General features: G+C 71.7%; 185 protein-coding genes, 5 tRNA genes and 2 pseudogenes (1 of these 192 running past the window's edge). 114 read left to right on the top strand and 78 right to left on the bottom strand.

Features of this window, described 5'->3' with window-relative positions:
• The first annotated feature begins 511 nt into the window (after positions 1–511).
• Both JNO44_RS17065 and JNO44_RS17060 read left to right on the top strand, forming a co-directional pair.
• Positions 512–958, top strand: a complete 447-nt coding sequence (locus JNO44_RS17065; RefSeq protein ID WP_205365051.1) for a GntR family transcriptional regulator — start codon at positions 512–514, stop codon at positions 956–958.
• 11 nt (positions 959–969) lie between these two features.
• Positions 970–1,539: an HD domain-containing protein gene (locus tag JNO44_RS17060; protein ID WP_205365049.1), complete on the top strand. Its 570-nt coding sequence runs from the start codon at positions 970–972 to the stop codon at positions 1,537–1,539.
• On the opposite strand, the pseudogene JNO44_RS17055 reads toward JNO44_RS17060, so the two are convergent.
• Positions 1,527–1,778 (bottom strand): annotated as a pseudogene (locus JNO44_RS17055) (NUDIX hydrolase); the annotation flags it as partial. The gene JNO44_RS17060 and the pseudogene JNO44_RS17055 overlap by 13 nt on opposite strands.
• Positions 1,779–2,494: 716 nt before the next feature.
• On the opposite strand from JNO44_RS17055, the gene JNO44_RS17050 reads away from it, so the two are divergent.
• Together JNO44_RS17050 and JNO44_RS17045 are read left to right on the top strand one after the other, a co-directional pair.
• Positions 2,495–3,946 (top strand): hypothetical protein, encoded by a 1,452-nt coding sequence (locus JNO44_RS17050; protein WP_205365048.1) that lies wholly within the window; start codon positions 2,495–2,497, stop codon positions 3,944–3,946.
• Between the two features lie 286 nt (positions 3,947–4,232).
• Positions 4,233–5,612: a tyrosine-type recombinase/integrase gene (locus JNO44_RS17045; RefSeq protein ID WP_205365047.1), complete on the top strand. Its 1,380-nt coding sequence runs from the start codon at positions 4,233–4,235 to the stop codon at positions 5,610–5,612.
• Between the two features lie 31 nt (positions 5,613–5,643).
• Here JNO44_RS17045 and JNO44_RS17040 read toward each other — a convergent pair whose 3' ends face one another.
• The 4 genes from JNO44_RS17040 to JNO44_RS17025 form a co-directional block, all read right to left on the bottom strand.
• Entirely contained in the window at positions 5,644–6,786 is a 1,143-nt protein-coding gene (locus tag JNO44_RS17040; protein ID WP_240167566.1) for a Fic family protein, read from the bottom strand.
• Between the two features lie 50 nt (positions 6,787–6,836).
• On the bottom strand, positions 6,837–7,523 hold the full coding sequence (locus JNO44_RS17035) for a hypothetical protein (RefSeq protein ID WP_205365046.1): 687 nt from the start codon (positions 7,521–7,523) through the stop codon (positions 6,837–6,839).
• Positions 7,520–8,023, bottom strand: a complete 504-nt coding sequence (locus JNO44_RS17030; protein WP_205365045.1) for a hypothetical protein — start codon at positions 8,021–8,023, stop codon at positions 7,520–7,522. The genes JNO44_RS17035 and JNO44_RS17030 overlap by 4 nt, the downstream gene beginning before the upstream one ends.
• 158 nt (positions 8,024–8,181) lie before the next feature.
• Positions 8,182–9,408, bottom strand: coding sequence for a DNA sulfur modification protein DndB (locus JNO44_RS17025; RefSeq protein WP_205365044.1), 1,227 nt, complete (start codon positions 9,406–9,408; stop codon positions 8,182–8,184).
• Between the two features lie 399 nt (positions 9,409–9,807).
• Here JNO44_RS17025 and JNO44_RS17020 point away from each other — a divergent pair, with 399 nt between their 5' ends.
• The 5 genes from JNO44_RS17020 (at position 9,808) to JNO44_RS17000 (ending at position 20,175) form a co-directional block, all read left to right on the top strand.
• The gene (locus JNO44_RS17020; RefSeq protein WP_338058570.1) at positions 9,808–11,784 is read left to right on the top strand and encodes an N-6 DNA methylase; all 1,977 of its coding nucleotides are present in this window, start codon (positions 9,808–9,810) and stop codon (positions 11,782–11,784) included.
• A gap of 93 nt (positions 11,785–11,877) precedes the next feature.
• Entirely contained in the window at positions 11,878–13,887 is a 2,010-nt protein-coding gene (locus tag JNO44_RS17015) for a type I restriction-modification system subunit M (RefSeq protein WP_205365042.1), read from the top strand.
• Positions 13,884–15,209: a restriction endonuclease subunit S gene (locus JNO44_RS17010; RefSeq protein ID WP_205365040.1), complete on the top strand. Its 1,326-nt coding sequence runs from the start codon at positions 13,884–13,886 to the stop codon at positions 15,207–15,209. Before JNO44_RS17015 ends, JNO44_RS17010 begins: the two co-directional genes overlap by 4 nt.
• Before the next feature lie 2 nt (positions 15,210–15,211).
• Positions 15,212–18,415 (top strand): type I restriction endonuclease subunit R, encoded by a 3,204-nt coding sequence (locus JNO44_RS17005; protein ID WP_205365038.1) that lies wholly within the window; start codon positions 15,212–15,214, stop codon positions 18,413–18,415.
• A gap of 176 nt (positions 18,416–18,591) precedes the next feature.
• Positions 18,592–20,175 carry a serine/threonine-protein kinase gene (locus JNO44_RS17000; RefSeq protein ID WP_205365035.1) on the top strand — a complete coding sequence of 528 codons (1,584 nt, stop codon included), beginning with the start codon at positions 18,592–18,594 and terminating at the stop codon, positions 20,173–20,175.
• Between the two features lie 32 nt (positions 20,176–20,207).
• Here JNO44_RS17000 and JNO44_RS16995 read toward each other — a convergent pair whose 3' ends face one another.
• Both JNO44_RS16995 and JNO44_RS16990 read right to left on the bottom strand, forming a co-directional pair.
• A complete protein-coding gene (locus tag JNO44_RS16995; RefSeq protein ID WP_205365033.1) occupies positions 20,208–21,740 on the bottom strand; it encodes a CBS domain-containing protein in 1,533 nt (510 codons plus the stop codon).
• 376 nt (positions 21,741–22,116) lie between these two features.
• Positions 22,117–22,189, bottom strand: a tRNA-Arg gene (locus tag JNO44_RS16990).
• 311 nt (positions 22,190–22,500) lie between these two features.
• Between JNO44_RS16990 and JNO44_RS16985 the strand changes: the two genes are divergently transcribed.
• The 7 genes from JNO44_RS16985 (at position 22,501) to JNO44_RS16955 (ending at position 32,525) form a co-directional block, all read left to right on the top strand.
• Positions 22,501–24,282, top strand: coding sequence for a GTPase domain-containing protein (locus tag JNO44_RS16985; protein ID WP_240167969.1), 1,782 nt, complete (start codon positions 22,501–22,503; stop codon positions 24,280–24,282).
• 485 nt (positions 24,283–24,767) lie between these two features.
• Positions 24,768–26,540, top strand: a complete 1,773-nt coding sequence (locus tag JNO44_RS16980; RefSeq protein ID WP_205365029.1) for a YfjP family GTPase — start codon at positions 24,768–24,770, stop codon at positions 26,538–26,540.
• 554 nt (positions 26,541–27,094) lie between these two features.
• Complete coding sequence (locus JNO44_RS16975) at positions 27,095–27,640, top strand: single-stranded DNA-binding protein (RefSeq protein WP_205365027.1); 546 nt, start codon at positions 27,095–27,097, stop codon at positions 27,638–27,640.
• Positions 27,641–27,872: 232 nt separating this feature from the next.
• The gene (locus tag JNO44_RS16970) at positions 27,873–29,276 is read left to right on the top strand and encodes a Cys-Gln thioester bond-forming surface protein (RefSeq protein WP_052286892.1); all 1,404 of its coding nucleotides are present in this window, start codon (positions 27,873–27,875) and stop codon (positions 29,274–29,276) included.
• Between the two features lie 287 nt (positions 29,277–29,563).
• Entirely contained in the window at positions 29,564–31,228 is a 1,665-nt protein-coding gene (gene ettA, locus JNO44_RS16965) for an energy-dependent translational throttle protein EttA (protein WP_205365025.1), read from the top strand.
• A 5-nt stretch (positions 31,229–31,233) separates the two neighbouring features.
• Positions 31,234–31,668: an acyl-CoA thioesterase gene (locus JNO44_RS16960; protein WP_073442299.1), complete on the top strand. Its 435-nt coding sequence runs from the start codon at positions 31,234–31,236 to the stop codon at positions 31,666–31,668.
• On the top strand, positions 31,665–32,525 hold the full coding sequence (locus tag JNO44_RS16955; RefSeq protein ID WP_205365023.1) for a DUF8010 domain-containing protein: 861 nt from the start codon (positions 31,665–31,667) through the stop codon (positions 32,523–32,525). Before JNO44_RS16960 ends, JNO44_RS16955 begins: the two co-directional genes overlap by 4 nt.
• A 40-nt stretch (positions 32,526–32,565) precedes the next feature.
• Here the strand turns inward: JNO44_RS16955 and JNO44_RS16950 are convergent, their stop codons facing one another.
• The 11 genes from JNO44_RS16950 to JNO44_RS16900 all read right to left on the bottom strand — a co-directional run bounded on the left by JNO44_RS16950 (position 32,566) and on the right by JNO44_RS16900 (position 51,175).
• Positions 32,566–33,627: an ABC transporter ATP-binding protein gene (locus JNO44_RS16950; RefSeq protein WP_205365021.1), complete on the bottom strand. Its 1,062-nt coding sequence runs from the start codon at positions 33,625–33,627 to the stop codon at positions 32,566–32,568.
• A 109-nt stretch (positions 33,628–33,736) separates the two neighbouring features.
• On the bottom strand, positions 33,737–36,502 hold the full coding sequence (locus JNO44_RS16945; RefSeq protein WP_240167565.1) for an FtsX-like permease family protein: 2,766 nt from the start codon (positions 36,500–36,502) through the stop codon (positions 33,737–33,739).
• Positions 36,503–36,526: 24 nt separating this feature from the next.
• On the bottom strand, positions 36,527–39,997 hold the full coding sequence (locus tag JNO44_RS16940) for an ABC transporter permease (protein ID WP_205365019.1): 3,471 nt from the start codon (positions 39,995–39,997) through the stop codon (positions 36,527–36,529).
• 197 nt (positions 39,998–40,194) lie between these two features.
• Positions 40,195–40,599: a globin gene (locus tag JNO44_RS16935; protein ID WP_205365017.1), complete on the bottom strand. Its 405-nt coding sequence runs from the start codon at positions 40,597–40,599 to the stop codon at positions 40,195–40,197.
• A gap of 121 nt (positions 40,600–40,720) precedes the next feature.
• Positions 40,721–42,289: an FHA domain-containing protein gene (locus tag JNO44_RS16930; protein WP_205365015.1), complete on the bottom strand. Its 1,569-nt coding sequence runs from the start codon at positions 42,287–42,289 to the stop codon at positions 40,721–40,723.
• Positions 42,290–42,333: 44 nt separating this feature from the next.
• On the bottom strand, positions 42,334–43,188 hold the full coding sequence (locus JNO44_RS16925; protein ID WP_205365013.1) for a hypothetical protein: 855 nt from the start codon (positions 43,186–43,188) through the stop codon (positions 42,334–42,336).
• An 85-nt stretch (positions 43,189–43,273) separates the two neighbouring features.
• Positions 43,274–44,650: a PP2C family protein-serine/threonine phosphatase gene (locus JNO44_RS16920; RefSeq protein WP_205365011.1), complete on the bottom strand. Its 1,377-nt coding sequence runs from the start codon at positions 44,648–44,650 to the stop codon at positions 43,274–43,276.
• Between the two features lies 1 nt (position 44,651).
• Positions 44,652–47,246, bottom strand: a complete 2,595-nt coding sequence (locus tag JNO44_RS16915) for a serine/threonine-protein kinase (protein WP_205365010.1) — start codon at positions 47,244–47,246, stop codon at positions 44,652–44,654.
• Positions 47,243–48,547, bottom strand: coding sequence for a coiled-coil domain-containing protein (locus JNO44_RS16910; protein ID WP_205365009.1), 1,305 nt, complete (start codon positions 48,545–48,547; stop codon positions 47,243–47,245). The genes JNO44_RS16915 and JNO44_RS16910 overlap by 4 nt, the downstream gene beginning before the upstream one ends.
• Positions 48,548–48,695: 148 nt before the next feature.
• Positions 48,696–49,703 (bottom strand): glutamate ABC transporter substrate-binding protein, encoded by a 1,008-nt coding sequence (locus JNO44_RS16905; protein WP_205365008.1) that lies wholly within the window; start codon positions 49,701–49,703, stop codon positions 48,696–48,698.
• A gap of 14 nt (positions 49,704–49,717) precedes the next feature.
• Positions 49,718–51,175: a hypothetical protein gene (locus tag JNO44_RS16900; RefSeq protein ID WP_420882652.1), complete on the bottom strand. Its 1,458-nt coding sequence runs from the start codon at positions 51,173–51,175 to the stop codon at positions 49,718–49,720.
• Positions 51,176–51,633: 458 nt separating this feature from the next.
• On the opposite strand from JNO44_RS16900, the gene JNO44_RS16895 reads away from it, so the two are divergent.
• Together JNO44_RS16895 and JNO44_RS16890 are read left to right on the top strand one after the other, a co-directional pair.
• Positions 51,634–52,326 carry a FadR/GntR family transcriptional regulator gene (locus tag JNO44_RS16895; protein ID WP_205365007.1) on the top strand — a complete coding sequence of 231 codons (693 nt, stop codon included), beginning with the start codon at positions 51,634–51,636 and terminating at the stop codon, positions 52,324–52,326.
• A gap of 259 nt (positions 52,327–52,585) precedes the next feature.
• On the top strand, positions 52,586–52,891 hold the full coding sequence (locus JNO44_RS16890) for a hypothetical protein (protein ID WP_205365006.1): 306 nt from the start codon (positions 52,586–52,588) through the stop codon (positions 52,889–52,891).
• Positions 52,892–52,897: 6 nt separating this feature from the next.
• Here JNO44_RS16890 and JNO44_RS16885 read toward each other — a convergent pair whose 3' ends face one another.
• The 8 genes from JNO44_RS16885 to JNO44_RS16850 all read right to left on the bottom strand — a co-directional run bounded on the left by JNO44_RS16885 (position 52,898) and on the right by JNO44_RS16850 (position 61,607).
• On the bottom strand, positions 52,898–53,890 hold the full coding sequence (locus JNO44_RS16885; RefSeq protein ID WP_205365005.1) for an N-acetylglucosamine kinase: 993 nt from the start codon (positions 53,888–53,890) through the stop codon (positions 52,898–52,900).
• Positions 53,881–55,140 carry a 6-phospho-beta-glucosidase gene (locus JNO44_RS16880; protein ID WP_478219202.1) on the bottom strand — a complete coding sequence of 420 codons (1,260 nt, stop codon included), beginning with the start codon at positions 55,138–55,140 and terminating at the stop codon, positions 53,881–53,883. The genes JNO44_RS16885 and JNO44_RS16880 overlap by 10 nt, the downstream gene beginning before the upstream one ends.
• Positions 55,141–55,186: 46 nt before the next feature.
• A complete protein-coding gene (locus JNO44_RS16875) occupies positions 55,187–56,083 on the bottom strand; it encodes a carbohydrate ABC transporter permease (protein ID WP_205365002.1) in 897 nt (298 codons plus the stop codon).
• A gap of 26 nt (positions 56,084–56,109) precedes the next feature.
• On the bottom strand, positions 56,110–57,066 hold the full coding sequence (locus JNO44_RS16870; protein WP_205365000.1) for a carbohydrate ABC transporter permease: 957 nt from the start codon (positions 57,064–57,066) through the stop codon (positions 56,110–56,112).
• A gap of 11 nt (positions 57,067–57,077) precedes the next feature.
• Positions 57,078–58,454 carry an ABC transporter substrate-binding protein gene (locus JNO44_RS16865; RefSeq protein ID WP_205364999.1) on the bottom strand — a complete coding sequence of 459 codons (1,377 nt, stop codon included), beginning with the start codon at positions 58,452–58,454 and terminating at the stop codon, positions 57,078–57,080.
• A 69-nt stretch (positions 58,455–58,523) separates the two neighbouring features.
• Positions 58,524–59,660 (bottom strand): ROK family transcriptional regulator, encoded by a 1,137-nt coding sequence (locus tag JNO44_RS16860; RefSeq protein ID WP_205364998.1) that lies wholly within the window; start codon positions 59,658–59,660, stop codon positions 58,524–58,526.
• Between the two features lie 375 nt (positions 59,661–60,035).
• Positions 60,036–60,374: a hypothetical protein gene (locus JNO44_RS16855; protein WP_205364997.1), complete on the bottom strand. Its 339-nt coding sequence runs from the start codon at positions 60,372–60,374 to the stop codon at positions 60,036–60,038.
• A 144-nt stretch (positions 60,375–60,518) separates the two neighbouring features.
• Positions 60,519–61,607 carry a mechanosensitive ion channel family protein gene (locus JNO44_RS16850; RefSeq protein ID WP_205364996.1) on the bottom strand — a complete coding sequence of 363 codons (1,089 nt, stop codon included), beginning with the start codon at positions 61,605–61,607 and terminating at the stop codon, positions 60,519–60,521.
• 290 nt (positions 61,608–61,897) lie between these two features.
• Here JNO44_RS16850 and JNO44_RS16845 point away from each other — a divergent pair, with 290 nt between their 5' ends.
• Positions 61,898–62,434: an HNH endonuclease gene (locus tag JNO44_RS16845; protein ID WP_016575977.1), complete on the top strand. Its 537-nt coding sequence runs from the start codon at positions 61,898–61,900 to the stop codon at positions 62,432–62,434.
• Between the two features lie 88 nt (positions 62,435–62,522).
• Here JNO44_RS16845 and JNO44_RS16840 read toward each other — a convergent pair whose 3' ends face one another.
• Positions 62,523–65,483: a glycoside hydrolase family 84 protein gene (locus JNO44_RS16840; protein ID WP_205369934.1), complete on the bottom strand. Its 2,961-nt coding sequence runs from the start codon at positions 65,481–65,483 to the stop codon at positions 62,523–62,525.
• 579 nt (positions 65,484–66,062) lie between these two features.
• Between JNO44_RS16840 and JNO44_RS16835 the strand changes: the two genes are divergently transcribed.
• The 7 genes from JNO44_RS16835 to alc all read left to right on the top strand — a co-directional run bounded on the left by JNO44_RS16835 (position 66,063) and on the right by alc (position 73,713).
• Entirely contained in the window at positions 66,063–66,323 is a 261-nt protein-coding gene (locus JNO44_RS16835; RefSeq protein WP_073442280.1) for a hypothetical protein, read from the top strand.
• A 6-nt stretch (positions 66,324–66,329) separates the two neighbouring features.
• Positions 66,330–68,528, top strand: a complete 2,199-nt coding sequence (gene malQ / locus JNO44_RS16830; RefSeq protein ID WP_205364995.1) for a 4-alpha-glucanotransferase — start codon at positions 66,330–66,332, stop codon at positions 68,526–68,528.
• A gap of 265 nt (positions 68,529–68,793) precedes the next feature.
• The gene (locus JNO44_RS16825; RefSeq protein WP_039636362.1) at positions 68,794–69,042 is read left to right on the top strand and encodes a hypothetical protein; all 249 of its coding nucleotides are present in this window, start codon (positions 68,794–68,796) and stop codon (positions 69,040–69,042) included.
• A gap of 314 nt (positions 69,043–69,356) precedes the next feature.
• Positions 69,357–70,331, top strand: coding sequence for an acyl-ACP desaturase (locus JNO44_RS16820; RefSeq protein WP_039636364.1), 975 nt, complete (start codon positions 69,357–69,359; stop codon positions 70,329–70,331).
• Between the two features lie 191 nt (positions 70,332–70,522).
• A complete protein-coding gene (locus JNO44_RS16815; RefSeq protein ID WP_205364994.1) occupies positions 70,523–71,461 on the top strand; it encodes a DMT family transporter in 939 nt (312 codons plus the stop codon).
• A 35-nt stretch (positions 71,462–71,496) separates the two neighbouring features.
• Complete coding sequence (locus tag JNO44_RS16810) at positions 71,497–72,471, top strand: LysR family transcriptional regulator (RefSeq protein ID WP_205364993.1); 975 nt, start codon at positions 71,497–71,499, stop codon at positions 72,469–72,471.
• 96 nt (positions 72,472–72,567) lie between these two features.
• Positions 72,568–73,713, top strand: coding sequence for an allantoicase (gene alc / locus JNO44_RS16805; RefSeq protein ID WP_205364991.1), 1,146 nt, complete (start codon positions 72,568–72,570; stop codon positions 73,711–73,713).
• A 247-nt stretch (positions 73,714–73,960) separates the two neighbouring features.
• Here the strand turns inward: alc and pepN (JNO44_RS16800) are convergent, their stop codons facing one another.
• Positions 73,961–76,534 carry an aminopeptidase N gene (gene pepN, locus JNO44_RS16800; RefSeq protein ID WP_205364990.1) on the bottom strand — a complete coding sequence of 858 codons (2,574 nt, stop codon included), beginning with the start codon at positions 76,532–76,534 and terminating at the stop codon, positions 73,961–73,963.
• Positions 76,535–76,656: 122 nt separating this feature from the next.
• On the opposite strand from pepN (JNO44_RS16800), the gene JNO44_RS16795 reads away from it, so the two are divergent.
• On the top strand, positions 76,657–77,172 hold the full coding sequence (locus JNO44_RS16795; RefSeq protein WP_205364989.1) for a DUF1203 domain-containing protein: 516 nt from the start codon (positions 76,657–76,659) through the stop codon (positions 77,170–77,172).
• 87 nt (positions 77,173–77,259) lie between these two features.
• Here the strand turns inward: JNO44_RS16795 and JNO44_RS16790 are convergent, their stop codons facing one another.
• The 3 genes from JNO44_RS16790 to pepN (JNO44_RS16780) all read right to left on the bottom strand — a co-directional run bounded on the left by JNO44_RS16790 (position 77,260) and on the right by pepN (JNO44_RS16780) (position 82,230).
• On the bottom strand, positions 77,260–78,291 hold the full coding sequence (locus JNO44_RS16790) for an aspartate-semialdehyde dehydrogenase (protein WP_205364988.1): 1,032 nt from the start codon (positions 78,289–78,291) through the stop codon (positions 77,260–77,262).
• Positions 78,292–78,491: 200 nt separating this feature from the next.
• On the bottom strand, positions 78,492–79,517 hold the full coding sequence (locus JNO44_RS16785) for a hypothetical protein (protein ID WP_205364987.1): 1,026 nt from the start codon (positions 79,515–79,517) through the stop codon (positions 78,492–78,494).
• 124 nt (positions 79,518–79,641) lie between these two features.
• A complete protein-coding gene (pepN, locus tag JNO44_RS16780; RefSeq protein WP_205364986.1) occupies positions 79,642–82,230 on the bottom strand; it encodes an aminopeptidase N in 2,589 nt (862 codons plus the stop codon).
• Positions 82,231–82,344: 114 nt separating this feature from the next.
• Between pepN (JNO44_RS16780) and JNO44_RS16775 the strand changes: the two genes are divergently transcribed.
• Positions 82,345–82,989 (top strand): DsbA family protein, encoded by a 645-nt coding sequence (locus JNO44_RS16775; RefSeq protein ID WP_205364985.1) that lies wholly within the window; start codon positions 82,345–82,347, stop codon positions 82,987–82,989.
• Between the two features lie 137 nt (positions 82,990–83,126).
• On the opposite strand, the gene JNO44_RS16770 is transcribed toward JNO44_RS16775, so the two are convergent.
• The 3 genes from JNO44_RS16770 to JNO44_RS16760 all read right to left on the bottom strand — a co-directional run bounded on the left by JNO44_RS16770 (position 83,127) and on the right by JNO44_RS16760 (position 87,064).
• Positions 83,127–83,768 carry a superoxide dismutase gene (locus JNO44_RS16770; protein ID WP_073442268.1) on the bottom strand — a complete coding sequence of 214 codons (642 nt, stop codon included), beginning with the start codon at positions 83,766–83,768 and terminating at the stop codon, positions 83,127–83,129.
• Between the two features lie 176 nt (positions 83,769–83,944).
• Positions 83,945–85,357 (bottom strand): amino acid permease, encoded by a 1,413-nt coding sequence (locus JNO44_RS16765; protein WP_205364984.1) that lies wholly within the window; start codon positions 85,355–85,357, stop codon positions 83,945–83,947.
• A 288-nt stretch (positions 85,358–85,645) separates the two neighbouring features.
• The gene (locus JNO44_RS16760) at positions 85,646–87,064 is read right to left on the bottom strand and encodes an amino acid permease (RefSeq protein WP_205364983.1); all 1,419 of its coding nucleotides are present in this window, start codon (positions 87,062–87,064) and stop codon (positions 85,646–85,648) included.
• 340 nt (positions 87,065–87,404) lie between these two features.
• Here JNO44_RS16760 and JNO44_RS16755 point away from each other — a divergent pair, with 340 nt between their 5' ends.
• Positions 87,405–88,004, top strand: a complete 600-nt coding sequence (locus tag JNO44_RS16755) for a biotin transporter BioY (RefSeq protein WP_205364981.1) — start codon at positions 87,405–87,407, stop codon at positions 88,002–88,004.
• A gap of 78 nt (positions 88,005–88,082) precedes the next feature.
• Here JNO44_RS16755 and JNO44_RS16750 read toward each other — a convergent pair whose 3' ends face one another.
• On the bottom strand, positions 88,083–89,579 hold the full coding sequence (locus JNO44_RS16750; RefSeq protein WP_205364980.1) for an amino acid permease: 1,497 nt from the start codon (positions 89,577–89,579) through the stop codon (positions 88,083–88,085).
• 187 nt (positions 89,580–89,766) lie between these two features.
• Here JNO44_RS16750 and JNO44_RS16745 point away from each other — a divergent pair, with 187 nt between their 5' ends.
• Together JNO44_RS16745 and JNO44_RS16740 are read left to right on the top strand one after the other, a co-directional pair.
• On the top strand, positions 89,767–90,255 hold the full coding sequence (locus JNO44_RS16745; RefSeq protein ID WP_205364979.1) for a ribose-5-phosphate isomerase: 489 nt from the start codon (positions 89,767–89,769) through the stop codon (positions 90,253–90,255).
• Positions 90,256–90,409: 154 nt separating this feature from the next.
• Entirely contained in the window at positions 90,410–91,231 is an 822-nt protein-coding gene (locus tag JNO44_RS16740; protein ID WP_205364978.1) for an Fpg/Nei family DNA glycosylase, read from the top strand.
• Positions 91,232–91,259: 28 nt separating this feature from the next.
• Here JNO44_RS16740 and JNO44_RS16735 read toward each other — a convergent pair whose 3' ends face one another.
• Positions 91,260–92,489 (bottom strand): GNAT family N-acetyltransferase, encoded by a 1,230-nt coding sequence (locus JNO44_RS16735; RefSeq protein ID WP_205364977.1) that lies wholly within the window; start codon positions 92,487–92,489, stop codon positions 91,260–91,262.
• Positions 92,490–92,616: 127 nt separating this feature from the next.
• Here JNO44_RS16735 and JNO44_RS16730 point away from each other — a divergent pair, with 127 nt between their 5' ends.
• Positions 92,617–93,762 carry a PP2C family protein-serine/threonine phosphatase gene (locus JNO44_RS16730; protein ID WP_067351581.1) on the top strand — a complete coding sequence of 382 codons (1,146 nt, stop codon included), beginning with the start codon at positions 92,617–92,619 and terminating at the stop codon, positions 93,760–93,762.
• Here the strand turns inward: JNO44_RS16730 and JNO44_RS16725 are convergent.
• The gene (locus tag JNO44_RS16725) at positions 93,746–94,948 is read right to left on the bottom strand and encodes a cation:proton antiporter (RefSeq protein WP_205364976.1); all 1,203 of its coding nucleotides are present in this window, start codon (positions 94,946–94,948) and stop codon (positions 93,746–93,748) included. The two genes, JNO44_RS16730 and JNO44_RS16725, sit on opposite strands and share 17 nt — an antisense overlap.
• Positions 94,949–95,331: 383 nt before the next feature.
• Between JNO44_RS16725 and JNO44_RS16720 the strand changes: the two genes are divergently transcribed.
• Positions 95,332–95,526 (top strand): hypothetical protein, encoded by a 195-nt coding sequence (locus JNO44_RS16720; RefSeq protein ID WP_039636401.1) that lies wholly within the window; start codon positions 95,332–95,334, stop codon positions 95,524–95,526.
• A 40-nt stretch (positions 95,527–95,566) separates the two neighbouring features.
• Here JNO44_RS16720 and JNO44_RS16715 read toward each other — a convergent pair whose 3' ends face one another.
• Positions 95,567–95,947 (bottom strand): arsenate reductase family protein, encoded by a 381-nt coding sequence (locus tag JNO44_RS16715; RefSeq protein WP_073442259.1) that lies wholly within the window; start codon positions 95,945–95,947, stop codon positions 95,567–95,569.
• A gap of 619 nt (positions 95,948–96,566) precedes the next feature.
• Positions 96,567–96,637: transfer RNA gene (locus tag JNO44_RS16710), tRNA-Gly, on the bottom strand.
• Positions 96,638–96,772: 135 nt separating this feature from the next.
• Here JNO44_RS16710 and JNO44_RS16705 point away from each other — a divergent pair.
• The 5 genes from JNO44_RS16705 to clpX all read left to right on the top strand — a co-directional run bounded on the left by JNO44_RS16705 (position 96,773) and on the right by clpX (position 101,534).
• Positions 96,773–96,849: transfer RNA gene (locus tag JNO44_RS16705), tRNA-Pro, on the top strand.
• 200 nt (positions 96,850–97,049) lie between these two features.
• A complete protein-coding gene (gene tig / locus JNO44_RS16700) occupies positions 97,050–98,447 on the top strand; it encodes a trigger factor (RefSeq protein WP_205364974.1) in 1,398 nt (465 codons plus the stop codon).
• A gap of 299 nt (positions 98,448–98,746) precedes the next feature.
• Positions 98,747–99,349, top strand: a complete 603-nt coding sequence (locus JNO44_RS16695) for an ATP-dependent Clp protease proteolytic subunit (protein ID WP_205369925.1) — start codon at positions 98,747–98,749, stop codon at positions 99,347–99,349.
• A gap of 65 nt (positions 99,350–99,414) precedes the next feature.
• Complete coding sequence (locus JNO44_RS16690; protein WP_073442521.1) at positions 99,415–100,089, top strand: ATP-dependent Clp protease proteolytic subunit; 675 nt, start codon at positions 99,415–99,417, stop codon at positions 100,087–100,089.
• A 161-nt stretch (positions 100,090–100,250) separates the two neighbouring features.
• A complete protein-coding gene (clpX, locus tag JNO44_RS16685) occupies positions 100,251–101,534 on the top strand; it encodes an ATP-dependent Clp protease ATP-binding subunit ClpX (RefSeq protein ID WP_016574019.1) in 1,284 nt (427 codons plus the stop codon).
• Positions 101,535–101,671: 137 nt separating this feature from the next.
• Here clpX and JNO44_RS16680 read toward each other — a convergent pair whose 3' ends face one another.
• Positions 101,672–102,637, bottom strand: a complete 966-nt coding sequence (locus tag JNO44_RS16680; RefSeq protein WP_205364971.1) for a hypothetical protein — start codon at positions 102,635–102,637, stop codon at positions 101,672–101,674.
• A 170-nt stretch (positions 102,638–102,807) separates the two neighbouring features.
• On the opposite strand from JNO44_RS16680, the gene JNO44_RS16675 reads away from it, so the two are divergent.
• Positions 102,808–105,426: a valine--tRNA ligase gene (locus JNO44_RS16675; RefSeq protein ID WP_205364969.1), complete on the top strand. Its 2,619-nt coding sequence runs from the start codon at positions 102,808–102,810 to the stop codon at positions 105,424–105,426.
• On the opposite strand, the gene JNO44_RS16670 is transcribed toward JNO44_RS16675, so the two are convergent.
• The gene (locus JNO44_RS16670; RefSeq protein ID WP_205369923.1) at positions 105,392–106,603 is read right to left on the bottom strand and encodes a hypothetical protein; all 1,212 of its coding nucleotides are present in this window, start codon (positions 106,601–106,603) and stop codon (positions 105,392–105,394) included. The two genes, JNO44_RS16675 and JNO44_RS16670, sit on opposite strands and share 35 nt — an antisense overlap.
• A gap of 279 nt (positions 106,604–106,882) precedes the next feature.
• Here JNO44_RS16670 and JNO44_RS16665 point away from each other — a divergent pair, with 279 nt between their 5' ends.
• The 9 genes from JNO44_RS16665 (at position 106,883) to JNO44_RS16625 (ending at position 117,499) form a co-directional block, all read left to right on the top strand.
• Positions 106,883–108,331: a peptidoglycan D,D-transpeptidase FtsI family protein gene (locus JNO44_RS16665; RefSeq protein WP_205364967.1), complete on the top strand. Its 1,449-nt coding sequence runs from the start codon at positions 106,883–106,885 to the stop codon at positions 108,329–108,331.
• A gap of 90 nt (positions 108,332–108,421) precedes the next feature.
• Positions 108,422–109,948, top strand: coding sequence for a bifunctional tetrahydrofolate synthase/dihydrofolate synthase (folC, locus tag JNO44_RS16660; RefSeq protein WP_205364965.1), 1,527 nt, complete (start codon positions 108,422–108,424; stop codon positions 109,946–109,948).
• 2 nt (positions 109,949–109,950) lie between these two features.
• Positions 109,951–110,295 (top strand): DUF4233 domain-containing protein, encoded by a 345-nt coding sequence (locus tag JNO44_RS16655; protein ID WP_205364963.1) that lies wholly within the window; start codon positions 109,951–109,953, stop codon positions 110,293–110,295.
• A gap of 211 nt (positions 110,296–110,506) precedes the next feature.
• Complete coding sequence (gene ndk, locus JNO44_RS16650; RefSeq protein WP_039636422.1) at positions 110,507–110,920, top strand: nucleoside-diphosphate kinase; 414 nt, start codon at positions 110,507–110,509, stop codon at positions 110,918–110,920.
• Positions 110,921–111,218: 298 nt separating this feature from the next.
• On the top strand, positions 111,219–112,238 hold the full coding sequence (locus tag JNO44_RS16645; protein WP_003985182.1) for a rod shape-determining protein: 1,020 nt from the start codon (positions 111,219–111,221) through the stop codon (positions 112,236–112,238).
• Between the two features lie 238 nt (positions 112,239–112,476).
• Positions 112,477–113,406 carry a rod shape-determining protein MreC gene (gene mreC / locus JNO44_RS16640; RefSeq protein WP_073442249.1) on the top strand — a complete coding sequence of 310 codons (930 nt, stop codon included), beginning with the start codon at positions 112,477–112,479 and terminating at the stop codon, positions 113,404–113,406.
• A 3-nt stretch (positions 113,407–113,409) separates the two neighbouring features.
• Entirely contained in the window at positions 113,410–114,150 is a 741-nt protein-coding gene (gene mreD, locus JNO44_RS16635; RefSeq protein WP_205364961.1) for a rod shape-determining protein MreD, read from the top strand.
• Positions 114,147–116,288, top strand: a complete 2,142-nt coding sequence (gene mrdA, locus JNO44_RS16630; RefSeq protein WP_205364960.1) for a penicillin-binding protein 2 — start codon at positions 114,147–114,149, stop codon at positions 116,286–116,288. The genes mreD and mrdA overlap by 4 nt, the downstream gene beginning before the upstream one ends.
• The gene (locus JNO44_RS16625; RefSeq protein WP_205364959.1) at positions 116,285–117,499 is read left to right on the top strand and encodes an FtsW/RodA/SpoVE family cell cycle protein; all 1,215 of its coding nucleotides are present in this window, start codon (positions 116,285–116,287) and stop codon (positions 117,497–117,499) included. Before mrdA ends, JNO44_RS16625 begins: the two co-directional genes overlap by 4 nt.
• 21 nt (positions 117,500–117,520) lie before the next feature.
• On the opposite strand, the gene JNO44_RS16620 is transcribed toward JNO44_RS16625, so the two are convergent.
• The gene (locus JNO44_RS16620) at positions 117,521–118,045 is read right to left on the bottom strand and encodes an ATP-binding protein (protein WP_205364958.1); all 525 of its coding nucleotides are present in this window, start codon (positions 118,043–118,045) and stop codon (positions 117,521–117,523) included.
• A 154-nt stretch (positions 118,046–118,199) separates the two neighbouring features.
• Here JNO44_RS16620 and JNO44_RS16615 point away from each other — a divergent pair, with 154 nt between their 5' ends.
• A complete protein-coding gene (locus tag JNO44_RS16615; RefSeq protein WP_205364957.1) occupies positions 118,200–119,834 on the top strand; it encodes a CYTH and CHAD domain-containing protein in 1,635 nt (544 codons plus the stop codon).
• Positions 119,835–119,961: 127 nt separating this feature from the next.
• Positions 119,962–121,908: a TIGR03960 family B12-binding radical SAM protein gene (locus tag JNO44_RS16610; RefSeq protein ID WP_205364956.1), complete on the top strand. Its 1,947-nt coding sequence runs from the start codon at positions 119,962–119,964 to the stop codon at positions 121,906–121,908.
• Between the two features lie 260 nt (positions 121,909–122,168).
• Here the strand turns inward: JNO44_RS16610 and JNO44_RS16605 are convergent, their stop codons facing one another.
• Positions 122,169–122,645, bottom strand: coding sequence for an NUDIX domain-containing protein (locus JNO44_RS16605; protein ID WP_205364955.1), 477 nt, complete (start codon positions 122,643–122,645; stop codon positions 122,169–122,171).
• A 110-nt stretch (positions 122,646–122,755) separates the two neighbouring features.
• On the opposite strand from JNO44_RS16605, the gene JNO44_RS16600 reads away from it, so the two are divergent.
• From JNO44_RS16600 to JNO44_RS16585, 5 genes are all read left to right on the top strand, one after another.
• On the top strand, positions 122,756–123,967 hold the full coding sequence (locus JNO44_RS16600) for a helix-turn-helix domain-containing protein (protein ID WP_240167564.1): 1,212 nt from the start codon (positions 122,756–122,758) through the stop codon (positions 123,965–123,967).
• A gap of 118 nt (positions 123,968–124,085) precedes the next feature.
• On the top strand, positions 124,086–124,532 hold the full coding sequence (locus JNO44_RS16595; RefSeq protein ID WP_338058569.1) for an ATP-binding protein: 447 nt from the start codon (positions 124,086–124,088) through the stop codon (positions 124,530–124,532).
• 202 nt (positions 124,533–124,734) lie between these two features.
• Positions 124,735–124,971, top strand: a complete 237-nt coding sequence (locus tag JNO44_RS45470) for a DUF7848 domain-containing protein (protein WP_478219198.1) — start codon at positions 124,735–124,737, stop codon at positions 124,969–124,971.
• Complete coding sequence (locus JNO44_RS16590; protein ID WP_205364952.1) at positions 124,971–125,276, top strand: hypothetical protein; 306 nt, start codon at positions 124,971–124,973, stop codon at positions 125,274–125,276. Before JNO44_RS45470 ends, JNO44_RS16590 begins: the two co-directional genes overlap by 1 nt.
• A 223-nt stretch (positions 125,277–125,499) precedes the next feature.
• Positions 125,500–125,772, top strand: coding sequence for a hypothetical protein (locus tag JNO44_RS16585; RefSeq protein WP_205364950.1), 273 nt, complete (start codon positions 125,500–125,502; stop codon positions 125,770–125,772).
• A 434-nt stretch (positions 125,773–126,206) separates the two neighbouring features.
• On the opposite strand, the gene JNO44_RS16580 is transcribed toward JNO44_RS16585, so the two are convergent.
• Entirely contained in the window at positions 126,207–126,977 is a 771-nt protein-coding gene (locus tag JNO44_RS16580; protein WP_205364948.1) for a GntR family transcriptional regulator, read from the bottom strand.
• A 171-nt stretch (positions 126,978–127,148) separates the two neighbouring features.
• Here JNO44_RS16580 and JNO44_RS16575 point away from each other — a divergent pair, with 171 nt between their 5' ends.
• From JNO44_RS16575 to JNO44_RS16560, 4 genes are all read left to right on the top strand, one after another.
• The gene (locus JNO44_RS16575) at positions 127,149–127,511 is read left to right on the top strand and encodes an SCO3933 family regulatory protein (protein ID WP_205364946.1); all 363 of its coding nucleotides are present in this window, start codon (positions 127,149–127,151) and stop codon (positions 127,509–127,511) included.
• Positions 127,511–128,809, top strand: coding sequence for an FtsK/SpoIIIE domain-containing protein (locus JNO44_RS16570; RefSeq protein WP_420882651.1), 1,299 nt, complete (start codon positions 127,511–127,513; stop codon positions 128,807–128,809). The genes JNO44_RS16575 and JNO44_RS16570 overlap by 1 nt, the downstream gene beginning before the upstream one ends.
• On the top strand, positions 128,806–129,000 hold the full coding sequence (locus JNO44_RS16565; protein WP_073442233.1) for a hypothetical protein: 195 nt from the start codon (positions 128,806–128,808) through the stop codon (positions 128,998–129,000). The genes JNO44_RS16570 and JNO44_RS16565 overlap by 4 nt, the downstream gene beginning before the upstream one ends.
• A 177-nt stretch (positions 129,001–129,177) precedes the next feature.
• Positions 129,178–130,686, top strand: coding sequence for a replication initiator (locus JNO44_RS16560; RefSeq protein ID WP_338058613.1), 1,509 nt, complete (start codon positions 129,178–129,180; stop codon positions 130,684–130,686).
• Positions 130,687–130,934: 248 nt separating this feature from the next.
• Here the strand turns inward: JNO44_RS16560 and JNO44_RS16555 are convergent, their stop codons facing one another.
• The 3 genes and pseudogenes from JNO44_RS16555 to JNO44_RS16550 form a co-directional block, all read right to left on the bottom strand.
• A complete protein-coding gene (locus JNO44_RS16555) occupies positions 130,935–131,969 on the bottom strand; it encodes a hypothetical protein (RefSeq protein WP_240167562.1) in 1,035 nt (344 codons plus the stop codon).
• 136 nt (positions 131,970–132,105) lie between these two features.
• A pseudogene (locus JNO44_RS43485) lies at positions 132,106–132,220 on the bottom strand (transposase); the annotation flags it as partial.
• 3 nt (positions 132,221–132,223) lie between these two features.
• Positions 132,224–133,843 carry a recombinase family protein gene (locus tag JNO44_RS16550; protein ID WP_205364944.1) on the bottom strand — a complete coding sequence of 540 codons (1,620 nt, stop codon included), beginning with the start codon at positions 133,841–133,843 and terminating at the stop codon, positions 132,224–132,226.
• A gap of 524 nt (positions 133,844–134,367) precedes the next feature.
• Here JNO44_RS16550 and JNO44_RS16545 point away from each other — a divergent pair.
• From JNO44_RS16545 to obgE, 5 genes are all read left to right on the top strand, one after another.
• A complete protein-coding gene (locus tag JNO44_RS16545) occupies positions 134,368–135,171 on the top strand; it encodes a TIGR03936 family radical SAM-associated protein (RefSeq protein WP_205364943.1) in 804 nt (267 codons plus the stop codon).
• A 215-nt stretch (positions 135,172–135,386) separates the two neighbouring features.
• Positions 135,387–139,145 carry an Rne/Rng family ribonuclease gene (locus JNO44_RS16540; protein WP_205364942.1) on the top strand — a complete coding sequence of 1,253 codons (3,759 nt, stop codon included), beginning with the start codon at positions 135,387–135,389 and terminating at the stop codon, positions 139,143–139,145.
• Positions 139,146–139,480: 335 nt separating this feature from the next.
• Positions 139,481–139,801, top strand: coding sequence for a 50S ribosomal protein L21 (gene rplU, locus JNO44_RS16535; protein WP_039636442.1), 321 nt, complete (start codon positions 139,481–139,483; stop codon positions 139,799–139,801).
• Between the two features lie 14 nt (positions 139,802–139,815).
• Positions 139,816–140,073: a 50S ribosomal protein L27 gene (gene rpmA / locus JNO44_RS16530; RefSeq protein WP_039636444.1), complete on the top strand. Its 258-nt coding sequence runs from the start codon at positions 139,816–139,818 to the stop codon at positions 140,071–140,073.
• 181 nt (positions 140,074–140,254) lie between these two features.
• Positions 140,255–141,691: a GTPase ObgE gene (obgE, locus tag JNO44_RS16525; protein WP_205364941.1), complete on the top strand. Its 1,437-nt coding sequence runs from the start codon at positions 140,255–140,257 to the stop codon at positions 141,689–141,691.
• A gap of 123 nt (positions 141,692–141,814) precedes the next feature.
• On the opposite strand, the gene JNO44_RS16520 is transcribed toward obgE, so the two are convergent.
• On the bottom strand, positions 141,815–143,902 hold the full coding sequence (locus JNO44_RS16520) for a hypothetical protein (RefSeq protein ID WP_205364940.1): 2,088 nt from the start codon (positions 143,900–143,902) through the stop codon (positions 141,815–141,817).
• A 386-nt stretch (positions 143,903–144,288) separates the two neighbouring features.
• On the opposite strand from JNO44_RS16520, the gene proB reads away from it, so the two are divergent.
• The 5 genes from proB (at position 144,289) to JNO44_RS16495 (ending at position 149,452) form a co-directional block, all read left to right on the top strand.
• Positions 144,289–145,413, top strand: a complete 1,125-nt coding sequence (proB, locus tag JNO44_RS16515; RefSeq protein WP_443032938.1) for a glutamate 5-kinase — start codon at positions 144,289–144,291, stop codon at positions 145,411–145,413.
• 234 nt (positions 145,414–145,647) lie between these two features.
• Complete coding sequence (locus JNO44_RS16510; RefSeq protein ID WP_039636449.1) at positions 145,648–146,136, top strand: hypothetical protein; 489 nt, start codon at positions 145,648–145,650, stop codon at positions 146,134–146,136.
• A 138-nt stretch (positions 146,137–146,274) separates the two neighbouring features.
• On the top strand, positions 146,275–147,543 hold the full coding sequence (locus JNO44_RS16505; protein ID WP_039636451.1) for a glutamate-5-semialdehyde dehydrogenase: 1,269 nt from the start codon (positions 146,275–146,277) through the stop codon (positions 147,541–147,543).
• Positions 147,544–147,629: 86 nt separating this feature from the next.
• Positions 147,630–148,268: an SCO2584 family spore wall biosynthesis protein gene (locus JNO44_RS16500; protein WP_205364939.1), complete on the top strand. Its 639-nt coding sequence runs from the start codon at positions 147,630–147,632 to the stop codon at positions 148,266–148,268.
• 59 nt (positions 148,269–148,327) lie between these two features.
• Positions 148,328–149,452 carry an SCO2583 family membrane protein gene (locus tag JNO44_RS16495; protein WP_205364938.1) on the top strand — a complete coding sequence of 375 codons (1,125 nt, stop codon included), beginning with the start codon at positions 148,328–148,330 and terminating at the stop codon, positions 149,450–149,452.
• Here JNO44_RS16495 and JNO44_RS16490 read toward each other — a convergent pair.
• Positions 149,415–150,509, bottom strand: a complete 1,095-nt coding sequence (locus tag JNO44_RS16490) for a M48 family metallopeptidase (RefSeq protein ID WP_205364936.1) — start codon at positions 150,507–150,509, stop codon at positions 149,415–149,417. The genes JNO44_RS16495 and JNO44_RS16490 overlap by 38 nt on opposite strands.
• Positions 150,510–150,639: 130 nt before the next feature.
• Between JNO44_RS16490 and JNO44_RS16485 the strand changes: the two genes are divergently transcribed.
• From JNO44_RS16485 to JNO44_RS16450, 8 genes are all read left to right on the top strand, one after another.
• Positions 150,640–150,789 carry a hypothetical protein gene (locus JNO44_RS16485; protein WP_167390701.1) on the top strand — a complete coding sequence of 50 codons (150 nt, stop codon included), beginning with the start codon at positions 150,640–150,642 and terminating at the stop codon, positions 150,787–150,789.
• Positions 150,790–150,920: 131 nt separating this feature from the next.
• Entirely contained in the window at positions 150,921–151,082 is a 162-nt protein-coding gene (locus JNO44_RS16480) for a hypothetical protein (protein ID WP_039636459.1), read from the top strand.
• 52 nt (positions 151,083–151,134) lie between these two features.
• Positions 151,135–151,746, top strand: a complete 612-nt coding sequence (gene nadD / locus JNO44_RS16475) for a nicotinate-nucleotide adenylyltransferase (protein ID WP_073442223.1) — start codon at positions 151,135–151,137, stop codon at positions 151,744–151,746.
• A 24-nt stretch (positions 151,747–151,770) separates the two neighbouring features.
• A complete protein-coding gene (locus tag JNO44_RS16470; RefSeq protein WP_205364935.1) occupies positions 151,771–153,600 on the top strand; it encodes an LCP family protein in 1,830 nt (609 codons plus the stop codon).
• Positions 153,601–153,807: 207 nt separating this feature from the next.
• On the top strand, positions 153,808–154,242 hold the full coding sequence (gene rsfS / locus JNO44_RS16465; protein WP_039636466.1) for a ribosome silencing factor: 435 nt from the start codon (positions 153,808–153,810) through the stop codon (positions 154,240–154,242).
• The gene (locus JNO44_RS16460) at positions 154,239–154,892 is read left to right on the top strand and encodes a histidine phosphatase family protein (protein WP_205369915.1); all 654 of its coding nucleotides are present in this window, start codon (positions 154,239–154,241) and stop codon (positions 154,890–154,892) included. Before rsfS ends, JNO44_RS16460 begins: the two co-directional genes overlap by 4 nt.
• A 116-nt stretch (positions 154,893–155,008) precedes the next feature.
• Positions 155,009–155,081 (top strand) — tRNA-Ala (locus JNO44_RS16455).
• Positions 155,082–156,055: 974 nt separating this feature from the next.
• Positions 156,056–156,289 (top strand): hypothetical protein, encoded by a 234-nt coding sequence (locus JNO44_RS16450; RefSeq protein WP_018538025.1) that lies wholly within the window; start codon positions 156,056–156,058, stop codon positions 156,287–156,289.
• Between the two features lie 335 nt (positions 156,290–156,624).
• Here the strand turns inward: JNO44_RS16450 and JNO44_RS16445 are convergent, their stop codons facing one another.
• Positions 156,625–157,962 (bottom strand): glycosyltransferase 87 family protein, encoded by a 1,338-nt coding sequence (locus JNO44_RS16445; protein WP_205364934.1) that lies wholly within the window; start codon positions 157,960–157,962, stop codon positions 156,625–156,627.
• 216 nt (positions 157,963–158,178) lie between these two features.
• On the opposite strand from JNO44_RS16445, the gene JNO44_RS16440 reads away from it, so the two are divergent.
• The 8 genes from JNO44_RS16440 to JNO44_RS16405 all read left to right on the top strand — a co-directional run bounded on the left by JNO44_RS16440 (position 158,179) and on the right by JNO44_RS16405 (position 171,030).
• A tRNA-Ala gene (locus JNO44_RS16440) sits at positions 158,179–158,251 on the top strand.
• 346 nt (positions 158,252–158,597) lie between these two features.
• Entirely contained in the window at positions 158,598–160,556 is a 1,959-nt protein-coding gene (locus JNO44_RS16435) for a S53 family peptidase (protein WP_205364933.1), read from the top strand.
• A gap of 324 nt (positions 160,557–160,880) precedes the next feature.
• The gene (locus JNO44_RS16430) at positions 160,881–163,778 is read left to right on the top strand and encodes a leucine--tRNA ligase (RefSeq protein WP_205364932.1); all 2,898 of its coding nucleotides are present in this window, start codon (positions 160,881–160,883) and stop codon (positions 163,776–163,778) included.
• 273 nt (positions 163,779–164,051) lie between these two features.
• Positions 164,052–164,840, top strand: a complete 789-nt coding sequence (locus tag JNO44_RS16425) for a hypothetical protein (protein WP_205364931.1) — start codon at positions 164,052–164,054, stop codon at positions 164,838–164,840.
• A gap of 357 nt (positions 164,841–165,197) precedes the next feature.
• Positions 165,198–166,043, top strand: coding sequence for a DegV family protein (locus JNO44_RS16420; RefSeq protein ID WP_205364930.1), 846 nt, complete (start codon positions 165,198–165,200; stop codon positions 166,041–166,043).
• Between the two features lie 670 nt (positions 166,044–166,713).
• A complete protein-coding gene (locus JNO44_RS43480; protein ID WP_240167561.1) occupies positions 166,714–167,460 on the top strand; it encodes a ComEA family DNA-binding protein in 747 nt (248 codons plus the stop codon).
• Complete coding sequence (locus JNO44_RS16410) at positions 167,457–170,231, top strand: ComEC/Rec2 family competence protein (protein ID WP_205364926.1); 2,775 nt, start codon at positions 167,457–167,459, stop codon at positions 170,229–170,231. Before JNO44_RS43480 ends, JNO44_RS16410 begins: the two co-directional genes overlap by 4 nt.
• 28 nt (positions 170,232–170,259) lie before the next feature.
• Positions 170,260–171,030, top strand: a complete 771-nt coding sequence (locus tag JNO44_RS16405) for an arylamine N-acetyltransferase family protein (protein WP_073442216.1) — start codon at positions 170,260–170,262, stop codon at positions 171,028–171,030.
• A gap of 60 nt (positions 171,031–171,090) precedes the next feature.
• On the opposite strand, the gene JNO44_RS16400 is transcribed toward JNO44_RS16405, so the two are convergent.
• Entirely contained in the window at positions 171,091–171,345 is a 255-nt protein-coding gene (locus JNO44_RS16400) for a hypothetical protein (protein WP_205364916.1), read from the bottom strand.
• 230 nt (positions 171,346–171,575) lie between these two features.
• On the opposite strand from JNO44_RS16400, the gene holA reads away from it, so the two are divergent.
• The gene (holA, locus tag JNO44_RS16395) at positions 171,576–172,559 is read left to right on the top strand and encodes a DNA polymerase III subunit delta (RefSeq protein WP_205364913.1); all 984 of its coding nucleotides are present in this window, start codon (positions 171,576–171,578) and stop codon (positions 172,557–172,559) included.
• A 104-nt stretch (positions 172,560–172,663) separates the two neighbouring features.
• On the opposite strand, the gene JNO44_RS16390 is transcribed toward holA, so the two are convergent.
• Positions 172,664–173,677: a hypothetical protein gene (locus tag JNO44_RS16390; RefSeq protein WP_240167560.1), complete on the bottom strand. Its 1,014-nt coding sequence runs from the start codon at positions 173,675–173,677 to the stop codon at positions 172,664–172,666.
• Positions 173,678–174,058: 381 nt separating this feature from the next.
• Entirely contained in the window at positions 174,059–174,325 is a 267-nt protein-coding gene (gene rpsT / locus JNO44_RS16385; RefSeq protein WP_039636481.1) for a 30S ribosomal protein S20, read from the bottom strand.
• A gap of 339 nt (positions 174,326–174,664) precedes the next feature.
• Here rpsT and lepA point away from each other — a divergent pair, with 339 nt between their 5' ends.
• The 4 genes from lepA (at position 174,665) to hemW (ending at position 182,654) form a co-directional block, all read left to right on the top strand.
• Positions 174,665–176,539, top strand: a complete 1,875-nt coding sequence (gene lepA / locus JNO44_RS16380) for a translation elongation factor 4 (protein WP_205364911.1) — start codon at positions 174,665–174,667, stop codon at positions 176,537–176,539.
• Between the two features lie 304 nt (positions 176,540–176,843).
• Entirely contained in the window at positions 176,844–178,733 is a 1,890-nt protein-coding gene (locus tag JNO44_RS16375; protein ID WP_205364908.1) for an AMP-dependent synthetase/ligase, read from the top strand.
• Positions 178,734–179,009: 276 nt separating this feature from the next.
• The gene (locus tag JNO44_RS16370; protein WP_205369910.1) at positions 179,010–181,136 is read left to right on the top strand and encodes a SpoIIE family protein phosphatase; all 2,127 of its coding nucleotides are present in this window, start codon (positions 179,010–179,012) and stop codon (positions 181,134–181,136) included.
• A gap of 285 nt (positions 181,137–181,421) precedes the next feature.
• On the top strand, positions 181,422–182,654 hold the full coding sequence (gene hemW / locus JNO44_RS16365; RefSeq protein WP_205364905.1) for a radical SAM family heme chaperone HemW: 1,233 nt from the start codon (positions 181,422–181,424) through the stop codon (positions 182,652–182,654).
• Between the two features lie 90 nt (positions 182,655–182,744).
• Here hemW and JNO44_RS16360 read toward each other — a convergent pair whose 3' ends face one another.
• From JNO44_RS16360 to JNO44_RS16350, 3 genes are all read right to left on the bottom strand, one after another.
• On the bottom strand, positions 182,745–183,020 hold the full coding sequence (locus JNO44_RS16360) for a DUF1876 domain-containing protein (RefSeq protein WP_067351688.1): 276 nt from the start codon (positions 183,018–183,020) through the stop codon (positions 182,745–182,747).
• A gap of 95 nt (positions 183,021–183,115) precedes the next feature.
• Positions 183,116–183,958, bottom strand: coding sequence for a DUF3097 domain-containing protein (locus JNO44_RS16355; protein ID WP_205364903.1), 843 nt, complete (start codon positions 183,956–183,958; stop codon positions 183,116–183,118).
• Between the two features lie 82 nt (positions 183,959–184,040).
• Positions 184,041–184,775 (bottom strand): MBL fold metallo-hydrolase, encoded by a 735-nt coding sequence (locus JNO44_RS16350; RefSeq protein ID WP_205364902.1) that lies wholly within the window; start codon positions 184,773–184,775, stop codon positions 184,041–184,043.
• Positions 184,776–185,187: 412 nt separating this feature from the next.
• On the opposite strand from JNO44_RS16350, the gene hrcA reads away from it, so the two are divergent.
• From hrcA to JNO44_RS16330, 4 genes are all read left to right on the top strand, one after another.
• Positions 185,188–186,204: a heat-inducible transcriptional repressor HrcA gene (hrcA, locus tag JNO44_RS16345; protein ID WP_073442209.1), complete on the top strand. Its 1,017-nt coding sequence runs from the start codon at positions 185,188–185,190 to the stop codon at positions 186,202–186,204.
• The gene (gene dnaJ / locus JNO44_RS16340; protein WP_205364901.1) at positions 186,205–187,341 is read left to right on the top strand and encodes a molecular chaperone DnaJ; all 1,137 of its coding nucleotides are present in this window, start codon (positions 186,205–186,207) and stop codon (positions 187,339–187,341) included. It begins immediately after the preceding gene.
• A 245-nt stretch (positions 187,342–187,586) separates the two neighbouring features.
• On the top strand, positions 187,587–188,687 hold the full coding sequence (locus JNO44_RS16335) for a nitronate monooxygenase (protein ID WP_205364900.1): 1,101 nt from the start codon (positions 187,587–187,589) through the stop codon (positions 188,685–188,687).
• The gene (locus JNO44_RS16330; RefSeq protein ID WP_205364899.1) at positions 188,684–189,427 is read left to right on the top strand and encodes a 16S rRNA (uracil(1498)-N(3))-methyltransferase; all 744 of its coding nucleotides are present in this window, start codon (positions 188,684–188,686) and stop codon (positions 189,425–189,427) included. The genes JNO44_RS16335 and JNO44_RS16330 overlap by 4 nt, the downstream gene beginning before the upstream one ends.
• A 98-nt stretch (positions 189,428–189,525) precedes the next feature.
• Here JNO44_RS16330 and JNO44_RS16325 read toward each other — a convergent pair whose 3' ends face one another.
• Positions 189,526–189,957 carry an OsmC family protein gene (locus tag JNO44_RS16325; protein WP_205364897.1) on the bottom strand — a complete coding sequence of 144 codons (432 nt, stop codon included), beginning with the start codon at positions 189,955–189,957 and terminating at the stop codon, positions 189,526–189,528.
• 235 nt (positions 189,958–190,192) lie between these two features.
• On the opposite strand from JNO44_RS16325, the gene JNO44_RS16320 reads away from it, so the two are divergent.
• Together JNO44_RS16320 and JNO44_RS16315 are read left to right on the top strand one after the other, a co-directional pair.
• Positions 190,193–190,552 carry a histidine triad nucleotide-binding protein gene (locus JNO44_RS16320; protein WP_039636506.1) on the top strand — a complete coding sequence of 120 codons (360 nt, stop codon included), beginning with the start codon at positions 190,193–190,195 and terminating at the stop codon, positions 190,550–190,552.
• A 6-nt stretch (positions 190,553–190,558) separates the two neighbouring features.
• Positions 190,559–191,464, top strand: a complete 906-nt coding sequence (locus JNO44_RS16315) for a ribonuclease Z (RefSeq protein WP_205364895.1) — start codon at positions 190,559–190,561, stop codon at positions 191,462–191,464.
• A gap of 41 nt (positions 191,465–191,505) precedes the next feature.
• Here the strand turns inward: JNO44_RS16315 and JNO44_RS16310 are convergent, their stop codons facing one another.
• Positions 191,506–192,300 carry an HAD family acid phosphatase gene (locus JNO44_RS16310; RefSeq protein WP_073442205.1) on the bottom strand — a complete coding sequence of 265 codons (795 nt, stop codon included), beginning with the start codon at positions 192,298–192,300 and terminating at the stop codon, positions 191,506–191,508.
• A gap of 215 nt (positions 192,301–192,515) precedes the next feature.
• On the opposite strand from JNO44_RS16310, the gene JNO44_RS16305 reads away from it, so the two are divergent.
• The 3 genes from JNO44_RS16305 (at position 192,516) to JNO44_RS16295 (ending at position 195,658) form a co-directional block, all read left to right on the top strand.
• The gene (locus JNO44_RS16305; protein WP_205364892.1) at positions 192,516–193,823 is read left to right on the top strand and encodes an enolase C-terminal domain-like protein; all 1,308 of its coding nucleotides are present in this window, start codon (positions 192,516–192,518) and stop codon (positions 193,821–193,823) included.
• A gap of 120 nt (positions 193,824–193,943) precedes the next feature.
• Positions 193,944–195,029 (top strand): S-(hydroxymethyl)mycothiol dehydrogenase, encoded by a 1,086-nt coding sequence (locus tag JNO44_RS16300; protein WP_205364890.1) that lies wholly within the window; start codon positions 193,944–193,946, stop codon positions 195,027–195,029.
• On the top strand, positions 195,029–195,658 hold the full coding sequence (locus JNO44_RS16295) for an MBL fold metallo-hydrolase (protein ID WP_205364888.1): 630 nt from the start codon (positions 195,029–195,031) through the stop codon (positions 195,656–195,658). Before JNO44_RS16300 ends, JNO44_RS16295 begins: the two co-directional genes overlap by 1 nt.
• Positions 195,659–195,825: 167 nt before the next feature.
• On the opposite strand, the gene JNO44_RS16290 is transcribed toward JNO44_RS16295, so the two are convergent.
• Complete coding sequence (locus JNO44_RS16290) at positions 195,826–197,175, bottom strand: family 4 glycosyl hydrolase (protein WP_205364886.1); 1,350 nt, start codon at positions 197,173–197,175, stop codon at positions 195,826–195,828.
• 67 nt (positions 197,176–197,242) lie between these two features.
• Here JNO44_RS16290 and JNO44_RS16285 point away from each other — a divergent pair, with 67 nt between their 5' ends.
• The 6 genes from JNO44_RS16285 to era all read left to right on the top strand — a co-directional run bounded on the left by JNO44_RS16285 (position 197,243) and on the right by era (position 203,659).
• The gene (locus tag JNO44_RS16285) at positions 197,243–198,436 is read left to right on the top strand and encodes a carbohydrate kinase family protein (protein ID WP_039636521.1); all 1,194 of its coding nucleotides are present in this window, start codon (positions 197,243–197,245) and stop codon (positions 198,434–198,436) included.
• A gap of 196 nt (positions 198,437–198,632) precedes the next feature.
• On the top strand, positions 198,633–199,634 hold the full coding sequence (locus tag JNO44_RS16280) for a PhoH family protein (protein WP_039636523.1): 1,002 nt from the start codon (positions 198,633–198,635) through the stop codon (positions 199,632–199,634).
• 39 nt (positions 199,635–199,673) lie between these two features.
• Positions 199,674–200,171 carry an rRNA maturation RNase YbeY gene (gene ybeY / locus JNO44_RS16275; RefSeq protein WP_067351728.1) on the top strand — a complete coding sequence of 166 codons (498 nt, stop codon included), beginning with the start codon at positions 199,674–199,676 and terminating at the stop codon, positions 200,169–200,171.
• 11 nt (positions 200,172–200,182) lie between these two features.
• A complete protein-coding gene (locus tag JNO44_RS16270) occupies positions 200,183–201,502 on the top strand; it encodes a hemolysin family protein (RefSeq protein WP_205364885.1) in 1,320 nt (439 codons plus the stop codon).
• A 749-nt stretch (positions 201,503–202,251) separates the two neighbouring features.
• Positions 202,252–202,614: a cytidine deaminase gene (locus JNO44_RS16265; protein WP_067358805.1), complete on the top strand. Its 363-nt coding sequence runs from the start codon at positions 202,252–202,254 to the stop codon at positions 202,612–202,614.
• A gap of 106 nt (positions 202,615–202,720) precedes the next feature.
• Entirely contained in the window at positions 202,721–203,659 is a 939-nt protein-coding gene (era, locus tag JNO44_RS16260; RefSeq protein WP_073442512.1) for a GTPase Era, read from the top strand.
• Between the two features lie 35 nt (positions 203,660–203,694).
• Here era and JNO44_RS16255 read toward each other — a convergent pair whose 3' ends face one another.
• The 3 genes from JNO44_RS16255 to JNO44_RS16245 all read right to left on the bottom strand — a co-directional run bounded on the left by JNO44_RS16255 (position 203,695) and on the right by JNO44_RS16245 (position 206,647).
• A complete protein-coding gene (locus tag JNO44_RS16255) occupies positions 203,695–205,110 on the bottom strand; it encodes a GH1 family beta-glucosidase (RefSeq protein WP_205364884.1) in 1,416 nt (471 codons plus the stop codon).
• Positions 205,111–205,221: 111 nt separating this feature from the next.
• Entirely contained in the window at positions 205,222–205,488 is a 267-nt protein-coding gene (locus tag JNO44_RS16250) for a protealysin inhibitor emfourin (RefSeq protein WP_205364883.1), read from the bottom strand.
• A 67-nt stretch (positions 205,489–205,555) separates the two neighbouring features.
• On the bottom strand, positions 205,556–206,647 hold the full coding sequence (locus tag JNO44_RS16245; protein ID WP_205364882.1) for a M4 family metallopeptidase: 1,092 nt from the start codon (positions 206,645–206,647) through the stop codon (positions 205,556–205,558).
• 292 nt (positions 206,648–206,939) lie between these two features.
• On the opposite strand from JNO44_RS16245, the gene leuA reads away from it, so the two are divergent.
• Together leuA and JNO44_RS16235 are read left to right on the top strand one after the other, a co-directional pair.
• Entirely contained in the window at positions 206,940–208,697 is a 1,758-nt protein-coding gene (leuA, locus tag JNO44_RS16240) for a 2-isopropylmalate synthase (protein WP_205364881.1), read from the top strand.
• A 273-nt stretch (positions 208,698–208,970) separates the two neighbouring features.
• Complete coding sequence (locus JNO44_RS16235) at positions 208,971–209,690, top strand: TerB family tellurite resistance protein (RefSeq protein ID WP_205369900.1); 720 nt, start codon at positions 208,971–208,973, stop codon at positions 209,688–209,690.
• Between the two features lie 122 nt (positions 209,691–209,812).
• Here the strand turns inward: JNO44_RS16235 and JNO44_RS16230 are convergent, their stop codons facing one another.
• The 8 genes from JNO44_RS16230 to JNO44_RS16195 all read right to left on the bottom strand — a co-directional run bounded on the left by JNO44_RS16230 (position 209,813) and on the right by JNO44_RS16195 (position 216,593).
• Positions 209,813–211,039, bottom strand: coding sequence for a cytochrome P450 family protein (locus tag JNO44_RS16230; protein WP_205364879.1), 1,227 nt, complete (start codon positions 211,037–211,039; stop codon positions 209,813–209,815).
• On the bottom strand, positions 210,961–212,379 hold the full coding sequence (locus JNO44_RS16225) for a cytochrome P450 (RefSeq protein WP_205364878.1): 1,419 nt from the start codon (positions 212,377–212,379) through the stop codon (positions 210,961–210,963). The genes JNO44_RS16230 and JNO44_RS16225 overlap by 79 nt, the downstream gene beginning before the upstream one ends.
• Positions 212,376–212,954, bottom strand: coding sequence for a GTP-binding protein (locus JNO44_RS16220; protein ID WP_205369891.1), 579 nt, complete (start codon positions 212,952–212,954; stop codon positions 212,376–212,378). The genes JNO44_RS16225 and JNO44_RS16220 overlap by 4 nt, the downstream gene beginning before the upstream one ends.
• A 22-nt stretch (positions 212,955–212,976) precedes the next feature.
• Positions 212,977–213,339: a DUF742 domain-containing protein gene (locus tag JNO44_RS16215; protein ID WP_073442189.1), complete on the bottom strand. Its 363-nt coding sequence runs from the start codon at positions 213,337–213,339 to the stop codon at positions 212,977–212,979.
• Positions 213,336–213,764 (bottom strand): roadblock/LC7 domain-containing protein, encoded by a 429-nt coding sequence (locus tag JNO44_RS16210; RefSeq protein WP_039636544.1) that lies wholly within the window; start codon positions 213,762–213,764, stop codon positions 213,336–213,338. Before JNO44_RS16210 ends, JNO44_RS16215 begins: the two co-directional genes overlap by 4 nt.
• Entirely contained in the window at positions 213,761–215,254 is a 1,494-nt protein-coding gene (locus JNO44_RS16205) for a sensor histidine kinase (protein WP_205364876.1), read from the bottom strand. The genes JNO44_RS16210 and JNO44_RS16205 overlap by 4 nt, the downstream gene beginning before the upstream one ends.
• Before the next feature lie 254 nt (positions 215,255–215,508).
• Complete coding sequence (locus JNO44_RS16200) at positions 215,509–215,778, bottom strand: DUF397 domain-containing protein (protein ID WP_205364874.1); 270 nt, start codon at positions 215,776–215,778, stop codon at positions 215,509–215,511.
• A complete protein-coding gene (locus tag JNO44_RS16195) occupies positions 215,760–216,593 on the bottom strand; it encodes a helix-turn-helix domain-containing protein (protein WP_205364872.1) in 834 nt (277 codons plus the stop codon). Before JNO44_RS16195 ends, JNO44_RS16200 begins: the two co-directional genes overlap by 19 nt.
• Positions 216,594–216,710: 117 nt before the next feature.
• Between JNO44_RS16195 and JNO44_RS16190 the strand changes: the two genes are divergently transcribed.
• From JNO44_RS16190 to JNO44_RS16175, 4 genes are all read left to right on the top strand, one after another.
• Positions 216,711–216,908 carry a hypothetical protein gene (locus tag JNO44_RS16190; RefSeq protein WP_205364870.1) on the top strand — a complete coding sequence of 66 codons (198 nt, stop codon included), beginning with the start codon at positions 216,711–216,713 and terminating at the stop codon, positions 216,906–216,908.
• Positions 216,905–217,141 carry a hypothetical protein gene (locus tag JNO44_RS16185; RefSeq protein ID WP_420882650.1) on the top strand — a complete coding sequence of 79 codons (237 nt, stop codon included), beginning with the start codon at positions 216,905–216,907 and terminating at the stop codon, positions 217,139–217,141. Before JNO44_RS16190 ends, JNO44_RS16185 begins: the two co-directional genes overlap by 4 nt.
• 54 nt (positions 217,142–217,195) lie before the next feature.
• Positions 217,196–217,942 carry a DNA repair protein RecO gene (gene recO / locus JNO44_RS16180; RefSeq protein ID WP_039636555.1) on the top strand — a complete coding sequence of 249 codons (747 nt, stop codon included), beginning with the start codon at positions 217,196–217,198 and terminating at the stop codon, positions 217,940–217,942.
• Between the two features lie 76 nt (positions 217,943–218,018).
• A complete protein-coding gene (locus tag JNO44_RS16175; RefSeq protein ID WP_205364868.1) occupies positions 218,019–218,837 on the top strand; it encodes an isoprenyl transferase in 819 nt (272 codons plus the stop codon).
• A 168-nt stretch (positions 218,838–219,005) separates the two neighbouring features.
• Here the strand turns inward: JNO44_RS16175 and JNO44_RS16170 are convergent, their stop codons facing one another.
• From JNO44_RS16170 to JNO44_RS16155, 4 genes are all read right to left on the bottom strand, one after another.
• The gene (locus JNO44_RS16170) at positions 219,006–219,449 is read right to left on the bottom strand and encodes a Fur family transcriptional regulator (RefSeq protein ID WP_205364866.1); all 444 of its coding nucleotides are present in this window, start codon (positions 219,447–219,449) and stop codon (positions 219,006–219,008) included.
• Positions 219,450–219,650: 201 nt separating this feature from the next.
• On the bottom strand, positions 219,651–220,535 hold the full coding sequence (locus JNO44_RS16165; protein WP_102924073.1) for a metal ABC transporter permease: 885 nt from the start codon (positions 220,533–220,535) through the stop codon (positions 219,651–219,653).
• A 12-nt stretch (positions 220,536–220,547) separates the two neighbouring features.
• Positions 220,548–221,372: a metal ABC transporter ATP-binding protein gene (locus tag JNO44_RS16160; protein WP_240167559.1), complete on the bottom strand. Its 825-nt coding sequence runs from the start codon at positions 221,370–221,372 to the stop codon at positions 220,548–220,550.
• Positions 221,373–221,475: 103 nt separating this feature from the next.
• Positions 221,476–222,438 carry a metal ABC transporter substrate-binding protein gene (locus tag JNO44_RS16155; protein WP_205364864.1) on the bottom strand — a complete coding sequence of 321 codons (963 nt, stop codon included), beginning with the start codon at positions 222,436–222,438 and terminating at the stop codon, positions 221,476–221,478.
• Between the two features lie 221 nt (positions 222,439–222,659).
• On the opposite strand from JNO44_RS16155, the gene JNO44_RS16150 reads away from it, so the two are divergent.
• Positions 222,660–224,042, top strand: coding sequence for a glycine--tRNA ligase (locus tag JNO44_RS16150; RefSeq protein WP_039636567.1), 1,383 nt, complete (start codon positions 222,660–222,662; stop codon positions 224,040–224,042).
• 261 nt (positions 224,043–224,303) lie between these two features.
• Here JNO44_RS16150 and JNO44_RS16145 read toward each other — a convergent pair whose 3' ends face one another.
• The 3 genes from JNO44_RS16145 to JNO44_RS16135 form a co-directional block, all read right to left on the bottom strand.
• Positions 224,304–224,885: a TetR/AcrR family transcriptional regulator gene (locus tag JNO44_RS16145; RefSeq protein ID WP_205364862.1), complete on the bottom strand. Its 582-nt coding sequence runs from the start codon at positions 224,883–224,885 to the stop codon at positions 224,304–224,306.
• 545 nt (positions 224,886–225,430) lie between these two features.
• On the bottom strand, positions 225,431–226,435 hold the full coding sequence (locus JNO44_RS16140) for an aldo/keto reductase (RefSeq protein WP_039636570.1): 1,005 nt from the start codon (positions 226,433–226,435) through the stop codon (positions 225,431–225,433).
• Positions 226,436–226,599: 164 nt separating this feature from the next.
• Positions 226,600–228,063 (bottom strand): MFS transporter, encoded by a 1,464-nt coding sequence (locus JNO44_RS16135; protein WP_205364861.1) that lies wholly within the window; start codon positions 228,061–228,063, stop codon positions 226,600–226,602.
• A gap of 101 nt (positions 228,064–228,164) precedes the next feature.
• Between JNO44_RS16135 and JNO44_RS16130 the strand changes: the two genes are divergently transcribed.
• Positions 228,165–229,094, top strand: coding sequence for a helix-turn-helix transcriptional regulator (locus tag JNO44_RS16130; protein ID WP_205364860.1), 930 nt, complete (start codon positions 228,165–228,167; stop codon positions 229,092–229,094).
• Between the two features lie 10 nt (positions 229,095–229,104).
• Here the strand turns inward: JNO44_RS16130 and JNO44_RS16125 are convergent, their stop codons facing one another.
• Positions 229,105–230,562, bottom strand: a complete 1,458-nt coding sequence (locus JNO44_RS16125; protein ID WP_205364859.1) for an MFS transporter — start codon at positions 230,560–230,562, stop codon at positions 229,105–229,107.
• Between the two features lie 65 nt (positions 230,563–230,627).
• Between JNO44_RS16125 and dusB the strand changes: the two genes are divergently transcribed.
• Positions 230,628–230,686, top strand: partial view of a tRNA dihydrouridine synthase DusB gene (gene dusB, locus JNO44_RS16120; protein ID WP_102924067.1) — the start only. Its footprint extends 1,078 nt past the window's final position; only the first 59 of its 1,137 coding nucleotides appear in the window; its start codon is at positions 230,628–230,630; its stop codon lies beyond the right edge, outside the window.

Here is a 230,686-nt window from a genome sequence, read left to right as displayed (position 1 = left end):
CTCGCTCAGGTCGGCGGAGCAGCTTTGGGTTGGAGCTGCTTTGGGGCGAGAGATCGCGGCCCCGTAAGCTTGCGGCGCGTCGGGCAGTCTGTGGACCTGCCCGCAGTGCCCGATCTGAGGCCATGACCTTAGGGGCTCGTGCCAAAGTGGCTGTCTAAGAGCGTGCGCGGATAGGGCGCTGTGTGAGGGCCTGCGCGCCAGTGCCCCCACCGCATCTGCCCCACCATGTACCGCCTATCCGCGCACCCTCTAAAGCCGTGGAGCCGACCGCCCCAGCCACGACGTACCCCTTCCCTGGCCCCAGGCGGCTGATCGTTGAGCGCGCCAGCCGGGCTGGAGCGGGGGCGGAGACAGGAGCGCAGGCCCGGACGGGAGCCGGGCCGCGCGGCGAGCGCGAGCGAGCCTTGAATTCGTGGGAAAGGTTGTTACTCAGCGGAGTTCTATGACGTGCGAAGCTGGACTTGGCGCGTGGCCGTGAAGGCGGTGCCAAGTCGAATGAAGGGGAGGCCCAGTGCCACAGGCCAGTCCACGCGGTACGTACTTGCAGATCTCTGAGTCTCTCCGGCAGAAGATTGAGAAGGGCAAGATCAGCGAGGTGCTGCCATCTGAGGCCGAGCTGATGCGCACGTATGGCGTGGGCCGTAGCACTATCGGCCGGGCACTCAAGGCGCTCAAGGCCGAGGGCATCATCGAATCCGTCCAGGGCGCTGGCTGGTACGTGACTGGGACCGGCGATCGCCGACCACTCGTCGAGAAGGTCACGGATCTGCTCCGGGCCGAGGAGGCCAAGGTGGGCGACGTCTTCCCCTCTGAGAGCGAACTGTGTGAGCGGTTCGGGGTGTCCCGCACGGCAGTGCGTTCCGCCATCGCGCAACTGGAGGGGCAGGGGCTTATCGAGATGGGCGAGAGCCGACGGCGGCGGATTCGCGCTCTCCCGGCCGGTCAGGGGGCCTCGTAGTCTTGGCCATCATGAACCTCACAGATCGAGCCTACGGCCTTGCCGAATCGTTGCTGTCCGAGCCGCTGCCACGTCGCTGGTCGCACTCCCTCGGGGTGGCCGAGCGTGCCCGATCCCTCCGATCGATCCTCGGCGAGGACGCCGCGCTCATGGAGGCTGCGGCGGTGCTGCACGACATCGGATACTCACCTCGGATCGCATCCACAGGCTTTCACCCGCTGGATGGCGCCCGCTTCCTGCGGGACCAGGAGGCCATCGACGAGCGAGTAGTCCGGCTCGTCGCGCATCACTCCTGTGCACTGCTGGAGGCCGAAGAGCGGGGATTTCGTGAGGAGTTGGAGACGGAGTTCGAGTTGGAGCGGCCGGAGCTGGTCGATGCGCTCCTGTTCTGCGACATGACGACGACCCCCGATGGTGGGTGCACGTCCTCCGCGGCTCGGGTAGCAGAGATCGTTGACCGGTACGGGCCTGACACGATCGTGGGTCGCTTCATCCAGCGAGCCGCCCCCGAGATCCACGCGGCGGTGCAGCGCGTTGAAGGGCGGCTCCACGAAGCGGGGACAGTCGGTCAGCCGATGTAGGGCGCCGTGCGAGAGCCGTCAAGGCCGTGCTTGATCCGGAGCCGCATCGACGGATGAATGTCCAGCTGTTCGAGGTCTGTTGGGGAAACCCAACGGACCTCTTTCGATTCGGAGCTGGTGCGCAGTGTGCCGCCAACCGGCCGTGCGTGGAAGCAGATTGAGAACTGCTGGCGAACGTCGCCGTCGTCGTACGCCATGACGTGCTGCGGATCGGTGTAGAGCCCGACGATGTCTTCCACGGCGGACCTCAAGCGGCGGATGGAGGCTCGGGGAGACCTCCCTGAGGTGTCCGAGATCGACTGAGCGCCGCGGAGAACTTCGACACGTATTCGACACAGTCACCCGCCGAACCCCGGCGACAGCCGGACAGCGCCGGACTCTCCCCTGAGCGCCAGGGGAGAGTCCGGCGCTTTCTTTTTGCTGGTCAGGTGCCTGCTGACCAGCAAAAAGACCCTCCCGAAGGAGGGTCTGGCCTGGCGCCCCCGGCAGGACTCGAACCTGCGGCCAAGTGCTTAGAAGGCACCTGCCCTTTCGGCTCCTCGTGGGTCCTGACCTGCATCTATTCACGGAAGTGATGGGCCATCAGGTGTTTTGTGGGACGCATGTGGGATGGAGTGGGGTGCTTGAGGCGTCTCGTTCCTGACGATGGGTCGACCCGGTCGAAGGTGCTCAGCTTGCGGGCAGACGGATCCCATCGCCCTGCGAGCGCGGCCGGCACTGTGCACTCGGCAAACTTGATCAGACACCTGTGGTTCGAGACGGTGGCGTCCTGTTATCGTCAGTGGGGCATTTGCGCGAAGAGTATTGATTGCGTAGAAAGTGCCGATCCGTTCGCTCGCCTACGGTTTCCCGGAGGGCCTTGCAGAGCAGCCGCTCTTCCCAGGCGAGCCAGTGGTATGCCTGTCCTCCGAGGCATTGAGCGACGGCCTGGTGTTGCTCCACGTACGCTCCGTGCATGGTTTACGTCATAGCTCTTAGCGCCAAGGAACTAGACCGTATCGATGAGGAGTTGCTGGTCAAGCAATCCTTCACGAAGACGGTTGCTACGGCCTCTCTTCCTGATGATCGAACGCCACGTATCGCCTTGCTCGTCACGCGGTCTTCCAGCGAGGACGACCAGTGTCCGCTGCGCTGGCTGGGAGTCGTGAGGCAGCCTCGTGGGGACAAGGTGGCGGCCGTTGATTCCAGGATCACCGTCGAGTTGGTACGGGAGAGCCCCGTACCCGTCCTCATGCGATCACTTCTTGACGAGATGCCGCTTCGTCTACGGCGCACTCTGATGAGTGCCTTGGCGGGTGAAGTCACTGTCCTCGGAGACGAGGAATCCGAGGGCCTACTGGACGTTCTCGCGCGGCAGGACGACGTGTTGCGTAGGATGCTCGACTTCTTGGGCGAGGCGGCCGAGCCCGACCCGTTCGACCCTCGGCGCGTTGCGGATCGTGCTTGGCAGGAGCAGTACGACATGACCCGGCTGGGTCTGGCCATCGGTAACATCCCTCCAGCGCGGCTCGCGGCTTGGCGACGTCCGAGTGACCCTGATGCCCCTCACTTGGCCGGGCTCATCCCGGAACCGTTTGAACAGGGTCTGATCGAAAACGATGCGCGGCACATCGATTTCGATACGGACGTGTTCACTGAGGCGGGATGGCCTTCCGGAGGCCGCGCCACCGGGGCATCGTTCCGCTGCGACATCCATGTGTTCGAACATCTCGGCAGTCGTATCGAGGTGGCGAACATCAACGCGACGCCGGTGGAAGCTCGACTCGGGGCAGACCTGATCTACTACCACGAGGCCACCCAGAGTTTCATTCTTGTACAGGCCAAGCGGCTCTCTTCAGAGGCAGGCGCCCGGTGGATGTATGCGGATAAGCAACTCCTCGGGCAGCTCGATCGTTTGGATCGGGTAGCCGCGATGAGTAGAGCGCCATGGGCGCCTCACGAATGGCGGCTGGGTTCGGACCCTTGCTTCGTCAAACTCGCCTACTGGCCGCTGAAGGAAACTGTCGACCCAGGGCCGGCGCCGGGCATGTATCTACCGGTGCCGTATGTGCGGCTGTTGCTAGACGACGATGCGACGAGTGGCCCGAACGAGGGCACCCGCCTTGGGTACGGATACGTCGAACGGTATTTGGGGAACACGGAGTTCACTCAGCTCGTGAAGAACGGGCTCGTAGGCACAGTGGGCACCACACTCGACGATCTGAGGACGCTCGGCAGGGAGCGGGCAGAGGAAGGAATGTCCGTATCCATCGTTGTGGACCGGGCCACCGCCCCGACGCGTGAGGTGGTCAAGGAACGACACAAGCGAAACCACACACGGGGATACGACAAGACCCTTGCTAAGAAAGTGCGCCGCAATCAGTCTCGCAACCCCGGCCCCGGACAGCAGTCGCTGTTTGACTCTTGAATCAAGTGGCGGTCGATCGTCGGCGCATCGACTTCTCCGTGGTAACTGGGGCTCCTACATGTCCCGGAGTGGTGGGTCTGAGGATGTTTCTTCCATCCACTGCTTGTGTGGCGAGGGCCGCGAAAGCAGCGACCGGGAAGATCGCAGTCACGCTCCTGCAAGATCCGCCCGTATGGCTCTCAGGAGGTCAGTGAGGTTATAGATATTGAGAGGCGGAAGGTCATATTACTGCAGTGCACTGCACTGCACTGCGATTCGGGAATGCTGAATCGAGGTGTGGCGTGCGATGGAAGGCACCTATGACGTCAGGGTTTGGCAGATCGAGGTCCATGAGAGGCGGCGCGGGAATTCTTATGGAGTGCGCTGGGTCGTCGAGGGGGAGAAGCACCGAAAGACGTTCCAGACGTTTGCCCTGGCCGACGGATTTCGTGCGGAGTTGGTGACCGCGACGCACCATGGCGTCCCGTTCAACGTGTCGACCGGCCTGCCAGACCAGCACTCGCCAGTGGCCTCGTCGATGAGCTGGTACGACTTTGCCGTCCAGTTCGTCGACACTCAGTGGCCCAGAGTTTCCGCGAACCACCGCAAGAACACCGCCCGAACACTCATGATCACAACGATGGCTCTGTTGGGTGGAACCCCTCCGGGCGTCGGCGCACGACCCTTCCGTACCGCGTTGCGCGAGTGGGCGTTCAACACCAACCGTCGGGACAAGGCGTCGGCTGACGTCATAGCACTCCTCGACTGGGCGCGGCGCCGTAGCCCCACCATGGATATCTGGGGCGACCCCGCAGCGGTAGCCGACGTACTCCTGGCACTCGGCACGCTGCTGGACGGGTCAGCCGCTGCGGTCTCGTCAGTCCGGCGGCATCGTCGCATCCTGAACGTGGCAATGGGATACGCGGTGCAGCGGAAGATCCTCCCGAACAACCCTCTGCCCAAGGGGCGTAGAAGCGTCCCGCAAGAGTGTGTTGCAGTGGACCGACGCTGCCTGCTTAGTCCTGGCGTGACCGCAGGTCTTCTGACCTGGATTGGCCACCGTCCGCGCATGGGGCGCTGCTACCGCGCCTACTTCGCCAGCCTCTACTACGCCGGACTGCGCCCTGAGGAAGCCGTCGCTCTGCTCGTCCGTGACGCCGCCCTCCCCGAACATGGCTGGGGCGAGTTGCTCGTGCACGCCACACGACCCGAAGCAGGGCGGCACTGGACGGACACCGGCCAGGTTCATGACGAGCGGAACCTCAAGGGCCGCGGGGAGGGCGACACCCGCGTCGTACCGGCCCATCCTGAACTCGTCGCGATCCTGTGTGACCTGATCGAGGAATACGGCCTTTCTAGCGACGACATCCTGTTTCAAGGGGAAAGGGGAGGGCTGCTCGCAGGCTCCGTATACCGCAGGGTCTGGGCCAAGGCCCGCAGAGAGATCCTCCCCGAGGCGGAGTACGACTCCCCGACCGGCAAGCGCGTCTACGACCTGCGGCACACCTGCCTGACCAGCTGGCTGAACAACGGTGTCCCTCCGGCACAGGTAGCAGAGTGGGCCGGCACCAGCGTGGCCATGCTCTATGCCACCTACGCCCGCTGCGTCGTCGGCCAGACCAAGGAACTGGAGGCCCGCATCGAGCCAGCGCAAAGCCTTTCGGCGCTGGAGGCTGCGGCGGCGTAGTACGGCTCAGTGGCGCCAGGAGCACGCACAGTCATTGAGCACGTCGGTAGGGGTCCGCGTACGGCTCCATGGACTGACGGACCTCTTCCCGGACTGGGTCCATGAGGGGACCGGGGGCGTAGTAACGGGCTCGGGCCTTGCCGTGGGGGACGAGCCAGCCGCGGGCCACGAGCTCACGGATGTCACGGATCGCTTGCTGGTCGCTGAGGTCGGCGTCCTGCTGGTACACGGTGCGGCGGACCTTCGCGTCCGAGAAGGCGGGCAGGAGCGCGTAGACGACCCGCTCGTCCAGGCCGGTCGCTTCAACGCCTTCGACCAGGCGGGTCCAGGCCCGCGACATCACGTCGAAGCGCCGCTGGGCCTGCTGGGCCTGGCGGTGGTGGGCGGTCAGGCAGAACCGGATCCATGGGCGGGCGTCTCGCTCGGGGCTCCAGCGCGGGCCTCCTACGTCCTCCAGGACCTGGTAGTACGCGTAAGTGTTCTGTCCCCGGCCGAGCCACTCCTCGATGGAGGAGAATTCGGGCGGCATCAGGGCCTCACGGGAGAACACGAGGGTGGACAGAGCGCGGGACATGCGCCCGTTGCCGTCCTTCCACGGGTGGATCTTGACGAGGTTGAGGTGGGCCATGGAAGCGCGGACATGGACGGGGGCGTCGAGGTCGCCCTCGTTGAGCCAGTCGATGAACTCCGACATCAGAGCGGGAACGTCCGCTTCGTCCGGTGCGGTGTAGGCCGGGACCAGGGGGTCGTCGGGGCTGGTGACGTAGACGGGCCCGTCGCGCCAGCGGCCGGGGCGCTTGTCGAGGTGGTGTCCTTGCAGCATGAAGTGCAGGCCGTTGAGCAGGCCGGCGTCGTAGCGGAAGTCTTCACCGGCGTCGGCGAGGGCCTGGATGTAGGTCATGCCGCGCTGGTAGCCCTCCAGCTCGGCACGCGTTTTCTCGCCGGTCTCCAGGGGTTCCTCGCCGGACATGAGGGCTTCCACGTCGTCGACCGTCGCGGCGTATCCCTCGATGGTGTTCGAGCCGGCGATCGCGCGGGCGGTGAGGTTGCGGCGTAGCTGGCGGGTCCAGTGCGGGGTGGCCCGGAGCATGTGGCGCAGGTCGCGTCGCATGCTCTCGATCTCGTCGAGGGCCCGCCGGTCATCGGCGTTCAGGGAGGGAGCCGTGTACAGCATGCCTTCATGACACGATGATTGTGTCATGAAGTCAAGCATGGGTGGTCGAATCAGATCACCGTGGACGGAGCGTTCTTGCCGAGATGGATCTTGAACGCCTCACGGATCTGGCCGCGCGTATAACCGACGGTGTTGACGTTGGTCGGCACGACCTCCCTCTCGTAACCGCGCTTGCGGGCGGAAAGGTACTTCACCACGCTCGGCGCTCCCGTGTTGGAGACGAACAAATTCCGGGCGGTCCTCAGGTCGCTGTGCAGTCCTTCGAAGTTGCGCGCGTGGCCGATGGCGACCGGGCCGGCGGTGTAGTACTTGCACTCGATGGCCAGCAGGCACTTGTTGCCCCGCGGAGCCACACGGATCTGCCGCGAGAGCGCCGCCTCGTCGGCGGGAAGAATCAGGACATCGCACTCGTGCAGCACGCCGGAATTCCCCTGGACCTGGACGCCGAGGTGCACCTCCAGGGCCGGGGCGCGATTGAACTCAACGACGGCGTGGGTGTACGGGTGTGTGGTGCTGTAGAGCTGGCCGGGGCTGGTGCGGAACACCAGATTGTTGACGGCGTTCCCGTCGACGTCCCTGTAGTGGACGGAAGCTCCCAGGCTGCTCGCGGTGGAGGCTGCGAGGGAGAAGAGGTACCCCTCGTAGACGTCCCAGGGCTGGGATGCGGAGGTGTAGGAGATCCCGGGGTCGGCGAGCAGGTTCTGAATCTCGTGGAGCAGGGCATTGACGGCGCTCATCGGCTGATCTCCTCGCGTGCTTCGCGGAACAGGTTCTGAAGGCGTGCTCGGGTGTCCTCGGGAAGGCGGGCGGCGACTTCATGGGTCTGGTCCCGGTGCCCAGTGAGTTCCTCGTCGGGGACGAACCGCACGCTGCGCACGGGTGCGCGGTGCCGATCACCCTCGGCGCTCACGATCTTGAGGGTTTCCACTTCGATCTCGGGCACCTCCAGGATCAGTCGGCGCAGTGCGTTGAGGTGCAACTCCGTACGCTCCCGAGCGTTCATGGGGCGGGTGGTGACCACCACGGACGCCCCGCGCTTGAGGGATCTGTGGAAGGTGTCCGTGCCCACCTCCGCGACGGCGAGTGCTTCGTACTCCTCGGTGGACGTGCCGCGACGGCGCTGAAGGAGCTTTTCCTCCGCAACGCCCGTAGCGATGGCCGAGTCCAGCTCGTCGAGCAGCCAGTCGAGCCCGGCGGACCTGATGAGGTTCCTGAGCAGGTCTTCCACTTCACGCATTTCGATTGCGTTCACTGTGTCCTCCGGTCTCATGTGAGGTGGGCGTGGCGGGGGCGGCCATGCGTCGGCGAAGCCGCCCCGCCGTGGTGGTGGATGTCAGCCAGGGGCCTGGCCCAGTGGCTTTGAGTCGCGTAGGGCCTCGTGCGTGTGTTGCTCTGTCACCAGCCGCGGATCCGGCGGCCGTGGTCCGTGTCCGGGCCGAGGATCGCGTCGGCCACCCGGCCGCCGGAGTCCTTGGCGCCGCCGCCGAAGTTGAGGGTGCCGGAGGCGTTGGCGCTGGCGGCGACCCCATCCCAGTAGCGGGCCTCGCGCTCGAAGCGCACTGGCTCCAGAAGGCGTGCCAGCTCGTCCGGGCTCAGTCGCGTGCCGGTCGAGGCCCAGCTCGTTGCCTGGTGGGCGGCGATGCCGATGCCGGCGAGGACGGCAGGAGCGCTGACCGCGTTACGCGCCGTGAAGTGGGGGAAGAGCCCGGCGATCAGCTGCGACAGCAACGGCACGAGTTCCCGCTCGGCCTGCTCGGCGTCGACGCCGTCCGGCAGGTCGGCGTCGTGCATCGTGGACGAGGACAGGTTCAGCCCCGCGCGCCCGTGCAGCGCGGTGACGACCAGGACGCGCAGCGCGGAGAGCGTGACGACCTCGGGGTCGGTCTTGGTGAGTTGACGCTTGCGGTTCTGCACGAGCTTGGTGAGCGGTACGACCTTGCCGTCGTGCTCGATCTTGACGGTCTCAGCGATGCGGTGTGCGATCTGGGTGCCGATGTCGCGCTGGTCCATGGACATGGCGAGGTTCTTGGCGACGGGTACGCCCTCGACGTTGCGGTCGTAGAAGATCTGCCGGGCGTCCCGGACGCTGAGCCCGAAGTAGAGCTCGAACGGCACCCGGACCTGGCTCAGCTGCTCGAACGTCACGCCGAACCGCTCCGGGGCGTCGTACAGCTCATGCCAGGCCGTGACCTGCGTCTCCCCGTCGATGGCCACCACGGGCGAGCCGGGCAGCACCGTGATCCGGCAGATCCCGCTTCCCGGCACGAGTTCGTCGCCGACCGCACCCGGGCGGCCGTCCAGCCAGAGCGTGATGGGCGGCGTGGACCACGCGGCGCCATGCCCGCCGCTGACGCCGCTCGCGATGTAGGAGACGTACGCGGCCACATTCCGCCCCTTCTGCGTCGACTTGAGCATGCGCTGTACCAGGGTGCGCACCTCGGCGTGGCGGCGCAGCGATCCGGAGGCGTACTTCAGGGCGCGCTTGTCCTCCTCTGCCTTCGGCGACGGGACGAGCTGGAGCAGCGTCGGCAGGCCCATGGTCCCGATGACGGCGTCGGGGCGGAAGGCGGTGACGGTGAGCTGGATGCCTTCGACGGTGGCGGTGGGCATGGTGATGGTCATGAGTTTCCCCCTCAGGATTGGAGCCGGATGATTCCGGTTGGCGACAATCCGAGTTGAGCATGAACGTGAAAGCACTGTCAAACAATCTCCGCGGATCCATGGGAGTGTAATCTGTGTCCTGTCGCTCATGTCGAACAGCGAGGAACCCTTGTCATGCCGAAGCAGCCCGAGCCTTCCGCCACGCCAGGGGCGTCCGCTCAGGTCACCGCGGCGGAGATCTCCCGCCTCGCCGGGGTCACGCGGGCCACGGTGAGCAACTGGCGTCGGCGCCATGCGGACTTCCCGTCCCCCGCGGGGGGTACGGACAGCAGCCCGCTCTACGACCTCGCAGCGGTCCGCACCTGGCTGGCCGGTCGCGGGCACGGGGAGAAGGTCCCGCCTCTCGAGGAGCTGCGCACCGTGCTGCGGCTGAGCGCGCATGGTCGTTCGGCGGCAGCTCGCCTGCTTCCTTTCGTACTCGCTCGGCATCGACGCCCTGAACTCTTCGAAGCGGCCGATGCACTCTCTGACGATGACGTGGCGGTTCGTGCACAGGCGAGCGTCCATGAACTCTCCGCGCCGCCGGGGGCCCGTTTCGACGACGTGACCTACACGGCCACGGACGTGTCTCTGCTCCGCGCAGTGCTTCGTTGTATCGACGCCGGTCAGACTCAGGGTGCCGTGGACGTGCTGGCGGAGCGCGAGCTGGAGGATGAGGCGGCCAGCGGCGCGTACGCCACACCGGGCCCGCTGGCCGACCTCATGGCCCGGCTGCTGGGTGCCGCCACGCCCCAGTCACCTTATCCGGGACGCGTCTTCGACCCGGCCTGCGGCAGCGGCGCCCTGCTCGTCGCCGCAGCCCGGCAGGGCGCGCAGCATCTGTACGGTCAGGACCTCGTGCCTGTACAGGCACGGCGGAGCCTGATCCATCTGGGCCTCGAAGCCTCCGATTCCTTGGCCGACATCCGCGCGGAAGACTCCCTGCGTGCCGACGCTTTCGCCGACCTCACAGCGGACGGTGTGCTGTGCAACCCGCCTTACGGCGACCGCGACTGGGGCCACGACGAGCTTGCCTACGACCCCCGCTGGGCCTACGGAGTCCCGCCGCGCGGAGACTCGGAACTGGCGTGGGTCCAGCACGCGCTGGCCCACGTCACGCCCGGGGCATTCGTTGTCATCCTGCTCCCGCCAGCCGCTGCCTCCCGCTCCCTGAGCCGCCGCATCCGCGCCGAGCTGATCCGGACCGGCGCGCTCCGTGCCGTCATCTCGCTACCGGCCGGAGCCGCCCCGCCACTCCACATCGGGCTGCACGTGTGGATCCTCCAGCGCCCCGAACTGGCCGCCCCGGAACACCAGTCGGTCCTGTGCGTGGAGGGCCCCGCCCTGACCGACTCTGAGAGCAAGTCCGTGCCCCGTTTCGCACGAACGTCCGTGGGTGGCGGGACAGCCCGCGATGGTGTGGTCGCTGCCGCGTGGGACGCCCTGAGCGAGGGCGTGCTGCGCTACTGGACCTCGTACGTCACCGACCCGTCCGGCTTCGCGGACGTACCGGGCCAGGTGCGCGCGGTCCCGATCGTGGACCTCCTCGACGACCTGGTCGACGTCACTCCGGCCCGCAATATCCGTACGACGGCGGCTGCGGCGGACCCGGTCGCCGTCGCCGAGCAAGCCGGGCGGCTCCGAAACGAACTGGCTTCGGCTGCCGAGACTTTGGCCTTGGCTGCGAGGCAGGGGGAGTGGCCCGCGGCGGGCGCTCAGGCCCGGCAGTGGCGTACGGCGACCCTCGCCGACCTCACGCGCGGTGGCGCCCTCACCCTGCACCGCGCCGGTCCGCCCTCTCCCCGGGAGCGGGACACTCCGCCTCCCGCCGAGTTCGCGAACCGGCCCGTGCTCAGCGGGCGTGACCTGGCAACCGGACGATGGGCCACCGCCGATGCGGAGACGTCCGTCCCGCACACCACGACGATCATCGCCGAAGGTGACGTCCTGCTGGCCGAGATCCGCAGCGACAGCGGTACGAAGGCCCGCGTCGCCGACGCCCAGGACGGCGGCGCGGTCATCGGCCGCGGAGTCCGCCTGATCCGACCGGATCCGACGCGTCTCGACCCCTGGTTCCTGGCCGGTTTTCTCGCTGCCGAGGACAACCTCAACAGTGCCTCGGTCGGGACAAGTTCACTGCACATCGATCCATCGCGACTCCGTGTTCCGCTCCTGCCTTTGGAGGAACAACGCCGCTACGGCGAAGCCTTCCGCCACCTGTACGCCTTGCGGCAGGCGGCGCGTCGGGCGACCGAACTTGCCACGTTGATGCCAAAGGCACTCGCGGACGGCCTGACCAGCGGGACACTGTTGCCACCGCCGAACGACAGCGATGGCGATGGCATCACACCCGCCTGAACCACCTCGTGGAGGTATTGAGCCACTCCACCGCATCGGATCACATCCGCCCCGCCCGTCCCGCCTTGGGGACCGGGCCCAGAAGGGAAACCGTTGAACAGCAGCAAGCACACGGAACTGGCGAACCACGCCTGGTCCGTCGCCGACCTCCTGCGCGGCGACTACAAGCAGTCCGACTACGGCAAGGTGATCCTGCCGTTCACGGTGCTGCGCCGCCTCGAATGCGTCCTTGACCCGACGCGCGAGAAGTTCGCCGAGGAGTACGCCAAGTACGCGGACGAGGACGTGAAGCCGGAACGGCTGCTGCGCCGCGCCTCCGGCCAAGCCTTCTACAACACCAGCACCCTCACCCTGAAGAAGATCGCGAACGACGCGAACACGGCGGCGGCCAACCTCCAGCTCTACGTCAACGCCTTCTCCGACAACGCGCGGGAGGTCCTGGAGAAGTACGAGTTCGGCCGCCAGATCAAGAAGCTCGACGAGGCGGGACTGCTCTACCAGGTCATCGGCAAGTTCACGGGCCTGGACCTGCACCCGGAGAACGTGCCCAACCACAACATGGGCTACATCTTCGAGGAATTGATCCGTCGCTTCGCGGAGCAGTCCAACGAGACCGCCGGTGAGCACTTCACCCCGCGCGAGGTCATCAAACTGATGGTCAACCTCCTCGTGGCCCCGGACGCCGACGCGCTCAGCATCCCCGGCGTCGCACGCAGCGTCATGGACCCGGCCTGCGGTACGGGCGGCATGCTCAGCGCGGCCGAGGACCACATCACCGACCTCAACCCGGATGCGACGGTCGAGGTGTACGGGCAGGAACTCAACCCCGAGTCCTGGGCGATCTGCCGTTCCGACATGCTCATCAAGGGCCAGGACCCGGAGAACATCGCCGCGGGCAACTCCTTCTCGGACGACGGCCACGCTCGCAGGAAGTTCGACTACCTCCTGGCCAACCCGCCGTTCGGCGTGGAGTGGAAGAAGGTCAAGGACGAGGTCGAGTACGAGTACAAGTCGATGGGCGACGCGGGCCGCTTCGGCGCGGGCCTGCCCCGCATCAACGATGGCTCACTCCTCTTCCTCCAGCACATGCTCTCCAAGATGAAGCCGGTCGACGTCGACGGGAGTGGCGGCTCCCGCATCGCGATCGTCTTCAACGGCTCCCCGCTCTTCACGGGCGCGGCGGGCTCGGGCGAGTCGGAGATCCGCCGCTGGATCCTGGAGAACGACTGGCTGGAGGCGATCGTCGCCCTGCCGGACCAGCTCTTCTACAACACGGGCATCTCCACGTACTTCTGGATCCTGACCAACCGGAAGGCTCCGGACCACAAGGGCAAGGTCGTGCTGCTCGACGCCCGCGACCAGTGGGTCAAGATGCGCAAGTCGCTGGGCGACAAGCGCAAGGAGCTGGGTGACGGAAAGAACGGCAAGCCCAACCACATCGCCGACATCACGCGCCTGTACGCGGAGGCGGTCCAGGTCGCGGCCGACCCGGAACACGAGCTGCACGGCAAGGTGAAGGTCTTCGAGAACTCGGCCTTCGGCTACCAGCGCATCACGGTAGAGCGGCCGTTGAAGCTCCGCTTCGAGGTAACGGAGGAGACGCTGGCGGGGCTGGCGACTGCGAAGCCGGTGTTGAAGCTCCCGCAGCCGGAGAAGTTCGTGGAGGCGTTCCGCCCGCTGCTCGGCTCGGAGTGGGCGACGAAGGCGGAGGCTTTTGTCGAGTTGAAGGACGCGGTGGTGGCGGCCGGTCTGCTGTGGCCCGGGGGCGCGCCCTTCATGAAGGCGATGCGCGAGGCGGTCGGGGTACGGGATCCTGAGGGCGAGGTCCAGTTGGTCAAGGGCGAGCCGGAGCCGGACTCGGAGCTGCGCGACTACGAGAACGTTCCGTTGGGCGAGGACGTGGAGGAGTACCTCAAGCGCGAGGTGCACCCGCATGTGCCGGACGCGTGGATCGACCACACGAAGACGAAGATCGGGTACGAGATCCCGTTCACGCGGCACTTCTACGTGTATGAGCCGCCGCGGCCGCTGGCGGAGATTGACGCGGAGTTGAAGGCACTGGAGACTGAGATTCAGGGGCTGTTGGGGGAGGTGACGGAATGAGCGCGGTGTTGGGTGTTGGTCTGCCGGGCAGATGGTCGACGGCGCGTCTCAAGCATGTGACAGCGCTGCTAAATCGTGGTTCTGCACCTACCTACGTGGATCAGGGGCCGGTGCGTGCCGTTAGCCAGGCGGCGAATCAGGCTGCTGGGCTTCACTGGACGCGCACTCGATTCCACGAGTTCAGTGGGGATCCGCGCAAGCTCAAGGGATACCTTCGCCCGGATGATGTGCTCATCAATTCCACCGGGACTGGCACACTCGGGCGGGTTGGCTACTTTACGGAGTCGCCAGATGGGCTACCGTGCATGGCGGACAGCCATGTAACAGTTGTCCGGGGGAAGCCGGACGAGCTCGACTCTCGTTTCGCCTACTACTGGCTTGGTTGCCGCCCGTTCCAGGAGTATGTGTACGCGGCGCTGGTTGTCGGAGCGACCAACCAGATTGAGCTGAATCGAGATCGTTTGGGGGACGCGCCGATTCCCTTGCCTCCACTGGAGGAGCAGCGCCGCATTGCCGACTTCCTCGACGCCGAGACTGCACGGATCGATGAGCTGGCCGAAGCAACCGAGGGACAGCGGATCCTCGTTTCTGAGCGGAGGGGAGCAGCTTTCCAGGAGAGCGTCAGAGAAGAGGGTGGCCCAAGTCTTGACTCTCTTGACCCGGGATGCCGGGATGACGATTGGTCGATGGAGCCCCTCAACCGAGTACTTCGGCAGCTGACCAATGGGTACGTCGGCCCGACTCGGGACCTTTTCGTGGCCAACGGTGTTCCGTATCTTCAATCGCTGCACATCAAAAATGGGCGCGTCGACTTTTCGCGGCGTCCCTACTACGTCCAATCTCAGTGGGCAGCTGAGCGTCCTCGTATTCGCTTGGGGTTCGAGGATCTGCTGATTGTCCAGACTGGGGCAATTGGCGAAGTTGGAATCGTCGATCAAGACTTCGTTGGCGCAAGCTGCCATGCTCTCCTGATTGCACGAACTCACCGCAACTTGCTGCTGCCGAGATATATGTGGCATGCATTTCGCAGTCACTGGGGGCGTCATGCACTGTTGCGCGAGCAGACCGGAGCACTCCACCCCCACCTAGAGGCGGGCAATGTTCGTTTCATGAAGATCCCGGTTCCGTCCGTGGCCAGTCAACTACGGGTCATGGAGCGGACAGAGGAGATCACACGTGATGCCGAACGTGTTGGCGCGGCATTGGAGAGGAGGACGAAGCTGCAGGCCGAGCGCCGCCAAGCCCTAATCACCGCCGCCGTAACCGGCCAATTCGACGTCTCCACCGCCAGCGGGCGCAACGTAACGGACGGAGTCCAGTAGCAATGAGCCCCGTGCACAACGAGAAAGCCTTCGGCTCCGCCGTAGTCGCCGCCCTCCTCGACCGCGGCTGGCGCGAAGCCAGCGCCGAGGACTACCGACCCGACCTCGGCCTCGACACTAGCGAGCTCTTCACTTTCATCGGCCGCACCCAGCCCGACGAGTGGTACGAGCTCGCGAACGTCTACGGCGGCCAGGCTGAAGCCCAGCGCGGTTTCGCCCGCCGCCTCGACCAGGCCATCGCCGAGCACGGCGTGCTGCACGTCCTGCGCGAGGGGGTCAAGGACCGCGGCGTGAAGCTCCGCGTCGCTTACTTCAAACCGAACCTCGTCGCGGACCCCGCCATCCTCGCCCCTTACCGGGCCAACCGCCTCACCGTAGTCCGCGAACTCCCGTACGCCACCAAGCAGGCCGACTGGGGGCACCGTCTCGACCTGACCCTGTTCCTCAACGGAATCCCTCTCGCCACCGCCGAGTTGAAGAACCCGCTCACCGGGCAGGGCGTCGAGCACGCCAAGGAGCAGTACCGCAGCGACCGCGACTTCACCGAGCTGATCTTCGCGAAGCGTGCCGTCGCGAACTTCGCCGTCGATCCAGACCTCGTCTTCGTCGCCACCCAGCTCAAGGGCAAGAACACCCGCTTCCTGCCTTTCAACACCGGCTCTGAGGGCCCCGGTCAGCCCGGCGGCGCCGGAAACCCTGCCTCCTCCGCCTTCGGCACGTACGCCACCTCCTACCTGTGGGAGCAGGTGTGGGAGCGGGAGAACTGGCTCGACCTCCTCGAACGCTTCGTGCACCAGCAGAAGCCGAAGAAGGGGAAAAGGCAGGGGCAGGGCGGCGCCGGCTGGACCACGATCTTTCCCCGCTTCCACCAGTGGGATGTGGTGAAGAAGCTGACCGCCCACGCTGCTCATCACGGCTCCGGGCAGAACTACCTGATCATGGCGTCCGCCGGGTCCGGCAAGTCCAACACCATCGGCTGGCTCGCCCACCGGCTGTCCGACCTGCACGCCGGTACCGACCCGCGTGTACTCGACCAGGGCGCCCTGACCGCAGGGCGCATCGCGCCCGGTGAGCCGGTCTTCGACAAGGTCATCGTCATCACCGACCGGCGCAACCTGGATGCCCAACTCCGTGAGACCGTCGGCAGTTTCTCGCGTACCGCCGGGCTCGTCGTGAAGATCGACGAGAAGGACGGGGCCAAGGGGGAGCAGCTCGCCCGGGCGCTGTCCCGGGACACCGGGAAGATCGTCACCGTCACCCTGCACTCGTTCCCGGCGCTGCTCGACTACATCAAGCGCAACCCGACCGAGATCGCGGGCAGCCGGTTCGCGCTCGTCGTCGATGAGGCGCACTCCTCGCAGTCCGGTGACGCCGCCACCGCCGTCAAGGCGGCCCTGCGTGACCTCGGTCTGGACTCCGACTCCGAGGACGCCGGCGCCACCACGGCGCCCGCAACGCTCACCGACCAGCTCAAGGAGAAGGCCGAGGAACGGTCGCAGGCCGCGAACCTCTCCTACTTCGCCTTCACCGCTACCCCCAAGGCCAAAACCCTCGAACTCTTCGGCACGCTCGACACCGTGGCAGGTGAGGCCAAGTACCGGCCCTTCCACACCTACTCGATGCGGCAGGCCATCGAGGAGGGCTTCATCCTCGACCCGCTGCGCAACTACGTCACGTACAACACGTACTGGAAGCTGGTGAACCAGAACCCGGATGAGAAGGAGGTCGACCCCTCCAAGGCCAACGGCCTGCTCGCCCGGTTCGCGCTCACCCACGACTCGACCGTCGCGCAGCATGCCCAGGTGATCGTGGAGCACTTCGTCACGCACACCCGCGGCCGGCTCGGCGGGCGCGCCAAGTCGATGGTGGTCACCGCGTCGCGGCAGTCCGCCGTGCAGATGGCGCGCGCCATCAAGAGCTACATCAAGGACCGGGACTACGACACCAAGCACCCGGACCTGGGGGTTCTGGTCGCCTTCTCCGGATCGCTCACCGTCGACGGTGAGGAGACCACCGAGAGCAAGGAGAACGGGGGGCTCGCCGAGAGCGCGCTGCCCGAGGCGTTCGCGTACACGCGCGCCGACGACAAGGCCGTGAAGGCGGGCGGCAGGGGCAAGCCCGAGTACAAGATTCTGGTGGTGGCGGAGAAGTACCAGACCGGGTTCGACCAGCCGCTGCTCACGACGATGTACGTCAACAAGACACTGACTGGTATCGCCGCTGTGCAGACGCTGTCCCGGCTGAACCGCACCGTCGAGCGCAAGGCTCAGTCCGATCTCGCTGTCCTGGACTTCGTGAACGAGGCAGAGGATATCCGGGACGCCTTCCGTCCGTACTTCGAGGAGGCGATGACCCTCCCCTCCGACCCGAACCTGCTCTACACCGCGCAGGGGCGCGTCATGTCCGCACCGGTGCTCGCCGAGCGGGAGATGGACGAGTTCGCCGCCGCGTACTTCGAGGCCAAGCAGAAGGCGGGCGGCTCGCAGGCCAAGTGGGAGAAGCTGCACGCCGAGCTGTACCGGCTGCTGTCCCCGGCCGTCGAGCGATTCACCGCCTTGATGGAGAGCGAGGACGACGAGGAGGTTGAGACCGCCGAGGACTTCCGGGCCAACCTCAATGACTACGTACGCAAGTACGGGTTCCTCGCGCAGATCGTGCCGTACCAGGACGCCGAGTTGGAGCGGCTGCACCTGTACGGCCGCCATCTGCTCAACCGGCTGCCGCGGCGCGCCGACGGAGGCGTGGACATAGGCGAGGTCGACCTCAGCCACATGCGCGTGGAGAAGACCGGCGAGTACGACGTGTCGCTCAGCCCTGAGGGGGCGGCCGATCTGAAGGGGTTCGGCGACGAGGCCGGTGGCGCCAAGGAGGTTGAGAAGTCGCTGCTGTCCGAGCTGATCGAGAAGTTCAACGAGAAGTTCGGCACCGAGTTCACCGAGCAGGACGTCCTGCGTCCCTTCGAGGAGGCCAAGGCCGACCCGAAGGTGCGGGCCGCCGCCGTGGCCAACAACGACGTGGACAACTTCGGCCTGGTCTTCGACGACGTCTTCGAGGACAAGATGGCCGACCACATCGACACCATCGCCGGTCTCGGCCGCCAGTACTTCGGCGCGGACAGGGGCTTCAAGTCGACCCTGGATCGCAGCGCGCGTAGGGCGGCCTGGCGGATGATCCGGCGGGAGGAAGGGATCGACGACGGGTTCTGACGCACGGGGCTGTCGTCGATCGTGGGTGGCGGTGCCGGGGGATTTCCTACGGTGCCGCCCTCCTGATCCTGGCCGGACCTGGCCTGGACGAATGATCACCGCAGTCGTCACACTGAACGCACGTCGTCACACCCGAACACCACAGCTCGCCCATCACCGTAGGAAGCGAGAGCACAGTGCCGTCCGAACCCATCTCCGACCGCTATGAACTCCTGGAGGAGCTTGACCACGGCGGAATGGGTGACGTATGGCGCGGCTACGACACCGTGCTGGACCGCCCGGTGGCCGTGAAGCTGCTCCGGCAGGCGTCCCTGGCCGCTGCCCCGCACCTCGCCGAGGAGTTCGCCAAGCGGTTCCAACGCGAGGCCAGGATCACCGCACGCATCCAGCACCCCGGCGTACCCCAGGTGTACGACGCGGTGCTCGACGCCTCGCTGGAGCGGTTGTTCCTGGTGATGGAACTCGTCGACGGCGTCTCGCTGACCCGGTACGTCAACCCGGCGCGCCCGCTTCCGATTGGCTGGGCGGCGGCGGTGGCCGCGCAGGTGGCGACTGTTCTGTCGCATGCCCACCAAGTCCCTGTAATCCACCGTGACTTGAAGCCGTCCAACATCCTTGTGGCGCGCGACGGCACGGTGAAGGTCCTGGATTTCGGTATCGCCGCCATTCTTCGGACGGACGTCACGAAGCTGACCGCCACCGGGACACCGATCGGTACGTATCAGTACATGGCTCCCGAGCAGGTGCGTGGCGGCACGATCACACCGGGGACGGACCTCTATGCGCTGGGATGCGTTCTGCACGAACTGCTCAGCGGGCGGCTGTTGTTCACCGCCGGCGATGAGTTCGGCCTCATGTATCAGCACGTGAGCGAAGCCCCCGCGCCGCTGCGGCAGTTGCGTCCCGAGGTGCCGGAGGCACTGGAGGAACTGGTCCTGCGACTGCTGAACAAAACCCCCGAGGAACGGCCGGCTGACACGCAGGAGGTGTACGAAGGGCTGCTTCCGTTCCTCCCCCTGCCTGGCGAGGAGACGTCGGTCAGCGGAGTGGGTCCGACGGGAGTGCCCGATCCGACGGCGCTCTACCGCAAACCGTACGCGCCCAGAGGTCGTGAACAGGCCCCCGCCGCCGAGAGGCCGGCCCCTGCCGTACCGCGGCCCATGCCGGTCCCGGCCCAGCTTCGGGAGGACATCAAGGCTGCCTACGACCAAGCGGACCACCTCATCCAGGAAGAGCGGTTCGCGCAGGCCGTCGATGTCCTTGGCGAGGTCATCGAACCGGCGGCCCGCGCCCTCGGCCCCGAGAACAAGGCCGTTCTGGGCCTGCGCAGACAGCGCGCCGCCGTACGCCTCCTCGGTGGTGATTACCGCGCCGCGCGGCCCGAGTTCGACACCCTCGCCGACGCGTACGCACGCATCGCCGGGCCGACCAGCAAACAGGCCCGCGCGTGCCGGGCTCAGGCCGCACGGTGCCGCGCCGAACTCGGCCTGGTCACCGACGCGTTGGCGCAGCTTAGGGAAGTGCTGGACGTCGTACGCGCCGTTGACAGCGACGCGAGCGAAGAAGCTGTGGAACTCCGCCACAACATCGGCATGTTGTTGCTTGCGCAAGGACGGACAGCAGAGGCCAAGGAGGTGCTAGAACCGCTGTACCAGGATGTCGTCCTGGTCAGTGGGCCGGAGGACGAGTTGGCGGTCGAGATCGCCGAAGCGCTCGCGGTGATTCAGCTCGGCCTCGACAACCCCGGGCCGGGTGCCTGACAGGACGGCCCGGCCCGGGGTGATCTAGCCGGTCACGGCCGTGGATCGTGGTCGATCAGCTTCAGGAGACTCAGCAACTGCTTGGTCTCCGTCAGAGCCTCGGTTTTCGTCTCTGGGGCGTCCATGTCCCAGTGAGCAAGTTCGTTCCGGTAGTCCTTGACGGCGGTGACGCGGCGGACGAGATCGTCCTGCTCATACGGCCATGCCAACTTTGCCCAGCAGACGTTGTCCTTGAGTAGTTCCGGGTACTGGCCGAGGGTGAGGTACTTGCCCGCGGCGCGCGTCTTGCGAACGCCTGAGCCGACGGGCAGCTCGTCCACGGGCAGTCGGTCGGTGAGGCGACGCAGCCGCCGTTCGGCCTCGCCGAGAAGGATGAACGGTTCCACCCGGAGCTTGAGCTGGTCGGCCAGGTCGGATGCAGTGAGGATGCCGAGGACGAGATTGTCGCCGTCGGTGACGATCAGGAAGCCGTGGCGCTGGATGTCGTCGATGCGGACGAATAGCTCTTCCTGTTCCTGTGCGGTGTGCGGATGGGGGTCCAGAGCCGCGGCTATGGTGTCGCCCCGACGGCCCAGCTGGGCGCGGGCGATGCTCTCCCAGGTGACGACTCCACGCAGCACGTTGTTCCGATTCACCACCGGAAGCTGGGAGAAGTCGCCCTGGACCATGCGTGTGATGGCGCGGCTGAGCGGCTCGTCGAAGCCGACTGTGACCACGTCGCGGGCGAAGGGGAGGCTGCCGATGCGCCAGTGGCGGCTCAGATCCTCGCCTGCGGCTTTTGTGGGCGTGTGGCCAAGGTCTGTTCCTGGGAGATCCTCAGCAGCCTCTCCCGTCAGGGCGGTTTCCTGGGCGGAGACGGTGATCAGGCCGTCTAGCTGGACCTCCGTGAAGTGTGGGGTTACCTGCAGACCTCGAGCTGCCAGTTCCCGGTCGACCAGGTCGATGACATCGCCGGTGCGCCTCTGCCAGCCCCACAGGCCGATCAGGTCCCGGGCGGTCAGCTGCCGGGTGCCCTCGTCGCGCACATCCTGCTCCAGGGACTCGGGATCCGCAGGTGGCTCCACGGCCCCCTTGTAGCCCGGGTCGACACCAGTCTGTGCCAGCGTCTCGACGCGGTGTGCCGCGTCACGGCGTCGCAGCTCGCTCACGGTCAGGAATGCGCCGATGCTGTCGCGGAGGTCACCACCGATCACGGCACGCTCCACCTGGGGGCGCACCCACTCCACCTTGCGCGTGTGCCGGAAGCCAGGGGTGGCGTCGGCTCGGTACTCGTACCCGCCGGTCAGCCGCCCGATGGCGACGACGGCCAGGAACTTGCGGGGCATCACGACCAGGTCTCCGGTCTCCATCGTGATGAAACGCCACAGCTGGTGCTTCCAGTTGTCCACAGTGCCAGGCGCCTCATCCGGATAGGCCCGTGCGAGAAGATCGCCCACATCGGCGATCGATGCGCAGCCGCTGAGGTCGCCGACCTCCTCCCAGCCGGCGATCACCACCCCCTCGTCAAGCGCCTGCTCTTCGCGCTCTCCGTACTGACCCCCGCGGACCGTCCAAGCTCTGACCATGGTTCCCCGCCCCCGTGTAGCCCTCCAGCCGCATCCACATCGGGCGGCTCGCGTTCGGGGCTGAATCTACCTGCGTGTGGTGGCTCAAGGGCCGGCGTGGGGCAGTTCGAGCCAGCGGCCAAGAACAGGGCAGGTGCCGCTTTGACGCCTGCCCTGTTCCTGTCTGATAGCCCACCAGCAAGGCTCTGACCAGCGACGACTCTCTGGCTAGTGCCGGTTGGGCGTAGGTTGCTGCCCTAACTGGGGGATGCATGTGGGACGTAGCGTCCCAGTCGAGGGTGCATAACCTGACAAAATTCCCTCGCGGGCAACGAAAAAGCCCTCCACGAGCGACCTCGTGAAGGGCTCAAAACAGGCTCTGACCTGCATAAATACGCGCCCCCGGCAGGACTCGAACCTGCGGCCAAGTGCTTAGAAGGCACCTGCTCTATCCACTGAGCTACGGGGGCCGGGTGGTCGGCGTGGATCACGACCGCGGACCAGGATAGAGGCCCGGGTGCCTCGTCCCGGTTGCTTCACCTCCGTGGCACGTTGTGGAGGTTCGGTGAAGCGATCCCGATAATCGCAGGCAGGTACGAATCCTGCACGGCTTTTGACGTCTCGTGCGGCGGGTGTTGTGCACTCGTTATGCCTGCGTCTTGGATGTTACGAAAATCCCATTTGGCACCTATCTCGTTCCTCGGGAACCCTTGCGGCGCACGCAAGGGTCTATACGCTTCAAAAAGCTAACGAAATTGGGCATTCTTCACATGTGGCGACCTTGGACGTAGGACCCCGGCTGATCGACGCACTGTCCGTTCTGCGTGACCGTGTCGACGCCGCACGATTCCCCCTGCCGCTCGGGGGCGCCGCTCGCGCCCGGCGCGACCGGGCGGAGCTGCTCTCCCAGCTGGATGACTATGTGATGCCCCGCCTGTGCGCCCCTAAGGCCCCTCTTCTCGCGGTCGTCGGAGGCTCCACGGGGGCGGGCAAGTCCACCCTGGTCAATTCGCTGGTGGGGCGACGGGTTTCGGAGGCCGGGGTGCTGCGGCCCACGACGCGTACGCCGGTGCTGGTCTGCCACCCCGACGACCACGGCTGGTTCGCCGGACAGCGGGTGCTGCCGGGGCTCACCCGGGTGTGGGTGCCCGGGCAGGACGGTGGCGAGGGCGGCGAGCGGGACGACGGAGGGGGACGAGGGGAGGGGGGCGAGAAGGGCCTCGGCGGGGGGCGTGGACGGGCGGCGGGGGAGCCGGGGACGCCGACCGTGCGGATCGAGACGGACCCCGCGCTGCCCAGCGGCCTGGCGCTGCTGGACGCCCCGGACATCGACTCGCTGGTGGCCGGCAACCGCGAACTGGCCGCCGAGTTGATCTGCGCGGCCGACGTCTGGGTGCTGGTCACCACGGCCGCCCGGTACGCCGATGCGGTGCCCTGGCACCTGCTGCGCACCGCGAAGGAATACGACGTCACGCTGGTCACCGTCCTGGACCGGGTGCCGCACCAGATCGCCGCCGAGATCTCCGCGCGGTACGCGGAGCTCCTGCAGCGCGCCGGGCTCGGCCACGTACCCCGCTTCACCATTCCCGAGCTGCCCGAGTCCGCGGGCGGGGGCCGCGGACTGCTACCCGCCACGGCGGTCGCCGGCCTGCGCGACTGGCTCGAACGCCACGCCCTGGACCCCACCGCCCGTAGTGCCGCCGCGGACCGGACCGCCACCGGCGCGATCGCCTCGCTGCGCAGCCGGATGCCCGCGCTGGCCGGGGCCGCCGCCGCGCAGCACGCCGCGGCACTGCGGCTGGCCGGCCGCGTCGAGGAGGCGTACGAGGAGGCCGCCGAGCGGGTGCGGCGCGAGGTCGCGGCCGGTGAGGTCCTGGCCGGCGACGCCCGCGCCCACTGGCAGGCGCACGGGCCCGGCGGGCGCGCCGACGAACTGCTGGACGCGCTGACCCGAGGGCTCACCGCGTTGCTGGTCTGCGCCGTCGAGGAGGCCGACGAGCGGGCCGCGGGCGCCTGGCGGCGGGATCCCGCGGCGGCCGAGATGGCGCCGGCCGCGGCGGACGGTGCCGCGGGCGCCGCCGGCCGGATCGGCGTGATCGTCCGGCGCTGGCGGCGCTGCCTGGAGGAACTCGCGGAGGAGGAGACCCGGGAGACGCGTGGTGGCTCGGCCGGTGAACGGAACGCCCCGGTGGACGGGGAGCAGCCGACGGCATTGCTGGCCACCGCACTGCTGGGCGGGCGCCGGGCCCGTACGGCGGGCGAGAACCTCGCAGACCTCTTGGGGGCGCAGAGCGCGCTGCGGTTGTGCGACCAGGGCGCCAGGCTGCTGACCAGGTATCTGGAGCACGCCCTCGACGGTGAACGGGAGCGCCGGCTGGCCCCGTTGGACCGGCTGACGGTGCCGCCGGACCAACAGGCCGAACTGATCGCCGCGCTGTCGGTGGTGCAGCGCGAGCAGCGTCGGAGGCGGCCGGTGGAGGCGTGGGAGACGGAGCGGCGGACCGAACGGGAGCACGGGCGCGGGACGGCGGACCGGTGCGGGAGAGAGGCGGTGACGGGGTGACGGAGTCCGGGGAGCGACGGGCCGGGACGGGGATCGACGAGGGCGGGGAGGGAGTGGTGCGGGACGACGATGCCGGGATCGAGGGTGCGGGGATCGAGGGCGCCTGGGATGACGGGGTGATCGCGCGGAGGGTGCGGGGTGGGGAGCAGCGCAGTGGCGCGCGGGCGGCGGGCGCCGCCACTGGTCCGGACGGCCTGCCGTTGTGCGCGGTGGATGTGGATGTGGATGCGCGGGCGGGTGCGGGTGCGCTTGCGGAGGTGGTCATTGGCGGTGGGGGCGGTGTGTCTGTTGGGGCTGCTGGGGTGCGTGGAGCGCGGGGCATGGGTGGGGCGTCGGCACGTGGGCGTGCGGCCCAGGGGAGGGGAGAACGGGCGGCGGTGGTCGGCGGGGAAAGGGTGGACGGCGGGGTCGGACACGGCACCGGGGGCGGTGGCGACGGGAGCCTTGAAGACGGGCTCGCGGACTGCGGGCCCGGGTACAAGTGGGTGCCCGGTGGAGCGCGGCGGGCCGCCGAGGAGGGGCTGCGGCCCCGGTTGGAGGCACTGCGGGAGCTGATCGCGCTGTCCCGCAGCCGGCTGGACGAGATGGCGCTGGACGAGGCGGGACGGGTACTGGAGTCCGCCGACGAGCGGTACCGGCTGTCCGGTGAGCACACCGTCGTCGCCCTCGCGGGCGCGACCGGGAGCGGGAAGTCCTCGCTGTTCAACGCCCTGGCGGGGGCGTCGCGTTCGGAGGTCGGGGCGCGCCGACCGACGACCGGTGAGCCGGTGGCCTGCATCTGGTCGGGCGGCCGACCGGGCGCGGAGGGGCTGCTGCGGCGCCTCGGGGTGCCGGTGCACCGTCGGCACACCCCCACGCAGGGCAGCCCCGAACTGGCCGGGCTGGTCCTGCTCGACCTCCCCGACCATGACTCCGCGGCCACCAGGAACCGCGAACAGGTCGACCGGCTCCTGGGGTTGGTGGACGCGGTCATCTGGGTGGTGGACCCGGAGAAATACGCGGACGCGGTGCTCCACGAGCGGTATCTGAGGCCGTTGGCGGGCTACGCCGAGGTCACGTTCGTGGTGCTCAACCAGGTGGACCGGCTGCCCGGCGACGCCGCCGACCAGGTGGTGGACGACCTGCGTCGGCTGTTGGACGAGGACGGGCTGGCGCTGGGCGAGCACGGGGAACCGGGCGCGGCGGTCCTGGCGCTCTCCGCGGCGACCGGCGAGGGCGTGGCGGAACTACGGGAGGCGCTGGGGCAGTTCGTCGCAGAACGGGGCGCGGCGGACCGCAGGTTGACGGCGGACGTGGACACCGCGGCGGACCGCCTGCGCTCGGCGTACGTCGCGGACAGCCGGGTGGGGCTGACCGAACGGGCCCGGGAGGAGTTCGACGACCGGCTCGCCGAGGCGGTGGGGGCGGTGGCCACCGGACGGGCGGCGGAGCGCGATTGGCTGCGGCATGCGGAGCGGGCGTGCGGTTCCCCGTGGTCGCGGCTGCGGTGCCGGCGGAAGGACCGAAGGGCGCGGCGGCGCGGCGCGGTGCGGACGGCGGACGGGAGCGGCCACGGCACGGGCGCGGTCCGGATCGGCACGCCCCGCACGGGAACCGGGCGTGCTGCTTCCGGTGGTGCCGGTTCCGGTGGTACCGGTTCCGGGGGTCCGTCCGCCGGCCCGGTGCCCGCGCCCCTGTCCGCGCGCTCCGTGTCCGTGGGCTCCGTGCGGGGCGAGGACGGGCGGGCGGCGGCGCGGCCGGTGGTGGAGCAGGCGGTCCGGACCGTGGCGGGCGAGGCCGCACAGGGGTTGCCGACGCCGTGGGCGCAGGCGGTGCGGGAGGCGGCGGGGCGGGGCGCCGAGGGGCTGCCGGAGGCGCTGGACGCGGTGGCAGCCGAGGCCGAGGAGACGCTGCGGCTCGGGCCGGACACCAAGCCGCGGTGGTGGACGGTGGCGGCCGCGTTGCAGGGATTGCTGTTCGTGTTGCAGGTGGTCGGCGTGCTGTGGCTGGTGGGCGCCGTGACGGGCGTGGTGGACCCGACGGAGTGGCTGTCCGGGCTGCTGCCCGCGGTCGTGGGTTCGGTGGGCGGCCCGGCGCTGACCTGGCTGAGCGGGATGGTGGCCCGCGGCCCGGCCCGGCGGTACGGGCAGGAGGCCGAGCGCCGGCTGCGCGGGGCCGCGGCCGGGTGCGGGCGGGCGCGGGTGCTGGAGCCGGTCGCCGCCGAACTGCTGCGGTACCGCGAGGTGCGTGAGCGCTACGCGGTGGCTTCGGGCGTCTGACGGCCCGGCGGGCGAGGTGGGGGGCGGGGCCGGGCGGCGGACGGGGCGCCATCCGGTCCCTCGCGGGTGACGGAGTTGTCCACAGGCGGCCGGCCGTCCACAGCCTTCGGCGGCCGGCGCCGCGTCCGTGCAGCATGGGTTCAGCGAAGCACGGCGGCGCGGAACGGCCCGCGGCGCAATGCCGAGCAAAGCGTTACGGGCCGACGGCAATACGTAAGGAGCACAAGGAAGGAGAGGAAGGAGAGGAAAGCACGGAAGGCACGGAAGGCACGGAAGGCACGGAAGGCACGGAAGGTATGGCGAGGAGCACCTGCCGCGGAACACGTGCCGAGGAGTACCTGCTGACGAGTGCGCACTGAACAAGAAGCGGCAAACAAGACACGGCAAACAAGATGCGGCAAACAGGACGGGCCGAAGTCACGTACTGAAGCGACGCGTCGAAGCGGCGTTCCGGAGTTACGTATTGAAGCGACGCGCTAACGCGTCGTACTGAGGCGACGTACTGAAGCGGCGTACTGAAGTGACGTCATAAAGAGGGGACGGGGGAGGCATTCATGAGCGACACGATGGTGACGCTGGTGGGGAACGTGGCCACGGCGGTGGAGCACCGGGAGACCGCGGCGGGGGTGTCGGTGGCGCGGTTCCGGATGGCGGCGACCTCGCGGCGGTGGGACAAGGCCCGGGAGTGTTGGACCGACGGGGAGACGAGTTTCTACACCGTTCGGTCCTGGCGGGCGCTGGCGGACAATGTCGCCGCCTCGGTGGCGGTCGGCGAACCCCTCGTCGTCCAGGGGAGATTGCGGCTGCGGGAAGGGGAACAGTCGCCGGAGAAGGGTGGCCAGCGATGGTTCGCGGCGGAGGTCGACGCCCTTGCCATCGGGCACGATCTCGCCCGCGGGACGTCCGCATTCCGTCGGACGGCAAGGGTGGCGAGGAAGGCGGGAGAGGGAACTCAACCGGACGTGGAAGGGGGGACGTTGGGGGAAGTTGAATCGGGTACGACTGTGGTAATGGGAGCGGCGGCGGAACGGCGGACGGTCGTTCCGGCGGGGCGGACGAGTCCGGACGGCAATTCGCCCCAGAAGGCATCTGTGCCCTGAAAACGGCCAGCGATTTGTCGATAATGTTAGCTCGGGGTGAGCGTATTCGGTAACGATTACGATTCGGATCGCTTGTGGAACGCCATTACCGGGGACCCTGATGCGTCCGCTCCATAGGATCCGACGAGTACTCACGGGGGCTGACCAGGCTGACCAGTTCGGCCGTTGAGTTCTTGGGATCTTTCCGGCGAGGCGACCTCTCCAGCCGACCGCTTCGCCCAGAGGGGAAATCATGCTTTCGATGAAGGGGCGGGGCGCAGCCCGCCTTGCCGCCGCGGTCGTGGCCTCGGGCCTGATCGCGGCGGGCACGATAGCCACCGCGGGGACCGCCGTGGCGGATGACCCGGCCGCGTCGCACGGGGGCGCCACCGCCACTCTCGGCGGTCTGAAGACCTTCGACCAGGCCGTGGTGCACGGCAACGGAGGGGACCAGCGCGTCGGCGCCGGCCTCTTCGAGATGTCGGTGGACAACGGTGGCACGCTGCAGACGTACTGCATCGACATCCACAACCCGACGCAGCAGCAGGCCCGCTACCAGGAAGTGCCCTGGAGCGCCTCGTCGCTGCACGACAACCCGGACGCCGGCAAGATCCGCTGGATCCTGCAGAACTCCTACCCGCAGGTGAACGACCTGGCCGCGCTCTCCGCCAAGGCCGGCGCCGGGCAGCTGTCCGAGAAGACCGCCGCGGCCGGCACCCAGGTCGCGATCTGGCGCTTCTCCGACCACGCCAAGGTGGACGCGGTCGACCCGGCCGCCGAGAAGCTCGCCGACTACCTGGAGAAGAGCGCGCAGAGCGTCGCGGAGCCCAAGGCGTCGCTGACCCTGGACCCGCCCGCGGTCTCCGGCAAGTCCGGCAGCAAGATCGGCCCGGTCACCGTGCACACCAACGCCGACAGCGTCACCATCTCCCCGGCGGCGGACGTGCCGGCCGGCGTGAAGATCGTGGGCAAGGACGGCAAGCCGGTCACCAGCGCCGCCGACGGCACCCAGCTGTTCTTCGACGTCCCCAAGGGGGCCGCGGACGGCAACACCTCGCTGACCGCGCAGGCCGCGACCAAGGTCCCGGTCGGTCGGGCCTTCACTGGCATCGGCGAGCACGCCAAGAGCCAGACCCAGATCCTGGCCGGCTCCAGCGAGTCCACGGTCTCCGCGGCCGCCACCGTCTCCTGGAAGAAGCAGGGCGCGATCCCGGCGATCACCGCGGAGAAGAACTGCTCCAAGGGCGGCGTGGACGTCACCGCGAGCAACAAGGGCGATGAGGCGTTCCGCTTCCAGCTGTCCGGCAAGGACTACGAGGTCGCGCCGGGCGCGTCCAAGACCGTGACCGTGCCGGTCGCCGAGGACCACCCGTACCAGATCACGATCACCGGTGCGGGCGGCTTCAAGAAGACCTTCTCCGGCGTACTGGACTGCAAGACCGCGGGCAACGGCGGCCAGCCCTCGCCGCACCCCAGCTCGCCCTCGACCGGTGGCACCACCGGCGGCAGCACCACCGGCGGGCACGGCACCGACCTCGCCGAGACCGGTTCCAGCAGCGCCACCCCGGTGATCGCGGGCGTCGCGCTCGGCCTCGTCGTGATCGGCGGCGCCGCGGTGTTCTTCCTGCGCAAGAAGAAGACCGGACAGGCCGCGTAAGCGGGACGGCCAGCCGTCACACTCGCAGCACAGTCCACATGACCACCGGTGAGCGGGCCGTCGGCGCACCGTGAGCGGATGGTCACCGGACGCGCAAGCCGAAGGCCCCGGAGCGGACACCTCGCTCCGGGGCCTTTGCCGTCCGTCCTTTGGCACCCGTTTCCGTCCGGGGATGGACGTACGGCAAGATGGGGTGTATCTGCCCTCCAGCGGCCACGCCGCACCATGGCCCAGGCGGCGGAGCCACCCAGACCACCTGATAGATCCAAACTGCCGGACGGTTTCTCTTGGCTGAGTACATCTACACGATGCGCAAGGCGCGTAAGGCGCACGGCGACAAGGTCATCCTCGATGACGTGACGCTGAGCTTCCTGCCGGGCGCGAAGATCGGTGTCGTGGGTCCCAACGGCGCCGGTAAGTCCACGGTGCTGAAGATCATGGCCGGTCTTGAGCAGCCGTCGAACGGTGACGCGTTCCTCTCGCCGGGCTACACGGTCGGCATGCTCCTTCAGGAGCCGCCGCTGGACGAGTCCAAGACGGTCCTGGAGAACGTCCAGGACGGCGCCCGCGAGGTCATGGACAAGCTCAAGCGCTTCAACGAGGTCGCCGAGCTGATGGCGACCGACTACTCCGACGCGCTGATGGAGGAGATGGGCAAGCTCCAGGAGGACCTGGACCACGCGAACGCCTGGGACCTCGACACCCAGCTGGAGCAGGCCATGGACGCCCTGGGCTGCCCGCCCGGCGACTGGCCGGTCACCAACCTCTCCGGTGGTGAGCGCCGCCGCGTCGCGCTGTGCAAGCTGCTGCTGGAGGCCCCCGACCTGCTGCTCCTCGACGAGCCCACCAACCACCTCGACGCCGAGTCGGTGCAGTGGCTGGAGCAGCACCTGGCGAAGTACCCCGGCACCGTCGTCGCCGTCACCCACGACCGGTACTTCCTCGACAACGTCGCCGGCTGGATCTGCGAGGTCGACCGCGGCCGCCTCCACGGCTACGAGGGCAACTACTCCAAGTACCTGGAGACCAAGCAGACCCGTCTGAAGGTCGAGGGCCAGAAGGACGCCAAGCGCGCCAAGCGCCTGAAGGAAGAGCTGGAGTGGGTCCGCTCCAACGCCAAGGGGCGGCAGGCCAAGTCCAAGGCCCGTCTGGCGCGTTACGAGGAGATGGCCGCCGAGGCCGACCGGATGCGGAAGCTGGACTTCGAGGAGATCCAGATCCCGCCGGGCCCGCGTCTGGGCAACGTCGTCGTCGAGGTCAACAACCTCAACAAGGCGTTCGGCGAGAAGGTCCTCATCGATGACCTCAGCTTCACCCTGCCGCGCAACGGCATCGTCGGCATCATCGGCCCGAACGGCGCCGGCAAGACCACGCTGTTCAAGATGATCCAGGGCCTGGAGACCCCGGACACCGGCGACATCAAGGTCGGCGAGACGGTCAAGATCTCCTACGTCGACCAGAGCCGCGAGAACATCGACCCCAAGAAGACCCTGTGGGCCGTGGTCTCCGACGAGCTCGACTACATCAACGTCGGTCACGTCGAGATGCCCTCGCGGGCCTACGTCTCCGCGTTCGGCTTCAAGGGTCCGGACCAGCAGAAGCCGGCCGGGGTGCTCTCCGGTGGTGAGCGCAACCGCCTCAACCTGGCGCTCACCCTCAAGCAGGGCGGCAACCTGCTGCTCCTCGACGAGCCGACCAACGACCTCGACGTCGAGACGCTGTCCTCGCTGGAGAACGCGCTGCTGGAGTTCCCCGGCTGCGCCGTGGTCGTCTCCCACGACCGCTGGTTCCTGGACCGCGTCGCCACGCACATCCTGGCGTACGAGGGCAACTCCAAGTGGTTCTGGTTCGAGGGCAACTTCGAGTCGTACGAGAAGAACAAGATCGAGCGGCTCGGGGCCGACGCGGCCCGTCCGCACCGTGCGACGTACAAGAAGCTGACCCGGGGCTGACCGTCGTGCGACACCTCTACTCCTGCCCCCTGCGCTGGTCGGACATGGACGCGTTCGGCCACGTCAACAACGCGGTGTTCGTCCGCTACCTCGAAGAGGCGCGGATCGACTTCATGCGCCGGCTGGCGCCGGGGGACGGCAGTCCGTCGTTCAAGGGCGGCTCGGTCGTCGCCCGGCACGAGATCGACTACCTGCGGCAGCTGGTGCACCGGCCCGAGCCGGTGACCGTCGAGCTGTGGGTGCGGAAGATCAGTGCCGCGTCGATGACGGTGGGGTACGAGGTCAAGGACGAGGACACGGTCTACCTGCGGGCCTCGACCGTGGTCGTGCCGTTCGACTTCGCCGCGGGGCGGCCGCGCCGTCTCACGGCGGAGGAGAAGGCGATCCTCAAGGAGTACCTGGACGACGCCGCGCATCAGGAAGGGGCCGTCGGCGCATGACGGTGCTGCGGCTGGCCGACGCCGGGGAGGCAGCGGATCTCGCCGCCTTCCTCGCCCGGCTGATCCACTACGACCGCGGGGCCGCGGTGCGGCTCCAGACGGGCGGCGGGGTGCTGGCCGTCTTCGGCCGCCCGCCGTCCTTCGAGGTGCTGGCGATCCGGACGGCGCGGTTGGCGGCCGACACCGGGGCCGCCGACGCCGGCGACGAGCCCGGTGCCGGGGCGTCCGGGCCGGGCCGCACGGGCGGTTCCGGCCTGGATGTGACCGTCTCCGCAGGGGAGCTCCTCGAAGGCGTTCAGGAGGCGGCGGGCAGCGTCACCGTGCCCGCCGCGGTCACCGGCCCGCCATGGGCCGGGGTGCTGCCGCCGCGGGGCGGCTGGACGCGGGTCCCCGGGCTGCCCTCCCCGGAGGCGTTGATGCGCGCGGTGTCCGCCGCGGTCGCCGAATTCCGTGCCCGGGACGAGGAGTTGCCGCCGCAGCGGCGCACCCGGCCCGAGCGGGACCGGATCGGTCGGGAGATCTGGTCGCGGACGCTGGGCGACACGGAGCTGCCGCTGCGGGCGGTGCATGCCGCGCAGGCGCTCGGGTTCCTGCGCGGGGCGCGGGCCGGGGCGATGGCGGCCTCCGCGAGTGCGGGGGCGGCTTCCGGCGCGGGTGCCGGGACGGCTTCTGGGACGGCCGGGACGGCTTCAGGGACGGCCGGGGTGGCCGGTGCGGAGGCGACGGGGCCGGCCCTGGCGCTGTTGGCCGCCGGTGGCTGGCTGCGGCTGAGCACGCCGTACGGGTCGATCGCCGTACGGGTGGCCGGGCCGGCGGGGGCGACCGGGCTGTCGGGGCTGACGGTCACGCCGGTCTGATCGCGACCGGGCCGGCGCGGGCCGCTGCGCCCCGTGCCCGCTATGGCTCGGCGGGGTCCTCGTCGGGGTCCTCGCCGGGGGGTTCGGCCGGGGTGTCGGCGGGGGCGTCGGGCCAGACGGCGATGTGGTCGGGTTCCCGTTGGAGGAGGACGCGGTCCCGCATGCCCAACGGGGCGGTGTAGTCGGCGGGGAGCTGGAGGCGGCCGGCGCGGTCGAGGGTGGCGTATTCGCGCGCCACGACGGATTCCCGGCCGGTCGCGGCATCGATTTCCGTGCGGCGCAGGACCTCGGTGGAGGTGCGCCCGTCGCGGATGGCCACCGTGCGGCGGACCTCGTCGGCCACCTTCTGGTCGTGGGTGACGATCACGATCGTGGTGCCCAGTTCCTCGTTGGCGGTGCGGAACGCGGCGAAGACCTGCTCCGCGGTGTGCGAGTCCAGTTCGCCGGTCGGCTCGTCGGCGAGCAGGACGGCCGGGGTGTTGGCCAACGCGACGGCGATCGCGGTGCGTTGGGCCTCGCCGCCGGAGAGCTGGTGCGGGCGCCGGTCGCGGCAGTGGGTGAGGGAGAGGAGCGACAGCAACTCCTCGGCCGCCCGGGTGCGTTCGGACCGGCGGCGGCCGCCGCGCAGCTGCATCGGCAGGGCGATGTTCTGCAGGGCCGTGAGATAGGGGAGCAGATTGCGGGCGGTCTGCTGCCAGACGAAGCCGACCACGTTGCGGCGGTAGTCCAGGCGGGTGCGGGCGTCCATCGCGAGCAGGTCGCGGCCGGCGACGCGGGCCGCGCCGGCGGTCGGGACGTCGAGCCCGGCCAGGATGTTCATCAGAGTGGACTTGCCGCTTCCGGAAGCGCCCACCAACGCCATCAACTCGCCCTCGGCGACCAGGAGATCGAGCCCCTGGAGGGCCTGGACCTCCACGCCGTCGGCGGTGAAGACCCGGACCAGGCGGTCGCAGGCGATCAGCGCGTCGTGCCCGTAGACCGGACGGGCGTGGCGGGTGGCGGCGCGGCGCTCCAGGTCGGTGAGGGAGGGCGGAGCGGCCGGGGGCGGCGGCGAGGGGCGTGCGGGCGTCGGCGGTGGTGTCGCGTCGGGGCGGGGGGTCATGGGGTGGGATCTCCGGGGCGTGGGTGCGAGCGCGGGCGTGGGTGTGGGCCTGCGGGGGCGTGTCCTCGTGGCGGCCGGTCCGTCTCGCGCCGTCCCGCCCGGTGCCGCCTCACCCCGCCTCTCCCGTCCTCGACTCGGCCGTCGTGGTGCGGCGTCGGCCGGCGTGGGCCTGGAGGAGCGACGCGGCGAGGGCCAGGACGAGGAGGGCGGCCGAGGGCAGCAGCAGGGAGGTCGGGTCGGGCCGGAGGTGGACGGGGGTGCCGGGGGTGGGACCGGAGGCGAGGGGGAGGGCGAGCGGGGTGAGGTCGGTGCCGGGGCCGAGCAGACGGAGGGTGGCGGCACCGGTGAGGGTGCCGCCGAGGGCGGCGAGCAGGGCCTGGGGGAGGGCTTCGAGGACGAGCAGCCGGCGGCCCTGGGACGGGGGGAGGCCGAGGGCGCGGAGGCCGGTGAGCAGGCGGGCGCGTTCCGGGGCGGTCTGGAGGAGGGACAGGAACAGGACCAGCAGCGCGAAGCCGGCGCCGGCGGCGACGGTCGCGGTGTAGAGGCGTTCCGCGCCCTGCTGGAGGGGGGAGTCGGCGAGCAGCGCACGGGTGGTGGTGCGCAGGGTGAGGCGGGTGGGGAGGGAGGCGGGGGTGTGGGCCCGGACGGTGGCGCGGAGGGCGGTGACATCGAGGGAGGGGCCGGCGAGGAGGACGAGGGAGGGGGCCGTGGCGGGGTCGGCGTAGGTGTCGGGGTGGAGCCGGGCCACGCTGCGGGCGTCGACCACGACGAAGTCGCCGCCGGGCTGGGCGGGCGTGTCCCGGCGCACCACGGCCGGGCGGACGACGAGTTGGCCGAACTCCGGTTGCAGCACCATCGGGGCGTTGCCGAAACGGGTGCGGACACCGGGGGAGACAAGGGCCGGGAGGGGCTCGTCGCCGCCGGGGTCGGCCAGCGCGGTGGCGTCGAAGGCGCCCAGGCCGGTGGCGCGGGCGAGCCGGGCGTAGGCGTCGGCGTCGGCGATGACGAGGTAGAGGGACGGGCCGTTGTCGTCGGCGGGTTGGGTGCTCAGGCGCAGCGGGACGGCGTCCCGGACGCCCGGGACGGTGGCCAGGGACGACAACAGGCGCGCGGGGAGCGGCGCGGTGGCGGTGAGACGGGCGTCCGCGCCGACCGCGGTCAGCGCCGCGCGGTCGCGGGCGTCGGCGACCCCGGCGAGCACCGAGCCGCCGAACGACGCGGTGGTCAGCGCCACGAGGAGGGCGAGCAGCGGCAGTCCGGCGGCGGGGGCGCGGCCGGCCCGGGCCAGGGCCAGGAAGCCGGACAGCCCCCGGGCGCGGGCGGCGGGCCGGGCCGCCAGCCGCAGCGGCAGCGGGTACAGCCGCATCAGCAGCAGCGCCGCGATCACCGCGACCAGCACGGGGGCCGCGCTGACCAGGGCGTCCACGCCGCCGGAGCCGGTGCCGCGGCGGCGCAGGGCCAGCACCGCGGCCACCGACAGGGCCAGCACGGTGAGTTCGGCGATCGTGCGGCGTCGGGAGGGCCGGCCGCCGACCAGGTCCACGCGGACCGCGGGGCGGGTCGTGCGGTGTGCGGCGGCGGCCCGCAGGGGCAGCGCGAGGGTGCCGAGCAGCCCGACGCCGGCCGCGGCGAGCAGGGACGGCAGGAGGCGTTCGCCGGGGATGAGGAGGACGGCGAGGGCGCAGCCGACGGCGGCGCCGGGCAGCGCCACCGCGGCGGTCTCCGCCGTCAGCCGGCCGACCAGTCCGGGCAGCGAGGCGCCCCGGGCCCGCAGCAGCGCCAGTTCGCGGTGGCGGCGGGCGGCCGCCAGGGCGCCGGTCATGAGGACGACGACGCCCGCGACGGTGCCGATGCCGCAGGCGGCCACCGCGACGACTGGCGCGACCGCGTCCCGGGACCGCCCGAAACCGTCCAACAGGCCGTCCAGCGCGCTGTCCGCCAGCCCGCCGGAGCCCACCACCGCGCGCAGGCGGACCAGCCCGGGGCCGTGTTGGAGGGACCGCACCCGGTCTTGGAGCAGGGGGGCCTGACCGGCGGTCAGCGTGCTGGTGTCCACGGGGTAGCGCCAGAACCGTTCCGGCTCCCCCGGGGTGGACAGCAGCGCCGGCCCGTCCTCCGGGGCGAGCAGCAGCGCGGCGCGCCACCGCTTCGTCGGCGGGGTGCCGCCGGTGCTCAGGGCGGCGTTCACCAGGAGCGGGTCGAGCGCCCAGTACGGCCCGTCGGGTGCGCGCGGGGCGAGGAGCCCGGAGATCCGCAACGTCAGCCCGCCGAGGCGGAGTCGGCTCCCCGGGTGCAGGTGGAGGACGCGGGCGGTGGCGACGGTGACCGCCGCTTCCCGGGCGGACGAGCCGACCGGTGCGGGGCGCGGGAGGCGGCCCCGGGTGACGGTGGCGTGCCGGGCCAGGTCGGCGACCGCGTACAGGGAGAAGGCGGGGACGACGCCGTCGGGGCGGGGCAGGCCGGGGTCGGCGGAGGTCAGCGGGGTGGTGGTGCGGACGCCGCGGACCGCGTCGGCGGGGGAGAGCCGCAAGGGGGCGGCGGCGGTCAACTGGCCCCGGATCGCCGCGTCCTGATGTGTCAGCGTGTCCGGGGCGTAGTGGGCGGCGGCGGTGTCGTGGCGGCTCGCGGTGATCTCCACCATCCGCTGGTCGGGGCGGACGTCGCCCAGCGCTGCCCGGACGCCCCGGGTCTCGTAGGCGTCCACGCCGCGCGGGAAGGCCGCCGCGAGGAACGCGGTGACCAGTATCAGCGCGCCCAGCGCCAACACGGCCGTCGGCGACTGCCCCGCCCGCAGCAGACGGGGAGCCGGGGGGAGGGCGGCGCGCAGCCGGGCCGGCAGCCCGCCGGGCGTCGCGTGTGCCTTCGGCGTCGTCATCGCACCCCCGTCTGCTCGGGCATCTCAGCGCTCCCCCTGGCCGCGCAGGGCCCGTACCGGGTCGCCGCGGCGCAGCCCGACGGCCGCGACGACCAGCAGTGGGACCGCCGCCACCGCCGCGAGCAGGCCGACGACCTGGCCGGCCGGCAGCTCCACCAGCACCGGCGGCACCGGGCGGCCCGCCTGCTGGGTCAGCACCACCAGCGGGACCACCGCCCGCGTCAGCACCGCCCCCAGGGCCGTGCCGACGGCCAGCGCCAGCACGATCAGGACGCCCTGCTCGGCGGCGATCATCCGGGCCAGTTGCGGACGGGGCGCGCCCAGGGCCCGCAGGACGGCGAACTCCCGGGCCCGTTCGCGGACCGAGCCGGCCGCGCCGACCGCGAAACCGGTCGCCGCCAGCGCCACCGCGACCGCCGCCGCGGCGGCCAGCGCGGTCTGCGGGCCGCGGCCCAGCGGGTCGTCGTGCAGCTCCCGGGCGATCTCGTCGCGGACCAGCACCTGGCCGGGTTCGAGGTCGGGGCGGGCCCGCAGCGCCGCGACCACCGTCGCGGTGGCGCCGGGCCGGGGGCGCAGCCACCACTCGGCGGCGTCCAGCGGGCCGGCGCCCAGATCGGACAGCGCCTCGTTGACCGCGCCGAAGTCGACCAGCAGCCCGCCGGAGCCGACCGGTTCGTCCGCCGGGCCCGGCAGCGCGCGCACCGCCCGGACGATCCTGGCCTTCAGCGCCTGCCCGTTGACGGTGATGTCGACGACCGCGCCGACCCGGGAGCCGCTGGCGCGCAGGAACGCGTCGGTGGCGACGGCCGCCAGCGGCGGGCGCGCGGGGTGCGCGGCGGTGATCCGCACCGTGGTGACCGCGGCGCTCCACTCGTCCTGGCGGGCGCCGCTGTCGTAGGTCTGCGCCAGCAGCCCGCCGTCGGGCACCTCGGCGCGGCCGGCCCGGGGGCCGCCGGGGGTGCCGGCGGAGGCGCTCCGGTCGGTGATCCGGCCCGTCCAGGCCAGGCCCCGCGGGGCGGTGAGGCGGTGCGCGGCGCCGTCGGCGGTGACCGCCCGCGCGGCGTCCACGGTGAGCCGTTGGCGGTGCGGGACCGGCGGCTGGTCCACGACGAGGAGGAGGCCGGTCAGCCGCAGCGGTCCGGTCGGCCGGCCCGGCGGGGCGCCGCCCGCCGCGGCGAGGTGGGCGGTGCCGGTGTGCGGGTGGCCGTCGGCCGGGACGGCGCCGAGCGGGAGGGCGTGCGGGCTGCCGTGCGCGTCGGTGACGAGGACGGAGACGGTGGCGGGGACGGGGCCGGTGTCCGGTGAGGCGGGGCGGGGGCCGCTGCCGTCGGACGGGAGGTGCCGGGGCGCGGGCAGGGTCCGCAGCGAGGTCAGGGTGAGGGTGAGGTGCAACTGTGCGGTGTCCGCGGGGATTTCGATGCCCGGCGGGATGCCGGCCGGGGGTGCCGCCGCCCGCAGCAGGTCCGCCGTGGCGCGGCGGGCGGCCGGCCCGTCGGCGGGGCCGCCCAGCAGGTCGCCGCGGAGCCGCAGCGCTCCCACCGCCCGGCGGGTGTCCAGGGCCAGCAGCGAGCCGGCATGGCCGTCCGGCAGGTCCAGGGTGGAGTACCCGACGGGCAGCGCCGCGGCCACCCCGGGAACGGCCGCATAGCCGTCGCCCTGCCCCGACTGCGGTGTCCGACCGTCCAGTACGCGCACCGGGCCGGCCGCCCGGAAGTCCGCCTGGTCGTCCTGCGAGCGGTCCCACGAGGCACGCTGCCCGATCGCCAGCATGCCCAGCGCGGTGGCCAGCACCAGCAGCAGCACCGGCCCGGTGCCGCGCAGCTGGCGGCGGCTGATCTGCCAGCCGGCCAGTGCCGCGGCCAGTCCCCGGCCGCGGGCCGCGGCCCGTTCGGCGAGCCCGGCGGCCGGCGGCAGCAGGCGCAGCGTCAGCACCGTGCCGGCGAGCAGGGCCAGTGCCGGCGCGGCCACCAGCACCGGGTCGATGCCCAGCGTGCCGTCGCCGTCCTCGGTCAGCACCCCGCCGCCGTCGCCGGTCCGCCGCCACAACTGCCAGTACGCCACCCCGGCGACCACCAGGAGCCCCAGGTCGGCGCCGGCCCGGAGCGCGCGGGGCCGGGTCCGCCCCTGTACGGCAGGGTCGTCCGCGCCGGACCGCAGCACGGCCGGCGCGGCCACCGCGACGGCGCAGCCCCACGCCACCAGCGCCCCGGTCAGCCAGGTGGCGCCGGTGCGGGCGGCTTCCAGGGGCAGCTCGCACCGGACCGTCCCCAGGCTCCCGAGACCGTGGTGGCAGGGGAGACCCCAACCGCCGTCCGCCAGCAGCCGCAGCAGCGGGCCGGCCAGCAGCGGGGCGGCGACCGCGGCCGGCAGCGCCAGCAACAGCGCCTCGGCCAGGGCCAGTCCGGCGAGCCGCCGCCGGGAGGCGCCGCGGGCGCGCAACACGATCCGCTCGTCGGTCCGCTCGGCGCTCAGCAGTTGCCCCACCAGCAGCAGCGCGTACCCGGCCAGCAGCAGGAGCTGGAGCGCGACGATCAGCACGGTGGACCGGTTCACCAGCAGCGACCGCCGTAACTTCCCCAGTGTGTCCGGGAGTTCGGTGCCGGCGGTGGCCCGGCCGTGGAACGCCGGGTCGGCCGTCAGCGCCCGGGTGGCGGGGCGCGCGGCGGCGGCCAGTGCGGGCAGCCGGTCCGCGGTCAGGGTGCGGAAGTCGGCGGTGGCCAGCCAGGCCACCGAGTCCTGGGTCAGCGGCCCGCCGGCCCCGAACGCCCCCGGCCCGGTGAGCAGCGGCCCGTACGTGGTGAAGCCGAGGGTGCGCACCCCGCGGCCGCCGAGCTCGTCGAGCTTCCAGTACGGGTCGGTGCGGTCCTTGGGCCGGTAGACGCCGGTGACCTCGATGGTGAGGTGGGCGGGGCCGGACAACCGGTTGTCGAGGGTGAGGCGGCGGCCGGGACGGAGACCGAGCCCGGTGGCGGCGGCCTCCGGCAGCGCCACCGGGACCCGGCCGTGCACCGCCGCACCGGGCCAGCGGCCGGCGGTGAGCTCGATCCGGTCGCGGTCGAGGAGCGCGAGGTGGGTGAGGTCGGGCTCGTCGCCGCCCGTCGCGTCCGCCGTCCGCTCGGCGGCGCCCGTCGGTCGGTGGGTGCGGGGCAGCGCGTACGGGCCGGAGCGGGTCAGGGTGCGGACGGTGAACGGCAGTCCGGCGAAGGCCCGCCGGGCGCCCCGTTCGACGGCCCGGTCGGCGGACTGCCGCCCGGAGGCCGGGAGTTGGGCCTTGACCTGGAGGGCGGTGGCGGGTGCGATGGAGGTCTCCGCTGCTCGAACGGAGTCGAGAGCTTGGGGAACTCCCCTCAGGGCTTGTCGCAGCCCGGCGTCGCCGACCGCGTCGGAGAAGGCGGAGAGGGTGGCCAGCACGGTGGCGGTCAGCAGCACCGAGAGCAGGGCAGCGGCCAGCAGCGCGCGGTGTGCGCGTACCCGCAGCACGATGAAGCCGGACACGGATCCCCCCGGAGCGGCACGGGCCCCCGGCCGGGGTGCACCGGCGGCTCTCGACGCCCGAAAACGCGACGTATCCGAATGGGTGATCGGATGTCGTGGATGTTTTCAGAGAGCGGTGTGCCGGGTGGGCGGTTCACGGGTGGTCTTGACCGGATCGTGACAGGGACGCGGGGATTCCGGTCGGTGTGACCGTTCTCTCAGCCGGCGGTGTTGACCATCGACGCTGCCGCGTACGTGAGGTAGTTCCACAACTGCGTCCGGTGGTCCTCGGCCAGCCCGAGGGAGTCCACGGCGTCCCGCATGTGCCGCAGCCAGGCGTCGTGCGCGGCCCGGTCGACGGCGAACGGGGCGTGCCGCATCCGCAGCCGGGGGTGGCCGCGGTTCTCGCTGTAGGTGCGGGGGCCGCCCCAGTACTGCATGAGGAACAGGACGAGGCGCTCCTCGGCCGGCCCCAGATCCTCCTCCGGGTACATCGGCCGCAGCAGCGGGTCCTCGGCGACCCCCTCGTAGAAGCGGCGCACCAGGCGGCGGAAGGTGTCCTCGCCGCCGACCTGCTCGTAGAAGGTCTGCTCCTGAAGCGTGCTGTGCGGAATGTTGTTCACCGGTCCATGGTGGCAGACACCCCGACCGAGGACCGGGGGCTTAGGACGTCCGGAACCGAATGCGACTCCGGGGCGCGATCGGTCGATCACGCCCCGGAGTTGACGGGTCGGCGTCGTGCGGTCAGCCGCGGCGGACGGTCAGCGTCGTCCAGGCGCCGACGTGCACCCGGTCGCCCTCGTGGAGCGGCACCGGGACGTACGGCTGGATCGGCTCCTCGGCGAGGTTGACCGTCGTGCCGTTGGTGGAGTTCTGGTCCACCACCGCCCAGCTGCCGTCCTGCTGCTGGACGAGCAGGGCGTGCTGGTGCGAGACGCCCGGGTCCTCCGGGGTCCGGCCCAGGTCGACGTCCGGGGACTCACCGGTGCTGTTCCGGCGGCGGCCCACCGAGACCTGGCCGCCTGCGAGCGGCAGCACCTGCTCGGGGGAGTACGAGGGCAGGTTGAGCCCCGCCGCCTCCGGGCCGCTGCGGCTCATCATCGCCATGAAGTACTCGCGGTCCGGCGCGATGGCCACCACCCAGCCGTCGCCGATCACCGGCGGCGGGCCCTGCGGCGGCGCCATCGGAGCCGGGCCGGGGGCGCCGCCCCACTGGCCGTCGGGTCCCGGCTGGGGCTGCTGCGGCGGGAACGGGGCCGGCTGCTGCTGTTCGTACGGCGCGGGCTGCTGCTGTTCGTACGGTGCGGGCTGCTCGTACGGGGCCTGCGGGCCGGGTCCGGGCTGCGGGGGCGCCATCGGTGGGGCGGCGTGCGCCGCGTGCGGCTGGCTCGGCGGGGTCAACGTCCAGTCGTCGGCGCCCTGTTGCGGGGGCGGCGGCGGACCGGGCTGGCCGGCCGGGCCGGGGCCGGGCATGCCGGGGGGCGGGCCGGGCTGGCCCGGGAAGCCACCGGGGGCGGGCGCCCCGGGCGGCGGGCCCGGCTGCACGGGCGGCGGGGCCTGCGGCGGCGGGAAGCCGTAACCGCCCTGGCCGCCCTGGAGGCCGGGGCCGGGCATGGGGGCGCCGGGGCCGGGTGCCGGCGGGGGGAAGCCGTAGCCGCCCTGCGGCGGCTGGCCGCCGGGGCCGGGCGCGGGCGCACCGGGCGGCGGGGCGAACGACGCCGGCGAGTGGGTGAGGAAGTTGTACTGGCACTCCGCGCAGAACGGCGCCATGCCCTCGCGCGGCGTGCGGCACTGCGGGCAGAACTCCGTGGACTGCTCGGGGCCGGGCGCCGGAGCTGGGGCGACGGGCGGCGGGGTGCCCTGCGGCGGGGTGCCGGGGCCGGGCATGGGGGCGCCGGGGCCGGGTGCCGGCGGCGGGAAGCCGTAACCGCCCTGCGGCGGCTGGCCGGCCGGGCCGGGTGCGGGCGCACCGGGACCACCGGGGCCGGGCGCGGGCGGCGGGAAGCCGTAGCCCTCCGGGCCGCCCTGCATACCGGGGCCGGGTGCGGGCGCGGCGGGGCCGCCGAAGCCGGGCGGCGGGCCGGGCTGGCCGGGGGCGGGCATGCCGGGGGGCGGGCCGGGCTGGCCCGCCGGCGGCGGACCGGGCATGCCGGGCGGCGGACCCGCGGGACCGGTCGGCTCGGCGGGCGGCGGCGCGTTGAGGAATCCGGCGGGCAGAGAGGGTGGCGGGGGAACAGCACCCGCCATGCGCTGGCCGCACACCTCGCACCAGTCTTCGGCCGCCGACTGGTGGCCGCTCGGGCAGGTCGGCATGTCGGTTCTTCCCCCTCCGTACCGTTTCTTCCGGGTGGTACTGATCAGTGGTGATCGTGCTCGTTCATTGCGGTTTCTGCGGGCGATGAGTGGGTGTCCGGCGCCGTTCGGGAGCTCTCCCGTTCGACCTCGGGCGCCTTCGCCGCCTGTCGCACAGTACCGGTCGCGGTATCGACGTCGCCCACCACCTTCGCAAGGAGTTTCGCAGTGTCCTCGCTCCCGGGGCCGCCGGCCAGCCGCGCCGCACGGCGCAGTTCGTGCACGGCGCGGGCGGCATCTCCCCACTTGGCCGCATCCAGTCCCCGCTGGATGAGTTGCGCCAGTTCGGACCGACCTGTGTGGTGTGCCACCTGTGGATCGATCCGTACCGCGGCGGCCGGATCGTCCGTCCACACGGCCCGGACCAGACCCTGCGCCACGACCCGCGGCGCGGCGCCGTCCGGTGCGGGCAGCAGCACGGAGAGCCGGGCGGCCAGCATCTCCCGGCCGAGCCCGGGGTCCGGGACGCGCAGGAAGAGGTGGTAGTCGCGGGACTCGTCGCCCCAGGGGCCGGTCGGGTAGTCGCCCGAGCGCGGCCCCGACGCGCTGCGCCGGCCGGTCAGGTCCTCGGGGGCGGGCGCCACTTGCCGCAGGAACCCCACCTCGGCGCCCAGCGGGGTCCGCACCCGCAGTACCACCCCGGTGTCCGGCCCGAGGGCGTCGGCCGGCCCGTGCTCCGGCCCGGCCGCCGCGGAGGCCCCCGCCTCCGGTCGCGGCACCGGGCGCCCACCGGTCGAACCGCCGCCGGTCGCGGTGACCGTGACGACGGCGTGCAACGCCTGCCCGCCCTCGGGGAGGCAGGGGTTGTGGTGCACCTCGGCGGTGAAGCGCGGCACCCGCGACTTGGCGAAGTTGGCCATGGGTTACGTCCGCTCCTTGCGGCTGCCGCCGGCCGCCGGCCGGGCCCGCCCCCCCGGGCGAACGACGGGACTGCATGGACAGGCCCTAGGCCGATCCTGCCCCTTCCGCGGGGGTGGGGAACCGCACCACCGCGACCGTTACGTTGTCGTGCCCGCCGCCGTCCAGCGCGTGGTCGACCAGCACCCGCGCGGCGTTCAGCGGCCGGACCGGCGCGTCCAGGGGCAGCACCGCGGCCATCGACCCGGCCGTCTCGGCGTAGTTCCACAGCCCGTCGGTGCACACCACGACCGTCCCTGGCCCGTCCGGCCGGAACGCCGCGACGTGCGGTTCGACCTCGTACGCGTCGGCGCCGAGCCAGCCGGTGATGGCGTGCGCCCGCTCGTCGGCGTTGGCCTCGTCCTGGGTCATGAGGTTGTTGGCGACCATCTGGGCGGCCCAGGAGTCGTCCTCGGTGAGCCGGACCGGCGGTGCGGTGCGGTCGTCGGGGATCCAGTACGCCCGGCTGTCGCCGACCCAGCCGATGGTCAGCAGCCCGCCGCCGACCAGCGCGCCGACGATCGTGCAGGCCGGGGCGTTCTGCTGGCGGAACTCGTCGTGCGCTATCGAGGGGTCGACGGCCAGCGCGTCGACCGCCGCCGAGGCCGCCAGCACCGCGTCGTGCATGGCCTGCTGCGGGTGCGTGCCGCGCGGCAGCGCCATCCGCAGCGCCCCGGTGGCCCGTTCGGCGGCGGCCTTGGAGGCGTCGTCCGGGCGGGTCGCCGAGGAGACCCCGTCGCAGACCACCGCGATCACCGCGGGCGCGCCGTCCGCCAGCACGGTGTCGCCCAGCGCGAAGAAGTCCTCGTTGCGGTGGTGCCGGTGACCGCGGTCGCTGACCGCAGCGACGCCCTGCAACTCCCGCTCCAGGTGGTCGCGTTGGCGCTCGGGCAGGTCCTCCGAGGCAGTTCCGGTTTCCCCCGCGGCGGGCGCCGGACCCGGCTCCGCGGCCCCTTCGTCGGTCGTTCCGCTTGATGGCTCGGCGGCCTCTCCGGGCGCCGGCGCGTCCGCCGTCCCGGCGTCCGTCGCGGTGCCCGCCGCCGGCTCCGCTTCGGCTCCCGCCGGGGCCTCTTCCCGGGCCGTCGCCAAAACCTCCGCTTCGGCCCGCGACCCGGCGCCGGCGGCGGCGTCGGCGACCGCCTCGTAGCCGACCACCCGCGGGTCGGCGGGCCGGTCGCCGGCAGCGGGCGCGGTCGGCGCCGTCGCGTCCCCGATCGGGAGGCGGGTCGTGGGGTCGGGCGGCGGCGGACCCACCTGCGCCGCCGGCCCCGCGGCGAACGCCGCCGCCGGTGGTGCCCCGTATCCCGCCGGCCTGCCGAAACCGCCCGACGTCAGGGGATCGGCGCCGCACCGCCCGCAGTAGTTGTCCCCCGCGTCGAGCGGCTCACCGCAGCTCCGGCAGCGGGACGGCCCAGTCACACCCATGTCACACCCATGTCCTGGGGCGGAAGCGGTTGGCCCGCTCCACCAGCTCGATCCTTTCCTCGCCACGCTGCGCCAGCCGTGCCAACAGACGGTACGACCGCTCCAGCCCGAACCGCAGCCCGCGCTCGTCCAGCGGACTGCCGAGGAGCGCCGGCCCGGCGGCACCGTCCGGCGCCCCGTCACCCGGGGCACCGGCCCCGGGCCCGTCGCCGTGGCTCCCGGAGAGTACCCAGTCCAGGGCACTGCCCAGTACTTCGGTGGCGAGGACTTCCCGGCGCCGGTCGTCCAGACCGAAGTCGGCCAGCGCCTCGACCTGTTGGGCCGCGGCCCGCAGATCCGGCAGCAGCGGCTCCCGGGGCGAGCGCTGCCGCAGCCGGGCCCGGACCGCCGCGATCCGCGCCGCCGTGTAGTGGATGGACGCCTCCGGGACGGACTCCAGGGCCGTCACCGCACCCGCCCGGTCACCGGCCGCCAGCCGCACCCGGGCCAGCCCGAACGCGGCACTCACATAGCTCCGGTCTGTCGCCCATACGAGGCGGTAGTACTCCGCCGCGTTGTCCAACTGCCCCAGCAACTCGGCGCTGATGCCCAGCGCCAGCTTCGGCGCCGGCTCGCCGGGGAAGGCGTCGTAGACCGCGTCGAAGGCCAGCGCGGCGCCCTCCCGGTCGCCGGTCGCCAGCGCCGCCAGCCCCCGGTGCCACACCACCCGCCAGTCCCCGGACCCGTACGCGTCCGGTTGCCCGTCGGCGCCCCACGGGTCCTCGTCCCACCGCGCCGGGGAACCCGGCCCGTCGCCCTCGAAGGCCACCGCGTCCCCGCCCAGCTCCAGTTGGGCGCGCAGGGTCCGCAGCCGGACCTCCGGCGAGTCGGTGGGCGCCGCCCGCAGCGCGGCCAGCAGCTCCGCCGGGGTCGCGGCGTGCAGACCGGCCAGGAAACCGGCATGGGGGTCGTCCGGATCCGCCCGCGGCACCGGCAGCGCCAGCGCCGCCCCGGCCACGTCCAGGGGCCGCAGCTCCGGGCCGCCGCCCACCCGCGCCGGCTCGCGCGCGACCCGCCCGGCGCGCCGCCGACCGGGCCGCCGGCCGCCCAGCAGCGAACTGTCGCCGGCCGGCGGCGGCACCGGCTCGGTGCCCACCACCCGCAGCTCCGGCCCGAACAGGGTGGACAGCGCCGGCCGCGGCTCGCCCGTCCGCAGCGCCACCACCTCCCGCAGCACCCCCGTCAGCTGCTCGGCCATCTCCTCCGCGGAACCGAAACGCCGGCCCGGATCCGGATCGGTGGCCCGCACCAGCAGCCGGTAGAAGGACTCGTGCGCGCGAAACACCTCGATGTGGTCCGGGTCCGGCAGGGAGTCCGCGAAGACATTGGTGTAGCCCTGGAAGTCGAAGGTGAGGACGGCGAGGGTGCGGGCGACGGTGTACAGGTCGGAGGCGACCGACGGGCCCACCTCGCCGACCTCGGGCGCCTGATAGCCGATCGTGCCGTAGATGGGGCTCTCGTGGTCGTCCGCCCGCCGCACCGCGCCCAGGTCGATCAGCTTGAGCCGGTCGTGCTGCTGGAGGGCGTTGTCGACCTTGAAGTCGCAGTAGAGCAACTGCCGGCTGTGCAGATGGCCCAGCGCCTCCAGCGCCTCGATGCCGTACGCGCACGCCTGCTCCACCGGCATCGGATCGCGGCGCCCCTTCGAGGTGCGCCGCTCGTTGGCGAGGTCCTTCAGGGAGATGCCGTCCACGTACTCCATGACGATGTAGCCGTCCCGGCTGCCCGTCGTGCGGTCCAGATGCTCCACGAAGTTGTAGATCCGCACGATGTTGGGGTGCTCGATCGCGGCGAGGAACCGCCGCTCGGACACCGCCGCCGCCAGCGCCTCCTCGTCACCGGTGTCCAGCAGGCCCTTGAGCACCACCCACCGGTCGTCGACCGCCCGGTCCCGCGCCAGATAGATCCAGCCCAGCCCGCCGTGGGCCAGACACCCCACGACCTCGTACTGGCCGTGCACCAGCTCCCCGGACCGCAACTTCGGTACGAAGCTGTACGGATGGCCGCACTTGGTGCAGAAGCCCTCCGCCGTGCCCGGCCGGCCGTCCCGGCCCCGCCCCACCGGCGCCCCGCACTCGCCCCGGCTGCAGAACCGCTTCCGCTCCGGCACCTCCGGATGCGCCAGCACCGCCGCCCGCGGATCGCGCCGCGGCACCTGCTCCACCGCCACCAGCCCGGCGCCCAACCGCCCCCGCGACGCCCCGGAACCACCGCCCGACCCCGAGGCCGGGCGGCCACTGCCCCGCCCGCTGCCGCGCACCACCACCGGCGTCCGGGCGGCCGGCCCGCTCCCGGCCCCGCCGCCCGGCCGCTGCGCGGGGACATGCGTCCCGACCGTCCGCCGCCCGCGGGCACCGCTCGGCGGCGGCGCGGCGACCGTCGCCCCACCGGCCTCCACCCGCTGCGTCAACACCGTCGCGGTCGCCGACAGCAGCCCCTCGGCGGACACCACCGGCGCCAGCCCGCACACCTCGCAGTACAGCTCCCCGTCGCCGACGTCTTCGTAGCGCCCGGCACACTCCCGACGCTGACACCGCCCCCCGTCGCGCTCCGTCACGGCTCCCCCCTGCCGTCCCGCGGCTCCGGAGCCACGGCCTCCGCCGCCGCCTCCTGATAGCGCCACACCGCCTGCTCCGCCGCCCGCAGATCGCACGGCGCGCTCCACAACATCCGCCGCGCGACGTCGTACCGCTCCATCAGCAGCGGATCCCCCGCCAGACCGTGCCGCGCCAACCGCGCCCGGTACGCGTCCAACCGGCCGCGCAGCTCGGCCCGCACCGCCAGCGGCGCGGTCACCGCCGTCAACGACTCGCGGGCCCTCTGGAGTTCGTCCTCCGCCCGCTCCTCCAGGCTGTCCAGCAGCGGCGACAACCGGTGCCACTGCGCCCGCCGGCGGTACTCGGCGGCCGCCGCCAACTGCTCGTGCAGCACCGTCGACGGGCCACTGACCGCCGGCACCTCCGACGCGGCGATCTTCGCCAGCACCTCCCCGCGCGCCTGCCGCGCCTCGGTCAACGTACGGTCCGCCCGCGACAGCACGTCACGCAGCAGCATCAACCGCCGCTCCGCGTCCTGCCGCACGTCCAGCACCGCCGCCACCTCACGCCGGATGTCCTCCAACGCACGCGCCGCCCGGTCATAACGGGCGGTGTCCGGACGGCCCCCGCCCGGCGCCGCGCTCCCCGCCCCCGACGACACCCAGAACGCCAGCGGATCCGCGATCACCCGCGCCCGCAACCGCGTCAACTCCTCGGTGATCCGGTCCAGATCGTCACCCGCCGGATGCTCCCCCGGACGTACCCCCACCGAATGCGCCAGCGACCGCGTCCGCTGCAACTCCTCCGCCAGCAGGTCTATCCGGGCCGGCAGCGCCGACCACACCGCGTCCGCCGCCACGATGACGTCCAACGACCGCGCGTACAGCCCGTTCAACCGGCCGACCAGCTCCTCCAGGCCGATCCTTCCGCCGGCTCTCGGCTCGTCGCCCGCCGCGGCCGGCACCGTCACCGCACCGTCGCGCAACAGCGCCGACAGCTCCGCCAGATCCTCCGCGGACAGCCAGCGCCGCCGCCCCCGCAGCTCCCGCGCGGCCGTCAGCACCTCCGTATAGGCGTCGAACAACGCCCACAGCACCGCAAGGGACCGCTCCGTCTCGGCCCAGCGCTCCTTGGTGACGCCCGACAGCTCGGCGCCCTCCAGGAGCCGACGGCCGGCGTGGTCCTGCAACGCGAGCAGCGACGTCTCGATCGCCTCGTACTCGGCGCCGAGCCGCGCCAGCGCGCGGTCCACCTCCTCCCGGTCCAGCGCCGGGGCATCGGGCCTCCCCGCCGAGCCGGGGAAGGGTCCAGGGACCCCCATCGATCACCTCTCCAATACGCGTACCGTGCACCGCGGTTGGTGCTCGTGGCCTCGCTCGCCGCCCCTCCGGCTCCCTACCTCCGCTCCAGCCCCTCCATAGTGACCCCATCCGGCGCCCGGTGGGGCCCCGAGCGCCGCCGGACCACCCTCAGTCGCCGTACTGCGGCTCCGGCGGCCCCGATATGCCGGGCAGATCGGCCTGCAACCACTTCCGGTACGCCCGCATCCACGGGCTGTCCTCCCCGCCGCTGCGGTAGTCGTCCAGGACCTTGTTGACCCGGCGCACCAGATCCGGATCGTCCTTGTTCATCGCCACGCCGTACGACTCGTCGGTGAACGGCGCGCCCTTCAACTCCACCGTCGGGTCCTGCGCCGCCTGCGCCGCCGCCAGCGCACTGTCGGTGACCACCGCGTCCGCCTCGCCCAACTGGAGCCGCACCAGACAGTCCAGCTGATTCGGCGCGGTCAGCACCCGCGCGCCGTGGCTGCGCCGCGCCAGCTCCGTCTCGCCCGTCGAACCGGCCGCGGTGCACACCCGCTTGCCCCGCAACGAGTCGTCGAACGCCGTGATCGTCGACCGCTTCGGGGCCAGCACCTGCTGCCCCGCCTGGAAGTACGCCGTGGAGAACGCCACCTGCTCCTTGCGCGCGCAGTTGATCGTCATCGTCCGCACCACCATGTCCACCGTGCGCTGCCGGACCGCGGGGATCCGCTGATTGGTCGGCACCGCCTGGAAGACGACCTTGGCGTCCGGCCCCAGGATGTCCTTGGCGATCGCCCGCGCCAGATCGATGTCGAAACCCTCCAGCCGGCCGGTGTCCCGGTCGCGGTACCCCCACCGATAGGTGTTCTGGTCCACCCCGACGACCAGTTGGCCCTTCTTCTTGATCCGCTCCACCGCGGGCCCGTCGGCCGGCGACGGCCGCAGGCTCTCCGCCGCGCTGGCCGGCGTGCACCGCGCCGCGGCCGGCGACGCGGGCGCCGTGCCCGGCCCGTACGCCCGGTGCGTCGCCACCGGACGCGGGGCCTCCGGGCGCACGCCGTGGCCCAGCGCGGGCACCAGCACCGTCGCGGTCGCCGCCATCACGGCCATGCCCGCCGCCACCGGCGCCAGGACCGCCCGCAGATTCCGCAGCCCCCGCCCGCGCGTCCCCATTTCCCCTGACCCCCTCACCGATACTCCGACAGCCTGCGCCCGATGCCCAGCACCGCCGCCGCGGCGGCCAGCACCGCCAACACCGCCGCGCCCACCGCCAGCAGGCCGAACGCCGCCCGCCCGCCGTCCGCGGCCGACCGGAACCGCGCCTGCTCGTGGACCAGCGCCCGCCCCAGCCCGGTGTCGACCCGGTCGAACGACGCGCCCGTCGAACCGTCCCCGCCGATCACCTTCGCCAGCGCCCGGTCGTAGTCCCCCTTGTCGTCCGCCGACCGCGCGTCGGCGTGCCGCGCCCGCCACTGCCCGACGGCCGCCAGCGCCTCCCGCACCGGTCGGCGCCCCGCCTCGTCGCCCGCCAGTGCCAGCGCCGTCCCCAACTCCCCGGACACATCCGCCGATCCCCGGTCGCCCGGGCCGGCCAGATGCCCCATCTTCGCCTGGAAATCGACCTCGTAGAAGTCCTTCTGGTCCGCCGTCAACACCGCTCCGCGCGCCACCAGCGTCAGATTCTCGTCGGCGCGCGCCCGCAGCGCGTCGATCCGCGCCGTATTGAGCACCTGCAACGACCGTGCGCCGTGCGCATACGCATCGGACAGCCCGGCCCGCGCCACCGTGTGCGCCGCCACCAGCCACAGCAGCACCGCCACCGACGCCACCGTCGCCGCCAGCAGACCGCGGTTGAACACCCGGTGGGTGCGCCGGTAGTGCCGGCGCTGCGCCCAGCCCAGCGCCCCGATTGCGAGCGCCCCGGCGGCCAGCGCGAACCACGGCCACGCCGTGGCCCGCTCGTGGTCGGCGGTCAGCCGCTGCCGCTCCGCGTCGTACAACGCCTGGGCCGCCGGGAGGAGTTCCGTGCGCATCTGCCCGTTCGCGTACCGCAGATAGGCGCCGCCCAGCGGCAGCCCCTGCCGGTTGTTCGTCCGGGCCGTCTCGACCAGGCCCGTGTACCGCGGCAACAGGGCGTTCAGCCGGGCGATCTGGGTACCGGCCCGATCCGCCGCACCGCCCTCCGCGCCCGGCACCTGCGCGTTCGCCGCCGCCCTGACCAGCAGGCGGGACGCCATCGCGAGATCCGCCTCGTACCGCTCACGGGTCGCCGCGGACTCCGTGCCGCCCGCCAGGAACCCGCCGGCGGCGGTGGTGTCGGCGTCCGCCAGCGACCGGTAGACGCTCGCCGCGTCCGCGGTCAGCGGCTGGCTGCGCAGCACCACGTCGTCGGCGGCCCGCGACCGGTCCGTCACCTGCCAGACCGCGGTCGCCCCGAACACCACGACCAGCAGCGCCAGCACCGCCCCGATCGCGCGCAGCCGCCCCGGCTCGGTGGTGGCGGCGGCCCGCAGCTGGTCCAGGCCCTCGGCCCACGCGGTGCGCCGGCGTGCGGCGGGCGCGGCGGGGCCGCCGGCCGACCCGGGCCGGGCGGACGGCTCCGGGGAAACCGACGTCGCGGACGATGCGGACGATGGCGATGACACCGACGAACCACCCCCTGGGTCGCTGACTGCGGGCCTGCTCCGCGCCCGGCGCCCACCGGCACGGGGCGCACGGGCGTCAGTATGTCCGTGCCGCCCGACCAGCACACCGGACTTGGCCCGATCTTGTTCGGAACGCCAAACATCTCGCGGGGCGCCCACGGCCCCCGTTGGGAGCCGCCCGCCGCCCTGGTTCCCCGCCCGCCCGGCATCGACCCTCCGGGCCGGGCGGAGGGCGGCCGCCCCGCATTACCCTTACGAGCAGTCGCCGGACATCAGGCGACCGGGATCGGACGCTCCGCCACCGGCCGCCGCCCCGGGTGACTCGCGTCCGGCGGTCCCGCCCCAAGGGACCCGCACCGCATGCCGCCCGGCGACGCCCGCCCGGGACCCGTCCGCCTCCCGCGACGGCCCACGACGGGCCCAGGACGTCCGTCCCGCCGAGACAAGGGAGTGATCGAGTGCAGACCGTCCGCAAGGGCCGGGTGTCGCTCGTGGAGTCCGCGACCGACGAGATCCGCGGCCAGATCGTCAACGGCATCTGGCCCGTGGGCAGCCGCATCCCACCCGAGAGCGCCCTGTCCGAGACCCTCGGCGTCAGCCGCGCCTCGGTCCGCGAGGCCGTCCGCTCGCTCGTCCACTCCGGCCTCCTCGAACCCCGGCAGGGCAACGGCACGTTCGTGATCTCCGACGACGACAGCGCGGTCGCCCTCCGTCGCCGCCTGGAACGCGCCGAGCTGAGCCACGTCACCCAGGTCCGCCAGGGGCTGGACGTGGTCGCCGCCCGCCAGGCCGCCAAGTACCGCACCGACGCGCAGCTCGCCGGCATCGAGGCCGCCCTGGGCCGCCGCAAGGCCGCCCTGGCGGCCCACGACAGCGAGGCGTTCACCGCGGCCGACGCCGAGTTCCACATCCTCGTCGCCGAGGCCAGCGCCAACCCCGTGCTGGCCGACATCTACCGCTCGCTCAGCGCCGCCCTGCGCGAGGAACTCCGCCGCGCCGCCTGCCTGGACACCGCCGACGCCGCTCCCACCGACCCGCACTCCCGCCTCACCGACGCCATCCGCGCCCAGGACCCGCAGGCCGCCGTCGACGCCGCGGTGCTCCTCCTGGCGGGTCACGTCCGCGACCTGGCACTGCCGCTCGACGATTGATCGGCGGTCGGCGGTCGGCGGTCGGCGGTCGGCGGTCGGCGGTCGGTCGGCGGCGGGGAGCGGCGAGGCGGGGCCCTGCCGCCGCACGCGCGGTCGGACGGCGGGCCGCCGAACGCGCCACCGCCGAGGGGCGCGCAACTCGTCCCTGGCACCCCCTGCTTCACTCCCGCGCGCCGCTGACGACCTCGCCCTCCCCCAACTACGCTGAGTGACGAAAGGTTGGCCCTCCCGCCAACCTCCGAAGCAACGGAGGCACCTCATGCGTCGCATCAACCGGCTCCTGACCCCCCTCGCCAAGGCCGCCACCAGGACCTCGGCCGCCGCCACCCAGCCCGCCACGGCCAGCGGATTCCTCACCATCGGCAGCACGACCTACATCAACCCGACCGGCACCTATCCGCTCTTCCACGCCGCCGACGGCACCCCCACACCCATCATCAACGACACCGACCACCCCCTCACCATCATCACGGAAAGCGATCACTCCCCGCCCCCGGCAGACCTCATCCTGGCCCCCGGCGAACGCACCGAGACCCGCCGGGGCGACTGCGTACAGGTGGGGTGACAGGCCCTAGGCCCACTCCTCCCGCAGGCGTTCGTAGGCGCGTTGCGGCGGTGCCGGCGCCGTCCGGTCCAGGGCGGCAAGGGCCGCGCCGAGGACGGGGGGTGCGGTGATGACGTGGGGGACGGCCTTGGGGGCGTGTTCGGCGAGGAGGCGGACGACGTGATCGTGGAGGAGGGGGTGCCGGGCGGCGAGGACGCTGCCGCCGAGGATCACCGGGGTCGGTTCGGAGCGCAGGTCGAGGCGTTGCAGGGCCACCGAGGCCATCAGGGCGATCTCCTCCGCCTGGCGGGCCACGACGGAGCGGGCCACGGCGTCGCCGCCCGCCGCGACGTCGAAGAGCAGCGGGGCCAGTTCGTGTCGGCGGGCGTCGGGGATCCGGTGCAGGTGGAGGGCCTCGACGAGCTCCAGCATGGTGGCCAGGCCGAAGTGGGCCGGTAGCGCGCGGGCGAGTGCGGTCGGGGCGCCCCGACCGTCCTCGGCGCGGGCCGCGTGCCACAGGGCCTCGTCGGCGAGGAAGGAGCCGCCGCCCCAGTCGCCGGAGACCCGGCCGAGGGACGGGAAGCGGGCGGTGGCCCCGTCGTGGCCGAGGCCGACGCAGTTGATACCGGCGCCGCAGACCACGGCGACGCCTGACTGCTCGCCGCGGTCCGGGAGTCCGGCGCGGAGCAGGGCGAAGGTGTCGTTGTGGACGGAGACCGTCTTCGCCCAGCCGCGGGCGGCGATCTCGGCGGTCAGGCGGGTCACTTCGACGGGGAGGTCGGCGTTGGCGAGGAAGGCGGAGAGATGGCCGACCGGGCCGTCGTCGCCTGGTCCGGCCTGGGCCCGGGCCGCGGCGATCAGGGGCGCCAGCACGTCCACGGCGCGGGCGGCGCCCACCACGGGCGGCTGGAATCCGCCGCCGCGGGCCCGGCCGAGGACCCTGCCGTCCGTGGCCACCAGGACCACGTCGGTCTTGCTGTTGCCCGCGTCGATGGCGAGCGCCGTGCCGGTCAGGCCCACGTGAGGTGCTCCCGGTTGTGTGCGATCAGCTCGTCGGCGAGCCGGTCCGCGTAGTCGATCTGGCCGATGAGGGGGTGCGCGAGGAGCGCGGAGAAGACCCGGTCACGGCCGCCTTTGAGGGCGGCTTCCAGCGCCAGGTGCTCGTAGGCCGTGACGTTGGCGACGAGCCCGGCGAACAGGGGGGCGAGGGGGCGGAGGGGGAGGGGGGAGGCCCCCCGGGAGTCCACCGCCGCCGGTACCTCGATCACCGCGTCGTCCGGCAGGAACGGCAGCGTGCCGTGGTTGAGGGTGTTGACGATCTGGACGTCGCCGGCCGTTCCGCCGCCCAGCAGCGACGAGGTCAGGGCCACCGCCGCCTCGGAGTAGAAGGCGCCGCCGCGGCGGGAGAGGAGTTCGGGCTTCTCGGCCAGGTCGGGGTCGGCGTAGAGGTCGAGGAGTTGACGTTCGATGGCGGCGACCTCCGCGGCGCGGGAGGGCTTGGTGCGCAGCTCCTTCACCACCGCGTCGTGTTGGTAGTAGTAGCGCAGGTAGTAGGAGGGCACGACGCCCAGGTGGTCGAGGAGCGCGCGGGGCATGCGGACGTCGTCGGCGAGCGCGTCGCCGTGCCGGGCCAGGAGCGTTGGCAGGACGTCCGTGCCGTCGACGCGGACGGCGCGCTCCCAGGTGAGGTGGTTGAGGCCGATGTGCTCCAGCTCGACGCGTTCGGGGGCCACCCCGAGCAGCTTGGCGAACTTCCGCTGGAAGCCGATGGCCACGTTGCACAGCCCGACGGCCTTGTGCCCGTGGGAGAGCAGGGCCCGGGTGACGATGCCGACCGGGTTGGTGAAGTCCACGATCCAGGCGTCCGGGCAGCGGCGGCGGACCCGTTCGGCGATGTCCAGGACGACCGGGACGGTGCGCAGCGCCTTGGCCAGGCCGCCCGCGCCGGTGGTCTCCTGGCCGACGCAGCCGCACTCCAGCGGCCAGGTCTCGTCCTGGTTGCGGGCGGCCTGTCCACCGACCCGGAGCTGCAGGAGGACGGCGTCGGCGCCGTCGAGTCCGGCGTCGAGATCGGCGGTCCAGGTGATCCGGCCCGGGTGGCCCTGCCGGGCGAAGATCCGGCGGGCCAGCGCGCCGATCAGCTCCAGCCGTTCGGCGGCCGGGTCGATCAGGACGAGCTCGGCGACGGGGAGGGCGTCCCGCAACCGCGCGAAGCCGTCGATGAGTTCGGGGGTGTAGGTCGAGCCGCCGCCGACCACTGCGATCTTGATGCGGGGGTGCGGGGAGCGTTCCCCGGAAGTTGGCAGCATGTCCGTTTCAGCCCTTCACTCCGGTGAGTGTGACGCCTTCGACGAAGGCTTTCTGCGCGAAGAAGAAGACGACGATGACGGGGGTCATGACCAGCATCGTTGCGGCCATGGTGAGGTTCCAGTTGACGCTGTGCGCGCTCTTGAAGGACTCCAGGCCGTAGGAGAGCGTCCAGGCGGCCGGGTTCTGCGCGGTGTAGATCTGCGGCCCGAAGTAGTCGTTCCAGCAGAAGAAGAACTGGAAGAGGGCGATGGCGGCGATACCGGGGCGGGCCATCGGGACGACGATCCGCAGCAGGGTGCGCAGTTCGCCGCAGCCGTCCACCTTCGCGGACTCCAGGTATTCCTGTGGGATCGTCAGGAGGAACTGCCGGAGCAGGAAGATGGAGTAGGCGTCGCCGAACGCCATCGGGACGACCAGCGGCCAGATCGAACCGGTCAGGTGCAGTTGCTGCGCCCACACCAGGTACATCGGGATGACGACGACCTGGGGCGGCAGCATCATCGTGGAGATCACGAGGAGCATCGCCGTGCGGCGACCGCGGAAGCGGAAGCGGGCCAGCGCGTAGGCGACCGGGATCGCCGAGCAGACCGTGAAGAGGGTGCCCAGGCCCGCGTAGAGCAGGGAGTTCCGCCACCAGTCGAGGAAGCCGGGGGTGGTGAACACGGCGGCGTAGTTGGACCAGTTCCATTCGTGCGGCCACAGTTCGCCGCTCATCGCCTGGTCGTCGGTCATGACGGAGGTCAGGAAGACGAAGACGAAGGGGAGGAGGAAGAAGAGGGCGGCGGCGACCGCCACCGTGTGCACGGCGATCCAGTGCAGCAGTCGCGTGCGGCGCGCGCGGGCGGCCGGGGTGCCGGGGGTGCGGGCCCGGGCCGGGCGCCGGGTGAGCGTCGTGGTGGTCACGTCGGATCAGTCCTCCGTCATGGCGGTCAGTCCTCCGCCGGGAGCAGGCCGGCGCGCTTGCGCATCAGCAGGGTGGTGACGGTCATGGCGATGGCGAACAGCACCAGGGACAGGGCGCAGGCCGCGCCGGTGTTGAAGTTCTGGAAGCCCAGCGAGTAGATGAGCTGCGGCACGGTCAGGGTGGAGTGGTCCGGGTAGCCGGGCTGGATGACGCTGCCGGGGCCGATGGAGACGCCGGAGGCGAGTTTCCCGGCGACCAGCGCCTGGGTGTAGTACTGCATGGTCTGCACGACGCCGGTGACCACCGCGAACAGCACGATCGGGGTGATCGACGGCCAGGTCACATAGCGGAACCTCCCCCAGGCGCCGGCGCCGTCCAGCTCGGCGGCCTCGTACTGCTCCTTCGGGACGTCCAGCAGCGCCGCCATGAAGATCACCATCAGGTCGCCGATGCCCCACAGGGACAACAGGACCAGTGACGGCTTGGCCCAGGACGGGTCGTTGAACCACTCCGGGCCCGGGATGCCGAGCGCCCCGAGGATCTCGTTGACCGGCCCGGTGGCCGGGTTGAGCAGGAAGACGAAGGCGACGGTGGCGGCCACCGGCGGGGCCAGGTACGGCAGGTAGAACGCGGTGCGGAAGAAGCCGGCCCCGGATTTGACCTTGGTGACGAGCAGGCCGATGCCCAGTCCGAAGACCACCCGCAGCGCCACCATCACCACGACCAGCCAGAGCGTGTTCCACAGTGCCGGCCCGAACAGCGGCATCTGGGTCAGTACGTATTTCCAGTTCCGCAGTCCCACGAAAGCGGGTTGCTCGATCTGGTTGTAGTGCATGAAGGAGAAATAGCCGGTGGCGATCAGCGGGTAGCCGAAGAAGACCGAGAATCCGACGAGCCAGGGGGAGAGGAATCCCAGGATGCGCAGGCGTTCGCGGAGGTGTTTGCGCCGCAGCGCCGGGGCGGGGGAGGAGGGGGCTGCCATGGCGGGCTCCGTCAGTTCTCGGACTGGAGGGTGTCGGCGTCTATCCGTGCGTCGAGGTCACGCAGCCCCGCGTCGAGGTCGGGCACCTTTCCGGCCTCCGCCAGATAGGAGAAGTCCTGGAGCGAAGTGACGTACATGTCACCGTTGTTGGACGGGGGAAGCGCGGTGCTGTGCGGATTCGCGGCGATGCCGAGGAAGGTGCGGAAGTTCGGATCGACGTTCAGTTCGGGGGAGGTGAGTGCGGCTTTCGTGGACGGGACGTTGTGGATGGCGTTGGCGAAGGCGACGACCTGGTCGGTGTCCACGGTCAGGAACTTCACCAGTTCCCAGGCCGCGTTCTGGTGCCGGCTGCTGTGGGCGATTCCGGCGATGGTGCCGGTGAGGTAGCCCCGGCCGTAGCTGTCGGCCCGGTCGTCGGGCACCGGCATCGGCGCGACGCCCCAGGCGAACGGCGCCTTCGCCTTCTTGAGCATCAGGCCGCGCCATTCCCCGTCCATGTGCATGGCCACTTTCTGCCGCAGAAAGGCGTTCTGTGCGGACATCTCGTCGCCGAAGGTGGTGCGGAACTTCTCCGTCGGGCCGTATCCGCCCTGGGCGTCGATGATTTCCCGCTGGGTGGTGAGGAAATCCCGGGTGGACGGGTCCTTGGCCAGCTGGGATTTTCCGTTCCGGTCGAAGTAGGTGGGTCCCCACTGGGCGAAGAGTCGGTCCGGACTGTTCTGGTAGAGGCGGAAGTTGGGCATGAAGCCGACCTGCCGGTATCCGCCGTCCTTGGTGCGCCGGGTGAGTTTGGCGGCGTCCCGTTTCAACTCCGACATGGTGCGCGGTGGCCGGGTGATGCCGGCCTGCTCGAAGGCGTCCTTGTTGTAGTACAGCCCGTAGGTGTCGGCGAGCAGCGGCAGTGCGCACTGCCGGCCGCGGTACTGCGTGTAGGAGAGCAGGGTTTTCGGGAAGACCTTTTCCTTCGCCACGCCGCTCTTCTTCAGGAAGGGGTCGAGGTCCGCCCACATGCCGGACGAGCAGTACTGCCCCACGTTGTTGGTGGTGAAGGACGACACCACGTCGGGGGCGTCGCCGCCGCCGGCCCGCAGTGCCTGGTTCATGGTGGTGTCGGTGACGTTGCCGACCGTCTTCACCGTGATGTTGGGGTGGCGCTTCTCGAAGCGCGCGATGCTGTCGTCGATGGCCTTGACCTCGCCGGGGTCGGACCAACCGTGCCAGAAGGTGAGGGTGACCGGTCGTGTGGGGTCGTCGCGGTCGCTGCCGACGCCGGGGTTGGCGCAGCCCGCGGCGCAGAGTCCGGCGACGGCCAGGGCCAGCGGCAGGCCGATCCGCGCACGGCGGCGGGGACGGGAACGCGGTCGGACACCCGGGCGCGAGAGCGGCATGCGGACTTCCTTACGTCGGGGGTTCCCGGGGAGTCCGGACGAGGCTCCCCGGCCGTGCCGGCGGAGGGCTCATGCGGTGTCGAAGACCGCGTTCCGGGCCTCGGCGAGCGCCGTGCGCAGCGCGCCGGTGAGGATGGGGTTGCCCTCGATGTCGCTGATGCGGATTTCCGGGCGGGGCAGCGCGAGCCCGGTGAACTCCTCCTCGACCAGGGACCGCAGTGCCTGCCCGCCGGCCTGCGGCACCTCGCCGGAGAGCACCACCAGACGGGGGTCGACCACCGCGACCACCGCGGCCAGGCCGGTCGCCAGCCGCCGCGCCACCTCGGCCCGTACGTCGTCCCGGGCCAGCGCTTCGGCGACGGTGCGGACCTCCGGCGCGCCGCGTTCGTGGGCGAGTGCGACGACGCTGGGGGAGCCGACCAGCCGCTGGAAGCCGCCGCCCGCGTCCGGCCGGGCGGCGCTGCGCTCGCCGTCCCGGGCCAGCGGGGCGCCGGGCAGCGGCATGTAGCCGATCTCGCCCGCGCCGCCGGTGGCCCCGCGCAGCAGCCGGCCGTCCAGCACGATCGCGGCGCCCACGCCCTCGTCGACCCATACCAGGACGAAGTCGTCGAAGTCCTGGGCGGCGCCGTCGTGTTGCTCGGCCACCGCGGCCAGGTTCACGTCGTTCTCGATGACGAGGGGGACGCCGAGGACCTCGGCGAGTTCCTCGCGCAGCGCCCGCGACTGCCAGCCGGGCAGGTGGGGCGCGTAGCGCAGCAGGCCGGTCTGCGGGTCCAGTGCGCCGGGGGTGCCGATCACCGCGCGGTGCAGCTGCCCGCGCTCCAGCCCTGCCTCGGCCAGTGCCCCGTCCACGGCCTTCGCCACCAGCTGGGCCGTGAGGTCGGTGGTGTCGTCGGGGACCGCGTCGGTGTCCACCCGGGCCTGGCCGAGCACCTGTCCGGTGATGTCGGCGACGGCGGCGGTGATGCCCAGTTGGTCCACGGCCAGCGCGGCGACGTGCGCGGCGGCCGGGTCGATCTCGTAGAGCTGGGCGCTGGGTCCCGGGCGGCCGGTGACGTTGCCGGTCGTGCGGACCAGTCCCGCCGCGGTCAGCCGGGCCAGCAGCTGGGAGGCGGTGGGCTTCGACAGCCCCGTCAGTTCGCCGATCTGGGTGCGCGTCAGGGGGCCTTGGGACACCAGCAGGTCCAGCGCGGCCCGGTCGTTCATGGCTCGCAGCACCCTCGGTGTGCCCGGCGTTCCCTGTCCTGCTGCGGCCATGGTTGCTGCCCACCCCGTATTCCGTGCGGAAGCTGTCCCGAAGGTGTCTGTTAGGAAACCTTCCAATTGCTGGCAAGGAAGGTAGGCCGCGTGCCGGGCGCGCGTCAATGGTTCGGACGAGGGTTTCGCCGTGTCGTGGGTGGGGTGGGCGCGGTGCGGCATGGAGAGAGGGGCGCCCGGCGGTCGGCCGGCGCGCCCCTCGTGATCCCCCGTGTCCCCCGTGCTCCGTGCCCCCGTGTCCCCCGTGCTCCGTGCCCCCGTATCCCCCGTGCGTGCCGGGCCGGGCCCCTCGGGCTGGAGCCTCAGGCCCCGGTCATCGCGACCTCAGCCCTCTTCCCAGTTGACGCTGCCGACGCCGGTGCCGACGTCGCAGGTGGCCTCGGAGTGGTCCCGGGCGCCCGGGTTGAGGGTCCGCCACGGGCCGGTCTGGTCGGGCCACAGGCCGCAGACCACGGTGACCCGGAAGGCGATGGTGCGGTTGGTGTTGTTGGTGCAGTCCGCGACGCCCCGGCGGCCGTCGGTGGTGGTGGTGCAGGTGAGGTCGTTCTTGATCTGCGGCCGCGCCGCGGCGGAGGCGGGGGCCGCGGCGGTCAGGGCCGCCGCGCTGCCGAGCATCAGGACCGAAGCGACGGCCCCCGTGGCCACGCGATTGCGGATCTTCATGGTGAAGTCTCCTTCTCCGTCGTTGGTGTCGGTCGCTGCCGACACCCCGGACACGAAGCAGGACCGTGGTACGTATGACAGAGGGGCATGTGATCTGGGTCACATGCCCCTCTGTTCTGGTGTCCCGCCTGTCGGGCGCGGGGACTACTGCTTGCCCAGCTGCGGCGGCGCGATCGGCGTCGTCGCCTGGGACTGCGGCGACGTCGGGTTGTTGAACGCCGACGGGGCGGCGACCACGGTGGACGGGTCGGCCGTCGCCGCCTCTCCCTCCTCGGTGACCGGCCGCGGCGCCAGGTGGATGCCGGCCGCGTCCAGCGCGTGCTTGATGCGCCAGCGCAGCTCGCGCTCGACGCCCGCCGCCTTGCCCGGCATGGTCTTGGCCGAGACGCTGACCGTGACGGTGTCCACCGAGACCTCGCTCAGGCCCAGCACCTCCACCGGCTCCCACAGTTGCTCGTTCCACGGCTCGGCCTTGGACATCGCCTCGCCGGCGTCGGTGATCACCGTGCGGGCCCGCTCCAGGTCCTGGTTCGCGGCGACCAGGACGTCGACGCTCGCGGTCGACCAGCCCTGGCTGAGGTTGCCGATCCGCTTGACCTCGCCGTTGCGGATGTACCAGATCGCACCGTTGGCGCCGCGCAGCTTGGTGACCCGCAGGCCGACCTCGACGACCGTACCGGTGGCCACGCCCGCGTCGATCTCGTCGCCGACGCCGTACTGGTCCTCCAGGATCATGAAGACGCCGGAGAGGAAGTCGGTGACGAGGTTGCGCGCGCCGAAACCGATCGCGACACCGGCCACACCCGCGCTGGCCAGCAGCGGCGCCAGGTTGATCTGGAGCACCGAGAGCACGGTCAGCGCGGCCGTACCCATGATCACGAACGAGGCGACGCTGCGCAGCACCGAGCCGATCGCCTCCGAGCGCTGCCGCCGGCGCTCGGCGTTGACCAGCAGCCCGCCCAGCGCGGTGTGCTGGGCCGCGGCCGCGGTGCGGTTCATCCGCTCGATGAGCTTGGTGATGGTGCGGCGTATCACGTGCCGCAGGACCACCGCGATCACGATGATCAGGATGATCTGGAGGGCGGACGTGAGCCACGTCCCCCAGTTCGCCTGTATCCAGTCGGCGGCGTTGGTGGCCTTCTGGGTGGCCTCGTCGAGGGAGGTAGGACCGGTTGAACCGGACGCGGCGGTGCGCAGCGGCGCGGCGGCGGCCGGCGGGGCGGACCAGTACACAGCGGAACCTTCCGTGAGGGACAGCAGGCCCGGCCCGCTCAGGGACCCGAGAAAGCCGGGCAGACCTACCACACTAACGGGGCAACGCGGGCGGACCGCCCCTGTGTTCGATCAAGGAGGGTCCGGGAAGGCCGGAATGAGCCGGATCTGGACGGATCCGCGGCGCTGTGGTGGAAAACACCTCCGGCCCGTTACCTGGTCATGGTGGCGCGCCGACCAGGCACCGGGGGACACTGTGGGGAGATCGTCCCGGCGCGAGCCACGCGCCGCCGGCGTACAAGGAGGCACCCGTGCCGCATGTCCTGGTCCTCAATGCGTCGTACGAGCCGCTCGGCGTCGTACCGCTCCGCCGCGCGCTCGTCCTCGTCCTCAATGAGAAGGCCGTCAGCCTTGAGGAATCCGGCGCCCTGATGCACAGCGCGACCCATGTCATACCGGCTCCGAGCGTGGTCCGCTTGAAGCGGTTTGTGAGAGTGCCCTTTCGGGGCCCCGTCCCGCTGACCCGACGGGCGCTGTTCGCCCGGGACGGCGGGCGTTGTATGTATTGCGGTGGCGTCGCAACCAGCGTCGACCACGTCATCCCGCGCAGCCGCGGCGGCCAGCACACCTGGGAGAACGTCGTCGCCGCGTGCCGGCGCTGCAACCACGTCAAGGCCGACCGCCATGTCGCCGAGATCGGCTGGCGGCTGCGCCATCAGCCCGCCCCGCCGTCAGGACTGGCCTGGCGCATCATCGGCACGGGGCATAGGGACCCGCGCTGGCTGCCCTACTTGCAGCCGTACGGCGCGGATGACGCCTTGGCCCGGATCGATGCCGTATCGGCGTAGATCCGGGTTTTTGCGTCGGTGAGCCGGCGTTTCCGGCGGGGCGGGGGCGCTACGCGGCCCCGCCCCGCCGGGCCGGCCCGGACTCGGCCTAGGGAGTGTCCGTCACCGCGTACGCCTCGACGCCCCACAGCGAGTACCCGAACCGCGTCGCCCGCTTGTCGCCCTGGATGCGGACGTAGCGGGCGTCCTTGGCGTCCATCCGCACCGCCTCCCGGCCGCCCTTGCCGTCGCGGACGGTGGCCGCGGTGCGCCAGGTGCGGCCGTCGGCGGAGACCTGGATGCGGTACGCGGCGGCGTAGGCGTCCTGCCAGTGCAGGACGACCAGACCCAGCCGGGTCGGGCCGGGCAGGGCGAACTGGAGCCAGGAGTCGTCCTCGGCGGGGGAAGACCAGCGGGTCCTCGGATCGCCGTCGGTGGCCGCGGACGCCGGGAAGTCGTCCGTCTCGTCGCCGGAGGAGGTGGTCTGCGCGCCGCGCGCCAGATCGGGCCCGCCGGTGGCCGGGAAGACCCGGAGGGTCAGCCGCTGCTCCTGCCCGGCGAAGGCGACGGTGACCTGGTACGTCCCGGACGCGGCGTCCTTGGGGATGTCCACGGTGAGCGGGACCAGCGCGGTGCCGCCCCGCGGCGCGGTCAGCTCCCGCGGCGCGTGGACGGTGAAGCCCTTGGGCGCGGTGATCGTCAGCGGGCCGTGCACGTCGCCGGGGCGGCGGGAGGAGACCCGGGCCTGCACCGTGAACGGGCCGCCGGTCTGGGCGTCGCCCTCGGTGCGGGAGAGTTCGAGTCCGGCCCGCGGGGTGTCGTCGAACCACGGGGTGAGCGCGTGCACGTGCGGCGCCGGGGTGTCGCCGCCCCAGGTCAGCCGGACCGCGTCGGCGCGCAACCCGGCCGTGCGGGCCTCCGTCCAGCCGGTCGCGGACAGCGGCCCCAGGCGCTGCCAGCCGGCCCCCGGCACGTGCGCCTCCAGGGAGACCGCGCCGGCGGCCGGCCCCGGCTCGGTGAGCGCGCTCACCGCGGCCAGCGGCCGTACGCGGGGGAAGGGGACGGTCAGTGCGGTGCGGCCGTCGCCGCGGTCCGGTGCCGGGGCGCCGCCGCGGGCCCCCGTCCAGGCGTCCGCCTCGGTCATCGCCCGCTCCAGGAACGGCGCCAGGACGCCCTTGCCGACCGTCACCGGACTCCGGCCGATCTCCGTCCGCAGCCGCAGCACCGTGCGCTGCGCCGCCCAGGCGGCGTCGCCGTCGTCCCGGGCCTGCGCCACCAGGGTGTCCACGGCCTGCGCCCCGGCGTCCCCGAAGCGGCCCAACTGCTCGGCCCACGGCCCGACTTCGGCCCGCAGGTCGGAGGCCAGGTCCCGGGGCGTGCTGCTCATGGTGCGGAAGGCGGCCCGCAGCGCCGTCGCGGCCTTGGCGAAGCCCGGGTCGTCCCCGGGCCGGCCGGTGTCGACGGCCGCCGCACGGGCCTTCCAGAACCGGTCGATGAGCGGCTGGAGGTAGCCCGACTCCTCGCGGTCGAGCAGGGACGACGCGGCGTTCCCGGCCAGCGCGCGGAGCGCCGTGCGGGCCTTGGGGTCGCCGCCGGCCAGGTCGTCGATGGCCGCCTCCCAGGACTGCGCGGGCCGGTAGTCGCGCGGGTTCCAGGCGTAGTCGGCGGCGGTGAACAGCGGGATCCGGGACGCCAGCGGCTGCTCCATGGCGTTGGCGAGCAGCGCCGCCGAGCCGGTGGCGACGGCCGGTTCGCGGCCGGTGTAGGGGCCGAGGAAGATCCGGTCCTGGGCGTAGTCGTTGACCGGGTAGTTGTCCATGGTGACCAGGGGGTGGCCGAACGCCTCGCGGGCGGCGGACAGTTCGCCGCCGGTGATGGTCCGCGGGACCACCCCGACGCCCGTCCAGGCCACCTCCACGCGGTCGTTGAGCGCCGACGCCAGCGCGCTGCGGTAGGCGGTCGCGCCGTCCTGGTAGAACTCGGTCGGCATCAAGGACAGCGGGGCCGCGTCGGGGTGCCGCTCGGCGAGGTGCCGGGCCAGCGCGTTGGCGACCCCGGCCTGGGCCTTGGCGGCGGCCTGCGGCCCGGTCCCGAACGTCTCCTCGTCGGCGGCGCAGTGCCACTCGCTGTAGCTGACGTCCTGGAACTGGAGCTGGAAGGAGCGCACCCCCAGCGCCCACATCGCGTCCACCTTGCGGCGCAGCGCCCGCAGGTCGTCCTCCGAGGACAGGCACATCGCCGCTCCGGGCGCCACCGCCCAGCCGAGGGTGACGTGGTTGGCGCGGGCCCGCTCGGCCAGCGCCCGGAAGTCGGCGCGCTGCTCGGCCGGGTACGGGTCGCGCCACCGCGCCTGCCGGTAGGGGTCGTCCCCGGGGGCGTAGAGGTACTGGTTCTGCTTGGTGCGGCCCATGAAGTCCAGCTGGGCCAGCCGCTGCGCCCGGCTCCACGGCTGCCCGTAGAAGCCCTCGGTGGTGCCGCGGACACCGGTGGCCGGCCAGTCCCGGACGGTCACCGAGGCCAGCTGTCGCGTCCCGTCGGGGCCGTCGGCGACCAGCTGGCGCAGGGTCTGCGCGGCGTGGAAGAGGCCGTCCGGGCCGACGCCGTCCAGCGCGACGGTGTCCCGGCCGGCGACCTGGCCCACGGCGAGGCGGTAGCCCCCGGACGGCAGGTCGCCGCGGGCCGGCACCCGCAGGGTCCGCAGGGCGTCGTCGGCGGGCGCCCCGCCGACCAGCAGCACCGGCCCGTCAGCGGGCAGCCGGTCGCCGGGCGCGGCCTGCCGCACGGTGCGCACCCCGGCGTCCCGCAGCAGTCCGCGCAGCACGTCGAGGGCGTACGGGTCGGTGCCCGGCGGGGCCACCAGCGTCGCCGTCGGGCCGAGCGGGACCGCGGCGCCGAGCTGCCGCATCGACTGGGGGCGCGGCCAGACCGCCGGCAGGGTGCCGGCGTCGGTGGGCCGGCCGGGCTGGTCGGGGGTGCCGGCGGCGGGCCCGACAGGCGCCGCCTGGGCCGCCGGGACGCCGCCGAGCAGCCCCCCTATGACGGCGGCGGCCAGCGCGGTGGTCCCCGCCACCCGCGCCCGGCTGCTGCCCCTGCCCCTGCCCGTACCGGCTCTGCCGCCCCATACGCCCCGGACTCGCACGGTCGCTCCTCGTCCCCGTATCTCGTGCTGCTCACCGGCTTCCGCCGGTTCCCCCTGTGTCCCGCCGTCCGGCCGTCGCGGCACCGCTCGCGCGCCAGGGGCCCGACCTGCGGACGGGTGCCGCGGTGCGGGCCTGGTGGTCGTGGTGCGCGTGGCGCGGGACCGGGGGGTGTCGCCACCCTTCGGTCCTGTTCGGACAGACCTTCGGCGGTGAGCCCACCATTGTCGCGGTGAGGGTGTCAACCGGGCCTCGGGCTGGTTCCCGGGTGGCCGCCGGATCGCCCGCTTTCTTCCCATGTGTGACTAGGCCATGACACGTCCCGTCCCGCAGGAATTGCGTTCCCGGGCGCCACCGTCCGGCGTTCTGTGCGCCGCACGGCGCTCCCCGCCGCGAAATCGCCGGTCGGCGTCGTACTGTGACGTGAGTCACGTTTGCTGGGTGAAGGCGTCTGCCGCCGTGTCGACTGGGTAGGGCAGACGTGTCCCACTACCGACGAACGGGAGGCCCTCGTGGCCGCATCCGCTCAGTTGCTCCTCGACGCCCTCTCGGTCAAACCCGGCGGCGAGCCCGGGCTCTTCGACGGGGTGTCCGGCCCCGACTCCGGCCTGGAGGGCTCCGGCTCGTACAGCTTCACCGAGCCGCCGCTCACCAGCGAGCCCCCGCTCGCCGACAGCGCCCCGCTCACCAGCGAGGTCCCCATCGCCGCCGAACTCCCGCTGACCAGCGAACCGACCGCCACCGGTCTGGGCACGGAGTCGATGGAGGTCTGAGCAGCCATGAGCCGCGCCCGACTCGCCCGGCTCCACGGCATCGCCACGTCCTACGAACCCGCACCGGGCCGCACGCTCCACCTCACCGACGACACCGTCGTCGCCGTGCTCGCCGCACTGGGCATCGACGCCTCCACCCCGCAGGCCGTCCGCGCCGCCCTGGCCGCCCACGATGAGACCGCCGGCCGGGCCCTCCTGCCGCCCACCGTCACCGCCCGCGCCGGCCGCCCACCGCGCCTGCCGGACCTCCCCGAGGGCACCGTCCTGAGCGTCCGCACCGAGGGCGGCGCGCTCATCGGTGCGGAAGTACGGGACGGCGCCGCGCACACCGGTACCCAGGACCCCGCGGCGCTCGCCGCGCTCCCGCTCGGCGTCCACGACCTCCGCGCCGACGCCCCCGACGGCCGCACCGCCCGCGCCCACCTGGTCGTCGCCCCCGACACCGTGCCTGCCCCGCCCGGCCGCAACCACGGCTTCCTCGTCCAGCTCTACTCCCTGCTCTCCCGCCACTCCTGGGGCATGGGCGACCTCGGCGACCTCGCCGACCTCGCCGCCTGGTCCGGGCGCACCCTGGGCACCGGCTTCGTCCAGCTCAACCCCCTGCACGCGGCGGTGCCCGGCCCGCCCACCGACCCCTCCCCCTACCGCCCCTCCTCGCGCCGCTTCCCCGACCCCGTCCACCTGCGGATCGAGCAGATCCCCGAGTACGCCCACCTGACCGGCCCCGACCGCCGGCGGGCCGACGAACTGGCCGCCCGCGCCGGCGCGCTGCGCGACGACGTCCTCGAACGCGGCGGACTCATCGACCGGGACGCGGTATGGGCCCTCAAGCGCCAGGCCCTGGAACTCCTGTGCGCCGTCCCGCTCGGCCCCGGACGGCGCGCCGCGTACTGCGACTTCCTCGCCGTCCAGGGCCAGGCCCTGGACGACCACGCCACCTGGTGCGCGCTCGCCGAGCGGCACGGCCCCGACTGGCGCGCCTGGCCGGCCGGTCTGCGCGACCCCCGCTCACCGGAGACCGCCCGGATCCGCCACGGGCTGCTGGACCGCATCGACTTCCACTCCCGGCTCGCCTGGTTCACCGACGAGCAGCTGGCCGCCGCCCAGCGGGCCGCCCGCGACGCCGGCATGGCCATCGGGCTCGTCCACGACCTCGCCGTCGGCGTCCACCCCTCCGGCGCCGACACCTGGGCCCAGCAGGACGCCTTCGCCGTCGGGATGTCCATCGGGGCGCCGCCGGACGCCTTCAACTCCCGCGGCCAGGACTGGGGCCTGCCGCCCTGGCGCCCGGACGCCCTGGCCGCCGCCGGTTACGCCCCCTACCGCGCCCTGCTGCGCGGTCTGCTCCGGCACGCCGGCGCCCTGCGCATCGACCATGTGATGGGCCTGTTCCGGCTGTGGTGGGTCCCCGAAGGCCGACCGCCGACCGAGGGCGCCTACGTCCGCTACGACGGCGAGGCGATGCTCTCGGTGCTGGCCCTGGAGGCCCGTCGCGCCGGCGCCGCCGTGATCGGCGAGGACCTCGGCACGGTCGAACCGGGCGTGCGGGAGGCCCTGGCCGACCGCGGCGTCCTGGGCACCTCCGTCCTGTGGTTCGAACGGGACTACAGCACCGGCGCCGCGGCCGACGGGGACGCCGGGGCCGATGGAGGCGATGGAGGCGATGGAGGCGATGGGGACGCCGAGGCCGACGGGGACGCCCGGGCCCCGGAGGGCGCCGCCACCGAGGCCCGCATCCTCGCCCCCGACGAGTGGCGCACCGGCTGCCTGGCCACCGTCACCACCCACGACCTGCCACCCACCGCCGCCCGGCTCACCGGCGCGGACGTCGCGCTGCGGGCGCGCCTCGGCCTGCTCGCCGGGCCGCCGGAGCGCGAGCGCTCCCGGGCCGGCCACGAACTGCGGGCATGGCTCGGCGCGTTGTCCCGCCACGGCCTGCTGCCCGAGGGCGCCGGCGACGAGGAGGCGGTGGTCAAGGCCGTGCACCGCTTCCTGCTGCGCACCCCGGCGCGGATGATCGGCGTCTGGCTCCCCGACGCGGTGGGCGACCGCCGGCCGCAGAACCTCCCCGGCACCTGGGACGAGTACCCCAACTGGCGCCTGCCCATCGCCGGCCCCGACGGCCGCCCGCACACCCTCGAAGAGCTCGCCGCCTCGCCCCGACTCCACGCGCTGATGCGGGAGTTGGCGCTCCTCGACCGCTGACCGCGCCCCGCGGCGCGCCCCCGCCGGCCGACCGCCACGGGGGCGGGCCCCTCCGGTGCCTGCGGCGCTCCCGGCCAGGGCGGTCGGGGCGCGACCGGCCGGGGGAGGGCCCCGGGGGCGCCCGGCCGGGGAGGCCCCCAGGGGCGCCGCCGGTGACGGCGCCGCCCCGCCCCCGATGCCCACCGCCGGGCCGTCCGGCCTGCCGGTATGCCGCTTGCCCCACCCCGGACGCGCGGGGCGGACCACCGTCCGCTACGTTGAACGGGTGAGCAACAAGGTCAAGAACACCGCCCTGCGCGCCGGAACCATCACCGCCGGCACCGCGCTGATGCTGCTGATGTCGTCCCCCGCGTTTGCGCTCACCCGCGACGACGGTGACGACCCGGGTCCGGGCCTGAGCGTGATCCAGACGCTCGGCCTCTACGTCGTCGCGCCCATCGTGCTCTTCCTGGTCATCGCCGGACTGGTCATGGCGACCGACAAGTCCCGCAAGCAGGCCAAGTCCAAGGGCTGACCCGCACAGCCCTGCGCGGGCCGCCCGCCCGCGCCCATGACGCCTTCACAGGGGCGCCCCTCGGTTCTTCCCGGACCGAGGGGCGCCCCTTTTGCGTAGGCGCGAACGCGCACCCGAAAAAACAACTACAGAGCGGTAGTTACACACCTTTCCGGGCAATTCCCTCAAGGGTCCTCCCTGTGGATCTTCCTTGGGTGCGCCTGGGGGTGCCCTTGGGACGGTGCTTAACCGACGCGTACCTACGATGGCGTAACCTACGGGGCCGTAAGTCAAACCTACGGATCCGTAGGTCCGTCGTCCCCAGGAGTGCCCCCGTGACCATCGCCCCCGACCGCCTCGACGGAGCGCGCGGCCAGGCCGCCTGGACCGACACCCGACTGCTGTACGCCCTGGAGGAGGTCGTCGAGAACGAGCTCAACCGGCACCTGAAGGTCGCCAAGGAGTGGATGCCGCACGAGTACGTGCCGTGGAGCGACGGGCGGAACTTCGACGGGGTGCTGGACGGCGAGCCCTGGGCGCCCGACCAGTCCAAGGTCACCTCCATCGGTCGGACGGCGCTGGTGGTCAACCTCCTCACCGAGGACAACCTCCCCAGCTACCACCACGAGATCGCCAGCCTCTTCGGCCGGGACGGCGCCTGGGGCACCTGGGTGCACCGCTGGACGGCGGAGGAGGGCCGGCACGGCATCGTGATGCGCGACTACCTGCTCACCAGCCGCGCCGTGGACCCGGTCGAGCTGGAGCGGTTCCGGATGGCCCACATGTCCGCCGGCTTCGAGTCCGACAACGCGCACAGCATGCTGCACTCGGTGGCGTACGTCGCCTTCCAGGAGCTGGCCACCCGGATCTCGCACCGCAACACCGGCCGGCACTCCGGCGACCCGGTGTGCGACCAGATGCTGGCCCGGATCGCCACCGACGAGAACCTCCACATGGTCTTCTACCGCAACCTCCTCGGCGCGGCCTTCGAGCTGGCCCCCGACCGCACGATGTGCGCCGTGCGGGACGTGGTCACCGGCTTCCGGATGCCCGGCCACGGCATGCCCGGCTTCGAGCGGGCCGCCGTCCAGATGGCCCTCGGCGGCATCTACAACCTGCGGATCCACCACGACGAGGTGCTCCAGCCGGTGCTGCGCTACCTGAAGGTGCTGGAGCGCGGCGGGCTGGGCCCGGAGGGGCTCGCCGCCCAGGACGAGCTGGGGGCGTACCTGGAGGGCCTGGACGGGCAGGCGCGCCGCTTCGACGAGCGGCAGGCCGCGATCCTCGCCCGGCGGGCGGCCCGGGGCTGAGGCGCCGCCCGGGCCACTCGGACCGATCGGGTCGTTCGGGCCGGTGGGGTTGGGCGGGCGGGGCGGCCGGGCGCCCCGCAGGGCCAAACCTTTCAGTTCTACTGAAAGAAATGGTCCGAAGTATTCGATGGACCTGATGAGTGAGGGACTGCCACGGTGGATCCGTATCCACCATCGAGGGAGAGGCAACCGTGGCAGTCCTGGAGCGGGCCCGCAGCTACCGCACACCGTCCACTCAGGCCGTGGGGCTGGCCCTGGCCCTGACGGCGACCGTCGTCTGGTCCGGCAACTTCGTCATCGCCCGCGCCCTGCACGGGGCCGTGCCGCCCGTCCAGACCGCGTTCTGGCGCTGGATCATCGCGCTGCTGGCGGTCGCCCCGTTCGCCTGGGGGCAGGTCCGCGGGGAGTGGCCGGTGATCCGCCGGCACCTCGGATTCCTGGCGCTGGCGGCCCTGTTGGGCGTCACCCTCTTCAACACCCTGATCTACACGGCCGGGAAGACCACCTCGGCCACCAACATGGCGATGATCGCGGCGGCTTCGCCGATGATGATCGCCCTGTTCGACCTGGTCGGCGCCCGACGCGGCGGGCGCGAGCCGCTGGGCGCCCGCCGCGTCGCGGGCATGGTGATCGCGCTGCTGGGCGTGCTCACCCTGGTCGGCAAGGGCTCGCCGACCGCGGTGCTGCACCTGGACTTCGCCGTCGGCGACCTGTGGATGCTGGCGGCAACCGCCACCTTCGCCGGGTACAGCGCGCTGCTGCGCCGCCGCCCCGAGGGGATCGGCGGACGCTCGTTCCTCTTCATGACGTTCGTGTTGGGCGCCGCGATGCTGGTGCCCGCCTACGCCGTCAGCCTCGCCGCGGAGGGCGGTTTCCCGCTCACCGCGGGGACGGTCGGACCGCTGCTCTACATCGGGGTGTGCTCCTCCGCAGTCGCCTACTTCACCTGGAACAAGGCGATCGCCCTGGTGGGCGCCGCCCGCGCCGGGGCCGTCTACTACCTCCAGCCGGTGTGCGTGGCGCTGCTCTCGCTGGCCGTACTGGGCGAGGGGATCGGCACGGTGCAGGTGCTCTGCATGGGACTGATCGTCGCCGGGGTGGCCCTCGGGGCGGCGGGCACCCCACGGTGAGCGGACCGGCCGAGCCGGGTGCGTACGCTGCCCGCATGGCCGACTGGGACATCAAGAAGCTGCGGATCCTGCGCACCCTCCAGGATCTGGGCACGGTCACCGCGACCGCCGAGGCGCTGCACATGACGCCCTCGGCGGTTTCGCAGCAGCTGACGGGGCTCGCCAAGTCCCTCGGGGTGACGCTGCTGGAGGCGCACGGCCGGCGGGTCCGGCTGACCGGCGCCGCCCACCTGGTGCTGCGGCACGCCGAGGCGGTCTTCGCGCAGCTGGAGCGGGCCGACGCGGACCTCCTGGGCTATCTCCAGGGCGAGGCCGGCACGGTACGGGTCGGCGCCTTCTCCACCGCCATCCCGGCGCTGGTGGTCCCCGCCGTCCAGGAGCTGCGCCGCACCCACCCGGGTCTGGCCGTGGCCGTGCGGGAGGCGGAGGCGGAGGCGGCCTACGAGCTGCTGGCCGAGGGCAGCGTCGATCTGGCGCTGTCGCTGGCGGCGCACGCGCCCACCCCGCGCGACCCGAAGTTCAGCCGGGTCTCGCTGCTCGCCGACCCGTTGGACGTGGCGCTGCCGGCCGGTCATCCGCTCGCCGCCGAGCCGGGGTTGCGGCTGGCCGACCTGGCCGGCGAACCGTGGATCTTCGGCACCAGCGGCCCGTGGTCGCAGATCACCACCGCCGCGTGCGAGAACGCCGGGTTCGTCCCCGAGCAGGCGCACGCGGCCGCCGACTGGAGCGCGATCTGGGCGATGGTCGCGGCCGGGATGGGGGTGGCGCTGGTGCCGCGGATGGCGATGGCGGGCGGTCTGCGGGCCCCCGGGCACGGCAGCGGGGTCGCACTGCGGGTGCTCCACGCCGACCAGCCGCGCCGCCATGTGGTCGCCGCCGCCCGGCGCGGCTCCGAGGGCGCGCCGGGCCTGGCCCGGGTGCTGGCCGCGCTCCGCCAGGCCGCCGCCCGCCAGGCCACCGTGGGCCGGGCCGGCGGCGACGGCGGACCGGCGACCTTTCAGTCCGACTGAAGATATTCCTCACGAACTTTCGATGGACCTGTCGGGTGGTGCGCTGCGACGGTGGAGCGGTCCCCAGCACCGTCCGCAGGAGCAGAAGGGAAACGCATGCCCGCCACCCCGGCCGCCGATTCCACCGATCCGCACGCCAACGACGCCCAGCCGTACGCCGGCGGCGACCCGTACGCCGACTACCGCGGCGGTGACTTCTCCTTCACCTCGCTCGTCGACCTGGCCGACCGCCGCTTCGGCGCCGGTGTGATCGCCGCCAACGACGAGTTCTTCGCCGAGCGGGAGAACCTGCTGAAGCCGACCCCGGCGGTCTTCGACCCCGAGCACTTCGGTCACAAGGGCAAGATCATGGACGGCTGGGAGACCCGGCGCCGGCGCGGTGCCGACGGCGACCACCCCTTCCCCACCGCGGACGAGCACGACTGGGCGCTGATCCGCCTCGCCGCCCCCGGCGTGATCCGCGGCGTCATCGTCGACACCGCCCACTTCCGCGGCAACTACCCGCAGCAGGTCACCGTCGAGGCCACCGCGCTGCCCGGCAGCCCCGGCCCCGAGGACCTGCTCGCCGACGACGTGAAGTGGGAGGAGCTCGTCCCCCGCACGCCCGTACGCGGCCACGCCGCCAACGGCTTCGAGGTCACCGCCGAGCGCCGCTTCACCCACCTCCGCCTCAAGCAGCACCCCGACGGCGGCATAGCCCGCCTCCGGGTCTACGGCGAGGTGGTCCCCGACCCGGAGTGGCTGGACGTGCTGGGCACCCTGGACCTGGCCTCGGTGATGCACGGCGGCACCGTCGAGGACGCCTCCGACCGCTTCTACTCCTCGCCCACCCAGATCATCCAGCCCGACCTCTCGCGCAAGATGGACGACGGCTGGGAGAACCGCCGCCGCCGGGTCCGGGGCACCAACGACTGGGTGCGGTTCAAGCTCGCCGCGCAGGGCGAGATCTGCGCCGTCGAGATCGACACCGCCTACCTCAAGGGCAACTCGGCCGGCTGGGCCCGGCTCTCGGGCTGCGACGGGAACCCGGACGACGCGTCCGCGTGGTTCGAGATCCTGCCCAGGACCAAGCTCCAGCCCGACACCCCGCACCGCTTCGTGCTGCCCCGCCGGGTGACCGCCACCCACGTCCGCCTGGACGTCTACCCCGACGGCGGCCTGGCCCGGATGCGGGTGCACGGCGACCTCACCGACGCCGGCCGGGCCGAACTGGTCCGCCGCTTCGACGAGCTGAGCGGCTGAGCCGCGCGTCCCGCCGGGCCCCGTGGGAGGGGGACGGGGCCCGGCGGCCCCCGCACACGTCACGAGGTCGACGAGCGGGGACCCTCGACCCGCCCGGCGGACGGCCACGCTCCTGACGCCCGTCCGCCGGGCGACTCCACCCCGGGTGCCGGCCTCCTGCGATCCGGCAGCCCGCAGCGGCGAAAAAGGGGCGTGCCCCGGAACCGAGCGGGTTCCGGGGCACGCCCTTCGTGTTGCCGCCGGCGGGTCAGGCCCCGGCGGCCGCGTCCGCCGCCCGGGCCTTCAGCGCCCGCTCGACGCCGGCCCGGGACTCCGTCACCAGGCGGCGCAGGGCCGGGCTCGGGTCGGCCTGCGCCAGCCAGGCGTCGGTGGCGTCCAGGGTCTCCTGGGAGACCTGGAGGGCCGGGTACAGGCCCACCACGATCTGCTGGGCCATCTCGTGGCTGCGGTTGTCCCAGACGTCCTTGATCACCTCGAAGTACTTCGCGGTGTAGGGCGCCAGCAGCTCCTGCTGGTCGGGCTGGACGAAGCCGCCGATGACGGCCTCCTGCACGGCGTTGGGGAGGGCGTCGGACTCCACGACCGAGGCCCATGCCTCCGCCTTGGCCGCCGCGGTGGGCCGCGCGGCGCGCGCCGTCACCGCGTGCCGCTCGCCCGCCGAGGTCGCGTCCCGCTTCAACTCCGCGGCGATCTCCGGCTCGTCGGCCCGGCCGGTGGCCGCCAGCCGCTCCAGCAGCGCCCAGCGCAGCTCGGTGTCCACGGCCAGACCGGGGACCTCCTGCGTGCCGTCCAGCAGGCCCTGGAGCAGGTCCAGCTGCTCGTCGGTGCGGGCCGAAGCGGCGAACGCCCGGGCCCACGCCAGCTGGTGGTCGCTGCCCGGCTCGGCGGCCCGCAGGTGGGCCAGCGCCGCCTCGGTCCAGGCGGCCAGGCCCGCCGCGCGCCGCTCCGGTGCCGCGTACAGGTCCTGCGCCAGCTTCACCTGGCGGTGCAGCGACTGGACGACGCCGATGTCGGACTCCTTGCCGATGCCGGAGAGCGCCAGCGACAGGTAGTCGCGGGTGGGGAGTTCGGCGTCCCGGGTCATGTCCCAGGACGAGGCCCACGACAGGGCCCGCGGCAGCGACTCGGTGAAGTCCCCGAGGTGCTCGGTGACGACCTTCAGCGACTGCTCGTCCAGCCGCACCTTGGCGTACGACAAGTCGCCGTCGTTGAGCAGGATCACGTCCGGCCGGCGGAAGCCCTCGGGGAACGGCACCTCGGTGCGCTCGCCGTCCACGTCCAGCTCGACCCCGCCGGTGCGGACCAGCTTGCCGTCCTGGAGGTCGTAGTAGCCGATCGCGATCCGGTGCGGGCGCAGCACCGGCTCGCCGGTCGCCCCGGCCGGCAGCGCCGGCGCCTCCTGCCGCACCGCGAAGGCGGTGACGGTGCCGTCGGCGGCCACCTCGATCTCCGGCCGCAGGATGTTGATGCCGGCCGTCTCCAGCCACTTCTTCGACCAGGTCTTCAGGTCCCGGCCGCTGGTCTTCTCCAGTGCCCCGAGCAGGTCGGTCAGCCGGGTGTTGCCGTAGGCGTGCGCCTTGAAGTACGCCTGGACGCCCTGGAAGAACTCGTCCATGCCGACGTAGGCCACCAGCTGCTTGAGGACGCTGGCGCCCTTGGCGTAGGTGATGCCGTCGAAGTTGACCAGGACGTCGTCGAGGTCCCGGATCTCCGCCATGATCGGGTGGGTGGACGGCAGTTGGTCCTGCCGGTAGGCCCAGGTCTTCATGGAGTTGGCGAACGTGGTCCAGGAGTGCGGCCACTTGCTGCCCGGCGCGTACGCCTGGCAGGCGATGGAGGTGTAGGTGGCGAACGACTCGTTCAGCCACAGGTCGTTCCACCACTCCATGGTGACCAGGTCGCCGAACCACATGTGCGCCAGCTCGTGCAGGATCGTCTCGGCGCGCACCTCGTAGGCCGCGTCCGTCACCTTCGAGCGGAAGACGTACTGGTCGCGGATGGTGACCGCGCCGGCGTTCTCCATCGCGCCGGCGTTGAACTCCGGCACGAAGAGCTGGTCGTACTTGGCGAACGGGTACGGGTAGTCGAACTTCTCCTCGAACCAGTCGAAGCCCTGCCGGGTGACCGCGAAGATCTCCTCCGCGTCCAGGTGCTCGGCCAGCGACGGCCGGCAGTAGATCCCCAGCGGCACCGACCGCCCGTCGGCGCCCTCCCAGGTGCTGTGCACGCTGTGGTACGGGCCGACGATCAGCGCGGTGATGTAGGTGGAGATCCGCGGCGTGGGCGCGAACCGCCAGACGTTGTCGGCCGGCTCCGGCGTCGGCGAGTTCGAGATCACCGTCCAGCCCTGCGGCGCCGTCACGGTGAACCGGAACGTCGCCTTCAGATCCGGCTGCTCGAAGCTGGCGAACACCCGCCGGGCGTCCGGCACCTCGAACTGCGTGTAGAGGTACGCCTGCTGGTCCACCGGGTCGACGAACCGGTGCAGCCCCTCACCGCTGTTGGTGTACGCGCAGTCGGCGACGACCGTCAGCTCGTTGCGGCCCGCCCGCAGCCCGGACAGCGCGATCCGCGAGTCCTGGAACACCGCCGCCGCGTCGAGCGCCGTGCCGTTGAGCAGCACCTCGTGCACGGTCGGCGCCACCAGGTCGATGAACGATGCCGCGCCGTCCTCGACGGCGTCGAACCGCACCGTCGTCACCGACCGGAACGTGCCGCCCTCCTGCGCCCCGCTCAGGTCCAGCTCGATGTCGTACGCGTCCACGGTCAGCAGACGCGCCCGCTCCTGGGCCTCTTCCCGGGTCAGATTCGTACCAGGCACCCGTCCCTCTCCTTCACAAGTCGTCATCGCCTCGTCCGGCCATCCTTCCACGGCACCGCCGCGCGCAGGACGACGTCCGGATACCGCCAGCGCCCCGGCCGCGGTTCGCCGAGGCTGGCCGCATGAACAAGTACCCCACACATGCGATTCCGGCCGCCGCTCTGAAGGAGCTGCGCGGCACCGACGACGCCGGACGCCCCATGGAGCCGTTCACCGCCCGGGCGGACGGGATACCGGTGAACTGTGTCGGCAGCCTGCTGCGCTGCTGTCTGCGGGACGCCGAGGAGGGCGAGGAGGTGGCCCTGGTGTCCTATGCGCCGCTGCGCCGGTGGGCGGCGGAGACCGGGGCCGCGCCGGGGGCCTACGACGAGCAGGGGCCGGTCTTCCTCCACGCCGGGGACTGTCCGGGGCCGGTGGCCGGCGGCCATCCGGCCGCCCGCGCCGGGGCGTTGCGGACGCTGCGGCGCTACGACGACCGGGGCCGGATCGTCGGCGGGCGGTACTTCGAGGTCCCCGAGGACGTCGCGGGCGGCTTCGAGGCGGCGTTCGATGAGGCGTTCGCCGATCCGGCGGTGGCCCTGGTGCACGTCCGGGCGCTGGAGTACGGCTGTTTCCTCTACGAGGTGCGTCGCCCCTGACGGGGGTGGGGGCGAGTACGCCGACGGCCGGTGCCGGTACGGGGGTCCGTACCGGCACCGGCCGCGGTGCGTCGGGTGCGGGGCGGGTCAGCCGCGCAGCTCGGCGGCGACCAGCTCGGCGATCTGGATGGCGTTGAGCGCCGCGCCCTTGCGGAGGTTGTCGTTGGAGACGAACAGCGCGAGGCCGTTCTCGGCGGTCTCGTCGCGGCGGATCCGGCCCACGAAGGAGGCGTCCTGGCCGGCGGCCTGGAGCGGGGTGGGGACGTCGGAGAGCGCCACGCCGGGGGCGGCGGCCAGCAGCTCCTGGGCGCGCTCGGGGGAGAGGGGGCGCGCGAAGCGGGCGTTGACCTGGAGGGAGTGGCCGGTGAAGACCGGGACGCGGACGCAGGTGCCGGACACCTTCAGCTCCGGGATGTCCAGGATCTTGCGGCTCTCGTGGCGGAGCTTCTGCTCCTCGTCGGTCTCGTTCAGTCCGTCGTCGACGAGCGAGCCGGCCATCGGCAGGACGTTGAAGGCGATGGGGCGGACGTAGGTCTCGGGGGCGGGGAACTCCACCGCCGCGCCGTCGTGCGTCAGCTTGGTGGCGTCCTGCTCGATGACCTTGCGGGTCTGCCCGTCCAGCTCGGCGACGCCGGCCAGGCCGCTGCCGGACACCGCCTGGTAGGTGGCGACGACCACGGAGACCAGCTCGGCCTCCTCGTGCAGCGGGCGCAGCACCGGCATGGCGGCCATGGTGGTGCAGTTCGGGTTGGCGATGATGCCCTTGGGCCGGTCGGCGATGGCCTGCGGGTTAACCTCGGCGACGACCAGCGGGACCTGCGGGTCGCGGCGCCAGGCCGAGGAGTTGTCGATCACGACCGGGCCGGCGTCGGCGACCTTCTCCGCCAGCGCCTTGGAGGTGGCGCCGCCGGCCGAGAAGAGCACGATGTCCAGGCCGGAGTAGTCCGCGGTGGCGGCGTCCTCGATGGTGATCTCGGTGTCCTGCCAGGGCAGCGTCCGTCCGGCGGACCGGGCCGAAGCGAACAGCCGCAGCTGCTCGACCGGGAAGTTGCGCTCGGCGAGAATGCGCCGCATCACGCCGCCGACCTGTCCGGTCGCTCCGACGATTCCGATCCTCATGGGACTCCTTCTTTCTGACCAGGCCCGCTGGGCCGGCTCCGGGTGTCTGCTGGAACACCTGCTCAGTGGCGCTCCCATCATGTGTGTGAGACCCGTCGCCTTGTCCAATCCATTCCAATAGATGGAGGAGCGGGCCGCGAGGTTGCCCACGGAACGTGTCCGACGGTCGCTGTCGGTCACTCTCCGGGCGGCGGCCGCGGTCAGTGCGGGAGTACGACGACGTACGCGGTGGGCTCCCGGTCCACCGCCGCCATCAGCGCCGTCCGGACCACCGTCGCCTGCTGCTCCGGGGCCTCCCGCAGGGTGCGCGGCCGGCAGCGGACGAGGGTGATGCCGAGCCGCTCCAGGCGCTCCCGGAGCTCGTCGCGGGGCGCGTCGGCGCGGTTGCAGTCGGACGGGCGCGGGGTGCGGGTCTCGATCGCCACGGCCACCCCGTACTCGGGCCAGTACGCGTCCACCCCGCCCAGGTACGGGCCGCCCGGCAGGCGCAGATCGACGTTCCACAGCGGGTCGGGCAGCCCGTAGGCGCGCACCGTCTCGTAGAGCCGCTGCTCGGCCAGCGCCTGGCCCTCGGCCATCAGGGCGTCCACCGCGTCCACCACGTGCGGCCGGGTCAGCAGCCGGGCCCGGCTCAGCTCGCGGACCACCGCGGCGGCCTCGCAGTGCCCGCCGCGCACCGCCTCGGTCAGCAGCCGGCGGACCGTGACACCGTCGGTGAGCCCGGCCACCGCGTCCGCCAGCGCCCGCGGGACGGGGGCGGTGGGCACGCCGGTGACCTCCTGCGGGGTCGGCAGGTCCGCGCCCCGGACGATCCCCGCGAAACCGGCCGAGCGCAGCCGCCGGGTGCGCGCCACCAGGACCTCGATGCGGTCCAGGGAGAGCAGCGGGGGAGCGGCGGCGAAGCCGTGTAGGGCGAGTGCGGCCAGCCCGGTGATCATCGGTTCCCGGGCGGCCTCGGCGGCCCGGGGCTGGGCGGGCACGGACGGGCCGCGGTGCCGGGCGTAGAGCAGCGCGGCGTGCAGCCGCTCCTCGCTGGTGGGCGGCCCCTGGTGCAGCAGGTGGACGCCGGGCAGCAGCTGCTGCCAGGGGCCGCCCGGCCGGCAGCGCTCGGCGATCTCGACCGGCGGCACGCCGTGCTCCCGGAGCTGCTGGGTCGTCAGCACCGGGCAGCGGCCGTCGGCGAGGTGGTGGAGGGGGAGCGGGGAGAGCGGGGTGTCGTGGTTCATGCCCGGCAGATTCCCGGCCCCGCTCCGCCCCCTAACCGCTGTTACCCGCCTGTGTCACAAGCGGGACAATCCTGCCCTCAAGTACGGGCGTTCGACGGCCGATTAAGGCTGGTCGAGACCCGGGTTACGGCCTGGGGCCGGCCGCCTCGTCACAAGCCTGTGCACGCAGCGCCCGCCCCAGGTCGTCCCGCTCCTCCAGCACCAGGCGGCGCAGCGCGGGCGCCGCCTCGGGGCGCTCCGCCAGCCAGGCGTCCGCGGCGTCCAGCGTGGCCCGGTCCACCTGCCAGGACGGGAACAGCCCGCGCACCACCGACATCCCGATCTCGATGGAGCGCTCCCGCCAGATCTGCTCGATCACGGTGAAGTAGCGCGGCGCGTACGGCGTCAGCAGCTCCCGTTGCGAGGGCTGCGCGAAGCCGCTGAGGGTCGCCTCCACCAGGGCGTTGGAGAGCGCGTCGGACTCCACCACGTCGGCCCAGGCCGCCGCCTTGACCTCGGCGGCGGGGCGGGCGGCCAGGCAGCGGACCTGGTGCCGCTTGCCGGACGCGGTGTCGTCGCGGGCCAGTTCGGCGCCGATCGCCGCCTCGTCGGCGACCCCGTGGGTGGCCAGCGGCAGCAGGAACGCCCAGCGCAGCTCCTGGTCCACGGCCAGTCCGTCGACCTTCGCGGTGCCGTTCAGCAGCCCCTGGAGCAGCTGGAGGTCGGCCGCGGTGGTGGCCACCGCGGCGAAGTGCCGGGCCCAGCTCAGCTGGTGGCCGCTGCCCGGCTCGGCCAGCCGCAGCTCGCGCAGCGCGCCCTCGGCCAGCTCGCGGGCGGCCCGTTCGCGGTACTCCGGCGCCACGTAGTGCTCCAGCGCGGCCTCCGCCTGGCCGAGCACCGACTGGAGCACCCCGACGACGGTCTCCGCGCCGGCGAACCGCCGCACCAGCGCCAGGAAGTCACGGGCCGGCATCAGCCCGTCCCGGGTCAGCCCCCACACCGCGGCCCAGCACAGCGCCCGCGCCAGGGGGTCGGTCAGATCGCCGAGCCGGGCCCGCAGGGTGGCCAGCGAGCCCTCGTCGAAGCGGGTCTTGCAGTACGTCAGGTCCTCGTCGTTGACCAGGACCAGCTCCGGCCGCTCGACGCCGGCCAGCTCCGGCACCGCCGTCCGCGGCCCGGCCACGTCCACCTCGGCGCGGGCGTAGCGGACCAGCGCGGAGTCCGCGTCGAGACGGCGGTACAGGCCCACCGCGACCCGGTGCGGGCGCAGCTCGGGCTGTTCGGGCGACGCCTCCTGGAGGATGCTCAGCTCGGTGATCCGGTCCTGGGCGTCGTAAGTGACCTGCGGGGTGAGGGAGTTGACGCCGGCCGTCTCCAGCCAGGCGCGCGACCAGGCCGCCAGGTCCCGCCCGGAGGTCTCCTCCAGCACCGCCAGCAGGTCCGCGAGCCGGGTGTTGCCGTAGGCGTGCCGCTTGAAGTAGCGCCGGGCGCCCTCCAGGAACGCGTCCTGGCCGACGTACGCCACCAGCTGCTTGAGGACGCTGGCGCCCTTGGCGTAGGTGATGCCGTCGAAGTTGAGCTTGGCGTCCTCCAGGTCGCGGATGTCGGCGGTGATCGGGTGGGTGGAGGGAAGTTGGTCGGCCCGGTACGCCCAGGACTTGCGGCGGTTGGCGAAGGTGATCCAGCCGTCCGTGAAGCGGGTCGCGCCGACCTGCGCGAAGCTGCCCATGAAGTCGGCGTAGGACTCCTTGAGCCACAGGTCGTCCCACCAGTGCATGGTGACCAGGTCGCCGAACCACATGTGCGCCATCTCGTGCAGGATGACGTTGGCCCGGCGCTCGTAGGACGCCTCGGTGACCTTGCCGCGGAAGATGAACTCCTCGCGGAAGGTGACGCAGCCGGGGTTCTCCATCGCGCCGAGGTTGTACTCCGGCACGAACGCCTGGTCGTACTTCCCGAACGGGTAGGGGAAGTCGAAGTGGTCGTGGAAGAAGTCCAGGCCCTGCTTGGTGACGGTGAAGATGTCGTCCGCGTCGAAGTGCCGGGCCAGCCCCTTGCGGCACAGCGCGCCGAGCGGGATCTCCAGCTCGCTGCCGTCCTGGAAGGCGCGGCGGTAGGTGTCGGTGACGTAGTGGTACGGCCCGGCGACCACGGCGGTGATGTACGTGGAGATCGGCTGAGTGGTGGCGAAGCGGTGCATACCCGCCTCGGCGGGGCCCTCCTGGGCGCCGTTGCTGAGCACCAGCCAGCCCTCGGGCGCGGTGACCTCGAAGGTGAACGGGGCCTTCAGGTCGGGCTGTTCGAAGTTGGCGAAGACCCGGCGGGAGTCGGCGGGCTCGTACTGGGTGTAGAGGTAGACCTCGCCGTCCTCGGGGTCGACGAAGCGGTGCAGGCCCTCGCCGGTGCGGCTGTAGGCGCACTGCGCGTCGACGACGAGGATGTTCTCGGCGGCCAGGTCGGTCAGCGCGATCCGGGTGCCGTCGAAGACCTCGGCCGGGTCCAGCGCGCGGCCGTTGAGGGTGACCGCGCCGACCGAGGGCGCCAGGAGGTCCGCGAAGCTCGTCGCGCCGGGTTCGGCGCACCGGAAGCGGATCGTCGTCTGGGAGCGGAAGGTGGCCGCGTCCGCGCCCCCGGCGACCGCTGAGCGGACGTCCAGCGCCACGTCGTAACCGTCGACCGTCAGCAGCCGGCCCCGCTCACGTGCCTCTTCCCGGGACAGATTCTCACCTGGCACCGTGTGCCTCCCTCGCCCTCGTCTCGGATATCGAACACGGGGAATCATGGCACGCATGCCGTCGGTTGAAGCGTGCACGGAACGACGCCGTCGAAGCCCTCAAGAGGAGACCCCGTGTCCGAGCCCGTGAAGACCCCAGCCGACTTCTGGTTCGACCCGCTGTGCCCCTGGGCGTGGCTGACCTCCCGCTGGATGCTGGAGGTGGAGAAGGTCCGCCCGGTCCAGGTGCGCTGGCACGTGATGAGCCTGGCCGTGCTGAACGAGAACAAACTCGACGAACTGCCCGCGCAGTACGCGGAGAACATGCGCCCGGGCGGCAAGGCGTGGGGCCCGGTCCGGGTGGTGATCGCCGCCCAGCAGCTGCACGGTGACGAGGTCGTCGGCAAGCTCTACACCGCGCTCGGCACCCGCATCCACAACGCCGGTGAGGGCGTCACCCGGGAGGCCATCGCGGCCGCCCTGGCCGACGCCGGCCTGCCCGCCGACCTGATCGACTACGCCGACAAGGACACCTACGACGCCGAGCTGCGCGCCTCCCACAAGGAGGGCATCGACCTGGTCGGCCAGGAGGTCGGCACCCCGGTGATCGCGGTTCCGGGGCCGGACGGTGACCAGATTGCCTTCTTCGGTCCGGTCGTCACCCCGGCGCCCAAGGGTGAGCAGGCCGCCAAGCTGTGGGACGGCACGCTGATGGTCGCGTCCATCCCCGGGTTCTTCGAGATCAAGCGGACGCGGACGCAGGCCCCGCAGTTCGACTGACCGTCGGCCCGCCGCCCCGGCCGGTACGCACGAAGCCCCCACGAGTCACGTCCTCGTGGGGGCTTCGTTCTCTTCCGCCTGCCAAGTGAAAGGTGAGAAGACGATCACGAGGCAGGACGCCTCGGCCGGCTACCGGGTCACGGCGCCAGCAGCAGGTTGTTCGCACGCTCCTTGGCGGAGGCGTACCGCTTGGCCACGTCCTGCCAGTTCACGACGTTCCACATGGCCTCGATGAAGTCCACCTTCTGGTTCTTGTACTGCAGGTAGAAGGCGTGCTCCCAGGCGTCGAAGACCAGGATCGGCACCGAGCCCTGGCCGACGTTGCCCTGGTGGTCGTAGATCTGCTCGACGATGAGGCGGCCGGTCACCGGCTCGTAGGCCAGGACGCCCCAGCCGGAGCCCTGCGTGGTCGCCGACGCCTTGGACAGCTGCGCCTTGAACTTGGCGAACGAGCCGAAGCTCTCGGCGATGGCGTCGGCCAGCTCGCCCACGCCGTCCGCCTCCAGCGGCTCGCCGCCACCGTCGCCGGTCATGTTGTGCCAGTAGATGCTGTGCAGGATGTGGCCGGAGAGGTGGAACGCGAGGTTCTTCTCCAGGCCGTTGATGTTGCCCCACTGGTCCTTGTCGCGCGCCTCGGCGAGCTGCTCAAGGGTGTCGTTGGCGCCCTTCACGTACGCCGCGTGGTGCTTGTCGTGGTGCAGCTCGATGATCTCGGGGCTGATGACCGGCGCCAGCGCCGAGTAGTCGTAGGGGAGTTCCGGAAGTGTGTAGGTCGCCATGTCGACCCCGCCTCCAAGCTGCGTAATCGCTGTAGTTGCAATTAATGTGCAAGAGCACGCTATCAGCAGGTGTGATCACGGGCCGGCCATGGCGGGCTTCCTGGTTCCAAAGACGGAGGCGGGGCGGGACCTCGGAAGGAGGTCCCGCCCCGCCTGAAAGGGGTCCGTAAGGAGAACTACCGGTTGCTCAGCGCCCGCTGCCGGATGAGCGCGACGATCGTCAGCACCACGCCGAAGCCGCCGGTGAACAGCAGCTGGATCCGCTGGTTGTCGTCGCGCAGCATCAGCACCAGCACCGCGGCGATCCCGGCCAGCGCCACCCACGTGAGGTACGGGAAGGCCCACATCTTCACGATCAGCTTCTCGGGCGCCTCGCGCTCCAACTGCCGCCGGGTGCGCAGCTGGGCGACGGCGATGAAGCCCCAGACCACCAGGACCGCGGCGCCGACCATGTTCAGCAGCCACTGGAAGACGGTGGTCGGCCACCAGAAGCTGAAGAGCACCGCGAGGAACCCGAACGCGGCGCACAGCAGCACCGTCCGGCGCGGCACCCCGCCGCTCACCTTGCCCAGGACGGCCGGGCCCTGGCCGCGGGCGATCAGCGAGTACGCCATCCGCGAGGAGCCGTAGATGTTGGCGTTCACCGCGGAGAGCAGGGCGACCAGGATGACCACGTTCATGATCTGGCCGGCCGCCGGGATCTTGAGGTAGTCCAGCACCGCCACGTACGGGCCGCTCTTGGCGATCGACGGCGCGCTCCAGGGGATGACGGTGACGATGATCGCCATCGAGCCGACGTAGAACAGCGCGATCCGCCACATCGCGGTGCGCACCGCGCGGGCCACGCCGCGGGCCGGGTCCTTGGACTCGGCCGCCGCGATGGTCACCGTCTCCAGACCGCCGTACGCGAACACCGACGCCAGCAGACCGACCATCAGGCCGTCCACGCCCTTGGGCAGGAAGCCGCCGTCGCCGGTCAGGTGCGCGGTGCCGGGCGCCGAGGTGCCGGGCAGCAGGCCGAAGATGGCCAGCACGCCCAGGATCAGGAACAGGGCGATCGCGGCGACCTTCAGGGCGGCGAACCAGAACTCGAACTCACCGAAGTTGCCGACCGCGGTCAGGTTGGTCGCGGTGAAGACGATCATGATCAGCAGTACCCACATCCACGGCTCGGTGGAGGGGAACCACTGGTGCAGCACGTCCGCGGCGCCCAGCGCCTCGGCCGCCACCGCCACGCACAGCAGCGCGGTGAACATCCAGCCCACGGTGAAGCCGGCCCAGGAACCGATGGACCGCTCGGCGTGCACCGAGAAGGAGCCGGAGGACGGCCGGGCCGCGGACATCTCGCCGAGCATCCGCATGATCAGCATGACCAGCGCACCGGAGACGGCATAGGCCAGCACGATCGACGGGCCGGCCGCCGCGATGCCCTCGCGGGAACCGACGAACAGCCCCGCGCCGATCACCCCGCCGAGGGCGATCATCGAGAGGTGGCGTTGCTTGAGGCCGTGTGACAGCGTGCCGCCGTCCTGGCCGGTGCCCGGGGCCGCGGCGGTCTGCGCACCGGCGGACGGGGGTGTCCGATTCATGTCGTACCTGTCCCAGTGGGTGAGATGCGGGCGGGGCGATACTGCGGTCTCCCGGGGCCGCAGGACGGCTCAACTCCGGTGTCCTCGGCAAAGCTGGCTCAGTCTGAGCGTCGCTGTCCGCTCAGGGCAACAGTCGTGCAGCGATTGTTCGGTATTCAGACGCGATCGTGACCGAGCGTGCCTGATAGATCGTCGAATGCGACGAGATGTGAGGTACGTCTCAATGTGGCCGGTGGGCCCGGGAGTTGCCCCGGCGGCCCCGGCCGCACCGCCGCGCGACGGCGCTCCTCAGGCCCGCGCCCGACGCGCCCTCAGCTCCCGCGCACCGGCCACCATCAGCACCAACGCGGTCGCGCCGGCCGACCACAGCAGCTGCGGCCGGGCCGTGGCATCGGTCAGCATCAGCACGATCACCGCGCCCATCGCCGCCAGCGCCAGCCACGTCAGATAGGGGAACGCCCACATCCGCAGGATCAGCCGCTCCGGCGCCTCCCGTTCGATCCGGGGCCGCAGCCGCAGCTGGGAGACGGCGATCAACCCCCAGACGAACAGCAGCACCGCACCGACCGCGTTGAGCAAGTAGAGGAAGACCGAATCCGGCCACTTGAGATTGAGCAGCACCGAGACGAAGCCGAACGCCACCGAGGCCAGCACCGCCCGGCGCGGCACCCCTCCGCCCGACACCTTCAGCAGCCCGCGCGGCGCCTCGCCGCGCTCGGCCAGCGAGAACACCATCCGCGACGAACCGTAGAGATTGGCGTTCAGCGCCGACAGCAGCGCCACGAACACCACGATGTTCATGATCTGCCCGGCGCCCGGCACCCCGATGTGGTCCAGCACCATCACGTACGGGCTCTTGCCCGGCTGCATCGACGACCAGGGCAGCACGGTGACGATGACCAGCATCGAGCCCACGTAGAAGAAGAGGATCCGCCACACCGCGCTGCGCACCGCCCGGCCCACCGCCCGCGCCGGGTCGTCCGACTCGGCCGCCGCGATGGTGACCACCTCCAGCCCGCCGAACGCGAACACCACGGCCAGCACCCCCGAGACCACCCCGGACCAGCCGTGCGGCAGGAACCCGCCGTGCCCGGTGAGGTTGGTCAGCCCGACCGGCTGGCCCGAGTAGGTCGATGCAGCGGGCAGCAACCCGAAGACCGCCAGCAGCGTCAGCGCCAGGAACAGCACGATCGCGGCGACCTTCAGGGCGGCGAACCAGAACTCGAACTCGCCGAAGTTCTTCACCGCGGCCAGATTCGCGACGGTGAAGACGACCATGAAGATCAGCACCCAGCCCCACTGCGGCACCGCCGGCGCCCAGCCGTGTGCGATCTGCGCCGCCCCGGTGGCCTCCACCGCCAGCACCACCACGAGCAGGAACCAGTACAGCCACCCCACGCTGAAGCCGGCCCAACGTCCCAGCGCCCGCTCGGCGTGCACCGAGAACGCCCCGGAGGCCGGCATCGCCGCCGACATCTCCCCGAGCATCCGCATGACCAGCATCGCCAGCGCACCGGCGATCAGATAGGACAGCACGATCCCCGGCCCGGCCACCGCGATGCCCGCCCCGGAGCCGACGAACAGCCCCGCACCGATCACCCCGCCCAGCCCCAGCATCGTCAGGTGGCGCTGCTTGAGCCCCCCGGACAACGGCTCCTTCTCGACCTTCTCGACCTTCTCGGCCAGGGGCGGCAGTGCGTCGTGCATGGGCTCGTACTCTCGCAAGGGGCGCAAGGGCGGGATCGCCGCCCGGTTTGGGGGAACTCCACAGGTCACCACGGAGCCGTCCCAGTGTCCCCGGCCGGCCCCGACTAGCACAAAACCGGCCCCATGCGGGCGTCCGGTCCGTGACGAGCATCACGTGACCTGCGAAGACGCCCCACGGCCCGACGGGCTCCGGCAGGGTGGCGGTTGTCCGGAACTCCCCAAGCGGGCCGGCACGGCTTTGTCACCGCTCGCGCGTGATCGCCGCCGTCCCCCTGAACTAACGTCATCACGTCCCGCCGGATCCACCCCCGGATCCGCCACACACCAGCGGAGTCCCCTGATGAGCACAGTCGCCCCCACCCTCCTGCCTGGAGCGGTCCTCGCCGACCTGCTGCCGGCCGCCACCGCCACCCGCGCCCGCGTCCGCGACGTCGCGCTGGTCGCCGGCGGCGCCGTGATCACCGGCATCGCGGCCCAGATCGCGCTCCCGGTCCCCGGCTCCCCGGTCCCGGTCACCGGCCAGACCTTCGCCGCCCTCCTGGTGGGCGCCTCGCTCGGCGCCCGCCGCGGGCTGCTGTCGCTGGCGCTCTACGCCCTGGCGGGCATCGCCGGCATGCCGTGGTTCGCCGGCGGCGCCGGCGGCGCCGGCGGCGCCACCTTCGGCTACGTCCTCGGCATGCTGCTCGCCGCCACCGCCGTGGGCGCGCTGGCCCGCCGCGGCGGCGACCGCGGGATGCTCCGCACCGCCGCCACGATGCTCGCCGGCAACGCCGTCATCTACGCGATCGGCGTCCCCTACCTCGCGCTCAGCACGGGGATGCCCCTCGACCGGGCCGTCGCCGTCGGCATGGTGCCGTTCCTGATCGGCGACGCCCTCAAGATCGCCCTGGCCATGGGCGCGCTGCCCACCGCCTGGAAGCTGGCCGGCCGCCGCGGCTGAGCACCCGGGAGAACGCCGACGGGGCCCGCACCCACCGAGGGTGCGGGCCCCGTCGTGCGCGTCGCGCGCCCGCGACGGCTACGCCTTCTCCGGCGCCTTCGCGGCCGCCGCCGGCTCCGGCGCCTCACGGGGCCGCCGCTTCTGCAGCACCAGCCCGGCCACCAGCACCACCGCGGCCGCCACCACCGACAGCACCATCTGCTCCCGGCCGTTCTTGTCGTAGAACATGTAGCCCACGACGAAGACGATCAGCGCGATGGTGGCGTAGGTCAGCCACGGGTACAGCCACATCCGCACCGTCAGCCGCTCCGGCGTCTCCCGCTCGATGGTCCGGCGCATCCGCAGCTGCGAGACGCAGATCACCAGCCAGACGAAGAGCGCCACCGCGCCCGAGGAGTTCAGCAGGAACTGGAAGATGGTGTCCTTCGAGGTGTAGCTGAAGATCGTCGCGATGAACCCGAAGGCCACCGACGCCCAGATCGCCACCGCCGGGACGCCGCCCTTGTTGACCGTCGCGAACGACTTCGGCGCGTCGCCGCGCTCACCGAGCGAGAACGCCATCCGGGACGCCGTGTAGAGCCCGGAGTTCAGACAGGACAGCACCGCGGTCAGCACGACGACGTCCATCACCACGTCCACGTACGGGATGTGCAGCGACTTCAGCACCGCCACGTACGGGCTCTTGGCCACCTCCGGGGAGTCCCATGGCAGCAGCGTCACGATCACCGCGATCGACCCGATGTAGAACAGCGCGATCCGCCAGATCACGCTGTTGACGGCCTTGCGGACGGCGACCACCGGGTTCGGCGACTCGCTCGCCGCCAGCGTGACGATCTCGCTGCCCATGAAGGAGAAGACCACCAGCAGCATCCCGGAGAGGATCGCGCCCGGCCCCTTCGGCAGGAAGCCGCCGTGTCCGATCAGGTTCGCGGTGCCCACCGCGTCGTGCCCCGGCGGCAGCCCGAAGATCGCCAGCGCGCCGACCACGATGAAGATCACGATCGCCACGACCTTGATCCCGGCGAACCAGAACTCGAACTCGCCGAACGAGCCCACCGACACCAGGTTGGTGCCGGTCAGCACGATCATCACCAGCAGCGCCCAGGCCCACTGGGGCACCGCCGGTATCCAGCCGGTCAGGATCGACGCCGCGGCGGTCGCCTCGACCGCCAGCACCACCGACCAGAAGAACCAGTACAGCCAGCCGATGGTGAAGCCCGCCCAGCGGCCCAGCGCCCGGTCCGCGTACGCGGAGAACGAACCGGAGGTGGGGGAGGCCGCGGCCATCTCGCCCAGCATCCGCATCACCAGCACGACCAGCAGACCGGTCAGCGCGTACGAGAGGAGGATCCCCGGGCCGGCGGCGTTGATGCCGGCTCCGGATCCGACGAACAGGCCGGCGCCGATGACCCCGCCGATGGCGATCATGGACAGATGGCGGTTCTTGAGGCCGGCCTGGAGCCCTTCGGGCGGCCGGTTCGCGGAGCCGTTGCCGGGTTCACCGGCAGCGGGGACCGCGTGGGGGATGGGGGTCCCCCCTGCTCCTTGAGAGCTTGGGGGCGGGTGCGCGCCCATGTGCACCGTCCTTCGGTGGTTCTCGGTGTCGAACCCAGGCATTAGAACGTTGTTAACGACCGTTTGGAAGAGCCGAATCCGGATCGTTGTCGTTACTGGCGAGTTGCCTGAAGTGCCGGGCGGCGGCGACAGGACGGGCCGCGCCCCGGTGGCCTCTACCCCGAGAACGGCATGCCACACTCATGCCATGCGCGTGTACATCGGCTCCGATCATGCCGGCTTCGACCTCAAGAACCACCTCGTGGACTGGCTCAAGGCCCATGGCCACGAGCCCGTCGACTGCGGCCCCCACATCTACGACGCCCAGGACGACTACCCGCCGTTCTGCCTGCGCGCCGCGGAGAAGACCGCCGCCGACCCGGACAGCCTGGGCATCGTGATCGGCGGCTCCGGCAACGGCGAGCAGATCGCCGCCAACAAGGTCAAGGGCGTCCGCGCCGCGCTGGCGTGGAGCGAGCAGACCGCCGCGCTCGGCCGCGAGCACAACAACGCCAACGTCATCTCCGTCGGCGGCCGGATGCACACCGAGGAGGAGGCCACCCGCTTCGTCGAGGTCTTCCTCGCCACCCCGTACTCGGGTGAGGAACGGCACACCCGCCGCATCGAGATGCTCTCCCGCTACGAGACCACCGGCGAGCTCCCCCCGATCCCGGCCCACCACCCGCAGCAGGACTGACCCCGCACCGCCGCCGCCCTCCGGTGCGAGCGCCGTTCCCCACGCTCTCGAATCCGCTTGAGCCGGGGAGGCCCCACTCACCGGAGCGGCTGACGCCGCGCTGCCCGCTGCCCTGTGCCCAGGGGGAGCGGGCGCGCCCACTGGAGGACGCCCGATGCCCGAGGGGCACACCATCCACCGCCTCGCGCTGGACCACCGGGACCGCTTCGAGGGCGCCCCGGTCCGGGCGAGCAGCCCGCAGGGCAAGTTCGCCGAGGGCGCGGCGCTCATCGACGGCCAGGTCATGGAGAGTGCCGAGGCGCACGGCAAGCACCTCTTCCTCGGCTTCGGCCCCGACCGCTGGGTCCACATCCACCTCGGCCTCTTCGGCAAGCTCGGCTTCGGCGCCACCCCGCCCCCGCCGCCCACCGACACCGTCCGGCTGCGACTGGTCGGCGCCGACCACCACGCCGACCTGCGCGGCCCCACCGCCTGCGCGCTGATCACCGACGCCGAGAAGCAGGCGATACACGACCGGCTGGGCCCCGACCCGCTGCGGCCGGACGACGACGGCACCGGCGCCTGGCGACGGATCTCCCGCAGCCGCACCACCGTCGCGGCGCTGCTGCTCGACCAGAAGGTGATCGCCGGCGTCGGCAACGTCTATCGCGCCGAGGTCCTCTTCCGGCACGGCATCGACCCCTACCTCCCCGGCCGCGACCTGCGCCGCGACCAGTGGGACGCGGTCTGGGCCGACCTGGTGGACCTGATGCGGGAGGGCGTGAGGAACAACCGGATCGACACCGTCCGCCCCGAGCACACCCCGGAGGCCATGGGCCGCCCGCCCCGGGTCGACGACCACGGCGGCGAGGTCTACGTCTACCGCCGCACCGGCGCCGCCTGCCACCTCTGCGGCAGCGAGATCCGCACCGCCGGCCTGGCCGCCCGCAACCTCTTCTGGTGTCCCGTGTGCCAGCCCGCCGCCGCCCGCCCCTGAGGGCGCCGGCGGGCCCGGCCGCAACCGGTCAGAACGCGTGCGGCAGCCACGGCGCCGGGTCGGACCCGAACGCCGGCGACACCGCCGCCAGCGCCCCCGGCCGCAGCTCCCGCACCCGGCCGGCCCCGGCCAGCGCAGACAGCGTGAACCCGCCCAGATAGGCCGAACCCAACTCCCTCACGGACAGCGTGAGTTCGGCCGGGTCGGTGGTCCGCTCGCACACCGCCCCCTGCTCGTCGCCGGACAGCCGCCAGCGCCCCGCGTTCCACGGGCAGAGGTCGTCCGCGACCTCCAGCACCACGTCCACCGGCCGCCGGTACGTCCGGGCCGCCAGCGCCGCCCCGACGTCCACCGGCCGGACGAACAGCGCCTCCCGCACCCCGAGGTCGCAACGCCGGTGGTCGGCCACCAGGTGCAGCAGCGGGTCGTCCACCGGCCGGCCGCGCGCCACCACCGACGCGGTCAGGTCGATCCCGAACAGATAGCGCCACAGCGCCGCGTAGGCCACCGGGTCCAGCGCGTCGAGGTGGCGCACCAGCACCGCCCCGCGCGGCCCGGTGTGGTCCCAATCGGGCTTGACGGCATACCGGGCGTACCCCCGCACCTCGCCGTCCACCTCGGCCAGCACGCACTGGAGTTGACCGGCCCCGTTCCGCTCGCTCTCCGGGTCGAGCACCGGCAGCCGCTCCCAGTGGGGGCGGCGCGCCAGCATCCCCGGCCGGGTCGGCACCAGTTGCGCATAGACCCGCTCGCACGCGGCCACCGCGGCCGCCGGGTCCACCAGCCGCAGCCGGACGTCGGCCACGCCCGGCAGGTCCGGGGCGGCCAGCCGCACCGTGTCCACGGTCATCCGCATCTCCTGGGTGGCCGGGCCGTACCCGAACCGCCCGTAGATCGCCGGCTCCGTGGCGGTCAGCACCGCCAGCGCCTCGCCGCGCGCGTGGACGTCCGTCAGCTGGTGGCGCATCATCGAGCGCAGCACCCCGCGCCGCCGGTGGGTGGGCTGCACGCTGATCAGCGTGACCCCGGCCACGGGCAGCTCCGCGCCGCCCGGCACGGTTAGTCCGAACGAGAACGATCCGCCGGTGCCGACGATCTCGCCGCCGTCCCGGACCGCGAAAGCCCGCTCGACCTCGGTGACGGCACGCCACCACGCACGCCTCTCCGGCTCCTCCGGGACCCCGCCGAACGCCACGTCCAGCTTGTCGTACCAGGCATCCCAGTCGGCATCCCGCAACGGCTGCAACTCTGTCGTCATGAGGCATCCCTAGCAGCCCGCCCTCCGGCCGCGCGACCGCATTTCGAACGCGAATTCCCGGCAATTCCCCGGGGTGACGTGCGGCGAATCGACGCGCCGCCGAACGGGTGGATAAGGTCCCAGAACAATGACACGCGGCGCGGGAGCGGAAAGCCTGAGGGCCCGGATGCACAAACGGCTGCACCGGACCCGCATCGGCATGCGCAAGGCCGGCGTCGACTACTTCCGCGGCGACGGCTCCGACTGGGTCGCGCTGGCCGCCCTCCTCGTCGCCGTCCCGGCCATCGCCGGCGGCACCCTCTGGCACCCGGAGTGGATCGCGCCGACCGCGCTGGTCCTCCCGATCATCGCCGGCGGACTGCTGCTGCGGCCGGCCAACCTCCTGGTCCTGTACGCCGCCTCCGCCGCCGCGCTGATCGTCGAGGCGGCGCTGTTCGGCCCGTACGACCAGGGGCGGGACCGGATCACCCCGGGCACGGTCCTGGTCGTCGCCGCGGTCGGGCTCTCCGGGCTGCTGGTCGCGCAGTTCCGCAGCCGGGTCGGCGTGCCCTGGCGGCGCGGCGGCACCATGCTCTTCGACCTGCGCGAACGGATCCGGGTGCAGAGCACGCTGCCCAAGCTCCCCAAGGGCTGGCACCACGAGATGGCGCTCCGCCCGGCCGGCGGCCAGTCCTTCTCCGGCGACTTCGTGGTGGCCTCCCGCACCCAGGGCGGCAACATCCTGGAGGTCGTGCTCACCGACGTCTCCGGCAAGGGCATGGACGCGGCGTCCCGGGCGCTGCTGCTGTCCGGCGCCTTCGGCGGCCTGCTCGGCTCACTGCCGCCGCACGGCTTCCTCACGGCCGCCAACGGCTATCTGCTGCGCCAGGACTGGGACGAGGGTTTCGCCACCTCCGTCCACCTCGTCCTCGACCTGGAGTCCGGCGACTACGAGCTGTTCTCCGCGGGCCACCTCCCCGGCCTCCAACTCAGCGCGGGCACCGGCCGCTGGGAGGAGAAGACGGGGGAGGGCCCGCTGCTCGGGGTCTACGACGGCGCCCAGTTCGACCCGGTCAAGGGGACGCTGCGCCCCGGCGACGTGCTGATGCTGTTCACCGACGGCCTGGTGGAGGCCGCCGACCGCGACATCGCCGAGGGCATGGACCGGCTGACCGGCGAGGCCGAGCGCTATGTGCACAGCGGCTTCGCCGGCGCCGCCTGGCATCTGATCGAGGCCGTCGCCAAGGACGTCAACGACGACCGGGCGCTGCTGCTGATCACCCGGGACGGCTGACCGCCGGCTCGGCCTCCGGGGCGGTCCCCGGCGGCGCGCCCCGCCCCGCACCACCGCCGGGCAGCACCCGGGCCAGCAGCCCGGAGCGGCCGGCCGCCAACGGGCCCAGTACGGCCAGGATCAGCACATAGCCGGCGATGAACGGGGCCAGCCGCTCGTCGAGTCCGGCGCCCGCCGCCATCGTGGCCAGGATCAGCGCGAACTCGCCGCGAGCCAGCAGCGCGGTGGCGATGTTCGCGGCCGGCCCGGCACCGAAGCCGTGGATCCGGGCCGCGGCCAGCCCCGCGAGCACGTTCATCAACAGGGTCAGCGCCACCGCGATCAGCACCGGCCACACGACGGACGGCAGGTCGCCGGGGTCGATGGAGAGCCCGAACGCGAAGAAGAAGATCGCCCCGAACGCGTCCCGCAGCGGATGCACCAGTTTGCGGATCCGCGGCCCCGAACTCGTCCCGCCGAGCATCAGCCCCACCATGAACGCGCCGATGGCGTCCGCGACCCCGAACCACTCGGAGACTCCGGCGACCAGCACCGCGGCGCCGAGGAAGGAGATCACCAGCAGTTCGCTGTCCTTGGTGGCGATCAGTCGCCCGACCAGTCGTGTGCCCCAGCGGGCCGCCGCGGCGAGCAGCAGCAGGAAGCCGAACGCCTTCCCGGCCGCCGGCGCCGCCGCGGCCAGCGAGTCGGCCCCGGAGAGCACCGGCTGCAACGCGGCCAGATACAGGGCCAGGAAGATGTCCTCGACGACGATGATGCCGAGGATCGGCTTGGTCTCCGGATTGCCCAGCCGCCCGGTGTCGACCAGGACCTTGGTGACGATCGCGGACGAGGAGATGCCGAGCACCCCGGCGAGCACCAGCGCCTCGGAGGTGCCCCAGCCGAGCGCGAAGCCGAAGCCGAGCCCGGCGCCCACGTTCAGCGTCAGATAGGCGCCGCCGGCCAGCGCCATCCGACGGCCGCCCGCCTTGAGGTCGTCGACGTGGAATTCCAGGCCCAGGTAGAAGAGCAGCAGCACCAGACCGAGCAGGGAGAGCATCTCCAGGTCGTGCGGGTCGGCGACCAGCACGATGCCGGGGGTGTGCGGGCCGAGCAGGATTCCGGCCAGGATGAACAAGGGGATGGTGGGGAGTCCGATGCGGCCGCCGAGGCGGGCGAGGACGGCGGCGGCGAGAAAGGCGCCGCCCATGGCGATCAGGGTGTCTGCGTGTCCGATGGGCCCGTTCCTCCTGGTCGTCAACGCGCCGCCGATGTGAGCCCAAGCACGTACTGGATCGCACGCCAGGTCAAGGCAGCGTCAAGAAGTGGTCAATATTTAGATTACCAAATCATTAACGAGGGGCCCGTTGTGTGGCGGTGCGGGGCTTTTGCGGGCCGGTCCGGCGGGGTGCGAGGGTCCGCCGGGCCGACCGGAAGCGACGCGGAATGAACGATCGGGAACGAGCAAAGCGTTGGCCGATGATTCGTCACCCGCCTGCGATGGGCAGGGAGTTGATGGCACGATGGGTGTCGGGGGTGTGCGCGGCATGCCCCAGGGCCGGTGAGGCGTTCCGACCGAGGGTGTGATCAGTTGTGGCTCTTTCGCTGTCAGTTGTCCTGATGCTGGGGATCATCCTCGTCGTACTGATCAGACAGAAGGCGATCAAGGCCGGGCCGGCGTTCGTCGCCATACTCTTCGGCTTCTTCCTCGCCTCGACCGGCATGGCGCCGTCGATCAACAGGTTCCTGAACTCCATCGCGAGCACGATCAACCACATCTCGTTCTAGGGCACGCGCCCCGAACGGTTCACGCTTCGCGGGCCGGACGTCAGGGGGTCCGTCCGCCCCCGGTCCGCGCCAGCGCGTCACGCACGGCATCCTCGCTGCGCCCCACCAGCGCCGATCCGTCGTCGGCGGTGATGATCGGGCGCTGGATCAGCCGCGGGTGCGCCGCCAGCGCCTCGATCCACCGCTCGCGGTCGTCCGCCGTACGCCCCCAGTCCTTGAGGCCGAGCTCCTTCGCCTCGGCCTCCTGGGTGCGGGTGATGTCCCACGGCTCCAGCGTCAGCCGCTCCAGCACCTCCCGCAGCTCCTGGGCGCTCGGCGGCTCTTCGAGATAGCGCCGCACGGTGTACTCCGCACCCTCCGCGTCGAGGAGGGTCACGGCGGAACGGCACTTGGAACAGGCGGGGTTGATCCAGATCTCCATGGCTGCACCCTAGTCAACCGCAGTCAACCGCGCGCCTCACGCAGATGCCCCGTCGGCAAAGGGGAAGGCAGGGGCCCGGCGGGCCGACGCCGCCCGCTGTCCACCAGTTGTGGCCCGCGTCGGCCCTCGAAAGCGCATCCGTACCGGCGCGCTTTCTCCCGGAAATGCGCCACGCGAATTCCCTTCACCGCATCCGGCTCGGCCCGCTCCCTATCGCTCTCCGGTAGCGCGATATCCGGTGAGTCTTGGTCGCGCAGAACGTCGGAAACGGTGGTGATGGCCGCCTCCAGGCTTTCCTCCGGCGCGCAGCGCGGTGCCGCGGCGCGGGACGCACGGTGAAGCCCCGCTCCGGGCGCGCGCAGGCGAGGAGCGCGGGCCGGACGGCGACCACGGGGGTGTCGACCTGAGTGCCGACGCGACCGTACAACGCCGGCCCGGCATTCCCCCGGTGCGTGAAAGGGGGCCACCATGGCGCACGGTCACCGGAATTGCGGAGTACCCGGAATTCGGGGGACAGGGAACGCGGTTGGGGAAGGCGGCGAGCCTCGCCCCACCCGGCGACAAAAGCGGCCCGGGGCCGGATCGGGAAAGTCCGCGATCCGGCCCCGGGCCGTTTCGGAGCGGGCGACGGGAATCGAACCCGCGTAGCCAGTTTGGAAGACTGGGGCTCTACCATTGAGCTACGCCCGCGAGCGCCACGGTCGGTCGGACCCCGGCACGCAGAGCATCGTAGCGGGTGGAGGCTGTGCCGCGCACACTGCATCGCGCTCTTGAATAACGGGCAGCCACACCGTCCCCGGCCATGTACCCTACGTGTCGCACCGACGGGGTGTGGCGCAGCTTGGTAGCGCGTCCGCTTTGGGAGCGGAAGGTCGTCGGTTCGAATCCGGCCACCCCGACCAGTTCAGGTACCCGTCCGCGTGAGGCAAAGCGGGCATAAGCGACCGTTCAAGATCGCGTTGTGGGTGCCCTCCTCCTTGCGGTTACTATGCAAGCTGCGTGCCCGTATGTCTCTGTACCGGGCGCGATCGGCCGGGCCGGGACATGCCGGACGCCGGCGGATCTCAGGCAAAACCCCAAGTCAGCCCAAGGAGACCGAACCGTGAAGAGCGCCGTGGAGACCCTGAACCCGACCCGGGTTCGGCTCACTGTCGAGGTGCCCTTCGAGGAGCTCAAGGACAGCCTCGACGCGGCGTACAAGAAGATCAACCAGCAGGTCACGGTGAAGGGCTTCCGCAAGGGCAAGATCCCGGCCCGCGTCATCGACCAGCGGTTCGGTCGTGGCGCCGTGCTGGAGGAGGCCGTCAACGACGCGCTCCCGAAGTTCTACACCAACGCGGTCAACGAGGCCGAGCTGAACGTCCTCGGTCAGCCCGAGGTGGACATCACCGAGCTCAAGGACAACGAGCTGCTGGCCTTCACCGCCGAGGTCGACATCCGCCCCGAACTGGAGATCCCGGACTACTCCGGCATCGAGGTCGAGGTCGACGCCGTGGAGGTGTCGGACGAGGACGTCGAGAAGTCCGTGGAGCAGTTGCGTGAGCGCTTCGCCTCGACCAGCCCGGTCGAGCGCGCCGCCCAGGACGGCGACGTGGTGACCGTGGACCTGGAGGCCAAGGTCGACGGCGAGGTGCTGGCCGACGGCATCGCCAACGGCGTCAGCTACACCATCGGCTCCGGTGAGCTCCTCGACGGCATCGACGAGGCCGTCAAGGGCCTGGAGGCCGGCGGCAGCGCCACCTTCACCTCCGAGCTCAAGGGCGGCTCCGCCCAGGGCAAGGAGGCTTCGGTCAAGGTCGACGTCACCGAGGTCAAGGCCCGCGAACTGCCCGAGCTGGACGACGACTTCGCGCAGCTGGCCAGCGAGTTCGACACCCTTGACGAGCTCAAGGCGGACAGCCGCAAGCGCCTGGAGCGGATGAAGAAGTTCGACCAGGCCACCCAGGCCCAGGAGAAGGTCCTGGAGGCGCTGCTCGGCCTGATCGAGGTCCCGATCCCCGAGAAGCTCCTCGAGGACGAGATCCGCACCCGCAAGCACAACCTGGAGCACCACCAGCTCGGCCAGATGGGCCTCGACCTCGCGAAGTACCTGGAGATCCAGGGCAAGACCGAGGAAGAGTTCGACGCCGAGACCAAGGAGCAGGCCGAGAAGGGCATCAAGACCCAGTTCGTCCTCGACGAGCTGGTCAACAAGGAGAAGCTCAACGTCAGCCAGGAGGAGCTCACCGAGCACCTCATGCGGCGTGCGCAGTCCTCCGGCATGAGCCCCGACCAGTTCGCCCAGGCGGTCGTCGAGGGTGGCCAGGTGCCGATGCTGGTGGGCGAGGTCGCCCGCGGCAAGGCCCTCGCGGTGGTCGTCGAGGCCGCCACGGTCAAGGACTCCAACGGCGAGGTCGTCGACCTGGAGGACGAGGAGGAGGCGGAGGCCGCCGAGGCCGTCGTCGCCGAGGCCGAGGGCACCGAGGTGAAGGCCGAGGAGGCCCCGAAGACCGAGGGCTGAGCCCCGGCCGTCCGGGGGTTCCCCGGGCTCTTCGAGCTGTGAGTACGGGCCCGAACACGCACGTGAGCGTGTTCGGGCCCGTGCGTCATCCCGGTCCGTGAGCCTGCGCTCACAGCGAACAGTTCTCGCTGCGGGATGGCGTTGTCCGACCTGCGCGTTAGGGTCCGTAGATACGAGGGCAGGGAAGTTTCCGAACGCGCCGGATGCACCACACGGCGCAGGTCCCCGCGCCCCAGAAGACGACGCTGAGACGGTCGCGAGCCGTCCGACAACGAGCAGGTGGACACGTGACGATCCCGATGCCTTCCGCCGCCGCTGAGCCGACCTCCGGTGGCCTCGGCGACCAGGTCTACAACCGGCTGCTCGGCGAGCGGATCATCTTCCTCGGCCAGCCGGTCGACGACGACATCGCCAACAAGATCACGGCGCAGCTGCTGCTCCTCGCCGCTGACCCGGAAAAGGACATCTTCCTCTACATCAACTCCCCGGGCGGCTCGGTCACGGCCGGCATGGCGATCTACGACACCATGCAGTACATCAAGAACGACGTGGTCACCATCGCCATGGGCCTCGCCGCTTCGATGGGCCAGTTCCTGCTGAGCGCCGGCACCCCGGGCAAGCGCTTCGCGCTGCCGAACGCCGAGATCCTCATCCACCAGCCCTCCGCCGGCCTGGCGGGTTCGGCCTCGGACATCAAGATCCACGCCGAGCAGCTGCTGCGTACGAAGAAGCGCCTGGGCGAGCTCTCCGCCATGCACACCGGCCAGACGCTGGAGCAGTGGACCAAGGACGCCGACCGCGACCGTTGGTTCACCGCCGATGAGGCCAAGGCGTACGGCCTCATCGACGACGTCATGCCCTCCGCCACCGGCGTTCCGGGCGGGGGCGGCACCGGGGCCTGAGCCCCGGATTCCCGCTTCGCAGTCGACTCCAGCCCCTTTTCGCCACCAGGACGGTGAACCTCCAGATGAACAACTTCCCCGGAAGCGGCCTCTACGAGCGCACCAAGGCCGAGTTCTCCGGCATGCCCGCCGAGTCCCGCTATATCGTCCCGCGCTTCGTCGAGCGCACCTCGCAGGGCGTCCGCGAGTACGACCCCTACGCGAAGCTCTTCGAGGAGCGGGTGATCTTCCTCGGCGTGCAGGTCGACGACGCCTCGGCCAACGACGTCATGGCGCAGCTGCTGTGCCTGGAGTCGATGGACCCGGACCGCGACATCTCGGTCTACATCAACAGCCCCGGCGGCTCGTTCACGGCGCTGACGGCGATCTACGACACCATGCAGTTCGTCAAGCCCGACATCCAGACGGTCTGCATGGGCCAGGCGGCCTCCGCCGCGGCCGTGCTGCTGGCGGCCGGCACCCCGGGCAAGCGCATGGCGCTGCCCAACGCCCGGGTCCTGATCCACCAGCCCTTCAGCGAGACCGGCCGCGGCCAGGTCTCCGACCTGGAGATCGCCGCCCGCGAGATCCAGCGGATGCGCACGCAGCTGGAGGAGATGCTGGCCAAGCACTCGTCCACGCCGATCGAGAAGATCCGCGAGGACATCGAGCGGGACAAGATCCTGACCGCCGAGGAGTCCCTGGCGTACGGTCTGGTCGACCAGATCGTCTCGACGCGGAAGACCTCCGTCTCGGTCTGATCGCGATCTTCGCGAAATGCGCCGGAGTGTTGCCCCCTTGGACCGAGTGAACCGAGTCGGTCCAAGGGGGGCCCGTACGGGGGGCCCGGCAAGGTACCGTCGATAGGCAAGCTCCCGGGTCCGCGGAACAATGCGGATCCCAGGCGAAGGGGATTCACCTCGTGGCACGCATCGGTGACGGCGGCGACCTGCTCAAGTGCTCGTTCTGCGGAAAGAGCCAGAAGCAGGTGAAGAAGCTCATCGCGGGACCTGGTGTGTACATCTGCGACGAGTGCATCGATCTCTGCAACGAGATCATCGAGGAAGAGCTCGCCGAGACCTCCGAGGTGCGCTGGGAAGAACTCCCCAAGCCCCGCGAGATCTACGAGTTCCTCAACGGCTACGTCGTCGGCCAGGAGCCCGCCAAGAAGGCGCTCTCGGTGGCCGTGTACAACCACTACAAGCGCGTCCAGGCGGGCGAGAACGGCCCGGGCCGCGGCGACGAGGGCATCGAGCTGGCCAAGTCCAACATCCTGCTGCTCGGCCCCACCGGCTCGGGCAAGACGCTGCTCGCGCAGACCCTCGCCCGGATGCTCAACGTCCCCTTCGCCTTTGCCGATGCCACGGCGCTGACCGAGGCCGGCTACGTCGGTGAGGACGTCGAGAACATCCTCCTGAAGCTGATCCAGGCCGCGGACTTCGACATCAAGAAGGCCGAGACCGGCATCATCTACATCGACGAGATCGACAAGGTCGCCCGGAAGAGCGAAAACCCGTCGATCACCCGGGACGTCTCCGGCGAGGGCGTCCAGCAGGCGCTGCTGAAGATCCTGGAGGGCACCACCGCCTCGGTCCCGCCGCAGGGCGGCCGCAAGCACCCGCACCAGGAATTCATCCAGATCGACACCACCAACGTGCTGTTCATCGTCGGCGGTGCCTTCGCCGGTCTGGAGAAGATCATCGAGGCCCGGTCCGGCGCCAAGGGCATCGGCTTCGGCGCCACGATCCGCTCCAAGCGCGAGATCGAGTCCAAGGACCAGCTCCAGGACGTGATGCCGGAGGACCTGGTGAAGTTCGGGATGATCCCGGAGTTCATCGGCCGCCTCCCCGTCCTCACCTCGGTCCACAACCTCGACCGCGAGGCCCTGCTCCAGATCCTCGTCGAGCCGCGCAACGCCCTGGTCAAGCAGTACCAGCGGCTCTTCGAACTCGACGGCGTGGAGCTGGACTTCGACCGCCCGGCCCTGGAGGCCATCGCCGACCAGGCCATTCTCCGCGGCACCGGCGCCCGCGGCCTGCGCGCCATCATGGAGGAGGTCCTCCAGGCGGTGATGTACGAGATCCCGTCCCGCAAGGACGTCGCCCGCGTCGTCATCACCGCCGACGTGGTCCACTCCAACGTCAACCCGACCCTCGTCCCCCGCACCCGCGGCGACTCGGGCGAACCCCAGGAGAAGAGCGCGTAGCGCCTCCGCGCCCCCCATCAACAGAACCGCCCGGCAGCGCAGTTGCTGCCGGGCGGTTCTGAACTCTGGGGATTGCGGCCGGGGATTCACTCCTGGCCGACTCGGCAGGCTGTGTGGGCCAGGCCCGGCCGGCGCCCTTACTTCTCCTTGCGGACCTCGTTGCGGACCTTGGCGGTCGTGTCCGCGAGCTGCTCGGCGCTCGGGGTGGTGGCAGAGCCGCCGCCGTTGGGGTTGGGCACGGCCCTCTGCTGCACGACGCCGACGGCGCTGTTGTCGCCCCAGATGCAGGTGGAGGCGGTGACCGGTACGGTCATCCCGCCCGCCGAGACAGTGATCTTCTGCGTCCGGCACTTCATGATCTCGCCGTCGAAGCCGCTCGGTGAGTACTCGGTGACCGGTGTGACGTCCTCGACCTTGGCGCTGCCGGCGGTCTTCTTCACGTTGTCGTCGATCTTGGCGAACATCTGGGTCACGGTGCCCTGAGGGTCGCCGATGGTCCCGTACATGCCGACCACCTGCATCATCAGCCCGCTGGTGTCCTTGTAACTGCCCTGAACGCCCTTGCCGTTGGTGATGCCCAGCGCCTTGGCGTCCTTGTCGTTCGAGAAGTTCTCGGTACCGCCGCCGCTCTGCCCGGGCGCCTGCACCTTGCTGAACTGCCCGCTCAGCAAGCTGTCCGGCAGCGCGATCGTGTACGGCTTGACCTGGCCGCCCGAGCCGAAGACGAAGTACGCGCCGACGCCGATCGCCGCGACCACCGCGACCGCGCCGATGATCAGGCCGATCTTCTTGCCGCTGCCGCCGCCGGACTCCGGCTCCTGGGGGATCATCCCGTAGGGGGTCTGCTGGCCGCCGTAGGGTGCCTGCTGGCCGTAGTTGGGCTGCGCGGGCTGGCCGTAGGGGGGCTGCTGCTGCGGGAACTGTTGGGGCGCCTGCTGGGGGGCCTGCTGCGGGTAGCCGTAGCCCTGCTGAGGAGGCACCTGGCCGCCCTGCTGCGGGTAGCCGTAGCCGGGCTGCGGGGTGGGCGGCTGCGGCTGTCCGTACGGGCCGGGCTGCTGGGGCTGCTGACCGTACGGGCCCGGAGGCGGCTGGTTGTAGCTCATGGAGCGGATCCCCTCGTGACTGCGGTGACGCCGGAGTGCTGCGCGGGGCGTCCGGGCGTCGGCGTGATGTTTATGCGCTGCCGACATCCTGTACGACGCCGCTGACAGCCGTGGCCCCGGGGGCGAAACCGATTCGAAGCCGCTACACGGGCGCCCGTACACTGTCGGTCGTGACCGAGAACACTCAGCAGCAGCACAGCGTCCCCGAACTGCCGACTCAGTACACGCCGGCCGATGTAGAGGGGCCGTTGTACGAGCGCTGGGTAGAGCGGGGCTACTTCGAGGCGGACGAGAAGAGCGACAAGCCGCCGTACACCGTCGTCATCCCCCCGCCGAACGTCACCGGCTCCCTGCACCTGGGGCACGCCTTCGAGCACACGCTCATCGACGCGCTCACCCGCCGCAAGCGGATGCAGGGTTACGAGACGCTCTGGCAGCCGGGCATGGACCACGCCGGTATCGCTACCCAGAACGTGGTCGAGCGTGAACTCGCCAAGGAGGGCGTGTCGCGGCACGACCTGGGGCGCGAGGCGTTCGTCGAGCGCGTCTGGCAGTGGAAGGGCGAGTCCGGCGGTCAGATCTCCGGGCAGATGCGGCGCCTCGGCGACGGCGTCGCCTGGTCCCGTGAGCGCTTCACCATGGACGAGGGCCTCTCCAAGGCCGTCCAGACGATCTTCAAGCGGCTCTACGACGACGAGCTGATCTACCGCGCCGAGCGCATCATCAACTGGTGCCCGCGCTGTCTGACCGCCATCTCCGACATCGAGGTGGAGTACCAGGACGACGACGGCGAGCTGGTGTCGATCCGGTACGGCGAGGGCGAGGCGTCGATCGTCGTGGCCACCACCCGCGCCGAGACGATGCTCGGCGACACCGCCGTCGCCGTCCACCCGGAGGACGAGCGCTACGCGCACCTCGTCGGCACCGAGATCGAGCTGCCGCTGACCGGGCGGCGGATCCCGGTCGTCGCGGACGAGCACGTCGACCCGGAGTTCGGCACCGGTGCGGTCAAGGTCACGCCGGCGCACGACCCGAACGACTTCGAGATCGGCCGGCGGCACGGCCTGGCCAACCTGGCCGTCCTCGACGAGCGCGGCGTGATCACCGCGCACGGCCCGTTCCAGGGGCTGGACCGCTTCGAGGCCCGGTCGGCGATCGTCGGCGCGCTGCGCGCCGAGGGCCGGATCGTCGCCGAGAAGCGCCCGTACACCCACTCCGTCGGGCACTGCTCGCGCTGCAAGACCACCATCGAGCCGCGGCTGTCGATGCAGTGGTGGGTCAAGGTCGGCCCGCTGGCGAAGGCCGCCGGTGACGCGGTCCGCGACGGCAAGGTCGCGATCCACCCCAAGGAGATGGAGTCCCGGTACTTCGGCTGGGTCGACAACCTCCACGACTGGTGCATCTCGCGGCAGCTGTGGTGGGGCCACCGCATCCCGGTCTGGTACGGGCCGAACGGCGAGGTCGTCTGCGTCGGGCCCGACGAGGAGGCGCCCACCGGCGAGGGGTGGCACCAGGACACCGACGTCCTCGACACCTGGTTCTCGTCCGGCCTGTGGCCGTTCTCCACGCTGGGCTGGCCCGAGCAGACCCCGAGCGTCGAGAAGTTCTACCCGAACTCGGTCCTGGTCACCGGCTACGACATCCTCTTCTTCTGGGTCGCCCGGATGATGATGTTCGGGCTGTACGCGATGGACGGCACCCCGCCGTTCCACACCATCGCGCTGCACGGCATGGTCCGCGACCAGTTCGGCAAGAAGATGTCCAAGTCCTTCGGGAACGCGGTCAACCCGCTGGACTGGATGGACACCTACGGGTCGGACGCGGTGCGGTTCACGCTCGCCCGCGGCGCCAACCCCGGCGTCGACGTCCCGATCGGCGAGGACTGGGTGCAGGGCTCCCGCAACTTCGCCAACAAGATCTGGAACGCCACCCGCTTCGCGCTGATGAACGGCGCGACGGTCGAGGGCGAACTGCCGCCCGCCGAGCAGCTGTCGGCGACCGACCGGTGGATCCTCTCCCGGCTCAACTCGGTCGTCGCCGAGGTCGACGCGTACTACGACGACTACCAGTTCGCCAAGCTGTCGGACACCCTCTTCCACTTCGCCTGGGACGAGGTCTTCGACTGGTACGTGGAGCTGTCCAAGACGACGTTCATGGCGGGCGGCCCGGCCGCCGACGCCTCCCGCCGCGTGCTGGGCGAGGTCCTGGACGTCACCCTGCGGCTGCTGCACCCGGTCGTGCCGTTCGTCACCGAGACGCTGTGGACGACCCTGACCGGCGGCGAGTCGGTGGTCATCGCCGAGTGGCCCGGAGACTCGGGCTTCCGGGACGCGGCGGCCGAGCGGGAGATCGAGACCGTCCAGCAGGTCGTCACCGAGGTCCGCCGGTTCCGCTCCGACCAGGGCCTGCAGCCGGGCCAGAAGGTCCCCGCGCGGCTGGACCTGACCGGTACGGCGCTGGCGCCGCACGAGGCCGCGATGCGGTCGCTGCTGCGCCTGCAGCCGGCCGGCGAGGACTTCACCGCCACCGCGTCCCTGCCGGTCGCCGGCGCCACCGTCGCCCTGGACCTGTCCGGTGCGATCGACGTCGAGGCGGAGCGCAAGCGGCTCGCGAAGGACCTGGCGGCGGCCGAGAAGGAACTGGCCCAGACCACCGCCAAGCTCGGCAACGAGGCGTTCCTCGCCAAGGCCCCCGAGCAGGTCAAGGAGAAGATCCGGACCCGCAAGGCGGCCGCCGAGGCCGACATCGAGCGGATCACCGCGCAGCTGGCGGCCCTGCCCACGGCGTAGTCGGCGCCGGCCCCGGCCACCCGCCGGGGCCCGTGGCCTCCTCCGCAGGCCCCTCGTCCCTATGGGCGGGGGGCCTGCGGCGTCCCCGCCGCCCGCCGCGGTCGCCCCGCTCCCGGACCGGCCACAGCAGCACGTACGCCGTGGAGGCCGCCACGAACGCGAGCCGGATCAGGCCCCGCGCGGAGTCGTCCGGGACGGCGAAGACGCTGCCGTAGAGGATGAGCAGCGCCAGCCAGCTCCACCAGGGCACCAGGCGGCGCTGCCCGATGACGTCCCACAGCAGGGTGCCGAGCAGCACCGAGGCGGTGTAGTACGTGTAGACGCTGGGGTCCAGCACGATCCGGGCGTTGGCGCCCAGCAGCACCACCGCCGCCCAGCGGCCCCGCCAGACCGCGAGCCCGCCCAGCACCAGCCCGAGGCCGAACTGCGCGGGACGGACCCAGCCGGGTGTCTCGGGGTCGTCGGCGCCCAGCCAGCGCAGCGCGGACGCCGGCTGGTTGGGGATGGCGAACTTGGCGGCGGCGAAGGACTGGGCGTCGCCGAGGAAGAACGGCAACCAGGCGACGGCGACCAGTCCGGTGCACCACAGGCCGGCCTTGAGCCACTTGTCCCGGGGGAGCGCCAGCAGCAGCGGGACGAAGGCCAGCGCGGTCGGCTTGGAGTCCATCGCCAGCGCCAGGAAGGCACCGGTCAGGGCGGCGTTGCCGCGGGTGACGGCGCGGACCGCGAGGGCGGTGAAGAACAGCGCCAGGACGTCGTCGAGATGCCCGAAGCGGACCGCGACCTCGATCCACATGGGGATGAAGGCCAGCCCGGCGATCAGCACCCGCTGCCGCAGCCGCTGGTGGTTGGTGCCGGTGCCCAGGAAGTGGTGGGCGGCGCTGCGGCCGGCCAGCACCAGGATCACCAGGCCCAGCGCGGACATCAGGGCCGCGGCGAGGAACTGGCCGGTGGCCTCGGGGAACGGGTTGAACAGCCCGGCCGTCAGGAAGCTGATCGGCCCCATCTGGAGCTCGGGGTGGTGCGCGTAGAGGTTGAGGCCGCCGGTGCCGTCGCCGGAGCTGCCCTGGTATATCAGCTCGCCGCCGGTGCGCAGGTAGTGCCAGGAGAAGCCGCCGTGCGGCTCCACGATCAAGAACCACAGCACGGTCCACCCGGTGAGCAACACCAAATGCATCCGCTGACTGATTGCCGGCACGCCTCTTCAGCTCCTGCTTTCCCGACTTTTTTCACGTACACCGTGGCCACACGGTCCGTGGCCATCCCAGACCCCGCCGTGCAAGAGGGCGTCGAGCGGCGGAAAGGTTGTCCCGTCCGACGGTCCGATCGCTCACATCCTGGTGGTACGCGGTTCTCATGACGCTCTCATGAAGGCGAGGCACCGTGGACCGGAATGCCGGAGTTCCGGCGGAAACGCATGTCCGGTCCCCGTCCCCAGCCCCGAGGAGCCGCGCCCATGAACAAGCCCCTGCGACGGGTCTCGGCATTCTGCCTCGCGCTGGTCCTGGTGCTGATGGTCTGGGCCACCTGGATCCAGGGCGCCAAGGCCAGCGACTACCGGGAGGACCCGCACAACCCCCGGGTGAACATCGCCAAGTACTCCGCGCCGCTGGGCAACATCCTCGTCGACGGCCAGCCGATCACCGGTTCCGCCGCCACCTCCTCCTCACTCACGTACAAGCGGACCTACAAGGACGGCCCGCTCTACGCCCCGGTCACCGGCTTCTCCTCGCAGATCTTCGGCAGCACCCAGCTGGAGAGCCTCTACGGCGACCTGCTCGGCGGCAGCGACAGCCGGCTGCAGAACCCCGCCGACACCCTGCTGCACGAGCGCCCCAAGGGCGGCGACGTGGCCACCACCATCGACCCCAAGGTGCAGAAGGCCGGTTACGAGGCGCTCGGCGGCAAGACCGGTGCGGCCATCGCGCTGGACCCGGCGACCGGGCGGATCCTGGGCATGGTCAGCACCCCGTCGTACGACCCGGGGAAGTTCGCCGGCTCCTCCACCGCCGACCAGAAGGCGTGGCAGTCCCTGACGAACGACGCCGGCCAGCCGAACCTCAACCGCGCGCTGCGCCAGCCGCTGCCGCCCGGCTCCACCTTCAAGCTGGTGGTCGCCGCCGCCGCGCTGGAGAACGGCCTGTACTCCTCGGTGGACCAGCCCACCACCAGCCCCGACCCGTACACCCTGCCCAACACCCGCACCCAGCTGACCAACGAGAGCGCCTCGGCGCCCTGTGAGAACGCCACCATCCGCACCGCGCTCCAGTACTCCTGCAACACCGTCTTCGCCAAGATGGCCGTCGACCTGGGCAAGGACAAGGTGAGGGCGCAGGCCGAGAAGTTCGGCTTCAACGACGCCAAGATGGACGTCCCGGTGCGCGCCACCAAGAGCGTCTACCCCAAGGACATGGACCAGGCGCAGACCGCGCTCTCCGGCATCGGCCAGTTCGACGACCAGGCCACCCCGCTCCAGATGGCGATGGTCGCCTCGGCGATCGCCAACGGGGGCGATCTGAAGGCCCCGCAGCTGGTCGACAAGCTCACCGACGGCGGCGGCAACACCGTCCAGCAGAACGACCCCAGGACCTACCGCACGGCGATGTCGAGCCGGACCGCCGCCCAGCTGCGCTCGGCGATGCAGACGGTCGTGGACAAGGGCACCGGCTCCAACGCGAAGATCGACGGGGTGACCGTCGGCGGCAAGACCGGCACCGCCCAGCACGGCGTCGACAACAGCGGCACCCCCTACGCCTGGTTCGTCTCGTACGCGGATGACGGCAAGGGCCACCAGGTCGCGGTCGCCGTGATGGTCGAGGACGGGCACGCGGCCCGCAACGAGGTCTCCGGCAACGGCCTGGCCGCCCCGATCGCCAAGGCGATGATGGAGGCGGCGCTGTCCTGACCGGGGCGGCGACCCGGGCGCGGGCCGGGCGGTGAGCGGCGCGGGGGCGGCGCAGGTCCGTTGTCGGTGGTGCCTCGTAGACTTGTCGTCGTGAGCGAGCGCCCCCAGAACGACGATCCCGACCCGACTCCCGACCCGACCGACGCCTTCGAGGAGATGGTGGAGGCGGAGACCGAGCGCGACCCCGACCTCGCCGTGATCGAGGCCGGCAGCCGGACCCTGCGCGCGCAGGCCGGGCCGCCGCAGGGGGAGCAGGTCCCGGCCCGCCCCGCCGACCCGGAGACCGACCGCGCGCTGCGCGCCGTCGAGGAGGAGCTGGGCGGCCGCTGGGGCGAGACCAAACTCGACCCGTCGATCGAGCGGATCGCCGCGCTGCTGGACGTCCTGGGCTCGCCGCAGCGCGCCTACCCCTCCATCCACATCACGGGGACCAACGGCAAGACCAGCACGGCCCGCATGATCGAGGCCCTGCTCGGCGCCTTCGAGCTGCGCACCGGCCGTTACACCAGCCCGCACGTCCAGTCCGTCACCGAGCGGATCAGCCTGGACGGCAGCCCCATCTCCGCCGAGCGCTTCATCGAGACCTACCGCGACATCGCGCCGTACGTGGAGATGATCGACGGACAGCAGGAGTACCGCCTCTCCTTCTTCGAGGTGCTGACCGCGATGGCGTTCGCCGCGTTCGCCGACGCCCCGGTGGACGTCGCGGTCGTCGAGGTCGGCATGGGCGGCACCTGGGACGCGACCAACGTCATCGACGGCGACGTCGCCGTGATCACCCCCATCTCGCTGGACCACACCGACCGGCTGGGCGAGACGCCCGAGCAGATCGCCGGCGAGAAGTCCGGGATCATCAAGAAGGACGCGACGGTCGTCCTGGCCCAGCAGCCGGTGGACGCCGCCGCGGTGATGCTCAAGCGCGCGGTCGAGGTGGACGCCACGGTGGCCCGCGAGGGCATGGAGTTCGGGGTGCTCTCCCGCGAGGTGGCGGTCGGCGGCCAGATGCTGACCCTGCGCGGGCTCGGCGGCGAGTACCCGGAGGTCTTCCTCCCGCTGCACGGTGCCCACCAGGCGCACAACGCCGCGGTCGCGCTCGCCGCCGTCGAGGCGTTCTTCGGCGTCGGCTCCGACCACGCCCGCACCCTCGACATCGACACCGTCCGCTCCGCGTTCGCCGCGGTCAGCTCGCCCGGTCGGATGGAGGTCGTCCGGCGCAGCCCCACCGTGGTGCTGGACGCCGCGCACAACCCGGGCGGCGCCCGGGCGGCGGCCGACACGGTCAGCGAGGCGTTCGGCTTCAGCCGGCTGATCGGTGTCGTCGGCGCCAGCGACGACAAGGACGTCCGGGGCTTCCTGGAGGCGTTCGAGCCGATCTTCGCCGAGGTCGTGGTGACGCGGAATTCCAGCCAGCGTGCGATGGATCCGGACGAGCTGGCCGCCATCGCCGTGGAGATCTTCGGCTCCGAGCGGGTCCAGGTCGAGCCGCGGCTGGACGACGCCCTGGAGGCGGCGATCACCCTCGCCGAGGAGGAGGGCGAGTTTTCCGGCGCCGGTGTGCTGGTGACCGGCTCGGTGATCACGGTCGGCGAGGCCCGGCTGCTCCTCGGAAGGAACTGACCATGCGCACGCTGTGTGCCAGCACCCTGATAGGCGAGTTCTTCGTGATCGGCTTCGCCGGTCTGGTCGCGATGCAGCTCACCGACATCTCCCGGGCCACCATCTGGATCGTCAGCGGCATCGCGATGCTGCTGAGCCTGCTGCTGTGCGGGATGCTGACCCGCCCCGGCGGGGTGCAGCTGGGCTGGGCGCTGCAGATCGCGCTGATCGCCAGCGGCCTGGTCGTGCCCACGATGTTCTTCCTCGGCGCGGTCTTCGCCGCCCTGTGGTGGACCTCGGTCCACTTCGGCCGCAAGGTGGACGAGGCCAAGGCCCGCTTCGCGGCCCAGGCGACGACTCCGGGCTGAGCCCACGTTGTCGGCTTTCCCGCCGCGGGTGTTGCTGCCGTTGCGCCTGCGGCGCGAATCCGCTGCGCGGGGCCGTTGGGCGCGGTGACGGGGCTGCGGGGTGGGGAGAGGCACCCGTCACGTGCCCCGGGTGGGCGGGTGAAAGGCGGGGGCGCCGGGCCGGTAGCCTCAAGACACCGCTGACCGTCGTTCAGATACAGGGAGTCCCTTCGTGAGCCAGCGCACCCTCGTCCTCCTCAAGCCCGACGCCGTCAAGCGCGGTCTGATCGGCGAGATCATCCGTCGCATCGAGCGCAAGGCCAACTGGACGATCACCGCGCTGGAACTGCGCACCCTCGACCGCGGGGTGCTGGAGCAGCACTACGCCGAGCACGTCGGCAAGCCTTTCTACGAGCCGCTGGTGGACTTCATGTCCTCCGGGCCGGTCGTCTCGCTGGTCGTCGAGGGCGAGCGGGTCATCGAGGGCGTCCGCGCGCTGGCCGGTCCCACTGACCCGATTGCCGCGCCGAGTGGGTCCATTCGTGGGGACTTCGGAACGATCACCCGAGAAAATCTCATCCACGCCTCGGATTCCGAAGAGTCCGCCGAGCGCGAGATCAAGATTTTCTTCCCCGGGATTTCTTGATCCGAAGTCAACGGCCAACCCCCTTGTGACCAGGGGCGACCGGTGAAATCATCGGTCGCCCCTCGGTGTATTCGCCGCGAGCGGGGGAACGCGTTCCCGCGACACGACGTCACCATTAAGGGGGGCGGGTGCGTGTACGGCTGACAATGGCGGAACGGCCTCCCGCCGGGTTCGGGTGGAGTATCACTACGAACTACGATGGGGGCTTCCGCGCCTCACAGCGCATCACCTCCTGCCGACCTCAAAGTAAGCATTCGCTCCAGTTGGGAAGGCCAGACGTATCCTCATGGGGAACAACATGTCGTTCATCGGCCGTGACATGGCTGTCGACCTCGGGACCGCCAACACGCTGGTGTACGTCAGGGGCCGGGGCATCGTCCTCAACGAACCGTCGGTCGTGGCCATCAACACCAACACCGGCGGCATCCTCGCGGTCGGCGCCGAGGCGAAGAAGATGATCGGCCGGACCCCCGGCAACATCGTCGCCGTACGGCCCCTGAAGGACGGTGTGATCGCGGACTTCGAGATCACCGAGCGGATGCTCCGCTACTTCATCCTCAAGATCCACAAGCGGCGCTATCTGGCCCGCCCGCGGGTCGTGGTCTGCGTTCCCTCCGGTATCACGGGAGTTGAGCGCCGCGCGGTCATCGAGGCGTCCACCCAGGCCGGTGCCCGCCAGGTGCACATCATCGAGGAGCCGATGGCCGCCGCGATCGGCTCGGGCCTGCCCGTCCACGAGGCCACCGGCAACATGGTCGTGGACATCGGCGGCGGCACCACCGAGGTCGCGGTCATCTCGCTCGGCGGCATCGTCACCGCCCAGTCCATCCGGGTCGCCGGCGACGAGCTGGACAACGCGATCATCCAGCACATCAAGAAGGAGTACAGCCTCCTGCTGGGCGAGCGCACCGCCGAGTCCATCAAGATCACCATTGGTTCGGCGTACGACCTGGAGCAGGACGAGCACACCGAGATCCGCGGGCGCGACCTGGTCTCCGGCCTGCCGAAGACCGTCGTCATCTCCGCCGCCGAGGTCCGCAAGGCCATCGAAGAGCCGGTCAACTCCATCGTCGACGCGGTCAAGACGACCCTCGACAAGTGCCCGCCGGAGCTTTCCGGTGACGTGATGGACCGCGGCATCGTTCTGACGGGTGGCGGTGCACTGCTGCGCGGCCTCGACGAGCGGCTGCGCCGCGAGACGGGCATGCCCATCCACATCGCCGAGGACCCGCTCGACTCCGTCGCGCTCGGTTCCGGCAAGTGCGTCGAGGAGTTCGAGGCGCTCCAGCAGGTCCTGGACTCCCAGCCGCGCCGCTGACCCACCCGGTCCCGGCCCGTCGCGCGGACGTCACACGACGTTCGCGCGGGCCGGGCACCATAGAGAAACGGCCGCTCCGTCCGGCGGATCGCCGGCCCATACGCAACGCCCCCACAGACACGGTGCACTGACGCTTCACCACCGCGCCGTCACAGCAAGGCACAACGCTCAACCCCCGAACGAGACCGGCGGGGCCCGCAGCCGGCCGGTCCTACGAGGAAGGACACGGCCGCCGCACGTGAGGGACACACGAGAGAGCCGGCTGCTGCTGGTGCTGCTGGTCGCGATCGCGTTCGCGCTGATCACGGTCGATATCCGAGGCGGCGAACAGTCCCCGCTCGACGGTGCCCGGCAAGCCGCCGCCTCCGCCTTCGGCCCGGTGGAGCGCGGCGTGGCCCGCGTCGTCAACCCGGTCGGCAACGCCGTCAGCGCGGTACGCGACTCCGGCGACCGCCACAACCGCATCAGCGAGCTGGAACACCAGAACGCCGCACTGAAGCTCAAGCTCGGCTCCCCGGACCGCAACCGCAACCGCGCCGCCGAACTCGACAAGATCCTCAAGACCGCGGCCACCGGCCAGTACGCGATCAAGGGCGCCGAGGTCATCGCCATCGGGTCCGCGCAGGGCTTCTCCTGGACCGTCACCATCGACGCCGGCAGCAGCGACGGCATCGCCCGCGACATGACCGTCCTCAACGGCGACGGGCTGGTCGGCCGGATCACCACCGTCACCCCGCACACCTCCACCGTGCTGCTCGCCGCCGACCCGGAGTTCACCGTCGGCACCCGGATGGAGAAGACCAACGAGATCGGCTTCGCCAACGGCCAGGGCGTCCGCTCGCTCCGCGTCGAGCTGCTCAACGGCCGGGCCGACGTCAAGAAGGGCGACCGGCTGGTCACCTTCGGCTCCAGCAAGGACAAGCCGTTCGTGCCCGGGGTGCCGGTCGGCACGGTCACCAAGGTCGAGCCGCTCAACGGCGATCTGACCCGCACCCTCCAGGTCCGGCCGTTCGTTTCCTTCTCGTCGCTCGACGTCGTCGGCATCGTCGTCCAGCCGCCCCGCAAGGACCCGCGGGACACCGTCCTACCGCCCCCGGTCAAGCCCAGGCCGACACCGACGGTCACCGTCACGGCCACCCCCTCCGAGAGCGCTTCACCCAGGAGCTGACCGATGCGCATCAACCGGATCCTGCTCGCCACCCCGCTGGTGGTGGTCGCCCTGATCGTCCAGGTCAGCATCCTCGCCAGACTCCAACTGCCGGGCGCCGTACCGGATCTGCTGCTGCTGGTCGTGGTCGGCCTGGCCCTGGTCTACGGCCATGTCGGCGGCTCGCTCATCGGCTTCGGCGCCGGACTGCTGGCCGACCTCGCCCCGCCCGCCGACCACGCCATCGGCCGCTACGCCCTGGTCCTGTGCGTCATCGGCTACGTCGCGGGCCTGACCAAGCCGGACAACGGCCAGCACCGCTCGGCGACCCTGCCGCTGGTGGTCGTGATCGGCGCGGCCATCGGCTCGACGCTGATGTACGCCGGGGTCGGCTCCCTGGTCGGCGACACCGCCGCCCGACACGTCGGCCTGGTCGGGCTGCTGCTCAGCGCCACGCTCTACGACCTGTTGCTCGCCCCCTTCACCGTTCCGCTGGTGATGGCGCTGGCGCGCAGGACGGAGCACGACCCGCTGGCCACCGACGCCGGCGGCACCGCCGGCGGCCTCGGTCGGCACGGCTGGGGGAGCGGCGACAGCCGCTCCGGCGGAGCCGGTACGTGGGCCGGGGGCTGGCTCACGACCGGCACCGGCCTCAAGGCCAGCCGCAACGCGATGAAGGCGATCCGCACCGGCCGGGTTCCCAAGCCGGCCCGTGGCGGACGCACCAAGGGGGTCAAGGGCATCAAGGGGGTCAAGCGCCTGTGAGCAACATTCCGGAGACGGGGAAGACCTCCCGCGTCACCATCCGGCTGGTCGCCATCCAGATTCTGGTCTTCTCACTGCTGGCGACGCTCGGCGGCCGGCTGTGGTATCTCCAGATCCGCAATGGCCAGGAGTACGCGGCCAAGGCCAGGTCCAACCACGTCCAGCAGGTCATCGAGCCCGCCACCCGCGGCTCCATCCTCGACGCCCGCGGCGTGCCGCTGGCCGACAACCAGACCCGGCTCGTGGTTTCCGCCAGCCGCACCGACCTGCTGAAGATGAAGGACGACGGCAAGGCCGTGCTCGCCCGGCTGGCCAAGGTGCTGGGCATGCCCGCGCAGGAGATCCGCAACAAGGTCCGGCTGTGCGACGCCAAGACCCCGCAGCCCTGCTGGAACGGCTCGCCCTTCCAGCCGATCCCGATCACCGACAAGGCCACCACCCAGCAGGCCCTCCAGATCCGCGAGCGCTCCGAGGACTTCCCCGGCATCAGCGCCCAGCCCACCGCCGTCCGCCGCTACCCGGCGCTCGGCAAGTCCAACACCGCCCAGGTCCTCGGCTACCTCTCGCCGGTCACCGACGAGGAGATCCAGAGGGCCAAGAACGGCCCCTCGCCGCTGCTGCGCTCGGACCAGGTCGGCCGGTCCGGTCTGGAGCGGCAGTACGACACCTTCCTGCGCGGCAAGGCCGCTGTCACCCGCTACGAGGTCGACAACCTCGGCCGGGTCATCGGGCAGGCCAACAGCGACAAGGGCCAGGCCGGTTCGACCCTGGTCACCAGCATCGACGCCCGCGTCCAGGCCATAGCGGAACAGCAGCTCGACAAGGCCATGAAGGACGCCCGCACCCAGATGGACCGGAACACCGGCACCAACTACAAGGCCGACTCGGGTGCCGTGGTCGTCCTGGAGGCGAAGACCGGCCGGGTGGTGGCGATGGCCTCCAACCCCACCTACGACCCCAACGCCTGGGTCGGCGGGATCTCCGGCAAGGACTACGCCAAGCTGACCGGCAAGGACTCCAACTACCCGCTGCTCAACCGCGCCATCCAGGGACAGGCCGCCCCCGGCTCGATCTTCAAGGTCATCTCGACCTCGGCCGCGGTCAACGCCGGCTACCCCTTCGACGGCCACTACCCCTGCACCAGCTCGTACAGCATCGGCGGCCAGGTCTTCCGGAACTTCGAGGGCGAGTCGAAGGGCGACATCACCCTGGGCCAGGCGCTGGAGGTCTCCTGCGACACCGTCTTCTACCGGATCGGGCACGACGAGTGGAAGAAGGACGGCGGCGACAAGCCGGTCCAGGACCCTCGCGACTGGTTCTACCGGACCGCCCACCAGTTCGGCCTTGGCAAGGAGACCGGCGTCGACCTCCCCAACGAGGTCAAGGGCCGGGTCCCCGACCGTCAGTGGAAGACCGCCTTCTGGAAGGCCAACAAGGACAGCTGGTGCGCGCACCCCAAGGACGCCAATGACTACGTCTCCAAGCTCGCCCGGGAGAACTGCCTCGAAGGCATGAAGCTGCACGCCTACGACTCGATCAACTACGCCATCGGCCAGGGCGACACCCTCGTCACCCCGATCCAGATGGCGACGATCTACGCGGCGCTCTCCAACGGCGGCACCCTCTACAACCCCACCGTCGGCAAGGCCATCGTCAGCCCCGACGGCAAGTCGGTGGAGACGATCCGGCCGAAGCCGCACGGCCATCTGCCGGACACCCCGCAGACCCTCCGGCAGATCGACGCCGCACTCCAGGGCGTGACCGAGCGGGGCACCGCCGCCTGGCGCTTCCAGGGCTGGCCGCAGGACAGGATCCCGATGCACGCCAAGACCGGTACCGCCGAGGTCTACGGCAAGCAGACCACCTCGTGGTTCGCGACGTACACCAAGGACTACGCGATCGTGATGACCATCTCCCAGGGTGGTACCGGCTCCGGCGCCTCCGGCCCGGCCGTCCGCAACATCTACAACGCGCTCTACGGCGTCAACGACAAGGGCGAGATCGACGACAAGGCCGCGCTGCTTCCCAGGCCGGAGAGCAAGCTGCCCAAGATCGAGAGCGACGGCACCATCCTCTCGCCGCCCATCAAGCCGCCGGCCGACCCGTCGCCGTCCCCCTCCGGGAGCCCCCAGCAGTGACCACGCCGCTCTTCTCCCGGACCTTCTCCGTCCGCCGCTACGCCCCGGACCAAGGCGTCTGGGGCCGGCTGACGGCGCGTGACTCCGTGGTGCGCAGACTGGACTGGATACTGCTGCTGTCCTGCCTGGTGCTGTCCCTGATGGGCTCGATCCTGGTCTTCTCGGCGACCCGCAACCGCACCGAACTCAACAGGGGCGACGAGTACTTCTTCTTCGTCCACCACCTGCTGAACACCTCCATCGGCATCGCGCTGGCCGCCGGCACCATCTGGCTGGGCCACCGCACCCTGCGCGGCGCCGTCCCGGTGCTGTTCGGCGCCTCGGTGGTGCTGGCGGTGCTGGTGCTGACGCCGCTGGGCGCCACCATCAACGGCTCCCGTTCGTGGCTCGCGATCCCGGGCGGTTTCTCGCTCCAGCCCGCCGAGTTCACCAAGATCACCATCACCCTGGGCATGGCGATGATCCTGGCGGCCCGGGTCGACGCCGGCGACCGCCCGCACCCCGACCACCGCACCGTCGTCCAGGCCCTGGGGCTGGCCGCCGTCCCGGTGGGTGTGATCCTCCTGATGCCCGACCTCGGCTCGGTGATGGTGCTCGGCGCCATCATCCTCGGCGTGCTGCTCGCCAGCGGCTGCTCCAACCGCTGGATCCTGGGCCTGCTGGGAACCGGTGTCGTCGGCTGCGTGGCCATCTGGCAGCTCGGGCTGCTGGACGCCTACCAGATCGCCCGGTTCGCCGCGTTCGCCAACCCGAGCCTGGACCCGGCCGGCGTCGGCTACAACACCAATCAGGCCCGGATCGCCATCGGCGGTGGCGGGTTGACCGGCTCCGGCCTCTTCCACGGCAGCCAGACCACCGGCCAGTTCGTCCCCGAGCAGCAGACCGACTTCATCTTCACCGTCGCCGGCGAGGAGCTCGGCTTCCTCGGCGCGGGCCTGATCATCTTCCTGCTCGGCGTGGTGCTGTGGCGGGCCTGCCGGATCGCCCGCGAGACCGGCGAGCTCTACGGCACGATCGTGGCCGCCGGCATCATCGCGTGGTTCGCCTTCCAGGCATTCGAGAACATCGGGATGACCCTGGGCATCATGCCCGTCACCGGTCTGCCGCTGCCGTTCGTCTCCTACGGCGGCACCTCGATGTTCGCGGTGTGGATCGCGATCGGTCTGCTGCAGTCGATCCGCGTCCAGCGCCCGGTCTCCGCGTCCCGCTGACCGGGCGGCACCGCCGCGGTCTCAGCGTCCGGTGCGCAGTTCGAACCACAGGGACGTGGTGTGCGGCGGCCCCTCGAACGGGGTCGTCCCCCAGTCGTCGGCGAGCCGGCTGATCAGCAGCAGTCCGTGCGCGGGGTCCCGGTCGCCGGGCACCCAGGGGGCTCCTCCCCGGACCGACGGGGGTCCTCCCGGTCGAGCGAGGTCGAGACCGGGGGGCCGTCGGAGGCCCTCGGGGGACGGCGCGGGGATCACCGCCGCGCCCTCGTCGTGCACGCTGATCCGCAGGCCGTGCGCCGCGGTCAGCACCCGCAGCAGGATGTCCGCGGAGCCGGGGGTGCGCAGATGGGCCCTGGTGACCGCCTCAGAGGTGAGCAGGACGGCGGTGTCCCTCAGGGCGGCGAGCGGGCCGTGCCGCAGCAGCGCCCGGACGAAGTCGCGGGCGGTCTTCGGGGCGCTGGGTCGGCTCGCCGCGGTGAGCAGGTACGGGCGGGCGCCGGCCGCGACGCGGAGGGGCGGCCGGGCGAGGGATGCGGTGTCGGGGTGCACGGTTTCTCCCGGTGTCGATCGAGACGGTTACCACGCTGTGTGGGCGTCCTGTCACACACCGTAAGACACCGCGTGTCGGCGATGCCACCCATCCCGGGCACGGGCCGGCGTCGGACGGCTGGTCGGGGTCGTGGTGGCTGACTAGATTCGATGCATGGCGGACACCGTGCGGGAGATCGAGCGGAAATACGAGACAGCCGCGACGGGCGCGGCCGCCGGGATCGACGCCGTCCGCCTGCCCGACCTGACCCGCGCCGGCCGGGTCGCGACCGTGGCGGAGCTCGGCACCCGGGCCCTGGACGCCGTCTACTACGACACCGCGGACCAGCGCCTCGCCGCGGACGGCATCACCCTGCGCCGGCGCACCGGCGGCCCCGACGCGGGCTGGCATCTCAAACTCCCGGTCGCGCTCCCCGAGGTCACCGGCGCGGTGCGCGACGAGATCCGCGCCCCGCTCTCCGACGCCCCGCCCCGCGAACTGACCGCCCTGGTCCGCTCCCGGACTCGCGACGCCCCGCTGGTCCCCCTCGTCCGGCTGCGGACCCGGCGCACGGTCCACGCCCTCGAAGATGCCGCCGGCCGTCCGCTCGCCGAGGTCGCGGTGGACGACGTGCGGGCCCGTCGGCTGGACCCGGAAGGGGCGGCGCGCACGGCCCGCTGGCGGGAGATCGAGGTCGAGCTGGCCCCCGGGAGCGGGCGCGGCGCGGGGCAGAAGCTGCTGGACGAGGTCGAGCGGGTGCTGATCGGGGCCGGTGCGCGCCCCGCGGACGCCCCGTCGAAACTGGCCCGCGCCCTGGCGGAGACCGCGCCGGAGATCGCTCCGGAGACCGCACCGGAGACCGCGCGAGAGGGCGCCGCACGCCCCGCCCCCGCCGCGGACGCCGACCTCCCCCACCGCCCCGGCCGCACCGCCGGCGACGTCGTGCTCCGCTACGTCCGCGCCCAGGTGCGGGCGATCGTCGAGCTGGACCCGGCGGTCCGGCGCGACCTGCCCGACGCGGTGCACCAGATGCGGGTCGCCACCCGCCGGCTGCGCAGCGCCTTCCGCTCGTACGCCAAGGTCCTCGACCGGGCCGCCACCGACCCGCTGGGCGTCGAACTCAAGTGGCTGGCAACGGAGTTGGGGGCAGGTCGGGACCAGGAGGTGCTCGCCGACCGGCTCGCCGGCGCCCTGGCCGGGGTGCCCCGCACGCTGCGGCTGGGACCGGTGTCGGCCCGGCTGCGCACCTGGTCGGCCCGGCGCCGGGCAGGGGCCCGCGAACGGCTGCTCGCCGCCCTCGACGGCCCGCGCTACCTCGCCCTCCTGGAGAACCTGCACGCCCTGCTCGGCGCCCCGCCGCTGCGCCGCCCCGCCGCCCGCCCCGCGCCCCCCGTCGTCGCCGGCGTCGTCCTCAGGGACTACCGGCGGCTGGCCCACCGCATCGAGGCCGCCCTGGACACCCCCGCCGGCCCGGCCCGCGACGAGGCGCTGCACAGCGCCCGCAAGGCCGCCAAGCGCACCCGGTACGCGGCCGAGGCGGCCAGCCCGGCGCTCGGACGCCCGGCCCGCGCGTTCGTCCGGCGCACCAAGCAGGTGCAGCAGCTGCTCGGCGACCACCAGGACAGCGTGGTCGCCCGCGCCGCGCTGCGCGAGCTGGCGACCCAGGCCCGCCGGGCCGGCGAGAGCGGATTCACCTTCGGCCTGCTCTACGGCCGGGAGGAGGCCCTGGCGGCCCGCAGCGAACGGGAACTGCCCGATCTGTGGGCGAAGGTCTCCCGTCCCCGGCACCGGGCGGGGCTGCGGGCCTGAACAGGGGCCCGCGCCGCCCGCTCGACGGCGCAGGCCGGAGCGCCGGCAGCAAGATCGCCGTGCCGAGGGGTGACTCCGAGCGGGTTACGCTTGTGAGTCGCCCCTTGTCCGTCCACGAAGGTTCGAGATGTCCGAGTCGGTTTTCCCGCAGCTCGAAGCTCTGCTCCCGCACGTGCAGAAGCCCATCCAGTACGTCGGTGGTGAGCTGAACTCCACCGTCAAGGAATGGGCGGAGTGCGACGTCCGCTGGGCACTCATGTACCCCGACGCCTACGAGGTCGGGCTGCCCAACCAGGGCGTCATGATCCTCTACGAGGTCCTCAACGAGCAGGAGGGCGTCCTCGCCGAGCGCACCTACAGCGTCTGGCCGGACCTCGAAGCGCTGATGCGCGAGCACAAGGTGCCCCAGTTCACCGTGGACAGCCACCGGCCCGTCGGCGACTTCGACGTGTTCGGCCTGAGCTTCTCCACCGAGCTCGGCTACACCAACATGCTCACCGCCCTGGACCTCGCCGGCATCCCGCTGGAGGCCAAGGACCGCACCGAGGACCACCCGGTGGTCCTGGCCGGCGGCCACGCCGCGTTCAACCCCGAGCCGATCGCCGACTTCCTCGACTGCGCGGTCATCGGCGACGGCGAGCAGGCGGTCCTGGACATCACCAGGATCATCCGGGCGTGGAAGGACGAGGGCCGCCCCGGCGGCCGCGACGAGCTGCTCTTCCGCCTCGCCAGGACCGGCAACGTCTACGTCCCCAAGTTCTACGACGTCGAGTACCTCGGCGACGGCCGCATCGCGCGCGTCGTGCCGAACCGCTCCGGCGTCCCGTGGCGGGTCTCCAAGCACACCGTCATGGACCTCGACGAGTGGCCCTACCCCAAGCAGCCGCTCGTCCCCCTGGCCGAGACCGTCCACGAGCGGATGTCGGTCGAGATCTTCCGTGGCTGCACCCGCGGCTGCCGCTTCTGCCAGGCCGGCATGATCACGCGCCCCGTACGGGAGCGAAGCATCACCGGCATCGGCGAGATGGTGGACAAGGGTCTGAAGGCCACGGGATTCGAGGAGGTCGGCCTGCTGTCGCTGTCCTCCGCGGACCACACCGAGATCGGCGACGTGGCCAAGGGCCTCGCCGACCGGTACGAGGAAGACAAGATCGGCCTGTCGCTGCCGTCGACCCGGGTCGACGCCTTCAACATCGATCTTGCCAACGAGCTGACCCGCAACGGCCGTCGCTCCGGTCTGACCTTCGCCCCCGAGGGCGGCAGCGAGCGGATCCGCAAGGTCATCAACAAGATGGTCTCCGAAGAGGACCTGATCCGTACGGTCTCCACGGCCTACGGAAACGGCTGGCGGCAGGTGAAGCTCTACTTCATGTGCGGCCTGCCCACCGAGACCGACGAGGACGTGCTCCAGATCGGCGACATGGCGGTCAACGTCATCGCCGAGGGCCGCAAGGTCTCCGGTCAGAACGACATCCGCTGCACGGTCTCCATCGGCGGTTTCGTCCCCAAGCCGCACACCCCCTTCCAGTGGGCCCCGCAGCTCTCCGCCGAGGAGACCGACGCCCGCCTGGCCAAGCTCCGCGACAAGATCCGCGGCGACAAGAAGTACGGCCGCTCCATCGGCTTCCGCTACCACGACGGCAAGCCCGGCATCGTCGAGGGCCTGCTCTCCCGCGGCGACCGCCGGATCGGCGCGGTCATCCGCGCGGTGTACGACGACGGCGGCCGCTTCGACGGCTGGCGCGAGCACTTCTCGTACGACCGCTGGATGGAGTGCGCCGAGAAGACGCTGCCCGACTTCGGCGTGGACGTCGACTGGTACACCACCCGCGAGCGCACCTACGAGGAGGTCCTGCCCTGGGACCACCTCGACTCCGGCCTCGACAAGGACTGGCTCTGGGAGGACTGGCAGGACGCCCTCGACGAGACCGAGGTCGAGGACTGCCGCTGGACCCCGTGCTTCGACTGCGGCGTCTGCCCGCAGTTCGACACATGGCCACAAGTAGGCCCGACCGGTAAGAAGCTCCTCCCGCTGACCGTGAACAAGCCCGCGACCAGCGCAAACGGCCAGTGACGTGAGCGACGCCTTACGACGGATCGCCGATGCTGTGACTGATGTCACAGAGCCTGAGATGGTCGAGGTGCTGAGCGCGCTCGGCGTCACCTCAGAGCGTCGGCGGTCCGTCGCGCCGGCAGAGGCGCCCAGAACGCCTCTGCCGACCCAGGGAGACCCCTCGAACGTCCACTCCGAGGTGGAGTGGGTCTGAGGGGCCTCGGCTCGTCCTACGGGCTCCTGGGGAGCGATGGCGGGGGTTCGCCAGCGACGGGGCCTCGCTATCGCGTCGGCGACTGACCGTGTTCCAAGTACGTGGGGCGCGCCTCGGCCCGGGCCGTGATCGCTGCCTTTACGCGGCGCGCAAGCCGGGGAATGAGTAGCTCGTCAAGGTCGTCTGCTGGACGGAACTCCGCGGCCAGTAGCTCGTCAGGCGCGAGCTTGATTCCGGCCAGCTCGTTCGGGTGCAGTTGCCCACCGTCGAACACGTAGAGGACCTTGTCACCCTCTGCCTCGCTCGGGGCCCAGTCGATGACCAGCAATGCCCCGATGGTGGGAGTGATCCCTAGCTCTTCCTCGACCTCTCGCCGACATGCAGCCAGAGGCGATTCCCCACGTTCGATGTAACCGCCTGGGATCTCCCACTTCGGCTTGTAGGACGGTTTGACCAACAGGACCTGGCCCTGGTCGTCGAAGAACAGCGCGCCCGCTGCCATCCGAGGAGTCGCCATGCGCCGTTCGTGCTCGTTCTCGGCCATGGCGCCGACCCTAGCGGCCGTCGCCTGGCGGGCGTGAGACGCCTCGGCCCCTGTCATTCGTTGTGCACGTCGTGTGACACTCGGTGGGGCAGAGCGAGGGGAGCGCGGCCATGCGTGGCATGACTGATCATCTTGAGTTCGGCAAGCGTGTGAAGTTCTACCGGAAGCGCCGGGGTATGCAGCAGCGGCAACTCGGTGAGCTGCTGGGGCGGTCCGAGGACTGGGTGTACCGAGTCGAGTCCGGTCGGATTCCTGTTAACAACGTCAAGATGCTGGCGGACCTGGCTGACGCGCTGCGGGTCCACCTTGAGGACCTGCAAGGAACGCCGGTGCTGCTGGAGGACAGCGAAGGGTTCGCGGCTAGCGTGCCCGCCATCCGGGCCGCGCTCATGCAGTCCCGGCGGTTGGCCGGTTCCTTGATCGCCGGGCGGGAGCCGCTGAGGCTGGAACTCCTGGAGATGGAGGTAGGCACCGCCTGGGAGCTGTACCAGGCTGGTGAGTTCGCCGCTCTGGCGGACCGGCTCCCCCGCTTGCTGGCTGACGCGCGGTCTGCGATGAACGAGGGGCCGTCGGGAGATGAGCGCCGTGAGGCACAGCGACTGTTCGCGCTGGCGTGCCACGTGGCGGCGGCGCTGCTGAGGAAGCTAGGCGAGACCAACCTGGCGTGGACGGCCGCAGACCAAGGTGAGATCGCGGCACTGGAGTCGGGTGACACCGCCGCCATCCTGTCTTTGAGGCGGGGGATCGCCCATGTGCAGCTCGGGGCCAATCTGGCGGCGGAAGCGGTGAAGAGCACTCTGGACAGTGCCGATGACCTGGAACGCGGCTGGTGGCTGTCCTCCCCGGTGGCGCTCTCCCTGTACGGCACGTTGTTCCTCAACGGCTCTATTGCTGCCGCTCGGATGAGGAATCGTGAGCTGACCAAGTACATGATCGGCAAGGCGGACGAAGCGGCCAAGCGTCTGGGCGCCGACGGCAACGAAATGTGGACCGCCTTCGGTCCGGCCAACGTGGGTATCCATCGACTTGCGACTGCCCTTGAGTTCGAGAACTACCAACGGGCTGTCGACATAGCACCCACGGTGCGGGCGGTGGGGCTTCCCAAGGAGCGAAGGGCCCGGCTACGACTGGATGTAGCTCGGGCCTACGGCGAAGTGGGCCAGACCGATGACGCGGTGGACAATCTGAAGCGGGCCTACACGACCGCGCCGGAGCAGATGAGGGCGCACGAGTTCGCGCGGGACCTGGCGCGACGGCTGCACAAGCGCACGCGGCGCCGGGACGCGCAGCAACTCGCCGTTGCCCTCGGGGCGATCGAGTAGCGCGACCCCGGCAACAAATCTGACGGACCCGGAATTTTCTTCCGGGTCCGCTCGTGTTTGAGGGCCTACCTTCTCACCGTTCGACGTCCCGTAGGCGTCTGGAAGGCGGTGAGCGACGGTGAATCGTAGGGCGACAGTCGCCCGAAAAGGCACAGCCGGGGCCGGGGGCCGGCCAGTGGTGAGCCGCTGGGTTCGGCATCCGTGCTGCGTCGCACTGGCACGTGCCGAGCTGCGCAATGTACTTGACCGTTGGGGCCTGGCCATGGTGGCCGACGATGCCCTGCTGGTGCTGTCCGAGCTGCTGACCAACGCCGTACGCCACGCTCAGGTCTCCCGCGGCCGGGAGATCGAAACGCGGTATTCCCGGGAGCCACAAGGCATCCGTATCGAGGTGCACGACGCTGCCGACAACTGGCCGCAGCCGCGTACCCCTGATGCCTACGGCGGGCGGGGGCTGACGATCGTCGCCGCGCTGGCTGCCTGCTGGGGGACGGAAGTGCGGGACGGCGGGATCGGGAAGGCAGTGTGGGCCGTTATCGCGGTCCCCGGCGGAGGTGATGCGTGATGGCGCGGTTGTCGGTGTTGAAGGTGCGCGGTGGCGACGTGGTGTGTGTCGGCGGCCGGTGGCGAGAGGTTAAGGGTGTCCGGTCTGGCGTTCGTTCGTCGGGGCGCCCTCTGGTCGTGATGACCTTCAAGGACGGGCCATCGCTCCGCTTCGACGCAGGCGAAGAGCTGGCCGTGTGCCGTGATGGACGGAGGTTGCGGTGATGGACGCCGTCTCTGTGTGGCGGATCGCGGACTGGGACCTGGACGTGGGCACCTCGGACAGCGGGTCGATCTACAAGCACCAGTGCATGTCCTGCGGTCAGACGTCCGGTGCTGCGGTCACGGCTGACGGGCCGGACGTCTGGTGTCTGCGGCACGCGAAGCGTACGGGACACACCGAATTCCGGGGCACGGTCACCACGTTCTTTCGGGCTTCCCTCGCGGAAGGGCCTCGTTGATGACTGCTGACGAGCACAAGCACCAGAAGCGGGCGGCGGAGATCATCGCGCTGTACAACGAGGGCCTGGCCGTGAAGCGGCTGCTGGACCGGTTCGAGATCTCGACGTGGGCACTCTACGACCTGCTGCGGCGTCATCAGGTTCCGCTCCGAGGAGCGAACTCGGCATCGCGCAGGGCGGCGACGGAGTACGAACGGCTGCGCTCTGACGGCTTGATGCATCACGAGATCGCGGAGAAGTTCGGGATCAAGCCCAACACCTTGTATCGGACGGTGCTGCGGCTGAGATCGGCAGCGAGACGCTGACGGGAACGTGCCGGCCCTTCTGAGGCTGGCGTCCACTCCGCGCATGACAACTGAAGACGTCATACCGGACCACCCCTCTACCTGGCCGGGCGGGGGTGGTCCGGCTGGGGCCCACGCTGGCGAACCCCGGTGCCGATGGTACCGGGGCCGTCGTCGTGGGTTCATACGGCGGGCTCGGCGAATGTGCTGCTCAGCCACTGGGCCGGGAAAGGGACGTGACGATATGTGCGATATCGGGGGAGATGGCTTTGATGCGGATGGCCTGGACCCTGACGCGCTGCTGTGGGTACGTGGTGTGGACTACCTGACCGGCTGGCGTGACGCGACACGGGCGGCGGCAGAGCTGGGCGACGCGCTTGCGGAGGCTGGTGTGGATGTGGCGGCGGCGAAGCTCCGGGCGGTCTCGGCCGCTGACGGTTCCGGTGTGGTGAGGCTGGAGTTGTCGCCCGCGACCGCGCGGGAGGTGGCCAAGTTGGCGCGTGTGGCGGCTGCCTAGTGATGCAAGGCGGGGTGGGGGCCGGTGTGGGAGGCGCGGTGCCTGGGTGGCGCGCTGTGAAGCGCCGGCGGTCGTGGAGACTTTGGGCGGGAGCTGCCACGGGGCGAGAGAACAGGGGGCCTTACGCTGGCCGCGATCGGGCTGGCTCCTTGCCTGCCCGCAATGGCCCGATCGGCCCCCTGTTCTTAGAGGCTCGCCCCGTGGTGGCTGCCTAAAGTCTCCACGGCCGGCGGCCCCAGCCACAACGCCCCGGCCCCGTACGGCGGTTGTCCGCTGGCGGGTGCTCGGGCGGGCTGCGGTGGTGCGGGTGGTGGGCGTCCGCCGGGACCGGCCGCCAGGCCGCAGCCCGGCGGGGCGGCCGGACCGCCCGGCGCGCCAGGGGCGCGCCCTTGAGTAAGTGAAGCCAGGTTTCGACAGTCGCCGGACGGCAGGCTTTAGACGGCGTGGAGAGTGCGGGGGCTGTCGGCAGCGATGTGGTAGGCGAGTTGGGCACGGTCGGCGCCGGTGCGCAGCTCTTCGAGGAGCAAGGGGCGCCGGTCGGTACCGCGGGTCAGACGTGAGGCGAGCAGGATCGGGGTCACGTCGGGGACCCGAAGCGCGTCGCGCTCGTCGGGCAACGGCATACGGGCGCTCACGATCTCGTCCCATGTGAGCTCGTGCCCGGCCGCGGTGAGAAGGGCGTAGATCTGCTCGGGTTCCGCGTCCGGGGCTTCGGCAAGCTCCTCGGCCTGGTCGGCGGTGGCGAACGGGATGAGCACACGGTGCAGGGCGCGGGTGTCGGTGTGCGCGTCGGACAGCAGGCGATCGACAGCAAAGAGGGCGTCCCCTTCGGCGAGTCCGAGCAGCGGGCCCGTGGTCGCTGTGGCCGTCGTCCGGTGGATGGTAGGGGCCTCGATCTGCTGCCAGTCGTGGTGGCCGGTGCGGAAGGTCTCGCCGCTGCGGGTGATGGTCCGTTCGATGCTGACCGCCGGGGCGGGCACCGCGCGCACGTAGCTCCCCTTGCCGTGGATCACCTCGATGAGCCCTTCGGTGCGAAGCGCGTCGATGGCCTTGCGCACGGTCGGGCGGCTGACGCCGTATCGCTCGATGAGCTGGGACTCGGAGGGGAGTAGGGCTCCCGGCTTGTACTCACCCGCGGTGATGCCGCTTCGGATCTCGGCGGCGACCTGCTGGTAGAGCGCTCCGGGGCGCTGGATCTCTCCCATGTCGGGGTCTCCTCATCACCTGTTGTCGGCTGGCATGACGTTATCTGACGTCACTCGTAAGCATAAGTTCTTGCCTGGGCGGGTCAAGGCATGCATAGTGGATGGCAACTCGTAAGCACGAGTGACGTCACATGACGTCTCGTCTCGGCATGGCCAAGGAGGCCACCACTCATGCAGTCCATTCCTGTGGACACCTCTCGGCTCGGCGTACTGCGCTGCGCGGTCGCCCCTGAACCGAAGATCGCGGACTTCGAAACCAAGCAGGTCAAGAAGGACCGGGACGGCAACACCATCTACACCGTCGGCGTGACGGTGCGTCAACAGGGGCGCCGGGTCTCGGTGATCGAGATCGCGGTTCCCGGCGAACCCAAGGGCATTGCGGAAGGCACCGAAGTGCGCGTGACCGGCATGGAAGCCTTCGCGTGGGCCATGGGAGACCGACACGGCATCAGCTTCCGCGCCGCCGCCATCACCCCCGCGCCCGCCCCGTCTACTACGTCTGCCGGTGCTGCCGGCAAGGGCGGCGGTGCCTGATGGGAATGCTCCTATTCACCTGCGTGCTCGCGCTGGTGATCTGGGCCCTGGTCTTCCGCAACGAGCTGCAACGGCGGCGGCCGGAATGGCACTGGTACCTCGTCGGCTACCCGCTCACCGCGCTGCGCGTGGCGTTCACCTGGCGCCGGGTCGCCTACCTCAATGGCCTGACCGTCTCCCACAAACCCAACCGGCGCGTCCTGGGCGACCTGGAAGTCAAAGGCGAACCACTGCGCACCCGCACCCCGCGCATCTCCTTCCCCCGCGCCACACCGTACGGACTGGAGGTGCAGGTCCGGCTGCACCCGGGGCAGACGCCGGCACCCTTCCTCGCCTCGTCCGACGCCTTCGCCCACGCCTGGCGCGTCCACTCCGTACGCGTCGTCTCCCCCGAACGCGGCGTCGTACTGATCACCGCAACAGCCAGGGACCCATTGGAGAACACCGCCCGCCCCGCGCCGGGGGCTGGGGAACTGCTGTCAGCGATCGTCGGTGCGCTGGAGTCGGGCCGTTCCTGGGTGATGGACTTCCGGCGGGTGCCTCACTGGCTGATCGTCGGTGCGACGCAATCGGGGAAGTCCACGCTGCTGGCGCGGCTGGTTACCGAGCTTGCTCCGCAACCGGTCGCCGTGGTCGGGATCGACTGCAAGGGCGGCATGGAGCTGGGTCTGCTGGAAATGCGGCTCTCGGCTCTGGCCACCTGCCGCAGTGAGGCGGTCGCCGTGCTGGCGCGGCTGGTCACCGAAATGCAGGACCGCATGGCCAAGTGCCGTTTCGCGGGGGCCCGTTCGATCTGGGAGCTACCCGAGCAAGCGCGGCCGGTCCCGGTCGTCGTGATCGTCGATGAGCTGGCCGAGCTGTACCTGACCAACGGCAGCAAGGAACAGCGCGCCGAAGCGGAAGAGTGCACCACCTACCTTCTGCGCGTAGCCCAACTCGGCGCGGCCCTCGGCCTCCACCTGGTCGTCGCCGGCCAACGTGTCGGCTCGGACCTCGGCCCCGGGGTCACCGCGCTGCGGGCTCAGCTCAGCGGCCGGATCTGCCACCGGGTCAACGACCCCGGCACCGCCGAGATGACACTCGGCGACCTCAACAAGGACGCCGTGGTCGTCGCGCAGTCCATCGGCGAAACCGAACAAGGAGTCGCCGTCACCACCGGCGATACCGGCGGCTGGATGCGCGGCCGATCCCACCTGACCACACCGGCCGAAGCACGAGCGGCGGCCGCCGAGCACGCCCGGATGACCCCCCGCCCGAAGTTCCTGGCGGGCGCCCCCGGAGGAGGAACGCTCCTGTGAGCGAACAGTCTGCCGTGTTGCTGGCCCTGGTCTTCGGAACCATCACCGTCCTCCTCGTCCGCTCCCGGGACGTGAAGTGGTGGGAGGCGGGGTTGATCGGCCTGTTCGGCATGTACGTCGGGCAGACGCCTCTCCTCTTCGCCGCGGACGGCCTCGTGCACTGGGTCATCTCCATCGCCACCCACACCTGACCACCAGAAAGACACCACCCAATGTCCATGCACCGTGTCCGCTGCCCCGTTTGCAAGGGGCAGCGCTACCGCAAAACCCCCACCGGCCACCGGCGGCGCTGCCGCTGCTGCCGGGGCACCGGAACCATCCGCTAACCACCCACCCCACCGGACACAAGGAGTGATCGCCGTGGACCCATCCCACCCAACCCCAACCATCCGTGCCGCTTCGGCGGCCCACCCCGGGAGGTCCCCACCATCACCGCCCACACCCCGGCTGACCGGCGCGCCGCACTCGACCGCGCGGCGCGCCTGCGTCAGCTCTCCGAAATCGACCGCGAGACCATCCTGCTCGCCCAGGATCCGCAGTTCCCCCGCTGGCTCGCCCAGGTCACCGCCACCGGCGGTTGCGCCCACCCGATCCACCTCAAGGGCTCCACCACCACCCGCGACGGCGCGACCGGCGAGATCCTGCACCACTACGACACACGCAACGAGCCTGGCGAGCGGCTGCTCGTCCGCTGCCGCAACCGCCGCGCAACCGTCTGCGCCCCCTGCTCCCGCCTCCACGCTGGCGACACCTTCCACCTCGTCCGCGCCGGACTCCTCGGCGGCAAGAACGTCCCGACCGACGTACGCGAACACCCCCGGCTCTTCGTCACCCTCACGGCCCCTTCATTCGGGGCCGTGCACCGTGCCACAGCAGACAACGAGCGGTGTCGCCCCCGCCGCAGTGCCGGCCACTGCGAACACGGTCGGTCCCGTGGATGCCCGGCCACCCACGACGCTTCGGATCCGCTCGGCGGACAACCCCTGTGTCCCGACTGCTACGACTACCCGGCCCACATCCTCTGGCACGCCCATGCCGGCCGGCTGTGGAAGGCGTTCACGGACAACCTCTACAACCACCTCGCCGCTCGCACCGGCCGCACCCGCACCGGCCTACGTCGCTCGGTCCGCATCTCCTACGCCAAGGTCGCCGAGTACCAAAAGCGCGCCGCTGTCCATGTTCATGCGGTCGTGCGCCTGGACGGCGCGACCGGTCCCAGTGATCCGCCTCCTGTGTGGGTGTCGGCTGAAGACCTGAGCGCCGCTGTGCGAACCGCCGCAGCAGCGGTCCACCTGCATACCCCGTACGCCTGGGGGCTGGGAGAACACGGACTGCGCTGGGGCTCGGAGCTGGATGCCCGGCCGCTCCGCGCCTTCGGCGGAAACGAGGGCCTGGCCGACGACGCCATAGCCGCCTACGTCGCTAAGTACGTCACCAAGGGGGCCGCCGAGACAGCCATCGGCCTCGACCGCCCGATCACCAGCCCCGACGACATCGCCACGGGCCGACTGTCAGCTCACGTCCGAACCCTCATCCGAACGTGCTGGCGGCTCGGCGGCCTCTCGGAACTGGACCCGCTCAGACTGCGGGCCTGGTCACACACCCTCGGCTACCGGGGCCACATCCTCACCAAATCCCGCGTCTACTCCACCACGTATGCAGCCCTGCGCGCCGAACGCGCTCAGCATCAACGCAACACTGTCGTGCCCGACCTGGCTGACGTCCCCAGCACGGTCACTGAGACGCACTGGCGCTATGTCGGCTCTGGCCACGCCCCGGGCGCTGCCCTCATCGCCGCTGGCATCGCGGAAGACCTCGCCCAGACCCGTCAGCTCTTCGCTGAGGCGAGAAGAGAGGAGGGGGAGTGGAGCCGATAGCCGCTCTACCCGGGCTTGAGGCCACTTCTCCACGCTCCTCGTCTCTGCCTCGCCCTGCGGACGCCGGAGCGAGATGCACGATCGAAAGCGAGATCGTGATCGTGGATGACGATGGCACGGAGGAACCGTTCGATCCTTCGAGGTGGTTCATGTAGTGACACCTAGGCCGTGGTGGAGTCCCAGGTCCGGAGTACGTAGCCGTCTCCGCCGGCTGGCCGTTGATGTCGACCAGCCTTCTTGGCCGCCGGCTATGCCTGCGAGGGGCCTGTTCGACTATCGCGGCGCAGCGTGAACGCCGGGTACACCGGCAACAGCGGTATCTCCCACTTTTCGCCTACCTCACGCAGCAGCACCCCCACCACCTCCCGCACGGCTGGAAAGTCCCCGTTCACCAGGATCTCTTCTGCCCGCTCCCACCGATACCTCAACACCTGCCGACGCGTAGGGCCCGTGGATCGCTGGGGCTGCAACGGACCATCCTCGGCTGCTACTTGGCGCAGCCAGTACGCTGTGGCGTCCACCGTCCACACCGCGGTGGCCCACCGCATACCCGCCTCCCATACCGCGTCCTCGGCCAGTTCCGGGTAGGCCCGGACTACTTCGGCCCGGAACGTGCGCTCGGCCTCCGCCGCCACCTGCTCGGGCATCCGGTACACGCACCAGCAGCTGGGAAACGGGCTCCGGCAGTACGCGGCCGTAAGGAAGACCGGCAGGTACCCAGACATCTCGAAGTCGATCAGGCGCACGCCGCCGGGAGCGAACAGCGCGTTGTAGGGGCAGGGATCACCCGGTGTGAACCCCAGGTATTCGCGTTCCCCTGCCGTTGCGATCTGTTGGAGTTCCGCCGCCAGGCCGGCCGGAGCCACGATGCCACCTGCCTCCAACGCGGCCATGAGTTCCTGGCCGTTCCGCTCGATCCATGGCTCGTCCCCCCACGACACCATGCCCTTGTCGTACTGCTTCCACAGCCTGCCGAACTCCTCCCGCCGCTCCGTCGGCGCAGCGGCTAGCAGCCCAAGCTCCCGTGCCCAGTCCCGCAGCCCCCGCACTGCGGCCGATGCATCCGCACCGACCAGCACATCGGCCAACGACAAAGCGGGGCCGATGTCCTCCATCACCACCACCGACGCCGCGGCGTCCACCCCGAGCAGCGCCGGCCCGGCCAGCCCCAGCGAGAGCCCGACCGCCTCTGAGGTGAAGGATCGCCGCCCCTCCGGCTGGTCGCTGAACACCTTGACGATCACGCTGCCGGCCCCACCGTCCAGCGAACAGCGCATCACCATGCTCCGCGGACTGCTTCCCACCACCAAGGGCTCCGCTACCGTCGCCCCGACCACCCCACTCGCGGCGTGTAAAGCCGCCTGCATGATCGAATCCATGCAGTCACATTGCCACCACGGGGCTACCTAGGACGGTCCGTGTGCTGTCTGCCGACCAACGTCGATGGTGGTCATGCACCGTCCTCCACTTCCCGAACCGCAGGGGAACCCCGCCACGGGGTTACGGTCCGTTGCCGGAAGAGGGCGCCGGACAGTCCCTAGAACGCTTCCGCGAAGTCGTCCTCTTTGAGGACCAGGCGCTCGCGCACATCCTTCGGGACCAACAGCTTCATGTGGATGTGGGGGGCGCGGACGCCCTTCACCTTGGTTCGCTTGATCCGGCACTTCACGCCGACGCGGAGAAGATCGGCTTCCATGGCTTCCATGCCGCCTTCCTGCCAGCGCTCGCGGAACGTCTTCCCGTTGTGCACGGCGACCCAGCGGTCCTGCGTCGTCTCGGGATCGATCGCCTCAAGGTCAGCCATCATCCTGTCGAGCGTCTTCTCGGCCTGCTCACGGGTGAACCGCGTCTTCCTGTAGCGGCCTCCGGGCTCCAGCTCCTTCATGTAGTAGGAGATGGACTCCTCTAGCCGCTTCACCTCCTTGCGGGCCTCCGCCCCCTTGGCGTACTCGCGGGTCATCACCGGGAAATCCCCGAGGACGCGCAGCACGTCTTCCACCAGCTTGTTGTCGATGTCGTCGGGGTTGGGTGCACCGAGTCCACCGCTCTTGCACTTCTGGCAGCGGAGGTACTCGTACCTCCCGTACTTGTTGTTCGTGGCCTGCACGGTCATGTTGGTCTCGCAGTCGTCGCAGATCTTGACGCCGCGGAACTTGGTGGCTCCCCCTGGCTGGCGCTTGGGCTGGTCCTTTCCGTTCCCGTCCAGGACGGCTTGGAGGCTGTAGAACTCCTCCTCCGTGAAGACGCCCTCTGCAACCCTGATCGGCTTGCCGTCCTTGCCCATGACCAGCTTCGACCGACGTTTGCCGCCGTCCTTGTCCACCTCGACCCGGTAGCCCATGAGCGCGGGGTTCCTCAGTCGGCGGAGCAGAGTAGTAGGGGTCAGGCTCGGGTCACACAGCCCGGCGCGAACAAGAACCCTGACCATGCGCCCGGCAGAGGCACCCTTCGCCCTCATCGCTGCCTTGCGACACCAGTGCAACGCGCGGTGGGCGTCCTTATCTATACGGAGGACGACCTTGTCGTTCTCGTCCACGTCCGTGACATAGCCGTACGCGGGCCTGCCCACCAGCCACTCGCTCTGTGTCTTGGTGTAGTCCCAGAGGCTGGCCACCCGGGTGCTGGTGTTGGCGGCCTCGATCTCGGCGATGCCGCCGATGATCGTGACCATGATCTTCCCGGCCGTGGTGGTCAGGTCGATGGAGTCGTGCTTGGAGACCAGGTTCTTCCCATACTTCAGGCTCCAATCGATCATGGTGCTGAGGTCCGAGAGTCGCCGGACGAAACGGTCGAGCTTCCAGAAGAGGAGCACATCGAATTCCGGCGCCCGATTGTTGAGCCAGTCTCCGAGCTGCTTGCGCTTCCACGGCGGGACCTTGGTGGCCGAGACGTTCAGATCGCTGGCGATGCCGACCACGCGCCACCCGCGCTCGCGGGCGAGCATGCGCAGATCGAGTTCCTGACGCACCGGCGACGTCGTGTCGTCGGTAAGAACGGACAGCCGCACGGACAGCAGGACCCGCGGGGCATCGTCCGGTAGCTGGGCTTCAGCCTTCTTCAGCTCCTCAAGAAGGGCGAGATCCGCCTCGGTCCACTCGGTCTCGGCGGTCTGCTGCTTCTGGTCGCCTGCGGCGCGCGTCCTCGTTCGTTTCCCCATGCCAAGGACGGTAGGGCTAGTTTTAGAGCTGTGTCTATATGGCCGCAGATGGACACCCACATCCAGATCGGCCCGACGGGCAAGAAGCTGCTGCCGCTGACCGTCGTCAAGTAGCCGTCGCCGCGCGCGCCGCGGTGTGCGCCTCCGGCCCGGTCCCCGCAGTCGTGCGGGGCCGGGCCGGAGCCGTACGTGCCGGGCGATCGAGGAGCGCGGCGGGGTTTTCCGGGTCCGCCGAGCGGAGAAGCTTTGGTATCGGACCTCCGCGTGCGGGTGGTGTCCGGGCCGTTGTCGGCCCACCCGTCCGAATGGATTTCACCGGGTGGTGGGGCCGCCGGGAGGCCGCCGGGCGCCCCGGCGGGAACCGGCCGCGGGCGTGGCACGTACTCTAGGTAAAGACGTCCGGGCACGACATGTCCTCGCCACGCGGGGGTGGCCCGGACGGGGCGGCACCAGCCGCGCCCTGACACCAAGGAGAAGTAACACTGGGCAAGCGACAGCCCGAAGGCCCGCCGCCCGCACCGGCGGTGCAGCGCATCCGACTGCGCTACACCAAGCGCGGCCGCCTCCGGTTCACCAGCCACCGCGACTTCCAGCGCGCTTTCGAGCGGGCGCTGCGCCGCGCCGAGGTCCCCATGGCCTATTCGGCGGGCTTCACCCCGCACCCCAAGGTGTCGTACGCCAACGCGGCGCCGACCGGTACCGGCAGTGAGGCCGAGTACCTGGAGATCCAGCTCACCGAGCGCCGCGAGCCGGAGACCGTCCGAGCACTGCTCGACGCGTCCCTGCCCGACGGCCTCGACGTGACCGACGCGGTGGAGGCGCACACCAGCGGTCTCGCCGATCGGCTGCAGGCGTCGGTGTGGGAGATCCGGCTCGACGGGGTCGCCGCCGAGGAGGCCGGGCGCGCCGTCGAGGCGTTCCTCGCCGCCGACGAGGTGCCGGTCGAGCGCCGCACCAAGAACGGCATGCGGAGCTTCGACGCCCGGGGTGCGGTCGCGCACCTGGAGACCGTCCCGGTCCCGGGCGATAGGCCCGACGGCGATGCCTGTGCGATACTGCGGCTGGTTGTTCGGCATCTGACACCTGCCGTTCGACCCGACGACGTCCTGTCCGGCCTCCGGGTTACGGCCGACCTGGCGCCGCCGGTCCCCGCAGCGGTGACCAGGCTGGCGCAGGGGCTGCTCGATGAGGAGACCGGCACGGTGACCGACCCGCTGGCGCCCGACCGCGACGCTGCCACGGCCACTCCATCCACGGCCGCTGAGCTGAGTACCGCGACGGTGCAGGGCGGGGCCTCCCCGGCCACTTCCGGGGACGGCACTGCGTAGGACGCGTCGTCGCGTCGCCGATCAACCAGGGTGCCACCCCGGTCCGGCGGACGCACTGACCAGGAGACTTTCGCCGGCCCGGTCCACGGGCCCGGCGAGCGAGACGACAGCTCCCGTGCGGCGCCCGCGCCCCGGACAGCGGAACCGCGCCCAGCGCGCGGACCGCGGCCGGAATCAGGCGCGGCGCCCGGGAGCGTGACGGGAGAACCGCCCGCATGCTCGAATCTATTGAGCCCACTGAATCCACGCGGTCCGCGGACCGTGAGGGTGACAACAACAATTCGCCCAGCGACACCCTGCCGCCGCGCCGCCGGCGCCGCGCGGCCTCCCGGCCGGCCGGCCCGCCGGCCGCAGCCGCCGCCGAGAAGGCCGCGGTCGTGACCGACGCCCCGCCGGCGTCGAGCGGGACCCCCGCCGGAGCGACCGACACCGCACCCGCCGCTGCGCAGCCCGCCGCCGAAGAGGAGCGGCCGGCCCGCCCGCGTCGCCGGGCGACCCGCAAGGCGACCTCGCCGGCCGGGCCCGCACCCGAATCCGTCGAGGTGCCCGCCGCTGCCGTCGAGGAGGCTCCGGCCGCCGCTGTCGAGGAGGAGGCGCGTCCGGCGCGTACGCGTCGTCGTGCCACCCGTAAGGCGACGGCACCCACCCCGGAGCCGGTCGTCGAGGAGAGCCCCGCCGTCGAGGCGCCCGCCGCTGCCGTCGAGGCTCCCGCGGCCGCTGTCGAGGAGGAGGCGCGTCCGGCGCGTACGCGTCGTCGTGCCACTCGTAAGGCGACCGCGCCGGCCGCCACCCCGGAGCCGGTCGTCGAGGCGCCGGCCGCCGAGGTGCCCGCCGAGGAAGAGGAAGCGGAAGAGGCTCCGGCCGCCGCTGTCGAGGAGGAGGCGCGTCCGGCGCGTACGCGTCGTCGTGCCACCCGTAAGGCGACCGCGCCGGCCGCCACCCCGGAGCCGGTGGCCGAGGCGCCCGTCGCCGAGGAGGCCGCCGAGGCCCCGCGTCGCCGGTCGCGTCGCCGTGCCGAGCGGCCCGCGGAGGCTTCCGTCGCAGGCGCCGGCTCCACCGGAGCGGCTGACGCCGCGCGCGCTGCTGCACCCGCGGCCCGTACCGAGGAGGAGCCCTCGACCGAGGCGCCGGCGCGCGGTCGCCGCCGGGCGCAGCGGCCGCCGACGGCCGTCTTCCAGGCCCCGGTCTTCGCCGAGCCGATGTTCCAGACCCCCGAGAGCGCCGCCGCCGAGCACGCCGCCGCCCGCCAGGAGGCGGAGTCGACCGTGGAGACGCCCGAGGAGGCGCCGGCGGGTGCCTCGCGTCGCCGTCGCCGTCGTCGCGGCGAGCCCGCCGAGGCCGAGCCGATGGCCGCCGCGCCGGCCGAGGAGCCGTCCGGTGCGAGCGCCGGCCCCGCCGTGGCGCCCGCTGCCGAGGAGGCCGCCGAGGTCGAGGAGGCCGAGGAAGCCGAGGAGGTCGAGGAGGAGCACGCCGAGGCCGAGGAGGGCGAGCGCCCCTCGCGTCGTCGCCGTCGCGGTGGCCGTCGTCGTCGCCGCGGTGACCTGGCCGAGGGCGCGGAGGAGCAGCCCGCCGAGGGCGGCGCTGCCGAGGAGCCGGGCGCCGAGGAGGCCGAGGAGGTCGCCGAGGGCGAGGAGCTGACCGCCGAGGAGCAGTCCGAGGGCGCTGCCAGCACCAGCAGCAGCCGTCGTCGTCGGCGTCGCCGCCGGCGCAGCGGCGAGCCCGCCGAGGGCGAGACCACGCACACCGACGACCCGGAGCGCACCGTCGTCAAGGTCCGCGAGCCCCGCAAGAAGGACGAGGGCACCGGCGCCGACGAGGTCCAGTCCATCAAGGGCTCGACGCGCCTGGAGGCCAAGAAGCAGCGCCGTCGCGAGGGGCGTGAGCAGGGCCGCCGCCGGGTGCCGATCATCACCGAGGCGGAGTTCCTGGCGCGCCGGGAGGCCGTCGAGCGGGTGATGGTGGTCCGCCAGAGCGGCGAGCGCACCCAGATCGGCGTTCTTGAGGACAACGTGCTCGTGGAGCACTTCGTCAACAAGGAGCAGGCCACCTCGTACGTCGGCAACGTCTACCTGGGCAAGGTCCAGAACGTCCTGCCGTCGATGGAGGCCGCCTTCGTCGACATCGGCAAGGGCCGCAACGCCGTGCTGTACGCCGGCGAGGTCAACTTCGAGGCGCTGGGCATGGCCAACGGCCCGCGCCGCATCGAGACCGCGCTGAAGTCCGGCCAGTCCGTCCTGGTGCAGGTCACCAAGGACCCGATCGGTCACAAGGGTGCCCGGCTGACCAGCCAGGTCTCGCTGCCCGGCCGCTACCTGGTCTACGTGCCCGAGGGCTCGATGACCGGTATCAGCCGCAAGCTCCCGGACACCGAGCGGGCCCGGCTGAAGCAGATCCTCAAGAAGATCGTCCCCGAGGACGCGGGCGTCATCGTGCGCACCGCAGCGGAGGGCGCGAGCGAGGACGAGCTGCGCCGGGACGTCGAGCGGCTGCAGGCTCAGTGGGAAGAGATCCAGAAGAAGGCGAAGGCGGCCTCCACCGGCTCGCCGAGCCTGCTCTACGGCGAGCCGGACATGACCGTCCGGGTCGTCCGCGACATCTTCAACGAGGACTTCTCCAAGGTCATCGTCAGCGGTGACGACGCCTGGCAGACCATCCACGGCTATGTCTCGCACGTGGCGCCGGACCTCGTGGACCGGCTCCAGCGGTGGACCTCCGAGGTCGACGTCTTCGCGACGTACCGGATCGACGAGCAGCTGATGAAGGCGCTGGACCGCAAGGTCTGGCTGCCCAGCGGCGGTTCGCTGGTGATCGACAAGACCGAAGCCATGGTCGTGATCGACGTCAACACCGGGAAGTTCACCGGTCAGGGCGGCAACCTCGAGGAGACCGTCACCCGGAACAACCTGGAGGCGGCCGAGGAGATCGTGCGCCAGCTGCGGCTGCGCGACCTGGGCGGCATCGTCGTCATCGACTTCATCGACATGGTTCTGGAGTCCAACCGGGATCTGGTGCTGCGGCGCCTGCTGGAGTGCCTGGGCCGGGACCGCACCAAGCACCAGGTGGCCGAGGTCACCTCGCTGGGCCTGGTCCAGATGACCCGTAAGCGGGTCGGCCAGGGCCTGCTGGAGTCCTTCTCCGAGCAGTGCGTGCACTGCAACGGCCGCGGCGTGATCGTCCACGTCGACCAGCCGTCGGCCGGTGGCAAGCGCAAGAAGAAGGGCAAGGCCGGGGCGAACGGTGCCCAGCCGGAGCAGCCCGTCGAGGTCGCCGCGGAGGCCGCCCCGGCGGAGGAGGCGATGCCGGAGCTGGAGCCGGTCGCGGTGACCGAGGCGCAGCTGCAGCCGTCGGTGGACGGCACCGACGAGTGGTTCGGCAGCCCCGCGGAGGCCGAGGCCGCCGCCACCGGGCGGGGCCGTGGCCGCCGCCGGGTGAGCCGGAAGGTGTCGGCGCCGGCGGGTGCGCCCAAGGCCGCTGAGGAGGCCGCCGCGATCGTGCTGCCGGCCGCCGAGCCGGAGCCCGCTCCGGAGCCGGTCGCCGAGGCGCCGGCGGCGGAGCCCGCTCCCGCCGCGGAGCCCGCGCCGTCCCGTCCGCGTCGCCGGGCCACCCGGCGGGCGTCCGCGCCGGCCGGTTCGCCGGAGGCCGTGGTGGGTGAGGCCGCGGGGACGATCGTGATCAGCGCCCCGGTCGCCGAGCCGACGCCCGAGGCGGTGGCCGAGGCGCCCGAGCAGCCCGTCGAGGCTGCCGAGGGCGCTGAGGCCGCCGAGCCGGCGCCCGCGGCGAAGAAGACCGTGAAGAAGGCGGCGGCGAAGAAGACCACGGCCAAGAAGGCCGCGGCGAAGAAGACCACCACGAAGAAGACGGCGGCGAAGAAGACCACCGCCAAGAAGGCCGCGGCGAAGAAGACCACCACGAAGAAGACGACGACGAAGAAGGCGGCGGCCAAGAAGACCGCAGCCTCGGAGGGCGCGGCGTAACCCGCTCCAGTGAATGGGGCCTCCCCTGCTCGAACGGAGTTGAGAGCTTGGGGAACGGTGCTTGCACCGGGGGCTTCCGCGGAGAACTGAGCAGTGCCCGGCTCCGGACCGTCGCGAGGCGGTCCGGGGCCGGTTTGACCCTCTGGTCGAGGCCCCGTAACCTTGACCGTCGGTGTCTGTGTGACACCACCCCTTCTGAGCACACACCTCTCGGCCCTGCCGAGGGAGGCCGCTCGTCCCACCCGCCATCCACGGGTCGGATTCCACGGGACGTCCCTGAGCCCGTGAGAGCAGCTGGCATCAGAGGATCGAAACCTAGCGAGAGAGAGTTCCGCGTGTACGCGATCGTGCGCACCGGCGGACGCCAGCAGAAGGTTGCTGTTGGCGACGTCATCGAAGTTGACCGCATGTCCACCAGCAAGGTCGGCGACACCGTCGAGCTCTCCACGCTGCTGGTCGTCGATGGTGACGCGGTCACCAGCGACCCGTGGGTCCTGGCTGGCGTGAAGGTCCAGGCCGAGGTCGTCGACCACCACAAGGGCGACAAGATCCGGATCCAGAAGTACAAGAACAAGACCGGTTACAAGAAGCGGATCGGCCACCGCCAGCTCCACACGGCGCTGAAGATCACCGGCATCGACGCTCCGGCGAAGTAAGGGACTGAGGAGACATGGCACACAAGAAGGGCGCATCGTCCACTCGGAACGGTCGCGATTCCAATGCTCAGCGGCTCGGCGTGAAGCGCTTCGGCGGTCAGGCCGTCCTCGCCGGTGAGATCCTGGTCCGCCAGCGTGGCACCCACTTCCACCCGGGCACGGGCGTCGGCCGCGGTGGCGACGACACCCTGTTCGCCCTGCAGCCCGGTGCGGTGCAGTTCGGCACCTTCCGCGGCCGCAAGGTCGTGAACATCGTCCCGATCGCCGAGTAATTCGGCCGGAGACGACACACGTCGACAGCACGTCAGGGGCGGACCGCCTCTTCCCGCGTCACGCGGGAAGAGGGGTCCGCCCTTGCGCGTTATGAACAAGAACGAGACACATCCGCCGTGTGCACGGCATCACCGGCACGGCAACGCACGACAACCCCGCTGATCTGGAGGCACCCCCACCATGACCACCTTCGTGGACCGCGTCGAGCTGCACGTCGCCGCGGGTAACGGAGGCCACGGCTGCGCCTCCGTACACCGGGAGAAGTTCAAGCCGCTCGGCGGCCCCGACGGCGGCAACGGCGGCCGCGGCGGCGATGTGATCCTGGTCGTCGACCAGGACGTCACCACGCTCCTCGACTACCACCACCACCCGCACCGCAAGGCCACCAACGGCCAGCCGGGCGCCGGCGACAACCGCGAGGGCAAGAACGGCACGGACCTGATCCTGCCGGTGCCCGACGGCACGGTCGTTCTGGACGGGAACGGCGAGGTGCTGGCCGACATGGTGGGCCAGGGCACGCGGTTCGTGGCCGGCCAGGGCGGCCGGGGCGGCTTGGGCAATGCCGCGCTGTCCTCGGCCCGCCGCAAGGCCCCCGGCTTCGCGCTGCTCGGTGAGCCCGGCGAGGGCCGGGACATCGTGCTGGAGCTGAAGACCGTCGCGGACGTCGCGCTGGTCGGCTACCCGAGCGCCGGCAAGTCCTCGCTGATCTCGGTCCTCTCGGCGGCCAAGCCGAAGATCGCCGACTACCCCTTCACGACGCTGGTGCCCAACCTCGGCGTGGTGACCGCCGGTGCGACGGTCTACACCATCGCCGACGTCCCCGGCCTGATCCCCGGCGCCAGCCAGGGCAAGGGCCTGGGCCTGGAGTTCCTGCGGCACGTCGAGCGCTGCGAGGTGCTGGTCCACGTCCTGGACACCGCCACGCTGGAGTCGGACCGCGACCCGGTCTCCGACCTCGACGCCATCGAGGAGGAGCTGGGCCAGTACGGCGGCCTCGGCGACCGGCCGCGGGTGGTCGTCCTGAACAAGATCGACATCCCGGACGGCAAGGACCTCGCCGACATGATCCGCCCGGACCTGGAGGCGCGCGGCTACCGCGTCTTCGAGGTCTCCGCGGTCGCCCGCCAGGGCCTCAAGGAGCTGTCCTACGCCCTGGCGGAGATCGTTGCCACCGCGCGCGCCGCCAAGCCGGTCCAGGAGGCCACCCGGATCGTGATCCGCCCCAAGGCGGTCGACGACGCGGGCTTCACGGTCACGCAGGAGGGCGACGGCTTCTTCCGCGTCCGCGGCGAGAAGCCCGAACGCTGGGTCCGCCAGACCGACTTCAACAACGACGAGGCCGTCGGCTACCTTGCCGACCGGCTCAACCGCCTCGGCGTGGAGGGCGCGCTCCTCAAGGCGGGCGCCCGCGCCATGGACGGCGTGGCGATCGGCCCCGAGGACAACGCCGTGGTCTTCGACTGGGAGCCGTCGGTGTCGGCCGGCGCCGAGATGCTCGGCCGCCGTGGCGAGGACCACCGGTTCGAGGCCCCGCGCCCGGCCTCCCAGCGCCGCCGCGACCGCGACGCGGCGCGCGACGAGGCGCAGGGCGAGTACGACGGCTTCTCGCCGTTCTAGGCAGTGTCCGCAGGCGCGCTCCGACCCTCGGGCCGGAGCCGCACACCGCACGCAGGCCCCGGGAGGAGTTCTTCTCCCGGGGCCTGCGTGCGGTCGACGGGGCCGTGGACGGCCCGCTGCGGGCTAGACGGCGGCGGGGGAGTCCGAGGCGCCACCGGAGCCCGGCCGGGCCGTCCCGGCGGCGGTCGTGGCCTGCTGCGAGCGCTGGACGGGGATCCCGGACAGCCGGTTCTCCATCCGCCGGCGCCGCTCGTCGGCCCGGGCGCACAGCTCCACCGCGGCCTCGTTGAAGCGGACCGTCGAGGGCGGGTCGGACGGCCCGAGCAGGTGTTCCTTGAGCTCGGCGCGGGCCGCGGCCAGGACGTCCCGCTCCGGGTCGCGGACCGATTCCAGCAGCGCGGGCACCCCGGAGCCGTCGGGCGTGAGGATGGTGGCCGCCCGCACGGTCGGGAACTGCGCGCGGAAGTCGTCCTCGGCCAACCCGGAGGTGTTGGCGACGGCGTACGGCTTCTCGCTGGTCAGGTAGTCGGAGACCACGCTGGAGACGTCGCTGATCAGCAGGTCCGCCTGGTTGAAGCAGGCGAAGATGCTGGGGCGCACGGTGGTGATGACGCGGTGTTCCCACTCCGGGAAGGCGTCCCAGTACGCCTCCTCCCAAGCGGTGACCGCGGCCTCGACGGCGGCCGCGTGGCCCTCCTCGGGGGTGCCCTGCAGCCGCATCCGCTCCAGTTCGTCGGCGCTCTTGCGGAAGTCGGCGGTGGTCAGCCGGTCCAGCTCGGCGGTGCGGCGGGTCAGTTCGGCGGCGGCCTCCGGGCCGGGCAGCGCGCCGCCGCGCCGGGCGTTGGCCGCCGCGATCATGGCCTGGATGCGGATGTCGGCGGCGCCCGCCCGCGGGTCCACCGAGCCGGTCATCGGGTGCGGCTTGTAGAGCAGCCGGACCGAGGGGTCGGCGAGCAGCGCGCGGACGAGGTTCTCGCCGGCCAGGATCACCGAGGTGTTGCCCGGATTGCCGTCCCAGCCCTCCCAGGTGGGGGCGTAGAGCACGGTGGTGTACCGGCCGATCGGGGCGCCCTCGTAGGGCCGGATCGGCGTCAGTTGGGGGCGGCCGACCTCCACGACGTCCTTGTCCTCGATGCCGATGTCGGCGAGTTGATAGCGGTCCCGGGCCGCCTGGCCGGCCACCCACACCTCGTCGTACGCCTTGGCGTAGGGGTTGCAGGAGGAGAGTTTGTCGCTCTCGCCGTGGTTGATGAAGGCGTGCTTGATGGAGGGGATCCGCAGGATCTGCGAGGTCTTGCCGGAGTTCGCCGGGTGTAGCAGAGCCTTGAGGGTGGAGTGCTCCAGCCGCATGAGGTGGGCGACCTTGGGGATGCAGACGATCGGGATGTCGGTGGCCTCGATCTTCTGCACCATGAACCGCTCGCGGAGGATGATGATCGGCTTGCCGTCCAGCCCGGCCAGGGTGTCGAGCCACATGTTGGCCTGGTAGGCGGAGGTGACGCCGCCGGAGAAGTACATGCCGACCGTCGGCCGGTAGGCGGCCAGCCAGTTGTCCAGCCAGGCCAGGGCGCGCTGCTCGCCGACGACCTGTTTGCCGGGCAGCAGCCAGCTGCTCAAGTAGAGGGTGCCGCCGGCCGAGAGCAGCAGGGCGACGCCGATGCCGATGCCGCCCCAGAAGACGTTGCCGGTGACCGCGGTGATCATCATTCCGGTCGTGGTGGGCACCGAGAAGCGCAGCAGCCGCCGGCCCGTCTGGCGGTAGAGGAGCCGCGGCGGGGCGTCGGCGAGTCCCAGCGCGCTCGCGTCGATGTTGCGGGTGACGAACGGCAGGCTCCGGGAGCGGCGGACCAGGACCGCGACCGCCTGGCACACGAAGTGGGTGCCGTAGAAGGCGAGCAGGGTGATGGTGAGGGGGGCCTGCTCCTCCAGGGGGTTGATGCCGTCGATGTGCAGCAGGCCGACCAACATCAGTATGTCCCGCAGCAGCTGACGTACCGTCACGTCGAAGCGGATCCGGCCGAGCAGGGCGAGCAGGGCCGGCTGCTGGTGCTGGAGGACCAGGTCAAGCCCCAGGTTGACCACTGACGCTGCGATGAACAGCGGAATGACGGGCAGCAGTGCGCCGATCAGCTGGGCGGTGAACGCGACCATCATCGCGAAGAGCGCCGCGAGCTGGACGGCTCGTCTGGGGGCGATTCCGGCGGAAGGCACGGGAGGGGGCTCCTGGCAGCAGAAAGGTCATGGGGGGAGGCCGGGGACGGCGGCCGGTCCCGCGCTGCGACGCCGCCGAGGCGACGAAACGGGACCGATGGACACCCGACCGTATGACCTCGTTGGCCTTGGTGCCAATCTGATGTGGCTCTCTTCACCGCGAAACGGACCAATCGAACGCAACCTTCGAGCGTCGATATCCGTCTTAGTTTTTTCGGCCTCGACTTGGAATGCGCGGATCCCGGTGTCCGCGGGGCGTCCGCCAGGCGATATGGCGAGGCGTCGGCAGGGGGTGCTGCCGTAGATTGCCGCTGTACGGATTCCGTACGGCTAAATGCATCGGCTGGTACAGCCGAACACGGACGAGCACGGGCGAACACAGGGGTATGCAGGTGGCAGGGCAGAGGCAGGACGTGGAAGACGCCCGCCGGATCGTGGTGAAGGTCGGCTCGTCCTCGCTGACCACGGCCACCGGGGGACTGGACGCGGACCGGGTCGACGCCCTGGTGGACGTCCTCGCCAAGCACCAGGACAAGGAGATCGTGCTGGTCTCCTCCGGGGCCATCGCCGCCGGCCTCGCCCCTCTGGGGCTGGAGCGCCGACCTGGGGACCTCGCCCGCCAGCAGGCCGCCGCCAGCGTCGGCCAGGGCCTGCTGGTCGCCCGCTACACCGCCTCCTTCGCCCGCTACGGCCGCCGGGTCGGCCAGGTGCTGCTCACCTCCGACGACACCAGCCGCCGGGCCCACTACCGCAACGCCTGCCGCACCCTCGACCAACTGCTGGCCATGGGCGCGGTGCCGATCGTCAACGAGAACGACACCGTCGCCACCGACGAGATCCGCTTCGGCGACAATGACCGGCTGGCCGCCCTCGTCGCCCACCTCGTCCGCGCCGACCTGCTGGTCCTCCTCTCCGACGTGGACGGCCTCTACGACGGTGACCCGGCCACCCCCGGCACCTCGCGGATAGAGGTGGTCAGCGGGCCCGAGGACCTGACGGGCATCTCCATCGGGAGTGCCGGGAAGTCCGGCGTCGGGACCGGCGGCATGGTCACCAAGGTGGAGGCGGCCCGGATCGCGGCCGCGGCCGGCATCCCGGTCGTGCTCACCTCCGCCGTGCACGCCGCCGACGCGCTGGCCGGCGCCACCACCGGCACCCACTTCCTGCGCACCGGCCGCCGCTCCGCCGACCGGCTGCTGTGGCTCGCGCACGCCTCCACGCCGCAGGGCGCCCTGGTGCTGGACGACGGCGCGGTGCGGGCCGTCGTCGAACGGAACTCCTCGCTGCTGCCCGCCGGGATCTCCGCCGTCGAGGGCGAGTTCTCCGCCGGGGACCCGGTCGAGCTGCGGGACGCGGGCGGTCACGCGGTCGCCCGGGGGCTCGTCAACTTCGACGCCCGCGAAATCCCCCGATTGATTGGTCGTTCGACCCGGGATCTGGCCCGCGAGCTGGGACCGGCGTATGAGCGCGAGGTCGTGCACCGCGACGACCTGGTGCTGCTGCACCACTGACCTGGTTGTCGGGGACCGTCACGCGGGTCACCACGGGAGCGGCCTTCATCAGCCTTTCACCGGGGACCTTCGGCAAAACGGCCCCGCGAGCAGCCGCGGGCTGGTCAACTTTGTTGCGGGGGGCGCCGCGGGAGCGGCGCCCGCAGCGCGCGAGCGCTTCACGCCGAAGGACGACCGCACCATTCGGCTCCGCACCCCAGGGGGCGGAGCGATTCGCATCACAGGAGGCCGCCGGTGACACGAGGGCGCCCAGGGGCTCCGGCCCGAGGGACGGCGGAGCGCACACTGACCAGCGTCGGGAGCGCCGGCCGGCCGGCGGACGACCGGCGGGCGGAGCGGGACCGGACGGCACCGCGGGCGCGCGAGGGCGAGCGCAGGGAGGTGTCCCGGCTGTGGCACGTCACCCTCAGCGTCTCCGGTGCCGAGGCCCCGCTGAAGGAGGTCCGCCGGGCGCTCGAACAACTCGCCCACGACCACCCCTTCCTGCTGACCAGCCGCTACGCCAACGACCACGCCGAGATCCGCTACTGGGAGGAGGCCCGGGACCTGCACGACGCGGCGGCGGTCGCGCTCCGACTGTGGGGCGAGCACCGCTCGACGGCCAAACTGCCGCCCTGGGAGATCGTCGGCCTGGAGGTCATCGACCGGGAGACGTACCACCAGCGCGTCGCGGAGGGCTACGGGCCACCACCGGCCTCGCCGGTCGGGGTGCATCCCTACTAGGCCGTCCTCCCGGGCCGTGTCCGATGGGTCAGGACGCGGTACGCGGCAGCGTCCACAGGCCCGGCCGCCGGTGTGACCGGCGTCCCGCTCTGTGGAATCGGTCGTGGTCGCCGCCCGGCGCGGCGCTAGGCTGCGGCCATGACCAGCAGCGCATCCCAGTCCTCGCCCGTCCTCGACACCGCCCGCCGCGCCAAGGAGGCGGCCGCCGTCCTGGCCCCGCTGCCGCGCACGGCTCGCGACGGGGCGCTGCTCGCCATCGCCGACGCCCTGGTGGCACAGACCGACGCGCTGGTGGCGGCCAACGCCCAGGACATCGAGAAGGCCCGGGCCGCCGGCACCGCCGAGTCGATCGTGGACCGGCTCACCCTCACCCCCGAGCGGATCGCGGCCATCGCCGACGACGTCCGCAAGGTCGTCGCGCTGCCCGACCCGGTCGGCGAGGTGGTGCGCGGCTCGACCCTGCCCAACGGCCTCGACCTGCGCCAGGTCCGGGTCCCGCTCGGCGTGATCGGGATCATCTACGAGGCCCGGCCCAACGTCACCGTGGACGCCGCCGCCCTCTGCCTGAAGTCCGGCAACGCCGTCCTGCTGCGCGGCTCGTCCTCCGCGTACGCCTCCAACAGTGCCCTGGTGGAGGTCCTGCGCGGCGCCGTGGAGAGCGCCGGGCTGCCGGCCGACGCCGTCCAGTTGGTCCCCGGCGAGAGCCGTGACTCGGTGCGCGAGCTGATGCGCGCCCGCGGCCTGGTCGACGTGCTGATTCCGCGCGGCGGCGCCGCCCTGATCCGCACGGTCGTCGAGGAGTCCACGGTCCCGGTGATCGAGACCGGCACCGGCAACTGCCACGTGTACGTCGACGAGGCCGCCGACCTCGACATGGCGATCGACATCCTGGTCAACTCCAAGGCCCAGCGCCCCAGTGTGTGCAACGCCGCCGAGACGGTGCTGGTGCACGCCGGTATCGCCGAGAAGTTCCTGCCGCGCGCCCTGGAGGCGCTGACCCAGGCAGGCGTGGTGGTGCACGGCGACGCCGCCTGGCAGCAGGCCGGCCCCGGCCTGGTCGCCCCGGCGACCGACGAGGACTGGGCGACCGAGTACCTCTCGTACGACATCGCGGCCGCCGTGGTGCCCGACCTGGACGCGGCGGTGGCGCACATCCGGCGCTGGACCTCCGGCCACACCGAGGCCATCGTCACCGGCTCGCAGGCCGCCGCCCGCCGCTTCACCCAGTTGGTGGATTCCACGACGGTCGCGGTCAACGCCTCGACCCGCTTCACCGACGGCGGCCAGTTCGGTTTCGGCGCCGAGATCGGCATCTCCACCCAGAAGCTGCACGCCCGCGGCCCCATGGGCCTGCCGGAGCTGACGTCCACGAAGTACATCGTCACCGGCGACGGCCACACCCGCTGACACCCCTCGCGGAGGGCCCGGTTCCGCCCGGTATCCGGCCGCTCTTCTCCCTGCCCAAACGGGCCGGCCGGGGCTACCCTGGACGGGTGCCGGACGACGCGGGGGGCACGCCGTTCCCGGACGGCGAAGAGCCCGACGAGCACCACCACGGGAGCCACGGACGAGCGGACGAGGAGTTCGCTTCCGTGGTCTTCGACGAGGAATTCGTACGGGCCGCGACGGTCCACGAGCCCTCGGCGGTCGAGCGGATGTTGGCCGCCGCCGAGGCGCGTGCGGAAGCCGAGGCGGCCGCCCGACCGGGGGGCGGCTTCGGCCCGGACGACGACTACGACCACGACCACGGGGAGCTCGACGACCGCCCCGGTGACCGCGACGCCTACGGCCCGTACGGCCCGTACGGCCCCTACGGCGGCTCCCTGCGCCCGTACCGCGGCGCCGTCCGCTGGCACCGTCCCATCGCCTGGGTGCTGGCCGTGGTGATGGGTGTCGGGTTGGTGGCGCTGGCCTTCAGCGCCGTCTACCGGGGCGCCTCCGGCCGCAGCCAGAGCCCCGCGCCGCCGGCCAGCTCCAGCGGCGTCGACGCGCCGTCCCCCGGCGCGCCGGTCAGGGGCGGCCAGGACGACCTCGGCACCCCCCGTCCCGGGGTGCCGAACCCCGGCGTGCCCACGGCCGGCCCCGCCGAACGACTGCGTCCGTCGCTCTCCGCGGGCCCCGGGACGCACTGAGCCGAAGTTGCCGCGTCCTCCGGCGTTTACGTGGGCCCGCTCAGACCTACCCTTGTTGTATGACCGGGCCTGGTGACCCTCCTGAAGGGATGCCTGAGGGCGCCCCGGGAGGCGGTGACGACGAGTACCGATCCGTGGTCTTCGACGAGCGGTTCATCCGCGCGGCGCGGCTGCAGGAGTTCTCCGCCGACGAGCGGCTGGGCGAGCATCACGCCCCGGCGGTGAAGACCCGCCACGCGTGGTTGCGGCTGGGCGGATCCCGGCAGGCGGTCCTGCTGGTGCTGCTGATCGTGCTGGCCTTCGGCACCGCCGTCTACATGGGCGTACGCCACCCGTACAAGGCCCCCGAGCCGGCCCGGTCCCAGCCGCTGCGGTCCTCCGTGGTGCCGCTGGCGCCGCCCGGAACGGTGCCGGGCGCGGCCCCCGAGGACCTCTTCTCGCACAGCCCGGCGGCCGACTACCGGATCGGCGCGGCCGGCATCAACCTCCCCGCCGTCCAGCGCAGTGCGCACTTCTCCGACGGCCAGATCGTCACCGCGATGACCATCGCCAAGGACTACCTCGTGCGCTCGTCGGTGGATCCGGCCACCCTCACCGGCGGCGCCGTACGCCCCGTCAGGCTGCTGCTGGACACCGGCCAACTCGACCAGTTCGACCGGAGTCTGGCGCACCCGGACGGCAACGGCCAATACGCGGCGACCGGTTGGCTGGTCCGCTTCGACCCGAAGCGGGTCGAACTCGCCGACCGCGACGTCCGCGTCGACGGCACGCTGAGCGCGACGGAACTGAGCGCGGACACCCTCGACATCACCGCCGACTACACCTTCGTCTACGCCGTCCGGCCGGCGCCCGGCGCCCCGCGGGACGACGCCGGGCAGCAGACCGGCACACCGACGCCGGGCGCCGCCTCGCTCGTCACCGTCCGGCGCGAACTGCACTTCCAGATCGGCCGGGACGACCTCGCCGACCACCGCCTGACCGTCGCGCAGAGCAGCCTGCAGGCCGGCCCGCTGAACTGCTCCTCGGACCCGGCCGACGCGCTGCGCCCGCTGCTCGCCGGGCAGCACGCCGGCCCGGACCGACCCGCCGGCACCGACCCCTACGCCCGGAGCCGGACCAACGCCTCGCTCTGCGGCCAGCTTTCGGCTACTTCCCAGCCGACCCCGAGCCATCCGATCCCTTAGCGCCGTCGGATCCGCCGGCGCCGTTGGCGCGTGAGCCGAAGACCGTGTCGCGGAGCTTGCCGCCCAGGTCCCCGGCGCCGCCGGCGATGTCGCGCACCAGGCCCATCAGCGGGTCCTTGCTGGTCCGCACCGACTCGGCGTAGTGCGCCGCGGAGTCCCGGAACGAGTCGGAGACCGAGGCGTCCTTGTCCTCCTCGCGGCGCGGGTAGTGGCCGTCCATGATGCGCTGGTAGTCGCGGCTCTCGGCCCACTTCTTCAGCTCGGCGGCGCGGACCGTGGTGAACGGGTGGCTGCGCGGCAGGACGTTGAGGATCTTGAGCACGGAGTCGCGCAGATCGCCGCCGGACTCGTACTCCTCGGCCTGCTTGAGGAACGCGTCGACGTTCATCTCGTGCAGGTGGTTGCCGCCGGCCAGCTTCATCAGGCCGCGCATCGACGCCTGGAGGTCCTGCCCGACGAGCAGGCCGGCCCGGTCGGCCGACAGCTCCGACTTGCGGAACCACTCGCGCAGCGCCGTCACGATCGCCATGACCGCGACATTGCCGAGCGGGATCCAGGCGACCTTGGTCGCCAGGTTGGTCAGGAACAGCAGGATGGTGCGGTACACCGCGTGACCCGAGAGGGCGTGGCCCACCTCGTGGCCGATGACGGCCCGCATCTCCTCCTCGTCGAGCAGCTCGACCAGGCCGGTCGTCACCACGATGATCGGCTCGTCCAGGCCGATGCACATGGCGTTGGGCTGCGGGTCCTGATTGACGTACATCGGCGGGACCTTCTCCAGGTCCAGGATGTAGCAGGCGTCGCGGAGCATCGCGTGGAGATGCGCGAACTGCTGGTCACTGACGCGGACCGAGTCCGACAGGAAGAGCAGCCGCAGGCTGCGCTCCGGCAGCAGACCGCTGAGCGTCTTGAAGACGGTGTCGAACCCGCTCAGTTTGCGCAGCGCGACCAGCGCCGAGCGATCCGCCGGGTGCTCGTAGGACCGCGACGAGATACCGGGGAACCGCTTGCGGTTCCGGCCCGGTACCTGTGCGCCGCCGTCTGGGCTCTCCGTCATTGGGGCCTCCCCCTGTTCGACTGCGTGTGATTCAGACTAGAGGACGCCACTGACAGGCGAATGGATGCCCGGGCGTACGCTGGCGAGCGGACCAATGCCCGTCAGGCCCGTACAAAAGGGAGCCACCGCCATGCCGCACTCCAGCCTGCTGCTCGCCGTCGCCGAGACCTCCAAGGACAGCGGCCCCGGCTGGATTCTGCGCACCGTGATCATCGTCGGCGTGCTGGGCGCCGCGCTGCTCGCGTGGATCCTGCTGCGCGGCTACAGCAACGAGGACTGATCCCGACCGGGAGGGGACGGGACGCCGGCCGGGCCCCTTCGGGCGGAGTCGGCGTGAGCCCGCGGTGACGTGGCGCTTACGATGTGGCGGAAGATTCTGTCCGAACCCCGCCCGGATTGGTCCTGCCAACGATGAGTCTGCACTCTGCCGCACAGTCCCTGGTCTCCCTCGCCGAAGCCGGGCAGAAGGGCGGCCAGCACGAAAGCCTGAGCCCGTACCTCACCGGCGGCAGCGCCCTTTTCATCCTGCTTCTCCTGCTCTGGATCACCACGCGCTTCAACCGCGACCGCTGAGCCCGCGGACCCGGCCCCCGGCACTGCGTCCCGCCAAGTAGGGTCTGCACGCATGGGAGAGCACACAGGGCCCGTGAAGCGGCGGCTGGGCGTGATGGGCGGCACATTCGACCCGATCCATCACGGACACCTGGTCGCCGCCAGCGAGGTGGCCAGCCAGTTCCACCTCGACGAGGTCGTTTTTGTGCCCACCGGGCACCCGTGGCAGAAGAGCCACAAGCTGGTGTCACCGGCCGAGGACCGCTATCTGATGACGGTCATCGCGACCGCGTCGAACCCGCAGTTCTCCGTCAGTCGGATCGACATCGACCGCGGCGGCAAGACGTACACCATAGACACGCTGCGTGATCTGCGCGCACAGCACTGTGACGCGGATCTGTTCTTCATCACCGGCGCCGACGCCCTCAGCCAGATCCTGACCTGGCACGACGCGGCGGAGCTGGTCTCATTGGCCCACTTCATCGGGGTGACCCGGCCCGGCCACGTCCTCGCGGACCCCGGGCTGCCCGAGGGAGCGGTGTCCCTGGTCGAGGTGCCCGCGCTGGCCATCTCCTCGACCGACTGCCGGGCGCGCGTCGCCCAGGGGGATCCGGTCTGGTACCTCGTACCGGACGGTGTGGTGCGCTACATCGACAAAAAGCAGCTGTACCGCGACGACCGCTGACGGGGCAGACGGAAAGGGGCACCGGTGAGCGACCGACACGATCCGTACGGGCCGCAGGACCCATATGCCCAGGACCCGTACGCCCAGCAGCACGGGCAGCCGGGGCAGGGCTACACCTACGACGCGTACGGCCGACCGGTGCACCAGGAAGCGCCGCAGCAGTACGAAGCGCAGCAACCGTACGGGCAGCAGCAGTACGACTCCTACGGGCAGCCGGGCACGCAGTCCCCCTACGACCCCTATGACGCATACGGGGCGCAGGGCGGCCAGGCACCGCCGGCCCCGCAGGCGTACCAGGGGCAGTCGGAGTACTACGACGCCTACGGCCGCCAGCAGGTCCAGCAGCAGACCGGCTACCCGCAGCAGTACGACCCGTACGCCCAGCCCCAGCAGCAGCCCCACCAGGCGGACTGGATCCCGCAGCAGGCCCAGCAGCCGCCGTACGAGCAGGACCCCCACGGGCAGCAGCAGCCGCACCCCGGGCAGCCGCAGTACGAGCAGGCACCCCAGGGGCGGACCGGTGCGGCGCCGTCGGCCGCCACCGAGGAGCCGCCCGCGCCCGCCGGGGCCAACGGCGCGGCGGGCCCCACGGGCGGGCCGGCCGAGAACTACCACACCGAGCAGTTCGCGTTCATCGAGGATCCCGACGAGGAATCCGAAGACGTCATCGACTGGCTGAAGTTCACCGAGAGCCGCACCGAGCGGCGCGAGGAGGCCAAGCGGCGCGGCCGCAGCCGGTTGATCGCACTGTCGGTCGTGCTGGCCCTCCTGGTGGCCGGTGGCGTCGGCTACCTGTGGTGGGCGGGGAAGCTGCCGGGCCTGTCCGGCGGGGCCGGCGGCGCCGCGGCCGAGGCCGGCGGGCAGAAGCGCGACGTCCTGGTGGTGAACCTGCGGGACACCAAGACAGGCAACAGCTCCACCGCCCTCCTGGTGGACAACGAGACCACCCACAAGGGCACCACCCTCCTCCTGCCCAACAGCCTCATCGTCACCAAGGACGACGGCACGACCACGACGCTCGGCAAGTCCGTCAAGGACGACGGCACCGACGCGACCCGGGAGTCCCTCAACACCCTCCTGGGCGCCGACCTGAAGGCCAGCTGGCGGCTGGACACGCCCTACTTGGAGAACCTCGTCGAGACGGTCGGCGGGATCACCGTCGACACCGACACCTCCGTCCCCGGTGGCAAGAACGGCGCCCCGGCGGTCAAACAGGGCGCCGGCCAGCTCCTCAACGGGCAGGCGGCCGTCGCCTACGCCACCTATCAGGGCCCGGGGGACACCCAGACCAAGCAGTTGGAGCGGTTCGGGCAGGTCATGCAGGCCACCTTGAAGAAGGTCTCCAGCGACGCGGACGGCGCCACCGCCACCGTGAAGGCGCTGCTCCAGATCCTCGACCCGCCGCTCACCGAGGCCCAGCTCGGCAGCTCGCTGGCACAGCGGGCCGAGCTGGCGAAGACCGACAAGTACAACACCCAGGTGCTGCCGGTGCAGGCCGACGGGACGATCGGCCAGAGCACCGCGGCCGGCGTCGTGAAGGACATCCTGGGCGGTACGGTCAAGAAGACCGACCCGGGCGCGACCCCCCGGGTCGCGGTCCGCAACGGCACCGGCGACAAGGCCGCCACCGGCAAGGCCCAGGTCGCGCTGCTCAACGGCGGCTACACCTTCGTCGACGGCGGCAGCGGCGGCACCGCGACCGCCTCCCAGGTGACGTACGCGGACGCCGCGCAGCGGGCCAAGGCCGCCGAGGTCGCCAAGACGCTGGGCCTGCCGGCGAGCGCCGTCCAGCAGGGGAAGGTCGCCGCCAACGCCGACATCGCGGTGGTCCTGGGTCAGGACTACAAGGGCTGACCGGACGGCGGACCGTGGGTCTGACCAGGCAGGATGCCGGTACCTCCCGGTGGGGTGGAAATCCCCGCCGGGAGTGTCGGCGGTCCGTGAGACCCTTGAGGGGTACCTGACCGCCGATCCGGCTGCCCAGGACTGCTGGTGCGCCACGGCTGTGCCGCGCGTCCTGCGTCTCGGCCGGAGCGGCCCCCTCGACCCGGAAAGCCGCTTGTGACCGCCACGGACCGCTCCATCGAGCTCATCAACGCCGCCGCCCTGGCGGCGGCCGACAAGCTCGCGCACGACATCATCGCGTACGACGTCAGCGACGTCCTCTCGATCACCGACGCCTTCCTGCTGGCCTCCGCGCCCAGCGACCGCCAGGTCAAGGCGATCGTCGACGAGATCGAGGAACGCCTCAACAAGGACCTCGGCGCCAAGCCGGTCCGGCGCGAGGGCGACCGCGAGGCCCGCTGGGTGCTCCTCGACTACGTCGACATCGTCGTCCACGTCCAGCACAGCGAGGAGCGGGTGTTCTACGCCCTGGAGCGCCTGTGGAAGGACTGCCCGGAGATCGACCTCCCCGAGGAGGCCAAGGCCACCCGCGGCAAGGCCGCGGAGCACGCCCGGACCACCGGAGGCGACGCGGACGGAGACCTGCGCTGAACGGCAGCAAGGGTGGTCGGGGCCGCCGTGTCGTCCTGTGGCGGCACGGCCAGACGGCCTGGAATCTTGAGCGCCGCTTCCAGGGCTCGACCGACATCGAGCTGACCGAGACCGGTCTCGCCCAGGCCCGCCGGGCCGCCCGTCTGCTGGCCGCGCTGCGGCCGGACGCCATCATCGCGTCCGACCTGCGCCGGGCCAGGACGACAGCGGCCGAGCTGGCCGCTCTGACGCGACTGGACGTCTCCCACGACGCCGCGCTGCGGGAGACCTACGCGGGCGCCTGGCAGGGCCTGACGCACGACGAGATCCTCGCCCGGTACGGCGAGGAGTACACCGCGTGGAAGCGCGGTGAGCCGGTGCGCCGCGGTGGCGGCGAACTGGAGACCGAGGTCGCCGACCGGGCCGCCCCGGTCGTCCTGCACCACGCCGACAAGCTGCCCGACGACGGCACCCTGGTCGTCGTCAGCCACGGCGGCACCATCCGCACCACCATCGGGCGGCTGCTCGGACTGGAGGCCCACCACTGGGAGGGCCTGGGCGGTCTGTCGAACTGCTGCTGGTCCGTGCTGGGAGAGGGCGCACGCGGCTGGCGACTGCTGGAGCACAACGCCGGCACCCTGCCGGAGCCGGTGCTCGGTGACGACGACTGAGCCCCCCCGGCACGGGGGCGATCGGACCGGATTTCACATCTGGGCAGGTCGCAGGCTAAAGTTCATCTTGTTCGCGGCGCCGCCGGGGGAAACCTCGGGGGAACGGAACAAGACCCGGGGCTATAGCTCAGTTGGTAGAGCGCCTGCATGGCATGCAGGAGGTCAGGAGTTCAATTCTCCTTAGCTCCACAGCCCGGAAGATCCCCACCTCCCTCAAGAGGTGGGGATCTTCGCGTTGGGCCGGATGCGGTGCCCCGGCCCGCTCTCACCGGCGCGTGGTGTGGCGTCACGCCGGAAGTCCCCCGCCACCCACGGGACTGTGGGGTACGTCACCCCACGGGCATGCGCGGCTCTTCGCGCCCGGCCCTGCCGCCCCCGCCTTCGCCCGCACACTGCCGTCCCGACTCCGCGCGGTCCCGGAGGCGGGCCGCGGATGGGTGGGCAGTCGAGGAGGGGCCGGCCGCCCGCGGGCGCGCGCACTCCGCGCCGGCCCGCGCCGGCCGGGCGATCGGGGACTCTGTGGCGGGCCCGTCGACGTGCGGTGCCGCCCGTGGGCGCCGCGGAGTTGGGCTGCCGGCATCGGGAACTCCCCGTCGTGGTCGCGGGGCGGGCCGCGACATGGGGCCTCGCGAACGGCCGCCACAAGGGCGTCGCGGGCGGAGTCGGGCTGCGGGCGAGCGCGCGGGCGCGGGTGGGGAGAACGCCGCGGAGCAGGCGTGGGCGTGCCCGGACTGGTGCTGCCGGTCGGGGGGTTGGGGCCGTGGGCGGTCCCGTCGGCAAGCTCGCCTTTCGGGATGTCCTTCCCCGATTGTCGGGCGGCGGAAGACGCGGGCGGGGTGTCAAGAGTGCCGCGGGGGAGTGTTCTCGCGCCGGCCGGCGCGGCGGCGCCCGGTGGGGTGGCCGGGCTGCTCCGTGGGCGGACCTGACCTGGTGGTCGGTCCGTGGCAGAATCGGACGGCGCCGCCAGGGGAGGAGAGATCGCGATGCCCACGTGCATCCATGGGGAGGTCGACGACCTGCTCGGCCCGCCCGCCGCGTGCGCAACCGGGGGCGTGGCTTTCCAGTGCCCTTCGTGCGGTTCCTCCCATGTCGCGCAGGTGCTGGGCGACAGCGGCGGTGTTTCCTTCGTCTGTACGGCCTGCGGCCACAGTTGGAGCTGATGGATGGGCGCCCACAGCAGGAAGTGCGACTGGTGCGGCAGCGGCACGCCGATCGTCCGCGACATGGAACCGGTCAACGCCGACTACCAGTACTGGTGCGAGGAATGCGCGCGCGCCCTGGTCATAAAGGGCGACCCCATCGAGACCTACCGCGAGCTTGAGGGGGAGCCGATCTACGGCCGACTGCTCGACGAGCACTGCACGCTGAAACGGTTCTATTCCTTCGCCACGGCCTGAGTTGGGCGCCCCCGGGTGAGACCGGGGCGGTCCCGAATCTCACCAAGCGGTCATCTTTCGAGCCGTGTTGGGCGATTGCGAGCACTTTCGATCGTTTCCGGTGATCCGGAACTCCCGCGGAACGGCGGGGCGTTCACGCCTCGGAACCGCTGCCGGAACGGCCGGCGGCGGGTCCGCGACAGCACGCCGGGGGCGGCGGCGCGACGGGGGCGGACATGACGACGGTCGGCGACGCGCGAGCGACCACGGGGAGGGCCACGGGGTGACGACGGTGACGACCACGGGCGGTGCGGCCCGGAGGGATCGGGCGGGGACCCTGACCCGTCGGACAGACCCTAGGCCGTGGACGCGGAGTCCGGCTCGGGCTGGGATATCGCGGTGGCCCCGGCCGGTCGCCGGAGTCGGGCCGCGGTCAGCACCAGCAGCGTGAGCCCGGCCAGCGGATAGACCGCGGAGAGCAGCATCTGCCCGGCGTTCTGGTGCAGTTCCTCGTGCTGGTGCCAGCGGTGTGGCACCCACCACAGCGCGAACGAGCAGAACAGCAGCCCCACCACCCCGGTCACCGTCCACCAGCGGCGGGCCACGGCCCCGGAGTGCCGCAGCGCCTCGGAGCCCAGCAGGATCAGCATCGGGACGCTCCACACCCAGTGGTGCGACCAGGAGATCGGGCTGATCAGCAGGGCGGTGGCCGCGCAGGTCAGGGTGGCCCAGGCGCGCTCGCCGCGCAGCAGTGCCGCGGCGGCCAGCGCCAGCCCGGCGGCGGCCGCCACGGTGGCCAGGACGAGCCAGGCGGTGCCGGGGTCGTGGGTGTGCAGCAGCCGGGCCAGGACGCCGCGCAGCGACTGGTTCGCGGTGATCTCCACCTCGCCGACCCGGTCGGCGGCGAACACGATCTCGGTCCAGAAGCGGTGCGAGTCGCGCGGCAGCACGATCGCGGAGAGGAGGGCTGTGGCGCCGAACGTGCCGGTGGCGACGGCGGCCTGCCGGAGCCAGGGGTTCCAGGCGGCGCGCCAGCCGGCGCCGGAGCGCAGCCGTCGGACGGCGTGGACCGCGCCGGCCAGCGCGAGGAAGACGGCGAACAGTGCCGGGGTCAGCTTGATGCCGGCCGCGATGCCGATGCCGATACCGGCCCAGCGGTTGGTGTCCCGGCGGGTCAGGTCCCACAGCACCAGCACGGCGAGCAGGAGGTTGATCTGGCCGTAGCGCAGCGTCGTCCAGACCGGCTCGCACCACACCAGCAGGGCGGAGAGCGCCAGCGTCGCGGCGAGCGGGGGCATCCGCCGGGGCCGGCCGACCAGGCGGAGGGAGAGGTGGATGACGGCGACGAGCAGGACGAGGTTCCCGGCCGTGGCCAGGGTGCGCATCACCGGGACGCCGAAGAAGGTGAGCGGGACGAACAGCAGCGCGGCGAAGGGGGGATAGGTGTTGGGCAGCCGCGCGGAGGTGGCCACCATGTCGTAGAGGTCCTTGCCGGCGCGGGCGGTCTCGCCCTCGGCGCGGTAGACCATCAGGTCCACCATCGAGACGTGCGCCAGCCGCTGTGCGATCCAGAAGGCGGTGAAGGAGACCAGGCAGGTCAGCGCCGCTGCGCACACCGGGTGGCGGCGGATCACGCCCGCGCCGGGGCGTGGGCCGCGGGGCTCGGTGGGCCGGTGTGGATCCAGCGCGGTCACGGCGTACGGCTCCCAAGGGACGAATCGGGCACGGTTCGCCGACAGTACCTTGGGCCTCGCCGGAGGGCCCGCGGGGGCACCGCGGCCCGAAGGGCTTCGTCCAGGGGCGGTGGCCGGGTGGCGGGCGGGCGATTTGGCAGAAGGCCGGGGGGTCCGTGTAATGTAGGCGATGCCGCAGCGGGGAGCCGGAAGGAAACCGCGGCGGAGACAAAACCTGGGGCTATAGCTCAGTTGGTAGAGCGCCTGCATGGCATGCAGGAGGTCAGGAGTTCAATTCTCCTTAGCTCCACAGAATGCAGAGCGGGCCGTCCGTCAAGGGCGGCCCGCTCTGTTGTGCATTCTGAGGCGGCAGGTCCGCAGTACGCGGATCTTCCTGGGTTGCCCTGATATTCGGTCAACAACCTGTCTGATGTGGCGAGTTGAGTGCGCTCCTCGTGACTGATTCCGTTCGTTCCTTGTGGTTCCTTGGGCTCTTCTTGGTGATCGCATAACCCTGACATGAACGGTTCACCGAAAGAGTGGCGAATCGCGTGAGCGTCACATCCGACGCATTCACCGCTGATGAGGTGTCGCGCACCGGCGCACCGGCGCGGCGTCACCACGCAGCGCACCGCATCGCCACAGCAGGGGGTTACATGAGAGCAAGCCGCACCAGATCACTGCGCGCCCGCGCGGGTCTGGCCTGGGCAGCGGCACTGCCGCTGGTCGCCGGAGCGCTCGCGCTCGGTGCACCGGCCGCCGACGCCGCGGGCCACGACGGGGGCCGGCACGCACTGCAGGGCACCAAGCCGCGGTGGGCCACCGAGCAGGCTGACCAGGGCTCCACCGCCGGTTCCACCGCGGTCAACGCCCGGGTCTACCTGGCCGGCCGGGACGCCAAGGGCCTCGCGGACTACGCCAAGGCCGTCGCCGACCCGCACTCCGCCGCGTACGGGAAGTACCTGAGCCCGGCCCAGGTGAGCGCCCGCTACGGTGCCACCCAGGACCAGATAGCCAGGGTGACCGCCTGGCTGAAGAAGTCCGGCCTGACGGTCACCGGCACCACCGACCGCTATGTCACGGTCACCGGCGAGGCGGCCGCCGCCGAGCGGGCCTTCGCCACCGACCTGCACAACTACCGCAAGAACGGCCACACGTACCACGCGCCGTCGGCCACCGCCTCCGCGCCCGCGTCCGTCTCCGACGCGGTCCTGACGGTCACCGGCCTGGACAACGCGCCCCGGCTGGCCCGGCACCACTCCGCCGAACTGCCGCCGCCGTCCCCCGTCTTCCGCAACTCCGGGCCGTTCTCCACGTACTACGGGTCGCGGACCAACGAGAGCCTGCCGTCGGCCTACGGGGGCAAGGCGCCGTACGCGATCAAGGGCTACACCGGCAAGCAGCTGCGCGCCGCCTACGAGGCGAAGAAGTGGACCGGCAAGGGCGTCACCGTCGCGATCACCGACGCCTACGCCTCGCCGACCATCGCCAAGGACGCGGACACCTACGCCGCCCGCAACGGCGACCCCCGCTACCGCAAGGGTCAGCTGTCGCAGGTCCTGCCGAAGGGCTACACGCACATCGACGACTGCAAGGCGGCCGGCTGGTACGGAGAGGAGACCCTCGACGTCGAGGCCGTGCACGCGGTCGCCCCCGACGCGGGCATCGTCTACGTCGGCGCCGCCTCCTGCAACGACGACGACCTGATGGACTCGCTCGGCAAGGTCGTGGACGGGCACCTGGCCGACATCGTCTCCAACTCCTGGGGCGACGTCGAGGCCAACGAGACCCCGGACGTGGCCGCCGCCTACGACCAGCTCTTCCAGCGCGGCGCGGTCGAGGGTATCGGCTTCTACTTCTCCTCCGGCGACAACGGTGACGAGGTCGCCAACACCGGCACCAAGCAGGTCGACACCCCCGCGAACTCCGCATGGGTGACCGCGGTCGGCGGCACCTCCCTGGCCGTCGGCAAGGGCAACGGCTACCTGTGGGAGACCGGCTGGGGCACCCAGAAGGCGGTGCTCTCCAAGGACGGCAACGACTGGACCGACTTCCCCGGCGCCTTCAACGGTGGCGCGGGCGGCGGCACCAGCAAGGCCGTCGCGCAGCCCTTCTACCAGCGCGGAGTCGTCCCGGACGCGCTGGCCAAGGCCAACGGCGGCAACGCCATGCGCACCGTTCCGGACATTTCGGCGGTCGCCGACCCCAACACCGGCTTCCTGGTCGGCCAGACCCAGACGCTGCCCAACGGCAAGCTCGGCTACGACGAGTACCGCATCGGCGGCACCTCCCTGGCCGCGCCGGTGATCGCGGGCGTCCAGGCGCTGGCCCAGCAGGCCCGGCACGGCGTCGCCATCGGCTTCGCCAACCCGGCCATCTACCAGCGCTACGGCACCGCCGCCTACCACGACGTGACCGACCACCCGCTGGGTGCCGGCCGCGACCTGGCGGTCGTCCGGGTCGACTTCGCCAACGGCGTCGACGCGGCCAAGGGCACCATCACCTCGCTGCGCAGCCTCGGCAAGGACAGCTCCCTGCAGGCCACCGTCGGCTATGACGACGTCACCGGCGTCGGCAGCCCGGGCGCCGGATACGTGAGCTCCTACCGTCCCTGACGCAGGGGCCCCGCCCCCGCTCCTCCGCCGCCCCGTGACCTCATGGGCGCGCCGACGGGGGGACGGGGACAACGGGGCAGGGCCCGCGCCCGGGGCGAATCCCGGGCGCGGGCCCTGTGTGCCCTGCGGTACCCTGGCGCCATGTGTGCCGTACGCCTTCTGCTTAGCGGGCCGCGCTGATCAGTCCCGACCGGGCCCTTCGCTGTGGTCGCCCGGGTCGGTATCGGCGCGGCTTCCCCTCCTGAGTGAGGGGCATTTTTGTTTCCGCAGAAACCGTGTCCGCAGCAGCCGCAGGCAGAGACGATCGATGGAGCTTTGAGGACGATGAGCGAGACGACTACCGCTGCTGAGGTGGCAGCGCCGCACCGCTATACGGCCGCGCTGGCCGCAGACGTCGAGGCACGCTGGCAGGACTTCTGGGAGGCGGAGGGGACCTACGAGGCCCCGAACCCGAACGGGGATCTGGGCGGCGACCCTGAGGCGGTGGCCCGCCCCAAGAAGTTCGTCATGGACATGTTCCCCTACCCCTCGGGTGCGGGACTGCACGTCGGCCACCCCCTGGGCTTCATCGCCACCGACGTCTACGCCCGCTACCACCGCATGACGGGCCACAACGTCCTGCACACCCTGGGCTTCGACGCCTTCGGCCTGCCCGCCGAGCAGTACGCCGTGCAGACCGGCACCCACCCGCGGGTCTCCACCGAGGCCAACATCGTCAACATGCGGCGCCAGCTGCGCCGCCTGGGCCTGGGGCACGACCAGCGCCGGTCGATCGAGACGATCGACCCGGCGTACTACAAGTGGACCCAGTGGATCTTCCTGCAGATCTTCAACTCCTGGTACGACCCGGAGGCCGACAAGGCGCGGCCGATCGACACCCTGGTCGCCCAGTTCGAGGCCGGCACCCGGCCCACCCCCGACGGCCGGCCCTGGGCCGAGCTGTCCGGCACCGAGCGGGCCGACGTCCTGGGCGAGTACCGCCTGGCGTACGCCTCGGACGCCCCGGTCAACTGGTGCCCCGGACTGGGCACGGTGCTGGCCAACGAGGAGGTCACCGCCGAGGGCCGTTCCGAGCGCGGGAACTACCCGGTCTTCAAGGCCAAGCTGCGCCAGTGGAACATGCGCATCACGGCCTACGCGGACCGCCTGCTGCGCGACCTGGACGCGCTGGACTGGCCCGAGGCCATCAAGCTGCAGCAGCGCAACTGGATCGGCCGCTCCGAGGGCGCCCGCGTCGACTTCCCGGTCGGCGACTCCGACCGGATCACGGTCTTCACCACCCGCCAGGACACCCTGTTCGGCGCGACCTACATGGTCCTGGCCCCCGAGCACCCGCTGATCGCCGGCTCCGACAACGGCACCGGCTCGATCGTTCCCGACGCCTGGCCCGAGGGCACCCACGACGTGTGGACCGGCGGGCACGCCACCCCCGCCGAGGCCGTCGCCGCCTACCGCAAGCAGGCCGCCGCCAAGTCGGACGTCGAGCGGCAGGCCGAGGCCAAGGACAAGACCGGCGTCTTCACCGGCGTGTACGCCACCAACCCGGTCAGCGGCGAGCGGATCCCGGTCTTCATCGCCGACTACGTCCTGATGGGCTACGGCACCGGCGCGATCATGGCGGTCCCGGCCCACGACACCCGCGACTTCGCCTTCGCCCGCGCCTTCGAGCTGCCCATGCGCTGCGTCGTCGAGCCGAGCGACGGCCGCGGCACCGACACCACCACCTGGGACGACGCGTTCGCCTCGTACGAAGCGAAGCTGGTCAACTCGGCCGACGACACCATCTCGCTGGACGGCCTGGGCGTCACCGAGGCCAAGGCGAAGATCACCGAGTGGCTGACCGCCAACGGCATCGGCGAGGGTACCGTCAACTACCGGCTGCGCGACTGGCTGTTCAGCCGCCAGCGCTACTGGGGCGAGCCGTTCCCGATCGTCTACGACGAGGACGGTGTGGCGCACTCGCTGCCCGAGTCGATGCTGCCGCTGGAGCTGCCCGAGGTCGACGACTACTCGCCGCGCACCTTCGACGCGGACGACGCCGACACCCAGCCCGAGACCCCGCTGTCCCGCAACGAGGACTGGGTCAACGTCGAGCTGGACCTGGGCGACGGCCGCGGGGTGCGGCGCTACCGGCGCGAGACCAACACCATGCCCAACTGGGCCGGTTCGTGCTGGTACGAGCTGCGCTACCTGGACCCGAACAACGGCGACGCGCTGGTCGACCCGACCGTCGAGCAGTACTGGATGGGCCCGCGCGAGGGCCAGCCGCACGGTGGCGTCGACCTGTACGTGGGCGGCGCCGAGCACGCGGTGCTGCACCTGCTGTACGCCCGCTTCTGGTCCAAGGTGCTGCACGACCTGGGGCACGTCTCCTCCGCCGAGCCGTTCCACAAGCTGTACAACCAGGGCATGATCCAGGCGTACGTCTACCGGGACACCCGCGGCATCGCCGTCCCGGCGGCGGAGGTCGAGGAGCACGACGGCGGCGTCTTCTACTACGAGGGCGGCAAGGTCTCCCGGCTGCTGGGCAAGATGGGCAAGTCCCTGAAGAACGCCGTCACGCCGGACGAGATCTGCGTCGAGTACGGCGCGGACACCCTGCGCCTGTACGAGATGGCGATGGGCCCGCTGGACGTCTCCCGGCCCTGGGATACCCGGGCCGTCGTCGGCCAGTACCGCCTGCTGCAGCGGCTGTGGCGCAACGTGGTGGACGAGGCGACCGGCGAGGTCACCGTCGTCGACGCCGAGCCGGACGAGGCCACCCTGCGGGCGCTGCACAAGGCGATCGACGGTGTCACCCAGGACATGGCGAACCTGCGCTTCAACACCGCCATCGCCAAGATCACCGAGCTGAACAACCACCTGACCAAGGCCGGCGGCGCCGTGTCGCGGACCGTCGCGGAGCAGCTGGTGCTGCTGATCGCCCCGCTGGCACCGCACATCGCCGAGGAGCTGTGGCGCAAGCTGGGCCACACCGACACGATCGTCCACGCGGACTTCCCGGTGGCCGATCCCGCCTACGTCGTGGACGAGGCGGTGACCTGCGTCGTCCAGATCAAGGGCAAGGTCAAGGCCCGCCTGGAGGTCGCGCCGTCGATCTCCGACGCGGACCTGGAGGCGGCCGCGCTGGCCGAGCCGGCGGTGGTCGCGGCGCTGGGCGGCGCGGGCGTCCGGAAGGTGATCGTCCGGGCACCGAAGCTGGTGAACATCGTCCCGGCGTGATCAGGAAGCGCCCGGCCGGCCGGGTGAGGGGTGCTCTGCGCAGCCCCCACCCGGCCGCGGCCCTGACCGCAGGAACACACTGCAACCGCCTCTGAACTGGCCTTTTGCGGGTCGGATCGGTGGGCGGGAGCGGTGTCCCGCGCGCGTATAGGTGGTTTCCCCTACGGGCAGGTTGGGGGTTCGTTTGGAACCCCTGGCCTGCCCGACGCGTTTACCGTGGAGGTACGGGCGCCGGCACAGAACCGGCGCCGCCGACACCTCAGGGGAGTGCCCATGGAAGTCGCGGTCGCCATCTTCGGGTTGCTCTTCGTGCTGTTCGTCGTCGCCGGGGTGTTCCTCACGGTCAGGGCGGTCCAGGCAGCCAAGCGCGGGGTCGACCGCAAGGTCGCCCAGGCCCGACGGACGGTCGAGGACACCACCCTGCGGGCCCGGCAGTTCACCCAGCCCGGAGTCGTCGGCGAACTGGCCCAACTGCGGCTCTCGCTGCGCACGTCCATGCGGGCCACCCAGGAGGTCCTGCGGACCGGCTCCTGCGACGACGCCTCGCTCGACGAGGCGGTCCGGCTCTTCGAACGCCTCAGCGCGCACGGCCGGGAGCTGGACGACGACCTCCGCCGCCTGGAGAGCGAGCCCAGCAAGGCCAGCATCGCGGACCGCCTCCCCGAGCTCCGGGAGCGGCTGGCGCGGATCACGCACTCCGCCGAGTCGCTGCGCTGGGCCGCCCGCGACCGGGCCCGCAAGTTCGCCGAAGACGATCTGGCCGCCCTGAGCGACCAGATCGACGTGGAGGCGGGGGCCTTGCGGCACTGGACGGACGCCCCGGTGGGCCGGGAGCACGAGCGGGAGCAGACGGGGGCGGCGGGCGCGGCGGGCGCGGCCGGGGAACCCGGGGCCGGTTCGGGCGCGGGCGGGAAGGGGCATTCCCGGGGTCCGGTGGAGGACGAGGCGCCTGCGATCACCGCGCAGGATCCCCACACCCGGCCGACGTATCCGTGGGAGAAGAGCCCGCGACGGGAGCCGTCCCGTTGGGGGAAGGGCGGCGGTGGCGGGATAGCAGGGTAGGTGCTGGTTCGCCTTCCCTGGGGGAGGGCGGGGCGACTGCTCGGTGGCTGGTGGGGTCGTGGGGCGATGGGCTCCTCGGCCGGTGACTGGGCGTGGCGCGGCAGCTTCGGTCCTTGCGGTCCGGCCGTCTCGGTCCATGTGGTGCGGCAGCTCAAGCCCCCGGGCTGCGGCATTCCCGGCCCCCGCGCAGCGCCCATTCGATCAGCCAACTGCTGTGCGATCATTCCGTTTCGACTCTTTCCCCTTCCCGACAGGCCGTGACCTGGGCGGACTTGGCAGTGCCTTGGTACAACCTGGAAAATCTTGGGGAGGGGCCCGCACTGTCGGGCGCCCGCGTCCCCGACTAACCTCCCAGTCATGTCCCGCCATGTCGCGATCGTCACCGATTCCACGGCCTACCTGCCGCGGGCGGCTGTCGCCCGCCACCACATCACGGCCGTACCGCTGACCGTCGTCCTGGGGGACCAGGCCCTGGAAGAGGGCACCGAGGTCTCCGCGAGATCGGTCGCCCAGGCGCTCCAGAAGCGCCGGCCCGTGACCACCTCACGGCCGAGCCCCGCCGTGTTCGCGGACACCTATCGGGCCATCGCGGAGGCCGGGGCGAGCGGCGTCGTTTCCCTCCACCTCTCGTCGGAGTTCTCCGGCACCTACGACGCGGCGGTGCTGGCGGCCAAGGAGGCCCCGGTACCGGTACGGGTCGTGGACACCGGGATGGTGGCGATGGCCCTCGGGTTCTGCGCCCTCGCCGCCGCGGAGGCGGTGGAGGCCGGCGGGGACATGGACGACGCGGTGGCCGCCGCGGAGAAGCGCGCCTCGGGCACCGCCGCCTACTTCTACGTCGACACCCTCGACTATCTGCGGCGCGGCGGCCGGATCGGCGCCGCGCAGGCGCTGCTCGGCTCCGCGCTCGCGGTCAAGCCGATCCTCCAACTCGACGACGGGCGCATCGAACTGCTGGAGAAGGTCCGCACGGCCTCCAAGGCCATCGCACGCCTGGAAGAGATCGCCGCGGAGCGGGCGGGGGAGGGCCAGGTCGACATCGCGGTCCACCATCTCGCGGCGGCGGAGCGGGCAGACGCGCTGGCCGAACGCCTCCGGGAACGGGTGCCGGGGTTGAACGAGCTGCACGTCAGCGAGGTCGGCGCGGTGATCGGCGCGCACACGGGGCCGGGGCTGCTGGGGGTCGTGGTCTCGCCGCGGTGAAGCGCGGTGGACTGCCATGAGCCGCGGTGAGCCGTGGTGCGGCAGGTGGCGGCCGTGGGGGCGACACCTTTCCGACCCCTGTGTGACGGCTGTTGCGGCGGTGACGGATCTGGGTTCCGGAGGCCCGTGTGGGTGACGGAGTTATCCACAACTCCGCGGATATCCACGGGATATGACGCAGATCGGCGGGATCCGCGCGAGGTGCCTACCGTCGAGGGCTATGAGCACTTATCGAACGGCTTCCTTGCCGGATGCGACGTCAGTATCGGTCTCCGTTTCCGCGCCGGAGTCACCGGCCGGACCGTCCCTCCCGCCCGCTGCGCCCCCTGCTTCCTCGACCTCCGCTGTGCCGACCGCGCGCTGGGGGCGGCGAGAACGGGACCGCGTGCGGGAGTGGAAACGCGAACGGACGCGGGCCCGAGCCGCGGCGATCTTCGGCGCCGACCAGGAGGGGCATGGCGCCGAGGCGGTACGGGGCGTCGGTACGAGGAGCAGCGGCGGTAGGGAGGACGGGAGCGCCGAGGGGCGTACGGGTCCGGGGGCGAGGGGTCCCGGCGGTGGTCGCCGTCCGCCCGACGCGGGGGCGAAACCGTCGTACGGGCACCGTGCGCCGCCGCCCCGGGAGCACGACCCGCCGGGTGCCCGCCGGCAGGAACGCTGGTGGTCGGCGGTGCATGAACGGCTGCCGCTCTGGGTGCAGTTACGGTGCGGTACGACCCCGAAGGCGCTGAGCGCGCTGGCCCTGGTGCTCGTGGTGGCCGTGGGCTTCGCGGTCCAGCACTTCTGGGCGGGGCGCCCGGAGCCGGTGCGTGCGCCGGATGTCGAGCGTACGGTTCCGGCGCCGGGCCCCGGCGCCCGCTCGCCGGCTCCGCCGTGGTCGTCGGCGCACTCCTCCTCCAGCGGTCCGGCGACGGGTGGGCCGCCGGCCGGGGCGGGCCGGATGCTGGTCGTGGATGTCGCGGGGAAGGTCCACCGACCCGGGGTGCACCGGTTGCCGGCGGGCTCCCGGGTGATGGATGCGCTGCAGGCCGCGGGCGGGGTGTTGCGCGGAGCGGATCTCCGGGGGCTGAATCGGGCGCGGCTGCTGACCGACGGCGAACAGATCCTGGTCGCTGCGGAGGGCGCCGGCGCCACGGGCGGCGCGGGCGCGGGCGGACAGCCCGGGGCCGGTGGGGCGACGGGTGGCGGAGGCGGTGCCGGGAGCGGGACGTCGGGGCTGACGAGTGGGCCGGTGAGCCTCAGCTCGGCGACGGAGCAGCAGCTCGATGCCCTGCCCGGAGTGGGGCCGGTCCTGGCCCGCCACATCATCGAATTCCGCACCCGGCACGGCGGGTTCACCTCGGTGGACCAGCTCCGACAGGTGGCCGGCATCGGTGAGCGCCGCCTGGCCGACCTGCGCCCCCTGGTGACGCCATGACGCCGACTCCGGAGGACGAGAACCCTGCCGGCCTGGCCGACCCGTCGTACGGCAGGGCAGACGCGCCTCAGGACGGCCCCGCCGACCTGCGACTCGTCGGCCCCGCGGGGGCGGCGTGGGCGGCGGCAGCGGTTGCCCTGGGCGCACCGGGCGGCATGGTGGCGGCGGGCTGCGCCATGGCCGTGGCGCTCGCGGCACTCGCGCTGTGGCGGGCCCGGGCGAAGGGCGGCCGGTCCGCCCGGGGACACGACTCTGCACCCGGCCGGTCCCCGGGGGCGCTCGTGGCGCTGGCGGCGGTCCTGCTCTGCGCCGCGGCGGGGGCCGCGTCCGCCGCGCTGCACGCCGCGGACGTGCGGCGCGGGCCGCTGCCCACATGGGCCCACCGGTACGCACGGCTCACCGCGGAGCTGGAGGTGACCGACGATCCGCGGGTGACCCGCCCCAAGGTGCACGGCTCGCAGAGGATGCCGTCGGCGCTGGTGTTCACCGCCGAGGCCGTTCGCATCGCGACGCCGGACGGGCGGGTCACCACCGCCCGTACCCCCGTGCTGGCCGTCGTGCAGCAGCGCGCCGCGAAGCACGGGAAGGCTGCGGGTGAGCCGCCATCGCCGTCACCGGAGTGGCGCAGGTTGCTGCCGTCGACCCGGATCCGGGTGGTGGCGCGGGCCGCACCGCCGCTGGCGGCGGCGGACCGGACGGCCGCGGTACTGCGGGTCACCGCCGACGGGCCGCCCAACGAGGTGGCGCCGCCGTCCGCCCTGCAACGGCTGGCCGGGAGCCTGCGCAACGGGCTGCGCCGGGCGACCGACGGACTGACTCCGGATGCCCGCGCGCTGCTGCCCGGACTCGTCGTCGGCGATGTGTCACGGGTGCCGCCCGATCTCGATGACGCCTTCAGCACCACCGACCTGACGCACCTGCTCGCCGTCTCCGGCAGCAACCTGACCATCGTGCTCGCCCTGCTGATCGGCCCGCCCCACCTCGCCGCCCGGGCCGAACGCCGCGGACTGGCCCGGCGCCTGGGGCTCTCGCTGCGCGGTACCGCCCTGGTCGGCGGAGCACTCGCCCTCGGCTTCGTCGTCGTGTGCCGCCCTGACCCGAGCGTGCTGCGGGCCGCCGCCTGCGGTCTGATCACCCTGCTCGCCATCGGCACCGGCCGTCGCCGCTCGCTGCTCCCCGCGCTCGCCGCCGCCGTCCTGCTGCTGGTCCTCTACGACCCCTGGCTCGCCCGGCGTTACGGCTTTCTGCTCTCCGTCCTGGCGACCGGCGCGCTGCTGCTGCTCGCGCCCCGCTGGAGCGCGGCCCTCCAGCGCCGCCGGGTGCCGCCCCGGCTCGCCGAGGTGGTCGCCGCCGCGGCCGCCGCCCAGGCGGTCTGCGCACCCGTCATCGCGGTGCTCGCGGCGCGGGTGGGGCTGGTCGGCGTGCCCTGCAATCTGCTCGCCGAGCTGGCCGTGGCACCCGCGACGATCCTGGGCTTCGCGGCGCTCGCCGCCGCGCCGGTCGCCCTGCCGGTCGCCAAGGCGTTGGCGTGGTGCGCGGGTTGGCCGGCCGAGTGGATCGCCGCCGTTGCCCGCACGGGGGCGGAGCTGCCGGGCGCGGAGGTCGGCTGGCCCGGCGGCTGGGTGGGCGGGCTGATGCTCGCCGTCACCACAGTGGTGCTGCTGGCGGTCGGCCGCCGGGTGCTGCGCCGACGCTGGTTGTGCGCGCTGTCCGCGCTGGCCCTGGTGCTTGCGGTGTGCCGCCCCGCGCCGCTGACCCGCGTGCTGACAGGTTGGCCGCCGCCGGACTGGCGGGTGGTGGCCTGCGATGTCGGGCAAGGGGACGGACTGGTGCTGGCGGCCGGCGACGGCACCGCGCTGGTGGTGGACGCCGGGCCCGAGCCCCGCGCCATCGACCACTGCCTGACCGGGCTGGGCATCCACCGGATCCCGCTCCTCATCCTGACGCACTTCCACGCCGACCATGTGGACGGCCTGCCCGGGGTGCTGCGCGGCCGTTCGGTCGGCGCGATCGAGACCACGACGTTGCAAGAGCCCTACGGACAGGTGAAGTTCGTGCGGGAGGCGGCGGCCGGGGCCGGGGTCCCCGTGCTCCGCGCGGCCCCGGGCGAGCGGCGCCACCTGGGTCCCCTCGCCTGGGAGGTGTTGTGGCCGGGCGCATCCCCGTGGCTGCCGTCGGCCGGTGACGACGGGTTCTCCGGGCCCAACGACGCCAGCGTCGCCGTGCTCGTACGGACGGGCGGGCTGACGGTCCTGCTGCTCGGAGATCTTGAACCCCCCGCGCAACAGGCGCTGTTGGCCGCCCACCCGGAGCTGGCCGCCGTCGACGTCCTCAAGGTGGCGCACCACGGCTCCGCCTATCAGGACCCCGAGTTGATGCGGCGGCTGATGCCGCGTCTGGCCCTCATCTCGTGCGGCGCCGGAAACCCTTACGGGCACCCCGCTCCTCGTACCGTCGCGGCGCTGCGGGCCGGGGGCACGCGGGTGCTGCGTACCGACATCGATGGCGCCATCGCGGTCGTCGGCACCCCCGGCAGGCTGTCCGCGGTGGTCGGCGGGCGCCGGTCCAGGAGACGGTCGGCGACACGGCCCACAGGCCGGGGCGGCGGCCGGAGCGACGGCCAGGAGTCGGGCGGCATCGTCCGGCCGTGCGACACACGGGACGGATCGTGCGGTACACGGAGATCCGTACGAATGCGAAGACACGTACGGCACGCTGGGATGAGAGCGGCGCCGAGAGCCACGCTGCGCGTGGGGAGCCGCGCGACATGACAGAGGGAATGGAGAGGACGCACACCTCATGGACGTTGTCACCGCCGATGCCTATCTCCGCCGGATAGCCACTGTCCGGCCGGCCGCGCCCGACGCCGAAGCGTTGTGTGCGCTGCAGCTGAGTCATCTGCGGGCCGTGCCGTTCGAGAACCTCGCCATCCATCTGGGAGAGGAGATCGTGCTGGAGGAGCAGCCGCTGCTCGACAAGATCGTCGGGGCGCGTCGGGGTGGGTTCTGCTACGAGCTCAACGGTGCCTTCGCCGCACTTCTCAGGACGCTGGGCTACGAGGTCGAGTTGCTGTCGGCGCGGGTGTGCGGGCCCGATGGGCTCGGGATTCCGTACGACCACCTCGCGCTGCGGGTGCACCTGCCCACCGGTCCCTGGCTCGTGGACGTCGGCTTCGGGCGGAACAGCCACCACCCGCTGCGGTTGGACAGTGCCGAGGACCAGGAGAATCCCGGGGGCGTCTTCCGGATAGCGGAGACACCGCAGGGCGACCTCGACGTCTACCGGAACGGGGAACCGCAGTACCGCCTGGAACAACGCCCGTGTGAGCTCAGGGACTTCGAGGCCGGTTGCTGGTGGCAGCGTACGTCGCCGAAATCGCTGTTCAGGAGGTCGCTGGTCTGCTCGCAGCTCACGGAGACCGGTCGGGTGACGCTCTCCGGGCGCACGCTGGTGATCAGCGACGCCGACGGCGCCCGGGAGGAGCGCGTGCTGGACGCGGCCGAGATCCTCCCGGCGTACCGCACCCACTTCGGCATCGAGCTGGAACGGGAACCGGTCCTCGTGAGCTAGCGAGCGGGGAGGCGGGGGAGGAGCTGACCGTTCCTCGGTGGCTCTCTGCCCGGGGTGGGGTTACTCGGCCTCGCGCCAGCCCTCGTACGCGGCGGCGAGGGCGTCCAGGCGGGCGGCGTCGTAGGCGGCGTCGGGGTCCTCGACAACGACGAGCCACTGCGCGTCCTCGGCGTCGTCCTCGCCGGCCAGGGCGTCCCGTACGACCTGGGGTTCCTCGGCGACGCCGAAGCGTTCGGTCAGGGCCTCGGCCACCTCCTCGGCGGCGTCGCGGTCGGGGAGGACGAGTACGTGGCGCTGGTGGCGGGTGTCGTTCACCGCTCCATTGTCGGGCAGCGGCGCCAGGCGGGGCACCGGGGTACGGGGCACCACGGGACGGGCCGCGCCCCCTGCCCCGCCCCGAACGCCGGCCGGCGGGCTCAGGCCGGGATCAGCTCGGGATCGAGCGGGCGCGGACGTATCGAGCGGGCGCGGACGTAGGGGCCTGGCGGGCGGTCGGGCCCGCGCGCGGAGGGGGTTGTCGGTGGGGCGTGGGATGCTGGGACGCGATGGCCAGGAAGACAGCTAACGACGATCCCCTTGCTCCTGTCACGATCGCGGTGGGGCAGGAGGAGCTGCTGCTCGACCGCGCGGTGCAGCAGGTGGTGGCCGCTGCCCGGGCGGCCGACGCGGACACCGATGTGCGTGACCTCACCCCCGATCAGCTCCAGCCCGGCACCCTCGCCGAGTTGACCAGCCCCTCGCTCTTTTCCGAGCGCAAGGTCGTGGTGGTGCGCGCCTCCCAGGACCTGTCCGCGGACACCATCAAGGACGTCAAGGCGTATCTCGGCTCGCCCGCCGAGGAGATCACCCTGGTGCTGCTGCACGCCGGCGGCGCCAAGGGCAAGGGGCTGCTGGACGCGGCGCGCAAGGCGGCCGCGCGCGAGGTGGCCTGCCCCAAGATGACCAAGCCGGCCGACCGGCTCGCCTTTGTGCGCGGTGAGTTCCGGGCGTCCGGCCGCTCGGCGACGCCGGAAGCCTGCCAGGCACTGGTGGACGCCATCGGCAGCGATCTGCGCGAGCTGGCGTCGGCGTGCGCGCAGTTGGCCGCCGACATCGAGGGCACGATCGACGACGCCGTGGTCGCGCGCTACTACACCGGCCGGGCGGAGGCGTCGAGCTTCACCGTTGCCGACCGGGCGGTCGAGGGCCGGGCCGCCGAGGCGCTGGAGGCGCTGCGCTGGGCGATCGCGACCGGGGTCGCCCCCGTCATGATCACCAGTGCACTGGCGCAGGGCGTCCGGGCCATCGGCAAGCTCGCCTCCGCCCCGCGTGGCGCCCGCCCCGGCGACCTCGCCCGCGAGCTGGGCATGCCGCCCTGGAAGATCGACCGGGTCCGGCAGCAGATGCGCGGTTGGTCGGCGGACGGCGTGGCCACGGCGCTGCGCGCGGTGGCCGAGGCCGACGCGGGGGTGAAGGGCGGCGGGGACGACCCGGAGTACGCCCTGGAGAAGGCCGTGGTGACGATCGCGCGGGCGGCCCGCTCGCGGTAGGCGGCCGAGACGCTGGGCAACCGGCAACCGGCAACCGGCAACCGGCAACCGGCAACCGGCAACCGGTGCCCGGGAATCGCACCTCACGCTCCGGGAACCGCGGATCACCCCCGCAACCGCTTGAAGGTCTCCTTCGCGCTGGATTCCAGCATTGTGGCGATCTCGGCGGAGCTCGGCGGCTTCCCGTTGCCGCTGCTCGGCGTGTAGCTGGACCACGTCGACTGGTACGTCATCCAGCCGTCGCGGACGGCGAGGATCACATACGTGCTGTTGTTGCTGCCGGGGGTGTCGCTGCGGGTCACGAGGTACGCCTCGTCACCGATGCCGCTGACGGGCTCGACCTTGTACGAGATCGAGGTCTGCTGCTTCTCGTACGAGCGGTAGGTATCGGCGAATTCCGGGCCCGGGTCGGCCTTCTTGTGCAGGGTGACGGAGTTGTAGACCCAGGTCGAGGAGTAGTCGTTGGTGCCGGTGGTCTCCGGGGTGAGGGAGATGTTGCACCACATCGAGTCCATGGAGTTCATCCGCGAGCCGCTGTGCTGCGGGTTGGGCGGGGACGACGGACCCGAAGAACCCGACCCCGACCCGGACCCCGAGCCGGTGCTGCCGCCCGTGTTCGGCTTCGCCTTGTAGTGGGCGTTCTCGAAGGGGGTCAGGGAGGTTGCGGCGCACAGGTCGTCCCGGAACGCGTAGCCCTTGAGTTCGGGGTCGGGCGCCGAGGAGAAGGCTCCGGTGGCGAACATCACGGAGGTCCCGATCGCGGTGGCGGCCACCGCGCCACCGAGGGCCCACAGCCAGCCGGAGACGCCCCGCCGGGCCGCCCCACCAGGGGTGCCGCCGCTCGGCGCCCCGTACACCGTGCGCGGCACACCCAGCACACCTGGTGCACCCAGCACACCTGGTGCGCCTGCCGCACCCGGCATGCCAGGGCTGCCGGCCGCCGGGTGGCCCGGGTAGCCGTAGCCGCCCGGTCCCCGTGGTGCCGCGGGCGGTGCTCCCGGCGGCGTGCCCTGCGGGATCGGCCGGGCGTAGGGGTTCTGCTGGGCGGGCGTCGGGCCGTAGCCGGGAGGAGGCTGCGGCACGGAGAAGGGATTGTTCTGGTCCCCCGTATTGGACATGACGGCAGAGTAGTGGACGTTTCCGGCACCGGAACCTACCCGGGCACTGGGAAATCCGGACGATGTCGTCCGGGCGACAGGCCACCCGGGCGATGTCTGCCGGGCGGCAGGAGCCCCGGGCGCCGCGCCCTCCACTCAAACGAACGACCCCACCGCAAACGAACGACCCCACCCGCCCCAAAGGGGCACAGGTGGGGTCGTTCGTATCCAGTTTGGGTGGCTGCTCGGCGGCTTGGGGCCGCGGAGGAGCCGGGTGCGCCGCACCCGCGTGGCGAACGCAGGCCGTGTGCGGCGCGGTGGTGCACCGACAAGGAGCGGAGAGAGGGGCCGCTGGGTCCCTGATCGGCAGGGTGACCGCGACGGGCGCGGTCGGGCAGAGGGTCAGCCCTTGAGGCCGGCGACCTTCTTGGCCAGCGCCGACTTCTTGTTGGCGGCGTTGTTCTTGTGCAGAACACCCTTGCTGACGGCCTTGTCGAGCTTCTTGGCCGCCAGGGCCTGCGCGGCGGTGGCCTTCTCCAGGTCACCGGCCTCGATGGCCTCGCGGGTGCGACGGATCGCGGTCTTCAGGGAGGACTTGACAGCCTTGTTGCGCTGACGAGCCTTCTCGTTGGTCTTGATCCGCTTCAACTGGGACTTGATGTTCGCCACGAAAGAGCCTTTTCAGGTTCGTTGGAGTTTCGAGTTGCGCCGCGCACGAGAGAGGGCACGAAGCGCAGTGGACCAGACTACCAGCAGGTCCGAAGCGCTCCCAAACCGGGCCGCGGGCGGGGGGAGCGCCGGGGCCCTCGCCGCCCCGCCTCCGTGGATGCCCCGTGGATCCACTGTGGATGCCGCCCGCCTCCGCGCTCCGGGCCCCGCTCCGTCGGCGCCGGGGGCGCCCCGCCCGTCCCCGATGCCCGAACCGCCCCACCGCCGCCGGTCATGGGACGATGGGGGGACATCACAAGACCGAGTCCCGCCTACCCGCGTTCACTGAATGGACCCTGCGTGCCCGCGACCCCTACGAACGTGCCGGAGCCGAGCCGTACCGACCCGGCGCTCCTCCGTAACTTCTGCATCATCGCGCACATCGACCACGGCAAGTCGACGCTCGCCGACCGGATGCTCCAGCTGACCGGTGTCGTCGACCAGCGGCAGATGCGCGCGCAGTACCTCGACCGCATGGACATCGAGCGCGAGCGCGGCATCACGATCAAGTCCCAGGCGGTCCGGCTGCCCTGGAGCCCCTCCGAGGGCGAAGAGGGAAGTGGGACCACCCACATCCTGAACATGATCGACACCCCGGGCCACGTCGACTTCACCTACGAGGTGTCCCGCTCGCTGGCCGCGTGCGAGGGCTGCATCCTCCTCGTCGACGCCGCCCAGGGCATCGAGGCCCAGACTCTCGCCAACCTCTACCTGGCGATGGAGAACGACCTCACGATCATCCCCGTCCTCAACAAGATCGACCTGCCGGCCGCGCAGCCCGAGAAGTTCGCCGCCGAGCTGGCGAACCTGGTCGGCTGCGAGCCCGAGGACGTGCTGAAGGTCTCCGCCAAGACCGGCGTCGGCGTGCCCGAGCTGCTGGACAAGGTCGTCCGCGAGGTGCCGGCCCCGGTCGGCGTCAAGGACGCCCCCGCCCGCGCGATGATCTTCGACTCGGTCTACGACCCGTACCGCGGCGTGGTGACCTACGTGAAGGTCGTCGACGGCACGCTCTCCAAGCGCGAGCGCATCAAGATGATGTCCACCGGCGCCGCCCACGAGCTGCTGGAGATCGGTACGAACTCCCCGGAGATGACCGCCGCCGACGGCCTCTCGGTCGGCGAGGTGGGCTACCTCATCACCGGCGTGAAGGACGTCCGCCAGTCCAAGGTCGGCGACACCATCACCCAGCTCAACAAGGGCGCCGAGGAGCCGCTGGGCGGCTACAAGGACCCGAAGCCGATGGTCTTCTCGGGCCTGTACCCGCTCGACGGCTCGGACTACCCGGAGCTGCGCGAGGCGCTGGACAAGCTCCAGCTCAACGACGCCGCGCTGGTCTACGAGCCGGAGACCTCGGCGGCCCTGGGCTTCGGCTTCCGCGTCGGCTTCCTGGGCCTGCTGCACCTGGAGGTCGTCCGGGAGCGCCTGGAGCGCGAGTTCGGCCTCGACCTGATCGCGACCGCGCCCAACGTGGTCTACCGGGTGGAGATGGAGGACGGCGCCGAGCACACCGTCACCAACCCCAGCGAGTTCCCCACCGGCAAGATCGACGTGGTGCACGAGCCGGTCGTCCGGGCCACGATCCTGGCGCCCAGCGAGTTCATCGGCGCGATCATGGAGCTCTGCCAGACCCGGCGCGGTTCGCTGCTGGGCATGGACTACCTCTCCGAGGACCGGGTCGAGATCCGCTACACCCTGCCGCTCGCGGAGGTCGTCTTCGACTTCTTCGACCAGCTCAAGTCCAAGACCCGCGGCTACGCCTCGCTCGACTACGAGCCCACCGGCGAGCAGACCGCCGACCTGGTCAAGGTCGACATCCTGCTGCACGGCGACAAGGTCGACGCGTTCTCCGCGATCACCCACAAGGACAAGGCGTACGCGTACGGCGTGCGGCTGGTCGGCAAGCTGCGCGAGCTGATCCCGCGGCAGAACTTCGAGGTGCCGATCCAGGCCGCCATCGGCAGCCGGGTCATCGCCCGTGAGACGGTCCGCGCCATCCGCAAGGACGTCCTCGCCAAGTGCTACGGCGGTGACATCTCCCGTAAGCGGAAGCTGCTGGAGAAGCAGAAGGAGGGCAAGAAGCGGATGAAGATGGTCGGCAACGTGGAGGTCCCGCAGGACGCGTTCATCGCGGTGCTGTCCTCCGACTCCGAGGGCGAAGGCAAGGCGAAGAAGTAGCGGAAGCGGGACGCGCGGCGGGCGCGGGACGCAGGGGCGGGGCGCTGGTTCCTCAGGGAGCCGGCGCCCCGTGCCGTTTCCCGGTGGCGCCTCGGGGCGGCGGCGTTCTTCGGGGCGGCGGGGCCGGCCGGACGACGCTTCGGGGCCCATCGGTCAAGCGCGTGTCATGTGCACTTATCGCTCGGGTCACATCGTGAACCAGTCGGGTGCAGCCCCTTACGTGGCGGCGTCACGCGCTCTACTCTGATCACTGCTCAAGGTTACTCGCGAGTCACCAGCAACGAAGCGGGCCCCGGAGGACGCCGTGACCGACACCCACACGCTGATCGACAACCGGCCGCCTTCGGTGGCGACCCTGTTCCTGGAGCGGGTCGCGGCCACCCCGGATACCGAGGCATACCGCTATCCGGTCCCGTCCTCCACCGGCGCCGGACCGGACGACTGGAGCGTGCTGACCTGGAGCCAGGCCGCCGAGCGGGTGCTCGCCGTGGCCGCCGGGCTGATCGCGCTGGGCGTGCACCCCGAGGAGCGGGTGGCACTGGCCGCCAACACCCGGGTGGAGTGGATCCTCGCCGACCTCGGCGTGCTCTGCTCCGGCGCCGCCACCACCACCGTCTACCCCTCCACCAACACCGACGAGACCGCGTTCATCCTGGCCGACTCCGGCAGCCGGGTGCTGATCGCGGAGAACGCCGCACAGCTCGCCAAGGCCCGCGAGAAGCGCGCCGAGCTGCCCGAGCTGGCGCACGTCGTGGTCATCGACGGGGCCGACGCCCGGCCCGCCGAGGACGACCCGGAGGACTGGGTGCTCTCCCTCGCCGAGCTGGAGAAGCGCGGCACCGCCTATCTGGAGCAGCACCCCGAGTGCGTCGAGGAGCGGGTCGCCGCGCTCCGCGCCGACCAACTGGCCACCCTGATCTACACCTCGGGGACCACCGGCCGCCCCAAGGGCGTCCGGCTGGCCCACGACTGCTGGGCGTACATGGCCCGCGCCATCCAGGCGACCGGGATGGTCACCGCGGACGACGTGCAGTACCTCTGGCTGCCGCTGGCGCACGTCTTCGGGAAGGTGCTGACCGCCGGGCAGGTCTCCGTCGGGCACGTGATCGCGGTGGACGGCCGGGTCGACAAGATCATCGAGAATCTGCCGGCGGTCCGCCCGACCTACATGGCGGCCGTCCCGCGGATCTTCGAGAAGGTCTACAACGGCGTCGTGGCCAAGGCCCGGGAGGGCGGCGGGGCCAAGTACAAGATCTTCCAGTGGGCGGCCGGCGTGGCCCGCGAGTACGCCAAGGTCTCCCAGGACAACTTCCGGCACACCGGCAACGCCTCGGTGCCGTTCGCGCTGGCCGCCAAGCACAAGGTCGCCGACGCCCTGGTCTACGCCAAGCTGCGGGAGGCGTTCGGCGGCCGGCTGCGCGCCGCGATCTCCGGCTCCGCCGCCCTCGCCCCCGAGATCGGCTACTTCTTCGCCGGCGCCGGCATCCACATCCTGGAGGGCTACGGCCTGACGGAGTCCAGCGCCGCCAGCTTCGTCAACCCCGGCGAGGCGTACCGCACCGGCACGGTCGGCAAGCCGCTGCCCGGCACCGAGGTCCGGATCGCCGAGGACGGCGAGATCCTGCTGCGCGGCCCCGGCATCATGCAGGGCTACCACGGCCTGCCCGAGAAGACCGCCGAGGTCCTGGAGGAGGACGGCTGGTTCCACACCGGCGACATCGGCGAGCTGTCCCCGGACGGCTATCTGCGGATCACCGACCGCAAGAAGGACCTGATCAAGACCTCCGGCGGCAAGTACATCGCGCCCGCCGAGGTGGAGGGCCAGTTCAAGGCGATCTGCCCGTTCGTCTCCAACGTGCTGGTGCACGGCGCCAACCGGAACTTCTGCACCGCCCTGATCGCACTGGACGAACCGACCATCCTCAAGTGGGCCGAGGAGCACGGCCTGGGCGGCAGGAGCTACACCGAGGTCGTCGCCACCGACCAGGCCCGCGCGCTGATCGACGGCTACGTGGAGCGGGTCAACGAGGGGCTCCAGCGGTGGCAGCAAATCCGCAAGTTCCGTTTGCTGCCGCGCGACCTGGACATCGAGCACGGCGAGATCACCCCCAGCCTCAAGGTCAAGCGGCCGGTGGTGGAGCGGGCGTTCAAGGACCTGATCGACGAGATGTACGCCGGCGCACGGGAGGCGTAGCGGCGGCGGGCGCGGTGCGGTGCGGGCCCCGGGAGTGCCCGGGGCGCCCCCGCGCCGCACCCTCGTGCCCGTCCGGCGGCCGGCGGTCCGGCGCGCTCCGGGCGGGCCCTGCGGGGTGCCGTGGCGCGCCGGCCAACTGCCATGCCGCGTCAGCCGAATTGACCCCTCTGACCACGCACTTCCGTGACTCACCGCTTATGTGCGGGCTCGTTCTGTCACTCTGGCGTTGGCGCATCCGGCGTCGCTGGGGAACTGCTCGGGAGTTGCTCAATGAGGATGACAACTTCGGCCGGACGGGACGACGTTACCGGGGCCGCCGCCCGCTCCCTGCGGGCCACGCTGCCCGGCGACCCACGGGCCGCGGCGGCCGCGCGGCAGTTCGTCCGGGCCGCCTTCGCCGACTGGACCGCGCGCCGGCTGCCGGGCGCCGACCGGCTCACCGACCGGCTGGCCGACGAAGCGGTGCTGCTGGTCAGCGAGTTGGTGACCAACGCGGTGGTGCACGCGGGCACCACCGTCGACGTGCTCTGCCGGCTCGACCCCGCCGAGGAGCCGGTGCCGCACCCCGACGACCCCCCGGACGCCGTTCCCGAGGAGCAGCCCCGCCCCGGCCTGGTCGTCGAGGTCTCCGACCGGCACCCCACCCAGCCGGTCCGGGCCCGCGAGGACACCGGGGCCTACGAGGGCGGCGGCCACGGGCTCCGGCTGATCAGCGCGGTGGCCGAAGCCTGGGGCGTCACCTACCGGCGGGCGATGAAGACGGTGTGGTTCCGGTTGCCGGTCGGCGGCCCGGACGCCGCCTGGCCCGAGCCGGACACCGCCGACGGCACCTACGACGCCTACGACACCTGTGACGCCTACGACAGCTACGGCACCTACGACGCCTTCGGCACCGCCGATGCCGCCGGCGCCCCCGATGCCGCCGACGCCCTCGACGCCTACGGAGTCCTCGACGACCGGACGTTCCGGCGCGCACTACGGGCCTCCGAGCTCCTCGCCCCGGTGCCGCGCCGCCCCGCGCCGCCCGAGGACCGCCCCGAACGGGACCGCGGCGGCGTCGACAACGGCGCGCTGTCCTTCCTCGCGGAGGCGTCCGACCTGCTCTCCGGACAGTTGGACGCCGACCAGGTCGCCTCGCTGGCCTGCCAGCTGATCGTTCCGCGGCTCGCCGACTGGTGCGCGGTGTGGCTGCACGACGGCGACGGCGGCGCCCCCGGGCGCGGCCTCAGCGAGGACGGTGAGGTGCCGCGGCTGGCCCGGGTATGGCACCTGTCCGAGGGCCGGATCGACTCGCTGCGGGCCTCCCTGGAGAAGGCGCCGCCGGGCCTGGGCGACGACGGCAGCACCGACAGCCGGCCGGTCCCGGTGCCCTGGCCCTGGCCGTACGAGCCGGCCGGCCGCGAGACCGGCGGCGCGGCCCTGGCCTGCCCCCTGGTCGCCGGCGGCCGGCGGCACGGCACCCTGCTCCTCGGCCGGGCCGGGCTGCGCCGCTTCCCCGGCGAGGTGGTCGCGCTGACCGAGGACCTGTGCCGCCGGGCCGCCCGGGCGGTGGCCACCGCCCGCGCCTACAGCCGCCAGGAACGCATCAGCCGGGTCCTCCAGCGCCGGCTGCTGCCCCAGGGGCGGGCGCGGGTGCCCGGGGTCGCGTCGGCGGTGGTCTACGAGCCGCGCGAGGGCGCCTGGGCCGGCGGTGACTTCTGGGACCTCTTCGACGCAGGCGACGGCCGCTGGTGCTTCGCGCTCGGCGACGTCTGCGGCTCCGGGCCCGAGGCCGCCGCGGTCACCGGGCTGGCCCGGCCGGTGCTGCGGCTGCTGGCCCGCGACGGCTTCGGCGTCGCCGAGGTCCTGGACCGGCTCAACAAGACCATGGCCCGGGAGGCCGCGGACTCCGTCGCCGCGGTCGCGGCGGCGGTGGCGGCGGCCGGCGCGGGCGCGGAGGCCCCGGTGGAGATCCGCGAGGAGGGCGAACAGGCCCGCTTCCTCTCCCTGCTCTACGGCGAGATCGTCCCGTACCGCGGCGGTGACGGCGGTGCCCGCTGCACTCTCGCCAGCGCCGGCCACCCGCTGCCGCTGGTCCTGGGCGTCGACGGCGCGGTCCGGGTCGCGGCGGCCCCGCAGATGCTGCTCGGCGTCGTCGAGGACGCGTCGTACGTCAGCGAGTCCTTCGACCTCTGCCCCGGGGAGACGCTGCTGTGCGTCACCGACGGGGTGACCGAGCGTCGCTGCGGCCGGCGGCTCTTCGACGACGAGGACGGGCTGGCCTCGGCGCTCGCCGCGGCGGCCGGGCGGAGCGCCGAGGCCATCGCCGAGCACATCCGCCGCACGGTGCACGCCTTCGGCCCCACGCCGCCCGACGACGACCTGGCGCTGATGGTCCTCCAGGCGGCGGGCGGGCGCCCGTAGGGGAGGTGCGAACGGATCCCGTAGGGGGTGCGCGGCCCCCCTGCGGGGCCACAACCGGGTGGGCGGGGGCGGTATTCCAGCCGGCCGCTCCGGGCGCCGCTCCGGGCGCCGCTCCGGGCGCCGCCCCGGGCGCCGCCCCGGGGCTGCCCCGGGCCCGCCGCCACAGCCGCCCCGGGCCCGCCGTGGTGGTCGACGCGGGCCCGCCGCCCCGGCTGCCCGGGGGCCGCCGCCCGCTCTCCGGGCACCCCGCTCCGGAACCGTTCGGCATGACGGACAATGGACCCCATGCCTTCCGCACTGCCAGATGGTGAGCCGATGCCCCAGGACGGGGCGCTGCCCCGCCATGCGCTGACCGGCGCCGCCGAGCGCCCCCTCGGCTTCTATCTGCACGTGCCGTACTGCGCCACCCGCTGCGGCTACTGCGACTTCAACACCTACACCGCCGGCGAGCTGCGCGGCCCCGGCGGCGTCCTGGCCTCCCGCGAGAACTACGCCGACACCCTCGTCGAGGAGGTCCGGCTGGCCCGCAAGGTGCTCGGTGACGACCCCCGCCCGGTGGAGACAGTCTTCGTCGGCGGCGGCACCCCGACCCTGCTGCCGGCCGCCGACCTCGGCCGGATGCTGGCCGCGCTGCGCGACGAGTTCGGGCTGGCGCCCGACGCCGAGATCACCACCGAGGCCAACCCGGAGTCCGTCGATCCGCGCTATCTCGCCGAGCTGCGCGCGGCCGGCTTCAACCGCGTCTCCTTCGGCATGCAGAGCGCCCGGCAGCACGTCCTGAAGATCCTCGACCGCACGCACACCCCGGGCCGCCCCGAAGCCTGCGTGGCCGAGGCCCGGGCGGCCGGCTTCGCGCACGTCAACCTCGATCTGATCTACGGCACCCCCGGCGAGTCCGACGACGACTGGCGGGCCACCCTCGACGCCGCCACCGGCGCCGGCCCGGACCACGTCTCCGCCTACGCCCTGATCGTCGAGGAGGGCACCCAGCTGGCCCGCCGGATCCGCCGCGGCGAGATCCCGATGACCGACGACGACGTGCACGCCGACCGCTATCTGATCGCCGAGGAGCGCCTCACCGCCGCCGGCTACTCCTGGTACGAGGTCTCCAACTGGGCCACCACCGAGGCCGCCCGCTGCCGCCACAACGAGCTGTACTGGACCGGCGCCGACTGGTGGGGCGCCGGCCCCGGCGCGCACAGCCACGTCGGCGGCGTCCGCTGGTGGAACGTCAAGCACCCCGCCGCCTACGCCCAGGCCCTGGCCGAGGGCCGCTCCCCGGGAGCGGGCCGCGAACTGCTCGCCGACGAGGACCGCCGCGTCGAGCGGATCCTCCTGGAACTCCGCCTCGCCGCCGGCTGCCCGCTCTCCCTCCTCGCCCCCGCGGGGGCGAGCGCCGCCGCCCGCGCGGTGGCCGACGGCCTCCTGGCGCCCGGCCCGTACGAGGCGGGGCGGGCCGTGCTGACGCTCCGCGGTCGCCTCCTGGCGGACGCGGTGGTCCGCGATCTGGTGGACTGACGCCTCCCGACGGGCCGGCGCCTCCCGGCGGGCCGTCGCGGCGCGGCGTCAGCGGCCCAGCGGTCCAACGGCCCGACCGGCTGGGGGACTTCAGTGGGTCAGCGGCCGCGACACCCGCCCCGATGCCGAGTCGATCTCGTCGTGCGCCTTGGTCAGCAACTGCATCGCCAGATCGTTGAGGGCTCTGGCCCCCGCGACCTCCTCGCCGACCCGGGGCTGATTCCCGTCGGCCGGGTGGCGGCTGGCATAACCATGGGACCGCACTTCGGTCCCGTCGGGCAGCCGTACCAGCGCGGCGGCTCGGGTGCGGTGGGTGTCCTCCTCGAATTCCAGCTCGACATGCCATCCGACAGCGGTCTTCAACATGGCGGTCACCTCCGGAATCGCTGCTACCAGAGTGCGCTCACCGCCGGTCCGGCGCACGGCGTGCACCAGGGGCGCACGCCGTGCGCGGCGGGCCCTCAGCGGCCGTCCGCCCCCTCCGGCGCCGTCACGAAGTCGATCAGCTCCTCGACCCGGCCCAGCAGCGCCGGCTCCAGGTCCTTGTAGGACCGCACCCGCGACAGGATCCGCTGCCAGGCCGCACCGGTGTTCTCCGGCCAGCCCAGCGCCCGGCACACCCCGGTCTTCCAGTCCTGGCCCCGGGGGACCCGCGGCCACGCCGGGATGCCCACCGAGGACGGCTTCACCGCCTCCCAGACGTCGATGTACGGGTGGCCGACGACCAGCGCGTGCTCCCCGGTCACCGCCGCCGCGATCCGGGACTCCTTCGAGCCGGGGACGAGGTGGTCCACCAGGACGCCCAGGCGCGCGTCCGGACCGGGGGCGAACGCGTCGACGATCGCCGGGAGGTCGTCGACGCCCTCCAGGTACTCCACGACGACGCCCTCGATCCGCAGGTCGTCGCCCCAGACGCGCTCCACCAACTCCGCGTCGTGCCGCCCCTCCACGTAGATGCGACCGGCGCGGGCGACCCGGGCGCGCGCCCCGGGGACCGCGATCGAGCCGGACGCGGTGCGCGCCGGGCCGCTCGGCGCCGGACGGCCCTGCGGCCGGACGAGGGTGACGGTCCTGCCCTCCAGGAGGAAACCGCGCGGCACCATCGGGAACACCCGCTGCCTTCCGAAGCGGTCCTCCAGCGTGACCGTCGGGCCCTCGGCGGTCTTCTCGCACCGCAGGACCGCGCCGCAGTAGCCCGTCACCACCTCCTCGACGACCAGCCCGGGATCGGCCGGCACCTCGGGCACCGGCTTCGGCTTCTTCCAGGGGGGAGTGAGGTCGGGGCTGTAGTGCCTGCTGTGCATGCGGGTCTGCTTCCTGGGGATCGGCGGGGCGGTGGTCCCCGGTGCACGGGGCGCCGGGGCGACGGTCAAGCGGGGTGGCGGATCAGGGCGATTCGGTGCCGAAGCGGGCGGCCAGCGCGTCCCGCTGGGCGCGTACGAAGCGGGCGTCGACCACCGCGCCGTGGCCGGGCACGTACACCGCGTCCTCGCCGCCCAGCGCCAGCAGCCGGTCCAGCGCGGCGGGCCAGAGCCGGGGCAGTGCGTCCCGGCCCGCCTGGGGCTCGCCGGACTCCTCGACGAGGTCGCCGCAGAACACGATCTCCCGTTCACCGGCCCGGCCCGGCACCAGGACGGCCAGGTCGTGGGCGGTGTGACCGGGGCCGACGTTGGCCAGCAGCACCTCCCGGTCCCCGAGGCGGACGGTCAGCTCCCCGTGCACGTGGTGGTGCGGGGCGACCAGCAGGTCCGCGGCCTCCGCCGCGGCGTCCGGGTCCACGCCGTGCCGGACCGCGGAGTCCCGCAGCTCCTCCTTGCCGTGCCGCAGCAGCTCGGCCAGCCCGGTCGCGCCGAACACCTCCACCCCCGCGAAGGCCGCGGTGCCCAGGACGTGGTCGAAGTGCGCGTGGGTGAGCGCGACATGCGTCACATCGCGGCCCAGCACCGCGCGGACCGTCCGGCGCAGTTCGGCCCCGGCACCGAGCGTCGGGCCGGTGTCGACGATCAGCACGCCGTCCGAGCCGGCGATCACGCCGATCGTCTCGTCCCAGCCGGGCATCCGGCGCCGGACGACACCCTCGCCGAGCCGCTCCCAGCCCGCCTCTTCCCATGTGGTGCGCATACCGAGACGCTAGCCCCTGTCGTCGAACTCCCGCCTGCCGTCCGACGTCCGGCACGCACCGCGGGCATCGGACGGGAGCGCGGCGGCAGCACGACGCGGGGGCCTGGCGCCCCCGCGACAGCGTGGCCCCACACCCGTGGCGAGCGGCCGGACGCCGGTCCGGTACGGACACCGCCCGGGGCTCTCGCCCGGGGCCGTGGGGGCGGGATCAGGGGGACCTCGGGGTGCGGTCAGGGGGCTCTCAGGGGCGACCCGGGGGTCGGATTCCGCGGTGGTGGGTAAGCCCTCGGTACGCCCGCCCTTGCCGCATCCGTGCTACCCGGCCGTACACTGGCTCCGGGTCTGGCACTCGGCCCGTGCGAGTGCCAGGAGAAGAGACGACACGGCGGGACGGCCGACTGGAGGTGGCGGAATGCTCAGTGAACGCAGGCTCGAAGTGCTGCGCGCCATCGTCCAGGACTATGTCGGGACGGAGGAGCCGGTGGGCTCCAAGGCGCTCACCGAGCGCCACAAGCTGGGTGTCTCCCCGGCCACCGTCCGCAACGACATGGCGGCCCTGGAGGACGAGGGCTACATCGCCCAGCCGCACACCAGCGCCGGCCGCATCCCGACGGACAAGGGCTACCGCCTCTTCGTCGACAAGCTCGCCGGCGTCAAGCCGCTGTCCGTCCCCGAGCGACGGGCGATCCAGAACTTCCTCGACGGCGCCGTCGACCTGGACGACGTGGTGGGCCGCACGGTGCGCCTGCTGGCGCAGCTGACCCGGCAGGTGGCGGTGGTGCAGTACCCGTCCCTGACGCGGTCGACGGTCCGGCACGTCGAACTCCTGGCGCTGGCCCCGGCCCGGCTGATGCTGGTGCTGATCACCGACACCGGCCGCGTCGAGCAGCGGCTCATCGACTGCCAGACGCCGTTCGGCGAGACATCCCTGGCGGATCTGCGCGCCCGGCTCAACAGCCGGATCGTCGGCCGCCGTTTCACGGACGTCCCGCAGCTGGTGCAGGATCTCCCGGAATCCTTCGAACAGGACGACCGGGCGACCGTCTCGACAGTACTGTCGGTACTGCTGGAGACTCTGGTGGAGGAGACCGAAGAGCGGCTCATGATCGGCGGCACCGCCAATCTGACGCGCTTCGGGCATGATTTTCCCCTGACCATCCGGCCGGTGCTGGAAGCCCTTGAGGAGCATGTGGTGATGCTCAAGCTGCTCGGGGAGGCCAAGGACTCGGGCATGACCGTGCGCATCGGGCATGAGAATGCTCACGAGGGCCTGACGTCCACCTCGGTCGTCACCGTCGGATACGGTTCTGGCGACGAGGCCGTCGCGAAATTGGGCGTGGTCGGACCGACCCGCATGGACTACCCCGGAACGATGGGAGCGGTACGCGCAGTGGCACGTTACGTCGGACAGATCCTCGCGGAGTCGTAAGTGGCCACGGATTACTACTCGGTCCTCGGTGTCGGTCGGGACGCCTCGCAGGACCAGATCAAGAAGGCGTTCCGGCGGCTGGCGCGCGAGCTGCACCCGGACGTGAATCCGGACCCCAAGACCCAAGAGCGGTTCAAGGAGATCAACGCCGCCTACGAGGTCCTCTCGGATCCGCAGAAGAAGCAGGTCTACGACCTCGGCGGCGACCCCCTCTCGCAGTCCGGCGGTGCCGGCGGCGCGGGCGGCTTCGGCGCCGGCTTCGGCAACTTCTCCGACATCATGGACGCGTTCTTCGGCACGGCCTCGCAGCGCGGTCCGCGCTCGCGGACCCGCCGCGGCCAGGACGCCATGATCCGCCTCGATGTCGAGCTCAGCGAGGCCGCGTTCGGCACCACCAAGGACATCCAGGTCGACACCGCCGTCGTCTGCACCACGTGCAGCGGCGAGGGCGCGGCGCCGGGCACCTCGGCGCAGACCTGCGACATGTGCCGCGGTCGCGGTGAGGTCTCGCAGGTCACCCGGTCCTTCCTGGGCCAGGTCATGACCTCCCGGCCCTGCCCCCAGTGCCAGGGCTTCGGCACGGTCGTGCCGACGCCGTGCCCCGAGTGCGCGGGCGACGGACGGGTCCGCTCCCGCCGCACCCTCACGGTCAAGATCCCGGCCGGTGTCGACAACGGCACCCGGATCCAGCTGGCCGGCGAGGGCGAGGTGGGCCCCGGCGGCGGCCCCGCCGGCGACCTCTACGTCGAGATCCACGAGCTCCCCCACGCGGTGTTCCAGCGGCGCGGCGACGATCTGCACTGCACGGTCACCATCCCGATGACCGCGGCGTCGCTGGGCACCAAGTGCCCGCTGGAGACGCTGGACGGGATGGAGGAGGTCGACGTGCGGCCCGGCACCCAGTCCGGCCAGTCGATCCCGCTGCACGGCCGCGGCGTGACCCACCTGCGCGGCAACGGCCGGGGCGATCTGATCGTCCACGTCGAGGTGCAGACCCCGACCAAGCTCGACCCGGAGCAGGAGGAACTCCTGCGCCGACTGGCCAAGCTGCGCGGCGAGGAGCGCCCCCAGGGCCAGTTTCAGCCGGGGCAGCAGGGGCTGTTCTCGCGGTTGAAGGATGCGTTCAACGGGCGGTAGCTGTTCGGCCGGGGGTCCGGGGGGTGTCCCCCGGGCAGGCACAGCCAGCCGGGGCAGCAAGGACTGTTCTCGCGGTTGACGGATGCCTTCAACGGACGGTAGTCGTTCGGCCGTCCGCCTGGGATCGTTCCCCGGGCGAGCGCGGCACGAGGCAGGAGCCACCCCGACCGGGGCGGCGGTCCGGGAGTTTCCCGTGACCGCCGCCCCGGTTCTGGGTGGGGTGCCGGGCGTGACACGATGTGGGCATGCCCACCGCGCTCACCGATTTCTGCCGTCACCCCATCGTGCAGGCCCCGATGGCGGGCGGCGGCTCCGGACCCGAGCTGGCCGCCGCCGTCTGTGAGGCCGGTGGCCTCGGCTTCCTGGCCGCCGGCTACAAAACCGCCGACGGGATGTACCAGGAGATCAAACAGCTGCGGGGGCTGACCGGCCGGCCCTTCGGCGTCAACCTCTTCATGCCGCAGCCCGCCCTCACCGACACCTCCGCCGTCGAGGTCTACCGCGAGCAACTCGCCGGCGAGACCGCCTGGTACGAGACCGAGCTCGGCGACGTCAACGGCCCCACCGACGACGGCTACGAGGCCAAGGTCGCGATCCTGCGCGACGATCCGGTGCCGCTGGTCTCCTTCACCTTCGGCTGCCCCTCGCGGGCGGTCCTCGACGCGTTCGCCGAGGTCGGCACGTACACCGTCGTCACGGTCACCACCGCCGCCGAGGCCCAGGCCGCCCAGTGGTCGGGCGCGGACGCGGTGTGCGTACAGGGCGTGGAGGCGGGCGGCCACCAGGGCACCCACCGGGACGATCCGCACGCCGACGGGACAGGCTCCGGGCTGGGCCTGCTGGCGCTGCTCGCCCAGGTCCGGGAGACGGTGCAGATCCCGGTGATCGCCGCCGGCGGGCTGATGCGCGGCGCGCAGATCGCGGCGGTGCTGGCCGCCGGAGCCTCGATGGCGCAGCTGGGCACCGCGTTCCTGGCCACCCTCGAGTCCGGCGCCAACCCGCTGCACAAGCAGGCGCTGACCAACCCTCTTTTCACGCATACCGAGTTGACCCGGGCGTTCTCCGGGCGGCCGGCCCGCGGCCTGGTGAACCGTTTCCTGCGGGAGCACGGCCCGTACGCCCCGGCCGCCTACCCCGCCGTGCACTACCTCACCGCCCCGGTCCGCAAGGCCGCCGCCAAGGCGGGTGACGCGCAGGGGCTCAACCTCTGGGCGGGGCAGGGGCATCGGCTGGCGCGGGAGATGCCCGCCGGGCAGTTGGTGGGGGTGCTGGCCGCCGAACTCGACGCCGCCCGCGTCTCGTTGGGCCTGGGCGGCCCGGGCTACGGACCGGGCGGTGCGGTGTGACCGCGCCCGTCTTCCTGGTCGAGTCGCTCGCCGGTGTACGGGCCGGGGGCACGCTGACCCTGGACGGTCCCGAGGGCCGGCACGCGGTGTCGGTGCGGCGGCTGCGGGTCGGCGAGGAGGTCGTGCTGACCGACGGCGCCGGGACCGGTGCGGAGGGCACGGTCGCCGCCGTCGAGGGCAAGGACCGGCTGACCGTCGCCGTCAGCGGGCTGCGCACCGAGGAGCCGCCGGTGCCCACCCTCACCGTGGTGCAGGCGCTGCCCAAGGGCGACCGCGGGGAGTTGGCCGTGGAGACCATGACGGAGACCGGAGTGGACGCCATCGTGCCGTGGTCCGCGGCGCGCTGCGTCACGCAGTGGAAGGGCGAGCGGGCCGCCAAGTCGCTGGCCAAGTGGCGTGCCACGGCACGCGAGGCGGGCAAGCAGTCCCGCCGGCTGACCTTCCCGCGGGTCGCCGACCCGCTGTCGACCAAGCAGGTCGCCCAGCTGCTCGCCGACGCCGACTTCGCCGCCGTCCTGCACGAGGAGGGCAGTACCCCGCTCGCCACCGCCGAACTCCCCACCGAGGGCTCGATCGTGCTGGTCGTCGGCCCCGAGGGCGGGGTCTCGCCGGAGGAGCTGGCGGCCTTCGCCGAGGCGGGCGCCAAGCCGTACCGCCTGGGCGCGTCCGTGCTGCGGACGTCCACGGCCGGCACCGCGGCGACCGCCCTGCTGCTGGGCCGCACCGGCCGCTGGAGCTAGCCCGCAACGTCCCGTCGTGCGCCCGCAGGGCGCGGGCGACGGGACGTCACGGCGTGCCGGCCGCCCCAAGGGCCGCCCGGCACGCCGCCGTTGGTCCGTCAGCAGAGCAGTTCGGCGTGCAGCGTGATGTTCTTGACGCCCGCCAGGGCCTGGCTGACCGGGCAGTTCTTCTTGGCGTCCTCGGCCGCGGCCTGGAAGTCCGCCTCGGACAGGCCGGGGACCCGGGCCTTGACGGTCAGCACGATGCCGGTGATGCCCTCACCGGGCTGGAAGGTGACGTCGGCCCGGGTGTCCAGCGCCTCAACGGTGTGGCCCTTGCCGGCCAGGCCGTGCGAGAAGGCCATCGAGTAGCAGGAGGAGTGGGCCGCCGCGATCAGTTCCTCGGGGCTGGTCACGCCGCCCGGCTGCTCCGCACGGGCGGGCCAGTTCACGTCGTAGGTGCCGATCTTGGACGATTCCAGGGCGACGGTGCCCTTGCCCTGCAGGAGGTTGCCCTCCCAGTGGGTGGTGGCGGTGCGCGTGGTTGCCATGGTGCACAACTCCCGTTTGTGGGGCCAATGCGGTCTGAGAGATCAGCTTAGGCTCTGCCGGGCCGCGATCCGGGAGACCGCCCCCGGGGCCGACCCCAGGGCCGACCCCGGGGCCGACCCCGGGGAGGGTCGCCAAGGGCCGCCCCCGGGACGTGCCGGGGTGATCGGCTAGCATCCGGAGGGCGTACGCAGGGTGCGTACGGCGCATGCCGCGCGACCCGGGAGGAGTCCACCGGTGGCGGGAGAACCGCAGGCCGACTGCCTGTTCTGCAAGATCGTGGCGGGAGAGGTACCGGCGACGATCGTCCGCGAGACCGAGACCACCGTCGCGTTCCGCGACATCAACCCCCAGGCCCCGACGCACGTCCTGGTGATCCCCAAGGCCCACTACCCGAACGCGGCGGAGCTCGCCGCCGCCGAGCCGAAGGTGATCGCCGACATACTGTCCGAGTCCCGCGAGGTCGCGGCCGACGACCAGATCGAGGAGACCGGCTACCGGGTCGTCTTCAACACCGGCTCCGGCGCCGGCCAGACCGTCTTCCACGCCCACCTGCACGTCCTCGGTGGCCGCGGCCTCCAGTGGCCCCCCGGATAACGAGCCATGTCGGTACGCGAACTGGTCGTCCTCGGGACCGCCAGCCAGGTCCCCACCCGGCACCGCAACCACAACGGCTATCTGCTGCGCTGGGACGGCCAGGGGCTGCTCTTCGACCCCGGCGAGGGCACCCAGCGCCAGATGTTGCGGGCCGGGGTCGCCGCCCACGACATCAACCGGATCTGCATCACCCACTTCCACGGCGACCACTCGCTGGGCCTGGCCGGGGTGATCCAGCGGATCAACCTCGACCGGGTGCCGCATCCGGTGACCGCCCACTACCCGGCCAGCGGCGAGCGGTTCTTCGAGCGGCTGCGGTACGCCACCGCCTACCGGGAGACGGTCCGGATCGCCCAGCGGCCGGTCTCCGCCGACGGTGAACTGGACCGCGCCAAGGGATACGTCCTCCAGGCGCGCAAGCTCTCGCACCCGGTCGAGTCGTACGGCTACCGCCTCACCGAGCCGGACGGCCGGCGGATGCTGCCCGAGAAACTGGCCGCCCACGGCATCGCCGGACCGGACGTCGGCCGCCTCCAGCAGGCCGGCGAGCTGAACGGCGTCACCCTCGACGAGGTCAGCGAGGCCCGCCCCGGCCAGAGCTTCGCCTTCGTCATGGACACCCGGCTGTGCGACGGCGTCCATGCGCTCGCGGCGGGTGTGGACATGCTGGTGATCGAGTCCACGTTCCTCGACGAGGACGTCCAACTGGCCGAGGAACACGGGCACCTGACGGCCGGACAGGCGGCCCGGGTGGCCGCCGACGCCGGCGTGCGCCATCTGGTGCTCACGCACTTCTCGCAGCGCTACGCCGACCCCGCCGACTTCGAGCGGCAGGCGCGCGCGGCGGGCTTCGGCGGCGAACTCACCATTGCCACGGACCTGCTGCGGGTGCCGCTCCCCAAGAGGCGCTGAGGGGCCCCGGCGCCCCCTGGGAGGGCGCCGGGGGCCGCCGCCTACGGCAGGTAGTACATCGGGTTGGGCAGCTTGAAGGTGCGCGCCGCCGCGCCGCCCTCCAGGTCGCTGTACTGGTCCCCGAAGTTGGCGACGACGCGGTAGCCGAGGGACTCGATGTGCCGGCGGGTGCCCGACTTGAAATCGATGGTCGAGCAGGTCTTGCCGCAGGGCAGGTAGGCGGGCGGGTGCTCCTTGTCCCGCAGGTAGACGTGGGCGCGGTCCAGCGGGACGCCGTAGCCGACGTTCTTGAGGTTGCGCACGCTCCAGTCGCGCTGCGCCTCCTTGCGGCCGGTGACGAAGAAGACCTCGGCGCCCTTCTTGTGGGCCCAGTTGACCAGGTCGTTCATCCCGAAGACCGCGGCCATGTCGGTGTGCTCCAGGTACTCGTCCTGGGACTTGGGCGTGAAGTTGAAGCCGACCTTGAGCTCGTAGTTGTAGGTCAGCAGGGTGGTGTCGTCCATGTCCAGGACGATGGCCGGCTTGGCCTTGCCGGTGCCCTTCTTGGCGAGCGCGCCGGTCAGGTAGGTGCGGGCCTTGGCCTCTATGCCGCGGACCTGGCGGGCGTAGTTGCTGGTGGGGGAGGCGTAGTGCTCGCCGTCGGCCGTCACCGTGTCGCCGTAGTACGCCTTGATCTTGTCCTGCACCAGGGTGAGGTTGGGGATCTCCTTGTCGGTGCGCGGCACGGAGTGCTCGGCGGTGGCCTGGCCGGCGCCGAACACCGCGGTGCCGGCGACGAGCGCGGCGGCCACCGCACCGCCCAGGCGGACACGACGGGAGAGGGCGGGACGGGGCATGCGCGGCTCCTTGAAAAGCGTGGGGGATGGTCCCGGGTAGGTGTAACAGAGGTGGTGCAGAGGTATCTACGCGCGAAGATTAAAGGGTTGGTAAAGGGTTGGGTGGTGCGGGGATCCAACTGGACGCTGTGACGCGGCTCTTGACGGAGAGTGGGCGCGCTCCCTAGCCTCCATCCCGGTCCATGGATGTTGTCTACATATGGAGACGAACGCCGATGGTCGCCCCCCGCCCCGCGGACCTGGTCGTCACCGAGGTCCGACTCACCCCGGTCCTGGTCGCCGACCCCCCGCTGCTCAACACCCACGGCGTGCACCAGCCGTACACCCCACGCCTGATCATCGAACTGGTCACCGCGGGCGGCGCCACCGGCCTGGGGGAGACCTACGGGGACACCGCATACCTCGACCTGGCCCGCCCGCTGGCCGCCGCCCTGATCGGCCGGTCGGTCACGGACCTGAACGGCCTGGCCGCGCTCGCCGAGCGGATGCGCGGCCCGTCGGAGCCGGCCGGCCCGGACGGCGTCGACGCCGCCGGACTGCGCGGCGTCCGCACCGCCGGCAAACTGCGGCGCTCGGTCCGCTCCGGCTTCGAGGTCGCCTGCCTCGACGCCTGGGGGCACGCCGCCGGCCTGCCCGTGCACGCCCTCCTCGGCGGCGCGCTGCGCGACCGGGTCGCCTACAGCGCCTATCTCTTCTACCGGTGGGAGCGACACCCCGACGGGCCGGGCGAGCCGGACGACTGGGGCGCCGCCCTCGACCCGGCCGGCATCGTCGCCCAGGCCCGCCGGTTCGCCGACCGCCACGGCTTCACGTCCTTCAAGCTCAAGGGCGGGGTCTTCTCGCCCGACCAGGAGTGCGCCGCGATCCGGGCGCTGGCCGAGGCGTTCCCGGGCCGGCCGCTGCGACTGGACCCCAACGGCGCCTGGTCGGAACGGACCGCGCTCCAGGTGGCGGACGAACTCGCCGACGTCCTGGAGTACCTGGAGGACCCGGTCAGCGGTACCGAGGCGATGGCCCACGTCGCGGCCTGTACACCGGTCCCGCTCGCCACCAACATGTGCGTCACCACCTTCGAGGAGATCCCCGAGGCGGTCGCCAGGGGCGCCGTCCGGATCGTGCTCTCCGACCACCACTACTGGGGCGGACTGCACGCCACCCGGGAACTCGCCGCGCTCTGCCGCACCTTCGGCCTCGGCCTGGCCATGCACTCCAACACCCACCTGGGGATCAGCCTCGCCGCCATGACCCACGTGGCGGCCACCGTCCCCAACCTGGACCACGCCTGCGACACCCACTACCCCTGGCAGACCGAGGACGTCCTCACCGAGCGCCCGGCCTTCCGCGCCGGCCACCTGGACGTCGTCGACGCCCCCGGCCTCGGCGTCACCCTCGACCGCACCCGGCTCGCCGCCCTGCACCGCCGCTGGCTGGCCGACGACGGCCGCTACCGGGACCGCGACGACGCCGCCGCGATGCGGCGCGCCGACCCCGGCTGGACCACCCCCGCGGTGCCCCGCTGGTGACTCGGGCGGGCGCGGCCGTGATCCTGTCCGTGGCCGGTCCCTTTCCGTACGGTGTGGCACGACTCGGTGGCCGTGCGCCACAGTGGTCCCGTACGTGATCTTCGAAGAGGGGCGGTACCGATGGCACAGGAAGTGCGCGGCGTCGTGGCGCCGGGGAAGAACGAGCCGGTCCGGCTGGAGACGATCCTGGTGCCTGATCCGGGGCCGGGCGAGGCCGTGGTCAAGGTGCAGGCGTGCGGGGTGTGCCACACCGACCTGCATTACAAGCAAGGCGGCATCAACGACGACTTCCCGTTCCTGCTCGGCCACGAGGCGTCCGGCGTGGTGGAGTCGGTGGGCGAGGGCGTCACCGACGTCGCCCCCGGGGACTTCGTCGTCCTCAACTGGCGCGCGGTGTGCGGCTCCTGCCGGGCGTGTCTGCGCGGGCGGCCCCAGTACTGCTTCAACACCCACAACGCCCGGCAGAAGATGACGCTCAAGGACGGCACGGAACTGAGCCCGGCGCTGGGTATCGGGGCGTTCGCCGACAAGACGTTGGTCGCCGCCGGCCAGTGCACCAAGGTCGACCCGGGCGTCGCACCGGCCGTCGCCGGGCTGCTGGGCTGCGGGGTGATGGCCGGGATCGGCGCCGCGATCAACACCGGCGGGGTCGGTCGCGGCGACGCGGTCGCGGTCATCGGCTGCGGCGGGGTCGGCGACGCGGCGGTGGTCGGCGCCCGGCTGGCCGGCGCGGCGAAGATCATCGCCGTGGATATCGACGACCGGAAGCTGGAGACGGCCCGCACCATGGGGGCTACCCACACCATCAACTCCCGCACCACCGACCCCGTCGAGGCCGTCCGCGAGCTGACCGGCGGCTTCGGCGCGGACGTCGTCATCGACGCGGTCGGCCGCCCGGAGACCTACCGGCAGGCGTTCTACGCCCGCGACCTGGCCGGCACGGTCGTCCTGGTGGGCGTGCCCACCCCGGAGATGACCCTGGAACTCCCCCTCCTGGACGTCTTCGGCCGCGGCGGCGCCCTGAAGTCCTCCTGGTACGGCGACTGCCTGCCCTCCCGGGACTTCCCGATGCTGATCGACCTCCACCAGCAGGGCCGGATCGACCTCGGCGCGTTCGTCACCGAGACCATCGGGATCGACGAGGTGGAGCGGGCCTTCGACCGGATGCACGCCGGCGACGTGCTGCGCTCGGTGGTGGTGCTGTGATGACCGTCCGCGTCGACCACCTCGTCACCTCAGGGACGTTCTCGCTGGACGGCGGCACCTGGGACGTCGACAACAACGTGTGGATCGTCGGCGACGGTGCGGAGGCGGTCGTCATCGACGCCGCCCATGACGCCGACGCCATCCTCCGCGCCCTCGACGGACGCACCCTGCGCGCGATCATCTGCACCCACGCGCACAACGACCACATCGACGCGGCGCCGGCGCTCGCCGCCCGCACCGGGGCGCGGATCCTCCTGCACCCCGACGACCTGCCGCTGTGGAAGCAGACCCACCCGGACACCGCCCCCGACGGGGAACTGACGGATGGTCAGGTATTGACCATCGCCGGAACCGACCTGAGGGTGCTGCACACCCCCGGACACGCCCCCGGCGCAGTCTGCCTCCACGCCCCCGACCTGAACACCGTGTTCACCGGGGACACCCTCTTCCAGGGCGGCCCCGGGGCCACCGGCCGGTCCTTCTCCGACTTCCCGACGATCGTCGACTCGATCCGCGACCGGCTGCTGACCCTGCCGCCGGCGACCGTGGTCCGCACCGGGCACGGCGACTCGACGACCATCGGGGAGGAGGCCCCGCACCTGGCGGAGTGGATCGCCCGGGGGCACTGACCCGGGTCCTAGGGGGCGGCCGAACGGATCCCGTAGGGGGTACGGGCGCCCCCTGCGGGGCCACAACGCGGCCGGGGGCGGGGGAATTCCCGTGGCCCCGGCCTCACGTCCGCCCGGCCTCACGTCCGCCCGGCCTCACGTCCGCCCGGCTTCACGTCCGCCCGGCTTCACGTCCGCCCGGAGTCCGTGGCCGCCCGTTGCAGGATGCGGGCGGCCACCGCGGGGGAGTCCACCAGGGGGTGCAGCGCCAGCGCGCGCAGGGCCGCGTCGCGGTCCTTGAAGAGGGCGGCCGCCACCGTCTCCCGTTCGACGGCCTTGATCTGGAGCATCAGCCCCAACTGGTCCGCGCGCAGCGGCGCACAGGGCAGCGGCCGGGCCCCCTTGGCGGTCACCTCGCAGACCGTCTCCACGATCGCGTCCGGCGCCAGCTGCGGCACCGTCGGCCCGTTGCGGACGTTGAGGATCAGCCGCCGTCCGGAATCGCCGGCGATGGCGTGCATCAGCGCCAGCGCCACCCGGTCGTAGCCGCCGCCCTCCAGGTCGTCGCTGTCCCGCTGCCAGCCGCCGGTCGCCTCCCGGCTGTGCGCCATGTACGTCTCCTCGCGCTCCAGACGGGTGCGCTCCCACAGGTCGTACACCGCGTCCGGGGCACCGGCCGCCGCGGCCCGTTCGAAGAAGCCGCCCTGCTGCCGGTCCAGGAACTCCCCGCGGGTCTCCCGGGTGTCCCGTACGGAGTGCAGGGTCTCCCGGCGGAAGTAGTAGTAGTGCAGGTACTCGTTGGGGAGGGCGCCGAGGACCCCGAGCCACTCCGGGCCGAAGAGGCGGCCCTCCTCGAAGGAGCCCAGGGCCGTGGCATCGCCCAGCAGGCCCGGCAGCACATCGGTGCCGTCGAGGGTCAACGAACGCAGCCAGCCCAGGTGGTTGAGGCCCACGTAGTCGTAGCCGGACCGCGCCGGGTCCTCCAGGGCCGCCGGGTCCGCGCCGACCGCCCGCGCCGCCCGGCGCACCAGCCCCACCGGCGAATCGCAGATCCCGATCACCCGGTCCCCCAGCACCTGTGCCATCGCCTCGGTCACCATCCCCGCGGGATTGGTGAAGTTGATGACCCACGCCCCCGGGGAGAGCGCCGCGACCCGCTCGGCGACGTGCAGCGCCACCGGGATCGTGCGCAGCCCGTAGAGGACCCCGCCCGCACCGACCGTCTCCTGGCCCAGCACCCCCTCGGACAGCGGGATCCGCTCGTCCCGGATGCGGCCCGCGGTACCGCCGACACGTATGGCGGAGAACACGAAGTCGGCGCCCGTCAGCGCCGCGTCGAGAGTTTCCGCCACTCGTACGGGTACCGGTCGGGTACGGCCCTGTGCGAGCCGGGCCAGCACGTCGCTGATCACCGCGACCCGGCGCGGGTCGGTGTCGTACAGCGTCAGCTCGGAGACGGAGCGTGCCGGGTCGTCCAGCAGTGCGCGGTAGACCAGCGGCACGCGGAAGCCGCCACCACCGAGAATGGAGAGCCTCATGGGGCGGAACGTACCGCAGCATCAGGCACACTGGCGGCACGAGTTGAGTACGAGAGGGGCGAGCGCGGTGAACAGTGGCCGACGCGATGTCCAACCGCCCGCGGGGCCGGCCGCCGTGCCCCCGGGGCTCGATCCGCTGGCCGCGGTGCGCCGCGACGGCGATCCGCCCACCGACGTCTACCTCACCGGCACCGTCTTCCTCGACATCATCTTCACCGGCCTGGATTCCGCCCCGGTCCGCGGCACCGAGTCCTGGGCCCGCGGCATGGGCTCCAGCCCCGGCGGCGTCGCCAACATGGCCACCGCGCTGGCCCGGCTCGGGCTGCGCACCTCCCTGGCCGCCGCGTTCGGCGACGACATGTACGGCGAGTACTGCTGGGAGGCGCTGGAACAGGGCGAGGGCATCGACCTGGCGCTCTCCCGCAAGATCCCCGGCTGGCACTCACCGGTCACCGTCTCCATGGCCTACGAGGGCGAGCGGACCATGGTCTCGCACGGCCACGAGGCACCGCCCCCGGAGCACGCCTTCGACGGCGGGCACGCCCCCGGCTGCCCGCCGCCGACCAGGGCCTGCGTCGCCGCGCTCGTCCCCGGCCGCCGGGAGGGCTGGCTGGGCTGCGCGGCCGGCCGCGGCAGCCGGATCTTCGCCGACGTCGGCTGGGACGACACCGGCCGCTGGGACCCCACCGACCTCGCCGACCTGGAGCACTGCGAGGCGTTCCTGCCCAACGCCGAGGAGGCGATGCGCTACACCCGCACCGACTGCCCGCGCGCCGCCGCCCGCAAGCTCGCCGACCTCGTCCCGCTCGCCGTCGTCACGCTCGGCGCGGAGGGCGCCTACGCGGTGGACGCCCGCACCGGCGAGAGCGCCGAGGTGCCCGCCATCGCGGTGGAGGCGCTGGACCCGACCGGCGCCGGGGACGTCTTCGTCGCCGGCTTCGTCACCGGCACCCTCGCCGACTGGCCGCTGGCCGACCGGCTGTCCTTCGCGGGGCTGAGCGCCGCGCTGTCGGTGCAGGAGTTCGGCGGCTCGCTCTCCGCGCCCGGATGGACGGAGATCGCCGCCTGGTGGAGCCGGGTGCGGGCCTGCGACACCGGGGCCGCCGCAGGGCTGCGCCGCCAGTACGGCTTCCTGGACGCCGTGCTGCCCGCGCCCGACGGCACCGCCGGACCGTCCGGCGCCGCGGACGCCGCGCGCCCCGCCGGACCGGCGCCGCTGGCCCGCGCGGTCCCCACGATCGGTTTCCGCCGCCCGGCCTGAGCGCGTCGGCGGCACGGTCCGCCGGGCCGCCCCGCCGACGCGCTCGGGCGCACCCCGCGGTCGCCCCGGAAAAGCCGTCCGGCTTGTCAGTGCCCCGTCGTACTCTGGTAGCGCAAGGAGCCAGTGCCGGCACCTCCGCGGAGGTCCGCACCTGTGATGAGCGAAGGATGGGGGTAGCAGGCCACCCGGCCTACCCATGACGCAGACACCCACACGAGCGCAGGCGAGCGCCCAGTTCACGGTCCCGGCCAAGCACCCGATGGTGACGGTCCTGGGATCCGGCGACTCGCTGTTGCGCGTGATCGAGGACGCCTTCCCCGCCACCGACATCCACGTCCGGGGCAACGAGGTCAGCGCGGTCGGTGACGCCCGCGAAGTCGCCCTCGTCCAGCGCCTTTTCGACGAGATGATGCTGGTGCTCCGCACCGGACAGCCGATGACGGAGGACGCAGTGGAACGCTCCATCGCCATGCTGCGCGCGGCGGAGAACGGCGACGGAGCGAGCGAGACCCCGGCAGAGGTGCTCACCCAGAACATCCTCTCCAACCGCGGCCGCACCATCCGCCCCAAGACCCTCAACCAGAAGCGCTATGTCGACGCCATCGACAAGCACACCATCGTCTTCGGGATCGGTCCGGCCGGCACCGGCAAGACCTACCTGGCGATGGCCAAGGCCGTCCAGGCCCTCCAGGCCAAGCAGGTCAACCGGATCATCCTGACCCGCCCCGCGGTCGAGGCCGGCGAGCGCCTGGGCTTCCTGCCCGGCACCCTCTACGAGAAGATCGACCCCTATCTGCGCCCGCTCTACGACGCACTGCACGACATGCTCGACCCGGACTCCATCCCGCGGCTGATGGCGGCGGGCACGATCGAGGTCGCGCCGCTGGCGTACATGCGCGGACGGACGCTCAACGACGCCTTCATCATTCTCGACGAGGCGCAGAACACCAATCCCGAGCAGATGAAGATGTTCCTGACCCGGCTCGGCTTCGACTCGAAGATAGTCGTGACGGGCGACGTGACCCAGATCGACCTGCCCGGCGGCACGAAGAGCGGTCTGCGCCAGGTCCGGGAGATCCTGGACGACGTCGACGACGTGCACTTCTCCCTGCTCACCAGCAAGGACGTGGTCCGGCACAAGCTCGTCGGCCGTATCGTCGACGCCTACGAGAAGTACGACAGCCGCAACGGCCAGTAGCCCGCGCTGCGCGACCAAGAAGCGAGACCCACCTTCCCCATGTCGATCGACGTCAACAACGAGTCCGGTACGGACATCGACGAGCAGGCGATCCTGGACGTCGCCCGCTATGCCCTCGCCCGGATGCGGATCCACCCGCTCTCCGAGCTGTCCGTCATCGTCGTGGACGCCGAGGCCATGGAGCAGCTCCACATCCAGTGGATGGACCTCCCGGGCCCGACCGACGTCATGTCCTTCCCGATGGACGAGCTGCGTCCGCCGTCCAAGGACGAGGAGGAGCCCCCGCAGGGGCTTCTCGGCGACATCGTGCTCTGCCCGGAGGTCGCCGAGAAGCAGGGCGCGGAGGCCCCGACGGCCCACAGCATGGACGAGGAACTCCAGCTGCTGACCGTCCACGGCGTGCTGCACCTGCTCGGCTACGACCACGAAGAGCCCGACGAGAAGGCCGAGATGTTCGGGCTGCAGGCCGCGATCGTCGACGGTTGGCGGACCGAGCGCGGGATGACCGGCCCCTCGCCGGCCCCGACCGTGACCTGACGGGACGCGCGATGACCACCCTGATCGCCGTCGCGGTACTGCTCGTCGTGGTCGCCTGGCTCGCCGCCTGCGCGGAGGCCGGGCTGACCCGCACGACGAGCTTCCGCGCCGAGGAGGCGGTCCGCTCCGGCCGCCGCGGCAGCGCCAAGCTCGCCGCGGTCGCCGCCGACCCCACCCGCTACCTCAACGTCGCCCTGCTGGTGCGGGTCGGCTGCGAGGTGGCGGCCGGCGCCCTGGTCACCTACGCCTGCCTGCGCTCCTTCGACACGACCTGGGAGGCGCTGACCGTCGCCATCGCGGTGATGGTGCTGGTCTCCTACGTCGCCGTGGGGGTCTCCCCGCGCACCATCGGCCGCCAGCACCCGCTCAACACCGCCACCGCGGCGGCGTACGTCCTGCTGCCGCTGGCCCGGGTGATGGGCCCGGTGCCGCAGCTGCTGATCCTGCTCGGCAACGCCCTCACCCCCGGCAAGGGCTTCCGCAAGGGCCCGTTCGCCTCCGAGGCGGAGCTGCGGTCGCTGGTGGACCTGGCCGAGAAGGAGTCGCTGATCGAGGACGAGGAGCGCCGGATGGTGCACTCGGTCTTCCAGCTCGGCGACACCCTCGTCCGGGAGGTGATGGTGCCGCGCACGGACCTGATCTCCGTCGAGCGGTTCAAGACCATCCGCCAGGCGCTGACCCTCGCGCTGCGCTCCGGCTTCTCCCGGATCCCGGTGACCGGGGAGAACGAGGACGACATCGTCGGCGTGGTCTACCTCAAGGACCTCGCCCGCAAGGTGCACATCAGCCGGGACGCGGAGAGCGAACTGGTCTCCACGGCGATGCGCCCCGCGGTGTTCGTCCCCGACACCAAGAACGCCGGTGATCTGCTGCGCGAGATGCAGCGGGACCGCAATCACGTCGCGGTGGTGATCGACGAATACGGCGGCACCGCCGGCATCGTCACCATCGAGGACATCCTGGAGGAGATCGTCGGCGAGATCACCGACGAGTACGACCGGGAACTGCCGCCCGTGCAGGATCTCGGCGGCGGCCGCTACCGGGTCACCGCCCGGCTGGACATCGGCGCGCTGGGCGAGCTGTACGGCCTGGCGGAACTGGACGACGAGGACGTCGAGACGGTCGGTGGGCTGCTCGCCAAGCTGCTGGGCCGGGTCCCGATCGCCGGTGCGACCGCCGAGATGGACCTCTCCGACGACGCCTCGGACCCGGACCTCAAGGCGCTGCGGCTGGTCGCCGAGTCGCCGGCCGGCCGCCGCAACAAGATCGTCACGGTGCTCTGCGAACCGGTCCGCGCGGCGGACGCGCAGGGTGACGGCCCCGGCGCCTGACCGCCGGCCCGCCGCCCTCGCGGCACCGGACCTGTGGGGCATTCGCCCGCACCCGGCTACTGATCCGCAGTGCAGCAGAAATATCCTCAAAGCCATTTCCGGTAGCCCTGGATTCCCTCGCCAATTCCGTGGAAAGATCTTCGAACCGGCATCGAAAAGGGGGTCGGTGCTGTGTGGCAGAGGGAAGCTGAACGAAATGCGTGGAAGAAAAGCCGCGATGGTGCCCACCATCGCGGCAGCTCTGCGGGCGGACCGCCCGGGCGGCATCATGCCCTCGCCGCGAGTGGAAAGACCCGAGGTGGGGAATCCGGGGGCGCCGTGAATATCGCGGCGGATTTCCCCGGCGCGGCCCTTTCGAGAGGCGCCGCCGGGCGGTGAAGGAAAACTCACCGCAGCATTCGCGATGACGTCCGGCCAGGCCGCGGACATCGCGAGCACGGGCACCGGGAGGGGGGCCGGTCACCGACGACGGTGACCGGCGATCCGGTGGTCACACACGACTCCGCACCGGGCGACGCCCCCCGCGGGCAGCATGCCCACGGCGGCACCGCCCGGTGCGGACCCGGAAACGGCGTTGGCTGAAGAGCCGGGTGCCCCGGCACAGGGGAGCGGGGCAACCGGACTCTTCAGCCATCGTGCGTTCTCACCGCGGACGCGACACCCGGGCGAGCGGGACGGCCCGCGCCTCCGCCACGGTCGACGGGCCCGCCCCGTAGGCCCCGGCCCGGCCCCCACATATGCTCGCCCGTATGACCGAAGCCGCACCGCTGGACCCCGAAGACCGCAAGATCATCACGCTCGCGCGCTCGGCGCGGGCCCGTAACGGCGTCCCCGAGGGCGCCGCCGTCCGCGACGAGACCGGCCGGACCTACGTCGCCGGCACCGTCGCCCTGGACTCCCTCAAGCTCAGCGCCCTCCAGACGGCCGTCGCGATGGCCGTCGCCAGCGGCGCCACGTCCCTGGAGGCCGCGGCCGTGGTCAGCGAGGCCGAGCAGGCCGCCGACGCCGACCGCGCGGCCGTCCGCGACCTGGGCGGCCCGGACACCCCCGTCCTGCTCGCCGCCCCCGACGGCACCCTGCGCGCCAACGTCCCGGCGGGCCCGTCGGCCTGAGCCGCACCACCGGGCGGGGCGCCGCACCCCTGTGCGCCCCGCCCCGTGGCGGTCGGGGAGCGGCGGATGGTCGGAGCCGCGGCGGGGATCGGGGAGAATGGGCGTCATGAGTGTTCGTACAGACTCCACCGCACCCCACCGTGCGGGCTTCGCCTGCTTCGTCGGCCGCCCCAACGCGGGCAAGTCCACCCTGACGAACGCTCTGGTCGGAACGAAGGTGGCGATCACCTCCAACCGCCCCCAGACCACCCGCCACACCGTCCGCGGCATCGTGCACCGCCCCGACGCCCAGCTGGTCCTGGTCGACACCCCGGGCCTGCACAAGCCGCGCACCCTCCTCGGCGAGCGGCTCAACGACGTCGTCCGCACCACCTGGTCCGAGGTCGACGTGATCGGCTTCTGCCTCCCCGCCGACCAGAAGATCGGCCCCGGCGACCGCTACATCGCCGGTGAACTGGCCGACATCAAGAAGACCCCCAAGGTGGCCATCGTCACCAAGACCGACCTGGTCGACTCCAAGGCGCTGGCCGCCCAGCTGATCGCCATCGACCAGCTCGGCAAGGAACTGGGCATCGAGTGGGCCGAGATCATCCCGGTCTCCGCGGTGGGCGACAAGCAGGTGTCGCTGCTCGCCGACCTCCTCGTCCCGCTGCTCCCCGAGGGCCCCGCCCTCTACCCCGAGGGCGATCTCACCGACGAGCCCGAGCAGGTCATGGTCGCCGAGCTGATCCGCGAGGCCGCGCTGGAGGGCGTCCGCGACGAGCTGCCGCACTCCATCGCCGTCGTCGTCGAGGAGATGCTCCCCCGCGAGGACCGGCCCGCCGACAAGCCGCTGCTGGACATCCACGCCAACGTCTACATCGAGCGCCCCAGCCAGAAGGGCATCATCATCGGCCCCAAGGGCAAGCGCCTGAAGGAGGTCGGCACCAAGTCCCGCAAGCACATCGAGGCACTCCTGGGCACGCCGGTCTTCCTCGACCTGCACGTCAAGGTCGCGAAGGACTGGCAGCGCGACCCCAAGCAGCTGCGCAAGCTGGGTTTTTAACCTTCCCACGTTGTCGGCGCCGGCTACGTGGGAAGTCAGCCAAGCGCAGCGACCACGTCGCGGAACCACCGGAAAGACGCCTTCGGCGTCCTCCGCAGTGTCGTGTAGTCGACGTGTACCAGGCCGAACCGTTGGTGGAATCCTTCCGCCCATTCGAAGTTGTCCAGCAGGGACCAGACGAAGTAGCCGCGGACGTCGGCGCCGGCGTCCAGGGCCGTCCGCAGGGCCCGTAGGTGGGCGTCCAGGAAGGCGATCCGTTCGGGGTCGTCGATGCCGTCGTAGGCGCAGCCGTTCTCCGTGATCATCAGTGGCGGGAGGGCGGCGCCGTACCGCTGGTGGAAGGTCAGCAGCAGTTCGGTGAGTGCCTCGGGGACGACGGGCCAGCCGAAGCCGGTCCGTGGTCGGTTCTCGATCTCCCGTGGGGCGAACGGCAGGCCGGCGGGCAGTCGGATGCCGGAGAAGCCCGAGGCCGTGGCGCCGTCGTCCGCCTCCGGTGCCCCGATCCTGGTCGGCTGGTAGTAGTTGATGCCGTACCAGTCCAGTGGCTGGGAGATGGTCTTGAGGTCGTCGGCGACCGGGCCGGGGAGCAGCGCGGCGATGCCCTCGTCGGGGTAGCGCCCCAGCAGGATCGGTTCGGCGAAGAGCCGGTTGAGCAGCAGGTCGTAGAAGTCGGCGGCTTCGGTGTCGGCGGGGGAGTTCGACGCCGGCCAGGTCGGGCCGTGCGAGTTGGCGATCCCGATGCTGGTGGCGCCGCGGGCGCGCAGTGCCTGGACGGCCAGGCCGTGACCGAGCAGCTGGTGGTGGGCGGCGGGCAGTGCGTCGAAGAGCAGGTGCCGGCCGGGTGCGTGCTGGCCCAGGCCGTAGCCCAGCAGGGTCAGTTCGGCGGGTTCGTTGAGGGTGATCCAGTGCGGTACCCGGTCGCCGAGCCGGGCCGCCACCGTGTCCGCGTACGCCGCGAAGTGTGCGGCGGTCTCCCGGACGAGCCAGCCGCCGGCCGCCTCCAGGGGCTGTGGGGTGTCCCAGTGGAACAGCGTCGGCACGGGGGCGATCCCGGCTTCCAGCAGCGCGTCCACCAGCCGGTCGTAGAAGTCCAGCCCGGCGCCGTTGACCGCCCCGCGGCCCTCGGGCACCACCCGGGGCCAGGCCACCGAGAACCGGTACGCGCCGACGCCCAGTTCCTTGAGCAGGGCCACGTCCTCGCGGTACCGGTGGTAGTGGTCGGTCGTCACCCGGGGGGTCGAGCCGTCCTTGATCCGCCCGGCCTCGGCCGCGAACGCGTCCCAGGCGGAGGGCCCGCGCCCGTCCTCGTCCACCGCGCCCTCGATCTGGGCGGCGGAGGTGGACACGCCCCACAGGAAGTCGCGGGGGAAGCGGGGGAGGGGGGAGGGACGGTCGGGCGACGGTGTGGAATCGGGGGCAGAGGGGCGTGCGGATCCGGGCTCCGGTGTCATGTCCCGGGATCCTGTTAACCGTCGGTAACGGTGTCAAGGGGTGTGCAACTCGCCCGGTCCGGAACGGGGTTGGGGATGGGGGTGGTGGGCCCCGCCCGCCTATGCCCCCGCCTACGCCCCCTCTTTCAGTACGCGGGTGATCAGTTCGCGTTGGTCGTCGGTGAGCTGGGGGTCGGTGCAGTAGGCGGTCCGGTCGTCGACGGTGAGGGTGTAGCGGAAGCCGTCGGGGACGCCGGCGGGCGGGGCGGCGTGGGCGGCGGCCAGGGCGCGGTCGGCGAGGGTGTGCCAGTCGACGGCGTCGGCGCGGTCTGCGGTGTCGATCTCGGCGTGGCGCTCGATGCCGGCGAAGCCGCCGGTGCGGCGGATGTGGATGCGCATGGGGGGCTTCTACCCGAAGGGGAGGGAATAGTCGCGCCGGCGACCACACCCTCCCCGGGGCGGCGGGCTACTTGCCGAGCACGCCCACCTGGGACCACGCCTTGACCACGGCCTCGTGCTCGGCGCCGGACGCGCCGTAGCGGGTCTGGGCGGCCTGCACGGTGAGGTTGGCGAAGTCGGCGAACTGGGCGTTCTTGGCCAGGTGGCCGCCGGTCAGGACGTCGTACCAGATCTGGCCCGCGCGCTCCCACGCCTTGCCGCCCAGCGCGCTGGCGACGATGTAGAAGGCGTGGTTGGGGATGCCGGAGTTCAGGTGGACGCCGCCGTTGTCGTCGGCGGTCTGGACGTAGCCGGCCATCGTGGCGGGCTGCGGGTCCTTGCCGAGCTGCGGGTCGTCGTAGGCGGTGCCGGGGGCCTTCATCGAGCGCAGCGCCTTGCCGTGCACGCCCGGGGCGAGCAGGTCCGCGCCGATCAGCCAGTCGGCCTGGTCGGCGGTCTGGTTCAGCGCGTACTGCTTGATCAGGGAGCCGAAGACGTCGGAGATGGATTCGTTCAGGGCGCCGGACTGGGCCTGGTAGTCGAGGTTGGCGGTGTATTGGGTGACGCCGTGGGTCAGCTCGTGGCCGATGACGTCGACGGGGATGGTGAAGTCCTTGAAGAGCCGGCCGTCGCCGTCGCCGAAGACCATGCGCTGGCCGTCCCAGAAGGCGTTGTCGTACTTCTCGCCGTAGTGGACGGTGGCGTCCAGCGGGAGGCCGGCGCCGTCGATGGACTTGCGGCCGTAGACCTTCAGGTAGAGCTCGAAGGTGGCGCCGAGGCCGGCGTGCGCACGGTTGACGGAGGCGTCCTTGGAGGGGCCGTCGGTCTCGGAGTGGACCTTGGTGCCGGGCAGGTCCTGCTGGTGGCCGGCGTCGTAGACGGTGCGGTTGGGCTTGTCGGCGGCGGCCCGGGCCTCCTGCGGGGCGCGGGCCTGGGCGGCGAGACCGGTGCGGCGGGTGCGGTGGAGGGCGTCGTGCTCCAGGGTGCGGCGGGCGGGCTCGTGCCAGGCGGGGTCGTCGGACTCGGCGAGCCTGCCGAGGATGTGCGGCGGCACGATCGTGCAGAAGACCGGCGTCGTGGGGGCTGGTGTGATGCGCGTCTGGGTCACGGATTCCTTCATAGGGAAACGGTGGCACTGCGTAATGCGTCTGTCACTGGCAGCGGCCGAAGTTCCCGAAAACGTGTGGTTGGTCGCATATTCGGCGCTACGTCCGGGCGATCCCGCATACTGATACGCGACTGCGGATCTTGCGCGCCTCCGCTAACGTACTGTGCATCATGCGTTTCGGGCTGCTTCTTCTTAGCTGCCGCGGCGAGGGCCTGTAGTCGTAGGCCGACCCCCTCCCCGCGGGATCTGGTGCTGCGTTCGACCGTCGGCCGTCATACGGATCTCCCCGAGGAGCCCTACGCATATGTCGCAGCCAGTCGGCCGCCCCACCCCGATCACCAACGCCACCCACGCGCAAGCCCCCTCCGGCATGCCGATCCGCAAGTACCGCCCGTTCGAGGCCGTGCAGCTGCCGGACCGTGCCTGGCCGGAGAAGCGGATCACCAAGGCTCCCCGTTGGCTCTCCACCGACCTGCGCGACGGCAACCAGGCCCTGATCGACCCCATGTCGCCGGCCCGCAAGCGGGAGATGTTCGACCTGCTGGTCCGCATGGGCTACAAGGAGATCGAGGTGGGTTTCCCGTCCTCCGGTGAGACGGACTTCGCGTTCGTCCGGTCGATCATCGAAGAGGGCGCGATCCCCGACGACGTGACGATCTCCGTGCTGACGCAGGCGCGGGAGGAGCTGATCGAGCGGACCGTGGAGTCGCTGCGCGGCGCCCCCCGGGCCACCGTCCACCTCTACAACGCCACCGCCCCCACCTTCCGCCGGGTCGTCTTCCGCGGCTCCAAGGAGCAGGTCAAGCAGATCGCGGTGGACGGCACCCGGCTGGTGGTGGAGTACGCCGAGAAGCTGCTGGGCGACGAGACGACCTTCGGCTACCAGTACTCGCCGGAGATCTTCACCGACACCGAGCTGGACTTCGCCCTGGAGGTCTGCGAGGGCGTGATGGACATCTGGCAGCCCGAGGAGGGCCGCGAGATCATCCTCAACCTGCCGGCCACCGTGGAGCGTTCGACGCCCAGCACGCACGCCGACCGCTTCGAGTGGATGTCGCGGAACCTGTCGCGCCGCGAGTTCGTCTGCCTGTCCACCCATCCGCACAACGACCGCGGGACGGCCGTCGCCGCCGCCGAGCTGGCCGTCATGGCCGGCGCCGACCGCGTCGAGGGCTGCCTGTTCGGGCAGGGCGAGCGCACCGGCAACGTCGACCTGGTGACGCTGGGCATGAACCTCTTCTCCCAGGGCGTCGACCCGCAGATCGACTTCTCGCAGATCGACGAGATCCGTCGCACCAGCGAGTACTGCAACCAGATGGAGGTCCACCCGCGCCACCCCTACGCGGGCGACCTGGTCTACACCGCCTTCTCCGGCTCCCACCAGGACGCCATCAAGAAGGGCTTCGACGCGATGGAGGCCGACGCGGTCGCCAAGGGCGTCACCGTCGACGACATCGAGTGGGCCGTCCCGTATCTGCCGATCGACCCGAAGGACGTCGGCCGCTCCTACGAGGCGGTCATCCGCGTCAACTCCCAGTCCGGCAAGGGCGGTATCGCCTACGTCCTGAAGAACGACCACAAGCTGGACCTGCCGCGCCGGATGCAGATCGAGTTCTCCCGGATCATCCAGGAGAAGACCGACGCCGAGGGCGGCGAGGTCACCCCGGCCGCCATCTGGTCGGTCTTCCAGGACGAGTACCTGCCCAACCCGCAGAACCCGTGGGGCCGCATCCAGGTCAGGGCCGGGCAGACCACCACCGACAAGGACGGCGTGGACACCCTCACCGTCGAGGCCGAGGTGGACGGCGTCGAGACCGTCCTGGTGGGCTCCGGCAACGGCCCGATCTCCGCGTTCTTCCACGCGCTGCAGGGCCTGGGCATCGACGCCCGCCTGCTGGACTACCAGGAGCACACCATGAGCGAGGGCGCCTCCGCGCAGGCCGCCTCGTACATCGAGTGCGCCATCGACGGCAAGGTGCTGTGGGGCATCGGCATCGACGCCAACACCACCCGCGCCTCCCTCAAGGCCGTGGTCTCCGCCGTCAACCGCGCGGCGCGCTGACCCCCCCCTCGCGTCACCTCGCGCACGGCCCCGCCGCTCCGCACCCCGGAGCGGCGGGGCCGTTCCGCATCCGCCCTGCGGGCGTTCCGCGTCCCGTACACACTCCGTACGCATCCCCGCCTGTATTCCGGCCAGCGGAGCATCCGTTGTCCGATACGAGGTGCTGACGACGCATCACCGATGTGGCTAACATCACGTAACGAAAGGCGAAGTGGCCGATGGGGGCGCCTCCCATGTCCTCAAGGCTGTGGGGAATGACGGAGGGCTGACGTGATGCGCAACGTATGTGTGGTGGGGGTGCGCACATCGTGGCGGACCGTCGCCGACGGCGAGTTCTTCTGTCCCGACTGCGGCGGCGACCGCAACTACCTCCGCCGCACCGGCCGGCGCCGCCTCACCGTCCTCGGCATTCCCGTCCTCGCCCGCGGCGACGCCGGGCCGATCCTCGAATGCTCCGCCTGCCAGGGCCACTTCGGGCTGGACGCGCTCGACCACCCCACCACCGTCCGGTTCTCCGCGATGCTCCGGGACGCCGTCCACACCCTGACCCTGGCCCTGCTGGCGGCCGGTGGCACGGCCTCCCGCGCGGTCCGCGACACCGCGGTCGCCGCCGTCCGCGCGGCCGGTTCCGCCGACTGCACCGAGGACCACCTGCTCACCCTGCTCGCCGCGCTGGCCGCCGACACCGGCCGGATGACCGGCACGTACCAGGCCGCCACCGGCGGCCACTGCGGACATCGGGGCCTCGACCCGTGCGGCACCGCGCTGGCCATAGAGCTCCACGAGGCGCTGGAGCCGCTGGCGCCGCACCTCGCCCCCGCCGGGCGGGAATCGCTGCTCCTCCAGGGCGCGCGGATCGCCCTCGCCGACGGCCCCTGCACCCCCGCCGAACGCGAGGTGCTCAGCACCGCCGGCGCCGCCCTGACGCTCCGCCCGGAGGACATCGGCCGCCTGCTGGCCGCGGCGGCCCGCTCGCCGCGCTACCGCGGCTAGGTCGCCGGAAGAGACCCCGGCCCACGGCGGCGCCCCGCCCCCAGGCGCCGTCCGGCACGAGGACGGCCCCGCCACCGGACGCAACCGGTGGCGGGGCCGCATGCTGCCGGGGGCCGCCCGGCTCAGGCCGTCAGTCGCACCGGCAGGCTCGCCAGCCCGCCCGCGATGAATCCGCCGGCCGGCGCCAACTCCTCGGCCGGCACGGCCAGATGGATGTCCGGGAACCGTTCGAAGAGCGCCGGCAGCGCGGTCCGTGCCTCCAGCCGGGCCAGCGGCGCGCCGATGCAGTGGTGCACCCCGTGCCCGAACGCCAGGTGCTCCTGGGCCGCCCGCCGGACGTCGAACGTGACGGCGTCCGCGCCGTGTTGCTCGGGGTCCCGGCCCGCCGCCGCGTACATCGGCAGCAGCGCCTCGCCTTTGCGGATCACCTCGCCGTGCGGCAGCTCGACGTCCTCGACGGCGAACCGCAGCGGCAGGCTGGCGATGCTCGGCGACCAGCGCAGCGTCTCCTCGATCACGTCGTTCCACGACGCGCCGCCCGCCCGCACCAGCTTCAGCTGCTCGGGGTGGGTCAGCAGCGCGAACACCGCGTTCCCCAGCAGGTCCACGGTGGTCTCGTGGCCGGCGCCGATGACCAGCAGCAGGGTGTCCAGCAGCTCCCGCTCGGTCATCCCCTGGCCCTCGTCGTCCCGGGCCGCGACCAGCAGGCTGGTCAGGTCGTCCGTGGGCTCCGCGCGCTTGGCCGCGACCAGCGAACCGAGCAGCTCGGCCACCGCCAGCTGGGTCGCCGCGGCCTGCTCCGGGGTGGCCGTGGTGTCCATGATCTCGGCGACGACGCGGGCCAGTTCGCTCCGCGGCGCACCCTCCGGGTAGCCGAACAGCTCGCAGATCACCTGCATGGGGAGCGGGTGGTTGAAGGATTCCCGCAGGTCGATCACCTCGCCCGCGGGGCGCGCCGCCAGCCCGTCCAGTAAGTCGCGGGTGATCTGCTCCACCCGCGGCACCATCGCGTCCGTGCGGCGCGCGGTGAACGCCGGGGCGATCAGCTTCCGCAGCCGCCGGTGGTCGGGGCCGTAGGCGGTGAACATGTTCGTCACGCCGATCCACGACTGGAGCCAGCTGCCGCGGATCTCCGGGCGCTGCCACTCCGGCCAGTGGTCCCTCGGGTTCTTGGAGATCCGGTCGTCGGTGAGCAGCTGTTTGAGCAGGGCGTGACCGGTCACGCCCCAGGCTCGGATGCCGCCGGGCAGCTCGATCCGGGCCGCGGGGCCTAGTGCGCGGAGGCGGGCTGCTTCGCCGTGGACGTCGGCTCCGGTGGGGTCGATGACGAAGGGCCGCTGGTCTGCCATGGCGTGGCTCCTGCCTGGTCCGGGGTGATGGGGGTGAAGCGGGTCGGGAGGGCGGCCAAGGCCCGGTGGAAGGCCCCGTTGCGCCACTCCAACTCACTTGGGTGGACGGCGAGTTCGATGTCCGAGAGCCAGGCGGTGAGCCGCTCGATCGCGGTGATGGCGATCAGCAGCGCGTGCCGCTTCACCGGACAGGCGTGCGGCCCCGCCGCCCACGCCAGGTGTGATCCGCTGCCCGACCCCGGGCCTTGGGCGCCCGTGGTGTCGAACTGGCTGTTGGCCGCCGCGTACGACACCATCACCAGCTGCCCGGCGCGCACCCAGGTGCCGTGGAAGAAGACGTCCCGGACCGGGAAGTGCGCGGAGTAGTTGGCCATCGGCGGGTCGTTCCACAGCACCTCGTTGATGGCGTCGTGGACGGTCAGTGCCCCGCCGGAGACGGTGTTGTAGTAGCGGTCGTCCGACAGCATGCGGGAGAGGGCGTTGCCGATGAGGTTGGCCAGCGGCTCGTTGCCCGCCCCCATCACGAGGATGATGTTGTGGATCAGTTCCTCGTCGCCCAGCTCGTTGGGATGGTCCATCATCCACGAGGTGAGGTCCGGCCCGCGCTGTGCCTTCTTCGCGCCGACCAGCTCCATGATGTACTGCGTGTACGCCTCGTTGGCGGCCTGCGCCTCCTCCGGCGAGTTGCCCTCCATCATTCCGGCGATCGCCGCGATCAGCCGGTCGCTGTACGAATCGGGCAGCCCGAAGAGGGAGTTGAACATCAGCAGCGGGATCAGCCGCGCGTAGTCCGCGATCAGATCCGCCTCGCCGCGGTCGCCGAACCGCCGGATCAGGGTGTCCGCCGCGTCGTGCACCCGGGCCCGCAGCTCGTGCGGCTCGACGAGCTTGAAGCTGTCGACGATGACGTCGCGGTAGCGGACGTGCGCCGGCCCGTCGCTGTAGAAGACGTTCGGCCGCCAGTGCAGCATCGGCATGACCGGCGTGTCCGGCGGGACGGTCTGCATCCAGGCCCGGGAGTCCTTGGACCAGGTGGTGTCGTCGTTCAGCAGCTCCAGCGCCGCCCGGTAGTCCGTCACCAGCAGCGCGGGCACCTCGGGCGCGATCTCCACCGGGGCCACCGCCCCGTACTGCCGCAGATGCGCGTAGATCCGCTGCGGGTCGGCGGCGAACTCCGGCCCGTACAGCCTCACCGGCGCGTACGCGTCCGGTTGCGCCGGGGCCTGCGGCATCCCGTGCGCCGGACAGCCCGGCGGCGGAGCGGCGGCCTGCGTCGGCGGAACGGCCTGTCCGGGGCAGGACGGCGGCTGGGCGGCGCCCGGCTCGTACGGGGAAGTCACGGGTTCGGGTTCTCCTCGGGCGTGTGGTCCAGGACGTGTCGGACCAGCGCGATCAGTGCGTCGACGGACTGCGCCCGGTCCCGGGCGTCGCACAGCACCAACGGGGTGTCCGGGTGCAGGTCGAGCGCCTCGCGCATCTTCTCCACGTCGTACTGCGGGGCGTCGGGGAAGGTGTTGACCGCGACCGCGTAGCGCAGCCCGGCCTCCTCCACGATGTCCATCACCTCGAACGAGTCCGCCAGCCGGCGGGTGTCCGCGAGGACCAGGGCGCCCAGCGCACCGCGGGCGATGTCCTGCCACAGCGGGCGGAACCGCTTCTGCCCGGGCGTGCCGAACAGGTACAGCACCAGGTCCCCGGGCAGCGTCAGCCGCCCGAAGTCGATGGCGACGGTGGTGGTGGTCTTGTCCCGCACGCCGGCGAGGTCGTCGACCATCGCGCCGCTCTGCGTCATCACCTCTTCGGTGTGCAGCGGCGGGGTTTCCGAGAGCGCGCGGATGAGCGTGGTCTTGCCGACTCCGAACGGGCCGGCGACCAGCAGCTTCACCAGCGTCTGGTTCTCGCCGCGGAGGTACATGTTGCCGGTCCCGGCGCCGGGGCTAGGACTTGAGAGAGCGGAGTCCATCGAGAACCCTCTCCAGGATCTGCCGGTCGAATTGCTCGGCTTCGGGTATGGGGACTCGGGCGTGCAGGCGCCCGGCATCGACGAGGTCGGCCACCAGCACCTTCACCACGCTCACCGGCAGGTGAAGGTGGGCGGCCACCTCGGCCAGAGTCAGCGCCCCGGGCTGGAGCAGCTCCAGGATCCGGTGCTCTTCGGGGCGCACTTCGCTGGTGATCGGCATGTCCACACTGATCAGCACGGTCAGCCGGTCCAACGTGTTGCGGCTCGGTTGGGCGCGTCCGCCGGTCGCCAGATAGGCCGGTACGAGGCGCCGTCCGCTGCTCTGGCGCGGCGTCATGCTTGGCTGCCGAGGTCCCGAGCCGGGCTGTTCATGACCTTCTTGCCCAGGGTCGTCACCTGGATCTGCATGTGGTGCGCGACGACGCCCATGTTCACCTCCGGGTCGGCGAAAACGGCCAGGCAGGTGTTCTCACCCGCCGGTATCGCGAAAACGAAACCCTCGTCGGACTCGATCACGGTCTGCCGCAGCCGCGCGTCGTCCTGCTCGGTGAACGCCGCGGTGACCGCGCGCCCCGCGCCCTGGAGCGCCGACATCATCGCCGCGACGCCCTCCGCGGCCTCCCGCGACAGGCCCGGCGAGGCACCCTCGATGAAGCCGTCGCCGGAGATGACGGCGGCGTGGACGACATGCGGCAGCTCCAACAGGGGAGCCAGCACCCAGGACTTGTCCTCGGTGACACGGCGACGGGTGGGGCTGTTCATGACTGGGCGTTCCCTTCGGGACTGCGCGGGGGTTCTGAATGGGCTGCGGCCCGCCCGGACTCGGTGCCTCGCTGGAGCGCCGCCCAGCGGGACCCCGTCTCCTCCGGGGAGCGCAGGTTGATCGTGTCGGGGTGGGACTCGGGCTGCGGCTCGGACTGCGGCCGACGACGGCGCCGGCGCGGCAACTCACCCTCGGCCGGCGCCTGGTCCTGGTGCGACTGCTGCGGCTCCGGTGCGGCGGCCGCCGGCGCCGGCTGCGCGGGCGCCGCGTAGGGCTCGGCCGGCGCGGGGCGCGGCGCCGGCATGGCCGCCGCGGGGGTGGCCGGGGCGCTCGCCCCGGTCGGCATCGTGGACGGCACCGCCGCCCGGTCCCGCGGCCCGCCGGGGGCCCGGTGCGGCATCGGCGCCATCACCGAGATCGGCCGCGCGCCCGCGTCGAGGACGGTCAGCAGCGGATCGCCCGGGATGTAGACCACGGCCCGCACCCCGCCGTACGGCGACGGCTCCACGTGCACCCCGAATCCGTACTGCCGCACCAGCTGGCCGGCGGCGGCGAAGCCCGACCGGGGCGGGTCGCCGAGCTGCGTCAGCAGCAGGCTGTCGCCGCCCGCCAGCAGCTCCATCGCGTGCTTGATCTCGTCGTCGTGCATGCCGACGCCGTAGTCGTCGATGATCACCGAGGCGCCGCGGCTGCCCTGCTGGAGCGTGACGGAGACCGGCAGCTCCCGGTGCGAGTGGTGCAGCGCGTTCGCCAGCAGCTCGGTGACGGTGATCGCGATCGGCTCGACGGCCCGTGCCACCACCGCGACCGGGTCCCGCAGCTGGTTGCTGACCTGCACCCGCTCGTAGCCGCGCAGCCGCGAGGTGGCGCCCACCACCAGCTCCGCGAGGTAGGAGTCCTCGCGGGTCAGACCCGGCCAGGCACCGCACACGACGCCGGTGGCCTGGACGCGGCGCAGCGCCTGCTCGTTGAGGAAGTCCGCGTCGAGCAGGTCCTGCGCGATCTGCGGGTCGTCGTACTTGTGCTGCATCGTCTGCAACGAGGTCTGCACCTGGTACAGCAGCGCCTGGATCGTGGTGGTCGCGCCGCGCAGCGTGGACTGCGCCGCCGCGTCGACCCGGGTGCGCTCCTTGGTGATCGCCTCGCCGACCTGCGTCAGCACGGCCTCCAGCGCCTCGTCGGTCCCCGACCCGCCGAATCGTTTGTCCAGCAGACCGCGCACCGGTACGTGCGGATGGGCCAGCGCCAGGGTCAGGTCGGGCAGCCGGGCCTCGGCCAGGTGCCGGATCTCGGCCTCGGTGGCCCGCAGCCTGGCCGACAGCTCCGTGTTGCTGTGGAGCGTGGCGCTGTTGTGTTCCTCGGCTGCGGTCAGGCGGGCTCTGAGGCCGGCCCGCTCCTTGCGCACGCGGACCAGGAGCGCCGCCAGCACCACGGCGGCGGCCGTACCTGCGCTGAGGCACCACAACAGCGCCTGCGGTATGGATGTCATCGAGATCCTCGTTTGGGACGGACGGGGATGTCTCGGCCGCCACGGCTGCCGTGCCGCCGAACATCACCGGATGCTACCTGTCGCCTGACACGCCGTAAGGGTCCTTGACGTGCGTGGACGGAGAAGTGTGGAAGGTCGCATTCAGTCGTCGATGACCGGTCGGTAACGTGATGCGGCCCCGACATCCGGACGGATGGCGGGGCCTTGTGGAGATGGTGTGGCGAAGACGCGGATGGTGCGCGGATGAGGCGCTCTCAGATTGGCTTGTACTGGCCGCTCTTCACGGCATCCACGAATGTCGACCACCCGTCGACCGGAAAGACCAGCGCCGGTCCGTGCGGGTTTTTGCTGTCACGGACGGGGACGAGGCCGGGGAGGTCGTCGCGGACCTCGACGCAATCGTCGTTGTTGTGGCCGCTGTAGCTGCTCTTACGCCAGCGAGCGACCTCGACGCAGCTGCCGCCTTCGCCGTTGCTGTAGCTGCTCTTGTGCCACTCGGCCGTGCTCAGGTCGTAGGTGCGCATTTTCGGTATTCCTCCGCCGCTGATTCGATCAGGGCCAGGGACGCCTCCGGCGAGAGCGCTGCGGCCCGGATCAAATCGTAGTCCTGCTGCACGCGCTTCACTATGGCCGGATCGTCCAGCAGCGTGCCCGCATACACCGCCTCTGTATAGGCAGTTGGCGGGGCATCGTCGAAGTCCATGAGCTTCAGCATCTTGCCCATGGACGGGTACGCGCCTGCGGTGAACGGGAGGATCTGGATCAGGGCTTTGTGCTCGCGGACGAGCCGCACGATGTGCTCCAGCTGCTCGGCCATAACGACCGGTCCGCCCACCGGTACTCGGAGGACGGCCTCATGCAGCACTGCCCAATACGTGGAAGGTACCCCGCTGTTGAGGATGACCGCGCGGTCCAGGCGCGACTGCACGCCCTCGTCGAACGCCTCGTCCGGCGCGAACGGACTGGCTGCTCGCATGATCGCCCGCATGTATGGCTCGGTCTGGAGCAGACCGGGCACGATCATTGGCGCAAACTCGCAGATCGTTGTCGTCAGAGGCTCAAGCTCCACCACCTTCGCGAAGTAATCCGCGTACCGCTGGTCGTCGATGAGCTTGCGCCATGCTCGCTCGAAAAAACCGTCGGTTTGTAGAACCTGATCGATGCGGATCGCCACATCCAGCTGGGGGCGACGGATCGCCTGCTCGAACTGTCCGATGTATCCGCCGGAGACGAACACCTTCTCTCCCAGCATCTCCTGGGTTAAGGCGGCGTTCTCCCGATGTCGCTTGAGTTCTGTTCCCCAATACTCCCAGAGCACCTGGCGTGAGGCGTTGGCCATCGTCTACTTCCTTTCCCTGCCCGGCAGTTGCAGCGCCGGTCCTGTTGCCCAGGCTAGCTCCGGAGCGTCACGCTTTCGCTGCGAACGGTGAAAAAATCCTCGCGGAAAGTGGTGGCCATGCGGAAAGAAGTCGACGAAGTGGAAAGCGCGCTGGCGGAATTGCGGGAAGCTTTGGCCCGAGCTGGCATCATTTTGCCGTCGCTCGGCCTCGACCCGGTTTCCTACGCGCACCGCACCATGCCCCCGCTCGTGGAATTGGGGCGCTGCAATATGGAGACCGCCCGGCGGCTGGCGAAGGCGCTGGGGGAGCGGTGAGGACGGGCACACCCGTGGTCCCGGCCGTCGGGGCGTACGTGATCGACACCCGGGACGGGCGGGTCGGACAGGTGGTGGGCCGGGAGGGGCCGCGCCTCCGGCTGCGGCCGGTCGGGGGCGGGCGGGAGTGGGAGTGCGCCCCCGGGGCGGTCCGGTGCGCCACCGCCGCCGAGCGGCTGCGGGCGGAGACCGGCCACGCCAACGCCCGGAGCCGGGGTGAGCGGGCGTGGTGAGGGAGCCGCCGGGCCTGCGGCCGGCCCGTCCGCCGCGTGGGCGAGAATGGCGGTATGACCCTGTTCCGCGACGACGGCATCGTGCTGCGCACCCAGAAGCTGGGCGAGGCGGACCGGATCATCACGCTGCTCACCCGCGGTAACGGCCGGGTGCGGGCCGTGGCGCGCGGGGTGCGGCGCACGAAGTCGAAGTTCGGGGCCCGGCTGGAGCCGTTCTCGCACGTGGACGTGCAGTTCTTCGCGCGCGGCGGGGAACTGATCGGGCGCGGGCTGCCGCTGTGCACGCAGAGCGAGACGATCGCCGCGTACGGTGGCGCGATCGTGACGGACTACGCCCGCTACACGGCCGGGACGGCCATGTTGGAGACGGCCGAGCGGTTCACCGAGCACGAGGGCGAGCCGGCCGTCCAGCAGTACCTGCTGCTGGTCGGCGGGTTGCGGACGCTGGCCAACGGGTTGCACGCGCCGCACCTGGTGCTGGACGCGTTCCTGCTGCGCTCGCTGGCGGTGAACGGCTATGCGCCAAGTTTCGACGCCTGCGCGCGGTGTGGAATGCCCGGTCCGAACCGGTTCTTCTCGGTGGGGTCGGGCGGCGTGGTGTGCGGTGACTGCCGGGTGCCCGGAAGCGTCGTACCCTCCTCAGAGGCCATCGGACTCCTGAGCGCGCTGCTGACCGGCGACTGGGAGACCGCGGACGCCTGCGAGGCGCGCCATGTCCGGGAGGGCAGCGGCCTCGTCGCGGCGTATCTGCACTGGCACCTGGAGCGCGGCCTGCGGTCCCTGCGCTACGTGGAGAAATAGCGCGGGGCGGCACCGCCGGGCCACGACGACACCGTGAAGACACCGTCCATCGATATTGCATAGGAGACGTGGGCGCATGGCAGTACGCGGGATTCTGGGGCGTAATCGACGTGAATACCAGACGCCCGAGCCGCATCCCTCGGGCGCGCGTCCGCCGAGGATCCCCGGCGAGCTCGTCCCGAACCACGTCGCGATCGTGATGGACGGCAACGGGCGGTGGGCCAAGGAGCGCGGGCTGCCGCGCACGGAGGGCCACAAGGTGGGCGAGGGCGTCGTGCTCGACGTCCTCAAGGGCTGCATCGAAATGGGCGTGAAGAACCTCTCGCTCTACGCCTTCTCCACCGAGAACTGGAAGCGGTCGCCGGACGAGGTCCGCTTCCTGATGAATTTCAACCGGGACGTCATCCGGCGGCGCCGGGACGAAATGGACGCGCTGGGTATTCGTATCCGCTGGGTCGGCCGGATGCCGAAACTCTGGAAGTCCGTCGTCCAGGAACTCCAGATCGCCCAGGAACAGACCAAGAACAACGACGCGATGACGCTGTACTTCTGCGTCAATTACGGCGGCCGGGCGGAGATCGCGGATGCCGCGGCGGCCATCGCGGCGGACGTCCGGGCCGGGAAGCTGGACCCGTCCAAGGTCAACGAAAAGACCGTGGCGAAGTACATGTACTACCCGGACATGCCCGATGTGGATCTGTTCGTCCGGCCCTCCGGTGAGCAGCGGACCTCGAACTACCTGATCTGGCAGAGCGCCTACGCCGAGATGGTGTTCCAGGACATCCTTTGGCCTGATTTCGACCGCCGGAACCTCTGGGACGCGTGCCTGGAGTACGCGAAGCGGGACCGCCGGTTCGGCGCGGCGCCGCTGGAAACGGGCGAGAAGGCGACCTGAGGGCGGGCCCGCGGACGGCGGGTCGGTGAACGGCGGACGGGCCGCCTCCTCGCGCGGGGAGGCGGCCCGTCGTGTTCGGGGGACCTGGACGGCCGTGCTCATACCCTCCGGTCGCGGTGGGGAGGGCGGCCGTCGGGGACGGGGTGAGCAGGGCTGGCAGCCGGGGCGTCAGACGCCCCTGTTCCTCGCCCCTGCCTCCGCCTTCGACGCGCAGTCGCCGCACGTCCCGAAGATCTCGACGGTGTGCGCCACATCGCGGAAGCCGTGCTCGACGGCGATCTGCTCGGCCCACTTCTCCACCGCCGGGCCCTCGACCTCGACGGCCTTGCCGCAACCCCGGCACACCAGGTGGTGGTGGTGGTCGTCGCTGCTGCACCGGCGGTAGACGGCCTCGCCGTCGCTGGTGCGCAGCACGTCGACCTCGCCGGCGTCGGCGAGGGACTGGAGCGTCCGGTAGACGGTGGTCAACCCGACCGAGTCGCCCCGGTGCTTGAGCATGTCGTGGAGCTCCTGCGCGCTGCGGAACTCGTCGACCTCGTCGAGTGCGGCCGAAACCGCGGTGCGCTGCCGCGTCGACCGGCCGCGGACCGGAGATCCCGCGCTCGTCGCCACCGTTGCCTCCCTAGGACGTCAGGACTTCTCCCGCGCATGCGTTTGGCCATTGTGCCAGGTGATGGCCGGAAGCCCTGTTTGGCGCTTACATCTACTCCCTTATGTATCCCTTCGGACAGGCCGTCCCACACCGCCCCGAGGACCGTCCCCGCACGCCGGCGCGGCCTTGCGCACCGGCGCGACGGGATGCCTGTGACGCCGTTACACCCGGACGTCGTCCTCGGCGGTGCGGCTGGCGGGTACTTCCAGGGTGCACCCCTTCCCGGCCGCCGCGGCCCGCCTTCTGGCCAACGGGGTGGCCAGCGCCGTGAAGACCACGAACAGGGCGATGGCGAACAGCACGATGGTCGCGCCGGACGGCACATCGACGTAGTACGAGGCGGTGGTGCCGGTGAGGGTCACCGCCACGCCGATCGCCACCGCGGTCGCGAAGGTCACCGCGAAGCTGCGGCTGATCTGCTGGGCCGCCGCGACCGGGATCACCATCAGCGCGCTGACCAGCAGCAGACCGACCACCCGCATGGCGACCGTGACGGTGACCGCGGCGGTTACCGCGATCAGCAGGTTCAGCAGCCGCACCGGCAGGCCGGTGACCCGGGCGAACTCCTCGTCCTGGCAGACCGCGAACAGCTGGCGGCGCAGCCCCACCGTGATCGCCAGCACCAGCGCGGCCAGTACGTAGATCGTCGTCATGTCCTGCGGCGAGACGGTGGTGATCGAACCGAACAGATACGTGCCCAGGTTGGCGCTGGAGCCCGCGTCCGAGAGGTTCATCAGCATCACACCGCCCGCCATGCCGCCGTAGAACAGCATGGCCAGCGCCAGATCGCCGCGGGTCTTGCCGTACCAGCGGATCAGTTCCATCACCACCGAACCGACGACCGCGACCGCGGTGGCGACCCAGACCGGGCTGGTGTTGAGCAGGAAGCCCAGGCCGACGCCGGTCAGCGCGACATGGCCGATGCCGTCGCCCATCAGGGCCTGGCGGCGCTGGACGAGGTAGATGCCGATGGCGGGCGCGGTGATCCCGACGATCAGGGCGGCGATCAGCGCCCGCTGCATGAAGGCGAAGTCGAGCATTTCCATGGCGGCGGGCCCCTAGCTCAGCAGGCCGGTGCGGAGCGGCTCCGCGGCGGCGTCGGCGTGCGGATGGACGTGGTCGTGGCCGGGCAGGGCGTGCTGCCCGACCGCCTCGGGCGGCGGGCCGTCGTGGACGACGCAGCCGTCCCGCAGCACCACCGCGCGGTCGATCAGCGGCTCCAGCGGGCCGAGTTCGTGCAGCACCAGCAGGACCGTGGCGCCGCGGCCGACCTGTTCGCGCAGCGCCGAGGCCAGCACCTCCTGGCTCGCCAGGTCCACGCCGGCCATCGGCTCGTCCATGATCAGCAGATCCGGTTCGCCGGCCAGCGCCCGGGCGATCAGCACCCGCTGGTGCTGCCCGCCCGACAGGGCGTTGACCGAGTCCTTGACCCGGTCCGCCATCCCGACCAGTTCCAGCGCGTGGTGCACCGCGGCCCGGTCCGCCTTGCGGAGCAGGCCGAGCTTCGTCCGGGCCAGCCGGCCGGCGGTGACCACCTCGCGGATGGTGGCCGGCACCCCGCCGGCCGCGGTGGTGCGCTGCGGCACGTACCCGACCCGCGCCCAGTCCTTGAAGCGGCGGAACGGCGTCCCGAAGAGCGCGAGGTCACCGCTGGTCAGCGGGACCTGGCCGATCACCGAGCGGACGGCGGTGGACTTGCCCGAGCCGTTGGCGCCGAGCAGCGCGACGACCTCGCCGGACCGCACGGTCAGATCGACGCCGCGCAGCACCGGTCGGGAGCCCAGCGACGCGGTCGCCCCGCGCAGCTCGATGACCGCCGACCGGTCCTCGGCGGGCCGGCCACCGGCCTCCGGGGCTATGACGGGCTGGCCTGTGTCCTTCATCTGTCGACCTCCGTCGTGCGATGCGTCCTGGTGTGCGGGATGTGCGGGATGTGCGGGGCGTATCGCGCGGGGTGCGCGGGACGCGGGAGGGGCCCGGGGCCGGTCACTTGGTGCCGAGCGCCTTCTGGAGCGCGGCGAGGTTGGCGCGCTGCACCGAGAAGTAGTCCTTGCCGCGGGACTTGTCGGTGATCCCCTCCAGCGGATCCAGCACATCGGTCTTCAGGTGCAGGTCGCCGGCGAGGGTCTTGGCGGTGGCCGGGTTGGCCAGCGTCTCGAAGAACACGGTGGAGACGTGGTGCTGCTCCGCGAGGGTGTGCAGGTCCTTGATCCGGTTGGCGCTGGGCTCGGACTCCGGGTCCAGGCCGCTGATCGCCTCCTCGGTCAGGCCGTAGCGCTCGGCGAGGTAGCCGAAGGCGGCGTGCGTGGTGATGAAGGTGTCCGAGGCGCGGTTCTTCAGGCCGTCCGCGAACTCCTTGTTCAGCGCGTCCAGCTTCTTCACCAGGACGTCGGTGTTCTTCCGGTAGTCGGCCCTGTGCTTCGGGTCGGCCTCCGCGAGCGTGGTGTTCACGCCCTTGGCGACCTCGGCGAACTTCACCGGGTCCAGCCAGACGTGCGGGTCCTGGCCGGGCTCGGACTCGGAGTGCGCGTGGTTGTCGCCGGTGGTGTGGTGGTGCCCGTCCACCTCGGGACCGTGCGTCTCCATGCGGGTCAGCTTCGCCGCGTCCGCGATGTGCTGCACCCCGGACTGCGCGACCGCGTCGTCCACGGCGGGCTGCAGGCCCTTGAGGTAGACGATCGCGCCGGACTCGCTGAGCTGGCCGGTCTGCTTGGGGGTGAGCGTGAGGTCGTGCGGCTCCACGCCCGGCTTGGTGAGGTTGGACACCTCGACGTGCGACCCGCCGATCTGCTCGGCGAGGAACTGCATCGGATAGAACGACGCCGCCACCTTCAGCTTGCCGTCGTCGGTGCGCCCGGAGGCGGTGGTGGAGCAGGCGGAGAGACCCAGCAGGCCGAGTACCGCGGCTCCGGCGACGGCCGCGCGGGATATGTGAGGGCGTACGTTCATGACAGTCATTTTCAACAAACATGGAAATGATTGTCAACAAAGTGCGTGCCAGGTCACAAGGCGAGGACAACGGCCGGAAGCTATCCGGAATCGATTTGGTCCGCGGGGTACGCCCGCCGCTACCCTGAACTATTCGCCCAGCCGTCTCGCGATCACCACACCGCATCGAGGCGCATCGCGCCCCCCTATCCACTGTCCGACGTCGTACTGAAGAGAGCACCGTGGCCGCCGACAAGATCGATACCATCGTCAGCCTGAGCAAGCGCCGTGGCTTCGTCTACCCCTGCAGTGAGATCTACGGCGGCTCCCGCGCTGCCTGGGACTACGGTCCCCTCGGCGTCGAGCTCAAGGAGAACATCAAGCGCCAGTGGTGGCGTGCCATGGTCACCTCCCGCGAGGACGTGGTCGGCATCGACTCGTCGGTGATCCTGGCTCCCGAGGTGTGGCAGGCGTCCGGCCACGTCGCCACCTTCACCGACCCGCTCACCGAGTGCACCTCCTGCCACAAGCGCTTCCGCGCCGACCACCTGGAGGAGGCGTACGAGGCCAAGCACGGCAAGCTCCCCGAGAACGGCCTCGCCGACGTCAACTGCCCGCACTGCGGCAACAAGGGCGGCTTCACCGAGCCCAAGCAGTTCTCCGGTCTGCTCTCCACCCACCTCGGCCCGTCGCAGGACACCGCCTCCGTCGCCTACCTGCGCCCCGAGACGGCCCAGGGCATCTTCACCAACTTCGCGCAGGTCCAGCAGACCTCCCGGAAGAAGCCGCCGTTCGGCATCGCCCAGATGGGCAAGTCCTTCCGGAACGAGATCACCCCGGGCAACTTCATCTTCCGGACCCGCGAGTTCGAGCAGATGGAGATGGAGTTCTTCGTCAAGCCGGGCGAGGACGAGCAGTGGCACGAGTACTGGATGGAGCAGCGCTGGAACTGGTACCGCGACCTCGGTCTCCGCGAGGAGAACGTCCGCTGGTACGAGCACCCCAAGGAGAAGCTCTCCCACTACTCCAAGCGCACCGCCGACATCGAGTACCGCTTCCAGTTCGGCGGCTCGGAGTGGGGCGAGCTTGAGGGCGTCGCCAACCGCACCGACTACGACCTCAACGCGCACTCGAAGGCGTCCGGCCAGGACCTCTCCTACTTCGACCAGGAGGCCGGCGAGCGCTACACCCCGTTCGTCATCGAGCCGGCGGCCGGTGTCGGCCGCACCATGCTCGCCTTCCTCCTCGACGCCTACACCGAGGACGAGGCGCCGAACGCCAAGGGCAAGCTGGAGAAGCGCACCGTGCTGCGCCTCGACCCGCGCCTGTCCCCGGTGAAGGTCGCGGTCCTGCCGCTCTCCCGCAACCCGCAGCTCTCCCCGAAGGCCAAGGGGCTTGCCACGGACCTCCGCAAGTTCTGGAACATCGAGTTCGACGACGCGGGCGCCATCGGCCGCCGCTACCGTCGCCAGGACGAGATCGGCACCCCGTTCTGCGTCACCGTCGACTTCGACACCCTCGACGACAACGCGGTCACGGTGCGCGAGCGCGACACCATGAAGCAGGAGCGCGTCAGCCTGGACCAGATCCAGTCCTACCTGGGCGCGCGTCTGCTCGGCTGCTGAACCGCCTGACGGCGGGAGCGCCGACGACGGCCACGCCCACGGGCCGTGGCCGTCGACCGCCCCGCCGGACGCCAACGTGAACGCCGGCCGGTCCCCAACACACAGGGGACCGGCCGGCGTCGTGTTCGCCTTCGGGGCGGGGGGCGGTGCGGTTTCTCCGGGGTGCGCCGGGGCTCTTCGGGTTTCTCCGGACCGCCTCGCCTTCCTGGCCGGTCCCGTCTTGTGTTTGCTGGTCCCGTCTCGACTTCCCGGACCTTCCCGCTAACCCCGCAGCCCGCGCAGTACGAGGTCGCGGACCGCCTCGAAGTCGGCGGTGATCTCCGGACGGGACCACTCGGCGGCGTAACAGGGGTCGTGGAAACGGCCGGTGGCGGCGAAGACGGCATGGGCGGTGGTGGTGGGCGAGGCCGCATGGAAGGCGCCCTCCCCGACCCCCGCCTCGATGATCTTCGCCAACTGCGCTTCGAGGTCGCCGACGTGCCGTTCGACCGCGCCGCCGCTCTCGCCGATCAACGTCATGTACGTGGCGAAGAGTTCGGGATCGTCACCGGCCTTGTGCCGCTTGGCCTCGAACAGCGTGGCCAGCCAGCGGCCCAGCCGGTCCGGGGCGGACCCCTCGTCGTCGACGATGGTCGCCAGCTGCTCGCTCGTACGGTCCAGCCAGCGCGCCGTGACCGCCTCCCGCAGCGCCGCCTTCGTACGGAAGTGCCGGTACACGCTGCCGTGACTGACGCCCAGCGCCCGCGCGACATCGACGACCGTGGCCTTGGCCGGGCCGTACCGTCGCAGCACCTCCTCGGTGGCTTCGAGGATCCGCTCTGGCGTCAACGTCTCGGGGGGCATGGGGTCGGATCGACCTTTCGATTGAACGGCGCACGTACGTATATGGACCGTACCCGTTCGCTGCGCTTGGTTGGCTTCCCACGTTGTCGGCTGCCGCCGCCGTAGGGGTTCGCCTTTGCGTCTGCGGCGCCGGGTCGCCTGACGGCGGGGGGCGGTTCCGCTGCGCGGGGCTTTTCGGCAGCGGTGCCGGGTCTGTGGGGTGGGGGTTGTGCGGACTGCTGCGCTTTACGTCCGGACAACCCCCACCCCACAGACCCGTCCCCTCCCGTGGGTGGTCATGAAGACGGTGGGTGGGGGCGTGTGCCGGTGGTCTCCTGCGGGTTTGTTGTGGAGTGGTGACCGTCACGGGGCCACTGGCGTCAGCGCCCGCGTACCTGTTTTTCCCACCCACAACGGGAGGTGACGGGCCGGAGGGGTAGGGGGTGTCCGGACGTAAAGCGCAGCAGTCCGGACACCCCCTACCCCTCCGGCCCGTCACCGCACCCGACAGCCCCGCGCAGCGGACAACGCGACAACCCGCCGTCAGGCGGACACGCAGCGGAGGGTCACCGTTCGCTGTCCAAGTGGGCCATCTGCGACGTCGGGTAGCGGTCGCCCGCGGCGGCCCCCGCGGGGACGGCCTGTTCGATGGCGGTGAGGTCGGTGGGGGTCAGGGTGACGTCCAGGGCGCCGAGGGCCTCGGTGAGGCGGTCGCGGCGGCGGGCGCCTACCAGGGGGACGATGTCCTCGCCGCGGGAGAGGACCCAGGCGATGGCGGTCTGGGCGACGGTGATGCCCTTCTCGTCGGCGATCTTGCGGAGGGCGTCGACCAGGTCCAGGTTGCGGTCGAGGTTCTCGCCCTGGAAGCGCGGGGACATCCCGCGGAAGTCGTTGGCGGCGAGCTTGCGGTCGCGGGCGAAGTGGCCGCTGATCAGGCCGCGGGAGAGGACTCCGTACGCGGTGATGCCGATGCCCAGTTCGCGGGCGGTGGGCAGGATCGCGTCCTCGATGCCGCGGGAGAGCAGGGAGTACTCGATCTGGAGGTCGGAGATCGGGGCGACGGCGGCGGCCCGGCGGAGGGTCTCCGCGCCGACCTCGGAGAGGCCGATGTGCCGGACGTGGCCGGCCTCGACGAGCTCGGCGATGGCGCCGATGGTCTCCTCGATCGGGACGTCGGGGTCGACGCGGGCGATCCGGTAGATGTCGATGTGGTCGGTGCCCAGCCGCTGGAGGGAGTACGCGGCGAAGTTCTTCACCGCGGCGGGGCGGCCGTCGTAGCCGCTGAAGCCGCCCTCGACGGTGCGCAGGGCGCCGAACTTCACGCTGATCAGGGCCTTTTCGCGGGCGGCGGCGGGGGCCGTGCGGAGCGCTTCGTTGATGAGCAGTTCGTTGTGGCCCATGCCGTAGAAGTCGCCGGTGTCGAGGAGGGTGACGTCGGCTTCGAGGGCGGCGTGGACGGTGGCGAGGGATTCGGCGCGGTCGGCGTCGCCGTAGAGGGCGGACATGCCCATGCAGCCGAGGCCGAGGGCGGAGGTCTGCGGGCCGGTGGTGCCGAGGGTGCGGGTCTGCACGGCGTGCTCCTGGGGTGCATAGGGAGGGGGAAAGGGCATCGACGGGTGGGTGGCGCGTCGTGCCGTGCATCAACCATGACACATGGGCTGACAGATTTCAATATCTGTCAGTTGAATGGAGGAGTGCGGGACTTCCCGGGGGCTTCCCCGGGTTCCGTTGCGGGTCAGCGCATGGTGCGGGGGAGGCGGAGGCCGAGCAGGGTGGTGCCCGCGACGATCGCCAGCTGGGTCAGCAGGGCGGCGAGGAACGCGTCGCGGATGCCGGCGGAGGGGAGCAGGGCGAGGAAGAGCGTGCCGAGCGTCGCCACGCCCAGTGCCAGGCCCGACTGCTGGGTCGTGACCATCACGCCGCCACCGACCCCGGCCTGCGCCACCGGCAGCTCGCTCAGCACGATCCGCAGCAGCACCGGCAGCACCAGCCCCTGGCCGATGCCCAGCACCGTCATGCTCGGCGCGAGCGCGGCGACCGGGATGCCGGGCCAGCCCGCGTGGACGGTCAGCGCCAGGAGCGCGAGTCCGACGCCCTGGATCAGCGAGCCGGCGATCACCACCTTGCGCCCGAAGCGCTGCACCAGCCGGGGCCCGGCCAGCGAGGCGAGGAAGAACGCGACGCAGAGCGGGGCCAGCGAGACGCCCGCGGCCAGCGGCCCGTAGTGCAGTCCGCTCTGCAGGGCCACCGCCACCACGAACATGAAGCCGCCGAAGCCCACCGAGAACGGGACGATCATGGTCAGGCCGCTGCGGACGGAGCGGATGTGGAACAGCGAGGGCGGGACCAGCGGCGTGCGGCCGGTGCGTTCCGCGCGGCGCTCCACGGCCACGAACGCCACGGCGGCGAACGGGAAGACGGCCAGCAGCAGCCAGGACCACAACGGCCAGCCGGCGGCGCGGCCCTCGGTCAGCGGCAGCAGCAGGCTGATCAGGGCGAGGGCGAGCAGCGCGGTGCCGGGAGCGTCCACCCGGCTGGGGTGCGGCGAGCGGGTCTCGGGCACGGTGCGGGCCGCGAGCAGCCAGGCCACGGCGGCGATCGGGACGTTCACCAGGAACACCGCGCGCCAGCCGCTGCCCGCCAGGTCCACCGAGACCAGCAGCCCGCCGAGCACCTGGCCGACGGCGCTGGAGACCCCGGCCGTACCGCCGTACAGGCTGACGGCCTTGGCGCGCCGCTTGCCGGAGGTCGTGGCCTGGATGGTGGCGAGCACCTGCGGCAGCAGCAGTGCGGCCGCCGCGCCCTGGGCGACCCGGGCGGCCACCAGCGTCCAGGCGTCCGGGGCCAGTCCGCAGGCGAGCGAGGTCAGGCCGAAGGCGGCCAGCCCCCACAGGAACAGGCGGCGCCGGCCGACCATGTCGCCGAGCCGGCCGCCCAGGACCAGCAGTGTGGCGTAGGCGACGCCGTAGCCGGCCACGACCATCTCCAACATCGCGGGGCCGGCGTGCAGATCGTGGTCGATGGTCGGCAGGGCGACGTTGACGATGAAGAAGTCGATCAGGGGGAGGGCCGCGCCCAGCAGGACGGTCAGCAGGCCGAGCGGGGTCAGCAGCGGCGCGGTCGCCGGGCGGGGGCGGGCCGCCGCCGGGGCGGTGGACGGGGTGGCGGGGGCGGCGGATGCCAGGGGTGTTTCACTCACGGGGACGAGAATCCCGTCCCGCTCAGCCGGGTACCAGAGTGTTCTTATCCTGGTATGAGCGCTACCTGGCAACCGGCTGCGGGCTGCGGCACGCTGGACGCATGACGGTGGATGCGCGCGAGGCGGCCGGGGCGACGGGGACGAGGGGCGAGGCGGGGACGGAACCGGCGGATCGCGCCGGGCGCCGGGCCCACGACTCGGTCCGGCGGGCGGAGTTGGCGGCCTTCCTGCGCAGCCGGCGCGAGCGGATCACCCCCGAGCAGGTCGGGCTGCCGCGCGGCACCCGCCGTCGCACTCCGGGGCTGCGCCGCGAGGAGGTCGCGCAGCTCGGCGCCGTCGGCGTCACCTGGTACACCTGGCTCGAACAGGGCCGGGACATCCACGTCTCGCCGCAGGTGCTGGACGCCGTCGCCCGCGCCCTGCTGCTGGACCACGCCGAGCGCAGCCACCTCTTCGCGCTGGCCGGGGCGGTCGATCCGCTGCCGGGCAAGGAGTGCGCCGGCGTCCCCCGGGCGCTGCGGGAGATCCTGGACCAGCTCGCGCCGTACCCGGCCGTCGTCCAGAACAGCCGGTTCGACATCCTCGCCTACAACAGCACCTACGGGCAGCTGCTGTGCGACCTGGACGCGCTGCCCGACGAGGACCGCAACTGCATGTGGCTGGCGTTCACCCACCCCGGATGGCGGGCGAGCCTGGTCGACCGGGAGGCCACGGTCCGCACGATGACCGCCAAGTTCCGCGCCTCGATGGCCGAGCACATCGCGGAGCCGGGCTGGAAGGCGCTGGTGGCCCGGTTGACCGAGGCGTCGCCGGAGTTCCGTGCGCTGTGGGCGCAGCACGAGGTCGAGCGGACGACCGGCGCGGTCAAGGTCTTCCGGCACCCGGTCGTCGGCATCCTCCAGCTGACCAGCACCAACATGTGGCTGGGGCCCTCCCTCGGCTCGAAGGTGCTGACGTACACGCCGGTGGACGAGGCGTCCCGGGAGCGCCTGACGGAGCTGGAGAAGCTGGCCCACTCGCTGGTGCTGTAGGGCGGCCCGGTCACGAGCCCGTGCTGGCCCGGCTGTGGTCGTGGATCGTCTCGTCCTCGAAGAGGGCGGCGGTGCGGCGGGCGGTGGCGCGGGCCCAGGCGCCGGTGGTCAGGGCGCCGAGGAGGAGGATGGCCGCGCCGCAGCCGACGATGATCCACCAGGCGGGGTGGGCGGCGGCCAGGAACTCCGGGCGGGTGGCGCCGGCGTGCGCCCCGCCCGCCAGTACGGCGCCGATCACCGCGACGCCCAGCGACTGCCCGACCTGCCGGCTGGTGGAGGCCACCGCCGCCGCGACGCCCGCCTGGGTGCGCGGCATACCGGACACCGCGGTATTGGTGATCGGGGCGTTGACCAGGCCGAATCCGATGCCGAACAGGACGTACCCGGTGAAGAGAAGGGCGGGGGCCGCCTCGGTGTGGAAGGCCGCGAACAGGATGCCGCTGGCCGCCATGGCGCAGCCGGCCAGCAGCAGCGGCAGCCGCGGGCCGCGGCTGCCGACCAGCCGCCCGGACAGCGGCGCGCAGACCAGCGTCATCCCGGCCATCGGCAGCATGTAGAGACCGGCGTTCAGTGCGGACAGGCCGCGGATGTTCTGCAGGTAGAGGGTGTTGACGAACAGGAAGCCGCCGAGCGCTGCGAACGCGCAGACCGCTATCACGGTCGCCCCGGCGAACGGCGCGCTGTGGAAGAACCGCAGGTCGATCAGCGGTTCCCGGCGCCGCCGCTCGTAGGAGATCAGGGCGAGCAGGGAGACCAGCGACACCACCGCGAACGCCAGGATCTGCGCCGAGGTCCAGCCGGCTTCCGGGGCCTCGATGATCGCGTACGTCAGCGAGCCGAGCAGTACGACCACCAGCAGCTGGCCCACCGGATCGACCCGGCGCGGCCGGGGGGCGCGGGACTCGGGCACGTAGCGGAAGGTGAGCAGGAGGGCCAGGGCGCCTATCGGGACGTTGATCCAGAAGATCGAGCGCCAGCCCACGCTCTGCACCAGCAGCCCGCCGATCACCGGCCCGGCGGCCATGCTGATGCCGACCACGCCGCCCCAGATCCCGATGGCGCGGGCCCGCTCCCGGGGGTCGGTGAAGGTGTTGGTGATGATCGACATGGCGACCGGGGTCAGCATCGAGCCGCCGACCGCCTGCACCATCCGGAACACCACCAGCCACCCCAGGTCGGGCGCCAGGCTGCACAGCAGCGAGCCGAGCGCGAAGACCACCAGCCCGGCCATGAAGACCCGTCGGCGGCCCAGGCGGTCCGCGGTCGAGCCGGCGAGCATCAGGAGCGAGGCCAGCACCAGGGTGTAGGCGTCGATCGTCCACTGCATCCCGGAGACCGAGGCCCCCAGCTCGTGCTGCATCGACGGCAGGGCGACGTTGAGGACGGTGTTGTCGAGACTGACGATCAGCAGGCTCATGCAGCAGATCGCCAGGACGAGCAGACGCCGCCGGCGGCTGAGGTCGGTCATGGTTGAACGCTACAACGATCCTGGCCCGGCGGCCCATGGCGGGGGGACCGGTCAGGTGCGGGACAATGGGAGCCATGACTTCGCTGCAGATCGGCCCGCACACGGTGCAGCCCCCCGTGGTCCT

The sequence above is a fragment of the Streptomyces noursei genome (assembly GCF_016917755.1).
GTDB lineage: Bacteria > Actinomycetota > Actinomycetes > Streptomycetales > Streptomycetaceae > Streptomyces > Streptomyces yunnanensis.
Note: the sequence above shows the minus strand (reverse complement) of the source record. Positions and strands in the feature narration are given on the sequence as shown.

Bases quoted from the DNA above. Each gene is read 5' to 3' on its own strand.
- JNO44_RS16355 (WP_205364903.1), bottom strand. From the start codon at position 183,958: ATGCACAGCAGGCACTACAGCCCCGACCTCACTCCCCCCTGGAAGAAG.
- JNO44_RS16430 (WP_205364932.1), top strand. From the start codon at position 160,881: ATGAGCGAGACGACTACCGCTGCTGAGGTGGCAGCGCCGCACCGCTAT.
- JNO44_RS16865 (WP_205364999.1), bottom strand. From the start codon at position 58,454: ATGCCGCTCTCGCGCCCGGGTGTCCGACCGCGTTCCCGTCCCCGCCGC.
- JNO44_RS16325 (WP_205364897.1), bottom strand. From the start codon at position 189,957: ATGGCAACCACGCGCACCGCCACCACCCACTGGGAGGGCAACCTCCTG.
- JNO44_RS16715 (WP_073442259.1), bottom strand. From the start codon at position 95,947: ATGGAGATCTGGATCAACCCCGCCTGTTCCAAGTGCCGTTCCGCCGTG.
- proB (WP_443032938.1), top strand. From the start codon at position 144,289: ATGCAGGTGGCAGGGCAGAGGCAGGACGTGGAAGACGCCCGCCGGATC.
- JNO44_RS16580 (WP_205364948.1), bottom strand. From the start codon at position 126,977: ATGGGAGAGATCCAGCGCCCCGGAGCGCTCTACCAGCAGGTCGCCGCC.
- JNO44_RS16305 (WP_205364892.1), top strand. From the start codon at position 192,516: ATGGTCGCCCCCCGCCCCGCGGACCTGGTCGTCACCGAGGTCCGACTC.
- JNO44_RS16680 (WP_205364971.1), bottom strand. From the start codon at position 102,637: ATGAGCTACAACCAGCCGCCTCCGGGCCCGTACGGTCAGCAGCCCCAG.
- JNO44_RS16785 (WP_205364987.1), bottom strand. From the start codon at position 79,517: ATGAACCACGACACCCCGCTCTCCCCGCTCCCCCTCCACCACCTCGCC.
- JNO44_RS16425 (WP_205364931.1), top strand. From the start codon at position 164,052: ATGGAAGTCGCGGTCGCCATCTTCGGGTTGCTCTTCGTGCTGTTCGTC.
- JNO44_RS16485 (WP_167390701.1), top strand. From the start codon at position 150,640: ATGCCGCACTCCAGCCTGCTGCTCGCCGTCGCCGAGACCTCCAAGGAC.
- JNO44_RS16950 (WP_205365021.1), bottom strand. From the start codon at position 33,627: ATGACCCCCCGCCCCGACGCGACACCACCGCCGACGCCCGCACGCCCC.
- JNO44_RS16250 (WP_205364883.1), bottom strand. From the start codon at position 205,488: ATGCGCATCCACATCCGCCGCACCGGCGGCTTCGCCGGCATCGAGCGC.
- JNO44_RS16755 (WP_205364981.1), top strand. From the start codon at position 87,405: ATGAGCACAGTCGCCCCCACCCTCCTGCCTGGAGCGGTCCTCGCCGAC.
- era (WP_073442512.1), top strand. From the start codon at position 202,721: ATGAGTGTTCGTACAGACTCCACCGCACCCCACCGTGCGGGCTTCGCC.
- JNO44_RS16790 (WP_205364988.1), bottom strand. From the start codon at position 78,291: ATGAGGATCGGAATCGTCGGAGCGACCGGACAGGTCGGCGGCGTGATG.
- JNO44_RS16590 (WP_205364952.1), top strand. From the start codon at position 124,971: ATGACTGCTGACGAGCACAAGCACCAGAAGCGGGCGGCGGAGATCATC.
- JNO44_RS16600 (WP_240167564.1), top strand. From the start codon at position 122,756: ATGCGTGGCATGACTGATCATCTTGAGTTCGGCAAGCGTGTGAAGTTC.
- JNO44_RS16300 (WP_205364890.1), top strand. From the start codon at position 193,944: ATGGCACAGGAAGTGCGCGGCGTCGTGGCGCCGGGGAAGAACGAGCCG.
- JNO44_RS16265 (WP_067358805.1), top strand. From the start codon at position 202,252: ATGACCGAAGCCGCACCGCTGGACCCCGAAGACCGCAAGATCATCACG.
- JNO44_RS16955 (WP_205365023.1), top strand. From the start codon at position 31,665: ATGACGGTGCTGCGGCTGGCCGACGCCGGGGAGGCAGCGGATCTCGCC.
- nadD (WP_073442223.1), top strand. From the start codon at position 151,135: ATGGGAGAGCACACAGGGCCCGTGAAGCGGCGGCTGGGCGTGATGGGC.
- JNO44_RS16740 (WP_205364978.1), top strand. From the start codon at position 90,410: ATGCCCGAGGGGCACACCATCCACCGCCTCGCGCTGGACCACCGGGAC.
- JNO44_RS16435 (WP_205364933.1), top strand. From the start codon at position 158,598: ATGAGAGCAAGCCGCACCAGATCACTGCGCGCCCGCGCGGGTCTGGCC.
- JNO44_RS16145 (WP_205364862.1), bottom strand. From the start codon at position 224,885: ATGCCCCCCGAGACGTTGACGCCAGAGCGGATCCTCGAAGCCACCGAG.
- JNO44_RS16335 (WP_205364900.1), top strand. From the start codon at position 187,587: ATGCCCACCGCGCTCACCGATTTCTGCCGTCACCCCATCGTGCAGGCC.
- JNO44_RS16205 (WP_205364876.1), bottom strand. From the start codon at position 215,254: ATGACATCCATACCGCAGGCGCTGTTGTGGTGCCTCAGCGCAGGTACG.
- JNO44_RS16655 (WP_205364963.1), top strand. From the start codon at position 109,951: ATGCGCACGCTGTGTGCCAGCACCCTGATAGGCGAGTTCTTCGTGATC.
- JNO44_RS17060 (WP_205365049.1), top strand. From the start codon at position 970: ATGAACCTCACAGATCGAGCCTACGGCCTTGCCGAATCGTTGCTGTCC.
- mreD (WP_205364961.1), top strand. From the start codon at position 113,410: ATGCGCATCAACCGGATCCTGCTCGCCACCCCGCTGGTGGTGGTCGCC.
- JNO44_RS45470 (WP_478219198.1), top strand. From the start codon at position 124,735: ATGGACGCCGTCTCTGTGTGGCGGATCGCGGACTGGGACCTGGACGTG.
- JNO44_RS16280 (WP_039636523.1), top strand. From the start codon at position 198,633: ATGACGCAGACACCCACACGAGCGCAGGCGAGCGCCCAGTTCACGGTC.
- JNO44_RS16480 (WP_039636459.1), top strand. From the start codon at position 150,921: ATGAGTCTGCACTCTGCCGCACAGTCCCTGGTCTCCCTCGCCGAAGCC.
- JNO44_RS16890 (WP_205365006.1), top strand. From the start codon at position 52,586: ATGCGTCGCATCAACCGGCTCCTGACCCCCCTCGCCAAGGCCGCCACC.
- JNO44_RS16670 (WP_205369923.1), bottom strand. From the start codon at position 106,603: ATGCATTTGGTGTTGCTCACCGGGTGGACCGTGCTGTGGTTCTTGATC.
- JNO44_RS16725 (WP_205364976.1), bottom strand. From the start codon at position 94,948: ATGGGCGGCGCCTTTCTCGCCGCCGCCGTCCTCGCCCGCCTCGGCGGC.
- malQ (WP_205364995.1), top strand. From the start codon at position 66,330: ATGAGCCGCGCCCGACTCGCCCGGCTCCACGGCATCGCCACGTCCTAC.
- JNO44_RS17030 (WP_205365045.1), bottom strand. From the start codon at position 8,023: ATGCGTGAAGTGGAAGACCTGCTCAGGAACCTCATCAGGTCCGCCGGG.
- JNO44_RS16760 (WP_205364983.1), bottom strand. From the start codon at position 87,064: ATGCACGACGCACTGCCGCCCCTGGCCGAGAAGGTCGAGAAGGTCGAG.
- JNO44_RS16970 (WP_052286892.1), top strand. From the start codon at position 27,873: ATGCTTTCGATGAAGGGGCGGGGCGCAGCCCGCCTTGCCGCCGCGGTC.
- JNO44_RS16310 (WP_073442205.1), bottom strand. From the start codon at position 192,300: ATGCCCCGTCCCGCCCTCTCCCGTCGTGTCCGCCTGGGCGGTGCGGTG.
- JNO44_RS16810 (WP_205364993.1), top strand. From the start codon at position 71,497: ATGGCCGACTGGGACATCAAGAAGCTGCGGATCCTGCGCACCCTCCAG.
- JNO44_RS17005 (WP_205365038.1), top strand. From the start codon at position 15,212: ATGAGCCCCGTGCACAACGAGAAAGCCTTCGGCTCCGCCGTAGTCGCC.
- JNO44_RS16745 (WP_205364979.1), top strand. From the start codon at position 89,767: ATGCGCGTGTACATCGGCTCCGATCATGCCGGCTTCGACCTCAAGAAC.
- JNO44_RS16315 (WP_205364895.1), top strand. From the start codon at position 190,559: ATGTCGGTACGCGAACTGGTCGTCCTCGGGACCGCCAGCCAGGTCCCC.
- JNO44_RS16360 (WP_067351688.1), bottom strand. From the start codon at position 183,020: ATGTTGAAGACCGCTGTCGGATGGCATGTCGAGCTGGAATTCGAGGAG.
- JNO44_RS17050 (WP_205365048.1), top strand. From the start codon at position 2,495: ATGGTTTACGTCATAGCTCTTAGCGCCAAGGAACTAGACCGTATCGAT.
- JNO44_RS17035 (WP_205365046.1), bottom strand. From the start codon at position 7,523: ATGAGCGCCGTCAATGCCCTGCTCCACGAGATTCAGAACCTGCTCGCC.
- JNO44_RS16190 (WP_205364870.1), top strand. From the start codon at position 216,711: ATGCGGAAAGAAGTCGACGAAGTGGAAAGCGCGCTGGCGGAATTGCGG.
- JNO44_RS16245 (WP_205364882.1), bottom strand. From the start codon at position 206,647: ATGAAGGAATCCGTGACCCAGACGCGCATCACACCAGCCCCCACGACG.
- obgE (WP_205364941.1), top strand. From the start codon at position 140,255: ATGACCACCTTCGTGGACCGCGTCGAGCTGCACGTCGCCGCGGGTAAC.
- JNO44_RS16370 (WP_205369910.1), top strand. From the start codon at position 179,010: ATGACAACTTCGGCCGGACGGGACGACGTTACCGGGGCCGCCGCCCGC.
- JNO44_RS16855 (WP_205364997.1), bottom strand. From the start codon at position 60,374: ATGAAGATCCGCAATCGCGTGGCCACGGGGGCCGTCGCTTCGGTCCTG.
- JNO44_RS16615 (WP_205364957.1), top strand. From the start codon at position 118,200: ATGGCGGACACCGTGCGGGAGATCGAGCGGAAATACGAGACAGCCGCG.
- JNO44_RS16945 (WP_240167565.1), bottom strand. From the start codon at position 36,502: ATGACGACGCCGAAGGCACACGCGACGCCCGGCGGGCTGCCGGCCCGG.
- JNO44_RS16995 (WP_205365033.1), bottom strand. From the start codon at position 21,740: ATGGTCAGAGCTTGGACGGTCCGCGGGGGTCAGTACGGAGAGCGCGAA.
- JNO44_RS17025 (WP_205365044.1), bottom strand. From the start codon at position 9,408: ATGACCATCACCATGCCCACCGCCACCGTCGAAGGCATCCAGCTCACC.
- JNO44_RS16575 (WP_205364946.1), top strand. From the start codon at position 127,149: ATGCAGTCCATTCCTGTGGACACCTCTCGGCTCGGCGTACTGCGCTGC.
- JNO44_RS16735 (WP_205364977.1), bottom strand. From the start codon at position 92,489: ATGACGACAGAGTTGCAGCCGTTGCGGGATGCCGACTGGGATGCCTGG.
- JNO44_RS16410 (WP_205364926.1), top strand. From the start codon at position 167,457: ATGACGCCGACTCCGGAGGACGAGAACCCTGCCGGCCTGGCCGACCCG.
- JNO44_RS16350 (WP_205364902.1), bottom strand. From the start codon at position 184,775: ATGCGCACCACATGGGAAGAGGCGGGCTGGGAGCGGCTCGGCGAGGGT.
- JNO44_RS16910 (WP_205365009.1), bottom strand. From the start codon at position 48,547: ATGGGGGTCCCTGGACCCTTCCCCGGCTCGGCGGGGAGGCCCGATGCC.
- JNO44_RS16290 (WP_205364886.1), bottom strand. From the start codon at position 197,175: ATGAGGCTCTCCATTCTCGGTGGTGGCGGCTTCCGCGTGCCGCTGGTC.
- JNO44_RS16200 (WP_205364874.1), bottom strand. From the start codon at position 215,778: ATGCGCACCTACGACCTGAGCACGGCCGAGTGGCACAAGAGCAGCTAC.
- JNO44_RS16860 (WP_205364998.1), bottom strand. From the start codon at position 59,660: ATGAACGACCGGGCCGCGCTGGACCTGCTGGTGTCCCAAGGCCCCCTG.
- JNO44_RS16175 (WP_205364868.1), top strand. From the start codon at position 218,019: ATGGCAGTACGCGGGATTCTGGGGCGTAATCGACGTGAATACCAGACG.
- hrcA (WP_073442209.1), top strand. From the start codon at position 185,188: ATGCTCAGTGAACGCAGGCTCGAAGTGCTGCGCGCCATCGTCCAGGAC.
- JNO44_RS16405 (WP_073442216.1), top strand. From the start codon at position 170,260: ATGGACGTTGTCACCGCCGATGCCTATCTCCGCCGGATAGCCACTGTC.
- JNO44_RS16645 (WP_003985182.1), top strand. From the start codon at position 111,219: ATGTCGTTCATCGGCCGTGACATGGCTGTCGACCTCGGGACCGCCAAC.
- JNO44_RS16235 (WP_205369900.1), top strand. From the start codon at position 208,971: ATGCGCAACGTATGTGTGGTGGGGGTGCGCACATCGTGGCGGACCGTC.
- JNO44_RS16195 (WP_205364872.1), bottom strand. From the start codon at position 216,593: ATGGCCAACGCCTCACGCCAGGTGCTCTGGGAGTATTGGGGAACAGAA.
- JNO44_RS16770 (WP_073442268.1), bottom strand. From the start codon at position 83,768: ATGGCGACCTACACACTTCCGGAACTCCCCTACGACTACTCGGCGCTG.
- JNO44_RS16215 (WP_073442189.1), bottom strand. From the start codon at position 213,339: ATGACGCCGCGCCAGAGCAGCGGACGGCGCCTCGTACCGGCCTATCTG.
- JNO44_RS17040 (WP_240167566.1), bottom strand. From the start codon at position 6,786: ATGCTGTACACGGCTCCCTCCCTGAACGCCGATGACCGGCGGGCCCTC.
- JNO44_RS16220 (WP_205369891.1), bottom strand. From the start codon at position 212,954: ATGTACCTCCGCGGCGAGAACCAGACGCTGGTGAAGCTGCTGGTCGCC.
- JNO44_RS16765 (WP_205364984.1), bottom strand. From the start codon at position 85,357: ATGAATCGGACACCCCCGTCCGCCGGTGCGCAGACCGCCGCGGCCCCG.
- JNO44_RS16495 (WP_205364938.1), top strand. From the start codon at position 148,328: ATGACCGGGCCTGGTGACCCTCCTGAAGGGATGCCTGAGGGCGCCCCG.
- JNO44_RS16605 (WP_205364955.1), bottom strand. From the start codon at position 122,645: ATGGCCGAGAACGAGCACGAACGGCGCATGGCGACTCCTCGGATGGCA.
- holA (WP_205364913.1), top strand. From the start codon at position 171,576: ATGGCCAGGAAGACAGCTAACGACGATCCCCTTGCTCCTGTCACGATC.
- JNO44_RS16490 (WP_205364936.1), bottom strand. From the start codon at position 150,509: ATGACGGAGAGCCCAGACGGCGGCGCACAGGTACCGGGCCGGAACCGC.
- JNO44_RS16665 (WP_205364967.1), top strand. From the start codon at position 106,883: ATGAACAAGCCCCTGCGACGGGTCTCGGCATTCTGCCTCGCGCTGGTC.
- hemW (WP_205364905.1), top strand. From the start codon at position 181,422: ATGCCTTCCGCACTGCCAGATGGTGAGCCGATGCCCCAGGACGGGGCG.
- JNO44_RS16160 (WP_240167559.1), bottom strand. From the start codon at position 221,372: ATGAAGGACACAGGCCAGCCCGTCATAGCCCCGGAGGCCGGTGGCCGG.
- JNO44_RS16610 (WP_205364956.1), top strand. From the start codon at position 119,962: ATGTCCGAGTCGGTTTTCCCGCAGCTCGAAGCTCTGCTCCCGCACGTG.
- JNO44_RS16750 (WP_205364980.1), bottom strand. From the start codon at position 89,579: ATGGGCGCGCACCCGCCCCCAAGCTCTCAAGGAGCAGGGGGGACCCCC.
- JNO44_RS16905 (WP_205365008.1), bottom strand. From the start codon at position 49,703: ATGGGGACGCGCGGGCGGGGGCTGCGGAATCTGCGGGCGGTCCTGGCG.
- JNO44_RS16730 (WP_067351581.1), top strand. From the start codon at position 92,617: ATGACACGCGGCGCGGGAGCGGAAAGCCTGAGGGCCCGGATGCACAAA.
- JNO44_RS16870 (WP_205365000.1), bottom strand. From the start codon at position 57,066: ATGGCAGCCCCCTCCTCCCCCGCCCCGGCGCTGCGGCGCAAACACCTC.
- JNO44_RS16155 (WP_205364864.1), bottom strand. From the start codon at position 222,438: ATGAACGTACGCCCTCACATATCCCGCGCGGCCGTCGCCGGAGCCGCG.
- JNO44_RS16130 (WP_205364860.1), top strand. From the start codon at position 228,165: ATGACGGTGGATGCGCGCGAGGCGGCCGGGGCGACGGGGACGAGGGGC.
- JNO44_RS16555 (WP_240167562.1), bottom strand. From the start codon at position 131,969: ATGGTGATGCGCTGTTCGCTGGACGGTGGGGCCGGCAGCGTGATCGTC.
- JNO44_RS16125 (WP_205364859.1), bottom strand. From the start codon at position 230,562: ATGACCGACCTCAGCCGCCGGCGGCGTCTGCTCGTCCTGGCGATCTGC.
- leuA (WP_205364881.1), top strand. From the start codon at position 206,940: ATGTCGCAGCCAGTCGGCCGCCCCACCCCGATCACCAACGCCACCCAC.
- JNO44_RS16540 (WP_205364942.1), top strand. From the start codon at position 135,387: ATGCTCGAATCTATTGAGCCCACTGAATCCACGCGGTCCGCGGACCGT.
- JNO44_RS16570 (WP_420882651.1), top strand. From the start codon at position 127,511: ATGGGAATGCTCCTATTCACCTGCGTGCTCGCGCTGGTGATCTGGGCC.
- JNO44_RS16925 (WP_205365013.1), bottom strand. From the start codon at position 43,188: ATGGCCAACTTCGCCAAGTCGCGGGTGCCGCGCTTCACCGCCGAGGTG.
- JNO44_RS16920 (WP_205365011.1), bottom strand. From the start codon at position 44,650: ATGGGTGTGACTGGGCCGTCCCGCTGCCGGAGCTGCGGTGAGCCGCTC.
- JNO44_RS16505 (WP_039636451.1), top strand. From the start codon at position 146,275: ATGACCAGCAGCGCATCCCAGTCCTCGCCCGTCCTCGACACCGCCCGC.
- JNO44_RS16975 (WP_205365027.1), top strand. From the start codon at position 27,095: ATGAGCGACACGATGGTGACGCTGGTGGGGAACGTGGCCACGGCGGTG.
- JNO44_RS16930 (WP_205365015.1), bottom strand. From the start codon at position 42,289: ATGCCGACCTGCCCGAGCGGCCACCAGTCGGCGGCCGAAGACTGGTGC.
- recO (WP_039636555.1), top strand. From the start codon at position 217,196: ATGACCCTGTTCCGCGACGACGGCATCGTGCTGCGCACCCAGAAGCTG.
- JNO44_RS16255 (WP_205364884.1), bottom strand. From the start codon at position 205,110: ATGACACCGGAGCCCGGATCCGCACGCCCCTCTGCCCCCGATTCCACA.
- JNO44_RS16230 (WP_205364879.1), bottom strand. From the start codon at position 211,039: ATGGCAGACCAGCGGCCCTTCGTCATCGACCCCACCGGAGCCGACGTC.
- JNO44_RS16450 (WP_018538025.1), top strand. From the start codon at position 156,056: ATGGGCGCCCACAGCAGGAAGTGCGACTGGTGCGGCAGCGGCACGCCG.
- JNO44_RS16585 (WP_205364950.1), top strand. From the start codon at position 125,500: ATGTGCGATATCGGGGGAGATGGCTTTGATGCGGATGGCCTGGACCCT.
- JNO44_RS16165 (WP_102924073.1), bottom strand. From the start codon at position 220,535: ATGGAAATGCTCGACTTCGCCTTCATGCAGCGGGCGCTGATCGCCGCC.
- JNO44_RS17045 (WP_205365047.1), top strand. From the start codon at position 4,233: ATGGAAGGCACCTATGACGTCAGGGTTTGGCAGATCGAGGTCCATGAG.
- JNO44_RS16795 (WP_205364989.1), top strand. From the start codon at position 76,657: ATGAACAAGTACCCCACACATGCGATTCCGGCCGCCGCTCTGAAGGAG.
- JNO44_RS16550 (WP_205364944.1), bottom strand. From the start codon at position 133,843: ATGGGGAAACGAACGAGGACGCGCGCCGCAGGCGACCAGAAGCAGCAG.
- JNO44_RS16270 (WP_205364885.1), top strand. From the start codon at position 200,183: ATGACCACCCTGATCGCCGTCGCGGTACTGCTCGTCGTGGTCGCCTGG.
- alc (WP_205364991.1), top strand. From the start codon at position 72,568: ATGCCCGCCACCCCGGCCGCCGATTCCACCGATCCGCACGCCAACGAC.
- JNO44_RS16695 (WP_205369925.1), top strand. From the start codon at position 98,747: ATGCCTTCCGCCGCCGCTGAGCCGACCTCCGGTGGCCTCGGCGACCAG.
- JNO44_RS16390 (WP_240167560.1), bottom strand. From the start codon at position 173,677: ATGTCCAATACGGGGGACCAGAACAATCCCTTCTCCGTGCCGCAGCCT.
- JNO44_RS16690 (WP_073442521.1), top strand. From the start codon at position 99,415: ATGAACAACTTCCCCGGAAGCGGCCTCTACGAGCGCACCAAGGCCGAG.
- JNO44_RS16210 (WP_039636544.1), bottom strand. From the start codon at position 213,764: ATGAACAGCCCCACCCGTCGCCGTGTCACCGAGGACAAGTCCTGGGTG.
- ybeY (WP_067351728.1), top strand. From the start codon at position 199,674: ATGTCGATCGACGTCAACAACGAGTCCGGTACGGACATCGACGAGCAG.
- JNO44_RS17010 (WP_205365040.1), top strand. From the start codon at position 13,884: ATGAGCGCGGTGTTGGGTGTTGGTCTGCCGGGCAGATGGTCGACGGCG.
- JNO44_RS16295 (WP_205364888.1), top strand. From the start codon at position 195,029: ATGACCGTCCGCGTCGACCACCTCGTCACCTCAGGGACGTTCTCGCTG.
- JNO44_RS16420 (WP_205364930.1), top strand. From the start codon at position 165,198: ATGTCCCGCCATGTCGCGATCGTCACCGATTCCACGGCCTACCTGCCG.
- rpmA (WP_039636444.1), top strand. From the start codon at position 139,816: ATGGCACACAAGAAGGGCGCATCGTCCACTCGGAACGGTCGCGATTCC.